This is a genomic window from Streptomyces sp. NPDC093568, from assembly GCF_044764945.1.
In the GTDB taxonomy this organism is placed as follows: domain Bacteria; phylum Actinomycetota; class Actinomycetes; order Streptomycetales; family Streptomycetaceae; genus Streptomyces.
In genome coordinates this window covers 1-224,847 of record NZ_JBIWJD010000005.1, presented here as the reverse complement: position 1 = coordinate 224,847, position 224,847 = coordinate 1, and the positions used below count along the sequence as shown (strand labels likewise).

The following is a 224,847-nucleotide window of genomic DNA, read 5'->3' as shown; positions in this document are numbered from 1 at the left end:
CTCGCCGGGCGCGAAAGCCTTGTTGAACGGGACGCTCTGCCAGACGACCGCGCTCTTGTCGTAGCCGAGCTGCTTGGCCACGGCGTACGCGACCGCCGACTCGAAGCCCTCGCCGTTCGCGGGCTTGTCGTCCTTGAACCAGGGTTCGTACGCCGGCTCGTCGGTGGCGATGGTCAGCTTGCCGGAGGTCTTGGTGCCCAACTCGCCCTTGGCGCAGGTGTTCCCGGCCGGACCCGACGGCGCGTCGGCGGCCTTGTCCTCCGGCTGCGGTGCGCAGCCCAGAGCGGTGGCGAGCAGGGCGGTCGTGGCGACGGCTACGGCGCGGCGCAGCATGCGGGGGGCAGGGTGCATGGCGCGAGATTGACAGTACATCGTCGTCTTTGTCGAGGTCACGACGGTGAATGTCCGCATATTGGGAACGGGTGTTGCAATCCTGTGAACACACCCCGCGGCGGTTCGCCGGGGCCGCCGGTCGAGGGCGGGGATTGAGAGACCGGCGGCCCTTTCCGCGCAGGAGCCGTCTTCCTGAGCGGGGCTGATTCCAGTTGACTGCGCAACAACGCGCGCCGGGAGCGCGCGTATGGCACCAGCGCGTGTGAACGGTTCACACGGGGCGCGTGCGCGGGGGCGCGCAGTTGCCGACCACGCGCCCTGGGTGTCGTCCCGTTCACGAACCTCGCGTGTTCGCGGGGCTGGTGAACGTCCGCGATCACCAGCCCCGCGCGTGCCACTCCGGCAGATGCGGACGCTCGGCGCCCAGCGTCGTGTCGTTGCCGTGGCCCGGGTAGACCCACGTCTCGTCCGGCAGCGCGTCGAAGATCTTGGTCTCGACGTCGTGGATCAGACTGGCGAACGCCTTCGGGTCCTTGCGGGTGTTGCCGACCCCGCCCGGGAACAGGCAGTCCCCGGTGAACACATGAGGATGTCCGTGCGGGTCGTCGTAGACGAGGGCGATCGAACCCGGCGTGTGCCCGACCAGGTGGCGCGCGGTGAGTTCCACGTGACCCACCCGGATGATGTCGCCGTCGTCGACCAGGACGTCGGTCGGCACCGGGATGCCGTCGGCGTCGTCGCGGCCGGCATAGGTGCGCGCGCCGGTGCCCTCGACGACCGCGGCGAGTGCCTGCCAGTGGTCGCCGTGCTGGTGCGTGGTGACGACGGACGCGATGCCGTCGTCACCGATCATGCCGAGCAGGGTGTCCGCGTCGTTGGCGGCGTCGATCAGCAGCTGCTCGTCCGTGGCCCGGCAGCGCAGCAGATAGGCGTTGTTGTCCATCGGGCCGACCGCGATCTTGGTGATCATCAGGTCCTTGAGCTCGTGCACGTCGGCGGGTCCACCGACCGTCACCTGTCCGCTGTACGTCATGGCGGCAGCCTATCGCCGAGGAGTGACACCCGGGCCGTTGAGGCGTTGCGGCGGCGGAAAGTCCGGGCCGCTCAAGCGCCTCGGCCGAGACGGTTCAGAGGCCGGCGCGGGTGAAGGTCAGATGCGTGACTCCGCTGGGTGAGGAGGCGGCTTCGACCGCGTAGTCCTTCTCCAGGCCCTCCAGCGTGTCCCAGAGGCGGACACCTCGGCCGAGCAGGATCGGGACCACTACGACGTGCATGTGGTCGACGAGCCCGGCCGCGAGGAAGTCGCGGATCAGGGTCGCCCCTCCGCCGAGGCGTACGTCCTGGCCGCCCGCGGCCTCACGGGCCGTCTCGAGCGCCTTGGTGGGCGAGGTGTCGAGGAAGTGGAACGTCGTGCCGCCCTCCATCTCGATCGGCGGGCGGGTGTGATGGGTGAGGATGAAGGTCGGTGTGTGGAACGGCGGGTTGGGTCCCCACCATCCCTTCCACTCCGGGTCCTCGTGCCATCCCGGGTAGCCGAACTTCAGGGCGCCCATGATCTCCGCGCCGATTCCGGGGGTGAACTGTCGCACGAAGGCGTCGTCGAGACCGGCCGTACCGCCGGGCTGCCCCATCCTCTCGTGCCACCACCGGGTGCCGAACATCCACTCGTGCAGCCTTTCGCCGGCGTGGCCGAACGGCGCGTCGTGGGTCTGGCCCTCACCGGTGGCGAAGCCGTCGAGCGAGACGGAGAAGTTGTGGACGCGAGTGAGTGACATGGCTGGCGACTCCCTTCCTTCTGCTGGTGCCGACCTTCCTTCTGCTGGTGACAACCTGCCTTCCGCTGGTGACACCTGCCTTCAGTTGCTGATGACCTGCGCAGAGCCTTAGGGCGGCGATTGCGGGCCCGGCGACCGTTCGGGACCCCCGCGGACGCTCCACCGGGGAGCGTCCGAGGGCTCCTCCCGGCTCTAGAGCGGGGGAAGCGACGGTAGCGCGCCGCCCTCCATGGTCAGCCCGGATCCGTCGCGGCGCCCGGCGAGCCACCCGAGCAGGTCGGCCGAGGTGCCCCGGACGGTGACCTCGGGGGCGTCCGCCTCCCGGCCCGTGCTCCACGCGCGCGTGCCGTCGGTGAGACGGGTCGGCGGCACATCGGGGTGCCCGCTGAAACGCTCCGCGAGAAAGACGATCTCCCGCTCCACGAACTCCGTCGGCAGATCCTCCAGCTCGTATCCGATGCCGAGATCCACGTGGTGCAGCTCCACCTCGACCCACCGCCGGAACGGCACCCGGGCCGCCGTGTCGGTGACGCCGTTGCGCAGCTCAACCGTGCGCGACCAGTCGGCGGGCACGGCCCCCAGGTCCTGGAAGCGGGCGCCGCTCTCGCGCACGTCGGCGAGCTGGACGTCGAGGGGGCGCGGGGCGTCCCGCTCGATGTCGGCGTCCCTGGCCTCGGCGGAGGGGTACATCGGGCGCCCTTCGAGGACGTTCACAAGAGCGTCCGCATTGCGGGCGATGTGAGCGAGGACATGGCCGCGGCTCCAGCCGGGAAGCCGTGACGCCTCGGCCACCGCCGCGTTGTCCAGCTTGGCCGCTGCGGTGAGCAGCCGGTCGGTCGCTTCACGTACAGACACCAGGTCACGAGCGTGATCAATCATGGTGCTGACACTAGCCCCGCCACACCTTTGGGTGAAGGTGGTGAACGGGTGCCGTAAATCGAATGCGCGTGCTATAGGGTCGGTCGTGGCGTCGGGCATGCTGGATGGCCGGGGATTGTTATCGCATCCGGGAATCCGACCGGCGTTGTCAGTGGCTCCCCCTAGTCTGAGATTCCACGGGGGCCTAGTCCGAGAACACACGGGGGCCTCGCCCCCCTGTCACTTCTCTCAAGAAAGGTGCGGACCGGCGTGGCCGACCGTCTCATCGTCCGTGGCGCGCGCGAGCACAACCTGAAGAATGTCTCGCTCGACCTGCCGCGCGACTCGCTCATCGTCTTCACGGGCCTGTCGGGGTCGGGCAAGTCCTCGCTGGCCTTCGACACCATCTTCGCCGAGGGACAGCGCCGCTACGTGGAGTCGCTGTCGTCTTACGCCCGGCAGTTCCTCGGTCAGATGGACAAGCCGGACGTCGACTTCATCGAGGGTCTGTCCCCGGCGGTCTCCATCGACCAGAAGTCGACCTCGCGCAACCCGCGCTCGACGGTCGGCACCATCACCGAGGTCTACGACTACCTGCGTCTGCTGTTCGCGCGCATCGGCAAGCCGCACTGCCCGGAGTGCGGCCGCCCGATCTCGCGCCAGTCGCCGCAGGCCATCGTCGACAGGGTCCTGGAGCTGCCGGAGGGGAGCCGCTTCCAGGTGCTGTCGCCGCTGGTGCGCGAGCGCAAGGGCGAGTTCGTCGACCTCTTCGCCGACCTCCAGACCAAGGGCTACTCACGCGCGCGTGTGGACGGCGAGACGATCCAGCTCTCCAGCCCGCCCACGCTGAAGAAGCAGGAGAAGCACACCATCGAGGTGGTCGTCGACCGTCTCACGGTGAAGGACTCCGCCAAGCGCCGCCTCACCGACTCCGTGGAGACCGCCCTCGGCCTCTCCGGCGGCATGGTCGTGCTCGACTTCGTCGACCTCCCCGAGGACGACCCCGAGCGCGAGCGCATGTACTCGGAGCATCTGTACTGCCCGTACGACGACCTCTCCTTCGAGGAGCTGGAGCCGCGCTCCTTCTCCTTCAACTCGCCGTTCGGCGCCTGCCCCGAGTGCACCGGTATCGGTACGCGCATGGAGGTCGACCCCGAGCTGATCGTCCCGGACGAGGACAAGTCCCTCGACGAGGGCGCCATCCACCCCTGGTCGCACGGCCACACCAAGGACTACTTCGGCCGCCTGATCGGCGCCCTCGCGGACGCGCTGGGCTTCCGGACGGACATCCCCTTCGCGGGCCTGCCGCAGCGCGCCAAGAAGGCCCTCCTCTACGGCCACAAGACGCAGATCGAGGTCCGGTACCGCAACCGGTACGGCCGGGAGCGTGTGTACACGACGCCCTTCGAGGGTGCCGTCCCCTTCGTCAAGCGCCGGCACAGCGAGGCCGAGAGCGACGCGAGCCGGGAGCGCTTCGAGGGCTACATGCGCGAGGTGCCCTGCCCCACCTGTGAGGGCACGCGCCTGAAGCCGATCGTCCTCGCGGTCACGATCATGGAGAAGTCGATCGCCGAGGTCTCGGCGATGTCGATCAGCGACTGCGCGGAGTTCCTGGGCGAGCTGAAGCTCAACGCCCGTGACAAGAAGATCGCCGAGCGCGTGCTGAAGGAGGTCAATGAGCGGCTGCGGTTCCTGGTCGACGTCGGCCTGGACTACCTCTCGCTCAACCGCGCGGCAGGCACGCTCTCCGGCGGCGAGGCCCAGCGCATCCGCCTGGCCACCCAGATCGGCTCCGGACTCGTCGGCGTGCTGTACGTCCTCGACGAGCCGTCCATCGGCCTGCACCAGCGCGACAACCACCGGCTGATCGAGACCCTCGTCCGGCTGCGCGACATGGGCAACACGCTCATCGTGGTGGAGCACGACGAGGACACCATCAAGACCGCCGACTGGATCGTCGACATCGGCCCCGGCGCCGGTGAGCACGGCGGCAAGGTCGTGCACAGCGGCTCCCTGAAGGAGCTACTCGCCAACGACGAGTCGCAGACCGGTCAGTACCTCGCCGGCAAGAAGGCGATCCCGCTGCCCGACATCCGGCGCCCGCACGACCCGTCCCGGCTGCTCACGGTGCACGGCGCCCGGGAGAACAACCTCCAGGACATCGACGTCTCGTTCCCGCTGGGCGTCTTCACCGCGGTCACGGGCGTGTCCGGCTCCGGCAAGTCGACCCTGGTCAACGACATCCTTTACACGCACCTGGCCCGCGAGCTCAACGGCGCCCGAAGTGTCCCCGGGCGGCACACGCGCGTGGACGGCGACGACCTCGTCGACAAGGTCGTCCACGTCGACCAGTCGCCCATCGGCCGCACCCCGCGCTCGAACCCGGCGACGTACACGGGCGTCTTCGACCACATCCGCAAGCTGTTCGCCGAGACCACCGAGGCGAAGGTGCGCGGCTACATGCCGGGCCGCTTCTCCTTCAACGTCAAGGGCGGCCGCTGCGAGAACTGCGCGGGCGACGGCACCATCAAGATCGAGATGAACTTCCTCCCGGACGTCTACGTCCCGTGCGAGGTCTGCCACGGCGCCCGGTACAACCGGGAGACCCTGGAGGTCCACTACAAGGGCAAGTCCATCTCCGAGGTCCTGAACATGCCGATCGAAGAGGCCATGGACTTCTTCGAGGCCGTCCCGGCGATCAACCGCCACCTCAAGACCTTGAACGACGTCGGCCTCGGCTACGTCCGGCTCGGTCAGTCCGCGACCACCCTGTCCGGCGGTGAGGCCCAGCGTGTGAAGCTCGCCAGTGAGCTGCAGAAGCGCTCCACCGGCCGCACGGTCTACGTCCTCGACGAGCCGACCACCGGTCTGCACTTCGAGGACATCAGCAAGCTGCTGAAGGTTCTCTCCGGTCTGGTCGACAAGGGCAACACGGTCATCGTCATCGAGCACAACCTCGACGTGATCAAGACCGCCGACTGGGTGGTGGACATGGGCCCCGAGGGCGGTGCCGGCGGTGGTCTCGTGATCGCCGAGGGCACGCCCGAGGCGGTCGCCGCCGTCCCGGCCAGCCACACCGGCAAGTTCCTGCGCGAGATCCTCGACGCCGACCGGATCAGCGACGCGGCCTCGGTGAAGGCCCCGCGCAAGACGGCGGCCAGGAAGACGGTCGCGGCAGGGTCGACGGCGAAGAAGACGGCGACGGCCAGGACCACGAGGGCGGCCAACAACAAGGCCACCGACAAGGCGACCGGAGCCACGAAGAAGGCGGCGGCCGCGAAGAAGGCGACGCCCGCCAAGAAGACGACCCGGGCCCGCAAGGCCTGAGGCCGGCGGGTCACGAGTCCGAACAAAATCTGAAAAAGTGCGGCGCCCCGTGGGAACTCCCCGCGGGGCGCCGTCCGTTGCATGATCAGCCGCATAATCCAGGCGGCCAGGACGGACCTTGACTCCTCAACAGCGAAAAAGCAGCAGAGCAGCACAGCCGTGCAGCGGAAAGGCAACGCCTCCTAGAAGTCCCCCAGTTCGGAGGCGTACGGCGGCTCCGCTCCCGCCCGGGAGCAGGTGATCGCGGCAGCCCGCGCCGCGAACCGCAGCAGCCGTGTCCAGCCGTCGGCGCCGAGTCCCACGAGCGCCTCGGCGGACAGGGCGTCCTGAGCGGCCAGCCCGTGCAGCAGGGCCGCGTTCACGGTGTCGCCCGCACCGATCGTGTCCACGACGTCGACCTCTTCACCCGGCACGGAGTGCACCCCTCCGTCCCGTGTGTAGGCGGTCAGACCGTCACCGCCCTGAGTGATCACCACGGCCGAAGGCCCCGCGGCCAGCCACTCACGCGGTGTGCCGCCCAGCCATACTGCGTCCTCCTCGGACATCTTGAGCAGGGACACCGACGGCAGCCAGCTCTTGAACCGGGCCCGGTAGCCGTCCGGGTCGGGGATCAGACCGGCCCGGATGTTCGGGTCGAGCGCGGTGAACACCCCTTGCGCCGCCGCGCTCCGCATCAGCTCCTCGTAGGCGCTCGCCCCAGGCTCCAGCACGAGGGAACAGGTGCCGAAAGAGACCGCGCGGGCCGTGGCGGGCAGCTTCTCAGGGGCGGTGAAGAGCCGGTCGGCGGTGCCCTCGACGTAGAAGGAGTACGCGGCCGAGCCCTTCTCGTCGATGGTGGCGACCGCGAGTGTGGTCGGCTCCGGGCCGCGCTCCACGGCCGACACGTCCACCCCCGCCTGCCGCAGCCCGTCGAGCAGGGCCTCGCCGAAGGCGTCATGGGAGGTCCGGGAGCAGAAGGCGGTGGGAGAGCCGAGGCGGCCCAGTGCCACGGCGGTGTTGAAGGGGCCCCCGCCGAGCGCCGGCTTCAGGCCCGCCAGGGCGCCAGTGCCCTGCGGTACCAGGTCGATCAGGGCCTCACCGGCGACGACGATCACGAGACGGTTCCTTTCACGGACGTCAGGGACTGTGTAGGGCTGGCAGATGTCGGGGGCTCGGCGGCCTTCTCGGGTTTCCCGGAGCTCACGGCTGTCCGAGGCTTCCTGGACGCCTTGGACGCCTTGGACGCCTTGGACGCCTTGGACGCCTTGGACGCCTTGGACGCCTTGGACGCCTTGGACGCCTCGGACCTCGCGGATCCGGCCGGCCGTCCGGATTGCCCGGCCCGACCCGACCCTCCCGGCCCTCCCGACCGACCCGACTCTCCCGACCGCCCCGGCTGTTCGGCGCACCCGCACGAGGTCCGATGCACGAAGGAGCACGCGAGCCGTACGGTCCGGGCGGGCCGGTCCGGTGAGTCGAGTCGGTCCAGGAGTACCCGGACGGCCTGCGCGCCGATGTCCCTGCTGGGCTGGGCGATCGCGGTGAGCCGGGGCGAGAACAGGTCGGCCCAGGCGAAGTCGTCGAAGCAGCACAGCGCGAGGTCGTCGGGCACGGACAGACCGTGGTCGCGCAGGCTCCGCAGGGCACCCATGGTCATCGCGTTGTTGGCGGTGACGAGCGCCGTCGGCGGCGAGACGAGCGACAGCAGCGCGGCGGTCGCGCGTTCGGCGCCGGCCGACTCGGAGTCGCCGTGCACGACGAGGCGGTCGTCGTACTCGAGCCCGGCGGCCGCCAGGCCCTCCCGGTAGCCGGTGAGTCGCTCGCCGGTGGTGCTGAGCCCGGGCAGACCGGCGACCAGGCCGATCCGCCGGTGGCCGAGCCCGGCGAGGTGGGTGACCAGCCGGGCCATGGGTTCGGCACCGTCGGCGCAGACCTGGTCGAACCGGGGCGAGCCGTCATCCGGGTCGTCGACCACGCGGTCGAGGAGGACGGTCGGCACCTTGTGCCGCCCGAGGTAGGTGAGGAGATCGCGCGGGTCTGCCGAGGGTGCGACGATCATGCCGTCCACGCGGCGCTCGTGCAGGAGCTGAGCGACTTTGCGTTCATGCGCCGGATCGTCGTGCGGGTCGGCGATGAGCAGGCCGTAGCCGTGTTCCAGGGCCGCGGCCTCGACGCCCTGGAGGATCTCCGTGAAGTACGGGTTGCTGATCGCCGACACCGCGAGTCCGATGGACCGGGTGCGGGAGGTCACCAGGGAGCGGGCGAGGGTGTTGGGCGTGTAGCCGAGCTGCTCCATGGCGTCCAGCACGGCTTGACGGGTGTGGGGGAGCACGGGCCGGGTTTCGTTCAGCACATGCGAGACGGTCGCCACAGACACGCCGGCGCTACGCGCGACGTCGGCCATGGTTGCCATCGGCGATCCCCTCCCTGTGCGGCACCTCGGACCACCGGGCGCCTTCTGGCCGGGAAGCTATCCCATTCGGAGCCGGACGTAAACGCTTGCGCAATCGTTTACGTACCGAAGCGGGCTGCCGAAGTGAGCTGCCGAAGGAGATCAAGGCGGACCCAGGTCACCGGAACCGGGATCAAAAGGCGGCGGTCAGCCCCCCAGAGGCCGGCGCAGGCCGGCGCAGGACGGCGGCCCGGTCACTCCCACTCCCAGCCGATGCCCACGATCCCCGTCCGCACGCGAGGCTCGACGAGGTGAACGGAGTGATGCGGCCCGCTGAGGGCCAGCCCCTGACGGCCGCTGCGGGGCGCCGCCGCGGAATGCTGGGCGAAACGGTGGCAGCGGGCCGGGACGGCGTTCTCGGCGAAGCGGACCTGGAGGGCGTATTGGCCACCCGCCAGATGAAAGCGGCGGGCGTACTCGCGGGACACCTCGGCCGTGCCGTCCTCGACGCCGTAGCGGAAGAGGTAGGTGTCGCCGGCCCGCAGGCGCGTGCCGAAGAGCAGCTCGGCGACCAGGACCCCGGTCTCGTGGTGCCAACGGACCCGCCCCGTGCGGCAGTTCTCCAGGGCGCCCACCGCCATGCGCTCCGGCACGCACCCCGGGTCGCCGTGGTGGACGGCCACGAAGCGGTCGACGCCGTCCTTGTGGGCGCGCACTATGTGGTGCGACTCGCGGCCCGCCAGTTTCCGGCGCGCCCCGATCCGCACCTGCTCGTGGTGGGCGAGGGTGTGCAGGCCGCCGTCGACCGGGCAGTCGAGTTCCGCCAGCAGCCGCTCCAGCACACCCGAGGCCTCCATCAGGGAGCGGTAGGAACGGGCGGCCGGCTGCTGAAGGACGGAGTGGTCGTCGGCCTCGGACAGCAGCCGGATCAGTGACTCCTCCGGCAACTGGAGGATCTCCTCCAACGCCCGCACCGCGCGCAGCGACTCGGGACGCTGCGGCCGACGGGCTCCCTGCTGCCAGTAGCTCAGGCTGGTGACGCCGACCTTCACCCCACGACGGGACAGATGGTGCTGCACCCGCTGAAGCGGGAGCCCCCGGGCGGCTATCGCGGCGCGCAGGGCGACGTGGAAGGGACCGCCTCGCAGAGCCGTGTCCAGTTCCGCGGCGGCGACTGGGGCGACGGCGGCGATGTCCGCGTGCTGTGTGGCGTGCGGCATGCAGGGGCCTTTCTGTGGTTGTTCACAACGGCTGGTCAGACCGTTCACGCGAAGGGTCGGGGCCGCCCCGTCGGCGCCGCGCAGGAGTCTTCACATCCGTACGCCGCCGTTCAGGGCCCCGAGTTCCCCGCATTGAAGCGTGTTGACCAAGCCCCGACAACACCTGATGCCCAACAGCCGCGCCTTCCCGGCCGAGTCGCCAGCGGTCCGAGACCGGAGTCTCGTCGCCCGAGAAACCCTGTGAGCATGTCCATGCACCCTCTGCTCATGGATGACAGCACCCGGTGCCGGACCGGCATCGCGCTCCAGCCCCTTACCGGCGGTAGCCCGACGACTTCCCCGAAGAGCCCGCCCAGGCCGCCGGGACCCCCGCTGACCGTGGCCGGTGGTTGTCCACAGGCTCGCCGGACTGTCACCGGGCGCCAGTAGGGTGTGAGACATGGCCGACCCCTCCAGCTACCGCCCCAAGCCGGGACAGATCCCCGACTCTCCCGGGGTGTACAGGTTCCGCGACGAGCACCGCCGGGTGATCTACGTCGGAAAGGCGAAGAGCCTGCGCCAGCGCCTGGCGAACTACTTCCAGGACCTGGCGGGCCTGCACCCGCGCACCCGCACGATGGTGACCACGGCCGCGTCCGTGGAGTGGACCGTGGTGTCCACGGAGGTCGAGGCCCTGCAGCTGGAGTACTCCTGGATCAAGGAGTACGACCCCCGGTTCAACGTCAAGTACCGCGACGACAAGAGCTACCCGTATCTCGCGGTGACGATGAACGAGGAGTTTCCGCGTGTGCAGGTGATGCGCGGTCACAAGAAGAAGGGCGTCCGCTACTTCGGGCCGTACGCGCACGCGTGGGCGATCCGCGACACGGTCGACCTCCTCCTGCGCGTCTTCCCGGTCCGCACCTGCTCGGCCGGCGTGTTCAAGAACGCCTCGCGCACCGGCCGCCCCTGCCTGCTCGGCTACATCGGCAAGTGCTCCGCCCCCTGCGTCGACCGTGTCTCCGCCGAGGAGCACCGGGAACTGGCCGAGGAGTTCTGCGACTTCATGACCGGCCGCACGGGCACATACCTGCGGCGCCTGGAGAAGCAGATGATGGAGGCGGCCGACGAGATGGAGTACGAGCGGGCGGCCCGCCTGCGCGACGACATCGAGGCCCTGAAGAAGGCCATGGAGAAGAACGCGGTCGTGCTCGCCGACGCGACCGACGCCGACCTCATCGCCGTCGCGGAGGACGAGCTGGAGGCGGCCGTGCAGATCTTCCACGTCCGCGGCGGGCGGGTGCGCGGCCAGCGCGGCTGGGTCACCGACAAGGTCGAGGAGATCACCACCGGTGCCCTCGTCGAGCACGCCCTCCAGCAGCTCTACGGCGAGGAGACCGGGGACGCCGTGCCCAAGGAGGTCCTGGTCCCGGCCCTGCCCGACCCGCTGGAGCCCGTCCAGGAGTGGCTGTCGGGGCGCCGCGGCTCCCATGTCTCCCTGCGCATCCCCCAGCGCGGCGACAAGCGCGCCCTCATGGAGACCGTCGAGCGCAACGCCCAGCAGGCGCTCGTCCTGCACAAGACCAAGCGCGCCTCCGACCTGACCACGCGCTCGCGCGCGCTGGAGGAGATCGCGGACGCCCTCGACCTGGACAGCGCCCCGCTCCGGATCGAGTGCTACGACATCTCGCATCTCCAGGGCGACGACGTCGTGGCCTCCATGGTCGTCTTCGAGGACGGCCTGGCCCGCAAGAGCGAGTACCGCCGCTTCCAGATCAAGGGCTTCGAGGGCCAGGACGACGTCCGCTCCATGCACGAGGTGATCACCCGCCGCTTCAAGCGCTATCTCGCCGAGAAGGAGCGCACCGGCGAGTGGACCGACGGCGAGAACCCCCTTGCGGACGCGTCGGACCCCCTCGCCGACACGTCGTCCGAGCCCTTGACCACCACGTCTCCCGAAGCCCTCACCAACAGCCTCAAGGACGACGACGGCCGCCCCAAGCGCTTCGCCTACCCGCCCCAGCTCGTCGTCGTCGACGGCGGGCAGCCGCAGGTCGCGGCGGCCCAGCGTGCCCTGGACGAGCTGGGCATCGACGACATCGCGGTCTGTGGCCTCGCCAAGCGTTTGGAGGAGGTCTGGCTGCCGGGGGAGGACGACCCGGTGGTCCTGCCCCGCACCAGCGAGGGCCTCTACCTGCTCCAGCGCGTCCGGGACGAGGCGCACCGTTTCGCGATCACGTACCAGCGTTCCAAGCGTGCCAAGCGCTTCCGGGCGAGCCCGCTGGACGATGTGCCGGGCCTCGGCGAGACCCGTAAGCAGGCGTTGATCAAGCACTTCGGTTCGGTGAAGAGACTGCGGGCCGCGACCATCGACCAGATCTGCGAGGTTCCGGGCATAGGTCGCAAGACGGCGGAGACCATCGCCGCGGCCTTCGCCCGGGCGGCCCCGGCCGCGCCCGCCGTGAACACGGCGACTGGAGAGATCATGGATGACGAGGAATCCGAGACGACGGCGGAGACCTCGGGGGAGCCCGTGTCCGCGGGCGCCCCGGACGAACGACGGGGGCAGGAGAGATGAGCGAGCACCACACACAGCCCACGGGCGAGCGAGATCAGCAAGCCCAGGAAACGCACAAGAAGACCGGCGAGGATCTCACCCGGCAGGACGCACCCCAGAATGACGGAGCACAGGTGAGTACGGGTAGCGACACAGCCGGGGTGCCCGAGGCGGCCATCCCCGAGCTGGTGATCATCTCCGGCATGTCCGGGGCCGGCCGCTCGACGGCGGCCAAGTGTCTGGAGGACCTCGGCTGGTTCGTCGTCGACAACCTGCCGCCCGCGCTGATCCCCACCATGGTGGAGCTCGGCGCCCGGTCCCAGGGCAACGTGGCGCGGATCGCGGTGGTCGTCGACGTCCGCGGCCGGCGCTTCTTCGACAACCTCCGCGAGTCCCTCTCGGACCTCGACAGCCGGGGTGTCACGCGCCGGATCGTCTTCCTGGAGTCCTCCGACGACGCCCTGGTGCGCCGCTTCGAGTCGGTGCGCCGCCCGCACCCGCTCCAGGGCGACGGCCGGATCGTCGACGGCATCGCCGCCGAACGCGAGCTGCTGCGCGAGCTGCGCGGCGACGCCGACCTGGTGATCGACACCTCCAGCCTCAACGTGCACGAGCTGCGGGCCAAGATGGACGCACAGTTCGCCGGCGAGGAGGAGCCCGAGCTGCGGGCCACGGTCATGTCCTTCGGCTTCAAGTACGGCCTCCCCGTCGACGCCGACCTGGTCGTGGACATGCGCTTCCTGCCCAACCCGCACTGGGTCCCGGAGCTGCGCCCCTTCACCGGCCTCAACGAGGAGGTGTCGGCGTACGTCTTCAACCAGCCCGGCGCGAAGGAGTTCATCGACCGCTACTCCGAGCTGCTCCAGCTGATCGCGGCCGGATACCGCCGTGAGGGCAAGCGGTATGTGACGATCGCGGTCGGCTGCACCGGGGGCAAGCACCGCTCGGTCGCCACATCGGAGAAGCTCGCGGCGCGCCTTGCCTCCCAGGGCGTGGAGACGGTGGTCGTGCACCGGGACATGGGACGGGAATGACGGAACGTACTCCGCGGCTGAGCAGGCTGCGCCGCGCGGTGCCCGAGTCGCGCGCCGGCCGGCCCGCCGAGGCTCGTGGCGCGCGGGCCCGCCGCCGGGGCACCCAGCCCAAGGTCGTCGCCCTCGGCGGCGGCATGGGCCTGTCCGCCTCGCTCGCCGCGCTGCGCCGGATCACCGGCGACCTCACCGCTGTCGTCACCGTGGCCGACGACGGCGGTTCCAGCGGGCGCCTGCGCGACGAGCTGGGCGTGCTGCCGCCCGGGGACCTGCGCAAGGCCCTGGCCGCGCTGTGCGGCGACGACGACTGGGGCCAGACCTGGGCCCGCGTCATCCAGCACCGCTTCCACTCCCAGGGCGACCTGCACGACCACGCGGTCGGCAATCTGCTGATCGTCGCCCTGTGGGAGCAGCTCGGCGACCATGTCCAGGCCCTCGACCTGGTCGGCAAGCTGCTCGGCGCGCACGGGCGGGTGCTGCCCATGTCCGCCGTGCCCCTGGAGCTCCAGGCCCTGGTGAAGGGGCACGACCCCGACCGGCCCGAGGAGGCCGACACCGTCCGCGGCCAGGCCAACGTCGCCCTCACCCCCGGTGAGGTGCAGTCGGTGCACCTCGTGCCTCACGACCCGCCGGCCGTCCCGGAAGCGGTCGCCGCCGTCCTGGACGCCGACTGGGTGGTGCTCGGGCCCGGATCCTGGTTCTCCTCGGTCATCCCGCACCTGCTCGTGCCCGAACTCCTGGAGGCCCTCACCGAGACGAAGGCGCGCCGGGTACTCTCCCTGAACCTCGCCCCGCAGCCGGGAGAAACCGAGGGCTTCTCCCCGCAGCGTCATTTGGAGGTTTTGGGACGACACGCCCCTAAACTCGCCCTGGACGTGGTGTTGGCCGACGAGGCCGCCGTGCCCGACCGCGACGTGCTCACCGAGGCGGCCAAGCGGCTCGGCGCCGCGGTCGAGCTGGCCCCGGTGGCCCGGACGGACGGGACGCCCCGGCACGACCCGGAGCTGCTCGCCGCCGCGTACGACCGTATTTTTCGGATGCATGGAAGGATCGGCCCATGGCGATGACGGCAGCGGTGAAGGATGAGATCTCCCGGCTCCCCGTCACCCGGACCTGCTGCAGGAAGGCGGAGGTCTCCGCCATTCTGCGGTTCGCCGGCGGCCTCCACCTGGTCAGCGGGCGCATCGTGATCGAGGCGGAGCTGGACACCGCGATGGCGGCCCGCAGACTCAAGCGGGACATCCTGGAGATCTTCGGTCACAGCTCCGAACTGATCGTGATGGCGCCGGGCGGGCTGCGCCGCGGTTCGCGTTACGTCGTACGGGTGGTCGCCGGCGGCGACCAGCTGGCCCGCCAGACCGGCCTGGTCGACGGCCGGGGCCGCCCGATCCGTGGTCTGCCGCCGCAGGTGGTCTCCGGCGCGACCTGTGACGCCGAGGCCGCCTGGCGCGGCGCCTTCCTGGCGCACGGCTCGCTCACCGAGCCCGGACGCTCCTCCTCCCTGGAGGTGACCTGCCCGGGCCCCGAGGCCGCCCTCGCCCTGGTCGGAGCGGCCCGCCGCCTGTCGATCGCCGCGAAGGCCCGCGAGGTGCGCGGTGTCGACCGGGTCGTCGTCCGCGACGGCGACGCCATCGGCGCCCTGCTCACCCGCCTCGGCGCGCACGAGTCCGTGCTGGCCTGGGAGGAGCGCCGGATGCGCCGCGAGGTGCGCGCCACGGCGAACCGCCTCGCCAACTTCGACGACGCCAACCTGCGCCGTTCCGCGCGGGCGGCCGTCGCCGCCGGTGCCCGCGTCCAGCGCGCACTGGAGATCCTCGGCGAGGAGGTCCCCGAGCACCTCGCCGCCGCCGGGCGCCTGCGCATGGAGCACAAGCAGGCCTCCCTCGAGGAGCTGGGCGCGCTCGCCGACCCGCCGCTGACCAAGGACGCCGTCGCCGGCCGTATCCGCCGACTGCTGGCCATGGCCGACAAGCGGGCCCAGGACCTCGGCATCCCGGGCACGGAGGCCAACCTCTCCGAGGAACTGGCGGACAACCTCGTGGGGTGACGCAACAGATCGTCAATCCGCCGGTGCCGGCGTCCACTTGGGACGTCGGCACCGGTATTTGTCAGTCTTTGCGGCGCTCTTGACTGGAACATGAAGTGGCATGAGCCTGGCAGTCATTCGTCGCCGTGACGAAACACTGCTAGGGGGGTTCATGAGACCCAGAGCGAGATCGATCCTCGCTGCCGGTGCGCTCCTGATAGGCGGAGCGAGTATTGCACCCATAGCCCAGGCACAACCGGGAAGTCCGCAGGAAACCGACCCGAGCGAAATCAAGGTCTTCCGGGCCGAGGTCACCAAGAAGCAGGTACCCCTGCTGCTGGCGGCCGGTCAGGACGGCCACGAACTCAGTGAGCAGGCGCCCGAGAAGGGCACGGCCACCGTCGAGGTCTACCTGACCGACGACCAGGCCGCGAAGCTGGAGAAACAGGGCGTCGAGCTCACCGAGCACAAGCTCTCCGCCCAGGCCGAGAACCGCACCGAGAAGGCCGCCGAGGGCGTGTACCGCCCGTACAGCGGCAGCGGGGGCCTCAAGGAGGAGATCGTCCGGACCGGGCAGGAGAACCCGGGCCTCACCAAGGTCGTCTCCATCGGCAAGACGGTCAACGACCAGGACATCCTGGCCGTCAAGCTCACCAAGAACGCCAGGACCACCAAGGACGGCTCCAAGCCCTCCGTCCTGTACGCGTCCAACCAGCACGCGCGCGAGTGGATCACGCCGGAGATGACCCGGCGCCTGATGCACTACTACCTGGACAACTACAAGACGGACAAGCGGGTCAAGAAGATCGTCGACTCGACCGAGCTGTGGTTCGTCCTCTCGGCCAACCCCGACGGCTACGACTACACCTTCCAGGACCCCGCCAACCGCCTGTGGCGCAAGAACCTGCGGGACATCAACGGCGACGGTGCCATCAGCACCGGCGACGGCGTCGACCTCAACCGCAACTTCAGCTACAAGTGGGGCTACGACGACGAGGGTTCGTCCCCCAACCCCACCAGCGACACCTACCGCGGCGCGTCCCCGGGCTCCGAGCCCGAGACCAAGGCGCTGGACGGCCTCGAGCGGCGCATCGGATTCGCGTACGGCATCAACTACCACTCCGCCGCCGAACTTATCCTCTATGGTGTCGGCTGGCAGGTGGCCACCGACACGCCCGACGACGTCCTGTACAAGGCGCTCGCCGGCACCCCGGACAACTCCGCGATCCCCGGCTACCACCCGCAGGTGTCCTCGGAGCTGTACACCACCAACGGCGAGGCGGACGGCCACGCTTCGAACGTCAACGGCATCGCGATGTTCACGCCGGAGATGTCGACCTGCCAGACCGCCTCGAACATCGACCCGAACGACCAGTGGGTCGCGGCCGACTGCCAGTCCGTCTTCAACTTCCCGGACGACGAGAAGCTGATCCAGGACGAGTTCGCCAAGAACGTGCCGTTCGCGCTCTCCGTCGCCGAGAGCGCCGCACGTCCGGACCAGCCCGCGTCCTCGATCGGCGCGAAGGCCGCCGACTTCACGCCGGCGCCGTTCACCACGTCGTACTCCCGCGGCGCCGACCAGGAGGTCTCCGTCGTCGTACGCAAGTCCGTGCGCGACAAGGAGCTCAAGTACCGCGTCAACGGCGGCCGTACGGAGGACATGGCGCTCAGGCCCTGGAAGGGCGGCGAGACGTACGGCGGTGAGGACAACCTCTACTTCGACGAGTACCGCGCCAAGGTCGCCGACGGCGATCCGGGCGACAAGGTCGATGTGTGGTTCACCGGCGAGACCAGGAGCGGCAAGAAGGTCTCCAGCGAGCACTTCACGTACACGGTGGCCGAACGGCCGCGCGCGGACGTCCTCGTGGTCGCCGAGGAAGGCGCCACCGCCACGCACGCGCAGAAGTACGTCGACGCGCTCAAGGCCAACGGCCGCCGCGCGATCGTCTGGGACGTCGCCGCGCAGGGCGCGCCCGACGCGCTCGGCGTGCTGAGCCACTTCGACACCGTCGTGCACTACACGGGCGCGAACGTCCCGGGCAACGCCACCCAGCTCCAGCTGCGCGCCTTCCTCAACGAGGGCGGCAAGCTGATGGAGGCGGGCGAGCAGGCGGGCGGCAACGTCGACCTCGGCGGCGGCACCCTGTCCAACGACTTCAGCCAGTACTACCTGGGCGCCTACTCCCGTACGTCGCTGCCCGGCGCCACCGGCTTCACCGGCTCCGGCAAGCTCGGCGGCGTCACCGGAGCGCTCGGCGACGCGACCGGCAACCCGCTCGACAAGGCCGGGAGTTACAGCGTCACCTCGGACCAGCTGGCCGTCGACAAGTACCCCCAGTTCGCCAGCGCGGGCGCGGGTCAGTTCGCCGGCACGGTCAACCCGTACGGCCCCTACGCGGGTTCGTGGATGGCGGCAGCCGTGCACACCGACGACGCCTACAAGCGGCTCACCAGGACCGTCGACCTCACCGGTGTGACCGCGGCTCAGCAGCCCACCCTGCGCACCCAGTTGCTGTGGGACGTCGAGCCCGGCTACGACAACGTCCTGATCGAGGCCCACACCACCGGCGCCGAGGACTGGACGACACTCCCCGAGAAGGGCGGCGCGACCAGCAACGCCGTTCCGGCGGAGTGCGAGGCCGGCTTCTACATGGCCGAGCACCCCTGGCTCGCGCACTACCTGACGCACTCGACGTCCGCCTGCACCGCGTCCGGCACCAGCGGCCAGTGGAACGCCCTCACCGGCGCCTCCGCGGGCTGGAAGCAGGTCGAGTTCGACCTGAGCGCGTACGCCGGCAAGTCGGTCTCCCTCTCCATCAGCTATGTCAGCGACCCGGGCTTCGGCGGACGCGGCGTACTCGCCGACCAGGCCTCGCTCGTCGTCGGCGGCACGGCCACCGAGACCGAGGGCTTCGAGACGTCGCTCGGCGCCTGGAGCGTGACCGGACCGCCCGCGGGCAGCCCGGCCGTGCTCAAGGACTGGACGCGCACCGGAGCGCTGTTCCAGACGTACGGAGCCATCACCACCGACGACACCGTGCTGCTCGGTTTCGGCCTGGAGCACGTGACCGCGGCGGCCGACCGTACGGCGCTCATCGGAAAGGCCCTCGACTCACTTGACGAGTGACACGCCGAGGTCAACTGCGTACAACGCACAGTGACCGAATCGAGTGATCCGGGCTTCCGGGCCGGGCGGTCCGTACCCCTACTGGCGGGTACGGGCCGCCGTGCCGTGTATGAGGCATCTGGATGTCACCACGGCGGCCACAGAGAGGTAGGGTCGTAGGCGGTCGGGGACATCCCAAACAGAGCTCGCCGGCACCGCATGGCCGGCGTACCAACGAGGAGATCGGTTCGTGACGATCCGCGTAGGCATCAACGGCTTCGGTCGTATCGGTCGCAACTACTTCCGCGCACTGCTGGAGCAGGGTGCAGACATCGAGATCGTGGCTGTCAACGACCTGGGTGACACCGCGACCACCGCCCACCTGCTGAAGTACGACACCATCCTGGGTCGTCTCAAGCAGGAGGTCTCGCACACCGCCGACACCATCACGGTCGACGGCAAGACCATCAAGGTGCTTTCCGAGCGCAACCCCGCCGACATCCCGTGGGGCGAGCTGGGCGTCGACATCGTCATCGAGTCGACCGGCATCTTCACGAAGAAGGCCGACGCCGAGAAGCACATCGCCGGCGGCGCCAAGAAGGTCCTCATCTCGGCTCCGGCCAAGGACGAGGACATCACCATCGTCATGGGCGTCAACCAGGACAAGTACGACCCGGCGAACCACCACGTCATCTCCAACGCCTCCTGCACCACCAACTGTGTGGCGCCGATGGCGAAGGTGCTCGACGAGAACTTCGGCATCGTCAAGGGTCTGATGACGACGGTGCACGCGTACACGAACGACCAGCGCATCCTGGACTTCCCCCACAAGGACCTGCGCCGCGCCCGTGCCGCCGCCGAGAACATCATCCCGACCACCACGGGTGCCGCGAAGGCCACCGCGCTGGTCCTGCCGCAGCTCAAGGGCAAGCTGGACGGCATCGCCATGCGCGTCCCGGTCCCGACCGGCTCGGCCACCGACCTCGTCGTGGAGCTGTCGCGCGAGGTCACCAAGGACGAGGTCAACGCCGCCTTCAAGAAGGCCTCCGAGGGCGAGCTGCAGGGCTACCTGTCCTACACCGAGGACGAGATCGTCTCCTCTGACATCGTCAGCGACCCGTCGTCCTGCACCTTCGACTCCTCCCTGACCATGGTCCAGGAGGGCACGTCGGTGAAGATCCTCGGCTGGTACGACAACGAGTGGGGCTACTCCAACCGCCTCGTCGACCTGACGGTCTTCGTCGGCAACCAGCTCTGATCGGCAGAGCGGCACCTTGATATGAGTTCAGGGCCCGGGCGGCGCAGGGACGCGCCGCCCGGGCCCTGACTCACGTGCAGACCAGGCCTTTTAGGATCACTGGCGATCCGAGCATACGAACCCTCCTCGGGAGTCCCCTTTCATGAAGACGATCGACGAACTCCTCGCTGAAGGAGTCGCGGGCCGGCGGGTCTTCGTCCGCGCCGACCTGAACGTGCCGCTGGACGGCACCACCATCACCGACGACGGCCGCATCCGCGCCGTGCTGCCCACCGTCAAGGCCCTGGCCGAGGCGGGGGCGCGCGTGGTCGTCGCCTCGCACCTGGGCCGCCCCAAGGGCGCCCCGGACCCGGTGTTCTCCCTCGCGCCCGCTGCCGCGCGCCTCGGTGAACTCCTCGGCACCGAGGTGCCGTTCGCCACCGACACGGTCGGCGAGTCCGCCCAGGCCGTCGTGGCCGGCCTCGCCGACGGCCAGGTGGCCGTCGTCGAGAACCTCCGCTTCAACGCCGGTGAGACGAGCAAGGACGACACCGAGCGCGCCGCCTTCGCCGAGCAGCTGGCCGCCCTCGCCGACGTCTACGTCGGTGACGGCTTCGGCGCCGTGCACCGCAAGCACGCCTCCGTGTACGACCTCCCGGCCAAGCTGCCGCACTACGCCGGCTACCTCATCGCGAACGAGGTCGCCGTCCTGAAGAAGCTCACCGAGGACGTCAAGCGGCCGTACGTCGTCGCGCTCGGCGGGGCCAAGGTGTCCGACAAGCTCGCCGTCATCGACCAGCTGCTCGGCAAGGCCGACCGGCTGCTCATCGGCGGCGGCATGGCGTACACCTTCCTCAAGGCCAAGGGCCACGAGGTGGGCATCTCCCTCCTCCAGGAGGACCAGGTCCCGGTCGTCACCGAGTACATGGAGCGCGCCGAGAAGAACGGCGTCGAACTCGTCCTGCCGGTCGACGTCCTGGTCTCCACCGAGTTCCCGGACCTGAAGACCAAGGCTCCGGCCAACCCCACGACCGTCGCCGCGGACGCCATCCCGGCCGACCAGGAGGGTCTGGACATCGGTCCGGAGACCCGCCAGCTGTACGCCTCGAAGCTCGCCGATGCCGGCACCGTCTTCTGGAACGGCCCCATGGGCGTCTTCGAGCACCCCGACTACGCCGAGGGCACCAAGGCGGTCGCCCAGGCCCTCGTCGAGTCCAAGGGCTTCACCGTGGTCGGCGGCGGCGACTCCGCCGCGGCCGTCCGCACCCTGGGCTTCGACGAGAACGCATTCGGCCACATCTCGACCGGTGGCGGCGCCTCCCTCGAATACCTCGAGGGCAAGACGCTCCCCGGCCTCGCCGCACTGGAGGACTGACCTCAATGAGCACGCGCACGCCGCTGATGGCGGGCAACTGGAAGATGAACCTCAACCACCTCGAGGCCATCGCGCACGTCCAGAAGCTCGCCTTCGCCCTGGCCGACAAGGACTACGACGCCGTCGAGGTCGCCGTCCTGCCGCCCTTCACCGACCTGCGCTCCGTGCAGACCCTGGTCGACGGCGACAAGCTGAAGATCAAGTACGGCGCCCAGGACGTCTCGGCGCACGACTCCGGTGCCTACACCGGCGAGATCTCCGGTTCGATGCTGGCCAAGCTGAAGTGCACGTATGTGGCGATCGGCCACTCCGAGCGCCGCCAGTACCACCACGAGACGGACGAGATCGTCAACGCCAAGGTCAAGGCCGCCTACAAGCACGGTCTGACCCCGATCCTGTGCGTCGGCGAGGAACTGGAGGTCCGCGAGGCGGGCAACCACGTCTCCCACACCCTCGCCCAGGTCGAGGGTGGTCTGAAGGACCTCCCGGCCGAGCAGGCCGAGACGGTCGTGATCGCCTACGAGCCCGTCTGGGCCATCGGCACCGGCAAGGTCTGCGGTGCCGGGGACGCCCAGGAGGTCTGCGCCGCGATCCGTGGCAAGATCGCCGAGCTGTACTCGCAGGACCTGGCCGACAAGGTCCGCATCCAGTACGGCGGCTCCGTGAAGGCGGGCAACGTCGCCGAGATCATGGCGCAGGCCGACATCGACGGCGCCCTGGTCGGCGGTGCCTCGCTGGACGCCGACGAGTTCGTCAAGATCGTGCGCTTCCGCGACCAGTGAGTATGCGGTAAGCGAGGAACGTCGTACCCTTGCGGGGGCACAGCCCTGCGGCTGTGCCCCTGTCGTCCATCCAGATCCGAGGAAGTTGGTCCAGCCGTGGTTATGGGGTTCTCGATCGCCCTGATCGTCTTCAGCGGGTTGCTGATGCTGCTGGTGCTGATGCACAAGGGGAAGGGCGGCGGCCTCTCCGACATGTTCGGTGGCGGCATGCAGTCGTCCGTCGGCGGCTCCTCGGTCGCCGAGCGCAACCTCGACCGCATCACCGTCGTGGTCGGTCTGCTGTGGTTCGCGTGCATTGTCGTACTCGGCATCCTGATGAAGGTCAACAACTGACCTACGCACAATCCATACGTAAGGCCCCATGTTCGGTACGCGCAGCTGAGCGCCGCCTATCATGGGGCTTGCGTCTTGGTGTAGGGGCTCTGTAACCACAATCACTGGACGCGCGTTGGGCCTTACGTAGACTGAGGCGCTCGCAGCGAAGCGAAACGCCGACTCGCTTTGCGGCACCATCACGCAGGGAGTTACGACCGTGGCAAGTGGCAACGCGATCCGAGGAAGCCGGGTCGGGGCGGGGCCGATGGGCGAGGCCGAGCGGGGCGAGTCCGCGCCCCGGCTGCGCATCTCCTTCTGGTGCTCCAACGGGCACGAGACGCAGCCCAGCTTCGCCAGCGACGCGCAGGTCCCCGACACCTGGGACTGCCCGCGCTGCGGCTTTCCCGCCGGACAGGACCGGGACAACCCGCCGGACCCGCCGCGCACCGAGCCGTACAAGACGCACCTCGCGTATGTACGGGAGCGGCGCAGCGACGCGGACGGCGAGGCGATCCTCGCCGAGGCGCTCGCCAAACTGCGAGGCGAAATCTAGAAGTTGAGGTCCGGCCGGGCACCCGAGGGTGCCTGGCCGGACCTGTATGACGCCTGGCCGGACTCCCGCTCCGGACCGATTGTCAGTGGCGCCCTCTACGGTTTGTGTATCGATCTTTCGTAGCGAAGGACTGATCGACGGACCGTGAGGGGGAGTCGTGGTGACGGCTGGGACGACGGGGGTGGGCGCGCCCGAGTGGCGCGGCGGATTCGGGCGGCTGTGGAGCGCCGCCGTGCTCTCCAGCTTCGGTGACTCCCTGCGTACGGCCGCCCTGCCGCTCCTCGCCGTGACGCTCACGGACCGGCCGCTGCTGATCGCCGCCGTCACCGCCTGCGGCTATCTGCCGTGGATCCTCTTCGGGCTGCTCGGCGGCGCGGTCGCCGACCGGGTGGACCAGCGCCGCGCGATGTGGACGGTCGATGCGGTACGAGGTCTGCTCGTCGCCGCCTTCGCGGTGGCCGTGGCACTCGGTCACGCCTCGATCGGCCTGCTCATCGCGCTGGCCTTCACCCTGACCGCGCTCCAGACCCTGTTCGACAACGCCTCCACGGCACTGCTGCCGGCCCTGGTGGCCCCGGACGCGCTGGGCAGTGCCAACGCCCGGCTGATGACCGGACAGAAGATCGCCGGCGGGCTGATGGGGGCGCCCGCGGTACCGCTGCTGATCGCCGCGGGCGCCGCCGTTCCCTTCGTGGCCGACGCGGCGACGTTCCTGGTGGCCGCGGCCCTGATCGCCTCGCTGCGGACCGAGCCGCCCGAGCGTGCGCCGAAACCGGCCGGCAGCACCCTGCGCCGAGAGATCGCGGACGGCCTGCGCACCCTGGGGCGCGACCGGGCCCTGCGCGGGCTGTGCGCAGCGACCGCCCTGTGCAACATCGGGATGGGCGCCCTGATCGCCACGCTGGTCGTCCTGGTCACCGGCTGGCTGGACGCGGGCACCACCGGCTTCGCGGTGGCGTCCACCGCCTACACCGTCGGCAGCCTGGCCGGCGGCTTCGGGAACGGGTGGCTCACCGCCCGGCTCGGGGCGACGCGGGCCGTGCTGCTCGCCGGAGTCGTGCAGATCGGCGCCCTCGTCGTCATGGGCGGGGTGCGGAGCCTGACCGCGCTCGCGGCCGCTCTCGCCGTCTTCGGCTTCATGGGCATGGTGTGGAACGTCAACACCACGACCCTGATGCAGCGGCGCGCCCCTGCCGACATGCTGGGCCGGGTCAGCTCCGCCTTCCGCACCCTGGCCGTCGCCGGCGCCCCGCTGGGTGCCCTGCTCGGCGGTGCCGTCGCCACGGCCTGGGGCTCGAACACGCCCGCCCTGCTCGCCGCCGCCTTTTTCGTCCTGTCCGTCATCGCGCTGATACCCGGGCGCAAGCCGGACGTACCTGTTGTTGCGCCGGACGACGACGTCACGACCGCTCACGTCCCGCGCTGATCAATTAGGTTGGAACAGCTGGGACAGGCACGAAAGAAGGCTGAAGTCGGACATGAACGCAGACGGCCGTACCAGGCTCAACCAGACGCCCGAGTGGACCGCGCTGGCCAAGCACCGCGAGGAGCTCGGCGAGGTGCAGCTCCGGGAGCTGTTCGGCGCGGACGCGGGCCGCGGCGCGGGGTACACGCTGCAGGTCGGCGACCTGCACATCGACTACTCCAAGCACCTCGTCACCGACGAGACCCTGCGGCTGCTGCGCGAGCTGGCCGCCGCGACGGACGTCTTCGGCCTGCGGGACGCCATGTTCCGCGGCGAGAAGATCAACACCACCGAGAACCGCGCCGTGCTGCACACCGCCCTGCGCGCGCCGCGCGACGCCGTGATCGAGGTCGACGGGGAGAACGTCGTCCCGGGTGTGCACGCCGTCCTCGACAAGATGGCCGACTTCGCCGAGCGGGTCCGCTCCGGCGCCTGGACCGGCCACACCGGCAAGCGCATCAAGAACGTGGTCAACGTCGGCATCGGCGGCTCCGACCTCGGCCCGGCGATGGCGTACGAGGTGCTGCGCAGCTTCACCGACCGCGACCTCACCGTCCGCTTCGTGTCCAACGTCGACGGCGCCGACCTGCACGAGGCCACCCGCGACCTGGACGCGGCGGAGACGCTGTTCGTCATCGCGTCCAAGACGTTCACCACGATCGAGACGATCACCAACGCCAAGTCCGCGCGCAACTGGCTGCTGGGCGAGCTGAAGGCCGGCCCGGAGGCCGTGGCGAAGCACTTCGTGGCGCTGTCGACGAACGCGGAGAAGGTCGCCGACTTCGGTATCGACACGGCCAACATGTTCGAGTTCTGGGACTGGGTCGGCGGGCGGTACTCCTTCGACTCGGCGATCGGCCTGTCGCTGATGATCGCCATCGGGCCGGACCGCTTCCGGGAGATGCTCGACGGGTTCAGGACCGTCGACGAGCACTTCCGCACCGCGCCCGCCGAGGCCAACGTGCCGCTGCTGCTCGGCCTGCTGGGCATCTGGTACGGCAACTTCCACGACGCCCAGTCGCACGCGGTGCTGCCGTACAGCCACTACCTGTCGAAGTTCACGGCCTATCTCCAGCAGCTGGACATGGAGTCCAACGGCAAGTACGTGGGCCGCGACGGGCGTGAGGTCGACTGGCAGACCGGGCCGGTGGTGTGGGGCACGCCGGGCACCAACGGGCAGCACGCGTACTACCAGCTGATCCACCAGGGCACCAAGCTGATCCCGGCGGACTTCATCGGCTTCGCCGAGCCGGTCGCCGAGCTGAGTGACGAACTGAAGGCGCAGCACGACCTGTTGATGGCGAACTTCTTCGCGCAGACGCAGGCACTGGCGTTCGGCAAGACGTCGCAGGAGGTGCGCGCGGAGGGGGTGCCGGAGGAGCTGGTGGCTCACAAGACCTTCAAGGGCAACCGCCCGACGACCACGATCCTCGCGCGCGAGCTGACCCCGTCCGTGCTCGGCCAGCTGATCGCGCTGTACGAGCACAAGGTGTTCGTGCAGGGCGCGGTGTGGAACATCGACTCTTTCGACCAGTGGGGCGTCGAGCTCGGCAAGGTCCTCGCCAAGCGGGTCGAGCCCGCGCTGACCGAGGGCGCCGAGGTGCCGGGGCTGGACGCGTCTACGACGGCGCTCGTCGCCAAGTACCGGGAGCTGCGCGGGCGGCGGTGACCGCGGACGTCCGTGACGGCTGATGCGGAAAGCGGGCGGCGCGCTGTCGTCCGCTTCCCGTAGAATCCCTCGGTGATCATGGCAACGATCACTCGGGGGAGTGCAAGTTGACGTACCCACAGGGGAGTTGGACCGGCGGCACACTGACCGCCCGGTCGTTCCTGAAGCCTCATCAGGTCGCGCGGGCGGTGTTCCACCCGACCTGGATTCCGCGGTCGCTGGATCCGTCCGTGGACGCCCTCAAGCGTGTGCGGGTCATCGCGGGCGCGGTCGCGGGGTTCGGGGTCTACACCTTCGTCGAGGGCGGCTTCGCCTTCGACGAGATGCTGGACAACGCGGCGACCGCCTGTCTGGTCCTGCTGCTCATCACACCGCTCACGGTGGGCGTGATGCTCTACCTCTGGCGGCGCTCCGGCGCCGGTACGGTGGCGCAGCTGAAGGAGCCGCTCGTCCGGTCGCTTAAGCTGCTGCTGCTGTTCATCGGCTCGGCGCTCGGGACGGTGCTGATCTTCCAGCTGGGCGGCTCGCTCGGCACCGTCGGCAGCCTGCTGTTCAGCCTCGTGGGGCTCTGGATGGCCTGGTTCGTGATCGCCGGTGCCTACCGGATCTCGGGGAACTTCTTCGGCACCGCCGTCGTGCACCGCTGTCTGCCGCCGCTGCTCGCCACGGTGACGACCTGGCTCATGGCCATCCCGGATCTCGTCACGGGTGATCTGCACGGTCTCGGCCTCGCCATGGGCGTGTTCTTCATCCTGGGCGCGCCGGTGACGGTCACGGCGATCGCCGCGCTGGAGATGGGCCGCCTCAAGAGCCGGTACGGCATCCGGCTGCAGGACCACCCGGCCACGCTGCCGACGCCCCCCGGTCCGCCGCCGTCGGCCCCGCCGCCACCGCCGTACGCACCGAACGGCTTCGTGCCGCCGCAGGGCAACCCGTACCAGCCCTACGCGCCGGGCCCGCAGAATCCGTACGCCCCGAGGCCGCCGTACAACCCGCAACCGCCGTACAACCCACAGCCGCCCCACGGGCCCGGGCCCTACGGCGGCTGACCGCGCTCAGGGTGTCCGCGAGGCGAGGGCGGGCAGCGCGGATGCCGGTGCGGCGGTGAGCGCGGCCGCGCCTGTGACCGCTGCTGCGCCGGCCGCTGTACGCCCCGCAGCCGCCCCACGGCCCCGGCCCCCCTACGGCGCCTGACCGCGCGCAGCGGTGGCGTGGTCAGGCGCCGCGCTCAGGGTGTCCGCGAGGCGGGCGGGGGGCCGGTGCGGCGGCGACCGTCTTCCCGCCTGCCGGTTCGTACAGCCAGCCGCCCATCGCGTCGGCCCTTACAGCGGTTGACCGCGCGCTCGCGGCGTTGTGGTCAGGCGACCGCGCTCAGGGTGTCCGCGAGGCGGCGGTGGGCCGCGCGGGAGGCCGGTACGGCGGCGAGTGCGGCCGCGCCGGTGACCGCCGCCGCGCCGAACAGGAGCAGCAGCGCGCCGGACGGGCCCTGGGCGATGCCCGCGCCGATGCCGCTCGATCTGCCCTGCGAGTCGATCAGCCAGTGCCCGAGGGGGAGGCCCAGGGCCGTGCCGACGGCGACCGCGGCCAGCGCGGTGCAGGCGGTGGACGTGACCGTGATCGCGGTGATCTGGCGGGGGGACAGGCCGATGGCCTTGAGGGCCAGCAGGTCGCGCTCGCCCTCGCGGACGGTGCCGCCGATCGCGGTCAGCAGCTCGATCAGCCCGATCAGGGCCAGCACCGCGATCAGGCCCACGACGACTCCGCGCAGGGCGGAGAGCCCGTCGGCGGGGTTCGGTACGGCGTGGATGTCCAGGCGGCCCTGACCGGCGTCGGCCAGGCGGTCGGCGACCTGCCCCGGGTCGGCACCCGGACGAAGGCGCAGCTCGTAGAGGGTGGGGGCGAGGCGCGGGTCGTTCTCGCGGAGGGTGTCGAGCGAGGTGGAGATGACCCGGCCGGCGTTCTCCGGCTCGATGCTGCGGCCCACGATGTGCAGGATCTGCGGCTGGTCGCCGACGGTCATGCGCACCCAGTCGCCGACCTTGACGTCCAGCAGCTCCAGCAGTCCCTGCCCGGCCACCGCCTCGTCGCGGCCCACCGCGGCACGGCCCTCCGCCAGGGCGTAGGGGTAGGGGTCGGCATGGGTGCCGAGGCCGCGCAGGGCGATCGTGGCCGTCTGGCCCGGGACCAGGGCGGCCACCTCCACGCCCGGGTAGGCGGCGGCGACCTGCGTGTCGCGTTCCAGCAGCGTGCGGGCCTCGCCGTCGGCGAGATCGGGGGCGTGGACGGTGAGGGCGGTCGGCAGGCCGACCTGCTCGGGTCTGCTGTCGAACCGGTCGATGGTGGTCCACGCGCTCATCGCCACCACGATCAGCAGCAGCGGCAGCGCGAGCCGGGCGACCGTGGCCAGCGAACGGAAGCGGCGGGTGAAGGCCCGGTGCCAGCCCAGCACCAGCGCGGGCGGCAGCCGCAGCCCGAGCGCCTGCCGGGCCGCACCCGACAGCCGCCCTCCGAGCGGAGCCGCGCGGCGCGGCACCGGCACCGGTGGCACCCGCCCCGCCCGCCAGGCGGCGAGCCCCGTCGTCGCGCCGATGAGCAGCACGGCGCCGACCGGCACGGCGAACAGCGCCACGGTGTGTCCGGGCAGCCCGTGCCACACACCCACCGCGTCCCCGAGCCGTCCCGGTATGCGGCTGCCCAGCGCCTGGATGAGGGCGGCGGCAGCCACGGCGCCCAGCAGCGCGTAGGCGAGGTGCTGGAGCAGGAAGACGCGCACCACCTGACCCGGCGTGAAGCCGATCGCCTTCAGCACCGAGATGTCCCGCAGATGACCGCGGATACGGGTGCCGATCGCCCCGTGCACGGCGAGCCCGGCGGCGACCAGCGCGCCCAGCCCGAACAGCCCCAGCACCTGCCCGAGCAGCCGGTTGTCGCCCTGTGCCTCGGCGCGGGCCTGCTTCCAGGTGGAGACCTCGCTGACCGCGCCGGCGCCCAGCACGGTGACGGCGCGCTGGACGGCGTAGTCCGTGTCGTCGGGGTCGGTCAGGCGCAGCCCGATCACCTGTCCGCCCTGGTTCCGTACGGCGGCCGGAGGTGCCCAGACCAGGCCCGCCCGTTCGCCCGCCCGGTAGCGCGGCTCGGCGCTGTCGGCGACGCCGAGGACCGTCAGGGACCGGCCGGTGCCGGGCAGGGTGAGGGTGTCGCCGGGAGCGGCCAGGAGGGCTCGGGCCAGGTGGCTCTCCAGGACCACGCCGTCGGGGTTCGCGGGGTCCAGCCAGTGGCCGGAGGTCAGCAGCGGGCGCCCGACGGCGGGGCGCTCGGGCGTTCCGCGCAGTTCGACGGAGGCCCGGGTGCCCCGGGAGGCGAGGGTGGTGGACGCGGTGGGGTAGGGGCCCGCGACGGACTCGACGCCGTCGAGGCCGGTCAGCTTCGCGGTGTCGGCGGCGGCGCCGGTGTGCAGCCAGACGTGCGCGCCGCGCGCCTGGGTGAAGACACGCTGCCAGGGGTTGGTGGCGTAGCCGAAGAGGGCCGTGGCCAGCAGCAGGGAGACGACGATCCCGGCCGTGGCCAGCACGAGGAACAGCGCCTCGCCGCGGTGCGTGCGCAGATCGGAGTGCGCCCAGCGCAGGGTGGCTCGCACGGGCCTCAGCCCCTCGGCCCGGCATCGGGGAAGTGCACGTACGCCCGCATCTCAGTCCCTGAGCTCCAGCTCCAGCACACCCGACGTCCCGGCCCGGCGCGGCGGCGGGCCGCCGTCCAGTGCGGCGTCGTCGGCTATCCGGCCGTCGAAGAAGCTGATCACCCGGTCCGCGGCGCTCGCCAGCCGGGCGTCATGCGTGACCAGCACGATCGTCTGGCCGCGCTGGTGGAAGCGGGACAGCAGCCGCATCACCTCACGGGTGCCCTTGCTGTCCAGGCTGCCGGCGGGTTCGTCGGCCAGCAGCAGCGGCGGCCGGTTCACCAGCGCCCGCGCCAGCGCGACCCGCTGCTGCTCACCGCCGGACAGCTCGCCCGGCATACCGCGCTCCTTGCCCGTGAGCCCGAGCTCGTCCAGCAGTTCCGCGCGCTCGGCGCGGGCCCGCTTCGGCGGGACGCCGGCCAGCAGGGCGGGCAGCTCGACGTTGTCGGCGACGGAGAGGTTGGAGACCAGGTTGAAGAACTGGAAGACGATCCCGATGCGCTTCCTGCGCTCCACCGACCAGCGGGCCTCGCTCCACCGGTCCGCGCACTCGCCGTCCAGCCAGATGCTCCCGCTGTCCGGCCGCTGCAGGCCGCCCAGCAGGTGCAGCAGGGTCGACTTGCCGGCTCCGGAGGGCCCGGTGACGGCCACGAACTCGCCCTGCCGGACGGAAAGACCGACGCCCCGCACGGCATGGGCCGGAGCGCCCTCGCCGTGATGCGTCTTGACCAGGGACTCGGCACGCAGCACAGGAGTGGAATCGTCGCTCACTCCAGCTCCTCCAGCTCTTCCTGGCACCGCTCCAGCCAGTCGAGGTCGGCCTGGAGGTGCAGCATCGCGCCCTCGATCAGCAGGTGCGCGATGCGGTTGTCGCGGTTCTCGGCGGCGGCCAGTCTCGACAGTTGGCGCATGGTGTTCAGGTACTGGCGCCGCTGTCGGTTGATGAGGGCGATCTGGTCGGCGAGACCGGTCTGCGGAGCGAGGGCGAGCTTCATGAAGAACTCGTCCCGCACGCGCGGCTCGTCCTCGGTCTCCTCGAACCAGGCGCGCAGCGCCTCACGCCCTGCTTCGGTGAGGTGGTAGACCTTCTTGTTGGGTCGGCTCGACTGCTCGACGTCCTCGCCCTCTATCAGTCCCGATTTCTCGAGACGGCCGAGGGTCACATAGATCTGGCCGACGTTCGGCTGAGGGTACGCGGAGCCCAGCAGTACCTCAAGGTCCTGCTTCAGCTCGTATCCGTGCGCCGGGCCGCGCGCCAGCAGGGCCAGGAGGGGCAGCCGCACTCGTGCTCTCCTCCCACATCCCGAGTAATGTGCCGCAGGCCCTAGTATCGCGCATACCTAACAGGTATACATGGCCTCTGTTCCCCGGGCGAAGACGCCCGGTGCCAGGTGTACAGGGAGGAACCTATGCGGTGGATCCACGCCGCCGGTAGGGGCCTTCTCGTCCTCGTCGTGATCCTGACCGGCTACGTGGCCTCCGGCGCCCGTGCCGGCGAGGGAGCCGCGGGCGGCCGCGGGCCGCTGACCCTCGCCACCGCGGGGGACCTCACCGGCTATCTCGGCTCCGTGCTGGACGGCTGGAACCGCACCCACCCCGACGAGAAGGTCACCCTCGTCGAGCTGCCCGACTCCGCCGACGAGACCCACGCGCAGATGACCACCGACCTGCGCGGCGGTGAACGCAGCCGCTTCGACATCCTGAACATCGACGTCAGCTGGACCTCGGAGTTCGCCGCGCACGGCTGGCTCCGCCCGCTGGCGCGCGAGCGCTTCCCGCTGGACACCTTCCTGCCGCCGGTCGTGGACACGGCGACCTACGACGGACAGCTCTACGCGGTCCCGTACGTCACCAACGCCGGCCTGCTCCTGTACCGCGCGGACATCCTCGCCAAGGAGGGCGTCGACCCCCCGCGCACCTGGGACGAGCTGGAGAAACAGGCCAGGACGATCGCCCCGCGGTACGGCCTCGACGGCTATGCCGGGCAGTTCCTGCCGTACGAGGGCCTCACCGTCAACGCCGCCGAGGCCGTCTATTCGGCGGGCGGATCCATCCTCGGCGACGAGGGCGAGCGGGTCACCGTGAACTCGACGGCGGCCCGCGACGGCATCGACTTCCTCGCCCGGGGCGTGCGCGAGGGCTGGATCCCGAAGCGGGCGTTGACGTTCAAGGAGGAGGAGTCCAAACAGGCCTTCCAGGACGGCCGCCTGCTCTTCCTGCGTAACTGGCCGTACGCCTATGTCGGCGCCTCGGCCAAGGGCTCACCGGTCGCCGGGAAGATCGGGGCCGTACCGCTGCCGGGTCCGCACGGGCCCGGGACGAGCGTGCTCGGCGGCTCCAATCTGGCCGTCAGCACCCACACCGAGCACCCCGACTCGGCCGCGCGCCTGCTCGCGTACCTGACCAGTGAGCGCGTCCAGCGCCAGGTCCTCACGCGCGGCGCGCTGCCACCCGTACGGGCCGACCTGTACGAAGATCCGGAACTGATCCGGGAGTTCCCCTATCTGCCGACCCTGCGCGAGAGCGTGCTGACGGCCGCTCCGCGCCCCAAGAGCCCGCGCTACGACCAGGTCAGCCTGGTGGTGCAGGCGGTCGTGCACGACGCGATGACCGGGCGGGAGACGGCCCAGGCGGCCGTGCGGCGGCTGGCGCGCGAGCTGGCGGACATCTCCAGCCGCTAGTTACTTGTTAGGTAACGGCAGCGTCTCATCTGGCCTTCAAATGACCCAGTAAGTCCATATTTGGCGCCCCAACTCGCCAGTATCGTTTGTTTCTTTCATTGACACCCTCGCGATACGCCTACCTAACATGCATGCATGTTGAGTAAGCACCACTGGTGGCGCGACGCAGTGATCTACCAGGTGTACGTCCGCAGCTTTCTGGACAGCACCGGCGACGGCGTCGGTGACCTGGCCGGAGTCCGCGCCGGCCTTCCGTACCTGAAGAAGCTCGGCGTCGACGGGATCTGGCTGAGCCCCTTCTATCCCTCCCCGCAGCACGACCACGGCTACGACGTCGCCGACTACTGCGGCGTCGACCCGCTCTTCGGCGACCTCGCCGAGTTCGATCTGCTGGTCGCCGCGGCCCGGCGGCTCGGGATCAAGGTGCTGTTGGACATCGTCCCGAACCACTGCTCCAGCGAGCACACCTGGTTCCAGGAGGCGCTGACTGCCGAGCCCGGCAGCGCGGCCCGAGCCCGCTTCCACTTCGCCGACGGCCGCGGCGCCGACGGCGAGGAGCCGCCCAACAACTGGCACTCCATGTTCGGCGGCCCGGCCTGGAGCCGGGTGACCGAGGCGGACGGGCAGGCCGGCCAGTGGTACCTGCACATGTTCGCGCCCGAGCAGCCCGACTGGAACTGGCGCAACCCCGAGATCGGCGCCGAGTTCGACCGGATCCTGCGCTTCTGGCTGGACCGGGGCATCGACGGCTTCCGCATCGATGTCGCCGCCGGCCTCTACAAGCACCCCGAGCTGCCCGACTCCGACGACCCGGAGGCCGACGCCCGCACCCGCGACTCGGTCAACCCGCTCGCCTGGAACCAGCCCGAGGTGCACAAGGTGTGGCGCGGCTGGCGCTCCATCTGCGAGGAGTACACCGCCCGCGACGGCCGTGAGCGCCTCCTCGTCGGCGAGGTGTCCGTGCCGACCGCCCGCGAACACGCCCTGTACGTCCGCTCCGACGAACTCCACCAGGCGTTCTTCTTCGACCTGCTCAGCGCCCCCTGGGAGGCCGACGCCTTCCGCAAGGTCATCTCCGAGGCCATGCAGGACATCGCCGGCACCGGCTCGACGGTCACCTGGGTGCTCAACAACCACGACCAGGTCCGCACGGTCACCCGCTACGGCGAGCCCGCGACCGAGGGCAGCGGTCTGGGCGCCGCCCGCGCCCGCGCCGCCGCGCTGCTGATGCTGGCGCTGCCCGGAGCCGCGTACATCTACCAGGGCGAGGAGCTGGGGCTGCCCGAGGTCGTCGACCTGCCCGACGACGTGCTCACCGACCCGATCTTCCGCCGCACCGGAAGCCGGGCGCGCATACGTGACGGCTGCCGGGTGCCGCTGCCGTGGTCGGGACAGGCCTCGCCGTTCGGATTCACCTCCGGCGTGGAGAGCGCCAAGCCGTGGCTGCCGCAGCCGGAGTACTTCGCCGAGTACGCCACCGACCGCGCCCTCGCCGACACCCGCTCCTTCTGGCACCTGTACCGCGACGGCCTGCAACTGCGCGCCGGGCTGCCCCAGTTGGGCGAGGGCAGCCTGCGCTGGCTGGACAGCCCGCCCGGCGTCCTGGCCTTCGAGCGCGGCGACGGCGTCGTCTGCGCCGTCAACTTCGGTACGGCCCCCACCTCGGCGCCGGTCTCCGGCACCCCGCTGCTGTCCAGCGGTCCCTGCCCGGCCGGGGTGCTGCCCGGTTCCACCGCCGCCTGGTGGATCAACGACCGCTGACCCCCCGAACCGACCTCCGTCAACTTCCCATCCCCGAAGGGACATCAACGATGATGCGACGACGTACCACCCTGCTCACCGGCTGCACCGCCCTCGTCCTGGCGCTCGGCGCCACCGCCTGCGGCGGCGGCCCCGTCTCCGCGGGCGGCGGCGACAAGGCGCTCGACGGCCAGACCGTCACCGTGGCCGGTGTCTGGTCCGGCAGTGAGCAGAAGAACTTCCAGAAGGTGCTGGACGCGTTCACCGAGAAGACCGGCGCCAAGACGCAGTTCACGTCCACCGGCGACAACGTCTCCACCGTCGTCGGCAGCAAGATCGAGGGTGGCAACGCCCCCGACGTGGTGATGGTCCCGCAGGTCGGCGTGCTCCAGCAGTTCGCGAAGAACGGCTGGCTCAAGCAGCTCTCCGGCACCGCCCAGAAGTCCGTGGACAGCAACTTCGCGCCCGTCTGGAAGAACTACGGCAGCGTCGACGGCGCGCTCTACGGCCTCTACTTCAAGGCCGCCCACAAGTCGACCGTCTGGTACAGCCCCGACGCCCTCGCGCAGGCCGGCGTCGAGCCGCCGAAGTCGTACGACGACATGCTGAAGGCCGGGCAGACCGTCTCCGACTCCGGACTCGCCGCCTTCTCGGTCGCCGGGCAGGACGGCTGGACGCTGACCGACTGGTTCGAGAACGTCTACCTCTCCCAGGCCGGACCCGAGAAGTACGACGCCCTCGCCGCGCACAAGCTGAAGTGGACCGACGCCTCCGTGGTCGAGGCGCTCACCACGCTCGGCAAGCTGTTCAAGGACAAGCAGCTGATAGCGGGCGGCCAGAAGGGCGCCCTCAACACCGACTTCCCGGGCTCGGTGGAGAAGGTGTTCGGGCCGAAGCCCGAGGCCGGCATGGTCTACGAGGGCGACTTCGTCGCGGGCGTCGCCAAGGACCAGTTCGGCAGGAAGATCGGCGAGGACGCGAACTTCTTCCCGTTCCCGGCGGTCGGCGGTGGCAAGGAGCCGGTGGTCAGCGGCGGTGACGCGGCCGTTGTCCTGAAGGACGGCAAGAACCAGAAGGCCGGCATGGCACTCCTGGAGTACCTGGCGACGCCGGAGGCCGCCGCGGTGTGGGCGGAGGCGGGCGGCTTCCTGTCCCCGAACAAGAACGTCGACCTCGCCTCCTACGGCGACGAGGTCACCCGTGCGACCGCCAAGTCCCTCATCGACGCGGGCGATTCGGTCCGCTTCGACATGTCCGACCAGGCCCCGGCGGCCTTCGGCGGCACCAAGGGCGCCGGCGAGTGGAAGCTCCTGCAGGACTTCCTGCGCGACCCGTCGGACCCGAAGGGCACCGCCGCGAAGCTGGAGGCCGCGGCCGCCAAGGCGTACGAGGGCCAGGGCTGACCCGACATGACCGCCACACTCGTGAACGAGGCGAGTCCCAAGCCCGCCGCGGGCGTCGGCCAGGCACGCGCCCGGCGCTCGCGGCGGCGCGGCCGGATCATCGCCCTGCTCTTCGTCTTCCCCGCGCTTGTCCTGCTGGGGGCGCTGGTCGTCTACCCGGTGCTGTTCTCCGTCGGACGCAGCTTCTTCGACGCCTCCGGCACCCGTTTCGTGGGCGGCGAGAACTACGCCGAGATGTTCCGCGACCCGGCCACACTCAAGGCCATCCGCAACACCACGATCTGGGTCGTGGTCGCCCCCGCCCTGCTCACCGGCCTCGGCCTGATCATGGCCGTGCTGGTGGAGAAGGTCCGCTGGGCGACGGCGTTCAAACTGCTGCTGTTCATGCCGATGGCGGTGTCCTTCCTCGCGGCCGGCATCATCTTCCGGCTCGCGTACGACGAGGATCCGGACAAGGGTGTGCTCAACGCCGCCGTCGTCTCCGTGCACGACGCCTTCCAGGGCGCGTCGACGTATCCGACGGCACGGGCCCGCGACGGCCAGGGGCTGACGAAGGACCAGGACGGTTCGTACCGCACCGCCACGAGTGTGTCGCCGGGCGACGCGCTGACGCTCGGCCTGGTCGGTGTGCTGCCGGGCGACGTGCCCGACGGCGCCGAACCGGCGTACCCGGCGGCGAGTCGCAAGGCGGGACCCGGTGAGCTGCGCGGCGTCGTCTACCTCGACTTCACCCCCGGTGGGGGAGGGGAGCAGGGCAAGGTCGACCGGCGCGAGAGCGGGCTGCCGGAGATGACGGTCGAGGCGCGGCAGGCCGGGAAGACGGTCGCCACGACGACCACGGCGGCCGACGGCTCCTTCCGCTTCGAAGGGCTGGACGACGGCCCGTACTCGGTGAGCCTGCCGGCCTCCAACTTCGCCGCCCCCTACGAGGGCGTGTCCTGGCTCGGACCCACCCTCGTCACCCCGGCGATCATCGGGGCGTACCTGTGGATCTGGACCGGCTTCGCCATGGTCCTGATCGGCGCCGGCCTGTCGGCCCTCCCGCGGGACGCGCTGGAGGCGGCGCGGATGGACGGCGCGAACGAGTGGCAGATCTTCCGGCGGATCACGGTGCCGCTGCTGGCGCCGGTCCTCACGGTCGTCTTCATCACCCTCGTCATCAACGTCATGAAGGTCTTCGACCTCGTCTACATCATCGCGCCCGGCCCGGTGCAGGAGGACGCGACCGTGCTCGCGACCCAGATGTGGCTGGTGTCGTTCGGCGGCGGCAACAACCAGGGCCTGGGCAGCGCGCTGGGCGTCCTGCTCCTGCTGCTGGTCATCCCCGCCATGGTCTTCAACGTCCGCCGTTTCCGAAGGAGTCAGCGATGAACGCGGTCAGGCGGGGCCTGGGCAACGGAGTCGTCCAGGCGTTCCTCGTGGTGATCGGGCTGGTCTGGCTGACCCCGCTGGCCGGACTGTTCCTGTCGTCCCTGCGGTCCGCCGAGGACACGGCGAACGGCGGCTGGTGGACGGTGTTCACCAGCCCCGGTCAGCTGTCCTTCGACAACTACTCGGCGCTGCTGGGGAACGCCGGGATCAGCCAGGCCTTCTGGAACACCGTGCTGATCTCGGTGCCGACGACCCTGCTGGTCGTGGTCATCGCCGCCCTCGCCGGGTACGCCTTCGCCTGGCTGGACTTCCCCGGCCGTGAGGCGGTCTTCCTGGTCGTGGTCGCGCTGCTGGTGGTGCCCGTGCAGATCGGGCTGCTCCCGGTCGCCAAACTCTTCGGCCAGCTCGGGCTGTTCGGCACGATTCCCGGGGTCGTCCTCTTCCACGTGGCGTACGGGCTGCCCTTCGCGGTGTTCCTGCTGCGCAACTACTTCGCCGAGATGCCGAAGGAGATGCTGGAGGCGGCGCGGATGGACGGGGGCAGTGAGTGGCGGATCTTCACGCGGCTGGTGCTTCCGGTCGGACGCCCGGCGATCGCGTCTTTGGCCATCTTCCAGTTCCTGTGGGTGTGGAACGACATGCTGGTGGCGCTGCTGTTCGCGGACAGTGCGTCACAGCCTCTGACCGTTGAACTCCAATCGCAGATACGGCAGTTCGGCAGCAACATCGATGTGCTGGCGCCCGGTGCGTTCGTGTCCCTGGTGGTGCCGGTGGTCGTGTTCTTCGCCTTCCAGCGGCACTTCGTGCAGGGGGTGATGGCGGGGTCGGTGAAGTAGGGGCGTTCTTTCGCCCCCGCCGCCCCTACCCGTCCCATCCCTCTGGGGCTCCGCCCCAGACCCCGCTCCTCAAACGCCGGAGGGGCTGACTTACTCAGCCCGTCCGGCGTTCGAGGACGAGGTACGTCACGGCGAAGCAGGCGGATAAAGCGACCTCGGCAGCTGCGATGCCGCCGCCGAGTCCAACAGCCACAGCGTCCTGGAACGACCACGCGCCCCCGCCGCCGGCGCCTGAATCTCCCCCGCGCCGGACAGCGCGATCGCCACGGCCTGCGCCTTGTCCTCGCCGGCCGCCAGCAGCCACACCTCACGTGCCGCACGGATCGCGGGAAGCGTGAGAGTGACGCGGGTCGGCGGCGGCTTCGGAGCGCCGTGGACCCCGACGACCGTGCGCTGGGTCTCCCGTACCGCCGGCAGCTCCGGGAACAGGGAGGCCACGTGGGTGTCGGGACCCACGCCCAGCATCAGGACGTCGAAGGTGGGAACCGCACCGTGGTTCTCCGGACCCGCCGCCCGCGCCAGTTCCTCCGCGTACGCGGAAGCCGCCGCCTCCACGTCCGCGCCGAACGGCCCGTCCGAGGCGGGCATCGCGTGCACCCGCTTGGGATCCAGCGGCACCGCGTCCAGCAGGGCCTCACGGGCCTGCGTGACATTGCGCTCCGGGTCGCCCTCGGGCAGGAAGCGCTCGTCGCCCCACCACAGGTCGAGCCGGGCCCAGTCGATGGCGTCCCGGGCCGGGGCGGCCGCCAGCGCGGCCAGCAGGCCGTTGCCGTTGCGGCCGCCCGTGAGGACCACGGACGCCGAGCCCCGGGAGGCCTGGGCGTCCACGATCTTCGTGATCAGCCTGGCCGCCGCGGCCTGAGCCATCAGCTCCTTGTCGTGATGCACGACGAGCTGCGGAGTACTCACTTGGTCGCCGCCTTCTTCAACGCTTCCAGCGCCGACGCTTCCTGCGCAGGGGCTTTGCCGGGAGAGTCCGCCCCTTCTCCTTTGGCCGGAGACACCGGGGATTCCGGGGATTCCGGAGCAGCCTCTTCGGCCGACGGCTCCCCGGCCTTGGCCACGGCGGCCTGGGCCAGCGCCACGGCCTGCTCCGCCTTGGCCACCGCGGCCTCGGCACCGCGCACCGCCGAGGCGGGCACGGCGCTGAGCCGCTCCACCCCGAACCGCAGCGCCGAAGCGTAGGTGTCGTCCGGGTCGAGCCGGCGCAGCTCCTCCGCGATCAGCTCGGCCGTCTCCCGCCGCTTCAGCGCCACCGCACGGTCCGGCTGGCCCTGGATGGAGAGGGTCGCCAGGGAGCCGTCCGCCCGGTCGAGGACTATCGGGCCGCGGTCGGTGGCCATGCGGACCGCCGTCAGGCCGGGGCCCGACGAAAGCGACCGCTTGACGGGCACGTCCAGCCGGTCCGCGAGCCACATCGCCAGCAGCTCACAGCTCGGGTTGAACTCCTCGCCCTCCACCTCGACGGCCTGCACCTCGCAGACCACCTGGTCCAGAGCCGCCGCGAGCATCGAACGCCACGGCGTGATCCGGGTCCAGGACAGGTCGGTGTCGCCCGGCGTGTAGGCGTCGGCGCGGGACGACAGCTCCCGCACCGGCTGCTCGGAGGCGTAGGTGTCGGTCACCCGGCGCTGGGCCAGCGCGCCCAGCGGGTCGTTCGCCGGGTCGAGCGGCGCGTTCACCGGCCACCAGACCACCACCGGGGCGTCCGGCAGCAGCAGCGGGAGGACGACGGACTGCGCGTGCTCGGACACCTCGCCGTAAAGGCGCAGGATCACCGTCTCGCCGGTGCCCGCGTCCGCGCCCACCCGCACCTCGGCGTCCAGCCGGGACGTCGTTCGGTCGCGGGGCGAGCGCGAGACGCGCTTGATGACCACCAGCGTGCGCGAGGGGTGCTCGCGCGAGGCGTCGCCGGCGGACTTCAGGGCGTCGTACGCGTTCTCCTCGTCGGTGACGATGACCAGCGTGAGCACCATGCCGACGGCCGGCGTGCCGATGGCCCGGCGGCCCTGCACCAGAGCCTTGTTGATCTTGCTGGCCGTGGTGTCCGTGAGGTCTATCTTCATGGCCGGCGCCAGCTCCGTCCCTCTCGTGCGAGCATTTCGTCCGCCTCGACGGGGCCCCACGTGCCGGCCGGGTACTGCGCCGGCTTGCCGTGCGTGTCCCAGTACTCCTCGATCGGGTCGAGGATCTTCCAGGACAGCTCGACCTCCTCGGTGCGCGGGAAGAGGTTCGAGTCACCCAGGAGGACGTCCAGGATCAGACGCTCGTACGCCTCCGGGCTGGACTCCGTGAAGGACTCGCCGTACGCGAAGTCCATCGACACGTCCCGGATCTCCATCGAGGTGCCGGGGACCTTGGAGCCGAAGCGGACCGTGACCCCCTCGTCGGGCTGGACGCGGATCACGATCGCGTTCTGGCCCAGCTCCTCGGTGGCCGTCGTGTCGAACGGCGAGTGCGGCGCCCGCTGGAAGACGACCGCGATCTCGGTGACCCGGCGGCCCAGCCGCTTGCCGGTGCGCAGGTAGAAGGGGACGCCCGCCCAGCGGCGGTTGTCGATCCCCAGCTTGATCGCGGCGTACGTGTCCGTCTTGGACTTGGGGTCGATGCCCTCCTCCTGGAGGTAGCCGACCGCCTTCTCGCCGCCCTGCCAGCCGGCCGCGTACTGCCCGAACACCGTGTCCCGGCCCAGGTCCTTCGGCAGCCGTACGGCACCGAGCACCTTGGTCTTCTCGGCGGCCAGCGCGTCCGCGTCGAAGGAGGCGGGCTCCTCCATGGCCGTCAGGGCCATCAGCTGGAGCAGGTGGTTCTGGATGACGTCACGGGCGGCGCCGATGCCGTCGTAGTAGCCGGCCCGGCCGCCGATGCCGATGTCCTCGGCCATGGTGATCTGCACGTGGTCCACGAAGGACCGGTTCCAGATCGGCTCGAACATCGTGTTGGCGAAGCGCAGCGCCAGGATGTTCTGGACGGTCTCCTTGCCCAGGTAGTGGTCGATGCGGAAGACCTGGTCCGGGGCGAAGACCTCGTGGACGACCTTGTTGAGCTCCTCGGCCGACTTCAGGTCGTGGCCGAAGGGCTTCTCGATGACCGCGCGGCGCCAGGAGCCGCCCGTCTGGTCGGCGAGGCCGTGCTTCTTCAGCTGCTGGATGACCACCGGGAAGGAGCGCGGCGGCACCGAGAGGTAGAAGGCGAAGTTGCCGCCCGTGCCCTGTGCCTTGTCCAGTTCCTCGATGGTGCCGCGCAGCCGCTCGAAGGCCTCGTCGTCGTCGAAGGTGCCCTGCACGAAGCGCATGCCCTGGATGAGCTGCTGCCAGACCTCCTCGCGGAAGGGCGTGCGGGCGTGCTCCTTGACCGCGTCGTGGACCTCCTTCGCGAAGTCCTCGTGGGCCCACTCGCGGCGCGCGAAGCCGACCAGCGAGAAGCCCGGCGGCAGCAGACCCCGGTTGGCGAGGTCGTACACCGCGGGCATCAGCTTTTTACGTGACAAATCGCCCGTAACGCCGAAGATCACCAGGCCCGACGGCCCCGCGATACGCGGGAGCCGTCGGTCGGCGGCGTCACGAAGCGGGTTCGCTTCAGTGACGTTGAAGGGTGGCAAGGGATCAGCCCTCCGCGGGGGAGAGGCGCTCCAGCTCCGCCTCGGTCGACTTCAGCAGGTCGTTCCAGGACGCCTCGAACTTCTCGACGCCTTCGTCCTCCAGCAGCTGCACCACGTCGTCGTACGAGATGCCCAGACGCTCGACGGCGTCCAGGTCCGCACGGGCCTGCTCGTACGTGCCGGCGATGGTGTTGCCGGTGATCTCGCCCTTCTCCTCCGTGGCCTGGAGGGTGGCCTCGGGCATGGTGTTGACCGTGTTCGGCGCCACCAGTTCGTCGACGTAGAGGGTCGGCTTGTACGCCGGGTCCTTCACGCCGGTCGAGGCCCACAGCGGACGCTGCTTGTTGGCGCCCGCGTTCTCCAGCGCGCTCCAGCGGTCCGAGGAGAAGACCTCCTCGTACGCCTGGTAGGCGAGCCGGGCGTTGGCGACGGCGGCCTTGCCGCGCAGCGCCTTGGCCTCGTCGGTGCCCAGGTTGTCCAGGCGCTTGTCGATCTCGGTGTCCACGCGGGACACGAAGAAGGACGCCACCGAGCGGATGAGCGACAGGTCGAGCCCGCGCTCCTTGGCCTTCTCCAGGCCGGCCAGGTAGGCGTTCATGACCTCGCGGTAGCGCTCCAGCGAGAAGATCAGCGTGACGTTGACGCTGATGCCGAGGCCGATGACCTCGGTGATCGCCGGGAGGCCCGCCTTGGTGGCCGGGATCTTGATCAGGGTGTTGGGGCGGTCGACCAGCCAGGCCAGCTGCTTGGCCTCGGCGACGGTCGCACGCGTGTTGTGCGCGAGCCGCGGGTCGACCTCGATGGAGACCCGGCCGTCCTGGCCGCCGGTGGCGTCGAAGACCGGGCGCAGGATGTCGGCGGCGTCCCGGACGTCCGCCGTGGTGATCATGCGGATCGCCTCTTCGACCGTCACCTTGCGGGCGGCGAGGTCGGCGACCTGCTGGTCGTAACCGTGGCCTTCGCTGATGGCCTTCTGGAAGATCGTCGGGTTGGTGGTGACACCGACGACATGCTGCTGGTCGATCAGCTCGGCGAGGTTGCCGGACGTGATGCGCTGGCGCGACAGGTCGTCCAGCCAGATCGCGACGCCTTCCTCGGAGAGGCGCTTCAGTGCGTCTGTCATGGAAAATCAAACTCCTACGTCTCGTATATGAGCGTCAGCGCTGGGCCGCTGCGAGGGATTCCCGCGCGACGGCCGCCACGTTCTCGGCAGTGAAGCCGTACTCCCGGAAAAGGACCTTGCCGTCGGCCGAAGCACCGAAGTGCTCCAGGGAAACGATGCGACCCGCGTCCCCGACGTACTTGTGCCAGGTCAGACCGATACCGGCCTCGACCGCCACACGCGCCTTGACGGCCGGCGGCAGGACGCTGTCCCGGTACCCCTGGTCCTGCTCCTCGAACCACTCCACCGAGGGCATGGACACGACCCGCGTCGGCACCCCGTCTGCCTGGAGCCGCTCCCGCGCCTCGACGGCCACGTGCACCTCGGAACCGGTCGCGATGAGGACGACCTCGGGCGCTGCGCTCTGCCCGGAGGGCCCTTCGGCCTCGAACAGGACGTAACCACCGCGCGCGGCGTCGTCGTTGGCCTCGTACACCGGCACGCCCTGACGGGTCAGCGCGAGCCCGTGCGGGGCGCCCTTGCCGAACTCCTTCGTCCAGCGCTTGAGGATCTCGCGCCAGGCGATCGCGGTCTCGTTGGCGTCCGCCGGGCGGACCACGTTGAGACCGGGGATGGCGCGCAGGGACGCCAGGTGCTCGACCGGCTGGTGGGTGGGGCCGTCCTCACCCAGACCGATGGAGTCGTGCGTCCAGACGTACGTCACCGGCAGGTGCATCAGCGCCGAGAGGCGCACGGCGTTGCGCATGTAGTCGGAGAAGACGAGGAACGTACCGCCGTAGACACGGGTGTTGCCGTGCAGGGTGATGCCGTTCATCTCCGCGGCCATGGAGTGCTCGCGGATGCCGAAGTGGATCGTGCGGCCGTACGGGTTCGCCTCCGGCAGCGGGTTGTCCGCCGGCAGGAACGACGAGGTCTTGTCGATCGTCGTGTTGTTGGAACCGGCCAGGTCGGCCGAACCGCCCCACAGCTCCGGGATGACCGCGCCGAGCGCCTGGAGCACCTTGCCGGACGCGGCGCGGGTGGCGACGCCCTTGCCGGGCTCGAAGACCGGGAGCTTCTCCTCCCAGCCGGTGGGCAGCTCGCCCTTGCTGATGCGGTCGAACTTGGCGGCGCGCTCGGGGTGGTTGTCCCGCCACAGCTGGAAGGACTTCTCCCACTCGGCCTTCGCCTCGGCGCCCCGCTCCAGCGCACCACGGGTGTGCGCGATGACCTCGTCGGCGACCTCGAAGGACTGCTCCGGGTCGAAGCCGAGGACGCGCTTGGTGGCCGCGACCTCGTCGTCGCCGAGCGCCGAGCCGTGGGCGGCCTCGGTGTTCTGCGCGTTCGGGGCCGGCCAGGCGATGATCGAGCGCATCGCGATGAAGGACGGCTTGTCCGTCACCTGCTTCGCGGCCTCGATCGCGTTGTAGATGGCGTGCGGGTCCAGGTCGCCGTCCGGCTTCGGGGCGATCCGCTGCACGTGCCAGCCGTACGCCTCGTAGCGCTTGACGGTGTCCTCGGAGACGGCCGTCTCGGTGTCGCCCTCGATCGAGATGTGGTTGTCGTCCCACAGCAGGATCAGGTTGCCGAGCTTCTGGTGGCCGGCCATCGAGGAGGCCTCGGCGGAGATGCCCTCCTGGAGGCAGCCGTCACCGGCGATGCAGTAGACGAAGTGGTCGAAGGGGGAGGTGCCCTCGGCGGCCTCCGGGTCGAACAGACCGCGCTCGTAGCGGGCGGCCATCGCCATGCCGACGGCGTTGGCGACACCCTGGCCCAGCGGGCCGGTCGTCGTCTCGACGCCCGTGGTGTGGCCGTACTCCGGGTGACCCGGGGTCTTGGAACCCCACGTCCGGAACGCCTTCAGGTCGTCCAGCTCCAGGCCGAAGCCGGCCAGGTACAGCTGGGTGTAGAGGGTCAGGGACGAGTGGCCCGCGGACAGCACGAAGCGGTCGCGCCCGACCCACTCGGCGTCCGCCGGGTCGTGCCGCATCACCTTCTGGAAGAGGGTGTAGGCGGCGGGGGCCAGGCTCATCGCCGTACCCGGATGGCCGTTTCCGACCTTCTGTACGGCGTCGGCGGCCAGGACGCGGGCGGTGTCTACGGCCCGCTGGTCCAGCTCGGTCCACTCGAGGTCTGTGGTGGTCGGCTTGGTGCTCACCCTGGGTCAGGGCTCCTCTCCACATGTCGGTTGCCGGTGTGACGGGCGCACGGCCCACCGGCTGCCGGCGTACTCGGCGTCGGCCGGCCGTTGTCGAGCCTACCCCCGGAAGTACGTGCGTTTTTTCGACTCGTTCCAGACTGCCGGGAGTCGCCGGGATGTGCCTCCCGACTGGGACGTTCCGCATTCGGCAAGTGAATACGGAGCCGCTCATCCGGGTGCTCAATCGAGCTTCCGCGTGCCCGTCGGACCGCCCCCTCCAACACGACCCCACCCCCGCGAATGTCCGGGTCTGGGCAACGTCTAGAGTGGCGTGGTACGCGCGAGCCTTTACCGGGACTTCACACGGGGAGGCTTGCTGGGATGTCTCTGTCAGGGGTGTGCGTGACGGCCGTTGAATCCCGTCCAGCGGATGGGGGCACCGCCCATGCCATTAAGGCTATGGGGGATATCGGGACGAGCCAGAGCCCGAGCCGGCGGCCGATCGGGGCCCGGGTCATGGGGTTCGTGGCGCTTACCAAGCCGCGGATCATCGAGCTGCTGCTCATCACCACCGTTCCGGTGATGTTCCTGGCCGAGCAGGGCGTGCCCGACCTCGGTCTGGTGCTGCTCACCTGTGTCGGCGGCTACCTCTCCGCCGGCGGCGCCAACGCGCTCAACATGTACATCGACCGCGACATCGACGCGCTCATGGACCGCACCTCGCAGCGCCCGCTGGTCACCGGGATGGTCAGCCCGCGCGAGTGCCTGGCCTTCGGCATCACCCTGGCGGTCGTGTCGACGCTGCTGTTCGGCCTGACGGTCAACTGGCTCAGCGCCTGGCTCTCCCTCGGCGCGCTCCTCTTCTATGTCGTCGTCTACACGATGATCCTCAAGCGCCGCACCTCGCAGAACATCGTGTGGGGCGGCATCGCGGGCTGCATGCCGGTGCTGATCGGCTGGACGGCCGTCACGAACTCCCTCACCTGGGCGCCGCTCATCCTCTTCCTGGTCATCTTCTTCTGGACGCCGCCGCACTACTGGCCGCTGTCCATGAAGGTCAAGGAGGACTACGCGCGCGTGGGCGTGCCGATGCTCCCGGTCATGGCCTCCAACAAGGTCGTCGCCAAGCAGATCGTCATCTACAGCTGGGTGATGGTGGCGGTCTCGCTGCTGCTGACGCCGCTCGGCTACACGGGCTGGTTCTACACCGCGGTCGCGCTGGGCGCCGGCGGCTGGTGGCTGTGGGAGGCGCACGCGCTGCAGAACCGCGCGAAGGCGGAGGTGACGGGCGCGAAGCTCAAGGAGATGCGCCTGTTCCACTGGTCCATCACCTATGTCTCGCTGCTGTTCGTGGCGGTCGCGGTGGACCCCTTCCTGCGCTGACGCAGGTCACAGGGCCCCGCTCTCGCCAGCCGATCTACTCGCGAGTAGCATCCTGGCCATGGCAGACAAGGTGGCCAAGCTGGCCAAGCAGATCAACTCCTTCGCGAAGTCCCACGGCGGCGCCGAGGCGCAGGTCGCCTACATCGGTGAGCGCGGCGCCCGGATCGCGCTCGTGGGCGAGGACGGCGGCTGGGGAGACCTGGTCGCACCCTCGTTCGAGATCGCGGAGAAGGCCGTGGAGAAGGCCGGGGTCACGCGCCACGAGACCTTCGACGGTGAGTTCGCCGCGAAGGTGACGACGGGCGCGTACGAGTGGAAGCGGATGGCCGGGATCCAGCTCGGCGGCTGAACCGCCCGCCTCTTTCGCAACACCAAGTCACCGGTTCACCCGTTAGGACGTGTAAGAAGCGTCCATCCACGGGGAGAGCCGGATGATCGACACACCGTCCCTCGTGGACCAGTACTGCCACGGCGTCCTGCGCACGGAGCTGGGCCTCGGCACCTTCGAGGCCCAGCTGGCCCGCACCGAGGGCCCACCGGCCCCCGGCACCACGCTCTTCGACACCCAGACCGGTTTCGCCGTACGGCGCTGGTGCCCGCCCCTGCTCGGCCTGGAACCGCACTGCCCGCCCGCCCGCTATCTGGCCCGGCGCCGTGAACTGGGCGTGCTGGAGTCGGGCCGGCGTCTGCTGCGCGGCAGCGGCATCACGACCTATCTGATCGACACCGGCCTGCCCGGCGACCTCACCGGCCCCCCGGAGATGGCCTCCGCCGCCTCCGCCGAGGCCCACGAGATCGTGCGTCTGGAGCTCCTCGCCGAACAGGTCGCCGACACCTCCGGCACCGTCGAGTCCTTCCTCGCCAACCTCGCCGAGTCGGTGCACGGCGCGGCCGTGAACGCGGTGGCCTTCACCTCGGTCGCGGGCGTCCGGCACGGTCTCGCGCTGGCGCCGGAGCCGCCGGGGCCGGGAGAGGTGCGGGGCGCGGCCGGGCGCTGGCTCGCGGCACGCGGCGTCGGGGACGAGCTGAGCGACCCAGTGCTGCTGCGGCACCTGCTGTGGATCGCCGTGGCCTCGGGACTGCCGCTCCAACTGCACGCGGGGCTGGGCGAGCCGGGCCTGCGCATCGACCGCACCGACCCGGTGCTGCTCACGGACTTCGTCCGCGCCACGGCCGGGCTCGGCACCGACCTGATCCTGCTGCACGGCTACCCGTACCACCGCCACGCCGCCCACCTGGCCGGTGTCTTCCCGCACGTCTACGCCGACTCAGGCGCCGCCCTCGTCCGCACCGGTGCCCGCGCGGCCACCATCCTCGCCGAGATCCTGGAACTGGCCCCCTTCGGCAAGATCCTCTTCTCCAGCGGGGCCCAGGGCCTCCCCGAGCTCCACGTGGTCGGCGCCCACCTCTTCCGCGAGGCCCTCGCCCGCGTACTCGGCGGCTGGGTCGCCGAGGGCGCGTGGTCGCTGGCGGACGCGCAACGGGTGGCGGGGATGGTGGCGTCGGGGAACGCGCGCAGGGTGTACGGGCTGGAGTGACGGGGTTTACCGCCTCTGCCCCCTGTACGGACTGGGCGTATGCAGACCGAGGTGTTACTCGACCGCTTTCTCGACGGGCTCGAGCCGCTCGCCCCGCTCGCCGACCGGCTGCACTGCACGTATCTGACGCCCGACACGGTGGGCGACATCGACCGGCGCCACCTGACCTGGGCGCACCGGGAACTGTTCGAACGGCCCGTCACCCCGACCTCGGGCTGATCACCTTCGCCGGGCTTGCGTCACCGCGAGCGAGGGCCGGCTGATCTCCAAGCGCGAGGCGCTGGACCTGCTGCCCGGGCCCGGGGCGCCCGTCGAGGTCGTCGAGGACATCCGCAGGCGTGACGCGGGACTACCTGGGGCCGGCGATCGACGCGCTCGTGGTGTCGTACGCCTGAACAGGCAGGTCCGGCAGGGTCACCTCGGGCCGCTCCCGCAGGGAGAGCAGGACGCGGAGCGTGGCGATCCACACCAGGGCCGAGCCCAGCATGTGCAGGCCGACCAGGATCTCCGGCAGGTCCGTGAAGTACTGGACGTAGCCGATGACGCCCTGGGCGAGGAGGATCAGGAAGAGGTCGCGGGTGCGGTTCAGGGGGCCCTTCGGGGCGTCGACCGCCTTCAGGACGAACCAGAGCGCGAAGGTCAGGGTGACCACGATCCAGGCCAGTACGGCGTGCAGCTTGGTGACGTTCTCCCAGTTCACGGGCATCCGCTCGACCTCGCTGGAGTCGCCCGCGTGCGGACCCGCGCCGGTGACCACCGTGCCCACCAGGATCAGCAGCACCGAGGCCGCGACCAGGACCCACACCAGCTGCCGCACCGCCTTGCCGACCAGTGGACGTGCCTCCGTGTCACCCTCCCGGGCGCGCTGCCACATCACCGTGGCGACCGCGATCAGGGCGGACGTCGCCACGAAGTGGGCCGCGACCGTGTACGGGTTGAGGCCGACCAGGACGACGATGCCGCCGAGCACGGCGTTGCTCATCACGATCCAGAACTGGGCCCAGCCGAGGCGGGTGAGGCTCCGGCGGTAGGGCTTCGTGGCACGCGCGGCGATGATCGCCCAGCCGACGGCCGCGCACAGCACGTACGTCAGCATGCGGTTGCCGAACTCGATGGCGCCGTGCAGGCCCATCTCGCTGGTGGCGGTGAGCGAGTCGTCGGTGCACTTCGGCCAGGTCGGGCAGCCGAGCCCGGACCCGGTGAGGCGTACCGCGCCGCCGGTGACCACGATGAGCACCGACATCACGAGCGCGGCGAGCGCCGCCCGTTGGACCGTCCTCGGGGTGGGGGTCCAGCGTGCGGCGATGAAGGCGAGCGGGTTGCGCACGGCCGCTACGGCGTCGGCGCGGGTCACGTTTGGCACGCGCCCTATCGTAGGCGGCCGCTTGTGCACGCTTTCACGAGGGTCCACCCCGGGTGGGTGAGAGCCCTACTCCCAGCGGAAGAACTTCCCGGCCGCCGCCAGCCCGACGACCGCCCACACGGCCAGGATCCCCAGGTCGCCCCACGGCATCCCGGCCCCGTGCTGGAGCACGTCCCGCAGCCCGTCCGACAGTGCCGAGATCGGCAGCAGGCCGAGCACGTCCTGGGCCGCGGGCGGGAACTTGTCGAGCGGCACGATCACCCCGCCGCCGACCAGCAGCAGCAGGAAGACCAGGTTCGCCGCGGCCAGCGTGGCCTCCGCCTTGAGCGTGCCGGCCATCAGCAGGCCGAGCCCGGAGAAGGCCGCCGTGCCGAGGACCAGCAGCAGGAGCACGGCTGCCGGGTTTCCGTGCGGCGACCAGCCCAGCGCGAAGGCGATCACCGTCAGCAGGACGATCTGGAGCACCTCGGTGACCAGCACCGACACCGTCTTCGCCGCCATCAGGCCCCAGCGCGGCAGCGGGGAGGAGGCCAGCCGCTTCAGCACGCCGTACCGGCGCTCGAAGCCCGTGGCGATCGCCTGCCCCGTGAACGCCGTCGACATCACGGCGAGCGCGAGGATGCCGGGCGCGAGGAAGTCGACGGCCTCGCCGGCGCCCGTGTCGACGATGTCCACCGAGCTGAACAGGACCAGCAGCAGGGTGGGGATCACCACCGTCAGCAGCAGCTGCTCGCCGTTGCGCAGCAGCATCTTCGTCTCCAGGGCCGCCTGCGCCGCGATCATGCGGGGGAGCGGGGCGGCGCCCGGCTTCGGTGTGTACGTACCCGTACCGACGGTGGTCACGAGCGCAGCTCCTTGCCGGTCAGCTCCAGGAAGACGTCCTCCAGAGTGTGCCGCTCCACCGAGATCCGGTCCGGCATCACCCCGTGCTGTGCGCACCACGACGTCACCGTCGCGAGCAACTGGGGGTCGACCTTGCCGGCGACCCGGTACGAACCGGGAGTCAGCTCCGCGGCCGTGCAGTCGGCGGGCAGGGCCTTGAGCAGGGACCCGACGTCGAGGCCGGGGCGGCCGGAGAAGCGCAGGGTGTTCTCGGCGCCGCCGCGGCACAGTTCCTCGGGGGAGCCGTGGGCGATGACCCGGCCGGCGTCGATGATCGCGACGTCGTCGGCGAGCTGCTCGGCCTCGTCCATGTAGTGCGTGGTGAGGACGACCGAGACGCCGTCGGCGCGCAGGTCCCGGACCAGGTCCCAGGTGGCCCGGCGGGCCTGCGGGTCGAGCCCGGCGGTCGGCTCGTCCAGGAACACCAGCTCCGGGCGGCCGACCACGGCCATGGCGAGCGCGAGCCGCTGCTGCTGGCCGCCGGACAGACGGCGGTACGTGGTCCGGCCGCAGCTGCCGAGACCGAGCCGCTCGATGAGGTGGTCCACGTCCAGCGGATGCGCGTGCAGCCTGGCGACATGGCGGAGCATCTCGTCGGCCCGCGCCCCCGAGTAGACGCCGCCGGACTGGAGCATCACGCCGATGCGGGGCCGCAGCTCACCGGACTGTCTCACCGGGTCGAGCCCCAGGACGCGTACCGTGCCGGAATCCGGCTTCCGGTATCCCTCGCAGGTCTCGACGGTGGTCGTCTTGCCCGCGCCATTGGGGCCGAGTACGGCGGTGACGCCCGCCTGGGCCACCAGGTCGAGACCGTTGACCGCGGTTTTGTCGCCGTACCGCTTCACCAGGGCCTGGACCTGGAGCACGGGCTCAGTTCGCATGGCTCCAGAGTCTAGGTAGCCGGTGGGCCTGCCCGACGGCCGGGTTCACATCTCCTTGTCCGGTCTCGTCCGCTGTCCTCATATCTCCTCCGCGCGGGGCCGGTGCGTCTCCAGCCAGCGCGCCGCGTACGCCACCGCGTCGGCCACCGGGAACAGCCGTACGTCGGCCGCGCCGGCCTTCCCGCGGACGACCGGACGGTCGCGCTCGAAGTCGTGGCCCAGCTCGTCGAACCGGTCCGAGCTGATCGACACCTCGGTCAGCACCTCCCAGCCCGCTGGCCCCGGCCGCCCCACCTTCACCAGCGGTGACGCGATCCGGTACTCGGCCAGGTGGAAGCTGGTGCACGAGTCGTAGCCGGCGCCGAGCAGCAGCACGCGCGCGTGCAGCGCCTCCAGGCGGGCCAGCGGGCTGCGCTCACCGAGCCGGCAGTCGGGGGCGTGACCCGCGACGATCTCGCCCGCGCGGGGGCCGACGGCGGCGAAGGACGTCTGTGGATGCGCGCTGCGCAGGGCGCGCGGCCAGGTCCGTACGGTCTCCGGGATGACACCGACGCCCCGCGAGGGCGTGATGACGGGGTCGTAGGCGGGCATGGTGGCCCGGATCGTCTCCCACCACTCCTCGGGCACCGGCGGGCTGATCCAGGCGGCCGGGTCCGAGAGGCCGGCGGTCTGGGTGGGGACCACCAGCGTGCCGTCCGGGCCGAGGACGTCGAGCAGTGCCTGGACGACCGCGACGGGGCCTCCGCAGACCCAGCCGAGGGAGCTGAGCGAGGAGTGCGCGAGGAGCGTTTCACCGGAACGGACGCCGAGCGCGCGCAAATCTGCGGCGAGGGTGTCGCGGGTGACAAGAGGGCCGGTCGGAGGGGGTGTGGGCATGTTTCGGGAGTTTCCCGGAAGGGGTCTCGCGGCGCCACCGGTTTGATCGATCAAAGATCGTTTCCGCAGGTCAGATTAGGTATGCCTAAGTGACGCAGGGCACCATCGAGGCGCCCGGACGCGGCTTGCCTGCCTTTGAGGAATTACGCAACAATGGCGTTGTGAAAAACGTCGGCGAGGCTCAGGAGACCCCCACGGGGGCCCCTCAGGAGGAGCTCGCGGCCGGGATGCGCTCGGACCGTTCCACGCGCAACCGGGTCGCGCGATCCATCCTGGACCACGGCCCGTCGACCGTCGCCGAGCTGGCCGGCCGGCTGGGGCTGACCCAGGCCGCCGTACGCAGGCATCTGGACGCGCTGGTCGCGGACGATGTCGTGGAGGCCAGGGAACAGCGGGTGTACGGCACGCGCACGCGCGGCCGTCCCGCCAAGGTCTTCGCGCTCACCGACTGCGGCCGTGACGCCTTCGACCAGTCGTACGACAAGCTCGCGGCGGACGCCCTGAAGTGGATCGCCGAGAGCGGGGGCGGGAGCGAGGCGGTCGCCGCCTTCGCCCGCGCCCGGATCGCCGCCCAGGCGAGCGCGTACCGCAAGGCGATCGAGGCCGTCACCCCGGACGAACGCACCGAAGCCCTGGCCAAGGCCTTGAGCGTGGACGGGTACGCTGCTACGGCGCGCAGCGCACCCCTCCCTCAAAAGGGCGAGCAGCTCTGCCAGCACCACTGCCCGGTCGCCCATGTGGCGGAGCAGTTCCCCCAGCTGTGCGAGGCGGAGACGGAGATCTTCGCCGAGCTGCTCGGAACGCACGTCCAGAGACTGGCGACCATCGCGCACGGCGACGGCGTCTGCACGACGTTCATCCCGAAGATTTCCCAGAACACCGATAACGCATCTGCAAGCACGGCCGGGAGGAACCCCGCATGACTCTCCCCATCGAGGAGACTGCCCACCCTGAGCTCGAGGGTCTGGGCAAGTACGAATACGGCTGGGCCGACTCCGACGAAGCCGGCGCCTCTGCGAAGCGCGGTCTGAGCGAGGACGTCGTCCGTGACATCTCCGCGAAGAAGAACGAGCCGGAGTGGATGACCAAGCTCCGCCTCAAGGGTCTGCGGCTGTTCGACAAGAAGCCCATGCCGAACTGGGGCTCGGACCTCTCGGGCATCGACTTCGACAACATCAAGTACTTCGTGCGCTCCACGGAGAAGCAGGCGGAGTCCTGGGAGGACCTGCCCGAGGACATCAAGAACACGTACGACAAGCTCGGCATCCCCGAGGCGGAGAAGCAGCGCCTCGTCGCCGGTGTCGCGGCCCAGTACGAGTCCGAGGTCGTCTACCACCAGATCCGTGAGGACCTGGAGGAGCAGGGCGTCATCTTCCTGGACACCGACACCGCCCTGAAAGAGCACCCGGAGCTCTTCAAGGAGTACTTCGGGACCGTCATCCCGGTCGGTGACAACAAGTTCGCGTCGCTGAACACCGCGGTGTGGTCGGGCGGCTCCTTCATCTACGTGCCGCCGGGCGTCCACGTGGAGATCCCGCTCCAGGCCTACTTCCGGATCAACACCGAGAACATGGGCCAGTTCGAGCGGACCCTGATCATCGTCGACGAGGGTGCCTACGTGCACTACGTCGAGGGTTGCACCGCCCCGATCTACAAGTCGGACTCGCTGCACTCCGCGGTCGTCGAGATCATCGTCAAGAAGAACGCCCGCTGCCGCTACACGACCATCCAGAACTGGTCGAACAACGTCTACAACCTGGTCACCAAGCGCGCCGTCGCCTACGAGGGCGCGACCATGGAGTGGATCGACGGCAACATCGGCTCCAAGGTGACGATGAAGTACCCGGCCGTCTACCTGATGGGCGAGCACGCCAAGGGCGAGACCCTCTCCATCGCCTTCGCCGGCGAGGGGCAGCACCAGGACGCCGGCTCCAAGATGGTCCACATGGCGCCGAACACCTCCTCCAACATCGTGTCGAAGTCCGTGGCGCGTGGTGGCGGCCGTACCTCGTACCGCGGTCTGGTCGAGATCGGCGAGGGCGCCCACGGCTCGAAGTCCAACGTGCTGTGCGACGCGCTGCTCGTCGACACCATCTCCCGCTCCGACACGTACCCCTACGTGGACGTCCGCGAGGACGACGTGTCCATGGGCCACGAGGCGACCGTCTCCAAGGTCTCCGAGGACCAGCTCTTCTACCTGATGAGCCGCGGTCTGAGCGAGTTCGAGGCGATGGCGATGATCGTGCGCGGCTTCGTCGAGCCGATCGCCAAGGAACTGCCCATGGAGTACGCCCTCGAGCTCAACCGGCTGATCGAGCTGCAGATGGAGGGCGCGGTCGGTTAAGACCGGTCTCCGTACCAGCAGCTAGCGAAATCTGACGTAGGAAAGAGAGCAGACCGACAGCCATGGCTGAGGCTCAGAACATCCCCGTGGGCTCCACCACCGCGGGACAGATCGCGGTGGCCGCAGAGTCGACCGTCGCCACGCGCATGAGCGCGCCCCCGTCCTTCGACGTGGCGGACTTCCCGGTCCCCCACGGCCGCGAGGAGGAGTGGCGGTTCACCCCGCTGGAGCGCCTGCGCGGGCTGCACGACGGCACCGCCGTGGCGACCGGTGACGGCCTCCAGGTCACCGTCGAGGCCCCCGAGGGCGTCACCGTCGAGACCGTCGGCCGCGACGACGCGCGCATCGGCAAGGCCGGCACCCCCGTGGACCGGGTCGCCGCCCAGGCCTACTCGGCGTTCGAGAAGGCCGGTGTCGTCACCGTCCCCAAGGAGACGGTCCTCACCGAGCCGATCCGCATCGCCGTGCACGGCGAGGGCGGGGTCGCCTACGGTCACCAGGTCGTGGAGCTCGGAGCCTTCGCCGAGGCCGTCGTCGTCATCGACCACACCGGTGACGCGGTGCTCGCCGCCAACGTCGACTACATCCTGGGCGACGGCGCCAAGCTCACCGTCGTCTCCGTCCAGGACTGGGACGACAAGGCCGTGCACGTCGGCCAGCACAACGCGCTGATCGGCCGGGACGCCACCTTCAAGTCGTTCGTGGTCACCTTCGGCGGCGACCTCGTACGCCTGCACCCCCGCGTCGCCTACGCCGGCACCGGCGGCGAGGCCGAGCTGTTCGGCCTCTACTTCACGGACGCCGGCCAGCACCAGGAGCACCGCCTCCTGGTCGACCACAACACCCCGCACTGCAAGTCCAACGTCGCCTACAAGGGCGCGCTCCAGGGCGAGGACGCGCACGCGGTGTGGATCGGCGACGTGCTGATCGAGGCCAAGGCCGAGGGCACGGACACCTACGAGATGAACCGCAACCTGGTTCTGACCGACGGCGCCCGTGTCGACTCCGTGCCGAACCTGGAGATCGAGACCGGCGAGATCGTCGGCGCCGGCCACGCCTCGGCGACCGGCCGCTTCGACGACGAGCAGCTCTTCTACCTGATGGCCCGCGGCATCCCGGCCGACGAGGCCCGTCGCCTGGTGGTGCGCGGCTTCTTCGCCGAGCTCGTGCAGCAGATCGGCGTGGACGACATCGAAGAGCGCCTCCTCGTGAAGATCGACGAGGAGCTGGAGGCCACGGTCTGATGGCTTTCGTACGCGCCTGTGGGCTGAGCGAGCTGGAGGAGGACACCCCCAAGAGGGTGGAACTCGACGGCACGCCGGTCTCGGTCGTGCAGACCGATGGCGAGGTGTTCGCGATCTACGACATCTGCTCCCACGCGAACGTCTCGCTCTCCGAGGGCGAGGTGGAGGACTGCCAGATCGAGTGCTGGCTGCACGGCTCCGCGTTCGACCTCCGCACCGGCAAGCCGTCCGGCCTGCCCGCGACGCGCCCCGTCCCCGTATACCCCGTAAAGATCGAAGGGGGCAGCGTCCTTGTCGACGTCCGCGCCTCCCTCACCCAGGAGTCCTGAGGCACCCATGGCAACGCTTGAAATCCGAGACCTGCACGTCACCGTCGAGGCCGACAACGCCACGAAGGAGATCCTCAAGGGCGTCGACCTCACCGTGAAGCAGGGCGAGACGCACGCCATCATGGGCCCCAACGGCTCCGGCAAGTCGACCCTCGCCTACTCCCTCGCGGGTCACCCGAAGTACACGATCACCGGCGGCTCCGTCACCCTCGACGGCGAGGACGTCCTGGAGATGTCCGTCGACGAGCGCGCCCGCGCCGGCCTGTTCCTCGCGATGCAGTACCCGGTCGAGGTCCCCGGCGTCTCGGTCTCCAACTTCCTGCGCACCTCCGCCACCGCCATCCGCGGCGAGGCCCCCAAGCTGCGCACCTGGGTGAAGGAGGTCAAGGAGGCCATGGAGCGCCTCAACATGGACCCGTCCTTCGCCGAGCGCAACGTCAACGAGGGCTTCTCCGGCGGTGAGAAGAAGCGCCACGAGATCCTTCAGCTGGAGCTGCTCAAGCCGAAGGTCGCGATCCTCGACGAGACCGACTCCGGCCTGGACGTCGACGCCCTGCGCGTCGTCTCCGAGGGTGTGAACCGGGTCCGCGAGACCGGCGAGGTCGGCACCCTGCTGATCACGCACTACACGCGCATCCTGCGCTACATCAAGCCCGACCACGTCCACGTGTTCGCGAACGGCCGTATCGCCGAGTCCGGCGGAGCCGAGCTCGCGGACCAGCTCGAGGCCGAGGGCTACGACAAGTACGTGAAGGGTGGCGCATCCGCGTGACACAGCTGCCGGGCCTCCTCGACACCGAGGCGCTCCGCAAGGACTTCCCGATCCTGGACCGTGTCGTCCACGACGGCAAGAAGCTCGTGTACCTGGACAACGCGGCGACCTCGCAGACGCCGCGCCAGGTGCTCGACGTGCTCTCCGAGTACTACGAGCAGCACAACGCCAACGTCCACCGTGGCGTGCACGTCCTCGCCGAGGAGGCCACGGCGCTGTACGAGGGCGCGCGCGACAAGGTCGCGGAGTTCATCAACGCGCCCTCGCGCGACGAGGTGATCTTCACCAAGAACGCCTCCGAGTCGCTCAACCTCGTGGCCAACATGCTCGGCTGGGCCGACGAGCCCTACCGCGTGGACCACGAGACCGAGATCGTCATCACGGAGATGGAGCACCACTCCAACATCGTGCCGTGGCAGCTGCTCGCGCAGCGCACGGGCGCGAAGCTGAAGTGGTTCGGCCTCACCGACGACGGCCGTCTCGACCTGTCCAACATCGACGAGGTCATCACGGAGAAGACGAAGATCGTCTCCTTCGTGCTGGTGTCGAACATCCTGGGCACCTTCAACCCGGTCGAGGCGATAGTGCGCCGCGCGCAGGAGGTCGGCGCGCTGGTGTGCATCGACGCCTCGCAGGCCGCTCCGCACATGCCGCTGGACGTGCAGTCGCTCCAGGCCGACTTCGTGGCCTTCACCGGCCACAAGATGTGCGGTCCGACCGGCATCGGCGTGCTCTGGGGCCGCCAGGAGCTGCTGGAGGACCTGCCTCCGTTCCTGGGCGGCGGCGAGATGATCGAGACGGTGTCGATGCACTCCTCGACGTACGCTCCCGCCCCGCACAAGTTCGAGGCGGGTACGCCTCCGATCTCGCAGGCGATCGGGCTCGGCGCGGCGATCGACTACCTCAACTCGATCGGCATGGACAAGATCCTCGCCCATGAGCACGCGCTCACCGAGTACGCGGTGAAGCGGCTGACGGAGGTCCCCGACCTCCGGATCATCGGCCCGACCACGGCCGAGGACCGGGGCGCCGCGATCTCCTTCACGCTCGGCGACATCCACCCGCACGACGTGGGCCAGGTCCTCGACGAGCAGGGCATCGCGGTCCGGGTCGGTCACCACTGCGCCCGCCCCGTGTGCCTGCGCTACGGAATTCCTGCGACCACGCGAGCGTCGTTCTATCTGTACTCCACGCCGGCCGAGATCGACGCTCTGGTGGACGGCCTGGAGCACGTACGGAACTTCTTCGGCTGACGGGACGGGACGAGCGATCGCATGAAGCTGGACTCGATGTACCAGGAAGTCATCCTGGACCACTACAAGCACCCGCACGGTCGGGGCTTGCGGGATGGCGACGCCGAGGTGCACCACGTGAACCCGACGTGCGGCGACGAGATCACCCTGCGTGTGAAGTACGACGGCACGACGATCGAGGACGTCTCGTACGAGGGCCAGGGCTGTTCCATCAGCCAGGCCTCGGCGTCCGTGCTGAACGACCTGCTGGTCGGCAAGGAACTGGCGGACGCGCGGAAGATCCAGGAGACCTTCCTGGAGCTGATGCAGTCCAAGGGAAAGATCGAGCCCGACGACGCCATGGAGGAGGTCCTGGAGGACGCGGTCGCGTTCGCCGGGGTCTCCAAGTACCCGGCCCGGGTCAAGTGCGCCCTCCTCAGCTGGATGGCGTGGAAGGACGCGACGGCCCAGGTGCTGGGCGGAGCCGACGCCGAAAGGAAGACGGCATGAGCGACACCGTGGAGATGAAGCCGGCCTCGGAGGAGGAGCTCCGTGAGGCCCTGATGGACGTCGTCGACCCCGAGCTGGGCATCGACGTCGTCAACCTCGGCCTGATCTACGGCATCCACGTCGACGACTCGAACGTGGCGACGGTCGACATGACCCTCACGTCGGCGGCCTGCCCGCTGACGGACGTCATCGAGGACCAGGCCAAGTCCGCCACGGACGGCCTCGTCAGCGAGCTGCGCATCAACTGGGTCTGGATGCCGCCGTGGGGCCCCGACAAGATCACCGACGACGGTCGTGAGCAGCTTCGGGCGCTCGGGTTCAACGTCTGAGACTCCCCGTGCACACGGGAAAGCGGCGGCACCTTCCGGGTGCCGCCGCTTTGCTGTGTGCTCAGGCCAGCCCGCCGACCAGCCGGAACGAGGAGTCCGCCTGGTAGAGCCGACTATGGTCATAGCGTTCGAGGCGCACGACGAAGTTCTTGTGGCGCAGGAAGTAGCCCGGGTAGTTGACCGACTCCAGCATCGTCGCCTCGGAGGAGTACGAGGAGGTGCGGGAGCAGAACGTGGCGTCCTGGGCGAAGAGGGACGAGCCGTCGTTGCGTTCGGCGCGCAGGACGAAGCTCCGGTGGCGCAGGTAGGCGCCGTCGTGGGTGGCGAAGGAGTAACAGGAGCCGTTCGCCAGCCCCTTGACCTGCTTGAACGTCGAGTTCTCACGGGCCTTCGAGCCGTGGACCGGGTCGAGCTTCACGTAGCCGTCGCTCACGTGCCAGTAGCGGTCGGGGTAGTTGACCGAGCGCAGGGATCGCCATGTGGTGGTGGCGGGCGGCCTGGGGGCGGGGGCGGCCGGTGAACTGGCTTGGTGCGAGGGCGACTTGGACGACTCCGGCGCCGGCTTGGAGGCACTGGCATCCTGCTTCCCGGGCGCCTTCGTCGTCTCCCGTTCCGTCGACAGACCGCTCTTGCCCTTGGGGGGCTTGGTCTCCGAGGGGGTGGCGAAGGAGATCAGGCCGGGGACGGTCGTGTCCCCCACGGAGGGAGCGGACTTCGCCGAGTTCCTGTCAGCGTCCTTCTCCGACACGGCGATCGCGGTGGCACACGCGATGACCGTCGCCACCGCCATTCCGCCCGCCAGCCACAGCCGGCGTGTCCCCGGTGCCCGCGAGGTGTCCGGGGCCCAGCCGTTCTCCCAAGGCTGGCCCTGGGACGGCTGGGACTTGTTTTCAGGCATGCGGTGTTCCTCCAGCGGCGTCATGGGAGGACAGCCGCGGCTGCGAAGGACCGGTATGTGAACAGTGAAACACTAGTGGAACCAGTGGCGTTGGAGCACCTGTTTGGAACGGGCCGTATCCACATCGAGTTCTGAGTGTGAAGGGCGTGCGGCGGCCGGCCGCCGTCACCCGCGATACGCCCCCGTCGCCATCCCCACCAACGACCGGACGAGCGCGTTCTGGTCGCCCTCCTTCCACGCCACCAGCACCCGGCTCGGCGCCATGTCGGCGACCGGCACCACGGCCAGCCCGGCGGGCATCTCATGGCCGAGCGGGGCCATTCCGACCGTGCCGTTCCACAGCACGGCCTGCACGCACTCCTGCACGCCGCGCACCACGGGGCCCTCGCGTGGCTCGCCGCCGCTCCAGTACGCCTGCCAGAGCGGGTCGGTGCCGGCCGGGAACCGGAACCAGCTCCGGCCGGCCAGGTCGGCCAGCGACACCTCGGCGCGGCGGGCCAGCGGGTCGTCGGCGCGCAGTACGGCACCCACCGGGTCCGCGCGCAACTCACGTACCGCGAGACCGGTCTCGTCGAACGGCCCCCGGGTCAGGGCGACATCGACGAGACCGCCGCGCAGCCCGCAGGTCGGATCGGTCAGGTCGGCCTCGCGGATCCGCACCTCCACACCGGGGTGGCGTCCGCGGTACGCGGCGGCCAGCCGCGTCGCGCCCCGGTCGGTGCTGTCGCCCAGGAAGCCGACGGTGAGCGTCCTCGCGCCGGCCGCCGTCGCCACGCGCACCCGGACCCGGTCGGCCCGGTCGAGCAGGGCCCGAGCCTCGTCCAGCAGCGTCGCGCCGGCCGGGGTGAGCGTGACGCCGGCGGGGGAGCGGTGCAGCAGCGGGGCGCCGATGTCCGACTCCAGCTGTCTGATCGCCCGGCTCAGCGGGGGCTGGCTCATGTGCAGCCGGGAGGCGGCCCGGCCGAAGTGGAGTTCCTCGGCGACGGCGACGAAGTAGCGCAGCGTTCGCAGCTCCATGAACAGCGATGATACCCGTACGGTATCGGCGCGGCGGGATCGGTCTTGGACGACCGGGACACCCCGGAGGTGGACTGGGGGCATGACTGACGGACCCCTACCCGACGCCCCTCTCCCGGACCCAGCCGTCCGCACCGCACACGTCCAGGAGATCGCCCCGGACCTGCTGGTCGTCCCCAACCGACGCGTCCAACTCGTCCCCAACATCGGCATCATCGGCGGAACGCGGGCCGTGCTCGTCGTGGACACGGGCATGGGCACCGCCAACGCCGAACAGGTGCTCGCCCTGGCCCACGAGGTGGCGAAGGGCCGCCGGCTGTACCTGACCACGACCCACTTCCACCCCGAACACGCCTTCGGCGCCCAGGCCTTCGCCGACGAGGCCACCTACCTGGTCAACCGCGCCCAGGCGGACGACCTCAAGGCCAAGGGGCCGGGCTACCTGGAGATGTTCCGGGGCTTCGGCGGGCCGGTCGCCGACCGCCTCGACGGCGTACGGCCGCCCACGCCCGACCTGGTCTACGACGACGCCCACGACCTCGACCTCGGCGGCCGGACGGTACGGCTGCGGCCCACGGGCCGGGGGCACACGCGGGGCGACCAGGTGATCGAAGTGCCGGACGCCGGGGTGCTGTTCACCGGGGACCTGGCCGAGACGGGGCAGTTCGCCATCTTCCCGTGGTTCCCGCCGTACGACACGGACGTCTCCGGCGTGGGCTGGCTGAGCGTGCTGGAGCGGCTGGCCGCGGGCGAACCCCGGGTGGTGGTCCCGGGCCACGGCGACCTCGGCGGTGCGGAGGTGCTCGCCGACGTCCGGGACTACCTGCGCGAGCTGCGCGACGAGACCTGGCGGCGGCGGGACTCCGCGATGAGCGAGGCCGAGATCGTCACCGAGGTCCGGGAGTTGCTGATCGAACGGCATCCGGAGTGGGAGGGCCGGGAGTGGATCGAGCCGGGGGTGGGGTGCCTGTGCGCCGAGCACAGCGGATGAGCCCCGGAGCGTGTGTCGGGCTTCAGGGCCGGCGCAGGTGAACCGGCGGCGCTGAGCAGGGCATCATGGCCGGGCAGCACCCTTGATCACGCGTCGAACAGGAGCCCCCGGATCATGGTCCCCCGCGTCCTCCGTGCCCGTCGCCGAGCGCAAGCGGCCGTGGCCGTGTGCGGAGCGCTCGTCCTGGCCCTGGGCGGGTGCACGGCGTCCGACGACGGGGACGCCGGCGGACCGGGGGGTTCCAGCGCGTCCTCGACGCCCGGCCCCGGCGGCTCCGCGAAGGTGGTGCCGCCCGAGCCGGGTGCCGACTTCGACTACCAGATCGGCGGTGCCTACCCTCCGCCGGACGGGGTGCGCGTGGTCTCCCGGGACCGCACCGCGAAGCCCGCGCCGGGCGTCTACAACATCTGCTACGTCAACACCTTCCAGGCCCAGCCGGGCGCCGAGAGCTGGTGGGAGGCCCACCACCCCGACCTGCTCCTCCGTGCCGACGGCGGCGGGCTCGTCGTCGACCGGGACTGGGACGAGGCCCTGCTGGACACCTCGACGGCCGCCAAACGCGCACGGCTCGCCGAGGTCGTGGGGGAGTGGATCGACGGCTGCGCGGCGGCCGGCTTCCAGGCCGTCGAGGCCGACAACCTCGACTCGAACGAGCGGTCCGAGGGGCTGCTGACCGCCGGGGACAACCTGGCCTTCGGCAAGCTGCTCACGAGCCGGGCCCACGCCGCCGGCCTGGCCATCGGCCAGAAGAACGCCGCCGGCCTGGCCCGGCAGGGACGCGACGCCGGCTTCGACTTCGCGGTCGCCGAGGAGTGCGGACAGTACGACGAGTGCGGTGCCTACGCGGACGCCTACGACGACCGGGTCCTCGTCATCGAGTACCGCCCGGACGGCCTCACCGCCGCGTGCGCCGACTGGGGCGACCGGTTGTCGGTGGTCCTGCGGGACCTGGACGTCGTACGGGAAGGGGACGGCGGGTACCTGCGCCGTACCTGCTGACCCGCCCCCCGGCCGGGCGCGCCGCGCGCCCGGTCAGTCGAGGACCGCGACGGCCTCGATCTCGACCAGGTGCTCGGGCACGTCCAGCGCGGCGACGCCCAGCAGCGTGGCGGGGGGCGCGGCGGTTACCCCGAGCCTGGCGGCGGCCTTGGCGATGCCCTCCATCAGCTGGGGCATCTTGTCGGGCGTCCAGTCGACGACATGGAAGTTCAGCTTCGCCACGTCGTCGAAGGACGCGCCGGCCGCGGCGAGGGCGGTGCCGACGTTGAGGTAGCTCTGCTCGACCTGGGCGGCGAGGTCGCCGGCCCCGACCGTGGTGCCCTCCGCGTCCCAGGACACCTGCCCGGCGACGAAGACCAGCGTCGATCCGCTCGCGATCGACACCTGCCGGTAGGCATCGATCTCCACCAGTCCGGTCGGGTTCATCAGGGTGATGGCCATGCCGTCCGCCTCCTTGTGCTGCGCTCTCGTAGTCACTTGTGGTTACTCGGAAACCGTAGGAGAGTGAACGCTGACGTGGAAGAACGCACTTTTCAGTGACTGGGGAACCTCATGGGAACCAACCAGTTCAGCGGCCTGCTGGACCAGGCGGATGTGACGCGCGCGGACTCCCTGGCGCGTGAGATCTTCTCGGACATCGCCAACAAGTGGGCCCTCCTGATCATCGAGGCCCTCGGTGAGCGCACCCTGCGCTTCAGCGAGCTGCGCGGCGAGGTCGACGGCATCAGCCACAAGATGCTGACCCAGAACCTGCGCATGCTGGAGCGCAACGGCCTGCTGGAGCGCACCGTGCACCCCACCGTGCCGCCGCGCGTGGAGTACACCCTGACCGAGCCGGGCCAGGCCCTGCGCGTGACCATCGACGGCATGTGCGACTGGACGCACCGGTACATCGGCCACATCGAACAGGCCCGCGACACCTTCGAGGCGGGCAGGCCGTAGCGGACGAGGAGCGGTTTGTGTACGCACGTACGCATCGTTGTGTACGCTCGTACGCATCGTTGTGTACGCTTGTACACATGGGATACCTGCTGCTCGCCGGAGCCATAGCGGCCGAGGTGGCTGCCACGACCGCGATGAAGTACAGCGAAGGCTTCAGCAGGCTGCTGCCGTCGCTGGTGACCGCCCTCGGCTATCTGCTCTCCTTCGCGCTGCTCGCCCAGACGCTGAAGACCGTCTCCGTGGGCACCGCCTACGCGATCTGGGCCGGCGTGGGCACCGCGGCCATCGCCACCATCGGGATCGCGTTCATGGGGGAGGGGCTGACGGCCACCAAGGCCGCCGGCATCGCGCTGATCATCGTCGGCGTGGTCGTCCTGAACCTGGGCGGCGCGCACTGATGGCCCGGCGCCACGACCCCGAGCGACGTCAGCGGATCATCGACGCGGCGATCCGGGTGGTCGGGGAGAAGGGCATCGCCGGGCTGAGCCATCGCACCGTCGCCGCCGAGGCGGACGTACCGCTCGGCTCCACGACGTACCACTTCAAGACCCTCGACGACCTGCTGGTAGCCGCACTGCGCCAGGCCAGCGAGGGCTTCGCCAAGGTGATCGCCGCACGCGGCGCCCTGACGGACCCGCACACCGATCTGGCTGCCGAACTCGCGGGCTGGATCGGCGAATGGTTCGCCGGCGACCGCACCGGCGTCGAGCTCGAGTACGAGCTCTACCTCGCCGCCCTGCGCCGCCCCGCCCTGCGCCCGGTCGCCGCCGAGTGGGCCCAGGACGTCGCCGACCTCCTGTCCCGCCGCACCGACCCGGTCACCGCGCGGGCACTGGTTGCGCTGCTGGACGGGATCTGCCTGCAGGTGCTGCTGACGGAGGTGCCGTACGACGAGGAGTACGCGCGCGAGGTGCTGAGCCGCGTGATCCCCTGAAGTGGCCTGCGAGGCAAGGCCCCTGATCTGTCGTGAACTCTTTGCCGTCCCGCGGGGAACAGGGGGTGACTCGCCACATACGACACAACAGGGGGAGGCCTTGTGAGCGGACCACCGCCGCGGGCGGAAGGCGTGGCCAACGACGCCGAGGTGGTCGCCGGATCGCTGGAACAGCCCGAGCTGTTCGCCCGGCTCTACGACTGGTACGCGCCCGACATCCACCGGTACGCGGCACGGCGACTGGGAGAGGCGGCCGCGGACGACATCACGGCCGACACCTTCCTCACCGCCTTCCGCATCCGCACCCGCTACGACCGCACCCGGTCCAGCGCACGGCCCTGGCTCTACGGCATCGCCGCCAACCTCATCGGCAAGCACCGCCGCGCGGAGGTACGGGCGCTCAGGGCGCTGGCCCGCACCGGGCACGACCCGGTGGCCGCCTCCTGGGTGGAGGACACCGACAGCCGCGTCGCCGCGCAGGGCCCGCTCGCCGACGCCCTCGCCTCCCTCTCGGCCGGCGACCGACATGTGCTGCTGCTCGTGGCCTGGGCCGACCTCACCTACCAGGAGGTCGCCGAGGCGCTGGACCTCCCGGTCGGGACGGTCCGCTCCCGGCTCAACAGAGCCCGGCGCAAGGTGCGTACGGCGCTGGGCGCCGATCCGGCATTCGTGAGCGACACGGCGGAGGTGGCGTGACTGTGGACGAGATGACCCAGGTGCGGGAACTGCGCGCCGACGCACCCGTGGCCGACCGGGCGCGGCTGGCGCCGGGGCGGGCCCGGCTGCTCGAGACGGCACTGACGGGGAAGCGGAGCCGGGTGGCACGGGGACGACGGCGTCCGCTGATGATCGCCGCGGTCTTCGTCGCCGTGACGGCGGTCGTCGCCACCGCGACGCTGCTGATCGACGGGCACCGGGCGGGGCGCGAGGGCACGCCCGCCACGGCGCCGGGCCTCGATCTGAAGGGCATGAGCGCGCCCGAGCTGCTGGAGTTCGCGGCGCGGACGGTTCAGGAGCAGCCGCCGCTCACCGAACCGCGCGCCGACCAGTGGATCTACGCCAAGGAGACACAGGAGGGGGACGACGACGCGGACTTCGCGCTGGAGAAGTGGCTCCGCTACGACGGTGCCGAGCTCGCCTTCCACCCCAGGCCGGGGGCCGAGGACCCGGGCGAACTCGAGACGATCGAGGTGAACCTCGAAGGCCGCGGCGACGAGTACGACGACCGCTCGCCCCGCCAGATGTACCGCTTCCTGTCCACCCTGCCGGCCGACGGCGAGGGCACGCTCGAGGCGCTGCGCGAGGAGAACGCCCTCGTCGACGACAAGAGCCTGACGCAGGCGGAGAACGACTACGCCGAGATCTCGGTCCTGCTCGACGCCTATGTCCAGCCCCCCAAGGGCCTCGCGGGCCTGTACCGCGCGCTGGCGACGATGCCGGGCGGCGAGCTGGTCGACCACCTGGTCGAGGACGAGGCCGGCCAGTACGCCGTCGCCGTCAGGTTCCCCGAGCCCGGACGCAAGGGCGGGAAGCACGCCGACGAGTGGCTGCTCGACCCCGTGACCTTCGAGATCGTCGGCGAGCGCATGATCGAGGACGGCGAGGTGGCCGGCGGCAACGCGTACATCGTGAAGGCGGTGGTGGACGAGGCGGGCCGGCGGGCCTGACACCTGACCCCGGCCAGGCTGGGGCCCGGGGTCTCCACGAACGCGAGGGGACCCCGGCGGCCGTATGTCCGCCGGAACCCGGCGGCTCGCACCCTGAGACGCCGCGCGCCCGAGTTAGCCCCGACGCGCCCCTGCCGGTTAGGTTGCCCTCATGACCGACACGACTGCTCCTCGCACCACCGGCGCCGTGGCCGCCGGCCTCGCCACGATCGCCGCCGACGGCACTGTTCTCGACACCTGGTTCCCCGCGCCCGAGCTCGTCGCCGAGCCTGGCCCGTCCGGCACCGAGCGGCTGTCCGCCGGGCGTGCGGCGGAACTGCTCGGCGGAGGGGCCACCGCGGCCATCGGTCCGGACGCCCGCCGGGGCGTCGAGGTCGTCGCGGTCCGTACGGTCATCGCCTCGATCGACGAGAAGCCGGTCGACGCGCACGACGTCTACCTGCGCCTGCACCTGCTCTCCCACCGCCTGGTCAAGCCGCACGGGCTGAGCCTGGAGGGCCAGTTCGGCTTCCTCGCGAACGTCGCCTGGACGTCGCTGGGCCCGGTCGCGGTGGACGACATCGAGAAGGTGCGGCTGAACGCCCGTGCCGAGGGCCTGCACCTGCAGGTGACGTCGATCGACAAGTTCCCGCGGATGACGGACTACGTGGCCCCCAAGGGCGTCCGGATCGCCGACGCCGACCGGGTCCGCCTCGGCGCGCACCTCGCCGAGGGCACCACCGTCATGCACGAGGGCTTCGTCAACTTCAACGCGGGCACGCTCGGCACCTCCATGGTCGAGGGCCGTATCTCCGCGGGTGTCGTCGTCGGCGACGGTTCCGACATCGGCGGCGGCGCGTCCACGATGGGCACGCTGTCCGGCGGCGGCAACGTGATCATCGCCATCGGCGAGCGCTGCCTGATCGGCGCCGAGGCGGGCGTGGGCATCGCGCTGGGCGACGAGTGCGTGGTCGAGGCGGGCCTGTACGTCACCGCCGGCACCCGCGTCACCATGCCCGACGGCCAGATCGTCAAGGCCCGCGAACTCTCCGGCGCCTCCAACATCCTCTTCCGCCGCAACTCGGTCACCGGCACGGTGGAGGCACGGCCGAACAACGCGGTGTGGGGTGGCCTGAACGAGGTGCTGCACAGCCACAACTGATCACGGGCGGCCGTGAGCTGCGGCCGCCCGCACGATCAGCGTACGGAAGACACCAGGACTGAACGTCTGGGTCACCGCCGCGCGAAAGGCGGCCCGGCCGGAGGAACCGACCGGGCTGCCAGGGGCGGAGGGCGTCGGTGCTCAGGCGCCGCGCTTGAACTGCTGGTTGGTGCCCGTGCCGCAGGTCCACTGGATGAGCTTGGCGCCGTCGGCGGTGGACTCGTCCGCCACGTCGAGGCACTTGCCGCTGAGACGGGAGACGAGGCGCACCCAGCCGTCACCGGCGTCCTGGAGCTGCCACTGCTGGTTGGTTGCGGTGCCGCAGTTCCACTGGATGACCGGGTTGCCGTTGGCGGTGGACCTGTCCGCCACGTCCAGGCACTTGCCGCTGTGCCGGGCGACGAGTTGGACGTATCCGCTGCCCATGTCCTTGAACCACCAGGACTGGTTCATGCCGCCGTTGCAGGTGTACTGGGTGATCTGCGTGCCGTCGTCCACGGACCTGCTGGGGACGTCGAGGCACTTGCTGCTGTGGCGCGCGGTGACCGTCTCCCAGGGGCCGCCGACGCCGTCGACCTTCCCGGCCGCGGTGTCGATGCTGACCTGCGCGTACCAGTCCATGGTCATCGTGGTGTCGGTGGGGAACTCCAGCGGCAGCCAGACGTACTTGGAGGCGTTGACGTTCTGGTTGAAGGAGTTGCCCCACCGGTCGCCCATGTAGAGGTACTCGGTGCCGGCCGTGCCCTGTACGGGCAGGACGTACGTGGTCTGGGAGCCGTAGGCGGTGGAGTCTCCGACGTTGTGCAGGTCGCTCCAGGTGCCGGTGATGCTGGAGGCGATCGCGTACATCTGCTGGTTGGGCCGCCAGCCGGTGGCGCCGGAGGTGAGCAGGAAGTACACGCCGTTGCGCTTGAACAGGGCCGGGGCCTCGCGCAGTTGGCCGGGCCAGAGCAGTTGCACGCGGCTCTCGGCGGTGAGGTAGTCGGGGCTCAGGCGGTAGATGTGCAGGTCGCGGTTCTCGCGTGCGGCGGAGATCATGTAGCCGGTGCCGTCGTCGTCGACGTAGGCGGTGATGTCACGGGACATGTGGCCGAGCGGGCGGAAGCTGCCCTGCCAGGTGTAGTCGCCGTCGACGGTGTCGGAGACGGCGACGGCGGCGCGGGCCTGGGTGTAGTCGGTGGCCAGCTCCTTGTGCATCCACATGACGAACCTGCCGGTGGACGCGTTGTAGATGACCTTGGGCCGCTCGATGTTCGCGGACGCCAGCTCGGGGTCGGTCGCCTGGGTCAGGACATGGCGCCGGAACTCCCAGGTCTTCAGATCGGTCGAGCGGTACGCCGACACGTAGCGGAAGGAGTTGTCCTCGTTGCGGTTCTCGCCGAACCAGTAGTAGTAGGAACCGACCTTGATCACACCGCCGCCGTGGGCATGCACCACCGCTCCGGTGGTGTCGGTGAACTGGGTCCCGTTGGAGATCGCGACGGTTGCCGCGTGCGCGCTGCCGGTCACCAGGGCCTGGGGGACCAGGCTGAGGATCACGGCGAGGAGAAGGAGCCAGGAACGGCGCATCGAGGGTCTTTCCTTCCGTCGGCTGCCTTGGTCGTCCTCCGTGGAGAAAACAAGGCAGATCACAACCGATCAAAAGTTGACTGAACCGAACGATGTCGCACATGAGACTGCCTGTTGTCGCAATGCGTCAAGGGTGTGAACATCCCCTGTCGAACTCGACCGGCAGAAGGTTCTGTTGCGTGCGGGGGCGCGCAGCGTTCGGCCGTTCTTGAACGCGGAGTTCGGACCTCTGCGGGTTGCGTGCCCTCTCCGCTGCGAGAGACTGGCATTTGTACGCATTCGCCAGGAAAGAACCCCAGCCATGAGTACGGAACTCCTCGACCTGGCAATCGCGACGGCCCGGTCTGGGGGCTGTGACACCAAGTTCGCCATCGACCAGCCCAGCCTGCTGTTCGACAGCTACGCCCAACCAGCAAGTCGCCGGGGTCGGCCGGGAGTTCGGAGTTCGACGCACTCCTGGGAAAGCTGATCAAGCTTCTGGGCGGCGACATACCTCCCGAGCTGTGAACCGGAGGGACCTATGAGCAGCTACCGCGTCGCGCAGGTCAACGCCCCGGGCGGCGCCTTCGAGATCGTCGAGCGAGAGGTTCCGCAGCCCGGCCCCGGACACGTCAGGATCGCCGTGGAGGCGTGCGGTATCTGCCACAGCGACGCCAATTTCGTCGACGGCCGGCTACCTGGTGTCACCTTCCCGGACGTGCCCGGGCACGAGATCGCCGGGCGCATCGAGGAACTGGGCGAAGGGGTGCGCGAGCGGGGGTGGCAGGTGGGCGACCGAGTGGCGGTCGGCTGGTTCGGCGGCAGTTGCGGCCACTGCAAACGCTGCCGCCAGGGCGACTTCATCGTCTGCGACAACCTGAAAGTCCCAGGCTGGGCCTACGACGGAGGCTTCGGCGAGAAGATGATCGCGCCCGTCGACGCCCTCGCCGCGATCCCTGACGCGCTCGCGGCAGCCGACGCGGGGCCCATGGCCTGTGCCGGCGTGACCGCCTTCAACGGACTGCGACGCAGTCCCGCTGAGCCCGGCGACCTCGTGGCCGTCCTCGGCCTGGGCGGCCTGGGGCACCTCGGAGTCCAGTACGCGGTCGCCATGGGCTTCGAGACCGTGGGGATCGCCCGCGGCGCCGAGAAGGCCGACGCGGCCAAGCGACTGGGCGCCCACCACTACGTCGACAGCACCTCGGGCGTCCCGGTGGCGGAGGCACTGCAGGCGCTCGGCGGTGCGCGGACCGTGCTCGCGACCGCCGGAAACTCCGAGGCCATCAGCGCGACCGCGGAAGGCCTGACACCGCGGGGCGAGCTGGTGATCATCGGAGCGGATCCCTCACCCATGAGCATCACCCCAACCCAGCTGCTGCTGAGCGGCCGTGTCGTGCGCGGGCATCCGTCCGGCACTTCGCAGGACGTGGAGGACACCATGGCGTTCAGCGTCCTGCACGGCATCCGGCCGGTGACCGAGACCGCACCGCTGGACGACGCCGGCGAGGCCTACCAGAAGATGCTCTCCGGCGCCGCCCGCTTCCGGATGGTGCTCACACCTGGCTGACGCGGGTGGCATCTCGTGGCTTCGGGGTCGGGTTCGCGGACGGCTGCGTCTTGGCTGGCACACGCGGCCCCCCGGCGGCTCGAGAGGCCGGGCGCGCGAACTGCTACGTCGGCAGTTCGGTTCCCGTCCGCTCGCTCACCATGTACTGGGCGTACCAGTCCGGCCAGTTGGGGTCCTCCGCGCCGATGCGTGCCTCGTGTTCGCCGTGCGCGGCCGCGGCGCGACGCAGGGCGCTCGCCAGGTCCTCGGACGAGGTGAACGTCGCCGTCGCGGGGTCGAGGCGGCCGGGAAGGCGGTTCGTGATCTCCTGCAGGAGCCAGCCGTTGCCGTCCGGGTCGCTGAAGGACAGGAACGAGCCGTAGCTGGTGCGCTGCGGAGCGGGACCCGGCACCCGGGCCTCGGTCCCGGCGTGGTGGAAGACGCCGCCGGCGTCGTGGAAGACCTCGCTCGGTTCCGCACCGAGCCGCTTCAGTTCGTCGTGCGCGGCGTTGATGTCGTCCACGATCAGGTGCAGACCCTGGGCCGAGCCCGGCGTCTGGGACGTGACCGAAGCGCCGAAGATGACCGACGCCGGCGAACCCGGCGGTGTCACCTGCACCACCCGGAAGTTCTCGTCCCCGGCGACGTCCGCGTCCAGCCGCCAGCCCAACCGGGTGTAGAAGTCCTTGGCCGTGTCGACGTCGGACACCGGTACCACGACGACTTCGAGCTTCATGTCCATGACTGGCACCTCCAGTGCTCGTACAGGAAGCCGACATCACGAGACTCGCACGGCCGTCGCCCGAGGACCATCCAGAGCGGACGCGGCGGCGGTGACGCCTGAATCGGTCACGAAGAGTTGACGCCGGTCCGGCTCGCGCACGGCGTGTTCTCCGCCCCCTCGTGACCGCGGCACGGCGACGCGCGCTCCCGTACGGGTTACTCGACGTGACCTCGGTGGGCTCCAGGCAGATGAACGGGTGGACGCAGTTTCCGATCACACGCCGAACCGACGAGATGAGGGCCGAAGGCTGATGACGGGTCGAGTGAAGACGAACCAGCGGACCAGGACCGTGCTGCGCCTGGTGGTCGGTGCGCTGGCGGCGGGGGCGGCGTGCTCGCTGCCCGCGGGGGCCGCCCACGCCGACGAGACCAACACGGGCTCGCACAACGGTCCCCGCATCGGGCTGGTCAACGTGGGGCAGGTCGACGATCCGATGGAGGACGTGCTGGAGCACTTCCTGCTCGTCGGCGACGGGTACACCTGGGGCTGAGCACGCCCGACCGGGGCTGGGGCCGGGGTCCGAACCGCAGGCGGAGCGATGCGGTGCGGGCCCCGGCTGTTTCCGGTTTCCGCCCGACACGTGTTCTCACACCCTGGACGGCGCCGAGGTCGCCGCGCCCGCGAACGAGAAGCACCTGCGGTCGGACGTCCCGGCCAGGCTCTCCCGGAGGGCGAGTTCACCGCCCTCGGTCTGGCCAGGGAGGTCGACGGCGACCCGGGCAAGGGGTACTCCTCGATCCGCGATCCCTGGAGCGGCAAGGAGGTCAGCAAGGTGCGCGGCAGCCACCTGCTCGCCTGGGCCGACGACCGTCGGCTCATCGCCTGGGAACGGGTGACCGGCCTGGACGAGCCGTACCGGCCCCGGCTCGTGCTCGTCACGATCGGCAGCGACAGAATCGCACCGCTGAGCGGGGTCCGTGAGCCCGACAAGGACGGCGAGCGGCAGGGGGAGCCCGTCTTCGCCCGCCGGTGATCAGCCGGCGCCGACCGACTCGTACGCCGCCAGCAGCCTGTCGACCGTCTCCCGGTCGGCGGGCCGCAGCGGTGCGCGGACCGGGCCCGCGGGCAGACCGAGTTCGTTGAGTACGGCCTTCGCGGTGACCGCGCCCGGCAGGCCCGCCGACATCATCAACTCGATGAGGAGTGTGGCCAGTTGCTGGCGGCGCGCCGCGTCCGCGGTGTTCCCCGCGTCGAACGCGTCAAGGACCGAGCGGAGATGGCGGGGGACGACGTTCGCGACCGTGCTCACGTATCCCGTCCCGCCCACCGCGTACAGGGCGAGGTTGTGCTCGTCGCAGCCGGCGTAGTACGCCAACTCGGTGCGGGCGAGCACCTTCTGGGTGCCGAGGAAGTCGTAGGAGCAGTCCTTCACCGCGACGATCCGGGGGTGCTCGGCGAGCCGGATCACCGTCGCCGGCTCGATGCGGGTGCCGGTGCGGCCCGGGATGTCGTACAGCGCGAGGGGCAGTCCGGCGGCGTCGGCGACCTCGCGGAAGTGCGCCTCCACGGCGTCCTGCGGGGGTCGGCTGTAGTACGGCGTGACCACCAGCAGGCCGTCGGCGCCGGCCTTCTCGGCCGCCAGGGCCAGCTCCACGGTGTGCCGGGTGTCGGCGGTGCCCACGCCCGCGACGATCGACGCGCGCCCGCCCACCGCCTCCTTCACGGCCCTGACCAGATCCGCCTTCTCGGCGTCGGTGGTGGTCGGCGACTCGCCCGTCGTGCCGGAGAGCACCAGTCCGTCGCAGCCCTCGCCCACCAGGCGGTCCGCGAGCCGCTGGGCGCCGTCGAGATCGAGCGATCCCGACGCGGTGAAGGGCGTGATCATGGCGCACAGGGCTCGGCCGAAGGGAGGGGCGGCGGTGTCGGCAGTCGTCATGGGATCAGTGTCGGCAGGGCGATCGCGTAGCTCCACTTAATTCTTCTACGATGTATCGATAAGGTGCGCTGCGAGGTTGGGGTGCCGGGGGGTGCCGTAGGCCCTATGTCCAAAGTCGGGCGTCATGGGTCACCATGGCCGGGACGGTCAACGACCCCTGGTCATGGGAGGCGTCATGAAGCTCGGCAAGGCACTCGCCACCGGAGTCGCTCAGGAGCGGCCGCAGGACCGCGACGCGGATCTCGAACTCCCCGAGGAACTCCAGGACATCGAGGCGTCCGCGTCCGAAGAGGTCCCGGCCGCCCGATGAGGCTGCGGCTTCCGGAGGAACGTCCGACGGAGCCGCCGACCGGATTCAAGATCGCCCACCCGATGCTGTCCCAGGACGGCACCCGGGCCGGGTTCACCGGTGTGTCGCTGGGCGGCGCGCTGCCGTACGGGGTCCTGGCCGACGCGTCCTGCGTCTACGGCCTGCGGCACCGGGCGCCGAGCCGACGCTGCGACTGCGGCTTCCACTGTGTGCACGACCGCGAGACGGCCGAGGCGCTGCTGTGCACGGCCGAGCACCGGGCGGCCGTACTGCTCGAGGTCACCGTGCTGGGCCGGTACATCCGCTTCGAGCGCGGCTTCCGGCACGCCCGTCAGCGCGTACGCGTCGCCACCGTCGGCCCGTGCGCCTGCGGCACCGTCGCCGCCGCCCTCGCCGACGCCGGGTGGGGCCGCCCCGGCTGGCTGGCGCTCGCCCCCTCCTGCGCGGGCTGCCTGCGCGGCCGTACGTCCGTCTCGCTCGCGGGGTTCGCCCGGCTGGCGGGGGAGGGGCTGCGGGTCGTCGCCGGGAAGGGGGTCGCCGCGGCCGCGGCCGGAGAGCCGGGCGTGCCCGAACTCACCGCCGAGGCCGCGCTGTTGCAGGCCCGCCTCGACTGGTTCCAGGCCCAGCTGGCCCGGCTGGGCGAGCGCGGAGCGGGCGGCGAGGGGAAGGGGTAGCGCGGGCCGGTCCGGGTACCCGGGTGTTCCGAACCGAGAGGAGGCGGAACACCGTGACCGGGACCACGGCCCCCGAGTCGATGCGCCAACAGCGTCACTCGACGGGCGACGAGCACCATTCGACGGGCGAGCTCGTAGCGCAGGCCGGCGAACAGCTCTCCCGACTCGTACGACAGGAAGTCGCCCTCGCCAAGGAGGAACTGGCCGAGAAGGGCCGGCGGGCCGGGCGGGGCGGCGGCCTGCTGGGCGCGGCGGGCGCCGTCGCCTACGCCGGACTTCTCTTCCTGGCCGCGACCGCCACCGCCGCCCTCTCGCTGACGCTGTCCCTGTGGGCCTCGGCGCTCATCGTGACAGGGGTGCTGTTCGCGATGGCGGGCCTGCTGGCGGCGACCGGCCGCGCCCAACTGCGCCGGGCCGCACCTCCCACGCCCGAGGCGGCCCTCGACAGCGTCAGGACGGACGTCGACGAGATCAAAGGAAGGGTGCATCGATGACGGACAGGGCAGCGGGGGGCATGCGCGGCGGGGCCAAGGGGCCCTCCGAGCTGCGTGACCAGATCGAGCGGACGCGCGGTGAACTCGGCGACACCGTGGCCGAGTTGGTGAGCAAGGCCGACGTGAAGGGCCGGGCCATGGCCCGCGCCGCCGACCTCAGGGACAAGGCGGGCGCGATGACCGTGCAGCTGCGCAGCAGCGCCGCCCAGGCCGGGCACGTCGTGCAGGACCGGGCCACGCGTGCCGGGCATGTCGTCCAGGACCGGGCGGCGCGTGCGGGGCACGTGGTGCAGGACCGGGCCACCCAGGCCGGTCACACCGTCCAGGACAGGGCGACGCACGCGGGGCACTCGGTGGAGCACAGTGTTCCGCGTCCCGTGCGCACCGTCGTCCAGGCCGGGGTGCGCCACCCGCGGCCGGTGCTGGTGGTCGGCGCGGCGGTGGCCGCGCTGATCGCGGCCGGAATGGTGCGCAGGCGGCGCGACGGTTGAGGCGCCGGCTGCGACGGTGAACGGCGAGCGGCGCGGGACGGATGGCGGATCACCTGTCATCCGTCCCGCGCCGCCGTGCGTCGTCCTGCCGGCCGGTCCCACTTGACCTCAAGTCCGCTTGAGGTCAAAGGGTGATCGGTGCAGGCATCGATCACCGAGCCCCGGAGGCCCTCATGTCCCGTCGCACCGACGCCCACCCCGACCTCACCCGCCCCGAGGTCGGCGCCCCCTTCTTCAGCACCTGGCGGGTGGGCTCCCCGCTCCGGCAGAAGCAGGCCGTCGAGGCGATCGGCGCCACCTGGGAACGCCGCCCCTGGCCCGCCGGCGGTCTGCTCGGCTACTACGTCTACACGGGGCACGACGGTTCCACCCTGCTGCACCACTCGCAGTGGACGGACGAGCAGGCGTACGAGGCCTTCGTGAAGACGCACCGGCAGGAGCGCGTCGACGAGATCGACACCGCCGTACCGGACATCGAGCGGGTGCGGCTCGACCGCTACCGCCACTACCGCAGTCTGCGCCGGCCGGACGACACCCGCGTCCCCGGCGCCATCGTGATCGTCGACATCGAGTTCGAGGGCCCCGACCCCGCCCGTCAGCGCGCCTGGGTGGACGCGGTCCTGGAAGCGCTGGCGGCCGAACCCCACCCGCACCCCGGCGGCATCTCGGCCCACTTCCACCTCAGCACGGACGGCACCCGCGTCCTCAACTACGCCGAGTGGGAGAGCGCCCAGGCCCACATCGACGCCCTGGCCGCCCCGGGCGAGGGCATCGGCTCGGCGACCGAGCGGTGGGAGCGCGTGCAGAACTGGCCGGGCCTCAAGGGCAGCACGGTCAGCCGCTACGACTACGCCCTCGGCCTCGTCCCCGAGTGAGCCGGCGGGCCCGGCGGACCCGCCGGGCCCCTGACCGAAAACTCGATCCGTCTGGACAAAAAAAGTTTTCGGTGAGACGGTGGTTCCATGCTGGACGTCACCGTGATCGAGGACCCCGAGGCCGCAGCCGTCTCCCTGGACCCCATAAGGGCCCGGCTGCTCGCCGAGCTGGCGGCCGGCCCCGCGTCGGCGGCCATGCTGGCCGGCAAGGTCGGGCTGCCCAGGCAGAAGGTGAACTACCACCTCAAGGCCCTGGAGCGGCACGGCCTGGTCGAGCTGGCCGGTGAGCGCCGCAAGGGCAACGTCACCGAGCGGCTGATGCGGGCGACCGCCGCGTCGTACGTGATCTCGCCGCTCGCGCTCGCCTCCGTGCAGCCGGACCCGGACCGCTTCCGTGACCAGCTCTCGGCCCGCTGGCTGCTCGCCCTCGGGGCCCGGCTGGTCCGGGACGTCGGTTCGCTGATCACCGGCGCGACGAAGGCGCGCAAACGGCTCGCGACCTTCGCGCTGGACGGCGAGGTCCGCTTCGCGTCCGCCGCCGACCGGGCGGCGTTCGTCGAGGAGTTGACGGCCGGAGTGAGCGCGCTGATCCGCAAGTACGACGCGCCCGGCGCCGAGGGCGGCCGCGATCACCGGATCGTCGTCGCCGTCCACCCCACGGTCAAACCCCCGTCGGCCGCCCCGGACACGACAACAACCCCGGAACTGAACCCGTAGGACCCAGGAGCCCACCATGTCCAAGGAATTCGAGATCGTCGGCGAGTTCGAGGTCGATGCCACACCGCAGGAGGTGTGGGAGGCCGTGACCGCCGGCACCGGCGGCTGGCTGTGGCCGATGGAAGCCCCCGAGCCGCGCGTCGGCGGCAAGGGCCCCTTCGGCTCCGAGGTCACCGCCTGGGACCCGCCGCACCACTACACCAACCGCGTCGAGGACGTCGAGGGCATCTCCGAGCAGACCCTCAACCAGCTCGACTACACCATCGAGCCGCGCGACGAGGGCCGCCGCGCCTGGGTGCGCTACGTGCACAGTGGCATCTTCGTCGACGACTGGGACAACCAGTACGACGGCGCCAACCGGCACACCGAGTTCTATCTGCACACCCTGCGCCAGTACCTCACGCGCTTCCGGGGCCGCCCGGTCACCGCCTTCGCGACCTTCGACGGACCCGAGGCGTCCAAGGCGTCCGACGCGTTCGTCACCGTGGGCCGCGCCCTCGGCCTCGCCGACGACACCGCACAGGGCGCGAGCGTGCAGGTGCGCGGACCGAAGGGGCAGCTCCTGGACGCCGTCGTCGACTTCCGCAACCCCTACTTCCTCGGGCTGCGCACCGACGACGCGCTCATCCGCTTCTTCGGCCGCAACCACTGGGGCTACATGGTCGGCATGTCGGTGCACGACTTCGCGCCGGGCGCCGACGCCGAGGCGGACGAGGAGATGTGGAAGGGCTGGCTGAACGGGGTGTTCAGCCAGCCCTGAGCGCCACCGGAGGTTACGGGCGGAAGCGCAGCACCTGCGGGTCGTGGTCGCTGATCTGGTCGTTGAACTCCGAGTTGATGTGCACGCTGTCGTACTCGAAGTCGCAGCCGCGCCGGATCGACGGGCTGACCAGGATCTGGTCCAGCGTCTGGGCGTTGCCCTGGTAGACGTAGGAGTAACGCTCGCTCCGCGGCAGCGACTTGATCGCCGACCACAGCTCGCCGTCGCCCTCGAGGATCTTCACGGTGCCGGAGAACTCGAAGTCGTTGATGTCGCCGAGGGCGATGACGTCCGCGTTCTTCTGCGTGTCCAGGATCTCCTTGACGAAGGTGTGGATCGCCGTGGCCTGCGCGTGGCGCTGCACCTCCGAGCTGCGGCTCGGCGGCTGGTACTGCGCGGTCAGACCCTGGTCGCCACCCTTGGAGTTGAGGTGGTTGGCGATCACGAAGACGGTCTTGCCGCGGAAGACGAACTCGCCGGCCAGCGGCTTGCGGCTGTTCGCGAAGGCGGCGTTCGCCGGGTCGATCCGGCCGGGGGAGGCCGTCAGCGCGGCCTTGCCGTGCACCTTCGTCACGCCGACGGCGGTGGTGGCGTCGCCGCCCGCGCGGTCGGTGAAGGAGACCCGCTCCGGGTTGAACAGGAAGACCTGGCGGATGTTGCCGCCCGGCTCGCCGCCGTCGGTGTTGTTCACCGGGTCGATCGAGCGCCAGTCGTACTTGGGGCCGCCCGCCGCGACGATCGCGTCGGTCAGCTTGGCCAGCGTCCGGTCGGCGGCGACCGTGCCGTCGTTCGTCGCGCCGCTGTTGTCCTGGATCTCCTCCAGGGACACGATGTCGGGCGACTGCAGGTTGTTCACGATCGCGGAGGCGTGCTCCTCGAAGGTGGCGTCGGACGGGTCGAGGTTCTCCACGTTGTACGTGGCGACCGCGAGTTCCCCGCGCGACTGCCGCTGCGTGGTCTCCCTCTCCAGACCGGCGCTCTTCAGGGTGCCGAGCTGGTTGGCGACCAGGGTGTAGCCGCCGAACTGGTTGTAGTCCAGGGGGCCCGCGGTGGCGCCTTCCAGGACGTCACCGACGTTCGCGGTGGGGAATTCGGCGCTCTTGCCCAGGGACTGGATCTGGAGCCGGCCGGTGTTCTGCGAGTCGTAGGAGCCGTAGACCGTGCCGCCGCGGCGGTTGCGGTTCTCCCACGGCTTCACCGTGACCCACAGCTCGGTGTACGGGTCGGTGGCGCCGACCACGCGGGTGTCGGCGACCTGGACGTTCTCGCCCTCCAGGGACTCGTAGTAGTCCAGGGCGTACTTCGTCGGCTGCAGGGTCAGGCCGTTGACCGAGCCGTTCGCGGCGGTGTCGCCCTCGGGGCTGTAGGCGCCCGGCACCGACTTCGCGTCGATCACCTTGGCGGCCGGGACGGCGTTGCCGCTGGAGACGACGGTGATCACCGGCTTGGTGATCTCGGTCAGCGCCTGGTTGCCGGACGAGGCGCCACCCGGGACGTACTCCGAGACCGTGCCCGAGACCAGGACCGAGTCGCCGACGGCGACCTTCGGGTTGGAGCTGGTGAAGACGAACACGCCCTCGCTGGTGGCCGGGTCGGCGTCCGGGTTCGGGTCCTGGATCCAGAAGCCTCTGGACGAACCGTAGGTGCGCACGCCGGTGACGATTCCGGCCACGTCCGCGACCTGCTTGCCGGCGTACGGGGATATTCGGGTGCTGCCCTGGATGTCATGGATGCGCACGGAGTCGGCGTGCGCGGGCGCCGTGAGGGCGATGGTGGACGCCGCGGAACAGACGGCGGCGACGGTGAGCGCGGCGAGACGCGCGGACTTCTTGCTCGGCAACGGGATCCCTCCGGGGGCATGCGTGAGTGCCGGGACGAGAGTGGAACGTGGGCTGAACGTGGAACGTGGGGTCGCGGCCGATAGGTCGGCGGCAACGCGCGTAGAAATCCAGTGAACAGATGTCCGCCAAGTTTCTACGCGCGTAATCTCATTCCTGGTCAGGCCACTTGTCAAGGTTTCGGCCATGTACACCCCCTGACGGGGAGATGAACCGGGCGGCATGGGTGGAAATCCGTCTAGGCTGAGCGACTGAGCCGCGATGTGCAGCGGCTGAGCCGTGCTCTGCACGGCCATGCAAGCGCCCTAGGAGAACCAATCCGATGTCAGACAGCTCCCCCCTGCCACCGGTACGGCTGCACCCCGAAGCGGAGCTGGCGCGCGACGCGTTGTCCACGCCGTTGCTCTCCCGTGCCGCGCGGCTGGCCCGCTGGGCCGGACCCGACACCCGGGTCGACGCCGGGGCAGGGCTCGTCGACGAGCAGCTGCCGGCGGCCGCCGAGGTCCTCGGACTGAGCGGGGACGACGCCGCCGCCTGTGCCAGTGAGGCGTGGCGGGTGGCAGTGGACACCGGACTGGTCGAGGTCGTCGACGAGGAGGCGGGCACCGTCGCGGCCGGCGCCGACCTGGCGCTGCTGACCGGCGGCTCACCGCACGACGTACTCGCGGTGTGGCTCGGCGCGCTGGAGACCGTGCTCGCCGACGCGAGCGTGCCCGACCTCGACGGCCTGGTCGAGGCGATGGACGAGGGCGGCGAGGTCGACCTCTCCACGCTGGACTGGGACCCGGAGGCCGAGGCGGAGTTCCTCGACGGGGTGCTCGGCAACCTCTATCTGCTCACGGCGAGTGAGGAGGGCCCCGGCGAGGGCCCCGTGCCGCTGCCGGCCCTCGCCGCGTCGATGATCGTGCCCAGCGACATGGGCGAGCCCACGAACGACGTCCTGGAGCAGGTCTCCGACGCGATGATGCGCCTGGACGACCAGTTCCGGGTGCTGGAGCCGATCGGCCTGGTGGAGTACCAGCCGGTCGACGAGGCCCTGATGGCGGACGCCGAGAGCGCCGAGGAACCGCCCGCCGGGATCGACGACACCGACGTCTCGCGCTACGGCATGGTGCGGCTCACCCCGCTCGGCCTGTACGGGATGCGGGCGCGGCTGCTGGAGGCCGGGTTCGAGGCGCCCGCGGTCGGCGACCTCGTGGACAAGGGCGCCGACGCGCTCCTCGACGGCACGGCGACCTTCCCGCAGACCGCCGCGCGGACCGAGACCGAGCAGTGGCTGACCCGCCGCGAACCCCTCCCAGCGGCCCGCGAGTTGCTCGCGGCGGCACGCGGCGCGGACGAGGGGGCCCCGGTGCGGCGGCTGCGCTGCCAGCAGGCGCTGTCCCTGCTGGGCGCGGAGGCCGAGCCCGCGCTGCGCGAGGTCCTCGACGACCCGGAGCTGGGCGGCCTCGCCCGGGTGTGGCTGACCGAGGCCGGGTTCCCGGACGTCCCCGCGCCGTCCCAGGACCTGGTGTTCTGGCTGACCGTCGACACGGTGGCCGCGCAACTCGCGGCCGAGGGGAACTCCGAGGAGCTCAGGGCACTGGTGGAGGGACTCGCCGCGCAGCACAGCGGGTTCTTCGCCGCGGCCTGGCGGGTGGATCACCCGGCCACGGCGGATGTGCTGGAGGCGATGGGGCGGCTGCATCCGGACAAGAAGGTCGCCAAGGAGGCGCGGAAGGCCGCGTTCAAGGCGCGGTCGCAGCAGGGGGGATAGCGGCCGGGCGGCCGCGGGTGAGCGGGCGCTGGTCGCGCCACGCGGCGCAGCCGCATATGGACACAGTCCCGCGCCCCTTGGGGTGGTGTTCAACTGGTGTTAAGACGTGAGCGGGACCGTGTCGCCGATCGGAGTCCGCCACCCTCCACGGCAACCTCTGTGACAGGAGACCCCATGTCGCTCACCCGCAGGGACTTCGCCAGAACATCCGCGGTCACCGGTGTCGCGCTGGCGGGCAGCGCCGGCGTCCTTGCCACCGCACCCAACGCGCTCGCCTCCACCGAGTCCGAGATCGCGAGCGAGGAGTCCGCGGACGCCCGCCACGGCGGAGGTGTCGGATACGGGCCGCTCATCCCGGACCCCGCCGGCCTGCTCGCGCTGCCCGCCGGATTCAAATACCGCGTCATCACCTACAGCGGGAAGACCAAGCTGGAGTCGGGCGAGTTCACCCCCTCCAACCACGACGGCACGGCCGCCTTCGACGGCCCGCGCGGCACCACCCTCCTCGTCAACAACCACGAACTCGGCGGCCCCCGCGCCCGGTGGCCGCACCCGGTGCCGCTGACCGAGGGCCTCGTCTACGACCCGGCCGCCTCCGGCGGCTGCACGGTCGTCGAGGTGCGCCCCGACGGCCGGGTCGCCGAGTGGGTCGGCATCGCGGGCACCGCCACCAACTGCGCGGGCGGCAGCACCCCTTGGGACACATGGCTCACCTGCGAGGAGACCGAGGACAAGGCCGGCGCCAACGGCATGACCAAGGACCACGGCTACGTCTTCGAGGTCGACCCCGCCGACCACCGCGCCAACCAGAACCCCAAGCCGATCAAGGCGCTCGGCCGCTACGCCCACGAGGCCGTCGTCATCGACCCCAAGCGGGGCCACGCCTACCTCACCGAGGACGCCTCCAACCCCAACGGCCTGCTCTTCCGCTGGACCCCGCCGGAGCACTTCCGGCACGGCCGCGGCAAGCTGCGCACCCTCGCCGACGACGCGGGCAAGCTCCAGGCGTTCAAGTGCTTCGACTCCGGCGGCAAGTTCGTCGACGACCTCTCGCGCGCCACGAAGATCGGCACCGTGTACGGCGTCGACTGGGTCGACGTGCCCGACCGCGACGCGCGCACGACGTCCGTGCGCAAGCAGTTCACCGCAGGCCAGGTCACCCGCGCCCGCAAGCTCGAGGGCATGTGGTGGGGCGACGGCGGCGCGTACATCGTCTCCTCCTACTCCCGCGCGGAGAGCCCCGGCCAGCCGCACGACGGCTCGGTCTGGTTCTACGACCCCAAGCGCCGCACGCTGACCCTGAAGGTCCTGATCGGCGTCAACCCCGACCCGGCTGATCCGTCGGCGGATGGCGCCTTCGACGGCCCCGACAACATCACCGTCTCCCCCTACGGCGGTCTCGTCATCGCCGAGGACGGCGAGGGCGTCCAGCACCTGTTCGGGGCCACCGACAGCGGCCGCACCTACCCGATCGCCCGCAACGAGCTGAACATCGGCACCGAGGAGGAGCCGGAATACAGCGAGTTCACCGGCGTCACCTTCTCGCCCGACGGCAGGACCCTCTACGCCAGCATCCAGACGCCCGGGATCATGCTCGCCATCACCGGACCCTGGAAGCGGCAGCGGCGGTAATACGCACACAGCGGCCGTTAATTCGTTCGCCCGGCCGGAGCTGCACCTCCTACAGTGAGATCACAACGTCACGCACCTCCCGGTGCGAAGGCAGCGGCTACTTCTTTCCCAGAGAATCCCGTGCCGCCGCCGACTTGATCTCGGGAGGCGCAGCTCATGGTGGGTGCCCGGTGCGCAGGCAACGGTTACTTCATTGGATCTGGCGGTTGCGGGTTCGAATCCCGTCATCGACTTCGGGTCGGTGTAGCTCAATTCGGTAGAGCACCAGGCTAAAGTCCGTCGCCGACTCCTGATCTCGGGCACCCATCTTTTGCTGTGCCTCCCTCCGAAACACCAGCGAATTCGGGGGGAATTCATCATGGCGCGATTCAACACGCGCGCCGCCAAGGCGCGTCCGACCTCGCGGGTCACCTCGACGGGGCGGGTGCTGCGTACGTACGAGGGCGGCCGCGGTCGTGAGCGCGACGCGCGCTCCGAGCTCTTCCTGCTCGCCGTCTCCCACTTCGTCTCGCAGAAGACCTTCTACGAGACCGGCACCGACCGCGACGACCGGTTCGCGCGGCTCGTGCGCGAGCTCGCCGTCACCGACCCCGAGTGGACGGCCGGCCTGCTCGGCTGGCTGCGCGGCGCGGGCAACCTCCGCACCGCCTCGGTCGTGGGCGCCGCCGAGTACGTGAAGGCACGCCTGGATACCGGGGCCACCGACGGCCCGTCGAACCGGCAGGTCGTCGCCTCCGTCCTCCAGCGGCCGGACGAGCCCGGCGAACTGCTCGCGTACTGGACGGCGCTGTACGGCCGTAACGTCCCCAAGCCCGTCAAGCGCGGTGTCGCCGACGCCGTACGGCGGCTGTACAACGGCAGGTCGCTGCTGAAGTACGACACCGCGTCCAGGGGCTACCGCTTCGGCGACATCCTCAACCTGGTGCACGCGGCCCCGGACCCGGACAAGGCGTGGCAGGGCGAGCTGTTCCGGTACGCCCTCGATCGCCGGCACAACCCGGACACCGCGGTGCCGCCCGCCTCGAACCAGATGCTGGTCGCGCACCGCGAGCTGATGGCGCTGCCCGTCGAGCAGCGGCGCGCGGTGGTCACGTCGGACGGCGGCGCCGAGCGGCTCGCCGCGGCCGGGATGACCTGGGAGGCGCTGGCGGGCTGGCTCCAGGGGCCGATGGACAAGGCGGCCTGGGAGGCCGTGATTCCCTCGATGGGCGCCATGGCGCTCGTACGAAATCTTCGGAACTTCGACGAGGCCGGCGTCTCCGACGAGGTCGCGGCCCAGGTCGCGGCCCGGATCAGCGACCCGGCGGAGGTCGTACGGTCGCGGCAGTTCCCCTTCCGGTACCTCGCCGCCTACCAGGCCGCGCCCTCGCTGCGCTGGGCGTACCCGCTGGAGCAGGCACTCGGTCACTCGCTGGCCAATGTGCCGGCGCTGCCGGGCCGCACGCTGGTGCTGGTCGACCGCTCGGGCTCGATGTTCTGGTCGCGCCTTTCGGACCGCTCGGAGCTCACCTGGGCCGACGCGGCGGCGATCTTCGGCACGGCGATCGCCCTGCGGGCGGAGCAGGCGGACCTCGTGCAGTTCGGCTCCGACAGCGCCGAGGTCGCCGTCCGCAAGGGCGAGTCGGTGCTGCGGATCCTGGAGCGCTTCCGGGGCCTCGGCGGCACGAACACCACCGAGGCGGTGCGCCGGCACTACCGGAAGCACGACCGGGTGCTGATCGTCACCGACGAGCAGTACACGGCCGGCCGCCACGGCGACCCGACCGAGCAGGTCCCGGCCGACGTACCGGTCTACACCTGGAACCTCGCCGGGTACCGGGCGGGCCACGGCCCGTCGGGCACGGGCCACCGGCACACCTTCGGCGGCCTCTCCGACGCGGCCTTCCGGATGGTTCCGCTGCTGGAAGGCGCCCGGAACGCCGACTGGCCGTGGGTGGCCTGAGGCGGTAGGCCGGGGACGAGAGCGGCCCGCACCACGTGGGGAGTGCGGGCCGCTCTCTTATGCGCAGCCCTTGCTTGCAGCCCTTGCTTGTATGCCTTGTTCGCATGCCTTGTTCGCATGTCTTGTTCGCGCCCGGGACTGACATCTAACATTTCAGTTCATGGAGGCGATACGACCCGTGGGCCGGACCCTGCTCAGGGACCGGGCCTACGAAGCGATCCGGGACGCCATCGTGGCCGGGGAGATCGAGCCCGGCGCGGTGGTGCGGGACGCCGATCTCGCCGAGCGGCTCGGGCTGTCCCGGGCGCCGGTGCGCGAGGCGTTCTCGCGGCTCGTGGACGAGGGGCTGCTGGAGAGCAAGCCGCAGAGCTACACCCGGGTGACACCGGTCGTCACCGCCGACGTACGGGACGCGGCCGCGGTGGTCGGCGCCATGCACGAACTGGTGACACGGATCGCCGTGCCCCGGCTGATGGCCGCCGACCTGGAGATCATGCGCGCCGCCAACGAACGCTTCGCAGCCGCCGTCACGGCCGGCGAGGTGGACCTCGCGCTGCGGGCCGACGACGAACTGCACGACGTGCTGGTCCGGGTGAGCGGCAACCGCGCGGCCGCCGCCACCGTCGCCCGCTACACCCCGCTCATCCGCCGCCTGGAGCGACGGCGCTTCGGCGAGGGCGGCAACTGCCGTTCGGCCGGACTGCACGAGCGGCTGATCGAGGCCTGCGCATCCGGTGACACGGGCGCGGCTCTCGGCATCACCGCGGAGATCTGGCGGAGCCTCGCCGAGCTCGTGGACCGGCCCGACGACGACTGACCCGGGAGGACCCATGTCCCTTTCCTCGTACGACCGTTACCCCCTCCTCTTCGGCCCGTCACCGGTCCACCCCCTGGAGCGCCTCACCGCCCACCTCGGCGGTGCCGCCCTGTGGGCCAAGCGCGAGGACTGCAACTCCGGTGTCGCCTACGGCGGCAACAAGACCCGCAAGCTGGAGTACCTGGTCGCCGACGCGCTCGCGCAGGGCTGCGACACGCTCGTCTCCATCGGCGGTGTGCAGTCCAACCACACCCGCCAGGTCGCGGCGGTGGCCGCCCGCGCCGGACTCAAGTGCGTTCTGATCCAGGAGAGTTGGGTCGACTGGCCCGACTCCGTCTACGACAAGGTCGGCAACATCCTCGTCAGCCGCCTGGCCGGCGCCGACGTGCGCCTCGTACGGGCCGGTTTCGGGATCGGCTTCAAGGAGAGCTGGGAGCAGGCCCTGCGGGAGGTGGAGGAATCGGGCGGAAAGCCGTACGCCATTCCGGCCGGCGCCTCCGACCATCCGCTCGGCGGCCTCGGCTTCGCCGGATGGGCGTACGAAGTCGCCGAGCAGGAGCGGGAGCTGGGCGTCTTCTTCGACACGGTGGTCGTCTGCTCGGTGACCGGTTCCACCCAGGCGGGCATGGTTGCGGGCTTCGCCGCCCTGGAGGAGGCGGGCGCCCGCCCGCGCCGCGTCCTCGGCGTCGACGCCTCGGCCAAGCCCGTCCCCACCCGTGAGCAGATCGCCCGGATCGCCCACAACACCGGCCGGCTCATCGGCGTCCGGCGCGAGTTGACCGAGGCGGACGTCGAGCTCGAAGAGCGCTATCACGCGGGCACGTACGGCATCCCGGACGAGCCGACCCTGGAGGCGATGCGCCTGGCCGCGCGGACCGAGGGGATGGTCACGGATCCGGTGTACGAGGGCAAGTCGATGGCCGGGATGATCGACCTGGTCTCGCGCGGGGAGATCGACCGGGACTCGACCGTGCTGTACGCCCACCTGGGCGGGCAGCCGGCGCTGAACGCCTACAGCGCGCTGTTCTAGGCCGCCTGGCCCTGCCCGGCGCCCACCTGGCCGGATACAGTGCTGGGCGTGTTGGCGGACGAACATCAGCGGGAGCCGGGTGCCGGCCCGACCGGCGGCCCTCGCCGGCGGGCCACGATCCATGACGTCGCCAAACTGGCCGGAGTGTCCCGTCAGACGGTCTCCCGTGCGGTGAACGACAAGGGTGAGATCGACCCGGGGACGAAGCAGCGGGTCCTTGATGCGGCGCGGCTGCTGGACTACCGGCCCAGCCGCTTCGCCCGCGGACTCGTGCGGAAGGGGACCGTGACGGCGGGGCTGGTGATTCCGGACCTGATGAACCCCTTCTTCCCCGAGGTTGCCGCCGGGGTGCTGGAGGCCGCCGAGCAGCGCGGCTGGCAGGTGGTCGTGTGGGACTCGCGTACCGACGAGGCGCGTGAGCGGGAGGCGCTCGACGTGCTCTCCCACCAGGCGGACGCGGTCGTGGGCTACTTCAGGAACCCCGGCGACGTGCTGGCCCGGCACCTCGGCGGCGTACCGCTGGTGCTGCTGGAACTCGGCCCGCAGCAGACCCGGTTCGCGGCCGTGGGCATCGACGCCGAGGCCGGTCTGGAACAGGGCATGGCCCATCTGGTCCGTGCGGGGCACCGCCGGATCGGCATGCTGGACGGTGTGCACGGCCCCGCGCCGAGGCGGCACGCCTTCCTTGCGGAGGCCAAGCGGCACGGTCTGCCCGTCGACGAGGGGTGGATCGCCATGTGCGCCGAGCACAGTGTGGCGGGCGGTGAGCAGGGCATGGAGCGGCTGCTGGACGAACGGCCCGAGATCACCGCGGTGTTCGGCTTCAACGATCTGATCGCGGTCGGTGCGATGCGCGCGGCCGGGCGGCGGGGGCGGACGGTGCCGGACGACCTGGCCGTGCTCGGCTTCGACGGGCTGTCGCTGGGGGAGCTGGTCCAGCCGGCCCTCACCACCCTGCACATCGACAAGCGCAAGCTCGGGCGGCTGGCCGTGGAGCAGGTGGCGCGGCTGCGGGCGGGCGAGGAGCCGATCGGCGGCACCGACGCCTGGGTGGTCCCCGAGCTGGTGGTGCGGGCCTCCGCCTGAGGCAGGGCGATCGGCACCGGCGATGGGCACCGGCGATCGGCACCGCGCACTCGGGTTCCGCTCGCGCGGGGCGCCCCCACCCGCCGGGGGCGCCCTGGACGTCGTACGGCCGCCTACAGGGCCTGGGCCGCCGGCTTCACCATCCCTCGTACCGTGCGCGACTTCACGAAGTCGCCCATGGCCGTCATCTCCCACTCGCCGGAGAACTGGCGGATCAGCTTGGCCATCATCACGCCCGTCTGGGCCTCGGCGCTGGTGAGGTCGAAGCGGACGAGCTCCTCGCCGGTCGTGGCGTCGAGGAGGCGGCAGTAGGCCTTGGCGACCTCGGTGAACTTCTGGCCGGAGAAGGAGTTGACCGTGAAGACCAGGCCGGTGACCTCCTGGGGCAGGCGTCCGAGGTCGACGGTGATGACCTCGTCGTCGCCGCCGCCCTCACCGGTGAGGTTGTCGCCGGAGTGGCGGATGGCGCCGTTCACGATCTGGAGCTTGCCGAAGTAGCAGCTGTCGATGTGGTTGCGCTGCGGGCCGTAGGCGATGACCGAGGCGTCCAGGTCGATGTCCTTGCCGCGGTAAGCCGGCTCCCAGCCGAGGCCCATCTTGACCTGGGAGAGCAGCGGGCGGCCGCCCTTCATCAGGGAGACGGTCTGGTTCTTCTGGAGGCTGACGCGGCCCTTGTCGAGGTTGATCTTGCCGGCGCCGGGCGCGGGCGCGGGCGGGGCGGGGGGCGCGGCGGGGGCCGGGGGAGCGGCCGGGGTGGTCATGGGCGGGGCCGGCGGGGTGACCGGGGGCTGCATGGTGGGCTGGGGCGGGGTGACCGGGGCGGCCGGGGCCGGTTCCTCGACGGTGACGCCGAAGTCGGTGGCGATGCCGGCCAGGCCGTTGGCGTAGCCCTGGCCGACCGCGCGGGCCTTCCAGGCGCCGTTGCGCAGGTAGATCTCGACGACCACCAGTGCCGTCTCGGTGCCGAGCTGCGGGGGAGTGAACGTGGCCAGGACGCTGTTGTCGTCCGCGCTGCGGATGGTGGCCGTCGGTTCGATGCCCTGGAAGGTCTGGCCGGCGGCGTCCGGGCTGGCGGTGACGACGATCTTCTCGATGCCGGGGGGTACCGCCGCGGTGTCGACCGTGATCGCGTCGGGGGAGGTGCCGCCGCCCGAGCGGTAGGTCACGCCCGGGCCGTTGGGTTGGTTGTAGAAGATGAAGTCGTCGTCCGAGCGCACCTTGCCGTCGGCGGTGAGCAGCAGGCCCGATACGTCGAGCCGCACCGGGGCGGCGACGTCCACCGTCACGCGTGCGGTGGAGAGAGGGATGTTCGAGCCGGGGGTCATAGCTGTCATGACCCGTGAACGAGCGAGGGCGTTTTACCGTTCCCTTACCCGGGGCCATTCGGCGACGGGATGGGTTTCGCCCCCGCCGCCCCTACCCGTCCCATCCTTCTGGGGCTCCGCCCCAGACCCCGCTCCTCAAACGCCGGAGGGGCTGGATTTCCAGCCCGTCCGGCGTTTTGAGGACGAGGCCCTTTCGGGGCCGACAGCGGGGGTCTGGGGGCGGCAGCCCCCAGGGGACGGGACGGGTGGGGGCGGCGGGGGCGAGAAACCTCTACGGCACCACCACGATCTTCCGCCCCACCCCCGACGCGAACTGCTCCAGCGCCTCCGGGTACCGCTCCAGCGGAATGCGGTCGCTGATGAAGATCTCCGGGTCCAGGACACCGTTCGCGAACAACTCCGCCGCACGTTCGAAGCTGTGCAGGACGGCCATGGAGCCCGTGATGGTGATCTCCTGGTTGTAGATGCGGTACGGATCGATCGTCACCCGGGTCGCGTAGTCCGCCACCCCGAACTGCAGGAACGTTCCCGCCTTCGCCACCCGGTCCAGGCCGTCCTGGATGGCCGCCGCGTTGCCCGTGGCGTCGATGACCAGGTCCCAGCCCTGCGGCCGGTCCAGCTCGTCCGGGTTCGCGGCGGAGGCCGAGACGCCCAGGCCGCGGGCGGTCTCCAGGCGGGCCGGGTTCACATCCACCACGTCCACGCTGGCCGCGCCGGTACGCTTCGCCAGCTCCAGCATCATCAGCCCCATCGTGCCGGAGCCGTAGATCAGGACATGGGCGCCGAGGCGGGACTGCAGGACGTCGTAGCCGCGGACCGCGCACGACAGGGGTTCGATCAGGGCGGCGTCCTGGGTGCGGACGTGCTCGGGGAGCTTCACGCAGTTCGCCACCGGCGCGACCGCGTACCGCGCCGCGCCGCCGGCCGTCGTCACACCGATCGCCGCCCAGCGTTCGCAGAGGTTGTTGTGCCCGGTACGGCAGTGGCGGCACTCGTAGCAGTACAGCGACGGGTCGACCGCGACCCGGTCGCCCGCCGACACCTCGGTGACCTGGGTGCCCACGCCGACCACCTCGCCGGCGAACTCGTGACCGGGCACGATCGGCAGCTTCGGCGCGAACTCGCCCTGGAGGATGTGCAGATCGGTGCCGCACAGCCCGCAGGCCGCCACTTCGACGACGACCTCGCGCGGCCCTGGCGTCGGGTCCGGGACCTCGGCGACGACGGCCCTGCCCACGGACTCGATGACGGCGGCCTTCATTTCACGGCTCCCAACGACAGGCCCTGGACCAGCTTGTCCTGGGCGGCGAACCCCGCGGCGAGCACCGGCAGGGAGATGACGAGCGACGCGGCGCACACCTTCGCCAGGAACAGGCCCTGGCTGGTGATGAAGCCGGTCAGGAAGACGGGGGCGGTCTCCGCCACCACGCCGGTCAGCACGCGGGCGAACAGCAGCTCGTTCCAGCTGAAGATGAAGCAGATCAGAGCGGTCGCCGCGATACCGGGGAGGGCGATCGGCGCCACCACCCGCGCGAGGATCGTCGGCAGCTTCGCGCCGTCCACCCGCGCCGCCTCGATGATCGCGACCGGGATCTCGGCGAGGAAGGAGTGCATCATCCACACCGCGATCGGCAGGTTCATGGAGGTGTAGAGGATGACCAGCAGCCATATGTTGTCGAGCATGTCCGTGTTCTTCGCGAACAGGTACAGCGGCAGCAGGCCCGCCACGGCCGGCAGCATCTTCGTCGACAGGAAGAAGAACAGGACGTCCGTCCACTTCTTCACCGGGCGGATCGACAGGGCGTAGGCCGCCGGGAGGGCGAGGACCAGGACGAACAGGGTCGAGGCCACCGACGCCACCGTCGAGTTGATCAGGGCGGGCCAGGGGCTCGCGCCGCCGCTAGCGCCGAAGAACTCGCGGTAGCCGTCCAGCGTCAGCGACGCGGCGAACGATGGCGGGTTGGTCGCCGCGTCCTGCTCGGAGTGGAAGGACGTCAGGGCCATCCACGCGATCGGCAGGAAGAACAGGATCCCGAGCAGCCAGGCCACCAGGCCCAGGCCGGCTCCCTTGCGGCGGCTGCGAAGTCGTACGGCCACTGCACTCATGCGCGCGACACCTCCTCGCGGAACAGGGACGACACCACGCGCAGCGCGAAGGTCGCGATGATGATCGAGCCGATGACCACCAGGACGCCCGCGGCCGAGGCGAGGCCGTTCTCATGGGCCTGGTAGAAGCTCTGGTAGACGGTGTAGGGGAGGTTGGCGGTGCCGAGGCCCCCGGACGTGATCGTGAAGACCGCGTCGAAGTTCTGGACGATGTAGATCGAGCCGAGCAGGGCGCCGAGTTCGAGGTAGCGGCGCAGATGCGGCAGCGTGAGGTGGCGGAAGATCTGCCAGTCGCTCGCGCCGTCGACGCGGGCCGCCTCGATCTGCTCGTGGTCGCGGCTCTGCAGGCCGGCCAGCAGGATCAGCATCATGAACGGCGTCCACTGCCAGACGAGGGATGCCTCCACCGCGAGCAGCGGAGTGTTGGAGATCCAGTCGGGCTGTGGGCCGCCCACATAGTGCAACAACCCATTGAACAGGCCGTATTCGGGGTTGTAGAGCACATGTTTCCAGAGCAGGGCGGCCGCCACCGGGACCACCAGGAACGGGGCGATCAGCAGGGTGCGGACCACACCGCGGCCCTTGAACCTCCGGTCCAGGAGCAGGGCCAGCACCAGGCCGAGCACCAGGCTGGCCAGCACCACCGCGACCGTCAGGAGCACGGTCGTCCACACCGACTGGCGCAGATCGGCGTCGGTGAGGACCTCCTGGTAGTTGTCCAGGCCGGCGAAGTGCCGGGCGTCCGGGTAGAGGGAGTTCCAGTCGAAGAACGAGATCACCAGCGTTGCCACGAACGGCAGCTGGGTCACCACGATCATGAAGACCAGGGCGGGCAGCAGGGGAGCCCGGGTCGCCCAGGCGCGCAGCCGGGCGGACGGTTGGCGGGTCGTACGCACAGGTGTCGTGGCCACGGGGGCCGTTGTCGTCGCTGTCATCGCCCCTCGTACTCCTCGGAGATCTTCTCGGCGAGCTGCTGGGACTTCTTCAGGGCCGAGTCGACGGACTGGCGTCCGGCGATGGCCGCGCTGATCTCCTGGGAGACCTTGGTGCCGAGGTCGGTGAACTCGGGGATACCGACGAACTGGATGCCGGGCGCGGGGCGCGGCTGCACGCCGGGGTCGTTCGGGCGGGCGCCCTCGATGGCTTCCTTCGTCATCTCCTGGAAGGCCGCCGCCTCCTCGCGGTACGCCGGGTTGGCGTAGGTGGAGGCGCGTTTGCCGGCGGGGACGTTGGACCAGCCGATCTCGTCGCCCACCAGCTGCTCGTACTGCTTGCCCGACGCCCAGGAGACGAACTTCCAGGCCTTGTCGGGGTTGCGGGACGCCTGCTGGATGCCCCAGGCCCAGGTGTAGAGCCAGCCGGAGGACTCCGTCTTCTCCACGGGCGCGGGCGCGTAGCCGACCTTGCCCTTGACCGGGCTCTTCGCCGCCTCCAGGGAACCGGCCGCGGAGGTGGCGTCGTACCACATGGCGACCTTGCCCTGGGTCATGTTGTTCAGACACTCGGCGAAGCCGGACTGGGCCGCGCCCGACTCCCCGTGCTCGCGCACCAGGCCGACGTAGAACTTCACCGCCTTCTCCCACTCGGGGGAGTCCAGCCGCGCCTTCCAGCCCTTGTCGAACCAGGTCCCGCCGAAGGTGTTCACGACGGTGGTGAGCGGGGCCATGACCTCACCCCAGCCGGGCAGGCCGCGCAGGCAGATGCCCTTCATGCCCGGCTCGGCGCCGTCCACCTTCGCGGCGAGGTCCGCCACCTGCTGCCAGGTGGGGTGCGCGGGCATCGTCAGGCCCTCCTTCTCGAACACGTCCTTGCGGTACATCAGGAAGGACGACTCGCCGTAGAAGGGCTGGCCGTAGAGCTTGCCGTCGTCGCCGGTCAGGGACTGGCGCATCGGCTTCAGGACGTCCTGCTCGTCGTATCCCGGGTCCTTGGCGACGTAGGAGGTCATCTCCTGGAGCCAGCCGTTGCGGGCGTAGATCGGTATCTCGTAGTTGGAGAGGGTGGCCACGTCGTACTGGCCCGCCTGGTTGGCGAAGTCCTGGCTGATCTTGTCGCGGACGTCGTTCTCGGGCAGGACGGTGAAGTTGACCTTGATGCCGGTCTCTTCGGTGAAGCGGGGCGCGAGCTTTTGCAGCTCGGTCATCTGGGGGTTGTTGACCATGAGGACGTTGATCGAGTTGCCGCCCGACCCCGCCCCGCCGGCGCCGACCCAGCAGCCGGAGAGCAGCGGGGCGAGCAGCGTCCCTGCGGCGGCCATGGCGAGCGTGGCTCGCGGTGGCCGTCGTCGGCTCTGGGTTCGCATGGATCGCTCCTGGACGTTTCTGGGGAGACCTGGACGTTTGGGGAGATAAGGGGCATGCGGAGGCCGGCAGGTGCCCCAGGGGAGTGGATTGCGGTTCTCAGACGCGGATGACCTGGGGTCCCAGCAGTGAGTACCGGTGGGCCTCGGCGGCCGGCAGCAGCGTGCTCGTGACGATCGTCTCCAGCCTGCTGATGTCCGCGAACCGGCAGAAGCTGACCGCGCCGAACTTGGTGTGCACGCCCGCGAACACCGTGCGGCGCGCGGCCCGGATGGCCTGCGCCTTGACCTCGCTGACGGCCGGGTCGGGGGTGGTCAGACCGTGTTCGCGGGAGATGCCGTTGGCGCCGATGAAGGCCAGGTCGATGACGAAGCCGGCCAGCATCTTCGTGGTCCAGTGGTCGACGGTGGCCAGGGTGCCGGGCCGCACCCGCCCGCCGAGCAGCAGCACGGAGACGTGCTCGGTCTCGGCGAGCGCGCCCGCGACCGGCAGGGACGCCGTGACCACGGTCAGCGGCCGGTCGGTGGGCAGGGCCTCGGCGATGAGCTGGGGGGTGAAGCCCTCGTCGACGAAGACCGTCTCGGCGTCCCCGAGCAGTTCGGCCGCGGCGGACGCGATCCGGCGCTTCTCGGGGACATGGCTGGTGGCGCGGAAGGCGAGCGTCGTCTCGAAGCCGGCGCTCTCCACGGGGTAGGCGCCGCCATGGGTGCGGCGGAGCAGACCGTGGTCCTCCAGGACGCGCAGGTCCCGGCGTACGGTCTCCTTGGCCACGCCCAGCTCGCCGGCGAGGGCCGTGACGTCGACGGAGCCGTCGCGGCGTGCGGCCAGCACGATCTCGCGTTGGCGTTCTTCCGCCGTTCTCGTGCTCATGCCGACACCTGCCTTCCGCTTGGCTGCCCGTTCGGGCCCGGTGGGACCCATGGGGGAAGTTCTACAGCGGGTGTCCGGCACTGACCAGGTCTGTTGCAGGTTCGATGCTGCCCGTGTGTGCCCGTTCACCGTGTGGTGTGCCCGTCTCGGACCTGCGTGGTTGTGGTGGGACAGGTGAGATCGGGCGCACCCGGTGCCCGAATGCGGGGGCGGGCGGGCCCGTTCGGTGCCCGCCCGCCCTTTCGCCGCGCCGCGTTTCGGTCAGTACGGCCAGATCGGCGGGTCGCTCACGAAGTGGCCGCCGAGGTAGGCGTGTGCGATGTTCTCCGGGTCGAGCTCGCCCTGCTCGGCGATCAGCTTCTCGGCGTACGGCTCGGAGTCGTCCTGCGGCTCGTAGCCGAGGGCGCGGGCCGAGGTGAGGTCCCACCACAGGCGCGTGTTGGCGGAGGAGCCGTGGACGACGGTGTGCTCGACGTTCTCGGCGGTCAGGGCCGCGTGGAAGAGGCGGGCGCCGTCGGCGGGGCTCATCCACACGGAGAGCATGCGGACGCTGGTCGGCTCGGGGAAGCAGGAGCCGATGCGCACCGACACGGTCTCCAGGCCGTGCTTGTCCCAGTAGAACTGCGCGAGGTCCTCGCCGAAGGACTTGGACACGCCGTAGAAGGTGTCCGGGCGGCGCGGGGTGTCGATGGGGATGAGCGGGTCGTCGCCCCGGGGGCGGGGCGTGAAGCCCACCGCGTGGTTCGAGGAGGCGAAGACGATCCGGGGGACGCCCTCCTCGCGGGCCGCCTCGTACAGGTGGTAGGTGCCCTCGATGTTCGCCTTCAGGATCTTCTCGAACGGGGCTTCCAGGGAGATTCCCGCGAGATGGATGATCGCGTCGACGCCCCGCACGGCCTCGCGCAGCGCCGCCCGGTCGGCGAGGTCGGCGACGATCGCGTCCGGCTCGCCCTCGATCGGACGCAGGTCGAGCAGCCGCAGGTCGTAGCCGTAGGCGGGGAGCAGATCCCGCATCAGGGTGCCGAGTCCGCCGGCGGCGCCGGTGAGCAGAACGGTGCGGGGGGCTGGCATCCTCGGTTCTCCTTGGGTCCAGGGCCGTATGCATGCACGGTATTCACATTCATGGACAAGCTAAGGATCATCGACCTTTCACGTCAAGGGTGGTGCGCCATGCGTTCATAAACGTAAACTTTGATCAGAATGCCGCATGCACTCGGCGGTCGGCACTGTTCTAGGGAGAGCCCGTGACGCCAGCCCCTCTCGCCACACGCCTGAGCATCCCCGGCGGGCCGCTGTTCTTCCCCGTCACCGCCTACGGCCCCGACGGCTCGGTCGACCTGGACACCTACCGCACCCATGTGCGCCGAGGCGTGGCGGGCGGCGCCGCCGCGGTGTTCGCGTGCTGCGGCACCGGCGAGTTCCACGCGCTCACGCCCGAGGAGTACGAGGCGTGCGTGCGGGCGGCCGTGGAGGCGGCGGACGGACGCGTGCCGGTCGTGGCGGGCGCCGGGTACGGCACCGCTCTCGCCATGCGGTTCGCGCGGCTCGCCGAGGCGGCCGGCGCGGACGGGCTGCTCGCCATGCCCCCGTATCTCGTCGTCGCCGGTCAGGAGGGGCTGCTGCGGCACTACAAGGAGATCGCGGCGGCGACCACGCTGCCCGTCATCGTCTACCAGCGCGACAACGCCGTGTTCACCCCGGCCACCGTCGTCGAACTGGCCCGCACGGACGGGATCATCGGCCTCAAGGACGGCCACGGCGACCTGGACCTGATGCAGCGGATCGTCAGCGCCGTACGCACCGAGGTCCCCGGCGAGTTCCTCTACTTCAACGGACTGCCGACCGCCGAGCAGACCCAGCTCGCCTACCGGGCCATCGGTGTCGCGCTCTACTCCTCCGCCGTGTTCTGCTTCGCCCCGGAGATCGCCCTCGCCTTCTACCGGGCGCTGGAGACCGGCGACGACGTGACCGCCACCCGCCTCCTGGACGGCTTCTACCGCCCCTTCGTCGAACTGCGCGCCCAGGGCCGCGGCTACGCCGTCGCCCTCGTCAAGGCAGGTGTACGGCTGCGCGGGCTGGACGTGGGCGAGGTGCGGCCCCCGCTGCACGAGCCGAGCGAGGACCATGTCAAGCAGCTCGCCCAGGTGATCGAGCGCGGCCACGCCCTGCTGGAGAAGGACCCGGAGGAGGCCAAGTGAAGGCGTCGGCATTCGTCTACCCCTGGGACGTCAACGGAGACCCGCAGGCACCCGCGAGGATCGCCGGCCTCGGCGTGCCCCAGGTGACGCTCGCCGCCGCCTACCACTCCACCCGCGCCCTCACCCCCCGCCACCCGCGCCACCGCATCGTCACCGCCGAACACGCCGCCGTGCTGTACCCGGCGGACGACCGGTGGGAGGGGCGTGCTCTGCGCCCGTACCCCGCCGGGGACTGGGCGCCCGGCGACGCCTACGGCGAGGCCGCCGGCGCGCTCGCCGAAGCAGGCCTCGAGGTGCACACCTGGGTGGTCCTCGCGCACAACTCCCGTATGGGCGCCGAGCACCCGGACACCTGCGTCGTCAACGCCTACGGCGACCGCTACCCCTGGGCCCCGTGCATCGCACAGCCCGCCACGCGCGCTTACCTCGCCGACCTGGCCGCCGAGGCCGCCGTACGCCCCGGCGCGGCCGGCACCGAACTGGAGTCCCTCGGCTGGTACGGCCTCCAGCATCTGCACGCCCACGACAAGACGGCCGGGGTGCCGCTCGGGGACGCCGGCCAGTACCTGATGGCGCTCTGCTTCTGCCCGGACTGCGCGGCGGGCTACGGCGCCGAGGGCCTGGACGCCGATGAGCTGGCGGCCGCCGTGCGCGCCGCCCTCGAACCGCTGTGGCGGGGCACGGCCGCCGACGAGGGCTGGGCGGGCGTCGAGAAGCTGCTCGGCTCGCGGACGGCGGCCGCCACGCGCTCGTGGCGCGACGAAACCGCCCGCACGCTCCAGGAGACGGCGATCCGCGCGATCCGCCGGGCCGCCCCCGAGGGCTTCCAGGTGCTGCTGCACGCCGACCCGGTGACGTACCACGTCGGCGCGAACCCGGGCGTCGACCCCGCGCACATCCTGTCCGTCGCGGACGGCGTCGTCGTACCGTGCGCGGGCGGCCCGGGCCTGCTCACGCCCTTCGCCGAACAGGGCCGCGAGGGCGCGGTGATCGCCGCCAACTTCACCGTGGTCTCCGGGATGGGCGGCAGCCCGGGAACCCTCGCGTCGGACGCGGCACGCGCGCGTGAGCTCGGGGCCACGGAAATCCGCCTCTATCACGCGGGGTTGGCGTCGGACGGGGACCTCGCGGAGGTGCGGGACCAGCTCGCCGCGCTCTGAAGCAGCGGCAGCGCGGACAACAGCCACGCCACGCCCAGTACGGCCAACAGCAGCCGTACGTCGACCAGTTCGACCAGAGCGGCGCCCACCGCCAGCCCGACGACGTTCGGCGTGAAGACGAGCGTGTTGGCCGTGGCGGCCGTACGGCCGAGCAGCGCGTCCGGCGTCTCGCGCTGCACGGCCGTCAGCGCGGCGATCAGGACGCAGGGCAGCCCCACGCCGATCGCCGCGCTGCACGCCAGGGCGACGGCGTCGTAAGGGATCGACCGCAGGCCGGCGGCGAGCGCCGTCAGGGCGATGCCGTACGCCGCGAACCGCCGCTCGCCCAGGCGGCGCAGCGCCGGGCCGGACAGCAGCCCGATCGCCACCGAACCGGCGCCCTGGACGGCGTAGAGCACACCGGCGTACGCGGGGGCGTGGCCGAGGCCGTCGACGACGGCGTAGACCAGCGCCCCGCCGAGCCCTGCGAACAGCATGGTGGTGCCGCCGGCCAGGACGAGGGGGCGCAGGCCGGGGTGCGCCCACAGGAACCGGGCGCCTTCGGCGGTCTGCGCCCGCCAGTCCCCGGCCGGCGGTTCGGGCCGGCTCTCGCGCACGCGCAGGCAGGCGTACAGGCCGGCCGCGACCACGAAGGTGACGGCGTCGAGCAGGGCGACGCTCGCGCCGCCGTACGCCGCGTAGACGCCGGCGCCGGTCAGCGGGGCGAGCAGCTTCATGCCCTCGCCGGCCATCATGCGCAGGCCGTTGAAGTCGCCGAGCAGGGAGGTGGGGACGGCGCTCACGACGAGGGCGGACTCGGCGGCGTCATGGACGACGCCCGCGGCGCCGTAGCAGAACATAACCGCGAGGACGAGCCAGACCCGGTCCGCCGAGTCGACCAGGAACAGGGTGGGCAGCAACGCGGCCAGCAGCAGGTTCACGCCGATCAGCAGGGGTTTGCGGCGGGTGCGGTCGGCGAGCGTGCCGAGGACGGGGCCGGCGAGGGTGGGCGCCCACATGGCGAGCATGCACAGCGCGGCCAGGCCGTCGGATCCGGTGAGGTCCTTGACCCAGACGCCGGACACCAGCCACAACGCGGAGGTACCGAAGCCGGAGACCACGACTCCGGCGAGATAGAGGCCGGCGTTGCGATCGCGCAGGACGCGGGGGAGTGGCCAGGTGGTGGAGGTCGTCATGTCGGGCCACTGTGCGGCTAAGGCGGGGGCGGGGGGATCGGGCAAGTGCCCTACGGCGTTCGATCCAATCGGTGCTTCGACTCAGAGGGCCTTGTCGTGAGTGCGAGTTGAGCAAGTTGTCAATGGGCTGCTCGGCCCCCACCGGGAGCCCCCTACTCCGTGCATGTATGGTGCCGATGAGGCTTGGGCGATCAGTTGAAGTCGGCCGGGCCTGACGCATCCAGAGCCGAAGGGGAAGTACCGGCCGTGGGCGACCACTTCAAGACGGACATCGGGCAGCTTGAGCAGTTCCTGTCGAATCTGGAGAGATGCGTCGACGAGCTGAACGAAGCCAGAACGGCCCTCGACCACGTGCGTGCCGATCAGATAGGCACAGCCCGGCTCGACGAAGCTTGTGACAAGTTCCAGCAGGAGTGGAAGTACGGGTCCGACAAGACCAAGGAAATGATCGACGCGATCAAAGAGGGCGTCCAGGCCAACAAGAAGGGCTACCAAGAGGTCGAGGAAGCTCTGGAGAAGGCCCTCAAGCAGATCGCGGAGACGAGCACCTCGGGTGGCGGTAAATAGTGGCCACCAACCCGTACCCCAACATCGGCTGGAACCCTGTACCGGGCATTCCCGCCGAGGTCAGGAAGCTCCAGCAGAAGGTGGCAGCCGCTGCGACCGCACTGGAGAACACTCATCGACAGTTGACGAAGCTGACTGGTGAAAGCAGCTATTGGGAAGGCGACGCGGCGGAGAAGTTCCGCGAAGCCCTCGACGGTGACCTCCCAAAATACATCAAAACCGCTGCGTCCTCTTTGCGTGCTGCCGCGACCCATTTGCATCAGTGGGACGGGCACCTGGCATCCAATCGGGATCTGGCCAAGAAGTATGACGCTGCCATGGCCGAGAAGAAGGCGGCGGCCGACAAGGCCAGGACCGCGTACGATCAGGCCGCCCGGCACCCCGACCTCAAGCTCGCGAACCAGACCTTCCCTTCGCAGGAGGAGGCCGACGCCGCAACTGCGCGGCTGCGCTCCGCCGAGCAGGAGCTGAACGAAGCGAGCGCGGCTCTCTCCAAGGCCAACGGTGAATACGAGTCCCTCGACGGCAAGGTCAAGGCGCTCGAGGCCGAGCACACCAGCGAGGCCGAGACCATTGCCAAGGCCCTGGACGGCTCGACGAAGTCCGCTCCGGACGAGCCGGGCTTCTGGGACAAGGTCGGCGACGTCATCTCAGGTGTCTGGGAGTTCCTCAAGACGCATGCGGGAACGATCGGCGCCATAGCCGGCCTCCTCGCTCTGCTGCCGACCCCGTTGGCCCCCCTGTTCGCAGGAATCGCCATCGGCGCGAGCGCGCTGTCCATGTACAAGAACCTCTCCGACACGGACTTCCTCGGGGATCTGATCGGCCAGGACGGCGGAATGGACATGTTCTCGGCATGGGCGTCGGTGGGGGGCGACATTCTGGGGATGGTGCCGGGTGCGCGCCTGGTCGGCATGGCGGGCAAAGAGCTGCGAGACGGCCTGCAAATGGCGAGTGAGATGGGCGTACAGGTCAGTCGCTGGGAGAAGACTGTCGAGTTCGGCAGGGAGTTCGGCGGGCTCTACAGGAACGCGGCGCGCGAAGGCTCGTACGGCATGTGGGAGGCTGCCGGCGAGAGCTTCAAGGGGTCGGCCCAACTCATGGGTGACCTGACGGCCAACGGGCTCAACGTCGCTGCGAACCTGGTGACTTCGATGGAAGAAGAAGGTCACCTGCCGGACGAAGGCGCGTCACACAATGCCGCGGAAGACACCAAGGCCGGAGTGGGCGCCTACGGCATCGCACGTCTGCGAGGGTTGCTGTGACGGCCGACCACGGGGACTCACCGGTGAGCAGCGTCGTCCCGAGCGAGCCCAAGCCCGACTACTGGTACTTGATCCCACACGGTTACATCCCACTCGACCTGGACCCTCCTGTCGAGCAGATCGAAGCCCTGATCGCGCGCGTTCGTTCGCTGCCGGGTGATCGGCGCGATCAGGCCGAACGGGTGCTGAGGTTCTACGCCGGCATCGTCACCTCCATGAACGCCGAGGGCGTGTCGGCCTGTCTGTTCGGCATGCATCCGGACGAAGAAGGGGCCCCGGTCTTCTCCACCCTCACGTTCTCCACCGTCACGACGCCCGGCAACGCAAAGCTGGCTGTGGCCGGTCTGGCCGCAGCCACACACGGTACGGCCGATTCAGGAGTGATCCCGCTGGAGCTGCCTTGCGGACTCGGCTACCTGTCCGAGGAAAAGCGCGAGATGGCGGCACCGGGCCAACAATCAGCCGCTGGCAGGGCCGATCTGCCCATGGCGGAGGTCTGGCAGGGCACGGTCGGCATCGCCGGGCGTGGATCGGAAGTCGTCGTGATCCAGATGGCGACGCCGGCCGTGGAGTCCGGGGACACCTATCGGGACATTCTGCTGGGCATCGCCCACACCTTCTCGTTCACGGATCCAAACGAGCCGGACGAAGACAGCAGCCAGGGCGGGAATTCCGAACCTGGTTCTGTCGCAGCGGCGATAAGGAGTGATTTCGGATGACTCAAGCGCCCCTGCCGCCGGATGTGGACCAGGTTCTCCGGCGTAACAGAAGGGTCATGGTCAGACACGTCTCGATTCGATTCGGCCTTGGCGCCGCCCTGGTCGCTGTCCCGTTCGTGTTGCAGTCCGCCGGCGTTTCCGTCTCCACCCTCACCGTGCTGCCGATTCTCCCCGGCCTGTTCCTCCTGCTGTTTCTCTATCTCCGGGTAGGTCTCGGGCGACGGCTCAGGGTGTGCGAGAAGGTGCTGCGTGCCTATCCCTTGGAGTACCGCTCTCGGGTGGCCAAGAAGCAGTCGCAGCGATTGCTGCTCGGCGATGTCCACACCGTCAAGCTCTCGGTACGGGGCCAGCACGGCGCACTCTCCATGAGGGCGGTGAGCGCATCGACGGTCCGCCGGTGGCCCGAGAGCGCAGAGGGCGGAGGCGCCTGGTTCGCCGGGGATTCCGCATTCGGCGGAGTCATGATCCTGCCCGGCACGGGCGACCTGTACTTCCTGCAGCCCGCGGACTGGGAGAAGTTCGCCTCGGAACGTGCCCAGGCCGACCCGGAACGACGAGCCAGGGCCGAACAAGCCGGAATCTCCGGCTTGCTGGAGAAGGAGCCCAACCCGATGGCGGGATTGGGTAACTGAGGCCCCCGCCCGCCGGGCGTCCCGACCTCCGGCGGGGCTTCTGTCCCGGAAGAGGTGGCCGGAGAACTGGGCGTGCCGGTTTCCCGGCGGGAACCCGTTGGAAGCTGTCGATTCAGCCGCTGGGACGGGTGGTGTCCCGGTCATAGCGTGGTGAGCGGTTCAAGTCACCCGTTGGAAAAGGCACTTCGCATGCAATACGTCGCGCCCATCGGCGTCGGTCTTCTCTACGCTCATTTGATGTCCCTCGTCCGGGAACCGCACCGGCGGCGTCTCAACGCGGTCATGGTCGCCGGGGCGGGCGCCGCCTATCTGAGCGGCGGCGGTCTCGGTGGCTGGGAATTCGCGTTCACCGCGGTGCTCACCTACGTCGCCTATCGTGGTCTGGATTCCTGGGCCTTCATCGGCGTCGCCTGGCTGCTGCACACAGCGTGGGACATCGTCCACCACGTCAAGGGGAACCCGATCATCCCCTTCGCCCACAGCTCCTCCCTGGGGTGCGCGATCTGTGACCCCGTGATCGCACTGTGGTGCTTCGCGGGCGGGAAGACGCCGAAGGAGCTGCTGGCGTGGGTTCGAAGGGCCGGGCGAGAGGGCGAGAGGCGGGTGGCGGAGCCGGCGGCCGCACTGTCCGACGCCTAGGGCGGGCGGCGAGGGAAAAGCCCGACGATCCTCGCCGTCGGCGATGACTTTCGCCGCCCGGGCCGGTCCACCCTTCAGGAACAGATCTGTGAGGAGCCCGCCCATGACCGACCCGACCATCGACCTCGCCCCGCAGACCCGCGTCGTCGCGCGTCTCGCCGAGGCCGTCACGGACGCACAGCTCTCGGCGCCGACGCCCTGCCCCGAGATGGCCGTGCGCAATCTGCTGGGCCACCTGCTCGGCCTGTCGGTCGCCTTCCGCGACGCCGCACGCAAGGACCTGGGTCCCACGACCGACACCGACCCGGGCTCGGTCGTCCCGGACATCGGCCCCGGCTGGCGCGAGGAACTGCCCAAGGTGCTTGGGGAACTCGGCGAGGTGTGGCGCGCCCCGGACGCGTGGGCCGGCATGACCCGCGCGGGCGGCGTCGACCTGCCCGGTGCCGTCGCCGGCGCGGTGGCCGTGGACGAGCTGGTGATCCACGCCTGGGACCTGGCCGTCGCCACGGGCCAGCCGTACGACCCGGACCCGGCGGCCCTCCGGATGTCCCACGGTTTCCTCCGCGCGGCAGCCGACGCCGGCGACCGGGGAGGCGGCATCTTCGGCCCGGTCGTCCCGGTCCCGGACGAGGCTCCCCTGCTGGCCCGCGCGGTGGGTCTGAGCGGGCGGAATCCCGGCTGGAAGCCTGGTTCGTAAGGCGAAGACCCGCACGCGACGCGTTCACGGGCCCCGTCGGCATCGGCCGCGCGAGGGCCCGATCGAACGTCAGCCCCGGCGCTCGCCAATGAACAGGTGCCCGGCCTGCACGGATCGCCGCTGTCGGTCTACCTGGTCTTCACCCTGATCCCCTTCTACTGGATCCTGCTGTTCTCCCTGCGCCCGGCCGGCTCGACCTCGCTCGTCCCCTGGCCGATGACCTTCGACCACTTCGAGAAGGTCTGGACGGAGCGCAGCTTCGGGACGTACTTCCAGAACAGCCTGTTCGTCGGTGTCGTCACCCTGTTGATGACCACCCTCGTCGCCCTGGCCGGCGGCTACGCCCTCGCGCGGTTCGACTTCAGGATCCCGCGGGCTTTCATGCTCGCCCTGCTGTGCTCGCGGTTCGTGCCGGGCGCGCTGCTCCTGGTGCCGCTGTTCGAGATCTTCGCCGAACTCCGGATGATCAACTCACTGGGCAGCGTCATCATCGCCGAGACGGTGTTCCAACTGCCGCTGTCGATGATCCTGATCAGCAACTTCATCAAGAACGTGCCGTACTCCCTGGAGGAGGCGGCCTGGGTGGACGGCTGCAACCGGATGACGGCGTTCAGGATCGTCGTCCTGCCGCTGCTGCGGCCAGGTCTGATCGCCGTCGGCTCCTTCGCCTTCGTGCACTCCTGGAACCACTTCCTGTTCGCCCTGATGTTCCTCCACAACCAGGAGAAGCAGACCATCCCGGTCGGCCTCAACACCCTGATGGGCGCGGACAGCGTGGACCTCGGCGCGCTCATGGCGGGCGGCATCATCGCGGCCGTACTCGTAGTGATCGTGTTCGCCTTCATCCAGAGTGGCTGTTCACGGGCTTCAGCGCGGAGGCGGTGAAGGGATGAGGCTCCGTCACACAGCCGCGCCGGCCGTCCCGCCGGCACTCCTGTGCGTGCCCGTCCGCGGCACCGCCCTCCACGACGCCCGCAACTCCGGCGGCGAGCGCGACCTCACGGCCGGCGTCGGCCGGACACCTACCCTGCACACAAAGATCGACAGCGCAGAGGCGGCCGACCGAGCGGTGGCACGCGGCGCGGGCGCAGGGAGGATCCCATGAGCACTGCCCTACCCGTCGTGCTGGCCGGCGCGCGCGGCCACGGTCGCTGGCACCTGGACAACATCCGCCGGCTCCAGGACAAGGGGACCGTGCGACTGGCGGGGATCTGCGAGCTGACCCCGCTCACCGCGCAGGAGATCCCCGAAGGGCTGGGCGCACCGGAGCAGTCCGCCGACTTCGGCGCACTCCTCGACTCCACCGGCGCCGGGATCGCCGTGATCTGCACGCCGATCCCGACCCACACCGACCTCGCGCTCACGGCCGCCGGCAAGGGCGTGCACATCCTGCTGGAGAAGCCGCCCGCCCCCTCGTACGCCGAGTTCCGGCGCATGGCCGACGGGATCGCCGAGGCCGGGGTGGCCTGTCAGATCGGCTTCCAGTCGCTGGGCTCGGCCGCCGTGCCCGCGATCCGGGCGCTGATGGCCGAGGGCGCGATCGGCGAGATCGCCGGCATCGGCGGCGCCGGCGCCTGGGCGCGCCCCGAGGCCTACTACCGGCGGGCGCCCTGGGCGGGCAAGCGCAGGCTGAACGGCGTCGACGTGGTCGACGGGGTGCTCACCAACCCGCTCGCACACGCCGTCGCCACCGCGCTCGCGCTCGGCGGCACCGTGCGCGCCGACGACGTCACCGGCATCGAGACCGAGCTGCTGCGCGCCAACGACATCGAGTCCGACGACACCTCCTGCGTCCGCGTCGGCACGAGCGGCCCCGAGATCGTCGTCGGCGCCACCCTCTGCGCCGAGGACCCCGGCGAGCCGTATGTCGTGGTGCACGGCGACCGGGGCCGGATCACCTTCTGGTACAAGCAGGACCGCGTCCTGCTCCAGCGCTCGGGACACGGCCCCGAGGAGTTCGAGTACGGCCGGACCGACCTGCTCGAGAACCTCGTCGAGCATCTCACCGACGGCACCGAGCTGCTGGTCGCGCCCGAGGCGACCGGCGCCTTCATGAGGGTCGTCGAGGCGATTCGGCGGGCCCCCGACCCGGCCCCGCTGCCCGCCGGGGCCTGGCACCTGCTCCCCGACGAGCGGCGTCGGGTCGTGCCCGGCATCGACGGCCTGGTCGCGGCCGCCGCCGACAGCCTCGCCCTCTACTCCGAGCTGGGCGCCCCCTGGGCCCGCCCGGCGAGATCGAAAGAGGTGAGCACCTGATGACCCCCCACGACACCCCGGTGCTGCGCGTCGCGGGCCGACCGGTCGGCGGGTACGTCACCCGGCCGGAACTCCAGGAGCCGCCGGAGGTCTTCACCGCCGGCCGCGAGGGCGAGGCCGCGGTCCACGGCACCCGCGCCGACTGGGTCGCCCTCGCGGGCGGCACCTGGACCCTGGTCTTCGCCGGCGCCACCGAGCGGACCCGGCGGGATCCGTGGTTCGTGCGCGCCGGGGAGTACCGGGGCGTCGGATCCTCGCCGGCGTCCGAGGAGCGGCTGGCCGTCGCGCCGGGCGAGACCGTCGTCCGGCGGATCGTCACCGTCGTCGCCGACGGCCGCCTTCCGCGCATCGGAGCGGCAGCCCTGATCCGCAAGGCGGTGAGCCAGTGACGTACACCAATCCCGTCCTCGACGCCGACTGGTCCGACCCGGACGTCGTCCGCGTCGGCGACGACTTCTACCTCACCGCCTCCGGCTTCGGCCGTGTCCCGGGCCTGCCCCTGCTGCACTCCCGGGACCTGCTCGACTGGACGCTGGTCGGCCACGCCCCGGAACGCCCGGAGCCGGAGGCGGAGTTCCGCTCGTCCCGGCACGACTGCGGTGTCTGGGCCCCGGCGCTGCGGCACCACGACGACCGCTTCTGGATCGAGCTCGGTTGCTTCCGCGCGCGGCCGGCCACGGGTGTTTCGTGGCTGGTCGCGCGGTTCCCCGCGCCCACGGGTGGGGCAACTCGACCCTGCTGAAAGGCACCCCTGTGTCCCGCACCGGCCCCGGCGCGGTGATCACCGTCCCCGCGAACCGTCCCCAACTGACGCCCACGGAAGCCGTGTCGCACACCAGGGCGGTACACACCGGTGACTGGCGGCCGTCTGAGCGGCCCTGAGGTGATTGCGGGCCCCCGCCGGTCGTCACCGGCGGGGGCCTCTCACTGCTGACCGAGGGGGGCTCTGGCCAGCAGGTCCGTTACCAGCGTGCTCACTGGTACGTGATGTGAGATGACGAGAACTCGCGCGAGGTTGCGTCCCGGCCCTACGAGTCCCCGGCCGCCGGGGAGTTGTCGTCGCCCGCCGCGAAGCCGCCCGCCACGGACAGCTGGTCGCCGCCCGCCGTGGCCGTCACCGTGTAGCCGTCTTCCTTCGCGTCCCGGCCGCCGCGCTCATGGTCGTACTGCCCGGCGAACACCCACTCGCCCGCGGGGACCGTACGGCCCTCCTTCAGCACCCAGGTGTAGACGAGGAAGCCGTCCTTCTCCTCGACCGTCAGCGTGAAGTCGTCCTCCGGCAGCGCGCGCCAGGCGCCGGTCGAGGTGACCCCGCCGGTCTGCGCGACCTTCACCCGCACGGTGAGCGCGGTGAGCTGCTCACTCGTGCGCAGGGTCAGATTGCTCTGCGCCCAGAAGTCGTTGCTGTGCGGGTCCACCGAGCCGGCCGACCACAGCGGGCCGTCCTGCGCGCCCTCGGCGGGCGTCGCGGGAGGCGCGGGCGTCTCGGTCGGCTGCCGGGTCGGTGCCTCGCCCGTCTCGCGGGACTCGGGCGTCCCCTCCGGAGTCCGGTCCCCCGACGGGGCGGGCGGGTGCGGAGCGCGGCTCGTGGCGTCCGGGGACGGGGTGGGCGTGGGTGACGTGGCCACCGTCTGCCCCGGGCGGTCCTCGTCCTTCACGGCGGACGCCACCGCGTAACCGCCCAAGGCGAGCACGCCGGCGACCGCCGCCGTGGCCGTCGCCACCCGGACCCAGCCGTACACCGGCGGGCGGGTCGCCCGGTGGGCGGAGCGGGTCTGTCCGGCGGGGTCCGCCATGCCGCGCTCGACGCGGGCCAGGATCCGCTCGCGGTCGGGTCGGTGCGCCTCGGCCGCCTCGTGCAGCCGGGCGCGCAGTTCGTCGTGCACGTCCCGCCGCATCATCGGTTCCTTCCTGCGGTGCCCCCGGTGCGGGCCATCGCCGCGGTGTGCACCTTGAGGGGGGCCTGCTCCGTCCCCAGCAGGCGCTGCAGCTCGGCCATGCCCTTCGAGGTCTGGCTCTTCACCGTACCGACCGATATGCCGAGGGCGAGGGCGGTGTCCTTCTCGGACAGGTCGAACGCGTGCCGCAGCACCACACAGGCACGTTTGCGGAACGGCAGTCTACGCAGAGCCCCCTGGACGTCGACCACGCCCGCGATGTCCGGATTCTCCGTCTTCTCCTCGCGCTGCGACCAGAACAGGGCGACCCGGCGCCGCTCCCGGACGGCGCTGCGGATCCTGGTGCGGGCCAGGTTGGCCACGACACCGCGCGCGTAGGCCACCGGGTGGTCGGCCGCGCGCACCCGGTCCCAGCGGTGCCACAGCGCCAGCAGCGCGTCCGCCGCCAGGTCGTCGGCGGCGTCCGCCTCGCCGGTCAACAGGTGGGCCAGGCGCGCGAGTTCGGCGTAGTGGCGCTCGAAGAAGGCATGGAACTCCACGGAGGCGGCGTCGTCGACGACCGTGCCCACGGGCGACCCCTCCTGCCTGCGCGGTGGCTTGTGAATGACGTGTGGTCGTCCGGCGATCGTTTAGCGATCAACCGGTCGCGGTCCGGAGCGTAGCAGTGATCGAACGCCCGTCTGGTACAGGGTCTCGAACAGCGTGTGGGACCCCGCACGTGAGCAGGTCTGATTCCGTAACACGGAGAAAACCTGAAACACGTTCAACGCGGGAACAATCCAGCCAGCATCCGCACACCGATCCATCAGGCAACAAGGAGTTACCGCCATGTCCGAACCCCAGAAGGTGGCCGACCGGTCAAGTGCTCCGCCACCGGGCGTGAGCAGCGTCGACCGGTTCTTCAAGATCTCCGAACGGGGCTCCAGCCTCGCCCGCGAGATACGGGGCGGATTCGCCACGTTCTTCACGATGGCCTACATCCTTGTCCTGAATCCCATCATCCTCGGCAGCGCGAAGGACAAGTTCGGCGATCAGCTGGACCCGGTCCAACTCACCACCGCCACCGCCCTGGTGGCCGCGGTCATGACGATCATCATGGGCGTCGGCGGCAACCTGCCGCTCGCGCTCGCCGCCGGCCTCGGACTGAACGCCGTCGTCGCCTTCCAGATCGCCCCGCTCATGGCGTGGGACGACGCGATGGGCCTGGTCGTCCTCGAAGGCCTGCTGATCTGCGTGCTGGTGGTCACCGGGCTGCGCGAGGCCGTCATGCACGCCATCCCGCAGCCGCTCAAGCAGGCGATCAGCGTCGGCATCGGCCTGTTCATCGCCTTCATCGGCTTCGTGGACGCCGGGTTCGTCACCCGGATCCCGGACGCCGCGAACACCACCGTGCCGGTTCAGCTGGGCGGCGCCGGGCAGCTCACCGGGTGGCCGATCCTGGTGTTCTGCCTCGGAGTCCTGCTGACGATCGCCCTGCTCGCCCGCAAGACCAAGGGCGCGATACTGATCAGCATCGTGACCATGACGGTCGTCGCGATGATCGTCAACTCGATCGCCGACATCAAGGTCTGGGGGCTGACCACCCCGGCCTGGCCCGACAAGGTGGTCGACACCCCCGACTTCGGACTCGTCGGCGACTTCAGCCTGTTCGGCGCGTTCGGCGAGACCACCGCCATCACCGTCGTGCTGCTGATCTTCACGCTGGTGCTGTCCGACTTCTTCGACACCATGGGCACCGTCGTCGGCATCAGCGCCGAGGCCGGTCTCCTCGACGAGCAGGGCAAGGTGCCCAACCTCGGCCGGGTGCTGCTGATCGACGGCGCGGCGGCGGCCGCGGGCGGCGCGGCGTCGGCGTCCTCCGCCACCTCCTACATCGAGTCGGCGGCCGGCGTCGGCGAGGGCGCCCGCACCGGCTTCTCCAACCTGGTCACCGGCGGCCTGTTCGCCCTGGCCCTGTTCCTGACCCCCCTGCTCACCATCGTCCCGCTCCAGGCCGCCGCGCCCGCCCTGGTCGCCGTCGGCTTCCTGATGATGACCCAGGTCAAGCACATCGACTGGGACAAGTACGAGATCGCGATCCCGGCGTTCCTGACCATCGCGGTCATGCCGTTCACGTACTCGATAACCAATGGCATCGGCGCGGGCTTCGTCGCCTACGTCGTGATCAAGACGGTCCTCGGGAAGGCCAAGGACATCCACTGGCTGATGTGGGGGACCTCGGCGCTGTTCCTGGTGTACTTCGCGATCAACCCGATCGAGCAGATCCTGGGCGTCAAGTGACCCGCTAGGCCGGACACGGACTAGTTCTCGAGTGCCGCCTCCATCACCTTCTTGGCCACGGGGGCGGCCAGCCCGTTGCCGCTGACCTCCGAGCGGGACGCGTTCGACTGTTCGACGATCACCGCCACGGCGACCTCCTTGCCGTCAGCCTTCCCGTAGGACGTGAACCAGGCGTACGGCGTCTTGCTGTTCTTCTCGCCGTGCTGCGCCGTGCCCGTCTTGCCGCCCACCGTCGCGCCCGGAATCCGGGCGTTCGTGCCCGTGCCCTTCTCGACGACCGTCTGCATCGCCGACTGGAGCTGCTCGGCGGTGTCGGAGCTCACGATCTCTGTCGTGTCGGCCTGGTCGTCGTAGTCCTCCAGCACATCGCCGCCGCTGTCGGTGATCTGCGACACCATGTGCGGCGAGACCAGCTTGCCGCCGTTCGCAATGGCCGCCGACACCATGGCTATCTGGAGCGGGGTCGCGGTCACGTCGAACTGGCCGATGCCGGACAGGGCGGTCTGCGGCCGGTCCATGTCCTTCGGGTACACGCTCTCGTAGGCGCGCACCGGCACGTCCTGCTCGGTGTCGTCGAAGCCGAACTTCTCGGCCATCTCCCGGACCTTGTCCTGGCCCAGGTCGACGGCCATCTTCCCGAAGACGTTGTTGCAGGAGTACTGGAGCGCGACCCGGATCGAGGCGTCCTCGCAGGGGGCGTTGGGGTTCTCGTTGCCCAGCTCCCGATTGGTGTCCGGCAGCGGGTAGGGGTCCGGGCTCTCCGTCTTCTCGTCCACCGACGAGTACAGCCCGTCCTCCAGCGCGGCCGCCGCCACGACCAGCTTGAACGTCGAACCCGGCGGCAGCGGCTGGCGCAGCGCGCGGTTCGTCATCGGCTTGTCGGGGTTCTTGGTCAGCTGGTTCCAGACGTCCGAGTCACCCGTGGTGATCCGCGACGGGTCGTACGACGGCGTGGACACCACCGCCAGGATCTTCCCGGTGGTGGGGTCGATCGCGACCGCCGCGCCCTTCTTGTCACCGAGCGCGTCGTACGCCGCCTTCTGCACGTCCGGGTCGATCGTCGTGATCACGTTGCCCGGGTCGGACCGCTTGTTGGTGACCGTGTCCAGCACGCTCTTGAGACGGTTGTCCGTCCCGTCGAGCAGGTCCCGGTAGATGCCCTCCAGCTGGGTCGCCCCGAAGGCCTGCGAGCTGTACCCGGTCACCGCCGCGTACAGCGCGCCGTCCTTGTACGTGCGCTTGTACTTGAGGTCACCCTTCTTCGTGGGCGCGGAGCCGGTGATCGCGTCGCCGCCCACGACGATGTTGCCGAGCGGCTCGCTGTACAGCGCGATCGTGTTCCGCCGGTTGTTCTTGTCGTCCGCGAGGGCCTTGCCGTCGTAGAACTGCACCCAGGTCGCCCTGACCAGCAGAGCGAGCACGAGCAGCAGTGTGAAGACGGACGCCCGCCTGATCGTCTTGTTCATCCCACTCGAGAGGACGACCGGGACGGGGGCGGACGTTCCCGCGGGCCCCGATTTCTCATCGGGCGTTCATGAAGCCCGCCTCGTAGGCGGCGATCACCGCCTGGGTGCGGTCCCGGGTGCCGGTCTTCGCCAGAACGGCCGCCACATGCGATTTCACCGTGGCCGGACCCACGTCCATCCGGCACGCGATCTCCGCGTTGGTCAGGCCCCGCGCCATCAGCCGCAGCACCTCGCTCTCCCGGCCTGTGAGCCGCGCCACCCAGGGCGGCGGCGCCGGGTTCGCGCGCGCGTGCTCGGCCGCGAGGCTGCGCAGGGCCGACGGGAAGAGCAGCGTGTCGGTGCGCGCGACCAGCCGTACGGCCTGGACGAGCGCCTCGGCCTCCGCCCGCTTCAGCAGGAACCCGGCTGCCCCGGCGCGCAGCGCCTCGTACACGTAGGAGTCGTTCTCGAAGGTCGTGACGACCACGATCCGGGGCGGCGCGTCGAGCGTGGCCAGGATCTGCTCGGTGGCCCGGATGCCGTCGATCTCGGGCATCCGTACGTCCATCAGGACCACGTCGGGCCGCCGCTCCCGTACGACGGCCACCGCCTCGGCCCCGGTCGCCGCCTCGCCGACCACCTCCAGGTCGGGCTCGGCGGAGAGGATGGCGCGCAGGGCGGTGCGCACCATGCGTTCGTCGTCGGCGAGGACGATCCGGACGGGCGGGCTGGTCGTCATGCGGGTCCCTTCATGGGCAGTCGTACGTGCAGCCGCCACGCGCCCCGCGCGGCGCCGGCCCGCGCCGTCCCGCCCAGCAGGCGCGCCCGTTCGGCGACGCCCCGCAGACCGTGGCCGCCGCCGGGGCGGCAGGCGGGGGCACCGTCCACCGGGTTCTCGACGGTGATCTCCAGGTGCCCGTCGGCGATCTCGATCCGCAACGTCACCGCGGTCCGGTCACCGGCGTGCTTGAGCGCGTTGCTCAGCCCCTCCTGCACGATGCGGTAGGCCTCACGGGAGAGGACGGGCGGCAGGGCGTCGGGCTCCACCCCCACCGTGGCGGTCACCCGCAGCCCGCTCGCGCGGGTGCGGCGCAGCAGGTCGGCGAGGTCGGCCGCTAGGGTGGGCGCCGGGGCCGTACCGGGAGCGTCGCCGTCCCTCAGCACGCCCAGCACGGCGTCCAGTTCACCGACGGTGCGCCGGGTGGTGTCCTCGATCGCGGCGAGCGCCTCACGGACGAACTCCGGGTCGCTGTCGAGGACTCGGCGCGCCGCGCTCGCCTGGAGGGTGACGGCGCTGAGCGCATGACCCACCGAGTCGTGCAGCTCGCGCGCGAGCCGGTTGCGCACCGCGAGGTCGGCGGCGCGCGCCTCGGCCACCGCCAGCCGGTCCTCCGGCGTCGGCCCGAGCAGCACGGGCGCCCAGCGGGCGAGAAGCGCACCGCAGCCGGCCGCGCAGCCGGCCAGCGCGAGCATCGTCGCCACGCCCGCGACCGGCGCGAGCGCCGGCACCCAGGGACGGTCGAGGGCACCGGGCAGCTCGACGAACTCGCTGCCGCCCGCCCACACCAGCAGCGGCAGCGCGGTGAGGAACCCGGCGAACGGCGGTACCGCCAGCGACATCCCGGAGATGATCCCGCCGAAGCCGAGATGCAGGGTGAACCACGCCGCCGCCCGCCCCCTCGCGGCACGCGACCGGGCCGGCCCGCGCGCCAGCAGGCCCGCCTCCACCCCGCACAGCGACCGCACGGCCCCCGCCTCCAGGGGCCGGGTCAGCGGGAACACGGCCGCGGTGAGGGTGGCGAGCGGCAACCCGACGGCGAAGGACAGGAGTTGCAGGGCGAGGTCGTTGAAGACGTACCGCGAGTCGGTGGCGGGGCCGACGACGAGCTGGCCGACGAAGACGTACGGCATGGCGAGCGCGCCGCCGAGGATCAGATGGATCCAGCGCCGGCGCGCCCGCCGCCCGAACAGAAAGCGGACGAACTCGCTCACCCGGTACGCCACTTCCGGCTCGCGGCGCGCTCCGCGAGGAAGTGGACGCCGAGGCAGGCGACGAGGATACCGACGATCATCTGGCCAGCGTAGGTGAGGCCCAGCAGCGGTGTGGGGCCGTCGGCCACGTCGGTGAGCGGCGCCAGCGACAGCCAGGCCGCCCAGCACGCCGTGGCCGCCGAGCCGACCCAGACCAGGGCCAGCGGCAGCCCGACGGGCAGCGCCCGGCCGCGCCGGAACGCGAGGAGCAGGCCGCCGGTGACGGCCATGGCGAGGAACACGACGGACAGGGCCTCCATGACGTAGAAGCCGCCGGCCCGGTCGGTGACGCGGCTCTCGTCGAGCCCCGCGGTGCCACCGCACGCCCACAGCAGATGGGCCGCCAGCGGCAGCAGCGCGCATCCGGCCGCCGCGACGGCGACCGTGCGCTGGGCCGCCCCGATGAGGCCGACCGGAAGCTCCCACACCCGCCCCTGCCACAGCTGCCCCCAGCGGTCGCGGGCGTACAGCGCGAACAGCGCGCCGAGACCGAGCCCCTGCACGATGAACCCGGTGTAGACGACCCCGAAGACCCAGGCGTCGAGGAACGGCCGGGCGTCCCCGGCGGTGCCGCTCGCCGGGGACCCGCCGAGCACGTCGACGAGAAGCTGGAGCGGAAACCCGGCCATGATGGGCGCGAGCAGCCCGGTGGCAACCCATGCGGGGAGGCCGAGCAGCCACGCGGGCGCCCGCAGCCCCCACGGCCGGGTCAGCACCAGCGCGAGCACGATCACCGCGCCGTCCATGAGGACGGTGACGCCGTTGGCGACGACCATGCTCCCGCGGTGCTCCAGCAGCGGGCTGCCCTGCGGGATCCCGAGGTGACTCCCGGCGATCCAGGCGCCCTTGAGCGCGAGGTACGGCACACAGGAGGCGATCGCGACGGCGCGCAGCAGTCGACGGGGCCGGTCGGCGCCGAGGGCGGGGGCCGGCCGCGGGGAAGCGAGTGTCCGCGTCATGCGTCCACGCTCCCGCGCGAGGGCGTGCGGGCACCTCCTGCGCGGCGACGATCCGTCTCCGCCGCACGGGGGAGAGCCGCTCAGACCCCCAGCGCCAGGACCAGCTCGTCGATCTCCTCGCCCCGCGCGTTGGCGAACCCACGGGTCCGCTCGGTGACCTGGAAACCGCACTTCGTCAGCACCCGCAGCGAGCCCGCGTTGTCCGCCGCCGTCCGCGCGTACAACGGGCGTTCGGGCACCTCGGCGAGCAGCCCGCGCAGCGCGGCCGTGGCCACCCCGCGGCCCCAGTAAGCGCGGTCGACCCAGTAGGTCACCTCCCGCTCGCCGGGATCCCCGTACACGGCCGCGCTCCCCACCACGTCACCGTCGGCCAGGATCGTGCGCAGCACGTGCGAGGAGACCCGGATCCTGCTCCAGTGCGCGTCGAAGGCGGCCCGGTCGGCCGGGTCCTTGGGCGTGAAGGCCGCCATGCTCAGCGCCTCCGGGTCGTTCATCTGCCGGAAGAAGACCGGCAGATCACTGTCGTGCACCGCGCGCAGTTCCACGTTCACGAGGTCGGAATTGATGGCGTCGGAATTCGTGGCGTCGGAATTCATGGGGTCAGAGCCTACGGGTGGCCAGTGTCAGCCGGTCCCGGGCGTCGAACAGGGCGTCCTTCACCATCTGTTCGTGCGCGGGGGTCAGCCGGGCCACCGGGACCGAGCAGCTGATGGCGTCGCGGGCCGGGGTGCGGTACGGGATCGCGACGCCGAAGCAGCGCAGGCCGAGGGTGTTCTCCTCGCGGTCGACGGCGAAGCCCTGCTCACGGACCTGGTGGAGCTCCTCGATGAGCTTCTCCCGGTCGGTGATGGTGTTCTCGGTCAGGGCCGGGAGCGTCTCCGGGAGCATCTTGCGGACCTGCTCGTCCGCGTAAGTGCTGAGCAGCGCCTTGCCCAGGGAGGTGGAGTGGGCGGGCAGCCGGCGGCCGACCCTGGTGAAGGGGCGCAGGTAGTGCTGGGACTGGCGGGTGGCCAGGTAGACGACGTTCGTGCCATCGAGGCGGGCCAGGTGGATCGTCTCGGTGGTGTCGTCCGACAGGCGGTCCAGCGTCGGACGGGCCGCCGCGACCACCTCGTCGCCGTCGATGTACGACGTGCCGACCAGCAGCGCCCGCACGCCGATGCCGTACCGCGTGCCTGTCGCGTCCGTCTCCACCCAGCCCAGCTCCACGAGCGTGCGCAGCAGCATGTAGAGGCTGGACTTGGGATAACCGACGGCCTCCTGGACCGCCGCGAGGGAGTGCATGCCGGGGCGCCCGGCGAAGTATTCGAGCAGCTCAACCGTCCGTACCGCGGACTTGACCTGCGCCCCGCCGCCCGTCTCGCCTGCCGACATCGCCCTTGACCCCTTCGTTGGACGAGAACCAGAGTTATAGTCTCCGACAGCGTATTCATCATCAGAGACAGTGTTCAGTATATCGAACACCCCTGGTGGATGACCCCGTACTGCGGCATTACATGTGGAGGGACCCGCGGTGGCAGCAGCACCAGTCTGGAGTGTCGACCCCCGAACCGGGAAGCAGCGTGAACAGGTTGCGGTGGAGGCCACAGCCCAGGAGGTGGACGCCACCGTACGCGCCGCGCACGAGGCCCGCGGCTCCCTCGCCGACCGCACGGTCCGCTCGGCGTTCCTGCGCACCGCCGCCGACCGGCTCGAGGCCGCCAAGGACCAGCTCGTCGAGGCCGCCGACGCCGAGACCGCGCTCGGCCCGGTCCGCCTCACCGGCGAACTCGCCCGCACCTGCTACCAGTTGAGGGCGTTCGCGGACATAGTCGACGAGGGCGCCTTCCTGGACGTCGTCATCAACCACCCCGACGCCACCGCCACCCCGCCGATCCCGGACCTGCGCCGCTACAAGGTGCCGCTGGGCGTCGTCGCCGTCTACTCGGCCTCCAACTTCCCCTTCGCCTTCTCCGTCGCCGGCGGCGACACCGCGAGCGCGCTCGCCGCGGGCTGCCCGGTCGTCGTCAAGGCCCACCCCGACCACCCGGGGCTGTCGGAGCTGGTCGCGGCCGTCCTGCGGCGGGCCGCCGCCGAGCACGGCATCCCCGCGGGCGTCGTCGGCCTCGTCCACGGCTTCGAGTCCGGCCTGGAGCTGATCAGGCACCCGCTGATCGCGGCGGCCGGCTTCACCGGATCCGTACGAGGGGGCCGCGCCCTCTTCGACGCGGCCGCCGCCCGCCCGGTCCCGATCCCCTTCCACGGCGAGCTGGGTTCCCTGAACCCGGTCGTCGTCACGGAGGCCGCCGCGGGCGAGCGCGGCGAGGCGATCGGCACCGGTCTGGCCGGGTCCATGACGCTGGGCGTCGGGCAGTTCTGTGTGAAGCCGGGCCTCGTCCTGGTGCCGTCCGGCGCGGCCGGCGACGGACTGGTCAAGTCCCTCACGGACGCCGTCAGCGACACCGAGGCCGGTGTCCTGCTGGACCACCGGATGCGCGACAACTTCATCGCCGGTGTCGCCGAGCGCGCCGGACTCGCCGACGTGGAGTCCCCGGTGACCCCGGGCGCGGGCGGCGAGCACACGGTCAGCGCCGGTTTCCTGTCGGTCGCGGCCGAGAAGCTGACCGCCGAGGGGGCGTACGACCTGCTCCTGGAGGAGTGCTTCGGCCCGGTGACCGTGGTGGTCCGCTACGACGACGACACACAGGCGCAGGCCGTGCTGTCCCGGCTGCCCGGCAACCTCACCGCGACCGTCCACCTGTCGGCCGAGGAGGCGGCAGGCGAGGGACGCGGCGCGCAGATCCTCGCGGACCTGACGCCGCTGGCCGGGCGCGTGCTGGTCAACGGCTGGCCGACGGGCGTCGCGGTGGCGCCGGCCCAGCACCACGGCGGTCCCTACCCGGCTACGACCTCGACGTCCACGTCGGTGGGCGGTACGGCCATCGAGCGGTGGCTGCGGCCGGTGGCCTACCAGGGGGCGCCGGCGGCGCTGCTTCCCGCGGAGCTTCGGGACGAGAATCCGCTGGGGCTGCCCCGGCGGTTCAACGGCGCGCTGGAGCGGTAGCGCTCCGCTGTAATGCCGGGTCCTGTCGTCGTACGGCTGCGGCGCCGTCGTGGCTGGTCGCGCGGTTCCCCGCGCCCCTTGCGGGCGTTGCGGAACCGTCAGCCCGCATTCGACTCCAGACCCGCGTCCCTGGCCAGGAGGGCCGCCTGGACCCTGTTGTCGCAGTCGAGCTTGGTCAGGATGCGGCTGACGTACGTCTTCACCGTGGCCTCGCTCATGTGCAACCGGGCGCCCGCGTCCGCGTTGGACAGGCCTTCGCCCAGCAGTGCCAGCACCGCGCGCTCCCGCTCGGTCAGGCCGGCCAGGCGGCGGCGGGCCTCCTCGCCGCGCGCGGTCGCGGCGGGGGAGGCCAGGGTGTCGACGACGTGGCGGGTGGCGGCCGGGGAGAGATAGGCGTTGCCGGCCGCCGCGGCGCGCACCGCGTGGATCAGCTCCTGCGGCGCGGAGTCCTTCAGCAGGAAGCCCGCGCCGCCGTGGCCGAGCGCCCGCAGGACGTTCTCGCGCTCGCCGAACGTGGTCAGGATCAGCACGCGCACCCCCGGCGCGGCCCGGCCGAGTTCGGCCAGCGCGGTCAGCCCGTCCATCACCGGCATCTGGATGTCCAGCAGGGCCACGTCGACCGCGGTGCTCCGGGCGGTCTCCACCGCCTCCCGGCCGTCCGCCGCCTCGGCGACGACGTCGATGTCCTCGGCCGAGGTGAGGATCATCCTGATGCCGGCCCTGATGAGCGGCTCGTCGTCGGCGACGAGGACCCGGATCACGCGGCCTCCTGCACGGTGTCGGTGTGATGAACGGATGGCAGAGCCCCGTCATCATGCCCGATCCGGTCCCGGGGGCGGTCACATGCCGCCGGTCACAGCTTGTCCTTGAAGGTCTCCTTCGCGACCAGCTTCCCGTCGCGGAAGCAGAACCGGTAGACGATGTCGTCGTCGACGTCCAGGTAGTGACGGCACTTGGCGCCCTCGGGCAGCGGCGGGCCCTGCTTCTCCTGGCCGTCGGTGAGCAGCGAACTGCCCTCGGGCAGCTCGGCCTTCACGTCCGCCTCGGCGTCGCCGATCTTCGCGGACTCGTAGACGTCGGCCGATATCGTGCCGCTCTCCATCTCGTCCCACAGCGCCTTCAGCCCCCAGGCCCCGAGGGCGACGACGCCCACGACGAGGACGACGGCGGTGACGGCGCAACCGAGGGCGACCTTCTTCTTGCTGCTCATGATGGCGGCGAACTCCCCTTGCGGATCGGTACGGTCGATGACCGCTCCACCGTCGCCCGCCGCACCCTCGAGGGGCTGCCCCCGAAAGTCTTCGCCCGCCGATACGGAGGTCGCGCCTTCCGGACCGGGCAGGGTCTCGCCACCGCCGTAGGGCAGCACCCCGGCGAGCCGGAAACCGCCGTCGGGCGTGGGACCGGTGTGCACCATGCCGCCGACCAGCCGGGCCCGCTCCCGCAGACCCGCCAGGCCCTGGCCGCCGCTCACCGCGGGCGGGGACGCGGGAGCCCCGGCCGGCACCGGCCCGTTGGCCACCTCGACGACCAGGCTGTCGGGTTCATAGCGCAGCGCCACCGTGATCGGGGCACCGGGCGCGTGCTTGTGCGCGTTGGTCAGCGCCTCCTGGGCGATGCGGTACGCCGCGTGGTCGGCGGCCGGCGCGAGGGGCCGTACGGTCCCGGAACGGTGCAGCTCCACGGCCGCGCCCGCCGCCCGCGACGACTCGACGAGGCCGTCGACGGCGGCCGCCACCCGGGCCGGCGGATGCTCGGCGTCCGCCGGGTCCGGCCCCTGCCCGGCCGCCTCGCCGAGGCCGTCCCGCAGGATGCCCACCGCCTCGCGCAGCTCCCGCATCGCCGTCCGGGACGCCTCGCGCAGGATGCCCACCCCTTCCCGGTGGCGGTCGCCCAGCTCCGGGTCCACCTCCAGCGCCCCGGCGTGCACGGCGATCAGGGCGAGCTGGTGGCCGAGGCTGTCGTGCATGTCCTGGGCGATGCGCTGGCGCTCCAGGAGCCGGGCCTGCCGTGCCACCATCGCCTGCTCGCGCACCAGTTGGGCGTTGTGCCGCCGCAGGGCGTCGAGCAGCGCGTGGCGCTGGGCGCGATAGCGGGAGGCCAGGCCCGGTACGATCACCAGCGCCAGGAACGAGCCCGCCGCCAGCGAGCCGGTGACGACCGGCGAGAAGTGGACCTCCTCGTCGGGCGCCTGGGCGATGCCGACGACCGCGTACAGCACGAACCCGGCGGCGTACGCGGCCAGCGCGCGCGAGGGCCGCATGATCCGGCTGCCCGCCGACCAGCTCGCGCACATCAGCAGCGCCACCGCGCCCGCCACCACCCCGGACATGGCCGAGGCGATGAGCAGCACCGTCGCCGGCAACGAGCGGCGCACCAGCGACAGTACGGCGGCCGACAGGGCCACGACGACGGTCCACGCGCCGAAACCGGGCCGGTCGTCGAACAGGCCCGCCATCCCGGCGAGCACGAGGGCGAGCACGCTCTCCCCGACGATCCGCTTGCGGGGCCAGGGAGAGGCGGCGAGGAGCCGGGAGCGGAGCGGCCGGTCCGTACGGGGTATCTGGCTTACGTCCACGCGCAGACGATAGTCAGCCGTCCGGTGCCGCCCGCATCCCCCCTTCGGCGCGGTCCCGAACGACGAAAGTCGACACCCTCCCCCCGCCGCACCCGTCATCTTTGGTCGCTGCGGACGTCGACTTACGGAGACTGACCCGGGGCGGGGCGCACGGTGACGATGGAGCGATCCAGGGATCACCGGCTCGGGGAGCGGAACAGTGGACACAGCGGACAGCGCGCGAGCGCAGGCGAACGAGCGTTTCACCATCCGGCAGAAGACCACCTTCATGATCAACCGGTACGTCGTGACCGAGGCACTGCCGGACGGCTCCGACGGCAAGGTCGTCGCCTTCGCCGAGCAGAAGCGGATGACGCTCAAGGAGCAGATGACCTTCTACACCGACGAGTCCAGGAACCGCGTCCTGTTCACCGCCAAGGCCCGCCAGGTCCTGGACGTCGGCGCCCTCTACGACGTGCGGGACGCGGCGGGCAACCCCGTCGGCACCTTCCGCAAGAAGTTCGCCGCCTCCCTGCTGCGCTCGACGTGGGAGCTGGACCAGCCGGGCTCGGTCGCCGCCGTCGGCCGGGAGCGCAATCCGGTCGTGGCCGTGCTGCGCCGGGTCTGGGAACTGCTGCCGCTCGACTTCATACCGTTCGTCTGGCCCTACCACTTCGACTTCACCTCGGGCGACCGGCAGGTGATGCGGCTCGACAAGAAGATCGGGCTGCGCGACCGCTATGTGCTCGACGTGGCCTCGCCCGATCTGGACCTGCGCCTCGCCATCGCCCAGGCCGTCGCCCTGGACGCGCTCCAGTCCCGCTGACCGGCACCCCCCTCGGGCACCCGCCGGCGGGGACGGCCTGGAAGAATCCCCGCATGGACCTGAAAATCCCCGAACTCCCCTTCTCCCTGCGCACCTACGGCCCCGACGGCCACTGGTCCTACGAGGACGACGGCATCCTCTCCGGATGGGCCGGCCCCCGGCAGGACCGCTTCGTGCCGCCCACCGGCGAGGGCCTGGACGCCGCCTCCGACGCGCCCCGGCTGCTGGGCGCGCCCGAGGGGGACTTCCAGCTGATCGCCCGGGTCACCGTCGGCTTCGCCGGTGCCTTCGACGCCGGGGTCCTCTACGTCCACGTCGGCGAGCGGGCCTGGGCCAAGCTGTGCCTGGAGTACTCGCCGGACGTGCCCACCGTCTGCACGGTCGTCACCCGGGGCCACTCCGACGACGCCAACTCCTTCACGGTGGAGGGCAGTTCGGTGTGGCTGCGGGTCAGCCGCACCGGCCGCGCCTTCGCCTTCCACGCCTCCCGCGACGGCGAGCGCTGGACCTTCGTCCGGCTGTTCACCCTCGGCGACGAGAAGGAGACCGGCGCGGCCCTCGTCGGCTTCATGACGCAGTCGCCGCTGGGGGAGGGGTGCGTGGTGACGTACGACCACCTCGAGTTCAGGCCCCACTGGCCGAAGGACCTGCGCGACGGAAGCTGAGCGCGAACGTCACCGTGAGCAGGGCCGCGCTGATCACCAGGCTCAGCCGCATCCCGGCCACGAAATCGCCGGAGATCAGGGCCCCGAAGACGGCGATGCCCAGCGCCCCGGCCATCTGCCGCGCCGCGTTGAGGACGCCGGCCGCGAGGCCCGCCCGTTCCGCGGGAACGGCGTCCATCATCGCCGCGGTGAGCGGCGGCACCGTCAGCGCGCAGCCCAGCGCCATGGGGACGAGGAGCAGGGCCACCAGCGTCGCGGGCGTGTCGGCGTCGACGTACAGCATCGCGAGCAGGCCCGCGACGGCCAGGCCCTGCCCCACCAGCATGGGCAGCCGGGCGCCGTGGCGTCCCGCGAGCTTGCCGGCCACCACGTTCGTCACGGCGATCAGACCCGTCATCGGCAGGAACATCAGCCCGGCCTGGAGCGCCGAACGGTCCTGTACCTGCTGGAAGAAGAGCGAGAAGACGAACACCATGCTGTAGAAGGCCACGCTGACCGCCGCTCCGGCGGCGACGGTCACCGCCACGGTCCGGTTGCGGAACAGGCTCAGCGGGACGACCGGGTGCGGGTGACGTGCCTCGACCCGGAGGAACGCCACCACCGCCACCACGGCCACCGCCAGCGCCGCCCGGCCCGCCGTCCCGCCCTCGATCACCGCGAACGTCAGCGCCGTGAGCGCCACCACCGCCGTCACCTGGCCGGGCAGGTCCAGGGGCGCCGGACGGCGTTCCGAACGCGGGGCCCGCACCAGCAGCACGAGAATCAGGGCGCCGACCGGCAGATTGACGAAGAAGATGCCACGCCAGTCCCAGGCCGTCGCGAGCACCCCGCCCAGCACCGGACCCAGTGCCACCGCGGCCGAACCGCCGGCCGCCCACACGGCCACCGCACGGGCGCGGCGCGCCGGATCGGCGTACGCCTGCCGCACCAGCGCCAGCGAGGCCGGCAGCACGACGGCCGCCGCCACGCCCTGCACCACCCGCGCCCCGATCAGCGCCGGTAGGTTCGGCGCCAGGCCGCAGGCCGCCGAGGCGAGCGTGAACACGGCGGCGCCGATCGCGTACGCCCGGCTCGCCCCCACCCGGTCCGAGAACGCACCGGTGGACAGCATCAGCGCCGCGAAGGCCAGGGTGTAGGAGTCCACCACCCACTGGAGGCCGGACAGGCCGCCCCCGAGGGAGGAGCCCATCGCGGGCAGGGCCACGTTCACGATGGACGCGTCGAGGCAGACCAGCGCGAAGCCGAGGAGACCGGCGGTGAGGGTGAGGACGGAGGACGGCTTCCTGGGCCCCAACCCGGCGGCGGAGAGGGCGAGTTCGTCGCCCTTGAGGGTCTGGTTCGTGGACATGCACTCCATGCTGCGGATCCGCGCCGTCGTACAGTAGTGGCCAAAATGCCATGCTCCCGGAGGTTCTGGCCATGCCCCAGCCCCGCGCCCCGCACCGCATCGCCGTCGTCGCGCCGTCGCCCTTGTCGATGTTCAACCTCGCCATCCCGGAGATGCTGTTCGGCAAGGTCGAGGTCGACGGGCGGCCCGGCTACGAGGTGGTCGTCTGCGCGGCCGAGCCGGGACCGGTGCCCACCAGCGGCGGGCTCGACCTGTACGTACGGCACGGACTGGAGGCCGTACGGGAGGCGGACACGGTGCTGGTCGCGGGGACCGGCGAGCCCTTCGAGCCGGAGCCCCGGATCGTGGCCGCGGTACGCGAGGCGGCCGACGCCGGCAAGCGGATCGCGTCCCTGTGCACCGGTGCCTTCCAACTCGCCGAGGCGGGGCTGCTGCACGGACGCCGGGCCACGACGTACTGGGCGCACGCCGAGGAGCTGCGTCGCCGGTACCCGCACGTCGACCTGCGGGGCGACGTGCTCTACGTGCAGGACGGGCCGTACGTCACCTCCTCCGGCTACGCCGCCGGGATCGACCTGTGCCTGCACATCATCCGCACCGACTACGGCGCCGCCGTCGCCAACGAGGTCGCCCGCCGAGCGCTCGTCGCGCCCGTACGGCCGGGCGGCCAGACCCAGTTCACCCAGACCCCGTTGCCGCCCGAGCGCGGCAACGCCTGCGCCGACACCCGGGGCTGGGCCATGCGCAACCTCGACAAGCCGCTCACCCTCACCGACCTGGCCCGCCACGCCGGGGTCAGCGTGCGCACCCTCACCCGCCGGTTCCACGCCGAAAGCGGGGTGAGCCCGCTGCAGTGGCTGCTCCACCAGCGCATCGAGCGCGCCAAGGAGCTGCTGGAGACCACCGCCCTGCCCATGGACCAGGTGGCCCGCGCCTGCGGCCTGGGCACGGCCGACTCCCTGCGGGGGCATCTGGTCCGCCGTGCCGGACTGACGCCGAGCGGCTACCGGGCGCAGTTCAGCCGGCTCGGAACCGGGGCGGCCGAGGGCACGTCCTCCGTTGCATGATCAACGACAGAGCCGCCGGAACCCGCGTGATCCGTACCGTCCTGCCCGCCGAGGCGGAGACGGTGACGGCCCTGCACGCGCGCGCCCGGGCGACCTACTACCCCGAGGGGCTGCCGCAGGACGGCACCGACTGGCTCGCCGCCTGGCGGAGCGCCATCGCGCGGCCGGACGGGCATGTGCTGTGCGTCGTGGAGGACGGCCGCCTCATCGGGCTCGCCTCCTTCCGGACCCCGCAGGGCGCCCCCGCCGACACGGTCAAGCTCTTCCAGTTCCATGTCGATCCCGAGCACTGGGGCCGCGGCGTCGGTACGGCCCTGCACACGGCCTGCGCGGAGGAGTGGCAGGCCGACGGCAAGCTCACGGCCGTGCTCGACGTGCATGTCGACAACCGGCGCGCCCAGGCCTTCTACGCCCGTCAGGGCTGGGTTCCGGATCCGGAGAACCCGGCCGCCGAGGGGGACCACCATCTGAATCTGCGCTTCTCCGTCGCCGGGGAATGAAACGCCGCTGATTGAACGTTCACGCACTTGGCGGAGGGTGTCTCCGCATCCCGTGCGACCCGGAAAGAGCCGAAGACATGCGCGTCGAGATCTGGAGCGACATCGCCTGCCCCTGGTGCTACGTGGGCAAGGCCCGCTTCGAGAAGGCGCTGGAGGCCTTCCCGCACCGCGACCAGGTCGAGGTGGTGCACCGCTCCTTCGAGCTGGACCCCGGACGCGCCAAGGGCGACATCCAGCCCGTGATCACCATGCTCACCAAGAAGTACGGCATGAGCGCGGCGCAGGCCCAGGCCGGTGAGGAGAACCTCGGCGCGCAGGCCGCCGCGGAGGGCCTGGACTACCGCACCGAGGGCCGCGACCATGGCAACACCTTCGACATGCACCGGCTGCTGCACCTCGCCAAGGCGCGGGGCCGGCAGGACGAGCTGATCCAGCTCTTCTACCGGGCGAACTTCGCCGAGGAGCGGTCCGTCTTCTCCGAGGGCGACGAGCGGCTCGTGGAACTGGCCGTGGCCGCCGGGCTCGACGCCGACGAGGTCCGCAAGGTCCTCGCCGACCCCGAGGCCTACGCCGACGACGTCCGCGCCGACGAGCGCGAGGCCGCCCAACTCGGTGCCAACGGCGTGCCCTTCTTCGTCCTCGACCGCACCTACGGCGTCTCCGGCGCGCAGCCCGCCGAGGTCTTCGAGCAGGCACTGACCCAGGCGTGGGGCGACCGGTCCCCGCTGACGCTCATCGACCAGGGTGACGCGCACGCGTGCGGTCCGGACGGGTGCGCGGTGCCGCAGCACTGAGCCGCCGCGCAAACGCGCAGGTCGGAGCCGATCTATAAGCGTTCCTTTGCGAAACCACGTAAGGATTCGCAATGGACCGATAGGTCTCCATGGCTCAGAGTGGGGTCATGGAGACCTTCGAGAGCCTCGTCCGTGCCGAGTTCACATCGAAGAACACCTACCTGAACACGGCCAGCACCGGGCTGCTCCCGGCCCGGACCGTCACCGCCATGCGCACCGCCGTGGAGGCCGCGGCCGCCGGGCGGCCGACCGACATGTTCGCGGACGTGGAGGCGAGCCGCGCCGCCTTCGCGCGGCTCGTCGGGGTGCCCGAGCGCCGCGTGGCGGCCGGCGCCTCCGTCGCGGTCTACAGCGGACTGATCGCCGCCTCCCTCCCGGAGGGCGCCGAAGTCCTCACCGCCGAGGGCGATTTCAGCTCCGTCGTGAACCCCTTCCACGTCCGCCCCGGCCTCAAGGTCCGCAGCGTGCCGCTGGAGCGGATCGCCGAGTCGGTGCGGCCCGGCACCGCCCTGGTCGCGGTCAGCGCCGCCCAGTCCGCGGACGGCCGGGTGGCCGACCTGCCCGCGCTCAGGGCGGCGGCGCACGAGCACGGCGCGCGTACGTACATCGACGCGTCCCAGGCCGCCGGATGGCTGGACCTCGACGCGGACGCATACGACTACTGCGCCTCCGTCGCCTTCAAGTGGCTCTTCTGCCCGCGGGGCGTGGCCTTCCTGGTCGTTCCGGAGGACTTCGGCGGGCTCACCCCGCTCTTCGCCGGCTGGGTGGCCGGCGAGCGGCCCTGGGACGCCTGCTACGGCCCCATCGACGACCTCGCCCACTCCGCACGCCGGTTCGACGAGAGCCCCGCCCTCTTCTCCTACGCCGGCGCCCGCCGTTCCCTCGAACTGCTCGAGGAGCTCGGCGTGGACGCCGTACGCGCCCATGACCTCGCCCTCGCCGACCGCTTCCGCGCCGGCCTGGCCACCCTCGGCCACGAGCCCGTCCCCTCGCCGGGCTCGCCGATCGTCTCCGTGCCCGGGCTCGGCCGCCGCCAGGCCGAGTTGAGCGGCGCCGGAGTGGAGGTCTCCGACCGGGCGGGCAACCTGCGCGCCGCGTTCCACCTCTACAACACGCCCGCCGACGTCGACCGTCTGCTCGACGTCCTCTCTTCTGCCTGAAACCACTGGCGCGGGCCCTGCCAGGACGCTAGGAAGGGCACGTGGAGTCCACGGGCGCTACCTCCGCACCGCCGCCTGCCGACGCGGAGGTGCACCGGCGGCTGGTCTACGGCGACGAGTCCGCGCTGGCCGAGGTGTACGCGGCGTACGGCGGGCTGGTGCGGCGCGTCGCCGTACGGGTCACCCGCTCTCCGGCCGCCGCCGAGGACGTGGCGCAGGAGGTCTTCGCCCACCTGTGGAGCCGGCCGTACACCTACGACGCGCGGCGCGGCTCGCTGCGCACCTGGCTGTCCGTGCTCGCCCACCGGCGGGCCGTGGACTGGGTCCGCAGCGAGGCCCGCCACCGCAAGGACGCCGGCGCCGACGACGGGGCGCTCCAGGCCATCCCCGACGCCGGTCCCGGCCCCGACGAGACGGTCGTCGACCGCGAGCGCTCCCTGCTGCTGCACACCGCCCTCGCCGAACTCCCGCAGCCGCAGCGGGAGGTCGTGCACCTCGCCTACTTCGCCGGCCGCACCTACCGGCAGGCCGCCGTCGAGCTGGGGATACCGGAGGGCACGGCCAAGACCCGGCTGCGCAGCGCCCTGCGCTCCTTGGCGGAAACTTTGGCCGACCCCCCGGACCCGGCGCTCGAAAGGGGCGCATGATGGCGAGAGGGGTACTCGTGGGAGAACGGCACGGGGAAGAGGTGCGCGATGACCGACGATCACGCGGTGGTACGTGACCTGCTGGCCGCCTGGGCCTTCGGCGCCCTGGACGCGGCCGAGGAGGAGACGGTCCGGCCGCACCTCGCCGAGTGCGAGCGCTGCGCGGCGTGGGCGGCACGGCTGAAGGAGACGGTACGGCTGCTGGACGGGCCGGCGCACCCGGCCCCCGCCTCGGCCGACGGCGTGCTCTCCCTCGCCCTGCGGACCCGGCCCGCCGCCGTGCCCGTCGCCGGGCACGCCGCCCCCTATGCCGCCGCGGTCGCCGGGCTCAAGGCGCTGCTGCCCGAGCTCGCGGGCCGCTGGGCCACGCCGGTCGTGCACGACTGGGACGCGCACGCCACCGTCGCCCACCTCCTCGCCGCCGACGAGCACCTGGCGGCACGGCTCGGCATCGACGCGCGCGTGCCGCCCTCGCGGATCACACGGGGCACGCCCTGGGAGGACGCCTGGAACCGCCGTACCGCCGATGTCATCGCCCACGAGCACGGCCGTACGCCAGAGGAGACCGTGGCCGACTGGGCCGCCCAGGCCGGCCGGCTGCTCGCCGCGCCCGAGGCCCGCGACCGTGAACTCGCCGCACGCGCCGTGACGTTGATGGGGATGAGGCTCCCCGTCGCCGACCACTTCCTCGTGCGCGCGTTCGAGACGTGGATCCACACCGACGACCTCGGCCGCGCCCTGGGCCTGCCCGTCCCGCCGCCGCCCCAGGAACACCTGTGGCAGCTGGTCCGCCTCGCCGTGCGTGTCCTCGGTCTGGCCCTGGGCAGCAGCGCGCCCCCGGTGCTGTTCTCGGTCACCGGGGGCGAGGAGTGGGTGCTGGGCTCGGGGGACGAGCCGGTACGGGCCGAACTCACCCTGGAGCCGGTCGACTTCTGCCTGCTGGTCGGCGGACGGTACGCGCCGGAGGCAGTGCCGAGAGGAGCCACGGGCGACGCGGCCGCCGTACGGAACGTACTGGAGCGGGCCGCGTCGCTCGCGTGGCTGTGAGGCTCACTTCACCGGGGTGAAGTCCCGTGCGCCGATGAACTCCGGCCGCCGTACCGGAGCCGAGAAGGGCTCGACGGCCGCGTTCTCCACGCTGTTGAACACGATGAACACGTTGCTGCGCGGGAACGGCGTGATGTTGTCGCCGGAGCCGTGCATGCAGTTGCAGTCGAACCAGGTTGCCGAACCGGCCCTGCCCGTGAAGAGCTTGATGCCGTACTCGGAGGCCATCTTGGTCAGCGCCTCGTCGGACGGGGTGCCCGCGTCCTGCATCTGGAGGGACTTCTTGTAGTTGTCCTTCGGCGTGGCCCCCGCACACCCGAGGAACGTGCGGTGCGAGCCGGGCATGATCATCAGCCCGCCGTTGGTGTCGTAGTTCTCGGTCAGCGCGATCGAGACGGACACCGTCCGCATGTTCGGCAGACCGTCCTCGGCGTGCCAGGTCTCGAAGTCGGAGTGCCAGTAGAAGCCACTGGCCCCGAAGCCCGGCTTGACGTTGATCCGCGACTGGTGGACGTAGACGTCCGAGCCGAGGATCTGCCGCGCCCGGCCGACGACCCGCTCGTCGCGCACGAGAGCGGCGAACACCTCGCTGATCTTGTGCACTTCGAAGACGGACCGGATCTCCTTGGACTTCGGCTCGATGATCGAGCGCTCGTCCGCACGGATCCCGGGGTCGGTGATCAGCCGCTCCAGCTCCTGCGCGTAGACCGCCACCTCGTCCTCGGTGATGAGCTGGTCGATGGCGAGGAAGCCGTCGCGCTCGTAGGAGTGCAGATCACCGGCCGCGATCGGGCCCGGCGTGTCGGGGGAGCCCCACACCACGGGGTCCTGGCGCGGGGTCGACACCTCGGTGGCGCCTCGGCTGGGGTACAGGTCGGTCATCGTGGTCACGATGTCTCACACCTCCTCGGGCTCGGTGAGCAGCGGGTACACGCCGTTCTCGTCGTGGTCCTCCCGGCCGGTCACGGGCGGGTTGAAGACACAGATGCAGCGGAAGTCCTCCTTGACCCGCAACGTGTGCCTCTCGTGCCCGTCCAGGAGGTACATGGTCCCGGGCGTGATCGCGTACGTCCGCCCGGTCTCTTGGTCGGTCAGCTCGGCCTCGCCCTCGACGCAGACGACGGCCTCGACGTGGTTCGCGTACCACATCGACGTCTCCGTACCCGCGTACAGGATCGTCTCGTGCAGGGAGAAGCCGACCTTCTCCTTGGCGAGGACGATGCGCTTGCTCTCCCAGGTGCCGGACGCCGATTTCACATGGCGCTCGGTGCCTTCGATGTCCTTGAACGAACGGACGATCACGGTGCTGCGATGCCTCCTAGGTGGTGGTGTGCACGGTGGATGAGGGGTTTGGTCAGGCACTCTCGCGGACGGCGCGGGCGAGGACGCGCAGGCCCTCGTCGAGCTCCTCGGGAGTGATGGTCAGGGCGGGCAGCAGCTTGACGACCTCGCTCTCCGGGCCGGACGTCTCCACGAGCAGCCCGAGCTCGAAGGCGCGCCGCGCGATCCGGCCGGCCCGCTCCTTGTCGTGGAACTCCATGCCCCACACCAGGCCGCGGCCCCGGTACTCCTTCACGTCGGCCGGGTTCTCCTCGCAGATGGCGATCAGGCCCTGCTCGACCTGCTCGCCGCGCGCCCGGGTCTGCTTCTCCATCGCGCTGCCGTCGGCCCAGTACGACTCCAGGGCGGCGGTGGCCGTGACGAAGGCGGGGTTGTTGCCGCGGAAGGTGCCGTTGTGCTCGCCCGGCTCCCAGATGTCCAGCTCGGGCTTGAACAGGCACAGCGACATGGGCAGTCCGTAGCCGCTGATGGACTTGGACACGGTGACGATGTCGGGGGTGATGCCGGCCTCCTCGAACGAGAAGAAGGCACCCGTACGCCCGCAGCCCATCTGGATGTCGTCGACGATGAGCAGCATGTCCTGGCGCTCGCACAGCTCGGAGAGCGCGCGCAGCCACTCGGGACGGGCGACGTTGATGCCGCCCTCGCCCTGCACGGTCTCGACGATCACGGCGGCGGGCTTGTTGAGCCCGGAGCCCTGGTCCTCCAGCAGCCGCTCGAACCACAGGAAGTCCTCGACCGTGCCGTCGAAGTAGTTGTCGAACGGCATGGGCGTGCCGTGCACCAGCGGGATGCCGGCGCCGGCCCGCTTGAAGGCGTTACCGGTGACGGCGAGCGAGCCGAGGGACATCCCGTGGAAGGCGTTGGTGAACGACACGATGGCCTCGCGGCCCTTCACCTTCCGCGCCAGCTTCAGCGCGGACTCCACGGCGTTGGTGCCGGTCGGGCCCGGGAACATGACCTTGTACGGCAGGTCGCGCGGACGCAGCACCAGGTCCTGGAAGGTCTGCAGGAAGGCGCGCTTGGCGCTGGTGGACATGTCGAGCCCGTGCGTGACGCCGTCCCGCTCCAGGTAGTCGATCAACGCCCGTTTCAGGACCGGGTTGTTGTGCCCGTAGTTCAGCGAGCCCGCCCCGGCGAAGAAGTCGAGGTACTCGTGGCCGTCCTCGTCGTACATACGGCTGCCGCGCGCACGGTCGAAGACGGTGGGCCAGCCGCGGCAGTAGCTGCGCACCTCGGACTCCAGGGTCTCGAAGACGCTGAGGTCGGGCTGGGTGATGGTCACGACGAATCGCTCCTCGTTGCGTGGGGGGAGTTCAGAGGGAGAGGGGACCGATGCGGTACAGCACTTCGGGGTCGTGCGGCCCGTCGGGGAACAGGCTGGTGGGGAACAGCACCTCGCGCTCCAGGGCGGCGCCGTGCCGCTCCGCGAAGGAGCCGAACAGCCGCTCGGAGGCGGTGTTGCCGGGCGTGATGGTGGTCTCGAGGCCGGTGACGCCGTACTCGGCGCGGACCCGTGCGACGAGGCCGTCGAGCAGCGAGGCGGCGAGTCCGCGACCGCGGTACGCGTCGTCCACGGCGACCTGCCAGACGAGCAGGGTGTGCGGACGGTCCGGCCGGACGTACCCGGTGACGAAGCCGACCGGCTCCCCGCGCTCGTCGCGCGCGACGGCCGATGTGCCGGCGAAGTCACGGCACCACAGCAGATAGCTGTACGAGGAGTTGAGGTCGAGGGCTTCGGAGTCTTTGGCAATACGCCACAGCGCGGCCCCGTCGGCCACCGCCGGACGGTCGATTCGCAGGTCTGCTTGAGCGGCAGTCATGCAAATTGAATTTACCGAGGGAAATTCGAAATTGCACGGCCGTGCGGGGTTACGTGCGGCGGCTGGATGTGTTATCACGCGGGCGTGAAGGGTGGTGCTGCGACCCCGTGAATCGCCCCATTTTGCCCCCTTAATACCGCACAAACCGGGCACAGTGTGGAACGCGTCACAGGCGTGTAACTCTCACGAGACCTGACCGAATTAGTCCGGTTGGCGTTCGCGAAATCTTTGCGTTTAGGTTCGGAGAAAGCGGGCAGAAGATGATGGGAAGCTACCCGTGAGGGAATTATTAAATTGCGCTGAATTCAGGCGCCGGTAACACCGTCGATGCGTTCTCGCAGAATATCGGCGTGGCCATTGTGTCGTGCGTCCTTCTCGGTCATGTGAGGTAACACCCGGCGCACGCGGCGGGCAACTGTGGGTCACATCCCCGGAGCCGGTGGTCGGCGAAGTCGGCGGAGTTTCCCCTGTCCTCCTTGTTGACGCGTCGTCTCACACAGTGGTTCAGTGGCTCAGTCACTGATCCACTGGCTGGCCGGAGGCCGGGATGGGCGTACTGCCGCGCGAGACCACCGTCGACGTTCTGGAGAGGCGGCTCCGTGAGGACATCCTCGCCGGGCGTCATCCCGCCGGGAGCTATCTGCCTCCCGAACGGGAACTCGCCGACGAGTTCGGAGTCAACCGCACCACGCTCAAGCATGCCTTCGGCCGGCTGGTGCACGCCGGGCTGCTGGAGACCCGGCACGGCGTGGGCACCCGCGTGCGGGACTTCCTGCGGCTCGGCGGGGCCGACCTGCTGCCGATGCTGGTGCGGCACAGCCCCGACTGGATCGGTGAGATCTTCGAAGTGCGCCGCAGCATCGGCGCGTTGATCGCGGAACGCGCCGCCGCCCGCGCCACACCGGCCCAGGTCACCGAACTGCGTGCCCTGGTGGCGGCCGTCAGGGACGCGGACGACGGCGAGGACGTACAGCTCGCGGACGCCGAGGTGCACCGCGCGCTCGCCCGCGCCACCGGCAACCGGGTGTACGTCCTGCTCACCAACACCCTGTTCAACGCCTACCTGCCGGTGCGCGCCGCGCTGGTCGACCCCTTCCTGGACGCCCGGGCCGCCCACGACCGGCTGGCCCCCGTCGTCGACGCCGTGGCCGCCGGCGACCAGGAGGCGGCGCGCGCCGCCGCCGGCACCTATCTGTCGGCCACGGAACGCATCATGCTCGAAGGGCTGGCCCGCACGGCCGGACACCGGGACGGCACCCGGTGACCGCGCGCGGGACGCGGTTCCGGGAGACGATGCTCGGCCGGGTGCGCCTGGGCGACGAGGACCGCGAGCGCCCCGTACGACTGGACCTCGCGGTCCGGGCCGACGCCGTGCTGCTGCCCCACCGCACCACACGGGCACAGGTGACGGGACGAGTGCGGATAGCCGGGCGGGCGGACGACGCCGAGGCGCGCGGCGAGTTGGAGATCTCTCCCCTCGCGCGCCGCAGGATCAGATACCGGATCACCTTCACCCTGGAAGGCCGGCGCCTGCTGCTCGACGGCTGGAAGTCCATGTCACCCGCTCGCCCCGTGACGTCGATGACGGTCCTGCCGTACACCCTGTACGAGGACGGCGAACGCGTCGGCGAGGGCACCCTGCGCTTCCCCCTCGCCACCGGCCTGCTGCCCTTCCTCGCGAGCTTCCGCTTCCCGCGCGCCGAGCCCCCAACCTCCGGCGCCGACCGGCACCTTGCCTCCCGCTGGGACGGCAAGCCGGGGCGCACGGAGGTCTGGTACACCACCCTGACCGACCCGGCGACCGGCACCGGAGTCTGGCTGCACCACGAGGTCGTGGCGCCCACCGACGGCTCCGGCGCCTACGCCCACGGCTGGGTCGCCGTCTTCCCCAAGGAGGGCCCCGCCGAGCACGCCCGCTTCGGCCCCGTCCCGTGGACGGACGGCCAACAGGGCTTCGCCGCCGCCGGCGTCAGCGCCGGGCCCGGCCATCTCCGGGGCACCGCCGGCCCGTTCACCTGGTCGCTCACCGAGACGCCCGGCGGCGAGCCGGTCCACACCTTCCCCCGCTGGTCCTGGCGCCGCCCCTTGCTGCCGGCGAGCCACATGCTGCCGGCAGCCCGCTGCCGCTACACCGGCACCGTCCGCCACGGCGACCACGAGCTGCGCCTCGACGAGGCGGCCGGCGCGAGCGCCCGCATCTACGGCCACGGCAACGCCCGGCGCTGGGCCTGGCTCCACGCGGACCTGGGCGGCGGCGACATCCTGGAGGTCGTCGCGGCGGTGTCCATGCGACCCGGACTCGACCGGCTGCCCCCGCTGGTGTTCCTGCGGCTGCTGCACAACGGACGCACCTGGCCCCGGCGCGCCGAACGCACCGCCGTCGGCTGGGCGGGACTCGGCCGGTTCCGGGCGGACATCGGCCTGCCCGAGTGGCGGGTGAGCGGCCGTGTGGGCCGACGCCGCATCCGGGTGAGGGTGACCCAGCCACCGCAGCGCACCCTGGCACTGGACTACACCGACCCCGACGGCTCGCCCGCGATCTGCCGCAACAGCGAGAGCGCGGACGCGGTGGTCGGCCTGGAGCGCTGGTGGGGCACCTGGCGGCAGGAGGCCGAATGGCGCCTGGCGGGCACCGCCCACGCCGAGGTAGGTGACCGATGAGCCTCTCGACCACCCCCCGTCTGACGGCACTTGTGGCCGCCCTCCTCGCCGACGACGGCACCGCCGAGTGGACCCGGGCCGTCCCGCGACGCGTCGAGACCCTGCTGGACGCCATGCCCGCCCCCGCCCGCGCGGCGGTCCGCAGCGCGGCCACGGCGGTCGACGTCTACGCCCTGGCCCGCACCGGCCGACGGCTGCCCGCGCTCGGCCCCGTGGAACGCGAGGACGTCCTCGCGTCGCTTGCCTCCCACCGGGCGCTGCTGCCGCTCCTGGACGCGGTCAAGGTGCCGGTGCTGCTGGCGGCCGGCACCGAACGCACCCTGCACCACAGCCCCACCGCCGCGCCGCCCGCCCCCGACGACCCCCCGCTCGACTGCACCCCCTCCCGCGACTGGCCCACGCGCTCCACCGCCGACGCCGTGGTCGTCGGCTCGGGCGCGGGCGGCGCGATGGCCGCCCGGACGCTGGCCCGCGCCGGACTGCGCGTCGTCGTGGTCGAGGAGGGCGACCACCACACCACCGCGTCGTTCGGCCGCAGAACACCCCTCGACCGCTTCACCGACCTCTACCGGGACGGCGGCGCCACCCTCGCCCTCGGCAACCCACCGCTGGTCCTGCCCGTCGGCCGCGCGGTCGGCGGCACCACCGTCGTCAACTCCGGCACCTGCTACCGCACCCCGGACGACGTCCGCACCCGCTGGCGCAGCCGCTACGGATTCGCCGTCGCCGAGCACCTCGACGCCCACCTCGACGAGGTGGAACGCACCCTGCGGGTCGCCCGGCAGCCGCTCGACGTCCTCGGCAACAACGGCCGCCTCGCCCTGGCCGGCGCGCAGCGACTCGGCTGGGCCGCCGCACCCCTGCGCCGCAACGCCCCCGGCTGCAAGGGCTCCTGCCAGTGCGTCGTCGGCTGTCCCACCGGCGCCAAACAGAGCGTCCAGCTCTCCGTGCTCCCCGAAGCCTGCGCCGCCGGCGCGCGCATCGTGACGGGCGCCCGCGTCCTGCGGATCCTCACCGACCGCGACCGGCCCGGCGGTCCACGGGCCGCCGGAGTGGCGGTGAGCCGCCCCGACGGCAGCAGGCTGGAGATCCTCAGCCCCCTGGTCGTGGTCGCCGCCGGCGCCCTGCAGACCCCGCAACTGCTGCGCCGCTCCGGCCTCGGCGGACACCCAGGGACCGGCCGCAACCTCAGCGTTCACCCGGCGATCAGCGTCGCGGGCCGCTTCAGGAGCCCGGTCACCGGCTGGCAGGGCGTCCTGCAGAGCGTCGGAGTGGAGGAACTGCACGCCGACGGCATCCTGATCGAAGCCACGGCGGCGCCCCCGGGCATGAGTTCGTTCGTGCTGCCCGGCGTCGGACGCGAACTGCGCCGCGAGGTGGACGGCACGCGGCACCTGGCCACGCTCGGCGCCATGATCGCCGACCGCCCCTCCGGCCGCGTCCTCGGCCGGGACCGCACGCTGCTCCGCTACGACCTCGCACCGCGCGACGCCCGCCGCCTGCTGCGCGCCCAACGGGCCATGGGCCGCCTGCTGTTCGCCGCGGGCGCCGAGGAGGTCCTGACCGGCGTCCCGCACGCCCCGCGGGCCCGCACTCCGCGGCAACTGGACGCGGTACTCGACCAGGTGACGGTACGTCACCTGCATGTCTCCGCGTTCCATCCCACGGGTACGGCCGCCGCCGGGTCGGACCCCGACCGCGCACCGGCCGACCCCGAGGGCCGCCTGCGGGGCGTGCACGGCGTGCTGATCGCCGACGGGTCGGTGCTGCCCAGCTGTCCGGAGGTGAACCCGCAGCTGAGCATCATGGCGGCGGCGCTGGGTGTCGCTCGCGGCGCGGTGCCGGAGGGGTGACGGCGGATACCGGGGCTACGGCGGGGGTGCGTCGGCCAGTTCGGCGATGACCTGCGCGTGGCACGCCTCGGGCACACACCAGCAGCCGAGCCGGCGGCCCCGCAGACCGGGTAGCAGCGCGAGCAGGTCCGGACGGCCCAGCAGATGGGCGCGGTACTTGTCGAGCACCTCCTCCCGGGTGCCGTCGCGGCCCGGCCGGAAGGGACTCGCGAGCGGGGAGCCCGCCAGGTCCCAGCCGCCGCGGTGCAGGGCGCGGCCGACGTAGACGACGTCCGCGTAGTCCGGGTCGTCGCGGTGACCCTTCAGGTTGACGACCGTGGTCCGGCGCATGGCGGTCATCGGCCGTCACTCCGTGCCCGGCATCCGGAAGACGGCGCAGGTGGCCGTCCCGTGCGCGTACAGCTTGCCGTCGTCCGCTCCCACGATCCGCGCCTCCGCGGTCGCCGTCGTCCGGCCGACATGGACCGCGACGCCGGTGCAGCGCAGGGTCGCCGTCGTGGACAGGACGGGCCTGACCAGGTTCACGCCGAGCTGGGCCGTTGTGTAGGCGCGGCCTGCCGGCAGGCCGGTCAGTACGGCGGTGCCGAGGGCGGAGTCGAGGAGGGTGGCCATGAAGCCGCCGTGGACCGTGCCCATGGGGTTGAGGAGGTGCTCGCCGGGCTCGCCCTCGAAGACGGCCCTTCCTTCCTCGACCTCCACGAGCCGGAAGCCGAGCGTCCCGCAGATCGGGGCCTCCGGCAGACGCCCGTCCAGGCTCATACGGGCCAGCTCGATCCCCGGCAGGCCGGTGCTGTGCTGATGGATGGCGGGCTGCGCCATGGTGCTCTTTCCGTAGCAGGGATGGGGTTGGGGGTGCCGGGCGGCGGCGCGGTCCGCGCACCGCCGCCCGGCGCTGTCCTCGTTCTCCCCGTCAGGGGAGCTTGACCGCCAGGAGGTCGACGGGCCGGATGTCCGGTGCCTCGCTGAGCACGGTCTCGGCGGCGTCCATCAGCGCGGCGGCGATCCTGCCCTGGAGGTGGCCCTTGCGGCCGTCCTCGTCGGCGAACGTGTCGAAGACGCCGAAGGTGGTGGCGCCCTGCCGGAACGCGAACCAGGTCACGGTGTGATCCTCCTGCTCCGCGAGCCGCAGGGCGTCGCGCAGCAGGGCTTCGACCTTGTCGGCGTACTCGGGCTTGGCCTCGATCCGGGCCAGCAGTCCGAGGTTGTTCATGGTGATCTCCCGTGAGGTGGGCTTCGTCTGGGTGGGGTGCCGGTACCGGGCACCCGGTCTCGTCCGGACACCACCGAATCTAGGCCGCCCCAGCCGACCGTCCCAGTGTCGGAAACGACGCCTTCGATATCGTTTCCGTCATGGACATAGCTGTGCTCGCGTACGACGGCGTCTTCGACTCCGGGCTCGCCGCCCTTCTCGACGTCATCGAGGGGGCGAACAGCATGCGCGGCGAGCTGCCGGAGCCCCCGCCCGCCTGGAACGTCACCACGGTGGGCTTCAGCCGGCGGATTCGCACGGGCGCGGGGCACCTGGTCGAGGCCGCCCCGGTCGGCGCCGCCGAGGAGGCGGATCTGCTGGTGGTGCCCGCGCTGGCCGAACGGCGGCCGGACGCCCTGGTCGCGCACATCGCGGGCCCGGCCTTCGCCCCGATGCGGCGCCTGGTGGCCGCGACCCGCCGGCGGGGCACACCCCTCGCCTCCGCGTGCACGGGCACGTGGCTGCTGGCCGAGTCGGGAGTCCTCGACGGGCTGGACGCCACGACGAGCTGGTGGCTGGCACCGTACTTCCGGGGGCGATACCCGGCGGTGACGGTCGACCAGTCCCGCATGGTCACCACGTCGGACGGCGTGACGACGGCGGGGGCCGCCTTCGGGCACGTCGACCTGGCCCTCGCGATCGTCCGGATGACCAGCCCGGCGCTCGCCGACCTGGTCGCCCGCTATCTCGTGGTCGACGAGCGCCCCTCACAGGCGGCGTACGCGATCTCCTCGGCACTCGCGCAGACCGACCCGACCCTGGCGGCCTTCGAGCGCTGGGTGCGCGGCCACCTCGACCGGCCGATCTCCATCGCCGACGCGGCCCGCGCCCTCGGCGTCAGCGAACGCACCCTCCAGCGCGCCGTGCGCCGCACCCTGGGCACCTCGCCGGTCGGCTTCGTCCAGGACCTGCGAGTGGAGCGCGCCTCCCACCTCCTGCGCACCACGGACCTCCCCCTGGAGGCCATCGCCCGCAAGGTCGGCTACGAGCACGCCAACACCCTGCGCATCCTCCTGCGCGAACGCACGGGGACGACGGCGGGTGCGCTGCGCGCGCGATAGCTGTTCAGCCGCTCCAGGGGGGCGGCAGCCCCCCGAACCGTTACCGGCCCGCGCCGTCCGCGGCCCGCAGTGCCCCCTCCACGTCCACCTCGAGCCCCCGCTCCGCCAGCGCCGCGCCGACCGCCGCCAGGCTGCCGCGCACCGCCCCCGTCGTCGCGTCCGCCCCGTAGTGGTTGACCCGGATCATCTCCTTGGCCAGCGCGCCCCCGCCCGCGGCCAGCGGCAGCCCCGGATCCGACTCCAGCGCCCGCGCCACCACCTCCGACGCCACCACTCCCGCCGGCACCCGCCACGTCGTCGCGACCGGGGCGGCCTCCCGCACGTCGTAGACGTACGGCTCGAGCCCTCCGCCCAACGCCACGGCCCCCGCACGGGCGGCCAGCGCGGCAGCCCGGTGCCGGCCGATCACCGACTTCAGCCCGTCCCCCTCGATCCGCTCCACGCACGCGTCCAGCGCCAGCATCTCCAGCTGCGCCGGCGCATGCGGCAGCGCTTTGCGGCCGCCGTCGATCCACCGCTCCTTCCAGTCGAGGAGCGACAGATACGACCGCCGCGGCGCCCCGGGGTTCGCGGCCATCCGCGCCCACGCGCGCTCGCTCACCGACACCGCCGAGACCCCGGCCGGCCCGCCCATCGCCTTCTGCGCCCCGATCACGCACAGGTCCACACCCCACGCGTCCGGCAGCACCGGCTCGGCCGCGACCGACGCCACCGCGTCCAGGTAGAACAGCGCCCCGTGCGCCCGCACGACCTCGCCGATCTCGGCGACCGGATTGGTGTTGCCGGTGGCCGCCTCCGCGTGCACCAGCGACACGAAGTCGATCTCGGGGTGCTCGGCGAAGGCCTCCCGGACCTGGTCCGCCGTGACCGCCGTGTGGAAGGGCACCGCCAGATCGATCACGGTCGCGCCGCAGTCCCGCAGCCAGTCCCCGAAGGTCTGCCCGTACGGACCGGTGATCACGTTCAGCGCGGTCGTGCCGGGCCCGGCCGTCCCCCGGATCGCCCCCTCCAGCGGCAGCAGCGCCTCGCCCTGCATGATCACGACGTCCTGCCCGGTCCCGAGCAACCGCGCCACCCGGTCCTCGATCGCGGCGAATCGCGCGGCGCTCAGCGGGGCAAGGTCCAGGAGGGGATGGGTCACGACGGGACTCTCTTCACTCAGGGGTCGACGCCACGATCCTAGGTCGAACGACCGTGGAACCATCGGTTTGGTTTGAGCACCCCAAACCTCTCCTTATAATCGGAACCCAAAGTTCCCTCACAGGAGGCTCCCCGTGAAGACCACCCTCGGGCGTCGGACCCGCGTTCTGGCCGCCACCACCGCGACGGCCGGGCTGGTGCTCGTGGCCGGCTGCTCCTCCAGCGACGACGGCGGCAGCGGCTCGAAGACCGCGGCCGGCGGCGTCGAGCTCGTCAAGGCGGGCCAGCTCACCACCTGCACCCACCTGCCGTACCCGCCGTTCCAGTCGGAGATCGACGGCAAGGTGCAGGGCTTCGACGTCTCGCTCATCGACCTGGTCGCCAAGGACCTGGGCGTGAAGCAGGAGATCCTCGACACCCCCTTCGAGAACTTCAAGACGGGCGCCTTCCTCAACTCCGGCGAGTGCGACCTCGCCGCCGCCGGCATGACCATCACCGACGAGCGCAAGAAGAACGTCGACTTCTCCGACCCGTACTTCGAGGCCACCCAGGCCGTGCTGGTCGACAAGAAGAGCGGCATCTCCTCCTTCGCCGACCTCAAGGGCAAGAAGGTCGGCGCCCAGGCGCAGACCACCGGCGAGGACTACGCCAAGAGCAAGGGCCTGGACCCGGTCTCCTTCGAGTCCTCCGACGCCGTGCTCAACGGCCTGCGCACCGGCCAGGTCCAGGCGGTCGTCATCGACTACCCGGTCGTCCAGGGCTGGCTGAAGGACAAGGCCAACGCGGCCGCGTTCGAGGTCGCCGAGCAGCTCAACACCGGCGAGCAGTACGGCGTCACGGTGAAGAAGGGCAACGACAAGCTCCGCGAGGCCATCAACAAGGCGATCAAGGACGCGAAGGCCGACGGCACGTACAAGAAGCTGTACGAGCAGTGGATCGGCCCGTACGACGAGTCGGCCGCCTCGCCCGCTCCCGCCTCCTCCTGACCGATGACCGACACAGACGCACGACTCCAGCCGAAGAAAAAGGGCCTCACCCGGCGCCAGAAGCGCAGCCTGTCGCGCGGCGTCCAGTACGTCGTCTTCGTCGCGGCCGTGATCGCGTTCGCGTTCGCGGCCGACTGGGGCCGGCTGGCGAACCAGTTCGCCCAGGAGGACGTCGCACGGCAGATGTTCCCGGACGTCATCACGCTGGCGTTGAAGAACACGGTGTTCTACACCGTGTCCGGGTTCGTCTTCGCCCTGGTGCTCGGACTGGTGCTCGCGCTGATGCGCCTGTCGTCAGTCGGACCGTACCGCTGGGTCGCCGGCGTCTACATCGAGATCTTCCGGGGGCTGCCCGCCCTGCTGATCTTCATCTTCATCGGCGTGGCGATCCCTCTGGCCTTCCCGGGCACGGAGATCGTCGGCGGTACCTACGGCAAGGCCGCCCTCGCGCTCGGTCTGGTCGGTGCCGCCTACCTGGCGGAGACCTTCCGGGCCGGCATCCAGGCGGTGCCCAAGGGGCAGATGGAGGCGGCCCGTTCGCTGGGCTTCTCGCCGGCACGGGCCATGATCTCGATCATCATCCCGCAGGCGTTCCGGATCATCCTCCCGCCGATGACGAACGAGTTCATCATCCTCTTCAAGGACTCCTCACTCGTGCTGCTCCTCGGTGTCACGCTCGAGGAGCGCGAACTGTCCAAGTTCGGCCGTGACCTGGCCAGTACCACCGCCAACTCCACGCCGATCCTGGTCGCCGGCCTGTGCTACCTCCTGGTGACCATCCCGCTCGGCTTCGTCGTACGCCGTATGGAGGCCAAGGCCCAGGAGGCCGTGAAATGAGCGAGAGGCCCATCGAGTCCGGCCCGGAGATCGAGGTCCGCGGCCTGCACAAGTCCTTCGGCGACAACGAGGTGCTGCGCGGCATCGACCTGGAGATCGGCCAGGGCGAGGTCGTGTGCGTCATCGGCCCGTCCGGCTCGGGCAAGTCGACGCTGCTGCGCTGCGTGAACCTGCTGGAGGAGCCCACCAAGGGCCAGGTCTTCGTCGGCGGCGCCGAACTCACCGACCCGGACGTCGACATCGACGCCGTACGCCGCCGTATCGGCATGGTCTTCCAGCAGTTCAACCTGTTCCCGCACCTCACGGTGACCGAGAACCTCACGCTGCCCCAGCGCCGGGTCCTGCGGCGGGACAAGGCCGCCGCCGCGAAGGTCGCCGCCGAGAACCTGGAGCGGGTCGGCCTTTCGGAGAAGGCGTCGGCCTACCCGGCCTCCCTCTCCGGCGGTCAGCAGCAGCGCGTCGCCATCGCCCGCGCCCTCGCCATGGGCCCCCAGGTGATGCTCTTCGACGAGCCGACCTCCGCGCTCGACCCCGAGCTGGTCGGGGACGTCCTGGCGGTGATGCGCATGCTCGCGAACGAGGGCATGACGATGATGGTCGTCACCCACGAGATGACCTTCGCGCGCGAGGTCGCCGACCGGGTCGTCTTCATGGACGGCGGGGTGATCGTCGAGGACGGCGCCCCCGACCAGGTCATCGGCAGCCCCCGGCACGAACGCACCCGCCACTTCCTGTCGCGGCTGCTGGATCCCGCGATGGCCGAGGTCGAGGAGGAGACCTCCGACCAGGTGGGCAAGGGCGACTGACGGCTCAGCTGGCAACCGGAGAATGCTCCGGCAGTCAGGCCGGGGAGGAATCCGGCTTCCCGCGTAGCGGGGCAGGGCGGGCCTGATCGCCGCCAGGGCGATCAGGCGTACCGGAAGACGCGGCGGCGAGACCGACCTCAAGCAGGTGCAGGATCTCGGAGTTGATGGACCGCCGGTCCGCAGCCGCCTGAGCGGTGAGCTGGGCGTGGAGGTCTTCGGGAAGACGCAACGCGAAAGACGGACAACTGCACCTGGCGGGCGGGGTCATCCTGACGGTGGTGTGGTCCCGTGACCTTCCTGCCGACCCCTCCAGCGTCCGTGTCTATCAGGACAGCCTCGGCTGCTGGTATGCGTCCTTCGTGGTTCCCGCACCCGTCGAACCACTGCCGCAAACCGGTGCGGTGATCGGCATCGACTGGGGCGTGACGGAGACCGCGACCACACCTCCGACGCCCACGACCTGCCCCATGCCCAGCACGGGAAGAAGGCCAAGGAGAAGCTGACCCGGTACGACCGAATGATGGCCCGCCGCAAACCGAAGAAGGGCCACGCCGAATCGAAGGGCTATCGCGAGGCGAGAACGTGGCGGGCGAAGAGCTACGCGAAGATCGCACGGCAGCGGCAGGACACCGGACGCAAATGGGCCAAGCGCGTTGTGACCGACCACGACACCCTGGCCGTCGAGGACTTCAAGCCGAAGTTCCTTGCCAGAACCACCATGGCCAAGAAGGCCGCTGACGCCGCCATCGGCGCCACAAAAACGGCCCTGATCGAGATGGGCCGCAAGCACGGACGGGCCGTGCACCTGGTACATGCCGCGCACACCACGATGGACTGCGCACAGTGCGGAGCGAGAGCCAAGCACGCACTGCCGCTGGGTGAACGCACCTACACCTGCACCGCATGCGGAACAGTGAGCAAACGAGACAAGAACTCCGCACGTGTGATGCTCATCCGGGCTGGTCTCAACCCGGCTGGTGTCGAGGGCGTAAGTCCTCCGGGAGCGCTGCTCCCGGAGGCTGCCTGAGCCAGGAATCCTCTCCCTTCAGGGAGAGGAGGATTCAATAGGGTGCAGTCATGAGCGAACGCGCGGTGCTGCACGTGAAGGGCCGGGTCCTCGCCGGCCCGGACGACGTCCGGGACGAGCTGTGGGTGGTCGGCGGACGGATCTCGTACGACCGTCCCGTCGGCGCCCGCGACATCCGTACCGTCGAGGGCTGGGCCCTGCCCGGCCTCGTCGACGCGCACTGCCATGTCGGGCTCGGCGCGCACGGCCCCGTCGACGACGACATCGCCGAGAAGCAGGCACTGACCGACCGCGAGGCCGGCACCCTGCTGATCCGTGACGCCGGCTCGCCCTCCGACACCCGCTGGGTCGACGACCGCGAGGACCTGCCGAAGATCATCAGGGCGGGCCGGCACATCGCCCGCACCCGCCGCTACATCCGTGGCTACGCCCACGAGATCGAGCCGGAGGACCTGGTCGCCTACGTCGCCCAGGAGGCCCGGCGCGGCGACGGCTGGGTCAAGCTGGTCGGCGACTGGATCGACCGCGACCTCGGGGACCTGGCGCCCACCTGGCCGCGCGAGGCGGTGGAAGCGGGCATCGCGGAGGCGCACCGGCTGGGTGCCCGGGTCACCGCGCACTGCTTCGCGGAGAGCTCGCTGAGGGACCTGGTCGAGGCGGGCATCGACTGCGTCGAGCACGCGACCGGCCTGACGGACGACCTGATCCCGCTGTTCGCCGAGCGCGGGGTGGCCATCGTCCCCACCCTCGTCAACATCGCGACCTTCCCCAAGCTCGCCGACGGCGGTCAGTCCAAGTTCCCGCGCTGGTCGGACCACATGCGCCGGCTGTACGACCGCCGCTACGACACCGTCCGCTCCGCCTTCGACGCCGGCATCCCCGTCTTCGTCGGCACCGACGCGGGCGGCACCCTGCCGCACGGCCTCGTGGCGGCCGAGGTCGCCGAACTGGTCACCGCCGGCATCCCCGCCACCGACGCCCTCGCGGCGACGACCTGGACGGCCCGCACCTGGCTCGGCCGGCCCGGCCTGGACGAGGGCGCCCCGGCCGACCTCGTCGTCTACGAGTCCGACCCACGCGAGGACGTGCGCGTGCTGGCGGCGCCCCGGCGGATCGTCCTGAACGGGCGGGTGGTCGGCTAGCTGACGGACTGTGACCGTCCGTCAGCGCCGACATGCCGTGCACGCCCGCGTCCGCGCCGCGGTGCCGACGCGGGCGCTCGCACGAATGGGGGTACAGCGGTGGCTTTGAGGAACACCCGTGCCGCCTGAATCGAAAAGATTCACGGGAAAGTCACGTTGGAGTGAAACCCCGACGGACTGCTGACTCTTCACTCTCAGTGCGCGATTCTTGCCGGGTCCCGAGCAAGTCCTCTCTGGGGGTCCCCACCTTGAACGGCAAGAACTTCCGCATGCCCGCACGCCGTCTCGCCACCGTCGCGACGGCCACCGCCCTGACCGCCGCTCCCGCGGTCCTGGGCGTCGCGAGCCCCGCGCACGCGACCGGTGACGAAGGGCGTGCGAGCGCCGTCGTGCTGCGCACCGGGCTCGACGTCTCCCTGCTCAACAAGACCGTGAACGTCCCGCTCGCGGTCTCCCTGAACGAGGTGCAGGCGCCGCAGAGCGCCGAGAAGACCACGCTGGCCGCCCAGTTGAACGGGGTCGACGGCGGCGAGCCGTTCAGCGTGCTGAGCGCCCAGGTCGCCCAGTCCAAGGCGACCGTCGAGGACGGCAAGGCCGAGGGGTACACCAACCTCGCCCACGCCAAGGTCCACGTCCCCGGTCTGCCGCTGCTCTCCCTCATCGAGGTCGGCGAGGTCACCTCCAAGGCGACCTGTGAGGCGGGGAAGGAGCCCACCGCCTCCTCCAACCTGCTCGGTGACATCACCGTGCTGGGCAAGAAGGTCACGCTCACCGCCGGCGGCACCACGAACGTCGACGTGCCCGGCGTGGGCGAGGTGCGGATCGACTACTCCAGGACGGAGCAGACCTCACGCACGGCCGCCGCCACCGCCCTCGAACTCAAGGTCTCCGTCAACCCGTTGAAGCTGAACGTCGCCGAGGTCGAGGGCACCCTGACCCTGGCGGAGGCGACCTGCGAGACCCCGGCCGAGCCAGCGCAGCAGGCCGAGCCGGGCACCGAGCCGGCCGGCGACGTCGAGCCACAGGGCGAGCCCGCCGACGAGGGCCTCGCCGAGACCGGCGGCAACTCCATGACGCCGTACCTCGCGGGCGGCGCCCTCGTCCTGCTCCTCGCGGGCGGCGGGGCGGTGGCCGTCGCGCGGCGCGGCCGGAGCTGACCGAGGGCGCGAGCGCGGACCGGCGCCCGGCTCAGGCCGCCCGGTCCACCGCCTGCCCGAGCGCCCGCAGGAACCGGCCGGTCGTCTCCCGGTCCCGCACCGCCAGCCGCAGCCACTCCTCGCCCAGCCCGGGGAAGGTGTCCCCGCGGCGGACGGCGAAACCGAGCTCGCGCAGATGCCGCCGCACGGCGGTGGCCCCCGGCAGCCGTACGAGGACGAAGGGACCCTCGGCCGGCGCGACGACCCGGAGACCGGCCGGGGCGAACTCGGCCAGCCCGGCGACGAGATGCGCCCGGTCGGCGGCGACGCGGTGGGCCGCGTGAGCGGCCTCCGCGAGCGCCCGCGGGGAGACGCAGGCCTCGGCGGCGGCGAGCGCGGGCGTGGAGACCGGCCACAGGGGCTGGGCGGTCTCCAGGGCGGCGACGGTCTGCGGGTCGGCGAGGACGTAGCCGATCCGCAGACCGGCCAGCCCCCAGGTCTTGGTCAGGCTGCGCAGCACCACCAGGCCGGGCACGTCCGTGCGCCCCGCCAGCGCCTCCCGCTCACCCGGGACCGCGTCCATGAACGCCTCGTCCACCACCAGCGTCCGCCCGGGGCGGGCGAGTTCGACGAGGGACGCGGCCGGGTGCAGCACCGAGGTCGGGTTCGTCGGATTGCCGACCACCACCAGGTCGGCCTCCTCGGGGACCGCCGACGGATCGAGCCGGAAGCCGTCCTCCGCCCGCAGCAGTACCCGGTCGACCGTGTGCCCCGCGTCCCGCAGCGCCGCCTCCGGCTCCGTGAACTGCGGGTGCACGACCACCGGCTGACGCACCTTCAGGGCGCGGGCCAGCAGCACAAAGGCCTCCGCCGCGCCCGCCGTCAGCAACACCCGGTCCACCGGCAGCCCGTGCCGCGCCGCCACCGCCGCCCGCGCGGCCCGCCCGTCCGGGTAGGCCGCGAGGGAGCCCAGCGACGCGGCGACGTGCTCGCGCAGCCACGCGGGCGGTGTGTCCGCGCGGACGTTCACGGCGAGGTCGACCAGCCGCGAGCCGTCGTCGCGGACCTCGGCGTCGCCGTGGTGGCGAAGGTCGGGCGCCTCAGTGGGCATGGGAGTGGGCGCCGTGGTGGTGACCGTGGCCGTGTCCGTGGTGGTGGTCGTCGTCGTCCGGGTGGAAGTGCGGCTGCTGCGGCACGCCGACCTTGTCCTCGAAGCCGGGCAGCGCGATGCGGTACACGCACGAGTCGCAGTTCATCCGCAGATCGCCCTTCACGGCCTCCTCGTACCGCTCCATCACGAGGTCGAGCAGCTCGGGCTCCGGTCCGATGACGTCCGCGGAGAGGACCTCGACCTCCGGGTGGGCCGCCGCCCAGCCCTCCGTCTGGTGCCGCACCCGGTCCGGCAGGATGCCGGTGAACAGGAAGTACGGCAGGACGACGATCTTCCGCGCGCCCAGCCGCACGCACCGGTCGAGCCCGCTCGGCACGTCCGGCGCGGCCAGCGACACGAACGCCGTCTCCACGCCCGCGTATCCGCGGCCCTCCCACAGCAGCCGCGCCGCCTTGTGCACCTCGGCGTTGGCGTCCGGGTCGGTCGAGCCGCGCCCGACCAGGAGCACGGTGACGTCGGCCCGGTCACCGGGCCTGCGCCCCTCGGCGCCCAGCGCCTCGTCCAGCCGCCGCTCCAGGACCGACAGCAGCGACGGATGCGGGCCGAGGGGGCGGCCGTAGGTGTAGGAGATCCCGGGGTGGCGCTCCTTCTCGCGGGCCAGCGCCGCCGGGATGTCGCCCTTGGCGTGCCCGGCGGACACCAGCATCAGCGGCACCGCCGCGAACCGCCGCACCCCGCGCTCGACCAGCTCCGTGACGGCCTCGCCCAGCGGCGGCGGGGACAGCTCGATGAAGCCGCCCGCGACGGGCAGTTCGGGGTGGCGGCGCCCCAGCTCCCGTACGAAGTCGCGGAACGCCTCGGCTCCGGCCTCGTCCCGGGTGCCGTGACCGGCGATGAGCAGGGCGGGCGGCGGGGTGGTCACGATTTCTCCTCGGTGTGGGAAGCGGGGTGGTACGGGTGGTACGGGTGGTACAGCAGAGCGTTGAGCGCGGCGGAGGCGACCGCCGAACCGCCCTTCTCGGACACGTTGCTCACGGCGGGCAGCCCGCTCTCGCGCAGCGCGGCCTTGGACTCGACCGCGCCGACGAAGCCGACGGGCAGGCCGATGACGAGCACCGGGGAGGCGTCCAGGGTGAGCAACTCCTCCAGGGCGGTCGGGGCGTTGCCGATCACCCACAGCGCACCGGGGCCGACCTGCTCGTAGGCGAGCCGGATCGCGTGTGCCGAACGGGTCAGACCCGGGCCGGCCACGGCGTCCCGGAGTCGGCACACGGTCTCCCGCCGGGTGATCCCGGCCGCCACCATCTCGACGTCGACGACCACGGGCGCCCCGGAGTGCAGCGCCGCGTGCGCCTTCTCGAGGGCCTCCTCGTCCATGATGAGGTCGGTGGCGTAGTCGAGGTCGGCGGCGGAGTGGATGACCCGCTCCACCACGGCCCGGGTCAGCGGCGGGAAGTGCGAGGTGTCCAGCCGGGCGCGCAGCCGCCGGTAGGACTCCTCCTCGATCGGATGGACGACGCGGTTCACTTCGCCTCCTCCCGCGATGCCTGCCAGCGGTAGCCGCGCGGCGTCACCATGCGGCCCGCGATGTCCCGGGTCGCCGTGTTGCCGACGGTCACGACCGTCATCATGTCGACCGTCGCCGGGTCCAGGGCGGCCAGTGTCGTGAGCCGACCGGACTCGTCCGGCCGCGACGCGTTGCGTACGACACCGACCGGCGTCGTCGGCGCGCGGTGCTCGGCGAGGATCGCCAGCGCCTTCGGCAACTGCCAGTCGCGGCCCCGGGAACGGGGGTTGTAGAAGGTGACCACGAGGTCCGCCTCCGCCGCCGCGCGCACCCGCCGCTCGATGACCTCCCACGGCGTGTGCAGGTCGGAGAGGCTGATCGACACATGGTCGTGCCCGAGCGGGGCGCCCAGGATCGCGGCGGCCGCGAGGGCCGCCGTCACCCCGGGCACACCGATCACGTCGATGTCGTCGGACGCCTCGGCGAGCGCGGGGGAGGCCATCGCGTACACCCCCGCGTCGCCGCTGCCGATCAGCGCGACCGCCTGGCCCTTGCGGGCCTCCGCCACGGCCGTCCGCGCCCGCTCCTCCTCGGCGCCGAGCCCCGACTCGAGGACCCGCGTCCCGGGCCGCAGCAGATCACGGATCTGGTCGACGTACTGGTCGAGCCCGACGAGCACCGAGGCCCGCCGCAACTCCGCCTTCGCGCGCGGCGTCAGCAGGTCACGGGCACCGGGCCCGAGCCCGACCACCGCGAGCCGCCCGCGCCCAGGCCGCCGTACCACGGCACAGGTCGCCATGGCGGGGTTCGCCGCGGACTTGCGCTTGGGGACGAGGAGTTCACCGCCGCCCACCAGCGCGGCGGCCTCGGCGACCGAGGGGGTGCCCACGGCGGCCAGCGGCGCGGCGGACGGGTTGGGGACCTCGACGGCGGCCAGCGCGGCGGCCGCGTGGGTGACGAGGGGGACGCCCAGGCGTGCCGCGGCCTCGACGATGCCGGGCTCGTCGGCCTTGGCGTCGACGGTGGCGAGTTCCGCGACGGAGCCCGCCGCGAGGCCGGCGTCGGCCAGCGCGCCCTCGATCAGGCCGAGCACCTCGTCGACGGGCGCGCCCTTGGACGCCCCGACGCCGACGACGAGCGACGGCGGACGCAGGACGACCTCGTGCTCGGCGGGCTCGACCAGCCGGTCCGTGAGCCGGACCGTGTACGCGCCGTCGGCGCCGACGCGCAGCGGCGGCAGCGGCCACACCACCTCGGCCCGCAGCGCCACCGGCTCCCCGTCGAGCAGCGCCCGCGAGACCCCGGCGACATCGCCCTCCACCGGCAGCCCGAGCGTGTCCAGACCGGGCACCCCCACGGCGTCGGTGGCCGTCGTCACCACGGGCTGCGCGCCCAGCGACTCGCCGACCTCGCGGGCGAGTTCGTTGGCGCCGCCGCCGTGCCCGCCGACCAGCGACACGGCGAACCGCCCGCCCTCGTCGACGCACACCACACCCGGGTCACTCGCCTTGTCACCCAGCAGCGGGGCGATCAGCCGGACGACCGCCCCCGTCGCCAGGAAGCACACGAGCTGCTCGCACTCCGCGAACGCCCGCCGTACGGCGTCCCCGACGGGCCCGTCGTACACGCGCACGCGGTCCGGCCACGCCGCGGCCAGCCGGTCCCGCGCCGCCGCCCCCGCCGCGGTGGCGGAAATGAGGCCGATCACTGGGCAACTCCCTCTGGGTCCAGGGGCTTTCTGACACCCCACAACAGGAAAACCGGATTGGTCGACGCGAGCCGGGTCACATCCCCGGGCAGGGGAGCGAGCCGGGACGAGTGCAGCAGCACTCCGTCGCAGTCGAACCCGGCGCCGGTCAGCGCCTCCCGCGCCGCCGGCACCCGGTCCAGCGCCGCCATGGCGACGACGACCGAGCGCCGGGCGCGCCGCGCGCACGCCGTGACGATGGCGGGCAGCTCGCGCCCCCCGCCCCCGACGAACACGGCGTCCGGATCGTCGAGGTCGGACAGGACGGTGGGCGCCGCCCCGTGCACGACATGGACGTCGACACCGTGCGCGGCGGCGTTGGCGCGGATCCGCTCGATTCCGTCCCGGGTCTTCTCGACCGCGGTGACGGCGGCACCGAGCCGCGCGCACTCCACGGCCACGGACCCGGAGCCCGCGCCGACGTCCCAGACGAGATCGCCGAGGCGCGGTCCGAGCCGGGCCAGCGCGAGCGCCCGTACCTCGAACTTGGTGATCATCGAGTCCCGGTGGGCGAACTCGCCCTCGTCCAGCGCCCAGCCGGTGGGTCCGACCCCCGCTCCGGCGACCGTACGCACGCCACCGGACGTCCGCGCCGGGTCCAGGCACAGCACGACGCTCACGGCGGCGCCCCAGTCCCGGGCGGCCGCCTCCGCGGGCGTCACCCGCTCGACGCGCTCGTCCGCGGAGCCCAGCGCGGAGGCGACGACGAGGACCCGCGTCCCGTCCTTGCGGGCGAGCGCGGCGCCCAGCTCGGCGGGCCCGGCACCCGGACCGGTCAGCACGGCCACCTTCGGCCGCGCCCGGCACACGTTCACGGCCGTCCGCAGCTCCCGCCCGTGCGCGCTGACGACGACCGCGTCGTCCCAGGTCAGCCCGGCCCGCGCGAACGCCGAGGCGACCGAGGACACCCCCGGCCGCACCTGAAGCAGCTCCGCCCCGAACCGCTCCGCCAGCGCCCGAACGATCCCGAAGAACCCCGGGTCGCCGGAGGCCAGCACGACCACGCGCCGGTCTTTTCCGACGTACTCGGCGATGGCGTCGAGCGCGGGCGCCAGCGCCCCGAGCACGACCGTATCCACACCGTCGGGCAGCCGTACGGCGTCCAGATGCCGCCGTCCGCCGACGACCAGCTCGGCCCCGGCGAGGACCTCCTCGGGAAGCGGCGCTCCCGTCCCCGTGCCGACGACGGTGATCACGTACTGGCTCCCCGCTCGCGCAGCGCCCTGCGCGCCTGCGGGTCCGCCTTGCGGTACCCGTGGAAGTGACCGGGGTGGTACAGGTGCGAGCGCGTGCCTTGGGCGTCGAGCGCCGGCCCGACCAGGAAGAGGGTGTGCTTCCAGAGCTTGTGCTCCTTGACGGTCTCCTCCAGCGTCCCGATGGTGCACCTCACCACCAGCTCCTCCGGCCAGGTCGCCTGGTAGGCGACGACGACCGGCGTGGACGTCGGATACCCGCCCTCCAGCAGCTCGCGCACCAACTGCCCACTGCGGGCGGCCGACAGGAAGATCGCCATGGTCGTGCCGTGCTTGGCGAACTCCCGCACCTCCTCGCCGGGCGGCATCGGCGTCTTGCCGCCACCGAGCCGGGTGAGCACGACGGACTGCGCGACCTCCGGGATGGTCAGCTCCCGCTGCGCCAGCGCGGCGACCGCGGAGAACGCGGAGACACCCGGGACGACCTCCGTGGCGATGCCGAGCGCGGCACACCGGTCGAGCTGCTCCTGGGTGCCGCCCCACAGGGCGGGGTCACCGGAGTGGATACGGGCGACGCGCAGGCCTTCGGCACGGGCCCGCTCGTACACGGCGACCACGTCCTCCAGGGACATCGCCGCCGAGTCGAGGATCTCGGCGTCCTCGCGGGCGTGTTCGAGGACCTCCGCCTGGACCAGGCTGGCCGCCCAGATCACGATGTCTGCCTCGGCGATGGCACGCGCGGCACGGAACGTCAGCAGATCGGCGGCGCCGGGGCCGGCACCGACGAAGGTCACCTTGCCGGTGGGGGCATCGGCCATGGGGATCGGTCCTCTCCTACAGGGGTCGCGGGGGATGGGTGGGTGTGGGGGCGGTGCGTCAGAGCTTGCCGCCGCGCCCGCCGTCGCGCCGGGCGGGTGCGATGAGCGTCGACAGGTAGGGCAGGGGCGCGTCGTCGAGTTCGGCGGCCGGCCGGATGGACTCCTCCGCCAGCCCCAGCGCCGACCCCCACACCGCGCCGTCGATCCGCCCGGTCTCCCGCAGCGCCTCGGCGACCTCGGCCGCCTGCCGCCCGAACTTGTAGGCGACGACGGTGCCGGGCCCGGCGAGCGCGTCCTTGAGCACGGCCGATCCGGCGGTGACGGGCACGAGCGTGAGCGGCTCGGTCCCCTCGGTGAGCACGGCGCCGGAGCGCGCGGCGAGGTCCTGCATCGCGGTGATGCCGGGCACGGTCTCCACGACGGTGCCGGGCGCCAGCTCGCCGATGGTCTGGGCGAGATAGGTGAAGGTCGAATAGACGTTGGGGTCACCGATGGTCGCGAAGGCGACCACGCCATGCTGCGCCAGCAGCTGGGCGACCCGCTCACCCGCCGCGTCCCAGGCGGCCTCGCGCCGACCCCGGTCGGTCCGCTCGTTCAGGGCGAACACCACCCGGACGACCTTCTCCTCGGGCACGTAGTGCAGCACGGTCGCCTCCGCCCGCCCCCGTTCCCCCGTATCCATGACGGGTACGACGACGACATCGGCGGCGCGCAGCGCGTTGACGCCCTTGACGGTCACCAGCTCCGGGTCGCCGGGACCGACACCCACTCCGATCAACCTGCTGCTGCTCATGACGTCCGGCACCTCTCCACGAACCGACGGGCGACACCGGGCTGCGACGCCCAGTGCGTGTGCAGATAACTCGCGTGCACGCCCTGCTGTACGAAACCTTCGACCCGGCGCCGGGGAGTCCTGACCCCCCAGGCGGGAGACGCCCCCGAGCCGGGCTCGACGACCGTCCGATGAAACTCGTGCCCCCGCATGCGCGTCCCGGCGACGGCGAGGGAACTGTCGCCGACGGCGACCGCGTCCCGGTACCCGAGGGTGAGCCGCTCGCTCATCCGGGCGCTCGCGTCGAGCACCCCGCACATGGGCCGCCCGTCCAGCTCACGGCACAGATAGAGCAGCCCGGCACACTCGGCGGCGACGGGAGCGCCGGCCTCCGCGAGGGCGGCGACGGCCTTGCGCAGCGGCTCATTGGCGGACAGCTCGGCGCCGTACACCTCGGGGAAACCGCCGCCGATGACCAACCCGCGTGTGCCGTCGGGGAGTTGTTCGTCGCGCACCGGATCGAAGGGCACGACTTCGGCCCCGGCGGCGGTGAGCAACTCGGCGTGCTCGGCGTAGGAGAAGGTGAAGGCGGGGCCACCGGAAATGGCAACCCGCACTCTTGAGCGCCGGCCGGCGTCATTCGGCCTGTCCGGCGATTGAGGACGAGGCCCGCTCAGGGCCGATGCCTCAGCCGCATCCCAAGCCGCACACGACAACGCACCCGCACTCCGAGCCAGCGCCATCAGCGCATCCAGATCGCACCCGTCGGCAACCTGGGCAGCCATCGCCGCCACGGCCTCCACGGCGGCAGCGCGCCGCTCGGCGACCGGCACCAGCCCGAGATGCCGCGAGGGCGTGTCCACCTGCGCCACCCGCCGCAGCACCCCCAGCACCGGCACCCCGGCCGAGTCCAACGCCTCCCGCAGCAACTCCTCGTGCCGGTCCGAGGCGACCTTGTTCAGGATCACGCCCCCGACCCGCACCTGCGGATCCCAGGAGGCGAACCCGTGCACCAGCGCCGCCACGGACCGCGACTGCGACGAGGCGTCCACGACGAGCACGACCGGCGCCCGCAGCAGCTTGGCGACCTGCGCGGTGGAGGCCAGCTCACCCTCGCCCGCGGCACCGTCGTACAGGCCCATGACCCCCTCGACGACCGCGACATCACATCCACGCGCCCCGTGCAGGAACAACGGCCCGACCAGCCCGGGCCCGCACAGGTACGCGTCGAGATTCCGTCCCACCCGCCCGCTCGCGAGCGCGTGATACCCGGGGTCGATGTAGTCCGGCCCGACCTTGTGCGGGGACACGGCGAGCCCCCGCGCGGCGAACGCGGCCATCAACCCCGTGGCGACGGTGGTCTTGCCGCTGCCGGAGGCCGGCGCGGCGATGACCAGCCGAGGGACGGAAGGCATCACCACTCGATGCCTCTCTGGCCCTTCTGGCCCGCGTCCATCGGATGCTTGACCTTGGACATGTCGGTCACGAGATCGGCGAAGCCGACCAGCTTCTCGGGCGCGTTGCGCCCGGTGATCACCACATGCTGGGTGCCGGGCCGGTCGCGCAGCACGTCGATCACCTCGTCGGTGTCGATCCACCCCCAGTGCATGGGGTACGCGAACTCGTCCAGGACGTACAGACGGTACGTCTCGGCAGCCAGGTCCCGCTTGACCTGCTCCCAGCCCTCCCGGGCCTTCTCCTCGTTGGTCGAGTTGTCACCCTGGATGTCCCGCTGCACCCAGGACCAGCCCTCGCCCATCTTGTGCCAGTCGACGGACCCGCCCTCACCGCTGGCACCGAGCACGCGCAGCGCGTTCTCCTCGCCGACCTTCCACTTGGCCGACTTCACGAACTGGAACACCCCGATGGGCCATCCCTGGTTCCAGGCCCGCAGCGCGAGCCCGAACGCGGCGGTCGACTTGCCCTTCCCGATGCCCGTGTGCACGACCACCAGCGGCCGGTTACGCCGCTGACGAGTCGTCAGCCCGTCGTCCGGTACGACACTCGGCTGTCCCTGAGGCATTACGCGGCCCTCCTCTGTACGTCCTTCACCAGTCCGGCGATCGAGTCCGCCCGCAGCTCGTCCAGCGTCACCGCCGTACCGCCCAGCTCACCCGCGAGCTGCCCCGCGAGCCCCAGCCGCACGGGCCCCGACTCGCAGTCCACCACCACGGAGGCGACCTCCTCGGCCGCCAGCAGCCGGGCCGCCCGCCCCGCGAGCGCCACCGGCTCCGGGCCACCCGTGGCCCGTCCGTCGGTCACCACGACGACGAGCGCCCGCCGGGCCGGGTCCCGCAGCCGCTCGACCCGCAGCACCTCGTGCGCCTTCAACAGCCCCGCCGCGAGCGGCGTGCGCCCACCCGTCGGCAGCGACTCCAGCCGGGCCGCCGCCGCGTCCACGGACGAGGTCGGCGGCAGCGCCACATCGGCGGCCGACCCCCGGAACGTCACCAGGCCCACCTTGTCCCGCCGCTGATAGGCGTCCAGCAGCAGCGACAGCACGGCGCCCTTCACCGCGCTCATCCGCTGCCGGGCCGCCATCGACCCGGACGCGTCCACGACGAACAGCACGAGGTTCCCCTCGCGCCCCTCCCGCACGGCCTGCCGCAGATCGTCCCGGCGCACCACCAGCCCGCGCCCCGACCGGCCCCGGGCCCGCTGATGCGGGGCCGCCGCCTGCACGGTGGCCGCCAGGTGCAGCTTGGTGAGCGCCCCCCGGGGCCGCCGGGCCCCGGTGGTCCGCCCGTGTTCGGTCCGCGCCCGCGAACGCCGCCCGGCGGCACCCTCACCGATGCCCGGCACGCTCAGCACCTTCGTACGAAAGGGTTCGGAGGCCCGCACGGGCGTCTGCTCGCCGGCTCCGGAGGCCTGCGGTTCCCCGTCCTCACCGGCCTCCGGACGCGCACCCGAACCCCCGTCGCCCCGCGGCCCCTCGGACGGCGGCTGTCCGCCACCCCCACCGGGCCCGTCGGGGTCGGGATCCTCGTCGCCCTCACCGTCACCGGAGAACTCCTCCAGCGTCTCGTCGAGCTTGTCCTCGTCGAGGCCCGGCGCGTCGAAGGGGTTGCGGCGCCTGCGGTGCGGCAGCGCGAGCAGCGCCGCCTGCCGGACGTCCTCGGCTAGCACATCGGTCCGCCCGGCCCACGCGGCCAGCGCGGTGGCCGTACGCGCCATCACGATGTCGGCCCGCATGCCGTCCACCTCGAACGCGGCGCAGGTCGCCGCGATCTGCCTGAGCGCCCCGTCACCCAGCCGCACCGACGGCAGCAACTCCCGTGCCGCGACGATGCGTTGACGTACGGCCGTCTCCTCGTCCGCCCACCGGGCCGCGAACCCGGCCGGATCGTCGTCGTAGGCGAGCCTGCGCCGTACGACCTCCACCCGCTGGTCGGGCTCCCGCGAGGCCGCGACCTCGACCGTCAGCCCGAACCGGTCGAGCAACTGCGGCCGCAGCTCACCCTCCTCGGGGTTCATGGTGCCGACGAGCAGGAAGCGGGCGGCGTGCCGGACGGAGACACCCTCGCGTTCGACGTACGACGCGCCCATCGCCGCCGCGTCCAGCAGCAGGTCGACCAGGTGGTCGTGGAGGAGGTTGACCTCGTCGACGTACAGGATGCCGCGGTGGGCGTCGGCGAGGAGACCCGGCTCGAAGGCCTTGACGCCCTCGGCGAGCGCGCGCTCGATGTCCAGGGCGCCGACCAGCCGGTCCTCGGAGGCGCCGACGGGGAGTTCGACCATGCGGGCGGGGCGACGCGAGCCGGCACCCGCCTCGTGCGGCCCGTCGGGGCACGCGGGGTCGGGGGCGCCCGGGTCGCAGGAGAAGCGGCAGCCCGGGACCACCGGGACCTCGGGCATCAGCGCCGAGAGCGCCCGTACGGCCGTCGACTTGGCCGTGCCCTTCTCGCCGCGCACCAGCACACCGCCGACCGCCGGCGACACGGCGTTCAGCAGCAGCGCGAGCCGCAGGTCGTCCTGGCCGACAACGGCCGTAAAGGGGAAGGGGGTGCTCACTTCTCGTCGCCCTCCAAGTCGCCTTCCAGCTCCAGGTAGGTGGCGCGCAGCCGCTCCAGCGTGTCGGCGTCCGGCTCGGCCCACAGCCCGCGGTCGGCGGCCTCCAGGAGCCGCTCGGTGATGCCGCGCAGCGCCCACGGGTTGGACTTCTTCATGAAGTCCCGGTTCTCGGCGTCGAAGACGTACTCCGCGCTGAGCTTCTCGTACATCCAGTCGTCGACCACGCCCGCCGTGGCGTCGTAGCCGAACAGGTAGTCCACGGTCGCCGCCATCTCGAAGGCGCCCTTGTAGCCGTGCCGGCGCATGGCCGCCATCCAGCGCGGGTTGACCACCCGGGCGCGGAAGACGCGGTGGGTCTCCTCGCCGAGCGTGCGCGTCCTCACCTGGTCGGGGGTGGCGCTGTCGCCCACGTACGCCTCGGGGTTGGCGCCCGTCAGGTGCCGCACCATGGCGACCATGCCGCCGTGGTACTGGAAGTAGTCGTCGGCGTCGACGAGGTCGTGCTCGCGGGTGTCGACGTTCTTCGCGGCGACATTGATCCGCTTGAACGCCGTCTCCATGTCACCGCGCGCCGCCCGCCCGTCGAGCCCGCGCCCGTAGGCGTAGCCGCCCCAGACGGCGTACACCTCGGCCAGGTCGGCGTCGCTGCGCCAGTTGCGGGCGTCGATCAGCGGCAGCAGTCCGGCGCCGTAGGCACCCGGCTTCGAGCCGAAGATCCGGGCCGTGGCCCTGCGCCGGTCGCCGTGCCCGGCGGTGTCCTCGTCGGCGTGCGCCTTCACGTAGTTCCGGTCGGCGGGCTCGTCCAGCTCGGCGACCTTGCGCACGGCGTCGTCGATCAGGCCGACCACGTGCGGGAACGCGTCCCGGAAGAAGCCGGAGATGCGGACTGTGACGTCGATGCGGGGACGGCCGAGTTCGGTGAGCGGAACGATCTCGAAACCGGTCACCCGCCGCGACGCCTCGTCCCACACCGGACGGCACCCCAGCAGTGCCAGGATCTCCGCGATGTCGTCGCCCTGCGTACGCATCGCCGACGTACCCCAGACCGTGAGGCCGACGGACTTCGGATACTCACCGGTGTCCTGCAGATACCGCTGCACCAGCGACTCCGCGAGCGACTGCCCGACCTCCCAGCTCAACCGGGACGGAATGGCCTTGGGGTCGACCGAGTAGAAGTTCCGCCCGGTCGGCAGCACGTTGACCAGACCGCGCGTCGGCGAACCCGACGGACCGGCGGGGACGTAACCACCGTTCAGCGCCCGGAGAATGTGGTCGATCTCGTCGGTGGTCCTCGCGAGACGCGGCACCACCTCGGCGCAGGCGAACTCCAGCACGGCGACACCGTCGGGGAGTTCGACACCGAGCACGCCACGCAGCACGGCCGGGACGAGCGAGACATCCCAGTCCCGCGCCTCCATCCCCTCCGCGACCCGCCGGCACAGCTGCTCCAGCAGATCGATCGCGTCGGCGGCGGTACGCGACGGCCCCTCGACGAGGTCGGTCAGCTCCACCGGCACCTTCACCGGCGCCCCCGGCTCGGCGAGCAACTCCTTCTCGACCAGGCCGAAATGGGCCGCGAAGGACGCCCGCAGCCCCGGCAGCGCGTTCGCCTGCCCACCCCACACCTGCGAGGCGCGCAGCACGGCCAGCACGAGATTGACCCGCGCCTCACCGGCCGGCCCGCCGCCCAGGATGTGCAGTCCGTCCCGGATCTGCACGTCCTTGATCTCGCACAGATAGCCGTCGATGTGCATGACGAACTCGTCGAAGTCGTCGTCGTCCGGCTGGTCCTCGACATGCAGGTCGTGATGGAGCTCGGCCGCCTTGACCAGCGTCCAGATCTGCGCGCGCACGGCGGGCGCCTTCGTCGGGTCCAGGTCGGACACGAGCGCGTACTCGTCGAGGAGCTGCTCCAGCTTGGCGAGGTCGCCGTAGGTGTCCGCACGGGCCATCGGCGGCACGAGGTGGTCGACGACCGTGGCGTGCCCGCGCCGCTTGGCCTGGGTGCCCTCGCCGGGGTCGTTGACGATGAACGGGTAGATCAGCGGCAGGTCGCCGAGCACCGCGTCCGGGGCGCAACCGCCGCTCAGACCGAGGCCCTTGCCCGGCAGCCACTCCATCGTGCCGTGCTTGCCCATGTGCACGACGGCGTCCGCGCCGAACGAGTTCTCCAGCCAGCGGTAGGCCGCCATGTAGTGGTGCGACGGCGGCATGTCCGGGTCGTGGTAGATCGCGATCGGGTTCTCGCCGAAGCCGCGCGGCGGCTGGATCATCACGACGACGTTCCCGAACTGCAGGGAGGCCAGCACGATGTCGTCCCCGTCGACGTAGAGCGAGCCCGGCGGCTCGCCCCACGCCTCGGTCATCGCCTCCCGCAGTGCCGGGTCGAGCTTGTCGAACCACGCCTGGTAGTCGGCGAGCGGCACGCGCGCGGGCGCAGACGCCAGCTGGTCCTCGGTCAGCCACTCGACGTCGTGCCCGCCGGCCTCGATGAGCCGGTGGATCAGCTCGTCGCCGTTGTCGGGGTACTCGGTCAGCCCGTACCCGGCCGCCTTCAGCGCGTCCAGCACCCGCACCGCCGACGCCGGCGTGTCCAGGCCGACCGCGTTGCCGACGCGCGAGTGCTTGGTCGGGTAGGCGGTGAACACGAGCGCGAGCTTCTTGTCGGCGTTCGGCTTGTGCCGCAGCCGGGCGTGCCGTACGGCGATCCCGGCGACGCGCCCGGCCCGCTCCGGGTCGGCCACGTACACCGGCACGTCGTCCGGGCCCTGCTCCTTGAAGGAGAACGGCACGGTGATCAGACGGCCGTCGAACTCCGGGATCGCGACCTGCATCGCCGCGTCCATGGGGGAGAGGGCGGCGTCGGACTCGTCCCAGGCGGCCCGGGACGACGTCAGGCAGAGTCCTTGCAGCACCGGCACGTCGAGGTCGGCGAGCGCCCCGATGTCCCACGCCTCCTCGTCGCCGCCCGCCGAGGCCTGTGAGGCGTGCGTGCCGCCGGCGGCGAGCACGGTGGCGACCAGGGCGTCCGCCCGGCCGAGGATCTCGTACAGCTCGGAGTCCGCGCCGCGCAGCGAACCGCAGTACACGGGAAGCGCGTTGGCGCCGTGCGCCTCGATCGCGTCGCACAGGGTGTCCACGAACGCGGTGTTGCCGCTGAGCTCATGGGCCCGGTAGAAGAGCACGCCCACGGTCGGGCGGCCCTCCTGGAGCGTACGGTCGCCGTGGACGCCGTACTCCGGCATCTTCTGCGGCTCGACGAACCCCTCGCCGGTCAGCAGCACGGTGTCGGAGAGGAACCGGGCCAGCTCGGTGAGGTTGGCCGGTCCGCCCTCGACGAGGTACTTCAGCGCCTCGGCGACCACACCGGCCGGGACGGACGACTCGGCCATCAACTCGGCGTCGGGAACGGCCTCGCCGCCCAGCAGGACGGTCGGGACACCGGACGCCTTCAGCGCCGCGAGCCCGTCCTCCCAGGCCCGCTTGCCGCCCAGCAGCCGGACGACGGCGAGGTCGGCTCCGTCGAGCAGCGCGGGCAGCTCGGTCTCGACGTCCACGCGGGTCGGGTTGCCGATGCGGTAGTCGGCCCCGGAGGCGGCCCGGGCCGCCAGCAGGTCCGTGTCGGCGGTCGACAACAACAACACTGTGCTCATGCGGGCGCTCCCGGTGGAATGAAAGGCAGTCCTTGCGGCGCGCCGGACTCGATGAGCCGCCACAGCGCGTCCGTGTCCGCGTGCTGTTCGATCAGATCGCCGAGCCGGTCGAGCTGCTCCTCGCGCAGCGCGGCGAACGACGTGTCCGGCGCCGGCACGAACCGGCGGCCCGCGGCGGCCGCCACCTCGCGCAGGAACGCCCGTCGGAAACCGTCCGACTCCAGTGAGCCGTGCCAGTGCGTGCCCCAGGTCCGGCCGACCCGGCAGCCGTCCAAGAAGGGCTCGCCCCCGGTCACTTCGGCGACGCCGTGGTGGATCTCGTACCCCTCCACCGGCTCCCCGAGCGCCTCGCCGGCCGGCCGGGTGAGGGTCTTCTCCCGGGCGAACCGCACCCGGACGGGCAGCACCCCGAGCCCCTCGACCTGTCCGCGCCGGCTCTCGACGTCGTCCTCGATGTGCTCGCCGAGGACCTGGAAGCCGCCGCAGATGCCGAGGACGGGCCGTCCTTCGGCGGCCCGGCGGACCAGGGCGTCCGCGAGCCCCCGCTCCCGCAGCCACTCCAGCGCCCGAACCGTCCCCCGGGTCCCGGGGACGATGACGAGATCCGCGTCGGCCAGCTCCTCCGGCCGGTCCACGAACCGTACGACGACGCCCGGTTCGGCGGCGAGCGCGTCCACGTCGGTGAAGTTGGACATGAGGGGGACGGCACAGACGGCGACCCGCAGCACGTCCTCGCCGACGGGCGGGGCGACGTTCGACTCCCGTACCGTGCCCCGCAGGGAGACCCGCAGCCCGTCCTCCTCGTCGATGCCGAGCCCGTGCCGGAAGGGCAGGACGCCGTACGTCCGCCGCCCGGTGAGGTCGTGCAGCATGTCGAGGCCGGGTTCGAGGAGCGAGACGTCGCCGCGGAACTTGTTGACGAGGAACCCGGCGATCAGCTCCTGGTCCTGACGGGACAGCAGCGCGACGGTCCCGAAGAACGAGGCGAAGACGCCGCCGCGGTCGATGTCGCCGACGACGAGGACGGGGAGTCCGGCATTGCGGGCGATGCCCATGTTGACGATGTCGGTCCGGCGCAGATTGATCTCGGCCGGAGAGCCGGCCCCCTCACAGATCACCGCGTCATACGTGCCCCGCAACTCGGCGAGACAGTCCAGCACGGTTCCGAGCAGCCGCTGCTGCCGCCCGCCGTGGTACCCGCGTGCGCTCAGCTCACCCACCGGCTTGCCCAGCAGCACGACCTGACTGCTCTGCTCGCCACCGGGCTTGAGCAGCACCGGATTCATGAGCGCGGTCGGCTCGACCCGGCAGGCCTGCGCCTGCATGGCCTGCGCCCGCCCGATCTCCGCGCCCTCGCGCGTGACGAACGAGTTCAGCGACATGTTCTGCGCCTTGAACGGCGCGACCTTCACCCCCTGCCGGACCAGCCAGCGGCAGATCCCGGCCGTGACGACGCTCTTGCCGGCGTCGGAGGTGGTGCCGGCGACGAGAAGCCCCCCGCCCGTCATGACGTACGCCCCTTCGCGATACGGCGCGCGGCGGCACAGACGCCGAGCGCGAGCCAGCCGACGCGCTGCGACAGCCGTACGGCCCGCTCGATGTCGGCGGTTTCGACGGCCCGCCCGGACTTGTTGAGCACGGGCCGGTGCTCGACCCGCCCGCCGTACGACAGGGTCCCCCCGAGCCGCACCCCGAGCGCCCCCGCGAACGAGGCCTCCACGGGACCGGCGTTGGGGCTCGGGTGCTGCGCGGCGTCGGCGCGCCAGGCTCGTACGGCACCCCGGGGATCGCCCCCGGCGACTGCGGCGAGCACGGCGGTCAGCCGGGCCCCCGGCCAGCCGGCCAGGTCGTCGAGCCGGGCGGAAGCCCAGCCGTAGCGGCGGTACTTGGGAGACTTGTGGCCGACCATCGCGTCCAGCGTGTTCACGGCCCGGAACCCGAGGAGTCCCGGCACCCCGCCGACGGCACCCCACACCAGGGCCCCCACGACCGCGTCGGAGGTGTTCTCGGCGACGGACTCCACGACCGCCCGCGCGATCCCGTCCGCGTCCAGCGCCTGCGGATCCCGTCCGCACAGATGCGGCAGCCGGGCCCGTGCCCCCTCGATGTCCCCCGCGTCGAGGGCCCCTCCGATGCTCCGGGCCTCGCGGGCGAGCGAGGTTCCGCCGACGACGGCCCAGCAGGCGGCGCCGGTCAGCGCGACGGAGGCGGCGGGAGAGGTACGTACGGCACGCGCGGCGAGTGCCCCGAGGGCGACGGCGCCACCGGCGCACACGGCGGTGTGCAGCGCACCCCACGCGCGGTCGTCGCGCCACAACACCTTCTCGACGGCGCCGGCGGCCCGCCCGAACGCGGCGACCGGATGCCCCCGGCGGGGATCGCCGAGCAGCAGGTCACCGAGAAGTCCGGCGGCGGCGCCGTACGCGAAAACGCGATCGGCTCGCATCGGGGTCAGCCGACCGTGGGGTCACACGTGGGTCTGTTACTGCGTGTCGATCGGCAGGCGAGCATCGCGTCATGTCCTCACTCAGGGTGTCCACGCCCTGGTTCGACGAGACCGGCGGTGAGAGTTCCTGGCTCCCGGGGCTTTCTACCCCGGTGACAGTGGCGGGACCGCGCCGGATTCACACCGGCTTCCTCTCCTACCGCCGTACTTGGCCCCGGCAGTCCACCATGGGGTTGGAAGGGGCGTCAACTTGCCGTTGACCTGCGACGGGAGAGTGTGCGAAGGCCCACACAACGGTGAGGCGCGGGACGGTCGTCCGTCCCGCGCCTCGGGTGTTTCAGGTGATGCGCGCCGTGTGTCAGGCGACGATCAGATAGATCCCGTACGCCACCGCGGCCGTGCACGCGGCGAAGCAGGCGTACGCGCCCGTGACCGCGAGTGCGGCCGAGTCGCCCTGGGCGACCGCGCGTTCGCGGCGGGACAGGCCGGCGATGCCGAGGGTGAACAGGCCCACCAGGGCCACGGTGACCACGAGGCTGACGCCGAAGACGGAGCCGAGGGCCGCCCAGTCGATCTTCATGGTTCTTCTTTCTGGTTGGTAACCGGGCGGGTCAGACGGTGGCCTGGGAGGAGGCCGGCTCGTTGGACGGGGCCGGGATCGTGGCCGTGAGGTCCTCGGCGGGCGTGCCCGCGGGGGGCGGGGTCACGGCGGCCATGGCGGTGGTGACCACGCCGGGCGCCTCGTCCGTCTCGACGACGTTCGTGTGGTCGATGACCTCGCGGCGGGAGATCTTCCAGATCACGGCGCTGGAGGCGACCAGGAAGACGGCGACCACGGCCGTGCCCCAGGCGCCGAAGCCCGTCACGTACTCCGCGAGCGCGCCGACCAGGGCGGCGGCCGGCAGGGTCAGGCCCCAGGCGACGAACATCCGGGTGGCCGTCGACCAGCGGACGACGCCGCCCTTGCGGCCGAGGCCGGCGCCCATCACCGAACCGGAGACGGAGTGCGTGGTGGAGAGGGAGAAGCCGAGGTGCGAGGAGGCCAGGATGACCGTGGCCGCGCTGGTCTGGGCGGCGAAGCCCTGCTGCGGCTGAAGGTCGGTCAGGCCCTTGCCCATGGTGCGGATGATGCGCCAGCCGCCGAGGTAGGTACCGAGCGCGATGGCCAGGCCCGCGGTGAGGATGACCCACAGGGGCGGGTCGGAGTCGGGGGCGAGGGTGCCGCCGGCGACCAGGGCGAGGGTGATGATGCCCATCGTCTTCTGCGCGTCGTTGGTGCCGTGAGCCAGGGAGACCAGGCCGGCGGAGGCGATCTGCCCGGCGCGGTAGCCCTTCTTGGAGGCGTTGCCGTCGGCCTTCTTGCCGAGGGAGTACGTCAGGCGCGTGGCCAGCAGCGCGGCGATGCCCGCGACCAGCGGGGCGGCGATCGCCGGGATCAGCACCTTGGTGACGAGCACGTCGCCGTGGACGGCGCCGACGCCGGCCGAGGCGATGGTGGCGCCGATCAGGCCGCCCATCAGGGCGTGCGAGGAGCTGGAGGGCAGGCCCACGAGCCAGGTCAGCAGGTTCCAGAGGATCGCGCCGACCAACGCGGCGAATATGACCTCGGGGCGGATGCCGGTCTCGTCGACGAGACCTTTGGAGATCGTGTTGGCGACCTCCACGGAGAGGAAGGCGCCTACAAGGTTCAGTACGGCGGACATGGCCACCGCGACCTTGGGCTTGAGCGCACCGGTCGAGATGGTCGTGGCCATCGCGTTGGCGGTGTCGTGGAAACCGTTCGTGAAATCGAACGCGAGTGCGGTTACCACCACAATCGCGAGGATCAGCGAGAAGTTTTCCATTTACCCAGGCAATCGTTCGAGGTCATTGGCCGGACGAACGTAGGTAACCTGGATGAACGAAAGGTGAACTGGGGTGGGCCGCACGGTGTCTGCGAGCGCCGGAAGCGGAAACCTTCGATCCGCAGGTCGCCGCACGGCCCAGGCGTCGCCGGGCTAGTAGCCCCGGGCGAACCTCCTCAGCTGGTTCATGGAGCCGTTGAAGAGATTTTGGTCACCCGGCAGGCTGCCGCTGTTGTCGTACTGCCAGAAGGTCCAGAACTGCCACCCGGCCGGCATCGAGCCCGCGGTCGACGAGTTGTAGCGGGCTATCCACAGAGCGTGGTTCGAGGCGAAGGCGCGGCTGGCGCCGGTGCAGGTGTTCCACCAGTGCGTGGTCGTGTAGATCACCGGGCGGCGGCCGGTCAGCCGCTTCACCTCGTTGCTGAAGGACTGGATCCAGTCGACCATCTTCGCCTTGCTCAGGCCGTAGCACTTCTGCCTGCCGTACGGGTTGTACTCGATGTCGAGGGCGGGTGGCAGGGTCCAGCCGTCCGACCGCCAGGCGCCGCCGTTGCCGACGAAGAACGCGGCCTGGGTCCTGCCGGACGACTTGTTCGGCACCGCGAAATGGTACGCGCCGCGGACCAGGCCGGCATTGCGGGAGCCGTTGTACTGCTGGCCGAAGTAGGGGTTGCGGTAGGTGTGGGACTCGGTCGCCTTGACGTAGACGAACTTGGCGCCCTTGGTCTTCGAGCTCTGCCAGTTGACGTTCTTCTGGTGGGAAGAGACGTCGTGGCCCTTGGGCTTGCCCGCTGCGGCGGCCGGGATCTCGGCGAGGGCGGTTCCGCTGAGAGTGAGGGCCGCCACGGATATCGCTATGAGGCGGGAGCGGTGACGGGACGGTTTGTGATCACGGGCCATATTTCCCCCCGGAATGGCGACGTGCACGACAAATCAGGCAGACAGTACTGGAAGATCGTTGAATCCTGATCGATCCCCGGCCAAGGGTGGGGCGGGGGTGATTTGCCCCGTGATGCGCCCTTCCCGACGTCCGTCTTCCGCCCTAAAGTGCGCGGCCCCGGCTGCGAGTTGACGCCGGGTGCGGGGCCCGGCTGGCAGGATCGCGGACATGGCTGAGGAGCGGCGGGATCTGCGGGGCGCGCGGGAAGAGCGGGATGGGCGGGAGGGCTCACAGGAAGTGGGGGAGTCGTGGGGCAGGAGTGCCCGGCCCGAGGAGGCGGAGGCCTGGGAGGCCCTCGTGGCGACCGCGCGGCGCACGGTGACCGAGGGGCTGGTCGTCGGCACGTCCGGGAACGTCTCGGTGCGGGTCGGGGAGACCGTGCTGGTCACGCCGTCGGGAGTGCCGTACGACCGGCTCACTCCCGACGATGTGACGGGGGTCGGCCTGGACGGTGCGCAGGTGCTGGGGGCGCTCGTGCCGACGAGTGAGCTGCCCATGCATCTGGCGATCTACCGGGCCACCGACGCCGAGGCGGTCGTCCACACGCACGCGGTCCACGCGACGGCGGTCTCGACCCTCGTTCCCGAACTCCCGCTGATCCACTACATGGCCGCGGCCCTCGGCGGGCCGGTCCGGGTTGCCCCATATGCGACGTACGGCACCCAGGAGTTGGCCGAGAACATGCTCCGAGCCCTGACCGACCGCACCGCCTGCCTCCTCCGGAACCACGGAACGATCGCCCACGGCGCCACCCTGGACCAGGCCTACGACCGCACGGCCCAGCTCGAATGGATGTGCCGCGTGTGGCTGACGGCGTCGTCGGTGCCCGGGCTCGCGCCCTCGTTGCTGTCGGAGGAGCAGGTGGCGGAGGTGGGGGAGCGGCTGCGGGGGTACGGGCAGCGAGGGTGACGGCAGCCGCCGGCCGTCGGAGGGGGGGCTGTCCCGGCGATCCTCACTCGAAGTCGTCCTCCCACTGGCCGCTGCCCCCGTCCGCCCGGACACTGGAGTGGTGCGCACTGTCAAAGCGACGGCCGCTGCCGTCACCGTGGCTCTGGCCGCCGGCGCCGCGAGCGTCGCCGCCGGGCGGTTCGCCAGTGGGGCCGCGCTGACGGCGCCCCCGGGCCGCCCCCTGCCCACCGAACCCCGGCTCACCGTGCACGCCACGGCCGCGGGCCAGATCGCCCTCACCCGCGCCCTCGCCTCGCTGCGCCCCGGCACCTACGGCCTCTCCGGCGACGGCTCGCACGCGGTGGTCGGCCCCGTCCTCGCCGCGGCGAAGCACTCCGCCGACACCGTCGTACGCCGCCTCGAACGCGTCACCCACGGCTCCTTCCAGCCAGGCGACAGCGTCTGGCTCACCCCGAACGTGTACGTCGGCAACCCGAGCGCCGCCCTCGGCCTCGACCACGCCGACATCGACATCCCGGGCGAACTCGGCTCCCTGCCCGCCTGGTTCGTCCCCGGCGCGCGGGACACCTGGGTCATCGCCGTGCACGGCCTCGGCACCACCCGCGAACACGCCATGAACGTCATGGAGTTCCTCAGCGGCCGCCACTTCCCCGTCCTCGCCCTGTCCTACCGCGGCGATCTGGGCGCACCCCGCCCGCCGGACGGCCTGAACCACCTCGGCGAGACCGAGTGGCGCGACCTGGACGCGGCCATGCGCTACGCCGTCCGGTACGGCGCCAAGCAACTCGTGCTGCTCGGCTGGTCCACCGGCGCGACCATGGCGCTGCGCGCCGCCGCGCACTCCGGGCTGCGCGACCGGGTCTCCGGGCTCGTCCTCGACTCCCCGGTCCTCAGCTGGGAGAGCACCCTGCGCGCCCTCGCCACGGCCCGCCACACCCCGAGCGCGCTCCTGCCGCTCGCGGTCCGCGCGGCACAGGGCCGCACCGGGCTGAACACCGACCGCGCCCCCGACCCCGACGCCTTCGAGCACCTCGCCGTGCCGACGCTGGTCTTCCACGGCCCCGACGACCGGGTGGCCCCCTGGGCGCTCTCGCGCCGCCTGGCCGACACCTACCCCAACCTGGTGACCCTCCAGACGGTCGACCGGGCGCCCCACGCGGCCATGTGGAACGCCGACCCCGAGTCGTACGAGGAATCCCTGCGCCGCTTCATGACCCCCCTGATGTGACCCAAGGGCCGGCCGGGCCGGCCCCCCTTCCGGCACCGGTCGCGCGGATTCCGTTTAAGCCCGTACCAGTGGCCTGTTATCGGCCCTGAGCCGCTCGCAGAACCCCGTGCGTTGGCCATCCCCGTCGCCCCTGGTGACATTCCGTTTGGGTTTTCGGACCGTCAACCGGAAGACTGCACCCGTGACGTCCCGTATCCCGCGCGACTCCAGGCTTCGACTCGTCCGCCCGCGACCCCTGGCCGCCGCCCCCAGAGCTGTGAACCAGCGGCGCCCACGCCGCCCCGCGCCCCGCCCCCCGGAGGGCACACCGGCCCGGTCCGAGCTGGCCAGAATGGCTCGCTCCGGTCTGGCCGCCGCGGCCCGCGTCGCGCACTGGGCCGACGCCGCGCTCGGCCCCGGCCGGGACGGCGGACACTCCGACGGCAAAGGCACCCTCTCCGACGCGACCGCCGAACGGGCGGCCGCCGACCTGGGTCTGACCGTGGCTCAGGTGCGCGCCGACTGGGACACCGCGCGGCTCGCCGGTCTTGTCGAGGTGCACGGCGACAGCGCTCGCCCCAGCTGGCGGCTGCGCGCCTGGGACCGCGACGACAGCGCCGTACTGCGCGGCTGGGTCGCCCTGTTCGACGCCTGGTCGCTCGCCCACCCGGAGCCGGAGCAGCACGGACACGGCGCCGTCGCCGACGTCGTCTCGGCCCTGCCCCAGGTCCTCTCCTTCCTTCAGCTCTCCGCCGGGCCCGTCCCCGTCGAGCAGCTCCTGGACCTCCTGGAACAGCGGGTCACCGAACTGCGCACCGAGAGATGCGAGATCCCCTACGGACCGCAGTCCGAGCCGGTCACCGCCCCGGCCGCCGTCGAGGACACCCCCCTCGCCCCGCTCCTCGACTGGGCCCTGCACGCCCTCGCCTCCGTCGGCGCCCTCACCTACGGCGACGGCCAGGCCACGCTCACCCCGCTCGGCAGCTGGGCGGTGTGGGTCAAGCTGGAGCAGATCTGCGTCGCCGCCCAGAGCCCCGCCGGGAACATCGAGCAGGCGGCCGAGGACATGCTGCGCGGCTGCGCCCAGCTCCGTCCCAACGCCGCCCGCGACGAATACCGCGCCTGGCTCGCCGCCCGCCCCGTCGGCAGCGCCGTCACCGAACTCCTCAACGCCGCCCGCGGCGACGACGCCCTTCTGCGCGGCCTCGCCTTCGAGGCGCTGCGCGTCGTCGGCGCCCCCGCCGAGCCCGACGTACGCGCCGTGGTCGACGAGCCGACCCTGCGGCCCTACGCCCTGCTGTGGCTCGCCGAGCACGACGGAGTCGACCCCGAGGACGCCCACGAGGCGCTCACCCGCGAAGAGGCCACCTGGCTGTGGGTCGACACGGCCGCCGCCGTCACCGACCACGGCGAGGCGCCGATGCTCGTCCGGCACCTGGAGTCCGCGCTCCAGCCCACCGTCCCCGCGCTCCTCGACGAGGTGCGCGCCGTCGGTCACCCCCGCACCGTGCAGGTCCTCGTCGCGCTCGCCGCCGCGCACCCCGACCCCGCGCTCGCCAAGGCCGTGCGCCGCGCCGCCTTCCAGGTGCACACCGGAGGGAGCTGAGCCCGGTCGGCGCTCAGCCTTCCATCGAGGGGGCGTAGGTGCCGAAGCTCCACACGTTGCCCTCGCGGTCCCGGGCCATGTAGTCCCGCGAGCCGTAGTCCTGGTCCGTCGGGGCCATCAGGATCTCCGCGCCGTGCTCCACGGCCCGGCGGTGGTGTGCGTCGACGTCGTCCACGACGACGTACACCCCGGTCGGGCCCGCGTCCTTCATGAGCTTGTCGTAGGTGCTGCCGGTGCCCGTCGAGCCGAGCATCACCGCGCCGTTGCCCAGCGCCAGCTCGGCGTGCGCCACCTTGCCGTCCTCGGTCTCGTACACCGCCAGCTCCCGGAATCCGAACGCCTCCGTGAGCTGCTTGATCGCCGCTTTCGCGTCCGCGTACTGCAGTGTCGGGTAGATGCTCGGACGCCCGTCGCTCGTGCCTGCCATGCCGATCACCCCTTCGTGATCCATCGCCGCGGTCCACTGCTCAGTCTCGCAGCGAGCACTGACAACGGCCCGCGGCGAGCGGGCGGGAAACGTGCCGAAAGTCACGGCGAGGTGCTGCCGTTCGGCCCGGGCCGAACACCCGATCCCAGAAAAAGTGCTTGCACCGCCCCGTTAGACTGGCCTCATGGCCATTCTCCTCGCGCATTAGACGGCGGGAACGTCCTCAGCCGCCCATCCCGCCAACAACTTCGCCCTGGAGTCTGTCCGTGATCTCCGCCTCCGGTATCGAGCTGCGCGCCGGTGCACGCGTCCTCATCGAGTCCGCGACCTTCCGCGTCGCCAAGGGCGACCGCATCGGCCTCGTCGGTCGCAACGGCGCCGGCAAGACCACCCTCACCAAGTGCCTCGCCGGCGAGGGCATCCCCGCCGCCGGCAACATCACCCGCTCCGGCGAGGTCGGCTACCTCCCGCAGGACCCCCGCACCGGCGACCTCGACGTCCTCGCCCGCGACCGCATCCTCTCCGCGCGCGGCCTGGACGTGCTGATCCGCAAGATGCGCGACAACGAACAGCGCATCGCGGGCGGCCAGGGCGCCACCCGCGAGAAGGCGCTCAGGCAGTACGAGCGCCAGGAGACGGAGTTCCTCACCAAGGGGGGGTACGCCGCCGAGGCCGAGGCCGCCACCATCGCCGCCGCGCTCAACCTGCCCGACCGGGTGCTCGGCCAGCCGCTGCACACCCTCTCCGGCGGTCAGCGCCGCCGTATCGAGCTCGCCCGCATCCTGTTCTCGGACGCGGACACCCTGCTGCTCGACGAGCCGACCAACCACCTCGACGCCGACTCGATCGTCTGGCTGCGCGACTACCTCAAGACCTACCGCGGCGGCTTCATCGTGATCTCGCACGACGTCGACCTGGTCGAGACGGTCGTGAACAAGGTGTTCTACCTGGATGCCAACCGCGCCCAGATCGACGTCTACAACATGGGCTGGAAGCTCTACCAGCAGCAGCGCGAGGCCGACGAGAAGCGCCGCAAGCGCGAGCGGCAGAACGCCGAGAAGAAGGCCGCCGCGCTGCATTCGCAGGCCGACAAGATGCGCGCCAAGGCGACCAAGACGGTCGCCGCGCAGAACATGGCCAAGCGTGCCGACAAGCTCCTCGCCGGCCTCGAGGCGGTGCGCATGCAGGACAGGGTCGCCAAGCTCCGTTTCCCCGAGCCCGCGCCCTGCGGCAAGACCCCGCTGACGGCGGAGGGACTGTCCAAGTCGTACGGCTCACTGGAGATCTTCACCGACGTCGACCTGGCGATCGACAAGGGGTCGAGGGTCGTCATCCTCGGGCTGAACGGTGCCGGAAAGACGACCCTGCTCCGGCTTCTGGCCGGCGTCGAGCAGCCGGACACCGGCGCCGTCATCCCCGGTCACGGGCTCAAGGTCGGCTACTACGCCCAGGAGCACGAGACCCTGGACGCCGACCGCACCGTCCTGGAGAACATGCGCTCGGCCGCCCCGGACATGGACCTCGTCGAGGTCCGCAAGGTGCTCGGCTCGTTCCTGTTCTCCGGAGACGACGTCGACAAGCCCGCCGGTGTCCTCTCCGGTGGTGAGAAGACCCGTCTCGCCCTAGCCACCCTGGTCGTGTCGTCGGCGAACGTCCTGCTGCTCGACGAGCCGACGAACAACCTCGACCCCGCCAGCCGCGAGGAGATCCTCGGCGCGCTGCGCACCTACAAGGGCGCCGTCGTCCTCGTCACCCACGACGAGGGCGCCGTCGAGGCGCTCCAGCCGGAGCGGATCATTCTGCTGCCGGACGGTGTCGAGGACCTCTGGGGCTCCGACTACGCGGATCTCGTCGCCCTCGCTTGATCGAATGCGTGATCAACAGGCTATGGATCATTCGGCCCATCGGTGATCCATCATCTGTGTGAGATCTCCTCGTACCGAGGTGTGTGCTACATCGATTTCGCGGCCGAATCCTTTATCGACAAGGGTTCGGCCGCGTTGTCACTCTGACCTGGGGCTTCGCAAAAGAACCCGTTCGGCCGCACGGACACAGCAGTGCGGAATTCGAGATTCCGCATGTGGGGATGTGCTCCTGTCGTCAAAACCATGTCTCACGGACCTTGCCGAATGGGTGGCCATGAAGGCCCGGAGGGGTGATCATGAGGAGACCAGAGCGCACTTCCCATGAGGAGGCACGGGTGGCCGAGACTCTGAAGAAGGGCAGCCGGGTAACCGGCGCCGCGCGCGACAAGCTCGCGGCAGACCTGAAGAAGAAGTACGACTCCGGTGCGAGCATTCGGGCGCTGGCCGAGGAAACCGGTCGCTCGTATGGCTTCGTTCACCGGATGCTCAGCGAATCGGGCGTCACGCTTCGTGGGCGTGGCGGGGCGACGCGGGGCAAGAAGGCCGCATCGTCCTGATCCCGGGCGGCCCATCGGCTTCGATGGTGGCCACCCGGTCGGTTCTCTGATCGGCCGGGTGGTTACTGTGCAGTCACTTAATGGATGCCCACCGGGCATCCCATGATGACCGCACTCATCGGAGGCGCCCCATGGCTTCGACCGACCAGGACCTCGCTCCCCTGCTCGACAAGAACGGCGTACGGCTCACCGTGGACGGCGCTGTCGCCACGGTGACGCTGAACAACCCGGCCAAGCGCAATGCGCAGAGCCCCGCCATGTGGCGGACGCTCGCCGAGGCCGGGCAGCTCCTGCCGGGCAGCGTGCGGGTTGTCGTGCTGCGCGGAGAGGGCAAGTCCTTCTCCGCCGGCCTCGACCGCCAGATGTTCACGCCCGAGGGGATCGAGGGCGAGCCCTCGTTCATCGATCTCGCGCGCAGCAGCGACGGCGAACTCGACGCTGCCATCGGCGAGTTCCAGGAGGGCTTCACCTGGTGGCGGCGCAACGACATCGTGTCGATCGCCGCCGTGCAGGGGCATGCCATCGGGGCGGGCTTCCAGCTCGCGCTCGCCTGTGACGTGCGCGTCGTCGCCGACGACGTGCAGTTCGCCATGCGCGAGACCAGCCTCGGGCTGGTACCCGACCTCACGGGCACGCACCCGCTGGTCGGACTCGTCGGCTACGGCCGTGCGCTGGAGATCTGTGTCACGGGCCGCTCCGTGCTGGCCGAGGAGGCCGTGAGCAGCGGCCTCGCCAACCTCGCGGTGCCCGCCGACCAGCTCGACGACGCCGTACGGGACCTGGCGGGCGCGATCGTGGCAGCGCCGCGTGACGCGGTCATCGAGACCAAGGCGCTGATTCGTGGTGCCGTGGACCGCACGTTCGACGAGCAGCGCGGAGCCGAGCGGGCCGCACAGGCCCGACGGCTGCGGGACCTGGCCGGCCTCGGGGAGTAGCCCCGGCCGGTCAGCTGACGGCCGTCACCACTACCGCCACGGTCGGGTGATCCGTCAGCGCCGCACTCACGCTCTCGCGGACCTCCCGGGCCACGTCCAGGGCCCGGCGGTCCGCGCTCACCTCGATCTCCACGCGCACATGCCGGTGCGGCAGAGCCGCCGTGCCCTGCCGCTGCTCGATGTGCACCGCATGGCCCAAGCCGCCCAGGGTGCCGGTGAGCCGGTTCATCCCCGGCACCGCGCGGGCCGCCGCGGCGACGCGCTCCTCGTCGGCGTTCCCCGCTCTCGCCGCCTGCGCCGGCTCGGGCTGCCGTGGCGCGGCGGGTTCGGCGTACTCGTCGAGCAGGGCCGTCACCCGCAGGTCCACCTCGGTCACCCGCAGGCCGAGACGTTCGTCCGCCGCACCCGTCAGCAGAGCGCGCAGCAGGTCCGCCGTGGCCGGCAGGGGTTCGGTCGCCGTCGCCGCGAAATCCGCCGTCACACGCAGCGGGCCCGGGGGCAGAGCGCTCGGCGGGGACGGCACGGCGGCCTCCCGCGCCTCCTCCGGGTCGGCGAGCGCGATCCGCAGCGTGTCCAGCCGGACCCCGCGCATCCGCGCCGCCGCGCGCTTCAGCACGACCTGGGCCGCGCTCTCGTAGATCCACGCGCCGTCGCGCGCGTCGCCCAGCGGGAGCAGCCTGCCGAGCCTCACCTGATCCCTGACCGCTCGTGTCCACCGATCCGCCGTCGTCATTCCTCCAGCCTGCCGCATCCCTGGAGCGCGGTGGGGTCACCGCGCTTACGGTGGTGGAAGGAACGAGAAACCGAAAGGGACGTGCGGCGATGACGGAAACGGAGCAGAACCGGACGCAGAACCCTGAGGAGTCCGTGACCTCGACGCGCAAGACCGTCAGGCGCGGTGGCGGGGACCCGGCGGGTCGCGGGCGGACCACCATCGCCGACGGAGTCGTGGAGAAGATCGCCGGAATGGCGGCCCGCGACGTCGTCGGTGTGCACGCGATGGGCAGCGGGATCAGCCGCACCTTCGGCGCCGTACGGGAACGGGTACCGGGCACGTCGAAGTCCGTGACCCGAGGCGTCAGCGCCGAGGTGGGCGAGGTGCAGACCGCGCTCGATCTGGAGATCGTCGTCGACTACGGCGTGTCGATCGCCGATGTGGCACGTGCCGTCCGGGAGAACGTCGTGGGCGCCGTCGAGCGGATGACGGGCCTGGAGGTCGTCGAGGTCAACATCGCGGTGAGTGATGTGAAGCTCCCCGAGGAAGAGGAAGAAGAGCCGGCGCAGCCCCGGATCCAGTGACGCGGAACGGGGTGGGGGAGCGGCGGCACCGACAACCGAACGGAGGGCACCATGGGCATGGCCGTGGTCGGCATGATCGCCGGCATGGCACTGGGCTTCGCCGGCTACTTCGGCGGGTTCGGCGCCTTCCTGCTGGTGGCGGCGCTGGGCGCCGTCGGGTTGGCTGTGGGCAGGTTCGTGGAGGGGGACTACGAGCTGGGCGACTTCTTCCGCCAGCGTGACGGCCGACGCGACCGGCGGTGACGTCCGTGAGCGCGGAGGCCACGGAAGCAGGCAGAACGCCGGTCGTCGTCCCGCCCGGTGAGCGAGGGGCGACGCGGATCACCGACCGCGTCGTCACGAAGATCGCCGCCCAGGCGGCGCGCGAGGCGGTGGGCCGGCTGCCCAAGGGCGCCGCCCGGCCCTACGCCCATGTCGTCGTGCGCCCCCAGGCCGCGCAGGGCACCACCGTCGAAGCGGCCCGGGTCCGCGTCCATGTCGAGCTCGAGTACCCCACCGACATCGGCTCCCGGTGCGCGGCGGTGCGTCGGCATGTCGTGGAGCGGGTAGGCGCGTTGGTGGGCATGGAGGTGCCGGAGGTCGCCGTCCACGTGGAACGGCTGCACCCGGCGCCCGGTCAGGGCGCTGCGCAGGGGAGGACGCGATGAGCGAGTCCCAGGGTTCCGAGGGCACCACACAACGACTGCCGGTCCTGGAGAAGGACACCGGCCCAGGCCCGCTCGACCAGTCGGCGTCGGCGGCGGACTACGAGCCCCCGCCCCCGCTCGACGGCGAAGGCGACGGCGGCCGCGACGGCCGCTTCTGGTCCGCACGCCGCGTCCCGGCCGCGATCACGGCGGTCGTCCTGCTGTTCGTCGCGGGCGTCTTCCTGTACGACATCGCCGCCGTGCGCGCCGACCGGGCCGGGATGCGCTGGCGCCGGGAACTGGCCCACCAGCTCGCCGAACGCCCCCTCGACGACATCTGGGTGCTCGTCGGCGCCGGGGTCGCCGCGGTCCTGGGCCTCTGGCTGCTCGTCCTGGCCACCACGCCCGGCCTGCGGCGGGTACTGCCGATGCGGCGCACCCACCCAGACGTACGCGCCGGGCTGCACCGCGACCTGGCGGCGCTGGTGCTGCGCGACCGGGCCATGGAGATCTCCGGGGTCCAGTCGGTACGGGTACGGATGCGCCGCAGGCGCGCCGACGTCCGCGCGGTCTCCCACTTCCGCGACCTGGACGACGTACGCGCCGACCTGGACGCCACACTCGCCGACGCGATCCGCGGACTGGGGCTGGCCCGGCCGCCCTCGTTGTCGGTGCATGTACGAAGGCTCGGACGGAAGGGGTGAGGGCCGTGCTCCGGGTGGTCAACCGGGTGCTGATCGGGATCGCCGGACTGGTCCTGTTCGTCATCGGCGGTTCGGTGCTCGCCGTGGGCCTGGGGGCCCCGGCGCCGTCCTGGTGGATCCACGACGACCGCCATGACGTCCTGCTCAGCGACGCCGAGCGGACGCGCTGGCGGGACGACGGCTGGTGGTGGCCGACGGTCATCGCGGTCCTGGCCGTCCTCGTCCTGCTCGCCCTGTGGTGGCTGACCGCGAACCTGCGCCGGCGCCGGCTGGCCGAGGTCCTGGTGGACACCGGCGACGGCGAGGGCGCGCTGCTTCGGGGCCGGGCCCTGGAAGGCGTACTGGCGAACGAGGCGGCCGGACAGGACGGCGTCCAACGCGCCCACGCCCACCTGACGGGCCGGCGCAGCAGCCCGCGGACGCGGGTACGGCTGCTGCTGCAACCGCACGTGGACCCGGGGACGGCCCTGACCGACCTGACCACCCAGGCCCTGGCCCACGCCCGCAATTCGGCGGGCCTCGCCTCGCTGCCGGCGGAGGTCCGCCTCAAGGGCGTCAAACATGGTGCCGAGAGGGTCAGTTGACCTCAGAACCCGTGCCGCATCCCGCCGTCCACCGGAAGCATGACCCCGGTCAGATAGGACGCGGCGGGTGACAGCAGGAACGCGGCCGCCCGCCCGAACTCCTCCGGCGCCCCGTACCGCCGCAGCGGAATCCGCGCCTCGTTCGCCGCCCGGGTGGCCTCCGGGTCCGCCGACATCCCGTCCAGTTCCCGCACCCGGTCCGTGTCGATCCGGGCCGGCAGCAGCCCGACCACCCGGATCCCGCGCGGCCCCAGTTCGTCCGAGAGGGACTTGGCGAACCCGGCGAGCCCCGGCCGCAGCCCGTTCGAGATGGTCAGCCCCGGAATCGGCTCGTGCACCGACCCGGACAGCACGAACCCGATGACCCCGCCCTCGTCCAGCTCCGCCGCGGCCGTCCGCGCCAGCCGGACCGCGCCGAGGAACACCGACTCGAACGCCGCCTGCCACTGCTCGTCCGTGTTGTCCGCGACGAACCCGGCCGGCGGGCCGCCGACGCTCACCAGGATGCCGTCGAACCCGCCGAAGGCGTCCCGCGCGGCCGCGACGAGCCGCGCCGGAGCCTGCGGATCGGCGTTGTCCACGGCCACCCCGACGGCGTTCGGGCCCAGTTCGGCCGCGGCCGCGCCGACCACGGCCTCGTCCCTGCCGGTCAGGACGACCTTCGCCCCGTCGCCCACCAGCTCACGCGCCGCCGCGTTGCCCAGCCCGCGGGTGGCTCCCGTGACGACGTACACCCGGTCCTTCAGTCCAAGATCCATGGCTCCTATCCTGCCCCGTCCGCCCCGTACAGGGCGAGGGCGGTGTTCACCAGGCCGATGTGGGAGAAGGCCTGCGGGAAGTTGCCCAGCTGGCGGCCGGAGGCCGGGTCGTACTCCTCGGCCAGCAGGCCCACGTCGTTGGTGAGCCCCACCAGCCGGTCGAACAGCTCCCGGGCCTCCTGCGTACGGCCCGTCATGTGCAGCGCCTCCGCCAGCCAGAACGAGCACGCGAGGAACGTGCCCTCGTCACCGGGCAGTCCGTCGACAGCAGTCCCGTCGGTGCTGTAGCGGCGCAGGAAGCCCTCGTGGCTGAGGTCCTTGCGGATCGCGTCGATGGTGCCGATGACCCGCGGGTCGTCCGGCGGCAGGAAGCCGACGCGCGGAATGAGCAGCAGCGCCGCGTCCAGTTCACGGGAGCCGTAGGACTGGGTGAAGGTGTTCCGCTCGGCGTCGTAGCCCTTCTCCAGGACGTCGCGGTGCACGTCGTCGCGGAACCGCCGCCAGCCGTCGAGGTCGCCCTCCAGCTTCGGGTTCTTCTCCAGGGTGCGCACCGCCCGGTCCGCGGCCACCCACACCATCACCTTCGAGTGCACGAAGTGCCGCCGGCCGCCGCGCACCTCCCACAGTCCCTCGTCGGGCTGGCGCCACGCCGTGCGCAGCCACTCGACGAGCGCCGCCTGGATCGCCCACATGTGCGGCTTGGTGGACAGCCCCGCGTCCCGGGCCAGCGCGAGGGTGTCCATGACCTCGCCGTACACGTCCAACTGGAGCTGTTCCACGGCCTGGTTGCCGATGCGCACGGGGGCGGAGCCGCCGAACCCGCTCAGCCACGGCACCTCGAACTCCGGCAGCCGGCGCTCGCCCGCCAGGCCGTACATGATCTGCAGGTCGGCCGGGTCGCCGGCGACCGCGCGCAGCAGCCAGTCGCGCCAGGCCTCGGCCTCCGTGCGGTAGCCCGCCGACAGGCCCACGTTCAGGGTGAGGGTGGAGTCGCGCAGCCAGCAGTAGCGGTAGTCCCAGTTGCGGACGCCGCCCATCTGCTCGGGGAGCGAGGTGGTGGGGGCGGCGACGATGCCGCCGGTCGGCCGGTAGGTGAGGGCCTTGAGAGTGATCAGGGAGCGGATGACGGCGTCGCGGTACGGGCCGTCGTAGTTGCAGTGTCCCACCCACTTGCGCCAGTCCCGGACGCTGTGGCTCAGCGCCTTGAACGGGTTGATGAGCGGGGGGCGCGGTTCGTGCGAGGGATGGTAGGTGAGGACGAACGCGACCTGCTCGCCCGCCTCGACCGTGAACTCCGAGTGGGTGCCGAAGTCCTGGCCCCAGGTGCGCACTTCGGGCTCGCTGCGCAGCCAGACCGAGTCCGGCCCGGCGACGGCCACCCGGTGCCCGTCGGACTCGCGCACCCACGGGACGATCGAGCCGTAGTCGAAGCGCAGCCGCAGGGCGCTGTGCACGGTGACACGGCCGCGCAGGCCCTGCACGATGCGCACCAGGTCGGGGGCGCGGTCGCGTTGGGGCATCAGGTCGGTGACGCGGATCGCGCCCTCGTCGGTCTCCCACTCGGTGTCCAGCACCAGGGTGTCCGGGCGGTAGGCGCGGCGGGTGCACGAGCCTGTCGCGTGTTTGGGGGCGATGCGCCAGTGCCCGTTGTCCTTGTCGCCGAGAAGTCTCGCGAAGCAGGCTCCTGAGTCGAAGCGGGGCAGGCACAGCCAGTCGACGGAGCCGTCCCTGCCGATGAGGGCGGCCGTCTGCTCATCGCCGATTAGGGCGTAGTCCTCGATGCGCTGATGCACGCAAGTGCGGGTTCCCCGGGGTGCGCTGGGCCAATCAGGGGTGCGGCCGTGGGAGTGACGCGCCGGCCGGCGAGCCGGTGCCGGAGAAGATGACGCCGGGGTCGGACGGGGCCTGGTTGAGGACCCACAGTCCGATCAGGGTGGCCAGGGCGAAGACGACCGCGACCAGGACGGCGAGGACGAGCCGGCGCCGGCGCTCCCGGCGCAGCCAGGCGCCGCGCGCCGTGCGATAGGCGTCGGGTGCGGCCTGTACCCCGCCGGCGAGTGCGGCGAGCGCCTCGCGCAGCTCCTGCTCGGTGCGGTCCGGGCCGGTGTCACGCGACGAAGTGGTGTCTCGGGGTGTCATCGGCGGGCCTCCATCGCCTGGGTCAGGGCGGCGAGGCCGCGTGCCGTATGGGTCTTGACGGATCCGGCGGAGATACCCATCGCCGAGGCGATCTCGCTCTCCTTCAGTCCGAGCCAGTGCCGCAGCACCAGCGCCTCGCGCTGCCGTGCGGGCAACTGCTGGAGCGCGTCGATGAGAACGCGCTGGTCGTCGCGGAGCAGCGCGGTGCTCTCGGCGGAGGCGACGAGGTCCTCGGCCGGCTTCTCCACGTGCTTGCGGGCCACTTGGAGATGCCGTATCCGCATCCGCGTCAGATTGCACACCGTGGAGCGCAGATACGCCTCCGCCGCCTCGGCCTCCCTCAGCCGCCGCCACTTCCGGTAGATCTGGTAGTAGGCCTCGGCGACCACGTTCTCCGGGTCGTCGGCCCCGAGCAGCACGGCGAGGCGCAGCATCGAGGAGTAGTGCAGCTCGAACAGGCGGGCCAGGCCGGCCTCGCGCTCCACGTCCGCGGGGTCGCTCACCGCGGGGGCGAACGGAACGGCGGGCAGGGGAGTGCCGCTCTCGGGTCTCAGATGCTGCCTCACGGGTTGTTCGCTCCCGTCTCGGGGCGCCGCCTGACGCTCAGGCGCGGCGGCAGGTCGGTCAGATCGGCGCCCCGCGGGACGCCCAGGCGGCTGAGCACCGCGGTCCCGGCGACGGCGACGGCCAGATTGAGGACAAGGGCGGCGAGCCCGGCGTAGATCTCCGGCCCGGAGCCGAGCGGCACGATCGACGAGAAGCCCTCCCGTACGACCATGCAGGTCCCCGCGACCATGCCCACGGCCCAGCCGGCGAGCAGCGCCCGCGGATGCAGCCGGCCGGTGAACAGGCCGATCGCCACGGCCGGGAAGATCTGCAGGATCCACACCCCGCCGAGGAGCTGGAGGTTGATGGCGTCCTGGTCGCGCAGCCCGAACACGAACGCCACCGCGCCCACCTTCGCGGTCAGCGACACCGCCTTGGCGATCCGCACCTGCCGCTTGGGCGTGGCCGTCGGATGCACGTACTCGACATAGACGTTGCGTACGAAGCTGGTGGCGGCCGCGATCGACATCACCGCCGCCGGGACCAGCGCCCCCACGGTGATCGCCCCGAACACCAGCCCGGCCAGCGGCGCCGGCATCAGCCGGTCGACCAGCATCGGTACGGCTGCCTCGGCGCCGCCCTCCGGGGCGCGCACGCCCGTCGCGAGCGCCGCGATGCCGAGGAAGCCGAACAGCGCGAGCAGCCCGGTCCAGGCGGGCAGCGCCACGGACACCTTGCGCAGGGTCCGCGGGCCGTCGGCGGCGAAACCGGCGGTGAGCACATGCGGGTACATCAGCAGGGCGAGCGCGGAGCCGAGGGCGAGCGTGGCGTACGCCGGCTGCTGCTCGGGGGTGAGGAGCAGCGCCGGTCCGCCGAGGCGCTCGGCCGCGCCGTCGAAGACGGCACCCGGGCCCCCGAGCCGGTCGAGGACCAGCCACGTCACCGCGGTCAGCGACACGAAGACGGCCACGGCCTTCAGCGCCGAGATGACCGTGGGGGCGCGCAGCCCGTGCCGGTAGGTGGCGACGGCCAGCCCCGCGAAGAGCGCCACCATCACCAGATCACCGGCCGCGCCCCGCGGATAGAGGCCGCCGGCCGCGAGCACCGCCCGTATGCCGAGCAGTTGCAGCGCGAGATACGGCATCGTCGCGAGGATCCCGGTCAGCGCGACCACCAGGGCCAGCGGCGGGGAGCCGTAGCGGCCGCGCACGAAGTCGGCCACCGTGACATAGCCGTGCCGGCGGGCCACGGTCCACAACCGGGTCAGCAGCACGAAGGCCAGCGGGCAGACGATCACCGTGTACGGCACCGCGAAGAAGGCGGGCGCGCCGCTGCCGTACGCGAGGCCGGGTATCGCGGCGAAGGTGTACGCGGTGAAGATCGTGCCGCCGAGCAGCAGCCAGGTCCACACCGGGCCGAGACTGCGGTCGGCCAGCGCCCAGCCCTCCAGGGAGGGCAGCCGGTCGTTCGGACGGAGGCGCCGCGCGGTGACGGCGAGCAGCGACGCTCCGCCGATCACGACGAGGAACGTCGCGGTCATGGCGCCGTCGGCCATGGGTCACCGTCCTTGGTGTGCCTGTGCCCTCGCGCGAGAGTTGCGCGGGCCGCCGGAAAGGAGGACAGGAACCGGCGGGAAATTTTCCCGGGGATTCCCTGTCAACCGGTCCCGGGAGGTGGGCAACTCTTGCACAGACCGACAGCGGGCGGGAGAGGAGCGCAGGTCATGGCACGGACCGGTCATCACCGGCTACGGCGCGTCGCGATCGCCGTACTGCTTCTCGCGCCCGCCGCGGGCCTGCTGTGGGTCCCCTGGTACGCCGGTGCCGAGCCGCGGCTGGCCGGGACGCCGTTCTTCTACTGGTACCAGCTCGCCTGGGTGCCTGGATGCGGCCTCTGCCTGCTCGCGGCGTACGCGCTGACGGACCGACATCGCTGATCCGCACTGCCCTTTCCGCCGCACGTCTGCTTTGCCCACCTGTTCAGGAGCCGCCATGCCTACGTCAGTCATGCCCGAGTCCGGTCGCTCGGCGCCGGAAAAGTCACGGATGTCGCCGAAGTCCGTCGCGATCTGGACCGCCGTCGCCCTGGCCGGCGCCCTCGGCTGGGCCGTGCTCGCCCTGTCCCGGGGGGAGGAGATCTCGGCCGTCTGGCTGGTCGTGGCGGCCCTCGGCTCGTACGCGATCGCCTACCGCTTCTACTCCCGCTTCATCGCCCGGCGGGTCCTCCAGGTCGACGACACCCGCGCCACTCCGGCCGAGCGTCTGGAGGACGGCGTCGACTACCACCCGACCGACAAGCGGGTGCTGTTCGGCCACCACTTCGCCGCGATCGCAGGCGCCGGTCCGCTGGTCGGCCCCGTCCTGGCGGCGCAGATGGGCTATCTGCCGGGCACCGTCTGGATCATCGCCGGCGTGATCTTCGCGGGGGCGGTGCAGGACATGATCGTCCTGTTCCTGTCCATGCGCCGGGACGGCAGGAGCCTCGGGCAGATGGCCCGGGACGAGATCGGCAAGGTGGGCGGTGCCGCCGCGCTGATCGGCGTCTTCGCCATCATGATCATCCTGCTCGCGGTCCTGGCGATGGTCGTCGTCAACGCGCTCGCCGAGTCCCCGTGGGGCACCTTCTCGGTCTCCATGACCATCCCGATCGCCCTGTTCATGGGCTTCTACCTGCGCTATCTGCGGCCCGGCCGGGTCGTGGAGACCAGCTTCATCGGTGTCGCCCTGCTGCTGCTCGCCATCCTCGGCGGCGGCTGGATCCAGGACTCCTCGCTCGCCGAGTACTTCGTCTGGAGCCCCGAGACCCTGGTCTTCTGCCTGATCGGCTACGGCTTCGTCGCCTCCGTGCTGCCGGTCTGGATGCTGCTGGCGCCCCGTGACTACCTGTCGACCTTCATGAAGGTCGGCACCATCGCCCTGCTCGCCGTCGGTGTGGTGATCGCCGCCCCGAACCTCAGGACCGAGCCGGTGACGTCCTTCGCCTCGACCGGCGCCGGACCGGTCTTCGCCGGTTCCCTCTTCCCCTTCCTGTTCATCACCATCGCCTGCGGCGCGCTGTCCGGCTTCCACGCCCTGGTCTCCTCCGGCACCACGCCGAAGCTGATCCAGAAGGAGTCCCAGGTCCGGCTCATCGGCTACGGCTCCATGCTCACGGAGTCCTTCGTGGCCGTCATGGCGCTGATCGCCGCCTGTGTGCTCGAACCGGGCCTGTTCTACGCCATGAACTCCCCGGCCGCGCTGCTCGGCCCGACCGTGGACAGCGCCGCCGAGGCGGTGAAGAACCTCGGCTTCACCATCACCCCGGACCAGCTCACCGCGGCGGCCGAGGCGGTCGAGGAGGAGACCCTGGTGGGGCGGTCCGGCGGTGCGCCCACCCTCGCCGTGGGCATGTCGGAGATCTTCGCCGGGGTGGTCGGCGGGGCCGGGATGAAGGCCTTCTGGTACCACTTCGCGATCATGTTCGAGGCCCTGTTCATCCTCACCACGGTGGACGCCGGTACCCGGGTCGGCCGCTTCATGCTCCAGGACATGCTCGGCAACGTCTGGAAGCCGATCGGCCGGGTCACCTGGAAGCCCGGCATCTGGATCACCAGCGCCCTGGTCGTCGGCGCGTGGGGCTACTTCCTCTACGCCGGGGTCACCGACCCGCTGGGCGGAATCAAGCAGCTCTTCCCGCTCTTCGGCATCGCCAACCAGCTGCTGGCCGCCGTCGCCCTGGCCGTCACCACCACGGTGCTGATCAAGTCGGGCCGCCTGCGGTGGGCCTGGGTCACCGGTATCCCGCTGGCCTGGGACGTGGCCGTCACCTTCACCGCCGGCTGGCAGAAGATCTTCTCCGACAACCCGGCGATCGGCTTCTTCGCCCTGCGGGACAAGTACGCGCAGGCCATCGAGGACGGCCGGCTGCTGCCGGGCGCCACGAACATGGACGACATGCACACCATCGTGGTCAACAACACCGTCGACGGCGTGCTGATGGCGGTCTTCCTGATCCTGGTCCTCACGGTCCTGGTCAACTGCGCGGTGGTGTGCGTCCGAGTGGTCCGGGCCCCGGGCTCTTCGCCGACGACCGAGGCACCGTACGTCGAGTCCCGCCTCGACGTGCCGGAACGGGAGGGTGAGCCTCTGGTGGGCGCACTGAGCCTGGGGCACCGGGAGGAAAGGCCGCAGGGCCGCTGCTGCTGATGCCGGTGGGCGGCTGCGGGTGGTTCGTGGTCGCTCGCGCAGATTCCCCGCGCCCCTTGAGTGGGTGCAGCGGACGTACCTCTCAGGGGCGCGGGGAACTGCGCGACCAGCCACAGACGACTCGCAGCCGCCCGGAGTCGGAACCTCCAACGGCGAGAGCGCTACACAGCGGCCGGCGTCGACTCCTCCGGCGCGGCGACGGCAGCGCCGCGTTCCCGCGCCTCCCGGCGCGCCAGGATCACCCAGCCGAGAGGAACGGCGGCGGCGAACAACCACCACTGCAGCGCATACGCGTAATTCAGCGGAGCGTTCTCGTTGCCGGGCTTCCCGATCAGCTCCGGCGTCTCCCCCTTGGGCTCGGGAGCCGTCAGCACGACGTACCCGCCGAGCACCCCCGCATCCAGCCGTCCGGCCTCCTGCTCGCTGTTGATCAGCATGACCTGCCGGTCAGGCAGGCCCTTGAGGTTCTTGATGCCGCTCGCCTCGGTCGTCTCGTCCGGCATCAGCCGGCCGCTGACCGTGACCCGGCCGCTCGGCGGGGCGGGAATCTTCGGGAAGGCCGTCTGGCTCGGACCGTCGGCGGGGATCCAGCCGCGGTTGACCAGCAGCACCTTGCCGTCCGTCAGCACGAACGGGGTGAGGACGTGGAAGCCGACCTCCTCGTCGGCGTTGACGCGCCGCCGGACCACGACCTCGTGCTCGGTGTCGAACCGGCCCTGCGCGGTCACCGTGCGATACCGCTCCTTGCTGGTGACCGTGTGCCCGGGGGACGTCAGCGTCTCCACCGGCACCGGCTTCGCCTCCAGCGCGTCGGCGACCAGCTGGTTGCGGGCGCTGCGCTCGTCGTAGCGGTGCATCTGCCAGAAGCCCAGCCTGATCATCGTGGGGATGAGGATCAGGGCGACCAGCGTGAGGATCACCCACTGCCGGGACAACAGGAAGCGGTACACCCCACGACCGTACAACTCGGTCGTGGGGCGCTTTGAGGCGGGTACCTGGTCACACCTTGTCGACGATCCCCACCTTTCCCTCCTGGCGGGCGCAGTGGGCGCCGCAGTACCACTGGCCCTCGACCTCGACGCCCTGCCCGATGATCTGGACGCGGCAGTGCTCGCAGATCGGTGCCATGCGGTGGATCGCACAGGAGAAGCAGTCGAAGACGTGCACCGCGCCCTGCGCGTGCACCTCGAAGGTCATGCCGTAGTCGTTTCCGCACACTTCACATGTCGCCATGCGCCACAGGGTGAGCCGTCACCGCGGGCTGGGCGAGCGGGCTCCGGGCGAGTCGCGCGGCAATCACCCGTCCGTACGGTCACTTCTCCGACGCCGGTTCCACGTCCCGCAGGAGCTGGCCGAAGGCGGCCTCGTCGACCACCGGAGTGCCGTACTGCCGGGCCTTGACCACCTTCGAGGTGGCCGCGTCGGGGTCGTTGGTGACGAGCAGGCTGGTCAGCCGGGACAGGCTCGTCGACACATGCAGCCCGGCCTCGATCGCGCGGTCCTCCAGCAGGTCGCGCTCGATCGACGTGTCCCCGGAGAAGGCGACCCGCATGCCCTGCTTGAGCCTTTCGCCCTCTTCGTACCGGCCTGGGTTGGGATAGGGGCAGGCGGGCCTTTTGCGGGACGGGCGCCAACTGGTCGGCCGGTAGCCGCTGTAGCCGCCGTAGCCCCCCGCCTGCTGTCCGATCCGGGACGCGGCCGTCTCCCGCCACTCCGTCAGCGGCCGGCACTCCTGCAGCGGCAGCCGCACGCTGCCGGCCGCCGCGGCCCGCAGGCTCGGCCGGAACGCCTCCGCCAGCACCCGGGCGTCGTCCAGCGCGTGGTGCGCGCGCTGCTGCACGACGCCGAAGTGCGCGGCGAGCGACTCCAGCTTGTGGTTGGGCAGCGGCAGGGCCAGCTCCTTGGACAGCGCGATGGTGCACAGCCGCTGACGGACCGGCGCCTCGCGCTCCGCGCGCGCGTACTCCCGCGCGATCATCTGCCAGTCGAAGACGGCGTTGTGCGCGACGAGCACCCGGCCGTCGAGCCGGCTGGAGAACTCCTCGGCGATGTCGGAGAAGAGGGGTGCCGATTCGAGGACGTCACTCGTCAGACCGTGGATCCAGACCGGGCCCGGGTCGCGCTCCGGATTGACCAGCGTGTACCAGTGGTCCTCGACCTCGCCGCGCGCGTCCAGCCGGTAGACCGCCGCGGAGATTATCCGGTCGTCCCTCGCCAGGCCGGTGGTCTCCACGTCAACGACCGCGTATCCCTGGGGATACGCGGCCGGCCACGCGCTGGGGGCGGGCGCTGCGGTCGTACGGTCTTCGAGCATGGTCACTGAGGATACGGGCCGCCACTGACAGTCCTGACCGTCAGGTGCCTTGCCCCGCCCGCCCGTTCGAGGACCGTGCACGCGGGCGCGTCAACTGCCCGCCCGGGAGCGTCGGTACGTCCCCGATGTCCCGCGCGGTGCGATCCTCCGCATATGACCGAACCAACGCACGACGAGCCCCACGGCGGCGCGCTGGGGGAGCGGCTCAACTGGCTGCGGGCCGCCGTGCTCGGGGCGAACGACGGCGTCGTGTCGACCGCGGGGCTCGTCGTCGGCGTGGCCGGTGCCACGGACGACCGCTCGGCCCTGCTCACCGCCGGGCTGGCCGGGCTGCTCGCCGGGTCGATGTCGATGGCGGCGGGGGAGTACGTCTCGGTCTCCACGCAGCGCGACTCGGAGAAGGCCGCGTTGGCCGTGGAGAAGCGGGAGTTGCGGGAGCGGCCGGAGGCGGAGCTGGAGGAGCTGACGCACCTGCTGGAGCGCCGGGGCCTGTCCCGCGACGTGGCCGAGGAGGCGGCCGTCCAGCTGACGGAACGTGACGCGCTCAGGGCGCACGCGCGCGTGGAGCTCGGCATCGACCCCGACCGGCTGACCAACCCGTGGCACGCGGCGTGGGCGAGCTTTCTGGCGTTCACCGCCGGGGCGCTGCTGCCGCTGCTGGCGATGGTGCTGCCGCCGGCGGACTGGCGGCTGGGGATCACCGTCGTCTCCGTGCTGGCCGCGCTCACCCTGACCGGCTGGAGCAGCGCCCGCCTCGGCGCGGCGGCCCCGGGCCGGGCGATGCTGCGCAACGTGGCCGGCGGGGCGCTCGCCATGGGGGTCACCTACGCGGCCGGGTCGCTGCTGGACGCGGCGGGGGCCTAGGGCAGGCCTGCGCCCTACGGTTTCCGCAGCTCAAGGGCGACCCCGGGCCCTCGGGGCGCGCCGGGCCCCGACCTGGACGTACGGTGAGATGCGCGCCCGACCACCCCTGGGCGCACGTACGACGAAAGACGAGAAGGACCCTCGCGATGCGCGCCACCACCATCCACGCCCCCTTCGACATGCGCGTGCAGGACGTGCCCGACCCCGAGGTGCGCCGGCCCACCGACGCCGTCGTAAGCGTGCTGCGCGCCTGCATCTGCGGCAGCGACCTGTGGGCGTACCGGGGCGAGGCGGCCCGGCAGCCGGGGCAGCGCATCGGCCACGAGTTCCTCGGCCTCGTCGAGGAGACGGGCTCCGAAGTGACCGGCATCAAGCGGGGCGATCTCGTCGTGGCGCCCTTTATGTGGTCCGACGGCTCCTGCGACTACTGCCGCGAGGGCCTGACCACCTCCTGCGAGCACGGCGGCTTCTGGGGCTCCGTCGGCTCCGACGGCGGCCAGGGCGAGGCGGTGCGGGTGCCCTTCGCCGACGCGACCCTCGTCCGGCTCCCGAAGGAGGCGGCCTGCGACGACCGCCTGCTGTCCGCGCTGCTGACCCTCTCCGACGTCATGGGCACCGGCCACCACGCCGCTCTCGGTGCCGGGGCGCGTCCGGGCGCCACGGTCGCCGTCGTCGGTGACGGCGCGGTCGGGCTGTGCGCGGTGCTCGCCGCGAGGCGGCTCGGCGCCGAACGGATCATCGCGCTCGGCCGGCACCAGGTCCGCACGGACATCGCGCGCCGGTTCGGCGCCACCGACGTCGTCGCCGAGCGCGGGGAAGCGGCCGTGGCGGCCGTACGCGAACTGACGCGGGGACAGGGCGCCCACGCCGTCGTCGAGGCCGTCGGCACCGAGCAGTCCATGCGTACGGCGGTCCACGTCACCCGCGACGGGGGCGCCATCGGCTTCGTCGGAGTGCCGCACGGCAGCGGCACCGGGCTCGACCTGAGTGTCATGTTCGACGGCAACATCGCGCTGCGCGGCGGCGTCGCGCCGGTCCGCACCTACATCCCCGAGCTGCTGCCCGACATCCTCGACGGCACGATCGACCCCTCGCCCGTCTTCGACCTGACGGTCGGTCTGGAGGAGGTCCCGGCCGGCTACAAGGCGATGGACGAGCGGACCGCGCTCAAGGTCCTGGTCACCGGCTGAGGCCGCTGGCCGTGCTGCTGACGGCGTAACGGTTCACCAGCGGATCGGCACCGGCAACGCCGTCAGCAGCCCCGACAGCGCGACCACCACGCCCAGGGCGACGACCTCGGCCCGCGCGGGGGAGCAGGCGGTCAGCGGATCGGCCGCCCGGCGCAGCCGGAACCGGGCCCACAGGGCGAGCACGGCCACGGCCGCCACCACGAGCACCTTGGCCAGCAGGGCACGCCCGTACGCCGTGCCGGTCAGCTGGTCCAGGATCGTCGCCGACGGCATCCGGCGCAGCGAACTCCACACCCCCGTCGCCGTGATGGCGGCGAGCAGTACGGCCGCCACGCGCGCGTAGAGACCGAGCAGCGCGGCGCCCACCTCACCGGCCCCCCAGCCGCGCAGGGTCCGCAGGGCGTGCAGCAGCCCGCCGACCCACAGCGACGCGCAGGTCAGATGCACCAGCGTCAGCCCGGAGCCCAACAGAGGGCTGTACTCGGTGGTGGGGTGCGCGCGCAGTGCCTCGGCGACCACCACCGCGGCCAGCGGCCAGATCTGCGTGCCCGGCCGGCCCGAGAGGGCGCACAGCCCGGCCGCGGCGAAGGCGTTGACCTCCAGCAGCGCCAGCTTGCCGTCGCGCGAGGCGTACAGGCCGCCGATGTCGAGGTCGGCGAGGCCGCTCGGCACGAGGTTGCCCGTGGAGACGACCGACGCGAGCGCGAGGGCGGCGACGAAACCGACGGCGGCCGCGTACGGCGCCCAGCTGCGGGGCGGGGCCTCGGGGGCGCCGGGCACGGACCGGGCCAGCCGGTTCACGAACATCTCGCCCAACGGGACGCACAGGGCCGCGAAGAGCACCGCGCGCAGCAGCGCGATGCCTCCCGTGCCGGGCGCGGCGGCCTCCCCGGTGTCGTGCAGCGCGGCCGACGGGCCGAGCAGCGGGATCAGCGCCGCCAGCGCGACCAGGGCGAGGACGGCGACGGCCCGGCCGACACCGGGGCGGGGTCTGGGGCCGGTCCCGTCGGCCAGGCCGGGGGCGGATCTCGTCAACGTCACCTCAAGATCTTCACAAATCATCACACAGTCGGGCAAGCACCGGACGAGAAGTGGCGATACGGCCTTCCGCCCCTGGGTACGTCGTCGATCTCCCCGCCGCTCAGCGCCACCGCGCCGGATCCGCGCCCCAAACCCCCGGCGGCCGCTCCCAGTCGACGGGACCGCCCGTGAACGTCACCGGCGGCAGGGCGTACCGCAGCCGTCCGAGCGCGCTGTCCCGCTCGGCGAGCCATCCGTCCGGCGCGTCGTACGCCAGGTCTCCGCCCGGCTCCGGCTCGATCCCGTCCACCAGCCACCGCGCGGTGCGCGCCAGCGCCAGCCGGACGCAACGCCCGTGCCCCTCCTCCCGCCGCTCGGTCAGCGCCCGCAGCACGGCCGCCGCCAGCAGATATCCCGTCCCGTGGTCGAGGGCCTGTGCGGGCAGGGCGCCGGGGTGCTCGGGCGAGCCCTCGGTCGCCGCGATGCCGGTGGCGACCTGTACGAGGCTGTCGAACCCGCGCCGCTCGCCCCACGGCCCGTACGCACCCCACGCCGAGAGCTGCGCCACGATCAGCCCGGGGCGCCGTTCGGCGAGCGCCTGGGCGGAGAGTCCGAACCGGTCCAGGGCGCCCGGCCGGTACCCGGTGACGACGACGTCCGCCGCCGCGAGCAGTTCCTCGAAGGCACGCCGGTCCGCCGTGAGGTCCAGCGTCGCCGAACGCTTCCCGAAGCCGGTGTCGGTGTGCTGGTCGGGCAGTTCGGGCAGCCGCGGCGTGTCCACCCGCAGGACGTCCGCGCCGAGCAGGGCGAGCGTGCGGGTGGCGACCGGTCCCGCGATGACCCGCGTGAGGTCCAGCACGCGTACCCCGGCGGCCGGCAGCAGGGGCGAGCCGCTCAGGGCCGGCAGCGCACGCGCGCCCGCCGTGTCCAGTCGCTCGTGCTCGACGAGCGGTCGCCGGGCCACCTCGGCCGCCTGCTCGTGCGCCGCCCACTCCTTGGGTGTGCGCAGTGCCACGGCCAGCCCGCCGGCCGCGTACACGGCGTCCTCCACCTCGTGCGAGGACCGCTCGGCCATGGCCGCGCCGACGGCGTCCGGATCCTCCTGGGCCACCCCCAGCGCGGCCAGCAACCGGGCCCGGTGATGCGGATAGTTCGCGTGCGTGCGCACCCAGCCGTCCGACGTCCGCCAGAACCGCGACAGCGGCGCGAAGGAGACCGGCTTGCGCCCGTCGACCAGCAGATGCCGCTCGCTGACGAACGCGGTGGCGATCGCCCCGTCGTCCAGCGGCACCTCGGGCACCTCGGGCAGGGCGGCCCGTCGCGCCCCCAGTTCGGCGGCGGCCAGCGCGCACGCGCCCACGCACGCGCGCGCCAACTCCCGTACGGGAAGACGCGCCTGAAGCGCGCCCTCCCGCACCGCGGCCGACACCCGCGGGAGCAGGGCCGGGTCGCCGCCCACCGCGGACCAGGCAGTTCGTAGTGCGGTCATGACCGCACTATGCAGCATGCGGTCAGTCGACGGCGTCCAGGGCGTTCACGATCCCGAACCCGTAGAACCCGTTGAACCGCTTCCCGCCCACGCACACGGCGTCCTGGGTGCCGTCGCCGTTCTGGTCGTAGGACTCGGGGCAGCCCGGGTTGTCCGCCTGGGCCTTCAGCAGCACGTGGAGCTGGTCCCCGGTCGCGTGCGGATACCGGGACTTGAGCAGTGCGGCGACCCCGGCGGCGTGCGGGGAGGCCATCGACGTGCCCTGGAGGAAGCCGTACTGGCCGCCGGGGATCGTGGCCAGGATGCGGCCGTTCTTCGACGGGGTGTCCGGGATCTGGTAGAGCCGGTCGCCGCCCGGGGCCGCGACGTCGACGACACCGTAACCGTACGAGGAGTAGTACGACTTGAGGTTCTTCACGCCCGTCGCGCTGACCGTGACGATGCCCGGCAGCTGGGTCGGCACGTCGAAGCACTTGTGCGGATCGACGGTGCGCGAGACCGGGGTCGAGTCGTCGGGGCTGCTGGTGTCGACGACCGCGTCGGAGTCGAGGTCGTGGTTGGAGTTGCCGGCCGACGCGAGGTTGAGCAGGCCCTTCTTCTGCGCGTACAGCTGGGCCCGGTTCACGGCGTCGACGATCGCCCGCTGGTCCGGGTCGTCCATGCAGTTGTAGAGCCACGGGTCGACGTAGTAGCTGTTGTTCGTGATCTCCACGCCGTGGTCGGCGGCGAACACGAACGCGCACACGACACTTTCGGGGTAGTAGAGGCCGTTGACGGGGTCGCTCACCTTGATGGCGGAGACCTTCACGCCGGGGGCGACGCCCGCGATACCGATGCCGTTGCGGGGCGCGGCGATCTCGCCGGCCACATGCGTGCCGTGGGCGTCCGCCGGGGTGTACGGCCGCCAGGCGCCCGCGCTGGTGTCCGCCTTGCCGCCGGCGCAGTTGGCGGACTGGGCGGCCGAGAAGTTCGGCGCGAGGTCGGGATGGGTGTCGTCGACGCCGTTGTCGATCACGGCGACGGTCACCTTCCCGCTGCCGGGGTTGATCTTGGCGGCCTGGTCCGCGCCGATCGCGCGCAGGCTCCACTGGTCGGCTTCCAGGGGCTCGCCGGCGCCCGTCGCGTCCGAGGCGCTCACGGTCCTCTCGGCCTGCTGCCTCGTCAGCCGCTGCACGGGCCCCTCGTCCGTGGTCCCGGCGGCGGTCAGGGGCGCCGTGCGCGACGCGCCCGCCGACTGGACCCCGTGCGCCCGGCGTATGACCTGGGCGAAGTCCGGGGCCGCCGAATGGGCGACGATCACGCCGATCCTGTCGTACGTGATCACGACCGATCCGCCGGCCGCCTCGATCGCGCGGGTGACCGACTCGATCGTGCGGCGGTCCGGCCTGGTGTTCACGACATAGGCCAGGGTCGACGCCTCTGTGGCCTGCGCGACGGGCTCCGCGACCGGTGCCGCCGAGGCCGCCGTCGGCAGGAAGCCGAGCGAGGCGGTCAGTGACAGTGCCAGCGGGACGGCGAGGCCGAGTCGGCGTCTGGACCGCAGATGAGCCATGGGATCTCCACATCATCCGGAACCTGAACCGCCCGAACCACGGTTTGGGCTCGGGCAGGTACATGACGAGAAGTGCTGGGCCGAAGCTATCTCCGAACCACCTGGCCAGCAATCCGGCCGGACGACTTCGGAAAGAAGCCCCGGGAGTTGAACCGGTCCTCGCGTGGCGCCGTGACCTTGGACAGGAGGCGCGAGCACGATCGAGCCCCCTGTCGGATCACGCGCCGGGGCCCTAACATCGCCAGCCGGCTCAAGTGATCCATGTCACTGCTAAGAACAGAGCCGCCATGCCCGTACCCGACCCGTCCCCGACTCCTGATCCGCCCCCCACCCCCCAACCGTCCCCGTCCACCGTCGCAACAGCGCCCGCAACGCGAGGAGACTCCGTGGCTACCGACGCACCGCCCCCCTCGAAAGAGCAACACAAACTCCCCACCCCCGAGGAGTTCGCCGAGGTGCAGCAGAGTGCGGAGTTCGGTGAACTGCGCCGCTCCTACCGCTCCTTCGCCTTTCCGCTGACCGTCGCCTTCATCACCTGGTACCTGCTGTACGTCCTGCTCTCCAACTACGCGGGCGACTTCATGGGCACCAAGCTGTTCGGCAACATCAACATCGCGTTCGTCTTCGGTATCGCCCAGTTCGTCACCACGTTCCTCATCGCCTGGTGGTACTCGCGCCACGCCGGCGCCAAGCTCGACCCCAAGGCCGAGGCCATCAAGACCCGTATGGAGGGCGGCGCATGAGCCCCGCGATGACCCTCGCGGCCAACGAGGCCAGCGAGCACCGTCCGCTGATCATCACCCTGTTCGCGTGCTTCGTGGTCGCGACCCTGTTCATCACCGTCTGGGCGGGCCGCCAGACCAAGGACGCCGCCGACTTCTACGCGGGCGGCCGCTCCTTCAGCGCCTTCCAGAACGGCCTCGCCGTCTCCGGCGACTACATGTCCGCCGCGTCGTTCCTCGGCATCGCGGGCGCCATCGCCCTCTTCGGCTACGACGGCTTCCTGTACTCCATCGGGTTCCTGGTCGCCTGGCTGGTCGCCCTGCTCCTGGTGGCCGAGCCGCTCAGGAACTCCGGTCGCTACACGATGGGCGACGTCCTCGCCTACCGCATGCGCCAGCGCCCGGTGCGCACCGCCGCCGGCACCTCCACGATCGTCGTGTCGATCTTCTACCTCCTGGCCCAGATGGCCGGCGCGGGCGTCCTGGTCTCGCTGCTGCTCGGCATCACCTCCGACGCGGGCAAGATCCTGATCGTCGCCCTCGTCGGCGTCCTGATGATCGTGTACGTCTCCATCGGTGGCATGAAGGGCACCACCTGGGTCCAGATGGTGAAGGCCGTCCTGCTCATCGGCGGCACGATCCTCATTACGTTCCTGGTGCTGCTGAAGTTCAACTTCAACATCTCGGACCTGCTCGGCAAGGCCGCCGAGAACAGCGGCAAGGGCGCCGCCTTCCTGGAGCCCGGCCTCCAGTACGGCGCCACCGGCACCTCCAAGCTGGACTTCATCTCCCTCGGCATCGCCCTGGTCCTCGGCACCGCAGGTCTGCCGCACATCCTGATCCGCTTCTACACGGTGCCCAACGCCAAGGCCGCCCGTAAGTCCGTGAACTGGGCGATCGGCATCATCGGCGGCTTCTACCTGATGACCATCGCCCTCGGCTTCGGCGCCGCGGCGCTCATCTCGCAGGACGAGATCATCGCCTCCAACCCGTCCGGCAACACGGCGGCACCATTGCTCGCGCTGCATCTGGGCGGCGTGGACTCGGCGTGGGGCGCGATCCTGCTCGCCACCATCTCGGCGGTGGCCTTCGCGACGATCCTCGCGGTCGTCGCCGGTCTGACGCTGGCCTCGTCCTCGTCGTTCGCCCACGACATCTACGCGAACGTCATCAGGAAGGGCCAGGCCACCGAGAAGGAGGAGGTCCGGGCCGCACGCCTGGCCACCATCGGCATCGGCGCCGTATCCATCCTCCTCGGCGCCCTCGCCCGTGACCTCAACGTCGCCGGCCTGGTCGCCCTGGCCTTCGCGGTCGCGGCCTCCGCCAACCTGCCGACGATCCTTTACAGCCTGTTCTGGAAGCGGTTCACCACCCAGGGCGCGCTGTGGTCGATCTACGGCGGTCTGATCGTCGCCGTCGGCCTGGTGCTGTTCTCGCCGGTCGTCTCCGGCGACCCGAAGGCGATGTTCCCGGACGTCGACTTCGCCTGGTTCCCGCTGAAGAACCCGGGCATCATCTCCATCCCGTTCGGCTTCCTCATGGGCTGGCTCGGCACGGTCCTGTCCAAGGAGGAGCCCGACGCCGGCAAGTACGCGGAGCTGGAGGTCCGGTCCCTGACCGGCACCGGCGCCCACTGAGCAGGCCCCCGGAGCGGCCGCGTCGTAGGTCCCTACGACGCGGCCGCGTCTTACGTCGTGGGATCGGGCCTGTGTCACTGTCAGTGCGGTCACGTAGGCTCACAGGAGACGGAAGTTGAATGTGGTCGTGACGAGGGAGGGGGCCCACGTGCTCATCGACACCTACGGCCGGGTGGCCACCGACCTGCGAGTCTCGCTGACCGACCGCTGCAATCTGCGGTGCACGTACTGCATGCCCGAGGAGGGCCTGCAGTGGCTGGCCAAGCCCGACCTGCTCACCGACGACGAGATCGTCCGGCTGATCGACATCGCGGTCACCTCACTCGGTATCGAGGAGGTCCGCTTCACCGGCGGCGAGCCCCTGCTGCGGCCAGGCCTGGTCGGCATAGTCGAGCGGGTCGCCGCGCTGGAAGCCCGCCCGCAGATGTCCCTGACGACGAACGGCATAGGCCTCAAGCGCACGGCCGCCGCGCTGAAGGCGGCGGGCCTGGACCGGGTCAATGTCTCGCTGGACACCCTGCGCCCGGACGTCTTCAAGACCCTCACCCGCCGTGACCGCCACAAGGACGTCATCGAGGGCCTGTACGCCGCCCGCGACGCAGGCCTGACCCCGGTCAAGGTCAACTCGGTCCTGATGCCGGGCCTGAACGACGACGAGGCCCCGGACCTGCTGGCCTGGGCGGTGGAGCACGACTACGAGCTGCGGTTCATCGAGCAGATGCCCCTGGACGCCCAGCACGGCTGGAAGCGCGACGGCATGATCACCGCCGGTGACATCCTGACCTCCCTGCGCACCCGCTTCGAGCTGACCGCCGAGGGCGCGGACAAGCGCGGCTCGGCCCCGGCGGAGCGCTGGCTGGTGGACGGCGGCCCGCATGTCGTGGGTGTCATCGCCTCGGTCACCCGCCCGTTCTGCTCGGCCTGCGACCGCACCCGTCTGACGGCCGACGGCCAGGTCCGCACCTGTCTGTTCGCCACGGAGGAGACGGACCTGCGGGCGGCACTGCGCTCGGGCGCCCCGGACGAGGAGATCGCCCGCATCTGGCGCCTGGCGATGTGGGGCAAGAAGGCGGGCGCGGGCCTGGACGACCCGTCGTTCGTGCAGCCGGAAAGGCCGATGTCAGCCATCGGTGGCTGAAGAAGAAGCCTCTTCCCAGTCCTTCAGCAGGACAACGTCCTTCAAAAACCCCCGCACCCCGAGAAACTGCGACAGATGCTCGCGATGTTCCTCGCATGCGAGCCATGTCTTGCGCCGCTCCGGCGTATGAATCTTGGGATTGTTCCACGCCAGCACCCACACGGCATCGGCGCGGCATCCCTTGGCGGAACAGATCGGCGTGTCACTCACAGATTCTTCTCACAAGTCGCACACAAAAAGGCGACGCCGAGCAGCCACGGGGGGAGCTGCCCGGCGTCGGTCCGTCGCTCCGACGGGGGATGCGGAGCGCCTACGAAGTATGTCACGGGTAACCCGTTGCCCGGCACCGGAACAACACTATTGATCTGAGCTTTTCCTGAGCTTGGAGCGGAGCCGTTTGCGGAACCCCGCAGTCCGGAGAATCACGCCCTGTCACGCGGTTTGCTCTGGGTATCCGGCTCGGAATCGCCCGCCTTATCTTCCGGGACCGATTCCGCGAAACCGTCGTCCGTTCGCGGCGGCGCGATCATCGGCCGCACATGCGCGGTCACGAATGTCGACGGCAGAGACGGCGCGTTCTCACGGCCCGCATTGGCGATCACGACAGCGATGTACGGCAGGACCGCTCCGAGCACCAACGCCACGATCGCGACGTGCCGTTCGACGTTCCACAGTGAGGCCGCGAGGATCACCGACAGGGTGCGGATCGACATCGAGATGACATACCGGCGCTGCCGGCCGCGCACATCCTCCTCGAGGCCCGTCCGGGCCCCGGTGATCCGGAACACCTCGGTGTTGCCGCTCGCATGCAGCTTCCGCATCACATTCCACCATCCGCCCGCATCGGACCTCCCCCAGCCCGTATCCTTCCGCCCCCGGTCGGGGACCCGGGCCGAGACACCTCTTACGTTACGCCTCGCCTCCGCCGCCTACGAGACCGGGGCTCCCGCCACCTGGGGGAACGCCGTCAGCCGTAGCGCGTACGGCGGTACCCGGCATGCGGCGTACCGGGGGCGGCCCAAGACTGGGGCGTACTGCTCACCCCGAGCCGTACGAGGAGGCAGCCATGGGCTGGTTGTGGGCGATCATCGTGGGATTCGTGCTGGGCCTGCTCGCGAAGCTGCTCATCCCCGGCAAGCAGCACAGCCCCCTCTGGCTGATCACCATCTTCGGCATGCTCGGGGGCATCGTCGGCAACTCCATCGCCCGCGCCTTCGGCGTCGACGCGACCCGCGGCATCGACTGGAGCCGCCACATCTTCCAGATCGTCGCCGCGGTGATCATCGTGTACCTGGGCGACATGCTGTACATGGCGACGATCGGCAAGAAGAAGATGCAACAGACGTAACGGATCAACGCCTCCAGTGGGAAGCGCCCCGAGGGGCAAGGCCCCAAAGGGGCGCGGGGAACTGCGCGACCAGCCACGACAGAGCCGCAGTCCGCAGACCACCGCACCCCTACGGCGCACCCCGATAACCGGCGCCCCCGCGGAGCGCTACGCGCCGGTGAACTCCACCGCCGCCAGGTTCTTCTTCCCGCGCCGCAGCACCAGCCACCGCCCGTGCAGCAGGTCCTCCTTCGCGGGCACCGCGTCCTCGCCGGCGACCTTCACGTTGTTCACGTAGGCGCCGCCCTCCTTCACGGTGCGCCGCGCGGCCGACTTGCTGGCCACCAGGCCGACCTCGGCGAACAGGTCGACCACCGGGCCGAGCTCGGCGACCTGGATGTGCGGCACCTCGGACAGCGCCGCCGTCAGCGTCGCGTCGTCGAGATCCGTCAGCTCGCCCTGCCCGAAGAGCGCACGGGACGCGGCGATCACGGCGGCCGTCTGGTCGGCGCCGTGCACCAGCGTCGTCAGCTCCTCGGCCAGCGCACGCTGCGCGGCACGGGCCTGCGGACGCTCCTCGGTCTGCTTCTCCAGCTCCTCCAGCTCCGCACGGGACTTGAAGGACAGGATCCGCATGTACGTCGAGATGTCCCGGTCGTCCGCGTTCAGCCAGAACTGGTAGAACGCGTACGGCGTCGTCATCTCCGGGTCGAGCCAGATGGCGCCGCCCTCGGTCTTGCCGAACTTGGTGCCGTCCGCCTTGGTCATCAGCGGCGTCGCCAGCGCGTGCACGGCCGCGTGCGGTTCCAGCCGGTGGATCAGGTCCAGACCCGCCGTGAGGTTGCCCCACTGGTCGCTGCCGCCCTGCTGGAGGGTGCAGCCATACCGCCGGTACAGCTCCAGGAAGTCCATGCCCTGGAGCAGCTGGTAGCTGAACTCCGTGTAGCTGATGCCCTCTTCGGACTGGAGCCGGCGGGCGACCGAGTCCTTGGTGAGCATCTTGTTGACGCGGAAGTGCTTGCCGATGTCCCGCAGGAACTCGATGGCCGACATGCCGGCCGTCCAGTCCAGGTTGTTCACCATCGTCGCGGCGTTGTCGCCCTCGAAGGAGAGGAAGGGCTCGATCTGCGCGCGCAGACGGTTCACCCAGTTCGCGACCGTCTCCGGGTCGTTCAGCGTGCGCTCGGCCGTCGGGCGCGGGTCGCCGATCTGGCCCGTCGCGCCGCCGACCAGCGCCAGCGGGCGCAGGCCCGCCTGCTGGAGGCGGCGCATGGTGAGCACCTGGACCAGGTGGCCGACGTGCAGACTGGCCGCGGTCGGGTCGAAACCGCAATAGAACGTGACGGGACCGTCCGCGAGCGCCTTGCGCAATGCGTCCTCGTCAGTGGACAGGGCGATCACGCCACGCCACTTCAGCTCGTCGACGATGTCCGTCACGGTTCTCGTGTCTCCTTGGTGATCTTCGGCCGGTCGGCCGACGGCCGACCGGGAACGCCTACGAGGTTATACGCCCTGACTGACAGAGCTCATGTTGAAATCGGGGACGCGCAGCGCCGGCATCGCGGCCCTGGTGAACCAGTCGCCCCACTCCCTGGGCAGGGTCTTCTCCGTACGGCCCGCCTCCGTCGCCCGCCCCAGCAGATCCACCGGCGACTCGTTGAACCGGAAGTTGTTGACCTCGCCGCTCACCTCGCCGTTCTCGACGAGGTACACCCCGTCCCGGGTCAGGCCGGTGAGCAGCAGCGTCGCCGGGTCGACCTCGCGGATGTACCACAGGCAGGTCAGCAGCAGCCCGCGCTCGGTGTTCGCGACCATCTCCTCCAGCGAGCGGTCCTCGCCGCCGTCCAGGATCAGGTTGTCGATCGCCGGCGCCACGGGCAGACCGGTCAGGCCCGCGCTGTGCCGGCTGGTGGTGAGGTGCCTCAGCTCGCCCGCGCTCAGCCACTCCGTGGCCGTCAGCGGCAGCCCGTTGTCGAACACCGACTGGTCGCCCCCCGAGGAGTGGGCGATCACGAACGGCGCGGACTCCAGGCCCGGCTCGTTCGGGTCGCTGCGCAGCGTCAGCGGCAGCTCGCTCAGCTTTTCGCCGAGGCGCGTCGCCCCGCCCGGCTTGGAGAACACGGTCCGGCCCTCGGCCGCGTCCCGGCCCGACGCCGACCAGAGCTGGTAGATCAGCAGGTCGGCCACGGCGGTCGGCGGCAGCAGCGTCTCGTACCGGCCGGCCGGCAGCTCCAGGCGCCGCTCGGCCCAGCCGAGGCGTACGGCCAGCTCGGCGTCCAGCGCGGTCGGGTCCACGTCCTTGAAGTCCCGCGTGGAGCGGCCCGCCCACGCCGAGCGGGTGCGGTCCGGCGACTTGGCGTTCAGCTCCAGCGTCCCGTTGGGCTGGTCGTGCCGCAGCCGCAGCCCCGTGGACGTCCCCAGGTACGTCGACACCATCTCGTGGTTGGCGAAGCCGTACAGCTCGCGGCCGCCCGCACGCGCGCGTGCGAACGCCTCGCCGAGCGCCGGAGCGAAGTCCGCGAACACCGTGGACGACGTCTCGGCCGGGGCGTCCGTGAAGTCGGGTGCCGCCGGTACGTCCGTCACCAGCGGCTGTGCGTCCTCGGCGGGCCCCGCGGCGCGCGCGGCGGCCTCGGCGGCCCGCACCAGCGGCTCCAGCTCGTCCAAGGTCACGGCCGACCGCGACACGACACCGGAGGCGGTGCCCTCCTTGCCGTCGACGGTCGCGACGACGGTGAGCGTCCGCCCGCGCGTGACGCCGTTCGTGGTGAGCGCGTTGCCCGCCCAGCGCAGATTGGCGGTCGACTGCTCGTCCGCGATGACGACGCACCCGTCCGCCCGCGACAGCTCCAGGGCGCGCTCGACGATCTCGTGCGGCTTGTTGGTACGGGCGCTCATCGACCGGCCTCCTGCGTGGTGTTGAGAATGTTGACGCCCTTGAAGAGGGCCGACGGGCAGCCGTGCGAGACCGCCGCGACCTGGCCCGGCTGGGCCTTGCCGCAGTTGAAGGCGCCGCCCAGGACGTAGGTCTGCGGGCCGCCCACGGCCGCCATCGAGCCCCAGAAGTCGGTGGTCGTCGCCTGGTACGCCACGTCCCGCAGCTGACCGGTGATCCGCCCGTTCTCGATCTTGAAGAACCGCTGCCCGGTGAACTGGAAGTTGTAGCGCTGCATGTCGATCGACCAGGACCGGTCGCCGACGACGTAGATCCCGCGGTCGACGCTGCCGATCAGGTCCTCGGTCGACATCCCGGCCGGATCCGGCTGGAGCGAGACGTTGGCCATGCGCTGCACCGGCACATGGCCGGGGGAGTCGGCGAACGCGCACCCGTTGGAGCGCTCGAACCCGGTCAGCTTCGCGATCCGCCGGTCCAGCTGGTACCCGACGAGGGTGCCGTCCTTGACCAGGTCCCAGGACTGGCCCGCGACGCCCTCGTCGTCGTAGCCGATCGTCGCGAGGCCGTGCTCGGCGGTGCGGTCACCGGTGACGTTCATCAGGTCCGAGCCGTAGCGGAGCTTGCCGAGCTGGTCGAAGGTGGCGAAGGAGGTGCCGGCGTAGGCGGCCTCGTAGCCGAGGGCGCGGTCCAGCTCGGTGGCGTGGCCGATGGACTCGTGGATGGTCAGCCACAGGTTGGACGGGTCGACGACGAGGTCGTACGGCCCCGCCTCCACGCTCGGCGCCCGCATCTTCTCGGCGAGCAGCCCGGGGATCTGCTCCAGCTCGCCCTCCCAGTCCCAGCCGGTGCCCGTCAGGTACTCCCAACCACGCCCGACCGGCGGCGCGATGGTGCGCATGGAGTCGAACTCGCCGCTGGACTCGTCGACCGACACGGCGGTCAGCTGCGGGTGCAGCCGGACCCGCTGCTGGGTCGTCACGGTCCCGGCGGTGTCGGCGTAGAACTTGTTCTCATGGACGGTCAGCAGCGAGGCGTCCACGTGGTTCACCCCGTCCGCCGCCAGCAGCCGCGCGCTCCAGTCCGCCAGCAGCCCCGACTTCTCCTCGTCGGGCACGGTGAACGGATCGATCTCGTACGACGAGATCCACGTCTTCTCGGCGTGCACGGGCTCGTCGGCGAGCTCGACGCGCTCGTCCGACCCCGCGGACTTGATCACCTGGGCGGACAGCTTCGCCATCGCCACCGCCTGCGAGGCGACCTTGGCGGCGGCGTCCAGCGTCAAGTCGACGCCGGAGGCGAACCCCCAGGTCCCGCCGTGCACCACCCGCACCGCGTACCCGAGGTCGGTCGTGTCCGACGACCCGGCGAGCCGGGCGTCCCGCAGCCGCCAGGACGCGCTGCGCACCCGCTCGAACCGGAAGTCCGCGTGCTCGGCACCCAGCGCACGCGCGCGTGCCAGCGCCGCGTCGGCCAGGGCGCGTAGCGGAAGCGCCGTGAAGGCTTCATCGATCGTATGAGGCACCGAGGTCTCCCTGCTGTCGTGGCCTGTCGGCCCGATCATTTCGCGCGGGTGGGGCGGGAGACCACACGTTTCCGGCTGGAGTCGGCATCTTTCTGTAGGGACCCGACAGTGACTCCCGCACGCCACTGTGGGTGCCCGAATGTCCCGGGCCGGGACGCGACCGATAGGTTTTCGGTGAAGCCGCCTGCCAACCAGGTGCCGGGGCGGTGTGTCAGACCCCCTATCGAAAGGGTGATCCGTTGAGCCGCTCGGTTCTCGTCACCGGAGGCAACCGGGGCATCGGCCTCGCCATCGCCCGCGCTTTCGCCGATGCCGGCGACAAGGTCGCGATCACATACCGCTCGGGTGAGCCGCCGGCCGGCTTCCTCGCGGTGAAGTGCGACATCACCGACACCGAGCAGGTGGAGCAGGCCTACAAGGAGATCGAGGCCCAGCACGGCCCGGTCGAGGTGCTGATCGCCAACGCCGGCGTCACCAAGGACCAGCTCCTGATGCGCATGTCCGAGGAGGACTTCACCTCGGTCATCGACACCAACCTCACCGGCACCTTCCGCGTGGTCAAGCGTGCCAACCGCGCCATGCTGCGGGCCAAGAAGGGCCGCGTGGTGCTGATCTCGTCGGTCGTCGGCCTGTACGGCGGTCCCGGCCAGGCCAACTACGCCGCCTCCAAGGCCGCCCTGGTCGGCTTCGCGCGCTCCCTCGCCCGTGAGCTGGGCTCGCGCAACATCACCTTCAACGTCGTCGCGCCCGGCTTCGTCGACACCGACATGACCAAGGTGCTCACCGACGAGCAGCGTGAGGGCATCGTGAAGCAGGTGCCGCTCGGTCGTTACGCGCAGCCTGAGGAGATCGCCGCGACGGTGCGGTTCCTCGCCTCGGACGACGCCTCGTACATCACTGGAGCCGTCATCCCCGTTGACGGCGGACTGGGAATGGGTCACTGATCACCATGAGCGGAATTCTCGAGGGCAAGCGCGTCCTGATCACCGGTGTGCTGATGGAGTCCTCCATCGCCTTCCACGCCGCCAAGCTGGCCCAGGAGCAGGGCGCCGAGATCATCCTGACCGCCTTCCCGCGGCCCACGCTGACCGAGCGCATCGCCAAGAAGCTCCCCAAGCCCACCAAGGTCATCGAGCTCGACGTCACCAACGACGAGCACCTCGGCCGCCTCGCCGACATCGTCGGCGAGGAGCTCGGCGGCCTCGACGGCGTCGTGCACTCCATCGGCTTCGCCCCGCAGGACGCACTCGGCGGCAACTTCCTGAACACGCCGTTCGAGTCGGTCGCCACGGCCATGCACGTCTCGGCGTACTCCCTGAAGTCGCTGACCATGGCCTGCCTGCCGCTGATGCAGAACGGCGGCTCGGTCGTCGGCCTCACCTTCGACGCGCAGTACGCCTGGCCGCAGTACGACTGGATGGGCCCGGCCAAGGCCGCCCTGGAGGCCACCAGCCGCTACATGGCGCGTGACCTGGGCAAGCAGAACATCCGCTGCAACCTGATCTCGGCGGGGCCGATCGGCTCGATGGCCGCCAAGTCCATCCCGGGCTTCGCCGACCTGGCGTCCGTCTGGGACAGCCGCTCCCCGCTGGAGTGGGACCTGAAGGACCCGGAGCCGGCCGGCCGCGGCATCGTCGCCCTGCTGAGCGACTGGTTCCCGAAGACCACCGGCGAGATCATCCACGTGGACGGCGGTCTGCACGCCATCGGCGCCTGATCTCCGGTACGCCGTCGACGCCCCGTTCCCCCGCCCGCGCGGGGGGCGGGGCGTCACCCGTTCGGCCCATCCGGCGAGGCGGGCGGGGCCCACGACCGCGCACTCTGGAGTACGCGTTCCTTGCGTGAGCCCCTCACCCGTACGGCCGAGGAGGTCCCGTTGTGCGCTTGTCCCGACGCCTGGCCTCGACGACCGTCGCCGTCGCACTCGTCCTGCCCGTGCCCTGCGCGGCGATCGCCCACGCGCGTGTGCACCCCGCGGCAGCGGTGACCGAAGCGGAACCGGAGGAACCGTTCGGTGCCGCGTGCCGGATCGATGTCGCCGGGTCCCATGTGACCGCGTACTGCCACAACCCCTATCCGGAGACCGACAGCGTGAGCCTGCACGTGGAGTGCGCCCGCTGGTGGGACCTGGACAGCGACGGCTCCTCGGTGGCCGCCGAGCCCGCGCAGACCGTGCGGCTGAGCGCGCGCTGCTGGAAGGAGATCGACTCGGCGTGGGTCAGCCACCGGCGGGTGGGCTGACCCGGCCCGGACGGCAGTGGAACGGATAGCCCGCCGCCTCGTCCGCGGCCGCCGACGCGTCGCCCGCGCGGATCGCGTCGACCAGCCGGGCGTGGTCCAGGTACGTCTCCGGCGTCAGCTCCGCGCCGACGTCGTCCCGCAGCCAGTCCAGCAGCACCTCGCCCAGATCCGCGTACATCGCGGTCATCACGTCGTTGTGGGACGCCGCGACCACCGCCAGGTGGAACGTCGCGTCGGCCGCCACGAACGCCTCCGTGTCACCCGACTCCCAGGCCTCCTCGCGCCGCGCCAGCAGCGTGTCGAGCTGCTTGAGGTCCTTCTCCGTGCGCCGCTCGGCGGCCAGCTTCGCCGCGCCCGACTCCAGTGTGGAGCGCAGCTCGGCGATGTGCCGGGGGTCGGCCTCGGCGAAGCGGCGGTGCATGACGCCGGCCAGCTCGCTGGTCGCCACCACATAGGTGCCGGAGCCCTGGCGGATGTCCAGCAGGCCGTTGTGCGCGAGCGCGCGGACCGCCTCACGGACCGTGTTGCGCGCCACGCCGAGCTGCTCGACCAGCTCGGGCTCGGTCGGGATGCGGGAGCCGACGGGCCATTCGCCCGTGGCGATCTGGTTCCGCAATGCCGCGATGACCTGCTCGGACAGTGCCGAGCGGCGGGGGTGGCTCAGGGGCATGGCACACCTTCGCATGTCGGGTCCGGAACCGGACGGCCCGGGGGTGGACAACCAATCATCCTATGATTCTATGATGGGTCTCATGGCAAGCGAGGAAACCCGGACGGTGACGTCCATGCGAATACGCACCTCTGAGGCGCTCCCCACCCCAGAGCCCGCCACGCGCGCGTGGACGACACGACTGCTCATCGCCGGCATCGTGCTCACCGCGCTCAACCTCCGCCCCGCCATCACCAGCCTGGGCGCCCTCCTCGAGGAGGTCCGCGACGCCCTCGGCATGAGCGGCAGCGACGCCGGGCTGCTCACCTCCGTGCCTCCGCTCTGCTTCGCCGTCTTCGGCGTCGCCGCCCCGCGCCTGGCCCGGCGCCTCGGCCCCGGCACCGTGGTCTGCGCGGGCATGGTCGCCATCACCGCGGGCCTGATCGTCCGGCCGTACGCGGGCAGCACGGCCGGATTCCTGGCCGCCACCGCCCTCGCCCTGATGGGCATCGCGGTCAGCAACGTCCTGATGCCGGTCATCGTCAAGCGCTGGTTCCCCGACCGGGTCGGCTCCATGACCGGGCTGTACTCCATGGCCCTCGCGCTCGGCACCGCGACCGCCGCGGCCGTGACCGTGCCCATGACCGAGACGGTGGGCGGGAGTTGGCAGACCGGACTCGCCGTGTGGGCGGCGCTCGCGGCGGTGGCCGTACTGCCGTGGATCCCCTTCGTGCGGGACCGGGGAGCGTCCGTACGGGACCGGGGGGCGTCGCCCGCCGCGGAGAGCCACGCGCGCGTGGACGCGCCCGCGCTGCGGATCACCCGCAGCCGCACCGCCTGGGCCCTCGCCGTCTACTTCGGCCTCCAGGCCACCGGCGCCTACATCACGATGGGCTGGATGGCGCAGATCTTCCGGGACTCGGGAGTGCACGCCGGCGCGGCCGGGCTGCTGCTCGCCGTCACCATGGTGATGGGCGTGCCCCTGGCCTTCGTCATTCCGCGCCTGGCCACCCGGCTGCCCCATCAGGGGCCGATCGTGCTCGCCCTGGGTGCCTGCGGCCTCGTCGGCTACGCGGGCCTGTACCTCGCCCCCGCCTCGGGCTCCTGGGTGTGGGCCGTGCTCCTGGGCGTCTCGAACTGCTCCTTCCCGCTGGCCCTCACCATGGTCGGCATGCGGGCCCGGACCAGCGCCGGCGTGGCCCAGCTGTCGGGGTTCGCGCAGAGCACCGGCTATCTGATCTCCATCCCCGGCCCCCTCCTGGTCGGCGTGCTCTACCAGCACAGCGGCGGCTGGGGGCTGCCGATCGGGCTCATGGCCGCGCTGATGATCCCGCAGATGGCGGTAGGTGTCCTGGCCGGACGCAACCGCACGGTGGAGGACGAGGCGGCCCGCTGACCTCACCCCGGCGGGCCGGTCAGGGGCGGCGGGTGCGAGACTGGCCGCATGCCTGTGCTCGACCCGAACCCCCAGAACGGCCAGAAGAAGCTGCTGCTCGTCTTCGGCGCGTTCTTCGCCATCTTCGTGATCATCGCCGTCATCGCGACGATCGCCTCACCCTGACGCAGGCCTTCCGGTGGACGTCCCCCGACACATGCCGACCGTCGAGGGTGGGGCTAGCCCCCCTGTCCCCTAGGGGGTGAGTGTCAGGGTCAACTGGGTGGATCACCGGATGGGTTGAGGGCCGCCGAGTCCGTAACTTCGAAGTGTCGCCGCGAGAGGCGGACGCAGACCACTCGAAGACCCACGGAGGCATCATGTCGGCCCGTACGCACACCCCGCCCCACCCGGCGTCCACGGGCCGTGCCGACATCCGGCTGCCCTGGTGGGCTCTCGCCCTGCCCACGCTCGCCTTCATCACCCTGCTGACACTGATCCTGAACCCGTCGGACGCGCAGGCCGCCACCGCGGAGCCCGCGATCACCCAGCTCTTCGAGCGCATACAGCAGCTGATCACGCGCTGACCACGCGTTGAGCACCGCCGGAACCGCCCGTCAACTCCCTGCGCCTCATGGCCTGTTTCATGCGAAGCTGGATCTCATGAGCGTCCCAGAATCCCGCAGGATTGTCCTCTTCCGGCATGCGAAAGCCGACTGGCCACAGGTGACCGATCACGAGCGGCCGCTCGCGGACCGGGGCCGATTGGACGCGGCAGAGGCCGGACGCAGGCTGGCCGACACCGCCATCCCCTTCGACCTGGCCCTCTGCTCCACCGCGACCCGTACCCGGGAGACCTGGAAGCTCGCCGTCCACGAGTTCCCGCACCGGCCGAAAACCGTCTATGAAGAGCGCGTCTACGAGGCCTCGCCCGGCGAGCTGATCGCCGTGCTGAACGAAACGCCCGACGACGTGCAGAACGTCCTGCTGATCGGCCACAACCCGGGCGTGCAGGGCCTCGCCGAGATCCTCTCCGGCTCCGGCGAGCAGGAAGCGCGCGAGCGGATGAGCCGGCGCGGCTTCCCGGCCGCCGCCTTCGCCGTCCTCTCCTTCAGCGGCAGCTGGAAGACCCTGGAGCCCGGCGTGGCCACCCTGATCGACTACTGGGCGCCGTCCGAGTGACGGACCCGCGCGAAGGGGCCCGGCGCCGTCGTGGCGCCGGGCCCCTGTGCTCGTAGCGCATCTGTTCGCAGCGCGTCGGCTGTGCCGTCGCGCATCAGACGCGGAGCATCAGTCCTCGTCATGCATGTCCGCGGCCTCGACCTCTTCGCGGGTCACGCCGAGCAGATACAGGACCGTGTCCAGGAACGGCACGTTCACGGCCGTGTGCGCGGCCTCCCGCACCACCGGCTTCGCGTTGAACGCGACCCCGAGACCCGCCGCGTTCAGCATGTCCAGGTCGTTGGCACCGTCACCGATCGCCACCGTCTGGGACAGCGGCACCCCCGCCTCGGCGGCGAACCGGCGCAGCAGCCGCGCCTTGCCCGCACGGTCCACGATCTCGCCGGTGACCCTGCCCGTCAGCTTCCCGTCGACGATCTCCAGCGTGTTCGCCTGGGCGAAGTCCAGCCCCAGACGCTCCTTCAGATCGTCGGTGACCTGAGTGAACCCGCCCGAGACGACTCCCACTTGATAGCCGAGCCGCTTCAGCGTACGGATCAGGGTGCGCGCGCCCGGCGTCAGCCGCACCTCGCTGCGCACCTTCTCCACGACGGAGGCGTCCAGCCCCGCCAGCAGCGCCACGCGCGCGTGCAGCGACTGCTCGAAGTCCAGCTCCCCGCGCATCGCGGCCGCCGTCACCTCGGCCACCTTGTCCTCGCAGCCGGCGTGCGCGGCGAAGAGTTCGATCACCTCGTCCTGGATGAGCGTGGAGTCCACGTCCATCACGACCAGACGCTGGGCCCGGCGGTGCAGACCGGCCGCGACGACCGCGATGTCGACACCCAGTGCCGCCGCGTCCGTCACCAGCGCGGTGCGCAGCGGTTCGGTCTCCACTCCGGAGACCGCGAACTCCACTGCCGTCACGGGGTACTTGGCGAGCCGGAAGATACGGTCGATGTTGCCGCCGGACTTCGTGATCCGGGCAGCGATGGCCGCCGCCGCCTCCGCGGTGAGCGGGTGCCCGAGGACGGTCACCAGGGAGCGTCCGAGTCCGCGCGGGCGGTTGTCGCCACGGCCGGAGATGATCTCCGCCTGCATCTTCATCGACTCCGCCCAGCTGTGGACGGTCGCCCGCAGATCCCCTTCCTGACCGGCCGGCGGCTGCGTCACGAGCGCGCACAGCGTGATCCGGCCCCGGGTGACGACCTGCTCGATGTCGACCACGTCGACCGAGTAGGCGGCCAGCGTGTCGAAGAGGCCCGCGGTGATGCCGGGCCTGTCCTTCCCGAAGATCTTGACGAGAAGTGTGGGGAGGTCAGAGGTCTGCGAAGCGCTCATGATGCTTCCACCGTATCCGGCACCCAGTGCCTGCCGCCCCCGAGGTCCGTCTAGCGGACACGGAACACTGGGTGTCGACCGGATGGCGCGAGCCTTACGCTCCGGCCACCGCCGCGTCGGTGGCCGTGAGCCGGCACGGGATCGACGGCTGTGAGCCGGCACGTGATCACCTGTGGCCCGAGGATCACCGGCGCCCTCACTGGCGCCCCTTCGGCTTCCGCGGCGGCGGGGGAGGAGGCGGTGGCGGGGGAGGAGGCGGCGGCCCTTCGCCCGTCCCGGACGACGACGACCGGTCACCGCGCCGCCGGGGCGGCCGGGGCGACCTCGGGGGCGGCTCGATCGGCCGGATGACGGTGGGGGCGCCGTACATGTCGTCACCACCGTCGGACGGCGGCTGATCCGGCGGAGGGTCCCCGGCGGGGGGCTCCCCGAGCGACGGGCCACCGGGCCGCCGCGCATCCCCGGGCCGCTGCGCCTGGTCACCCGACGGTGCGCCTCCGAAGGGCGCCGGGCGCCGGTACGGCTGCGGGCCGCCGGGCGACTGTGCGCCTCCGGGTGGTGGTGTGCTGGTGGGTGGCTGCGGGCCGCCGGGCGGTTGGGTTCCTCCGGGTGGTGGTGTGCTGGTGGGTGGCTGAGTGCTCCTGAGCGGTTGGGTTCCTCCGGGTGGTGGTGTGCTGCTGGGTGGCTGGGCGCCCCTGAGCGGTTGGGTTCCTCCGGGTGGTGGTGTGCTGCCGGGTGGCTGGGCGCCCCTGAGCGGTTGCGTCCCACCGGGTGGCTGCGCGCTACCGGGCGGCCGAGCACCCCCGAGCGGCTGAGTACGCCCAGGTGGCTGTGCGTCTCGGGGCGTATGGGGCCCACCGGGCGATCGCGCGCCGTGCGGCGACCGCGCTTCCCCGGGCGCCCGTGCATCCCCAGGCGCCCACGCACCCCCGGACGACCGCTCACCCCCGGACGACCGCTCACCCCCGAACGACCGCTCACCCCCGAACGACCCCTCACCCCCGAACGACCGCTCACCCCCAGACGACCGCTCACCCCCGAACGACCGCTCACCCCCGAACGACCACCCGCCCTCCGACGACTGCTGCGGCGGTGCGCCGCCGGGCGGCCGGGCGTCTTCCGGTCCGGTCAGCCCCTCCGGCATGCGCAGATAGGGGTTCGTCCCAGGGTTGGGCGGCCGATAGGGCGAGCCGGGCACGTACGGCCCGGACGGGCTTTCGTACGGCGAAGCCCCGGCGCCCGCCGTCGCCCCACCCGCGGTGCTCGCTGCCCCGCTCCCCGCGCCCAGAGCCAGCGGCGCCGCCCGCTGCCCCGCCGCCCCGCTCGCCCGCGCCAGCAGCGCCCCCACGGCACCAGCCCCCGCACCCCACACCGCCCCGAGGACCAGCGCCAGGCCGAGGTTCCCGCGCAGCTCCACCCCGGCGCCGAACGCGTCGAACCCCAGCACCGACAGCGAGGCGTCCACGGACACCCCCGCCAGCCACGCGAGCAACGGCAAGGCCAGCGCCGTGGCGACCCCGAGCCGCAGCGCACACCGCCCGGCGAAACGAAGGGCCCCCGGATCCCGTACGCCCTCGGAACCACCCGCGCCACCCGAGGACCCGGCACCCGGACCCGCCCCGCCGCGCACCCCGGGAAGGCCGGCACCCCCGACCGGGACCGCCACCGGTGTCCGCACCGCCGTGAGCGCCCCGGCCAGCAGCATCATCACTCCCGCCGCGACCCCCAGCAGCCACACCCGACCGTCCAGTTCCGCCAGCCTGCCGAGCGTCACGGACTGGTCGGCGTCGCTGTTCAGGAGGTCGTCCAGAGGATCCGGCAGCAAGCCCACCAGCACCCCCGTCGCGCGGCCGTCGAACGGGACGAACAGGCCGATCGGGATGCCGAGCCAGACGCCGTTCGGGGCGCCGAGGAGGGCCGCGCCCGCGATGCGCTTGGGGTGGGCGTCGCCGATCGCCGCGTACGCCGCCGCCGCGAGCCCGGCCGCGACCGCCACCAGCAGCACCGTGACAAGGGCGGAGGCGGCGGGCCGTACGACGCGGTGCACGGCGTACCAGCCGGACGGCAGCGGCGTACGGCGCGAGGCCAGCAGCGCGATCAGCAGGACACCGGCGGACCAGCCCAGGCCGCCGAGCAGCGTCGGTGCCGTGTCCACGGTGAAGCCGACGGCGGCCTTGGCGTCGATGAGGTCACCGATCTGGTCGGGCAGCAGCCCGCCGATGTCCCCGATGTCACCGACCCCGGGGATCTCGATGCCGCCTCCGCCGCCCCCACCGGTTCCCGGCAGGTCGTCGAGCCCCAGCGCGCTCCCGTCGATCGTGATGACGTCGTGCCCCGCCCACGCGAGACCGCCCAGCGTGGCCACGAACAACGTGACCACCGCGCCCGCACGCGCGAGGAGTTCGGCCGGCGCGATCACAACTCCCGCGCCGCGCAAGGACCGTAGGAAGAACCACGACAGCAGCACCGCGCCGACCAGGCTCACCCCCAGTGGCGTGATCTCGATGGCGGTGGCCGCCTCCGCGCCCGTCAAGCCGAAGGCGGACACATCCCCGGACGGGGTGACGGAACCACCCGCCCCAAGCGCCACCACCGCCGCGGTCATCGGGCCGAGCGAGCCCGCGGAGTCGGCCTCCAGCAGATGAAGGCCGAGCGCCGCCGTGCCCGCCATCCCGATCAACGCCCAGCTCACGGCGGCTATCGCGGACAGAAGGATGTCGCCCCAGGGCAGCCTGGAGCCGGTCGAGGCCTCGACGTTCGTGGACGCGCTCATGGCAGACCCCCCGATCCGCGGCGCGGCCGATCGCCGCGCATGTCCCCCTCGCGTGGATTACCACTCTCCGGGCTGGTTTCAACCCCGTCAACGGAACCATTCGAAGCGCGCGGGCGTGCTCCACACAAGGCCCGGCTTTCGGTCAGGGGGCGGAGCCTGAAATAGTTCCCGACGATGTTCGACATCCCTAGACTCCCTGTGTTGGGGGTAACTCGGGGGACTACTCAGTGGGGCATGGAGTGCCGGAACTCGTACTGGAATTGAATGGACGGACCTGGACGCTCGACCCGTCCAGGCCCTACACCCTCGGACGCGATCCGCAGGGTGACATCGTGCTCGACGACGCCAGGGTGTCCTGGCGGCACGCCACGATCAGCTGGAGCGGCCGTAGTTGGGTCATCGAGGACCAGGGCAGCACCAACGGCACGTTCGTGCAGGGGCAGCGGATCCACCACCTGGAGATCGGCCCCGGCTCGGCCGTCTACCTGGGCAACGCGACCGACGGACCGCGCCTCGACGTCTCCGGCGGCGCGGCCTCCGTCGCCACGCCGCAGGCCCAGCCGCAGCAACAGCCGTACGCGGCGCAGGGCGCCAACCCCGGCTGGGCCCAGCAGGCTCCCGCCCCGCAGGCGCCGCAGCAACAGCCCCAGCAGGCCGGCTGGCAGCACCAGCCGCAGCAGGGCGCGCACATCCCGCAGCAGCAGGGGCCCGGTGGTGGCGCGGGGGCGCCGCCGGTCTACGGCGACCGCAGCCCCACGACGTTCCACCAGTTCTCCATCGGCCGCGTGATGCGCATCGGCCGTGCCCTGGAGAACGAGCTGGTCGTCTCCGACCTGCAGGTCTCCCGGCACCACGCCGAGTTCCACTCGATGCCCGACGGCCGTATGGAGATCCGCGACCTCGGCTCCCACAACGGCACGTACGTCAACGGCCAGCCCATCGCCAAGGGCGGCTCCCAGATGCTCGGCCCCACCGACATCGTCGGCGTCGGCCACTCCACGTTCCGGATCGTCGGCGACCGACTCGAGGAGTTCGTCGACACCGGTGAGGTCTCCTTCTCCGCACGTCATCTGACCGTCACGGTCGACGGTGGCAAGCAGATCCTCAAGGACGTCTCCTTCGGTGTCCCGGAGAAGTCCCTCATCGCGGTCATCGGCCCGTCCGGCTCGGGCAAGTCGACGCTGCTCAAGGCGCTCACCGGCTACCGGCCCGCCAACCAGGGCGACGTCCTCTACGACAACCGGAACCTCTACAAGCAGTTCGCCGAGCTGCGTCAGCGCATCGGTCTGGTCCCGCAGGACGACATCCTGCACAAGGAACTGACCGTCAAGAAGGCCCTCAAGTACGCGGCCAAGCTCCGCTTCCCCGCCGACACCACGGCGGCCGAGCGCGAGGCGCGCATCGACGAGGTGCTGCGCGAGCTGAAGCTGGACATCCACAAGGAGAAGAAGGTCACCTCCCTCTCCGGCGGCCAGCGCAAGCGCGTCTCGGTGGCCCTGGAACTGCTGACCAAGCCGTCGCTGATCTTCCTGGACGAGCCCACCTCGGGCCTCGACCCGGGCATGGACCGCGACGTCATGCAGCTGCTGCGCGGCCTCGCCGACGACGGCCGTACGGTGCTCGTCGTCACCCACTCCGTGGCCGAGCTCGCGATCTGCGACAAGCTCCTGGTCATGGCGCCGGGCGGCGCGGTCGCCTACTTCGGCCCGCCGGAGGAGGCACTGAACTTCTTCGGCTACGACACCTGGGCCGACGTCTTCTCCGCCTTCGAGAACTACCGCGACTACGACTGGGCGGGACGCTGGAAGGGCTCGCAGCACTACCAGATGTACGCCGCGGACATCGACGCGGTCGCGCCGCAGTCCGTACAGATGCCGCCGATGCAGGCGATGAAGCCGCCGAAGCCGCAGGGCTGGATGTCCCAGTTCGTCACGCTGGTGCGCCGCTACGTCTCGGTCATCGCCTCGGACAAGGGCTTCCTGGCCCTGTCGATCATCCTGCCGCTCGTCCTCGGCTCGGTGAGCCTGCTCATCGACTCCGGCAAGGACCTCCTGGTCAACACGGAGATCAACCCGAACACCGGCAAGCCCGTCGCCAACGGCACGGCCCTCACCGTCCTGCTGATCCTCGCGGTGGGCGCCTGCTTCGCCGGTGCCGCCAACTCCGTCCGTGAGCTGATCAAGGAACGGGTCATCTACGAGCGGGAGCGCGCGACCGGCCTGTCCCGGTCCGCGTATCTGATGTCCAAGGTGTTCGTGCTCGGCCTGATCACCGTGCTGCAGGGCCTGATGGTCGGTGTCATCGGCTTCTCCAGCCGCACCATCCCGGACGAGGGCCTGATCCTCGGCAGCCAGATTCTGCTGGAACTGTGCATCCCGATCATGGCGCTGGGCTTCACCGCGATGATGTTCGGCCTGATCATCTCGGCGTTGGTGAAGACCGCCGAGAAGACGATGCCGCTGCTGGTCATGTTCGCGATCGTCCAGGTCGTCTTCACGGGCTGCCTGTTCCCGCTGGCCAACTCCATCGGCGTCAACGAGCTCTCGTATCTGATGCCGTCGCGCTGGGCGGTCGCCGCCGCGGGTGCCACGCTCGACTTCAACCGGATCAGTCCGCCGGCCAAGGGCGACAGCAACGACCCGCTGTGGGAGCACACGGTCGGCGCCTGGTCCATGGACATGGTCGCCCTGATCGTGCTCGGCGTGATCTGCGGCATCTTCGTGGCCCGCTTCCTGCGCCGCCACGAGCCCGAGGTCATGCGGAAGTAGAACCCGTCGTACGACGCCCGAAGGGCGGCACCTCGTCAGGAGGATGCCGCCCTTCGGCGTACGGAGGAGAGGCCCGCGCCTACCTCGCTCAGTACGCGCTGTTGACGTTGTCGATCGAGCCGTACCGGTCGGCCGCGTAGTTGGCGGCGGCGGTCAGGTTCGCGACCGGGTCGTACTGGCTCCAGGCCGTGCCCGGGACGTGGTACGCGTCGAAGGTCGGCTTGATGACCTGGAGCAGACCGATCGACGGGACGCCGTTCTGGGCGTTGATGTCCCAGTTGTTGATCGCGTTCGGGTTGCCCGAGGACTCACGCATGATGTTCTTGTGCAGGCCGTGGTAGGTGCCCGGGATGTCGTGCTTCTTCATGATGTCCAGGGCCTCACGGATCCAGCCGTCGAGGTTGTTCGCGTAGGACTTCTTGGCGGCGACCGGCTTGACCGCGACGCGCTTGGCGGACCGGCTCGCGGCCTCCTTCGCCTTGCGCTCGGCGGCGGCCTTCTTCGCGGCCGCGGCCTTCTTCGCGGCGGCGGCCTTGGCGGCCCGCTGCTTGGCGGCGGCCTGGGCGGCGACGTGCTTGTCGTGGGCCACGGCGGCGCGGTGCTTGGCGGCGGCGACGGCGGCCTTGTGCTTGGCCGAGATCTCCTCGGCCTTCACGCCGGCGGAAGCGAGCTGGTCGGTGACGCTGCCCTTGACGTCCTTGATCGGCTCCTTGCTGTAGGCCACCTTGCCCGCGGGGGCCTCGGCCGTGGTCGTCGTCTGGGCGTTGCCCGGGACGGCGGACAGGGCCAGAGCGGCGGCACCGAGGGTGCCGACACCGGCTATCGCGATCTTCTGACGCTTGGTGATGGCACGACTGAGAGCACGGTTCTTGGCGTTCTTGAGCATGGCAGTGGGACCTCTTCGAATTGCGCGGAGGTCGCTCGCTGTCCGTCGGGGGACACGGGTGCTTCCGGCACAAACGCCGCGGGCTGAACCCACGGCGCTGAGCGACGAGAGCAATTCTTAGCGGCCGCAAAATCGGCTGGCAAAGGTGTGACGTACGATCCGCGATAGTGGAGCCAGGAAGGGCAAAATAGGACAGACAGGACTGTCTGCGCCGCTCAAAAGGGACTCCCCTACCTACTACGGACTTTCGTACGTGACGTGGACCCTATGCGCGGGCTCACATCGGCCGTGCAACAGTCTCACCGGCAGTTGCTGGAGCAATGCTCTGTGTGAGGATCCTCCGCCGGGAGGAGGAGATGGACGTCGCCGAACTCGTGCCACAGGTAGAGCCCGTCCAGTGCCGCCTCGTAACCGCGGTCGAGCGCGGCCCGCCCGGCGACCGCCTCCAGCATCAGCAGATGCGAGGCCTCGGGCTCGTGCAGCCCGGTCAGCAGCCCGTCCACCACCCGCACCCCGCGCTCCGGCGTGACGACGAGGTCCGTCCACCCCTCACGCGCGCGTACGACCCCGTCGGCGTCCGCCGCCGACTCCACGGCCCGTACGGCGGTCGTCCCGACGGCGATGACCCGCCCGTCCCCGGCCCTGGCCGCGTTGATCAGCCGGGCCGACGCCTCCGGCACCGCGAACCGCTCCGGATACGGCGGCTCGTGCGCCTCCGCCGACGCCACCCCGGTGTGCAGCGTGATCGGCGCGAACTGCACCCCCCGGCTCACCAGCTCCGTGACCAGCCCGACCGTGAAGGGCCGCGCCGCGCTCGGCATCTCCGCACTGCCCGCACCGTCGGCCGAGGGCAGCGCGAACACCGTCTGGTACACGGACATCGGCTGGTCCCGCTCCGTATAGGAGTAGCGAATGGGCCGCCCGTGCTCACGCATCAGCCCGGTCACTCCTGCTCCCCGCAGCCCCGTGACCCGCGCCCACCACAGCCGCCGGCTCCCCGCGCTCAGCGGTTCCTCCAGCACCAGCCCCGCCCCACCCGGCAGCCGCACCTCACTGCCCGCGAGCACGCCCGCACGCGCGCGCGTAGTGCCGCGCCCATCGGGATCCCGCAGCTCGACCGCCCACCGCCCGTCGTCCCCGCGCGTGGAGAAGTGCACCACCACGCGCGCGTGCCCGATCCGCCCGTCCACGGCCGCGGCCAGCGTCTCCGACGTGTTCACGACCAGCAGATCCCCGGCCCGCAGCAGCCGCGGCAGCTCCACGAACGTGTGGTGCGACACCTCGGTGCCCCGCGACACCAGCAGCCGCACCGAGTCCCGGCCCAGCCCCGGCCCCCGCTGCTCGGCCGGAATCCGCGCCGACAACTCCTCCGGCACCCTCACCGCCAGCGTCATCGCCTCCCCTCCAGCAGAGCGGGAGCACCGTAGCGGCCGCTCGCCGGACGCTCGTCCAGCAGCCGCAGGAACGCCGGCGCCACACTGGCCGGCGCCGGCCGCGGATCGTCGTCGTCCGGTACGGCCGCCGCGTACAGGTCCGTGGCCATGTCACCCGGGTCGACCGCCCAGACCCGCAGGCCCGCCTCCTCCTCGCCGAGCACCGCCGCGAGATGGTCCAGCGCGGCCTTCGACGCCCCGTAACCGCCCCACGTCTCGTACGCCTCGGCCGCCGCGTCCGAGCTCACCGTGATCACCGTTCCCGCGCTGGAGGCCCGCAGCAGCGGCAGCGCCTCCTGGACGAGGGCCAGCGCGGCGACCACGTTCACTTCCAGCGCCCGCCGCAGCCCCTCCAGCGGCAGCTCGTCCAGGCGTACCAGCGGCTCGACGCCCAGCGCGCTGGCATTGCTCACCAGCAGATCGAGGCCGCCCAGCCGCCAAGCGGTGGCCACCAGCTCGGACCGGTGCGCGGCGTCGGTGACGTCCCCCGGCACGGCCCTCACGCGCGTGCCGTACGCCTGGACCTCGGACGCCGTCTCCTTGAGGACCCTCGCCGTCCTGGCGTCCAGCACCAGATCCCAGCCGCGCGCGGCCAGGGCTTCGGCGAGCGCCCGCCCCAGTCCCTTCGAAGCTCCCGTGATGATCGCTACCGGCATGACTTCCGTCCCCTCGTCCCCGACCGCCCCCGATGGGCGGCGGCGCTGCCCTCAACCTAGGAACCGGGCATCACGCCCCGCCTCGGACGCGGGCCGCAATGCCGCGGGGCCCTTCGTCCTAAGCCGCGCACCCGGGGCCGTTCGACCTACGCCCCTGAACGCAGGACCACAGACGTAGGACCACGGCCCCAGTCGGCCGCCTCCACAGGTCCGATCCGGCTGTCACACCCCGCCGGTACCGTGAGGGCATGAGTCAAGGCCCCAGGTCCGGCCTCGCCGCGGTGAGCTCCGCGCTGCTGGCCATGAGCAGGCATCTCGAGGTGCGCGACGTCCTCAAGACGATCGTCGCCTCCGCCCGCGAGCTGCTCGGCGCGCAGTACGCCGCGCTCGGCGTCCCGGACGACCACGGAGGCTTCGCGCAGTTCGTCGTCGACGGGGTCAGCGACCGGCAGTGGAAGGCCATCGGCCCGCTCCCGCGCCAGCACGGCATCCTCGCGGCCATGCTCCAGGAGGCCAAGGTCGAGCGCCTCGCCGACGTCCGCAAGGACCCCCGCTTCGAAGGCTGGCCGTCGGCGCACCCCGACATGTCCGACTTCCTGGGCCTGCCCATCCGCGACGGCGACGAGGTCATCGGCGCACTGTTCCTGGCGAACAAGAACTGCCAGAAGCCCGAAGGCAGTTGCGGCTTCACGGAGGAGGACCAGGAACTCCTCTCCATCCTCGCCCAGCACGCCGCCATCGCCCTCACCAATGCCCGCCTCTACGAGCGCAGCCGAGAGCTGACCATCGCCGAGGAACGCTCCCGGCTGGCCCACGAACTGCACGACGCGGTCGCCCAGAAGCTGTTCTCCCTGCGCCTGACGGCCCAGGCGGCAACGGCCCTGATCGACCGCGACCCGGCCCGCGCCAAGGGCGAGCTGCACCAGGTGGCCGTGCTCGCCGCCGAGGCCGCCGACGAACTGCGCGCGGCGGTCGTCGAGTTGCGCCCCGCCGCCCTCGACGAGGACGGCCTCGTCGCCACCCTGCGCACCCAGATCCAGGTCCTCGACCGCGCCCACACCGCCCGCGTCACCTTCACCGGCCGCGGTGTGAAGGCCCTGCCCGCCGCCCAGGAGGAAGCGGTGCTGCGCGTCGCCCAGGAAGCCCTGCACAACGCGCTGCGGCACTCCGGCGGCGAACACGTAGACGTGACGCTGGACCGGCGCGGCAGCGGAGCGGTCCTGCGGATCACGGACGACGGCGGCGGCTTCGACCCGAAGGCGATACGCCGTGCCGGACGCCACCTCGGCCTGGTCTCCATGCGGGACCGGGCGAGCGGGGTCGGCGGCACGCTGACCGTGGAGTCGGCGCCCGGCAAGGGCACCACGATCGAGATGGAGGTCCCCGGTGGCTGACGCAATCAAGGTGCTGCTCGTCGACGACCACCAGGTCGTCCGCCGGGGACTGCGCACCTTCCTGGAGGTGCAGGACGACATCGAGGTCGTGGGGGAGGCCGCCGACGGCGCCGAGGGAGTGGCCCGCGCCGAGGAGCTGAAGCCCGACGTCGTCCTCATGGACGTCAAGATGCCGGGCATGGACGGCGTCGACGCCCTGCGCAAGCTCCGCGAGCTCGACAACCCCGCGCGCGTGCTGATCGTCACCAGCTTCACCGAACAGCGCACGGTGATCCCGGCCCTGCGCGCGGGCGCCGCCGGATACGTCTACAAGGACGTCGACCCCGACGCGCTCGCCGGCGCCATCCGCTCGGTCCACGCCGGCCACATCCTGCTCCAGCCCGAGGTCGCGGGCGCCCTGCTGTCCCAGGAGGAGGCCAACTCGGGACAGGGGAGAGCGGGTTCGCTGACGGAGCGGGAGCGCGAGGTGCTCGGGCTGATCGCCGACGGCCGCTCCAACCGCGAGATAGCCAGAGCCCTGGTCCTCTCGGAGAAGACCGTCAAGACCCACGTCTCGAACATCCTGATGAAGCTCGACCTCGCCGACCGCACCCAGGCCGCGCTGTGGGCCGTACGCCATGGCGTGACCGGCTGAAACGCTCTCCGGAAGGCATGACGGACGGCAATACGGAGCGTCCCGCTCCGGACTGAGATTCATACCGTCGTGGGAATGTCCCCCGGATGGCGCATCCTTCGTGGATCTCCGCCGTTCTCCAGTGCGTGCTGCGGCGACTGCCGCGGCAATCGCAAGGAGGGCTTAGAAGTGAAGAACCTGAAGAAGGCAGCGGCCGTGACGATGGTGGCGGGTGGCCTGCTGGCCGCCGGTGCCGGAATGGCCTCCGCCACCGACGGCGCGCACGCCGACGGTCAGGCCGTGGGCTCCCCGGGCGTCGTCTCGGGCAACCTGGTCCAGGCCCCGGTCCACGTCCCGGTCAACGTCTCGGGCAACAGCGTGAACGTCGTCGGCATCCTGAACCCGGCCTTCGGCAACCTGGCCGTCAACAAGTGACGCCGACCCGAAGCGAGCAGTGACCTCCGGCCTCCCGGTTACCCGGGAGGCCGGTCTGCGTATGCCGGCAACGCTTAGCCCGTCCGGCGTTTGAGGACAAGGCCCCTTCACGGCCGACACGGGGGCCTGGGGGCAGAGCCCCCAGACACGACCACACCAACGCCCCCACCGCACGACCGACGCTCACCGCACGCCCCGCTCCCGCTCCTCCACAACGGAGTTGTACGCGGCGACCTGCGCCCGCCGAGCCACCCGCTCCACCGGCCGCAACGCCTCCGCCCGCGCCCCCATCTCCGCGGAGCTCACCGCACCCCCGTGCCCGTTCTCATGGGCCAGCGACAGCAGCAATCCCACCCGCTGCGCCAGCTCCAGCACCCGCACCGCCCGCGGCGGATACCCCGGCGCCAGCACCTCCCGCCCCCGCTCGGCCCGCGCCCGATACGCGTCGATCGCCGCCTCCGCCACCGGCCCCGACCCGGCGACGTCCAGTCGCGCCAGCACCGCGGTCGCATCCCGCAGAGCCTCCGCCAGCTCCCGCTCGGCCTCGCCCAGCGACGGCACATCCGCGGGCGGCGCCTCCCGTACGGCCAGGCAGTGCCAGACGACCTCGACGTGCACATCACCGTCGGGCCCGGCCTCGTACACCTCCGGCACCAGCCCGAGTGCGGAGCCGTGACAGATCACGGCCTCCTCGGCGTCCATCGCCCGCGCGTTGAAATCCGGCGGCCCGCTCAGCCCCAGCGGATGCCCCGGCGCCGGCAGGGCGACCCGTAGCCCGCTCACCCCGAGCGTCCGCAGCCGCCCGAGCGCCAGCGTGAGCCCCACGGGCGCCGACTCACCGGGCAGCCCCTCCACCCGGTGCACGGCATCGGCGCCGACGATCTCCAGTACAGCGTCATCCGGCGAGACAAGTCCGGCCAAAAGGGCGTTTCCCCAAGCGGCCAGGCGTCCTGAGCGTGGTTCCGAGAGCATGCCCCCACCCTAAGGACCGGACCGATGGAATGAAGCGGCGGACCGGTGGCGTAGATTTCCTTGAGGGCTGCGCCCACAGGCGCACGCGACCACCGAGACGCCGAGACGCCGACACCGGTCACACTGCAAGGGGAGACAACGCGCTCATGAGCGATGTTCTGGAGCTTCAGGACGTATCCGTGGTCCGTGAGGGCCGGGCTCTGGTGGACCAGGTCTCCTGGTCGGTCAAGGAGGGCGAGCGCTGGGTCATCCTCGGCCCGAACGGGGCGGGCAAGACCACCCTCCTCAACGTTGCCTCGAGCTACCTCTACCCCAGCAAGGGCACAGCCACCATCCTCGGCGAGACCCTCGGCAAGCCCGGCACCGACGTCTTCGAGCTGCGCCCGCGCATCGGCGTGGCGGGCATCGCCCTCGCCGAGAAGCTCCCGAAGCGCCAGACAGTCCTCCAGACGGTGCTGACCGCGGCGTACGGCATGACCGCCACCTGGAACGAGGACTACGAGGAGGTCGACGAGCAGCGCGCCCGCGCCTTCCTCGACCGCCTCGGCATGAGCGACTACCTCGACCGGAAGTTCGGCACCCTCTCCGAGGGCGAGCGCAAGCGCACCCTTATCTCCCGCGCCCTGATGGCCGACCCCGAGCTGCTCCTCCTCGACGAGCCCGCCGCCGGCCTCGACCTCGGCGGTCGCGAGGACCTCGTCCGCCGCCTCGGCCGTCTCGCCCGCGACCCGATCGCCCCCTCGATGCTCATGGTCACCCACCACGTCGAGGAGATCCCCCCGGGCTTCACCCACGTCCTGATGATCCGCCAGGGCAAGGTCCTCGCCGCCGGCCCCATGGAGCTCGAACTCACCTCCCGCAACCTCTCCCTCTGCTTCGGCCTGCCCCTCGTCGTCGAGCAGATCGGCGACCGCTGGACGGCCCAGGGTCTCCCGCTCTCCTGACCCGGCCCCGGTAAGAAGGCCCTTTCAAACGATCGGCGCCCTGTCGGCGACAGGGCCCGCGGTCCTACCATGACCATGTGGAAATCGACGCGTGGGTTTGGTGGTTGATCGGCGCGGCAGCGCTCGGCATCGGGCTCGTGATCACCGCGATGCCCGAACTCGGCATGCTGGCGGTGGGCGCCGTCGCGGCCGCGATCGTCGCCGGCCTCTTCGGCGGTGACGCCGTCGTCCAGGTCGTGGCCTTCGTCGTCGTATCGACCGCACTCATCGCCGTCGTACGGCCCATCGCGAACCGGCACCGCGCACAGCGGCCCCAACTCGCCACCGGCATCGAGGCATTGAAGGGCAAACAGGCCGTCGTGCTGGAGCGCGTCGACGCAACCGGCGGCCGGATCAAGCTCGCCGGAGAGATCTGGTCGGCACGCGCCCTCGACACCGACCGCGCCTACGAAGTAGGCCAGGAAGTGGACGTCGTGGACATCGAGGGCGCCACGGCGATCGTCATGTGACCTCGCACGACGTAACTGGCGCGAAGCCCTCACGAGTCACGCGACGGTCTGTCAGACTCGACCAGCAAGATCTTCAACAAGCATAAGATCTGCCGAAGTTGCCGCAGCGGAGAAGGGGTACGGGGAAACGACGATGGAACCGGTCATCATCGTCCTGATCATTCTGGTGGTGTTGGTCTTCATCGCCCTGATCAAGACGATCCAGGTCATCCCACAGGCGAGCGCGGCCATCGTCGAACGCTTCGGCCGCTACACGCGGACACTCAACGCGGGCCTCAACATCGTGGTCCCGTTCATCGACACCATCCGCAACCGCATCGACCTGCGCGAACAGGTCGTGCCGTTCCCGCCCCAGCCGGTGATCACCCAGGACAACCTGGTCGTGAACATCGACACCGTCATCTACTACCAGGTGACCGACGCCCGCGCCGCCACCTACGAGGTCGCCAGCTACATCCAGGCGATCGAGCAGCTCACCGTCACCACACTCCGCAACATCATCGGTGGCATGGACCTGGAGCGCACCCTGACCTCCCGCGAGGAGATCAACGCGGCCCTGCGCGGCGTCCTCGACGAGGCAACGGGCAAGTGGGGCATCCGCGTCAACCGCGTCGAGCTGAAGGCGATCGAACCGCCCACCTCCATCCAGGACTCGATGGAGAAGCAGATGCGCGCCGACCGTGACAAGCGCGCCGCGATCCTCACCGCCGAAGGTACGCGCCAGGCCGCCATCCTCACCGCCGAAGGTGAGAAGCAGTCCCAGATCCTGCGCGCCGAGGGTGAGGCCAAGGCCGCCGCCCTGCGCGCGGAAGGCGAGGCCCAGGCGGTCCGCACGGTCTTCGAGGCGATCCACGCGGGCGACCCGGACCAGAAGCTCCTCTCCTACCAGTACCTCCAGATGCTCCCGAAGATCGCCGAGGGCGACGCCAACAAGCTCTGGATCGTCCCCAGCGAGATCGGCGACGCCCTCAAGGGCCTCTCCGGCGCGATGGGCAACCTGGGCGGCCTGGGCGGCGGTTCGGGCGGCAACGGCTCCTCCGGCTCCGGCACGGAACGCCGGGAGAAGCCGTCGATCGACTGACGCGGTTTCCGCCGATACGACAATGGGGCCCGCCTTCCAACGAAGGCGGGCCCCGACTCCTTCAGGGGCACGGGGAACTGCGCGACCAGCCACAACGAACCCGCAGCCCACGAACCACCCATGGCCCTACGGCGAATGGTCAGGCCGCGTCCACAGCCAACCAATCCGGCAGCGCAGCGAACTCCTCGGCCCCCAGCGTCAGCAACATCGCATCGGCGGGTGTCGGCTCGAACGGCTCCCTGAGCAGCGGCATACCCGCCTGCTCGGGCGTCCGGTCGGCCTTGCGGTGATTGTCCTCCGCACACGAGGCGACCGTGTTCAGCCACGTGTCCTGCCCACCGTGCGACCGCGGCACCACGTGGTCCACGGTCGTGGCCCGGCGCCCGCAGTACGCGCACCGGTGCCGGTCCCGCACCAGAACACCCCGCCTCGACCACGGTGCTTGTCTTCGGAACGGCACCCTCACGTACCTGCACAGCCTGATCACCCGGGGCGCGGGTATGTCGACCTCGGCTCCGCGCATACGCAGTTCGGGGTGGGCCTGCTCGACGACGGCCTTGTCCTGAAGCACCAGCACGACGGCCCGGTTCAACGTCACCGTCGACAGCGGCTCGAAGCTCGCGTTCAGTACCAGCGTGTCCCGCATTGCAGCCCACCTCCCGTGCGCACCTGCCCACCCCCTGGCGGGCTGGGATCAACTCTGGCCGGGCACGCCGAGATGGACAACGAAATAAAAAGTGCCCGCCCCCGATCACTTCCATGACCAGGGGCGGGCAAACGTTCCATGAACGTCAGGCTTCGGCGGGCGCCTCGTACTCACCGATCAGATGGGCACGCGCGAGCGCGTGGAACCGCAGGTTGAAGCCGACCACGGCCGGGCTCGCGTCCGAGTCCGGACCGAGCTTCTCCTGGTCCACGGCGTACACCGTGAACACATAGCGGTGCGGCCCGTCCCCGGGCGGCGGCGCGGCGCCGCCGAAGTCCTTCGACCCGTAGTCGTTCCGCGCCTGTACGGCACCTTCCGGCAGCCCCTCGAACTTGCCGCTGCCCGCACCGGCCGGCAGCTCGGTCACCGACGCCGGGATGTCGAAGACCACCCAGTGCCAGAACCCGCTCCCGGTGGGAGCGTCCGGGTCGTAGCAGGTCACGGCGAAGCTCTTGGTCTCGGCCGGGAAGCCCTCCCAGCGCAGCTGCGGGGAGAGGTTGCCGGCCGCATGGACCTGAGCGTCCTTGAGGTTCCCGCCGTGCTCGACGTCCTCGCTCGTGACCGTGAACGAGGGCACGGGCGGATGGAAGTCGTGGGGCAGCGGCCGCCTCTTGAGCTCGGTCACTTCGATACCTCCTGACGAAACAGTGGAATCAGCAGTTCCGAGCCTAGAACCAGTTGCGCTTGCTGCCGACCTCGGACAGCCACTGGTTGAGATATGCCGCCCAGTCGGTCCCCTGGAAGTCGTTCAGGCCCACCTGGAACGACCGGAAGGTGTCACTGCCCTCGCTGAACAGCCCCGGCTTCTTGTCCATCTCCAGGACGACGTCCATGGTGTGCTCGTCCGCGACGAAGCTCAACTCGACCTGGTTGATACCGCGGTACTGCTGCGGCGGGAAGAACTCGATCTCCTGGTAGAACGGCAGCTTCTGCCGCGTACCGCGGATGTGACCGCGCTCCATGTCCGCGCTCTTGAAGCGGAAGCCCAGCTGGATGAAGGCGTCGAGGATCGCCTTCTGCGCGGGCAGCGGGTGCACGTTGATCGGGTCCAGGTCGGTGGAGTCCACGGCCCGCGCGATCGCCAGCTCCGTCGTGACGCCGATGTTCATGCCCCGCAGCGGCTGACCGTCGATCGTCGTGACCGGCGTCTCCCAGGGGATCTCCAGCCCGAACGGCACGGCGTGCACGGCCCCGGCCTGCAGCTCGAAGGCGCCACCGAGCGACATCTTCGTGAACTCGATGTCCTGCTTGTACTCCGAGTCCTGGCCCTCGACCTCGACGCGGGCCTGCAGACCCACGGACAGGCCCTCGATGTTCTGGCTAACGGACCCGCCCTGAATCCGCACCTCACCCTGGACGACACCGCCCGGGACGACGTTGACCTCGGTCAGCACCGTCTCGATCGAAGCACCGCCGGCCCCCAGGCTCGCGAGCAGCTTCTTGAACGCCATGACTCTCCTCTTCTCAGAGTGGATCCCTGATCCCTACAAACGCGATCCGGCCGTGGCCGGTTCCGCGTCACCACCCTGGCAAGCAGCGCGCTCCCTGACCACCCCGCCGAGACCACCCGTCTGCACTACCCTCGGACGGCATGATCGCGACTCCCGACCGTACGCCTCTTCCCCGGGACTTCTTCGACCGCCCCGTCCTGGAGGTCGCCCCCGACCTCCTGGGCCGGATCCTGGTACGCACCACCCCGGACGGTCCGATCGCCATCCGCCTCACAGAGGTAGAGGCCTACGACGGCCCGAACGACCCCGGCTCCCATGCCTATCGCGGTCGCACACCCCGCAACGACGTGATGTTCGGTCCCCCCGGACATGTGTACGTCTACTTCACCTACGGCATGTGGCACTGCATGAACCTGGTGTGCGGCCCCGAAGGCCAGGCCTGCGCGGTGCTGCTGCGCGCCGGCGAGATCATCGAGGGCGCCGAGCTTGCCCGCGGACGTCGACTCTCGGCCCGCGACGACAAGGAACTGGCCAAAGGCCCCGCCCGCCTGGCCACCGCCCTGGACGTGGACCGGGCCCTGGACGGCACCGACGCGTGCGCCCCGGGCGACACCCCGCTGAGAATGCTCACGGGCACGTCCGTCCCCGCCCACCAGGTACTTAACGGCCCCCGTACCGGGGTGGCAGGTGACGGCGGTAACGGTGACATCCACCCCTGGCGCTTCTGGATCGCCGACGACCCTACGGTCAGCCCCTATCGGGCCCACGTCCCCAAGCGCCGCCGAAGTTGACGTGCCCTGGCAGGGCGCGTAACGTAGCCCGAGCCGCTGAACCGGGTACTGCGAAGTCAGCAGCCGGAGCGGCCAAACCACTACCTACGAGAACCCCTCAGCGGGGTCGTTTCTCGCGTGCTCGCATGCCTGAATTCGAATCCGCAGAGCCCGATTATGAATCGGCCGGGGGAATCGGCTAACGTAGTGAATGTCGAAAGGCCGACGGGCGAAAGCCCAAGGCACTACGGCAATCCCGCCGACAGGGAATCGGATCGGAAAAGGATCTGATAGAGTCGGAAACGCAAGACCGAAGGGAAAAAGCCCGGAGGAAAGCCCGAGAGGGTGAGTACAAAGGAAGCGTCCGTTCCTTGAGAACTCAACAGCGTGCCAAAAGTCAACGCCAGATATGTTGATA

214 protein-coding genes, 7 pseudogenes and 1 riboswitch (1 of these 222 only partly in view) are annotated in these 224,847 nt (G+C 71.2%); of the genes and pseudogenes, 122 read left to right on the top strand and 99 right to left on the bottom strand.

Annotated elements, in window-relative coordinates; translation table 11 throughout:
• The 4 genes from ACIRD7_RS21685 to ACIRD7_RS21670 all read right to left on the bottom strand — a co-directional run.
• A protein-coding gene (locus tag ACIRD7_RS21685) for an ABC transporter substrate-binding protein (protein ID WP_403455578.1) crosses the window boundary here: on the bottom strand, positions 1-351 show its 5' end (the start). It extends 534 nt beyond the left edge of the window; the window shows 351 of its 885 coding nt (coding positions 1-351); it begins with the start codon at positions 349-351; the stop codon falls past the left edge of the window.
• Between the two features lie 358 nt (positions 352-709).
• Positions 710-1,366, bottom strand: a complete 657-nt coding sequence (locus tag ACIRD7_RS21680; RefSeq protein WP_403455576.1) for an MBL fold metallo-hydrolase — start codon at positions 1,364-1,366, stop codon at positions 710-712.
• A gap of 94 nt (positions 1,367-1,460) precedes the next feature.
• The gene (locus tag ACIRD7_RS21675; RefSeq protein WP_403455574.1) at positions 1,461-2,108 is read right to left on the bottom strand and encodes a dihydrofolate reductase family protein; all 648 of its coding nucleotides are present in this window, start codon (positions 2,106-2,108) and stop codon (positions 1,461-1,463) included.
• A 192-nt stretch (positions 2,109-2,300) separates the two neighbouring features.
• A complete protein-coding gene (locus ACIRD7_RS21670; RefSeq protein ID WP_403455572.1) occupies positions 2,301-2,987 on the bottom strand; it encodes a maleylpyruvate isomerase family mycothiol-dependent enzyme in 687 nt (228 codons plus the stop codon).
• A 249-nt stretch (positions 2,988-3,236) separates the two neighbouring features.
• Between ACIRD7_RS21670 and uvrA the strand changes: the two genes are divergently transcribed.
• Positions 3,237-6,293 (top strand): excinuclease ABC subunit UvrA, encoded by a 3,057-nt coding sequence (gene uvrA / locus ACIRD7_RS21665; RefSeq protein WP_403455570.1) that lies wholly within the window; start codon positions 3,237-3,239, stop codon positions 6,291-6,293.
• A gap of 182 nt (positions 6,294-6,475) precedes the next feature.
• Here uvrA and ACIRD7_RS21660 read toward each other — a convergent pair whose 3' ends face one another.
• The 3 genes and pseudogenes from ACIRD7_RS21660 to ACIRD7_RS21650 all read right to left on the bottom strand — a co-directional run bounded on the left by ACIRD7_RS21660 (position 6,476) and on the right by ACIRD7_RS21650 (position 9,884).
• Positions 6,476-7,387 (bottom strand): carbohydrate kinase, encoded by a 912-nt coding sequence (locus tag ACIRD7_RS21660; RefSeq protein ID WP_403455567.1) that lies wholly within the window; start codon positions 7,385-7,387, stop codon positions 6,476-6,478.
• A 257-nt stretch (positions 7,388-7,644) separates the two neighbouring features.
• Positions 7,645-8,685 (bottom strand): annotated as a pseudogene (locus ACIRD7_RS21655) (LacI family DNA-binding transcriptional regulator); the annotation flags it as partial.
• Positions 8,686-8,918: 233 nt separating this feature from the next.
• A complete protein-coding gene (locus ACIRD7_RS21650; protein WP_403455565.1) occupies positions 8,919-9,884 on the bottom strand; it encodes a hypothetical protein in 966 nt (321 codons plus the stop codon).
• 439 nt (positions 9,885-10,323) lie between these two features.
• On the opposite strand from ACIRD7_RS21650, the gene uvrC reads away from it, so the two are divergent.
• From uvrC to ACIRD7_RS21585, 13 genes are all read left to right on the top strand, one after another.
• Positions 10,324-12,441: an excinuclease ABC subunit UvrC gene (uvrC, locus tag ACIRD7_RS21645; protein WP_403455563.1), complete on the top strand. Its 2,118-nt coding sequence runs from the start codon at positions 10,324-10,326 to the stop codon at positions 12,439-12,441.
• Positions 12,438-13,454 carry an RNase adapter RapZ gene (rapZ, locus tag ACIRD7_RS21640; protein WP_403455560.1) on the top strand — a complete coding sequence of 339 codons (1,017 nt, stop codon included), beginning with the start codon at positions 12,438-12,440 and terminating at the stop codon, positions 13,452-13,454. Before uvrC ends, rapZ begins: the two co-directional genes overlap by 4 nt.
• Positions 13,451-14,518 carry a uridine diphosphate-N-acetylglucosamine-binding protein YvcK gene (yvcK, locus tag ACIRD7_RS21635; RefSeq protein WP_403455558.1) on the top strand — a complete coding sequence of 356 codons (1,068 nt, stop codon included), beginning with the start codon at positions 13,451-13,453 and terminating at the stop codon, positions 14,516-14,518. The genes rapZ and yvcK overlap by 4 nt, the downstream gene beginning before the upstream one ends.
• Positions 14,509-15,498, top strand: coding sequence for a DNA-binding protein WhiA (gene whiA, locus ACIRD7_RS21630; protein WP_062719176.1), 990 nt, complete (start codon positions 14,509-14,511; stop codon positions 15,496-15,498). Before yvcK ends, whiA begins: the two co-directional genes overlap by 10 nt.
• Before the next feature lie 151 nt (positions 15,499-15,649).
• A complete protein-coding gene (locus ACIRD7_RS21625) occupies positions 15,650-18,604 on the top strand; it encodes a M14 family zinc carboxypeptidase (protein ID WP_403455555.1) in 2,955 nt (984 codons plus the stop codon).
• Positions 18,605-18,833: 229 nt separating this feature from the next.
• On the top strand, positions 18,834-19,841 hold the full coding sequence (gap, locus tag ACIRD7_RS21620) for a type I glyceraldehyde-3-phosphate dehydrogenase (RefSeq protein ID WP_403455552.1): 1,008 nt from the start codon (positions 18,834-18,836) through the stop codon (positions 19,839-19,841).
• A 142-nt stretch (positions 19,842-19,983) separates the two neighbouring features.
• On the top strand, positions 19,984-21,195 hold the full coding sequence (locus ACIRD7_RS21615) for a phosphoglycerate kinase (protein ID WP_403455551.1): 1,212 nt from the start codon (positions 19,984-19,986) through the stop codon (positions 21,193-21,195).
• A gap of 5 nt (positions 21,196-21,200) precedes the next feature.
• Positions 21,201-21,977, top strand: a complete 777-nt coding sequence (gene tpiA / locus ACIRD7_RS21610; RefSeq protein WP_403455548.1) for a triose-phosphate isomerase — start codon at positions 21,201-21,203, stop codon at positions 21,975-21,977.
• A gap of 102 nt (positions 21,978-22,079) precedes the next feature.
• Positions 22,080-22,310, top strand: a complete 231-nt coding sequence (gene secG, locus ACIRD7_RS21605; protein ID WP_055514354.1) for a preprotein translocase subunit SecG — start codon at positions 22,080-22,082, stop codon at positions 22,308-22,310.
• Positions 22,311-22,509: 199 nt separating this feature from the next.
• The gene (locus ACIRD7_RS21600; protein WP_003957010.1) at positions 22,510-22,845 is read left to right on the top strand and encodes an RNA polymerase-binding protein RbpA; all 336 of its coding nucleotides are present in this window, start codon (positions 22,510-22,512) and stop codon (positions 22,843-22,845) included.
• A 157-nt stretch (positions 22,846-23,002) separates the two neighbouring features.
• Complete coding sequence (locus ACIRD7_RS21595) at positions 23,003-24,271, top strand: MFS transporter (RefSeq protein ID WP_403455546.1); 1,269 nt, start codon at positions 23,003-23,005, stop codon at positions 24,269-24,271.
• Between the two features lie 52 nt (positions 24,272-24,323).
• Positions 24,324-25,979, top strand: a complete 1,656-nt coding sequence (gene pgi / locus ACIRD7_RS21590; protein WP_403455543.1) for a glucose-6-phosphate isomerase — start codon at positions 24,324-24,326, stop codon at positions 25,977-25,979.
• A 107-nt stretch (positions 25,980-26,086) separates the two neighbouring features.
• A complete protein-coding gene (locus ACIRD7_RS21585) occupies positions 26,087-27,028 on the top strand; it encodes a hypothetical protein (RefSeq protein ID WP_403455541.1) in 942 nt (313 codons plus the stop codon).
• 308 nt (positions 27,029-27,336) lie between these two features.
• Here the strand turns inward: ACIRD7_RS21585 and ACIRD7_RS21580 are convergent, their stop codons facing one another.
• From ACIRD7_RS21580 to ACIRD7_RS21570, 3 genes are read right to left on the bottom strand one after another with little or no spacing between them, the layout of a single operon-like run.
• On the bottom strand, positions 27,337-29,616 hold the full coding sequence (locus tag ACIRD7_RS21580) for an ABC transporter permease (protein ID WP_403455539.1): 2,280 nt from the start codon (positions 29,614-29,616) through the stop codon (positions 27,337-27,339).
• Positions 29,617-29,667: 51 nt separating this feature from the next.
• A complete protein-coding gene (locus tag ACIRD7_RS21575) occupies positions 29,668-30,426 on the bottom strand; it encodes an ABC transporter ATP-binding protein (RefSeq protein ID WP_403455536.1) in 759 nt (252 codons plus the stop codon).
• On the bottom strand, positions 30,423-30,938 hold the full coding sequence (locus ACIRD7_RS21570; protein WP_403455533.1) for a PadR family transcriptional regulator: 516 nt from the start codon (positions 30,936-30,938) through the stop codon (positions 30,423-30,425). The genes ACIRD7_RS21575 and ACIRD7_RS21570 overlap by 4 nt, the downstream gene beginning before the upstream one ends.
• 126 nt (positions 30,939-31,064) lie before the next feature.
• Here ACIRD7_RS21570 and ACIRD7_RS21565 point away from each other — a divergent pair, with 126 nt between their 5' ends.
• The 5 genes from ACIRD7_RS21565 to ACIRD7_RS21545 all read left to right on the top strand — a co-directional run bounded on the left by ACIRD7_RS21565 (position 31,065) and on the right by ACIRD7_RS21545 (position 37,686).
• Positions 31,065-32,336 (top strand): ABC transporter substrate-binding protein, encoded by a 1,272-nt coding sequence (locus ACIRD7_RS21565; protein ID WP_403455531.1) that lies wholly within the window; start codon positions 31,065-31,067, stop codon positions 32,334-32,336.
• A gap of 135 nt (positions 32,337-32,471) precedes the next feature.
• The gene (locus ACIRD7_RS21560) at positions 32,472-34,097 is read left to right on the top strand and encodes a glycoside hydrolase family 13 protein (protein ID WP_403455528.1); all 1,626 of its coding nucleotides are present in this window, start codon (positions 32,472-32,474) and stop codon (positions 34,095-34,097) included.
• Between the two features lie 50 nt (positions 34,098-34,147).
• The gene (locus tag ACIRD7_RS21555; protein WP_403455525.1) at positions 34,148-35,479 is read left to right on the top strand and encodes an ABC transporter substrate-binding protein; all 1,332 of its coding nucleotides are present in this window, start codon (positions 34,148-34,150) and stop codon (positions 35,477-35,479) included.
• Between the two features lie 6 nt (positions 35,480-35,485).
• Complete coding sequence (locus ACIRD7_RS21550) at positions 35,486-36,850, top strand: carbohydrate ABC transporter permease (protein ID WP_403455522.1); 1,365 nt, start codon at positions 35,486-35,488, stop codon at positions 36,848-36,850.
• The gene (locus tag ACIRD7_RS21545; protein WP_403455519.1) at positions 36,847-37,686 is read left to right on the top strand and encodes a carbohydrate ABC transporter permease; all 840 of its coding nucleotides are present in this window, start codon (positions 36,847-36,849) and stop codon (positions 37,684-37,686) included. Before ACIRD7_RS21550 ends, ACIRD7_RS21545 begins: the two co-directional genes overlap by 4 nt.
• A 126-nt stretch (positions 37,687-37,812) precedes the next feature.
• On the opposite strand, the gene pgl is transcribed toward ACIRD7_RS21545, so the two are convergent.
• Genes pgl through tkt form a run of 5 tightly spaced genes read right to left on the bottom strand, consistent with a single transcriptional unit; the run spans position 37,813 to position 44,547 of the window.
• Positions 37,813-38,595, bottom strand: coding sequence for a 6-phosphogluconolactonase (pgl, locus tag ACIRD7_RS21540; RefSeq protein ID WP_403455517.1), 783 nt, complete (start codon positions 38,593-38,595; stop codon positions 37,813-37,815).
• Positions 38,592-39,752 carry a glucose-6-phosphate dehydrogenase assembly protein OpcA gene (gene opcA, locus ACIRD7_RS21535; protein WP_403455516.1) on the bottom strand — a complete coding sequence of 387 codons (1,161 nt, stop codon included), beginning with the start codon at positions 39,750-39,752 and terminating at the stop codon, positions 38,592-38,594. Before opcA ends, pgl begins: the two co-directional genes overlap by 4 nt.
• A complete protein-coding gene (gene zwf / locus ACIRD7_RS21530; RefSeq protein WP_403455515.1) occupies positions 39,749-41,287 on the bottom strand; it encodes a glucose-6-phosphate dehydrogenase in 1,539 nt (512 codons plus the stop codon). Before zwf ends, opcA begins: the two co-directional genes overlap by 4 nt.
• A gap of 4 nt (positions 41,288-41,291) precedes the next feature.
• On the bottom strand, positions 41,292-42,410 hold the full coding sequence (gene tal / locus ACIRD7_RS21525; RefSeq protein ID WP_403455513.1) for a transaldolase: 1,119 nt from the start codon (positions 42,408-42,410) through the stop codon (positions 41,292-41,294).
• Positions 42,411-42,444: 34 nt separating this feature from the next.
• Entirely contained in the window at positions 42,445-44,547 is a 2,103-nt protein-coding gene (gene tkt / locus ACIRD7_RS21520) for a transketolase (RefSeq protein ID WP_403455511.1), read from the bottom strand.
• 378 nt (positions 44,548-44,925) lie between these two features.
• On the opposite strand from tkt, the gene ACIRD7_RS21515 reads away from it, so the two are divergent.
• From ACIRD7_RS21515 to ACIRD7_RS21500, 4 genes are all read left to right on the top strand, one after another.
• Positions 44,926-45,912 (top strand): heme o synthase, encoded by a 987-nt coding sequence (locus ACIRD7_RS21515; protein ID WP_403456381.1) that lies wholly within the window; start codon positions 44,926-44,928, stop codon positions 45,910-45,912.
• A gap of 58 nt (positions 45,913-45,970) precedes the next feature.
• Complete coding sequence (locus ACIRD7_RS21510; RefSeq protein WP_403455508.1) at positions 45,971-46,261, top strand: hypothetical protein; 291 nt, start codon at positions 45,971-45,973, stop codon at positions 46,259-46,261.
• A gap of 82 nt (positions 46,262-46,343) precedes the next feature.
• Positions 46,344-47,450: an amidohydrolase family protein gene (locus ACIRD7_RS21505; protein ID WP_403455505.1), complete on the top strand. Its 1,107-nt coding sequence runs from the start codon at positions 46,344-46,346 to the stop codon at positions 47,448-47,450.
• A 39-nt stretch (positions 47,451-47,489) separates the two neighbouring features.
• Positions 47,490-47,669: a hypothetical protein gene (locus ACIRD7_RS21500; RefSeq protein WP_403455503.1), complete on the top strand. Its 180-nt coding sequence runs from the start codon at positions 47,490-47,492 to the stop codon at positions 47,667-47,669.
• 130 nt (positions 47,670-47,799) lie between these two features.
• On the opposite strand, the gene ACIRD7_RS21495 is transcribed toward ACIRD7_RS21500, so the two are convergent.
• From ACIRD7_RS21495 to ACIRD7_RS21480, 4 genes are all read right to left on the bottom strand, one after another.
• Positions 47,800-48,813: a heme A synthase gene (locus tag ACIRD7_RS21495; RefSeq protein ID WP_403455501.1), complete on the bottom strand. Its 1,014-nt coding sequence runs from the start codon at positions 48,811-48,813 to the stop codon at positions 47,800-47,802.
• Positions 48,814-48,879: 66 nt separating this feature from the next.
• On the bottom strand, positions 48,880-49,596 hold the full coding sequence (locus tag ACIRD7_RS21490) for an ABC transporter permease (RefSeq protein ID WP_403456378.1): 717 nt from the start codon (positions 49,594-49,596) through the stop codon (positions 48,880-48,882).
• A 56-nt stretch (positions 49,597-49,652) separates the two neighbouring features.
• Positions 49,653-50,576: an ABC transporter ATP-binding protein gene (locus tag ACIRD7_RS21485; protein WP_403455499.1), complete on the bottom strand. Its 924-nt coding sequence runs from the start codon at positions 50,574-50,576 to the stop codon at positions 49,653-49,655.
• 78 nt (positions 50,577-50,654) lie between these two features.
• Complete coding sequence (locus ACIRD7_RS21480) at positions 50,655-51,452, bottom strand: aminoglycoside N(3)-acetyltransferase (RefSeq protein ID WP_403455497.1); 798 nt, start codon at positions 51,450-51,452, stop codon at positions 50,655-50,657.
• A gap of 161 nt (positions 51,453-51,613) precedes the next feature.
• Between ACIRD7_RS21480 and ACIRD7_RS21475 the strand changes: the two genes are divergently transcribed.
• From ACIRD7_RS21475 to ACIRD7_RS21440, 8 genes are all read left to right on the top strand, one after another.
• Positions 51,614-52,375, top strand: coding sequence for a helix-turn-helix transcriptional regulator (locus ACIRD7_RS21475; protein WP_403455494.1), 762 nt, complete (start codon positions 51,614-51,616; stop codon positions 52,373-52,375).
• Positions 52,372-53,796, top strand: a complete 1,425-nt coding sequence (gene sufB / locus ACIRD7_RS21470) for a Fe-S cluster assembly protein SufB (RefSeq protein WP_403455491.1) — start codon at positions 52,372-52,374, stop codon at positions 53,794-53,796. The genes ACIRD7_RS21475 and sufB overlap by 4 nt, the downstream gene beginning before the upstream one ends.
• Before the next feature lie 62 nt (positions 53,797-53,858).
• Complete coding sequence (gene sufD / locus ACIRD7_RS21465) at positions 53,859-55,040, top strand: Fe-S cluster assembly protein SufD (protein WP_403455489.1); 1,182 nt, start codon at positions 53,859-53,861, stop codon at positions 55,038-55,040.
• Positions 55,040-55,369: a non-heme iron oxygenase ferredoxin subunit gene (locus ACIRD7_RS21460; protein ID WP_403455487.1), complete on the top strand. Its 330-nt coding sequence runs from the start codon at positions 55,040-55,042 to the stop codon at positions 55,367-55,369. Before sufD ends, ACIRD7_RS21460 begins: the two co-directional genes overlap by 1 nt.
• Positions 55,370-55,376: 7 nt before the next feature.
• The gene (gene sufC, locus ACIRD7_RS21455; protein WP_403455485.1) at positions 55,377-56,141 is read left to right on the top strand and encodes a Fe-S cluster assembly ATPase SufC; all 765 of its coding nucleotides are present in this window, start codon (positions 55,377-55,379) and stop codon (positions 56,139-56,141) included.
• A complete protein-coding gene (locus ACIRD7_RS21450) occupies positions 56,138-57,394 on the top strand; it encodes a cysteine desulfurase (RefSeq protein WP_403455482.1) in 1,257 nt (418 codons plus the stop codon). The genes sufC and ACIRD7_RS21450 overlap by 4 nt, the downstream gene beginning before the upstream one ends.
• A 21-nt stretch (positions 57,395-57,415) precedes the next feature.
• Complete coding sequence (gene sufU, locus ACIRD7_RS21445; RefSeq protein ID WP_403455480.1) at positions 57,416-57,883, top strand: Fe-S cluster assembly sulfur transfer protein SufU; 468 nt, start codon at positions 57,416-57,418, stop codon at positions 57,881-57,883.
• Positions 57,880-58,212: a metal-sulfur cluster assembly factor gene (locus tag ACIRD7_RS21440; protein ID WP_004002168.1), complete on the top strand. Its 333-nt coding sequence runs from the start codon at positions 57,880-57,882 to the stop codon at positions 58,210-58,212. Before sufU ends, ACIRD7_RS21440 begins: the two co-directional genes overlap by 4 nt.
• Positions 58,213-58,273: 61 nt before the next feature.
• Here the strand turns inward: ACIRD7_RS21440 and ACIRD7_RS21435 are convergent, their stop codons facing one another.
• On the bottom strand, positions 58,274-59,110 hold the full coding sequence (locus ACIRD7_RS21435; protein WP_403455477.1) for an AbfB domain-containing protein: 837 nt from the start codon (positions 59,108-59,110) through the stop codon (positions 58,274-58,276).
• Positions 59,111-59,275: 165 nt separating this feature from the next.
• A complete protein-coding gene (locus ACIRD7_RS21430; protein ID WP_403455474.1) occupies positions 59,276-60,127 on the bottom strand; it encodes a LysR substrate-binding domain-containing protein in 852 nt (283 codons plus the stop codon).
• Positions 60,128-60,209: 82 nt separating this feature from the next.
• On the opposite strand from ACIRD7_RS21430, the gene ACIRD7_RS21425 reads away from it, so the two are divergent.
• Complete coding sequence (locus ACIRD7_RS21425) at positions 60,210-61,118, top strand: MBL fold metallo-hydrolase (RefSeq protein WP_403455471.1); 909 nt, start codon at positions 60,210-60,212, stop codon at positions 61,116-61,118.
• A 114-nt stretch (positions 61,119-61,232) separates the two neighbouring features.
• Positions 61,233-62,117, top strand: a complete 885-nt coding sequence (locus ACIRD7_RS21420; protein ID WP_403455468.1) for an endo alpha-1,4 polygalactosaminidase — start codon at positions 61,233-61,235, stop codon at positions 62,115-62,117.
• 33 nt (positions 62,118-62,150) lie between these two features.
• On the opposite strand, the gene ACIRD7_RS21415 is transcribed toward ACIRD7_RS21420, so the two are convergent.
• Positions 62,151-62,558 (bottom strand): RidA family protein, encoded by a 408-nt coding sequence (locus tag ACIRD7_RS21415; protein ID WP_403455465.1) that lies wholly within the window; start codon positions 62,556-62,558, stop codon positions 62,151-62,153.
• A gap of 111 nt (positions 62,559-62,669) precedes the next feature.
• Here ACIRD7_RS21415 and ACIRD7_RS21410 point away from each other — a divergent pair, with 111 nt between their 5' ends.
• The 6 genes from ACIRD7_RS21410 to dapD all read left to right on the top strand — a co-directional run bounded on the left by ACIRD7_RS21410 (position 62,670) and on the right by dapD (position 66,801).
• On the top strand, positions 62,670-63,059 hold the full coding sequence (locus ACIRD7_RS21410; RefSeq protein ID WP_403455463.1) for a winged helix-turn-helix transcriptional regulator: 390 nt from the start codon (positions 62,670-62,672) through the stop codon (positions 63,057-63,059).
• A 77-nt stretch (positions 63,060-63,136) separates the two neighbouring features.
• Positions 63,137-63,457, top strand: a complete 321-nt coding sequence (locus ACIRD7_RS21405) for a DMT family transporter (protein WP_403455460.1) — start codon at positions 63,137-63,139, stop codon at positions 63,455-63,457.
• The gene (locus ACIRD7_RS21400) at positions 63,457-63,993 is read left to right on the top strand and encodes a TetR/AcrR family transcriptional regulator (RefSeq protein WP_403455457.1); all 537 of its coding nucleotides are present in this window, start codon (positions 63,457-63,459) and stop codon (positions 63,991-63,993) included. The genes ACIRD7_RS21405 and ACIRD7_RS21400 overlap by 1 nt, the downstream gene beginning before the upstream one ends.
• 102 nt (positions 63,994-64,095) lie before the next feature.
• Positions 64,096-64,689 (top strand): RNA polymerase sigma factor, encoded by a 594-nt coding sequence (locus ACIRD7_RS21395; RefSeq protein WP_403455454.1) that lies wholly within the window; start codon positions 64,096-64,098, stop codon positions 64,687-64,689.
• Positions 64,686-65,660, top strand: a complete 975-nt coding sequence (locus ACIRD7_RS21390; RefSeq protein WP_403455451.1) for a CU044_5270 family protein — start codon at positions 64,686-64,688, stop codon at positions 65,658-65,660. The genes ACIRD7_RS21395 and ACIRD7_RS21390 overlap by 4 nt, the downstream gene beginning before the upstream one ends.
• A 151-nt stretch (positions 65,661-65,811) precedes the next feature.
• On the top strand, positions 65,812-66,801 hold the full coding sequence (gene dapD, locus ACIRD7_RS21385; protein WP_403455449.1) for a 2,3,4,5-tetrahydropyridine-2,6-dicarboxylate N-succinyltransferase: 990 nt from the start codon (positions 65,812-65,814) through the stop codon (positions 66,799-66,801).
• 141 nt (positions 66,802-66,942) lie between these two features.
• Here the strand turns inward: dapD and ACIRD7_RS21380 are convergent, their stop codons facing one another.
• Entirely contained in the window at positions 66,943-68,370 is a 1,428-nt protein-coding gene (locus tag ACIRD7_RS21380) for an RICIN domain-containing protein (protein ID WP_403455446.1), read from the bottom strand.
• A gap of 520 nt (positions 68,371-68,890) precedes the next feature.
• Here ACIRD7_RS21380 and ACIRD7_RS21375 point away from each other — a divergent pair.
• Positions 68,891-69,916, top strand: a complete 1,026-nt coding sequence (locus tag ACIRD7_RS21375; protein WP_403455444.1) for an alcohol dehydrogenase catalytic domain-containing protein — start codon at positions 68,891-68,893, stop codon at positions 69,914-69,916.
• A gap of 103 nt (positions 69,917-70,019) precedes the next feature.
• On the opposite strand, the gene ACIRD7_RS21370 is transcribed toward ACIRD7_RS21375, so the two are convergent.
• Positions 70,020-70,637, bottom strand: a complete 618-nt coding sequence (locus ACIRD7_RS21370; RefSeq protein ID WP_403455442.1) for a VOC family protein — start codon at positions 70,635-70,637, stop codon at positions 70,020-70,022.
• A 292-nt stretch (positions 70,638-70,929) separates the two neighbouring features.
• On the opposite strand from ACIRD7_RS21370, the gene ACIRD7_RS21365 reads away from it, so the two are divergent.
• Together ACIRD7_RS21365 and ACIRD7_RS21360 are read left to right on the top strand one after the other, a co-directional pair.
• Positions 70,930-71,169 carry a hypothetical protein gene (locus ACIRD7_RS21365; protein ID WP_403455440.1) on the top strand — a complete coding sequence of 80 codons (240 nt, stop codon included), beginning with the start codon at positions 70,930-70,932 and terminating at the stop codon, positions 71,167-71,169.
• Between the two features lie 90 nt (positions 71,170-71,259).
• A complete protein-coding gene (locus ACIRD7_RS21360; protein WP_403455437.1) occupies positions 71,260-71,652 on the top strand; it encodes a hypothetical protein in 393 nt (130 codons plus the stop codon).
• Here the strand turns inward: ACIRD7_RS21360 and dapA are convergent, their stop codons facing one another.
• Positions 71,653-72,555 carry a 4-hydroxy-tetrahydrodipicolinate synthase gene (gene dapA, locus ACIRD7_RS21355; RefSeq protein WP_403455434.1) on the bottom strand — a complete coding sequence of 301 codons (903 nt, stop codon included), beginning with the start codon at positions 72,553-72,555 and terminating at the stop codon, positions 71,653-71,655. It abuts the gene before it with no gap.
• Between the two features lie 175 nt (positions 72,556-72,730).
• Here dapA and ACIRD7_RS21350 point away from each other — a divergent pair, with 175 nt between their 5' ends.
• The 7 genes from ACIRD7_RS21350 to ACIRD7_RS21320 all read left to right on the top strand — a co-directional run bounded on the left by ACIRD7_RS21350 (position 72,731) and on the right by ACIRD7_RS21320 (position 76,876).
• Complete coding sequence (locus ACIRD7_RS21350; RefSeq protein ID WP_403455432.1) at positions 72,731-72,865, top strand: hypothetical protein; 135 nt, start codon at positions 72,731-72,733, stop codon at positions 72,863-72,865.
• Positions 72,862-73,539 carry a hypothetical protein gene (locus ACIRD7_RS21345; RefSeq protein WP_403455429.1) on the top strand — a complete coding sequence of 226 codons (678 nt, stop codon included), beginning with the start codon at positions 72,862-72,864 and terminating at the stop codon, positions 73,537-73,539. The genes ACIRD7_RS21350 and ACIRD7_RS21345 overlap by 4 nt, the downstream gene beginning before the upstream one ends.
• Before the next feature lie 53 nt (positions 73,540-73,592).
• Positions 73,593-74,033 (top strand): phage holin family protein, encoded by a 441-nt coding sequence (locus ACIRD7_RS21340; protein ID WP_403455426.1) that lies wholly within the window; start codon positions 73,593-73,595, stop codon positions 74,031-74,033.
• Complete coding sequence (locus ACIRD7_RS21335) at positions 74,030-74,524, top strand: DUF3618 domain-containing protein (protein ID WP_403455423.1); 495 nt, start codon at positions 74,030-74,032, stop codon at positions 74,522-74,524. Before ACIRD7_RS21340 ends, ACIRD7_RS21335 begins: the two co-directional genes overlap by 4 nt.
• A 173-nt stretch (positions 74,525-74,697) precedes the next feature.
• Positions 74,698-75,399 (top strand): antibiotic biosynthesis monooxygenase, encoded by a 702-nt coding sequence (locus tag ACIRD7_RS21330; protein WP_403455420.1) that lies wholly within the window; start codon positions 74,698-74,700, stop codon positions 75,397-75,399.
• Positions 75,400-75,486: 87 nt separating this feature from the next.
• Positions 75,487-76,116, top strand: coding sequence for an ArsR/SmtB family transcription factor (locus ACIRD7_RS21325; protein WP_403455418.1), 630 nt, complete (start codon positions 75,487-75,489; stop codon positions 76,114-76,116).
• 16 nt (positions 76,117-76,132) lie between these two features.
• Positions 76,133-76,876, top strand: a complete 744-nt coding sequence (locus ACIRD7_RS21320; RefSeq protein ID WP_403455416.1) for an SRPBCC domain-containing protein — start codon at positions 76,133-76,135, stop codon at positions 76,874-76,876.
• A 13-nt stretch (positions 76,877-76,889) separates the two neighbouring features.
• Here ACIRD7_RS21320 and ACIRD7_RS21315 read toward each other — a convergent pair whose 3' ends face one another.
• Positions 76,890-78,716 (bottom strand): endonuclease/exonuclease/phosphatase family protein, encoded by a 1,827-nt coding sequence (locus ACIRD7_RS21315; protein ID WP_403455413.1) that lies wholly within the window; start codon positions 78,714-78,716, stop codon positions 76,890-76,892.
• 320 nt (positions 78,717-79,036) lie between these two features.
• Here ACIRD7_RS21315 and ACIRD7_RS21310 point away from each other — a divergent pair, with 320 nt between their 5' ends.
• From ACIRD7_RS21310 to ACIRD7_RS21285, 6 genes are all read left to right on the top strand, one after another.
• Complete coding sequence (locus ACIRD7_RS21310) at positions 79,037-80,470, top strand: hypothetical protein (RefSeq protein WP_403455411.1); 1,434 nt, start codon at positions 79,037-79,039, stop codon at positions 80,468-80,470.
• A gap of 174 nt (positions 80,471-80,644) precedes the next feature.
• Positions 80,645-82,102 (top strand): alkaline phosphatase PhoX, encoded by a 1,458-nt coding sequence (locus tag ACIRD7_RS21305; protein ID WP_403455409.1) that lies wholly within the window; start codon positions 80,645-80,647, stop codon positions 82,100-82,102.
• A gap of 358 nt (positions 82,103-82,460) precedes the next feature.
• A complete protein-coding gene (locus ACIRD7_RS21300) occupies positions 82,461-84,044 on the top strand; it encodes a TROVE domain-containing protein (protein ID WP_403455406.1) in 1,584 nt (527 codons plus the stop codon).
• Positions 84,045-84,204: 160 nt separating this feature from the next.
• Positions 84,205-84,861: a GntR family transcriptional regulator gene (locus tag ACIRD7_RS21295; RefSeq protein ID WP_403455403.1), complete on the top strand. Its 657-nt coding sequence runs from the start codon at positions 84,205-84,207 to the stop codon at positions 84,859-84,861.
• A 13-nt stretch (positions 84,862-84,874) separates the two neighbouring features.
• Positions 84,875-85,891, top strand: coding sequence for a 1-aminocyclopropane-1-carboxylate deaminase (locus ACIRD7_RS21290; protein ID WP_403455400.1), 1,017 nt, complete (start codon positions 84,875-84,877; stop codon positions 85,889-85,891).
• Positions 85,892-85,930: 39 nt separating this feature from the next.
• A complete protein-coding gene (locus ACIRD7_RS21285) occupies positions 85,931-86,977 on the top strand; it encodes a LacI family DNA-binding transcriptional regulator (protein ID WP_403455397.1) in 1,047 nt (348 codons plus the stop codon).
• Between the two features lie 113 nt (positions 86,978-87,090).
• Here ACIRD7_RS21285 and ACIRD7_RS21280 read toward each other — a convergent pair whose 3' ends face one another.
• The 7 genes from ACIRD7_RS21280 to ACIRD7_RS21250 form a co-directional block, all read right to left on the bottom strand.
• A complete protein-coding gene (locus ACIRD7_RS21280) occupies positions 87,091-88,302 on the bottom strand; it encodes a TerD family protein (protein ID WP_403456376.1) in 1,212 nt (403 codons plus the stop codon).
• A gap of 271 nt (positions 88,303-88,573) precedes the next feature.
• Positions 88,574-89,563, bottom strand: a complete 990-nt coding sequence (locus ACIRD7_RS21275; RefSeq protein ID WP_403455394.1) for a zinc-dependent alcohol dehydrogenase family protein — start codon at positions 89,561-89,563, stop codon at positions 88,574-88,576.
• Entirely contained in the window at positions 89,560-90,408 is an 849-nt protein-coding gene (locus ACIRD7_RS21270) for a carbohydrate ABC transporter permease (protein WP_403455391.1), read from the bottom strand. The genes ACIRD7_RS21275 and ACIRD7_RS21270 overlap by 4 nt, the downstream gene beginning before the upstream one ends.
• The gene (locus tag ACIRD7_RS21265) at positions 90,405-91,343 is read right to left on the bottom strand and encodes a carbohydrate ABC transporter permease (RefSeq protein WP_403455389.1); all 939 of its coding nucleotides are present in this window, start codon (positions 91,341-91,343) and stop codon (positions 90,405-90,407) included. Before ACIRD7_RS21265 ends, ACIRD7_RS21270 begins: the two co-directional genes overlap by 4 nt.
• Positions 91,340-92,710: an ABC transporter substrate-binding protein gene (locus ACIRD7_RS21260; RefSeq protein WP_403455386.1), complete on the bottom strand. Its 1,371-nt coding sequence runs from the start codon at positions 92,708-92,710 to the stop codon at positions 91,340-91,342. Before ACIRD7_RS21260 ends, ACIRD7_RS21265 begins: the two co-directional genes overlap by 4 nt.
• 97 nt (positions 92,711-92,807) lie before the next feature.
• A complete protein-coding gene (locus ACIRD7_RS21255) occupies positions 92,808-93,578 on the bottom strand; it encodes a DeoR/GlpR family DNA-binding transcription regulator (protein ID WP_403455383.1) in 771 nt (256 codons plus the stop codon).
• Positions 93,579-93,839: 261 nt separating this feature from the next.
• Complete coding sequence (locus ACIRD7_RS21250) at positions 93,840-94,649, bottom strand: NAD-dependent epimerase/dehydratase family protein (RefSeq protein WP_403455380.1); 810 nt, start codon at positions 94,647-94,649, stop codon at positions 93,840-93,842.
• A 173-nt stretch (positions 94,650-94,822) separates the two neighbouring features.
• On the opposite strand from ACIRD7_RS21250, the gene ACIRD7_RS21245 reads away from it, so the two are divergent.
• Entirely contained in the window at positions 94,823-95,776 is a 954-nt protein-coding gene (locus ACIRD7_RS21245; protein WP_403455377.1) for a 5-dehydro-4-deoxyglucarate dehydratase, read from the top strand.
• Positions 95,773-96,936 carry a hypothetical protein gene (locus tag ACIRD7_RS21240; protein WP_403455375.1) on the top strand — a complete coding sequence of 388 codons (1,164 nt, stop codon included), beginning with the start codon at positions 95,773-95,775 and terminating at the stop codon, positions 96,934-96,936. The genes ACIRD7_RS21245 and ACIRD7_RS21240 overlap by 4 nt, the downstream gene beginning before the upstream one ends.
• Here the strand turns inward: ACIRD7_RS21240 and ACIRD7_RS21235 are convergent.
• On the bottom strand, positions 96,873-98,111 hold the full coding sequence (locus ACIRD7_RS21235; RefSeq protein WP_403455372.1) for an MFS transporter: 1,239 nt from the start codon (positions 98,109-98,111) through the stop codon (positions 96,873-96,875). The genes ACIRD7_RS21240 and ACIRD7_RS21235 overlap by 64 nt on opposite strands.
• Before the next feature lie 246 nt (positions 98,112-98,357).
• Here ACIRD7_RS21235 and ACIRD7_RS21230 point away from each other — a divergent pair, with 246 nt between their 5' ends.
• The 11 genes and pseudogenes from ACIRD7_RS21230 to ACIRD7_RS21180 all read left to right on the top strand — a co-directional run.
• Positions 98,358-98,678: a hypothetical protein gene (locus tag ACIRD7_RS21230; protein WP_403455369.1), complete on the top strand. Its 321-nt coding sequence runs from the start codon at positions 98,358-98,360 to the stop codon at positions 98,676-98,678.
• Positions 98,678-99,943, top strand: coding sequence for a WXG100 family type VII secretion target (locus ACIRD7_RS21225; RefSeq protein ID WP_403455366.1), 1,266 nt, complete (start codon positions 98,678-98,680; stop codon positions 99,941-99,943). The genes ACIRD7_RS21230 and ACIRD7_RS21225 overlap by 1 nt, the downstream gene beginning before the upstream one ends.
• 23 nt (positions 99,944-99,966) lie before the next feature.
• Positions 99,967-100,662, top strand: a complete 696-nt coding sequence (locus ACIRD7_RS21220; RefSeq protein ID WP_403455363.1) for a hypothetical protein — start codon at positions 99,967-99,969, stop codon at positions 100,660-100,662.
• Between the two features lie 56 nt (positions 100,663-100,718).
• Complete coding sequence (locus tag ACIRD7_RS21215; protein WP_403455360.1) at positions 100,719-101,294, top strand: hypothetical protein; 576 nt, start codon at positions 100,719-100,721, stop codon at positions 101,292-101,294.
• Between the two features lie 189 nt (positions 101,295-101,483).
• A complete protein-coding gene (locus ACIRD7_RS21210; protein WP_403455357.1) occupies positions 101,484-101,933 on the top strand; it encodes a DUF6010 family protein in 450 nt (149 codons plus the stop codon).
• Positions 101,934-102,036: 103 nt separating this feature from the next.
• Positions 102,037-102,630, top strand: coding sequence for a TIGR03086 family metal-binding protein (locus tag ACIRD7_RS21205; RefSeq protein WP_403455355.1), 594 nt, complete (start codon positions 102,037-102,039; stop codon positions 102,628-102,630).
• A 117-nt stretch (positions 102,631-102,747) separates the two neighbouring features.
• Positions 102,748-103,523: pseudogene (locus ACIRD7_RS21200) on the top strand (carbohydrate ABC transporter permease); the annotation flags it as partial.
• Between the two features lie 208 nt (positions 103,524-103,731).
• Entirely contained in the window at positions 103,732-104,886 is a 1,155-nt protein-coding gene (locus ACIRD7_RS21195) for a Gfo/Idh/MocA family protein (RefSeq protein WP_403455353.1), read from the top strand.
• Positions 104,886-105,275 carry a DUF6807 family protein gene (locus tag ACIRD7_RS21190; protein ID WP_403455351.1) on the top strand — a complete coding sequence of 130 codons (390 nt, stop codon included), beginning with the start codon at positions 104,886-104,888 and terminating at the stop codon, positions 105,273-105,275. The genes ACIRD7_RS21195 and ACIRD7_RS21190 overlap by 1 nt, the downstream gene beginning before the upstream one ends.
• Positions 105,272-105,622: pseudogene (locus ACIRD7_RS21185) on the top strand (family 43 glycosylhydrolase); the annotation flags it as partial. The gene ACIRD7_RS21190 and the pseudogene ACIRD7_RS21185, both read left to right, overlap by 4 nt.
• 26 nt (positions 105,623-105,648) lie before the next feature.
• Positions 105,649-105,768 (top strand): annotated as a pseudogene (locus tag ACIRD7_RS21180) (pectin esterase); the annotation flags it as partial.
• Positions 105,769-105,914: 146 nt separating this feature from the next.
• On the opposite strand, the gene ACIRD7_RS21175 reads toward ACIRD7_RS21180, so the two are convergent.
• Positions 105,915-106,787 carry a hypothetical protein gene (locus ACIRD7_RS21175; RefSeq protein WP_403455349.1) on the bottom strand — a complete coding sequence of 291 codons (873 nt, stop codon included), beginning with the start codon at positions 106,785-106,787 and terminating at the stop codon, positions 105,915-105,917.
• Complete coding sequence (locus ACIRD7_RS21170; protein ID WP_403455346.1) at positions 106,784-107,353, bottom strand: SigE family RNA polymerase sigma factor; 570 nt, start codon at positions 107,351-107,353, stop codon at positions 106,784-106,786. Before ACIRD7_RS21170 ends, ACIRD7_RS21175 begins: the two co-directional genes overlap by 4 nt.
• A 259-nt stretch (positions 107,354-107,612) precedes the next feature.
• Between ACIRD7_RS21170 and ACIRD7_RS21165 the strand changes: the two genes are divergently transcribed.
• A complete protein-coding gene (locus ACIRD7_RS21165; protein ID WP_403455344.1) occupies positions 107,613-109,064 on the top strand; it encodes an NCS2 family permease in 1,452 nt (483 codons plus the stop codon).
• Between the two features lie 20 nt (positions 109,065-109,084).
• Here ACIRD7_RS21165 and ACIRD7_RS21160 read toward each other — a convergent pair whose 3' ends face one another.
• From ACIRD7_RS21160 to ACIRD7_RS21135, 6 genes are all read right to left on the bottom strand, one after another.
• Positions 109,085-110,530, bottom strand: a complete 1,446-nt coding sequence (locus tag ACIRD7_RS21160) for a peptidoglycan D,D-transpeptidase FtsI family protein (protein ID WP_403455341.1) — start codon at positions 110,528-110,530, stop codon at positions 109,085-109,087.
• Positions 110,531-110,585: 55 nt separating this feature from the next.
• Positions 110,586-111,248, bottom strand: coding sequence for a response regulator (locus ACIRD7_RS21155; protein WP_403455338.1), 663 nt, complete (start codon positions 111,246-111,248; stop codon positions 110,586-110,588).
• Complete coding sequence (locus ACIRD7_RS21150; RefSeq protein WP_403455335.1) at positions 111,245-112,501, bottom strand: sensor histidine kinase; 1,257 nt, start codon at positions 112,499-112,501, stop codon at positions 111,245-111,247. The genes ACIRD7_RS21155 and ACIRD7_RS21150 overlap by 4 nt, the downstream gene beginning before the upstream one ends.
• The gene (locus ACIRD7_RS21145) at positions 112,498-113,499 is read right to left on the bottom strand and encodes a hypothetical protein (protein ID WP_403455332.1); all 1,002 of its coding nucleotides are present in this window, start codon (positions 113,497-113,499) and stop codon (positions 112,498-112,500) included. Before ACIRD7_RS21145 ends, ACIRD7_RS21150 begins: the two co-directional genes overlap by 4 nt.
• An 80-nt stretch (positions 113,500-113,579) precedes the next feature.
• On the bottom strand, positions 113,580-114,095 hold the full coding sequence (locus ACIRD7_RS21140; protein ID WP_403455330.1) for a GNAT family N-acetyltransferase: 516 nt from the start codon (positions 114,093-114,095) through the stop codon (positions 113,580-113,582).
• Between the two features lie 4 nt (positions 114,096-114,099).
• Positions 114,100-114,873 (bottom strand): IclR family transcriptional regulator, encoded by a 774-nt coding sequence (locus ACIRD7_RS21135; protein ID WP_194080361.1) that lies wholly within the window; start codon positions 114,871-114,873, stop codon positions 114,100-114,102.
• Between the two features lie 139 nt (positions 114,874-115,012).
• Between ACIRD7_RS21135 and ACIRD7_RS21130 the strand changes: the two genes are divergently transcribed.
• Entirely contained in the window at positions 115,013-116,542 is a 1,530-nt protein-coding gene (locus ACIRD7_RS21130; protein ID WP_403455327.1) for an aldehyde dehydrogenase (NADP(+)), read from the top strand.
• Between the two features lie 98 nt (positions 116,543-116,640).
• Here ACIRD7_RS21130 and ACIRD7_RS21125 read toward each other — a convergent pair whose 3' ends face one another.
• Positions 116,641-117,303 carry a response regulator gene (locus tag ACIRD7_RS21125; RefSeq protein ID WP_403455324.1) on the bottom strand — a complete coding sequence of 221 codons (663 nt, stop codon included), beginning with the start codon at positions 117,301-117,303 and terminating at the stop codon, positions 116,641-116,643.
• Positions 117,304-117,395: 92 nt separating this feature from the next.
• The gene (locus ACIRD7_RS21120; protein WP_403455321.1) at positions 117,396-119,120 is read right to left on the bottom strand and encodes a sensor histidine kinase; all 1,725 of its coding nucleotides are present in this window, start codon (positions 119,118-119,120) and stop codon (positions 117,396-117,398) included.
• A 268-nt stretch (positions 119,121-119,388) separates the two neighbouring features.
• Between ACIRD7_RS21120 and ACIRD7_RS21115 the strand changes: the two genes are divergently transcribed.
• Positions 119,389-119,925 carry a hypothetical protein gene (locus ACIRD7_RS21115; RefSeq protein ID WP_403456373.1) on the top strand — a complete coding sequence of 179 codons (537 nt, stop codon included), beginning with the start codon at positions 119,389-119,391 and terminating at the stop codon, positions 119,923-119,925.
• A 53-nt stretch (positions 119,926-119,978) separates the two neighbouring features.
• Positions 119,979-120,590: a DUF1349 domain-containing protein gene (locus ACIRD7_RS21110; protein WP_403455318.1), complete on the top strand. Its 612-nt coding sequence runs from the start codon at positions 119,979-119,981 to the stop codon at positions 120,588-120,590.
• On the opposite strand, the gene ACIRD7_RS21105 is transcribed toward ACIRD7_RS21110, so the two are convergent.
• On the bottom strand, positions 120,550-121,938 hold the full coding sequence (locus tag ACIRD7_RS21105; RefSeq protein WP_403455315.1) for an MFS transporter: 1,389 nt from the start codon (positions 121,936-121,938) through the stop codon (positions 120,550-120,552). The genes ACIRD7_RS21110 and ACIRD7_RS21105 overlap by 41 nt on opposite strands.
• Before the next feature lie 71 nt (positions 121,939-122,009).
• Here ACIRD7_RS21105 and ACIRD7_RS21100 point away from each other — a divergent pair, with 71 nt between their 5' ends.
• From ACIRD7_RS21100 to ACIRD7_RS21075, 6 genes are all read left to right on the top strand, one after another.
• Positions 122,010-123,005, top strand: a complete 996-nt coding sequence (locus tag ACIRD7_RS21100) for a GlxA family transcriptional regulator (RefSeq protein ID WP_403455313.1) — start codon at positions 122,010-122,012, stop codon at positions 123,003-123,005.
• On the top strand, positions 123,002-123,505 hold the full coding sequence (locus ACIRD7_RS21095; protein WP_403455311.1) for a GNAT family N-acetyltransferase: 504 nt from the start codon (positions 123,002-123,004) through the stop codon (positions 123,503-123,505). The genes ACIRD7_RS21100 and ACIRD7_RS21095 overlap by 4 nt, the downstream gene beginning before the upstream one ends.
• Positions 123,506-123,582: 77 nt before the next feature.
• Positions 123,583-124,299 carry a DsbA family oxidoreductase gene (locus ACIRD7_RS21090; RefSeq protein WP_403455309.1) on the top strand — a complete coding sequence of 239 codons (717 nt, stop codon included), beginning with the start codon at positions 123,583-123,585 and terminating at the stop codon, positions 124,297-124,299.
• Between the two features lie 107 nt (positions 124,300-124,406).
• A complete protein-coding gene (locus tag ACIRD7_RS21085; RefSeq protein ID WP_403455307.1) occupies positions 124,407-125,459 on the top strand; it encodes an aminotransferase class V-fold PLP-dependent enzyme in 1,053 nt (350 codons plus the stop codon).
• A 41-nt stretch (positions 125,460-125,500) separates the two neighbouring features.
• Positions 125,501-126,106, top strand: coding sequence for an RNA polymerase sigma factor (locus tag ACIRD7_RS21080; protein WP_403455304.1), 606 nt, complete (start codon positions 125,501-125,503; stop codon positions 126,104-126,106).
• Between the two features lie 48 nt (positions 126,107-126,154).
• The gene (locus tag ACIRD7_RS21075) at positions 126,155-127,153 is read left to right on the top strand and encodes a maleylpyruvate isomerase family mycothiol-dependent enzyme (protein WP_403455301.1); all 999 of its coding nucleotides are present in this window, start codon (positions 126,155-126,157) and stop codon (positions 127,151-127,153) included.
• Positions 127,154-127,156: 3 nt separating this feature from the next.
• On the opposite strand, the gene thpD is transcribed toward ACIRD7_RS21075, so the two are convergent.
• The 5 genes and pseudogenes from thpD to ACIRD7_RS21050 all read right to left on the bottom strand — a co-directional run.
• Entirely contained in the window at positions 127,157-128,035 is an 879-nt protein-coding gene (thpD, locus tag ACIRD7_RS21070; RefSeq protein WP_403456371.1) for an ectoine hydroxylase, read from the bottom strand.
• Positions 128,036-128,050: 15 nt separating this feature from the next.
• Positions 128,051-128,455 (bottom strand): ectoine synthase, encoded by a 405-nt coding sequence (locus ACIRD7_RS21065; protein ID WP_403455298.1) that lies wholly within the window; start codon positions 128,453-128,455, stop codon positions 128,051-128,053.
• Positions 128,456-128,507: 52 nt separating this feature from the next.
• Positions 128,508-129,779 (bottom strand): diaminobutyrate--2-oxoglutarate transaminase, encoded by a 1,272-nt coding sequence (gene ectB / locus ACIRD7_RS21060; RefSeq protein ID WP_403455295.1) that lies wholly within the window; start codon positions 129,777-129,779, stop codon positions 128,508-128,510.
• A 31-nt stretch (positions 129,780-129,810) separates the two neighbouring features.
• Positions 129,811-130,317, bottom strand: a complete 507-nt coding sequence (gene ectA, locus ACIRD7_RS21055; protein ID WP_403455292.1) for a diaminobutyrate acetyltransferase — start codon at positions 130,315-130,317, stop codon at positions 129,811-129,813.
• 305 nt (positions 130,318-130,622) lie between these two features.
• Positions 130,623-130,721, bottom strand: a pseudogene (locus tag ACIRD7_RS21050) (DUF664 domain-containing protein); the annotation flags it as partial.
• Between the two features lie 143 nt (positions 130,722-130,864).
• Between ACIRD7_RS21050 and ACIRD7_RS21045 the strand changes: the two are divergent.
• Genes ACIRD7_RS21045 through ACIRD7_RS21035 form a run of 3 tightly spaced genes read left to right on the top strand, consistent with a single transcriptional unit; the run spans position 130,865 to position 134,831 of the window.
• Positions 130,865-131,581, top strand: a complete 717-nt coding sequence (locus tag ACIRD7_RS21045; protein ID WP_403455291.1) for a FadR/GntR family transcriptional regulator — start codon at positions 130,865-130,867, stop codon at positions 131,579-131,581.
• Positions 131,578-132,978 (top strand): hypothetical protein, encoded by a 1,401-nt coding sequence (locus ACIRD7_RS21040; RefSeq protein ID WP_403455288.1) that lies wholly within the window; start codon positions 131,578-131,580, stop codon positions 132,976-132,978. The genes ACIRD7_RS21045 and ACIRD7_RS21040 overlap by 4 nt, the downstream gene beginning before the upstream one ends.
• The gene (locus tag ACIRD7_RS21035) at positions 132,975-134,831 is read left to right on the top strand and encodes a GMC family oxidoreductase N-terminal domain-containing protein (RefSeq protein ID WP_403455285.1); all 1,857 of its coding nucleotides are present in this window, start codon (positions 132,975-132,977) and stop codon (positions 134,829-134,831) included. The genes ACIRD7_RS21040 and ACIRD7_RS21035 overlap by 4 nt, the downstream gene beginning before the upstream one ends.
• Before the next feature lie 15 nt (positions 134,832-134,846).
• Here ACIRD7_RS21035 and ACIRD7_RS21030 read toward each other — a convergent pair whose 3' ends face one another.
• The 3 genes from ACIRD7_RS21030 to ACIRD7_RS21020 form a co-directional block, all read right to left on the bottom strand.
• Positions 134,847-135,161 carry a DUF4326 domain-containing protein gene (locus ACIRD7_RS21030; protein ID WP_403456368.1) on the bottom strand — a complete coding sequence of 105 codons (315 nt, stop codon included), beginning with the start codon at positions 135,159-135,161 and terminating at the stop codon, positions 134,847-134,849.
• Positions 135,162-135,176: 15 nt separating this feature from the next.
• On the bottom strand, positions 135,177-135,650 hold the full coding sequence (locus ACIRD7_RS21025; protein WP_403455283.1) for a PaaI family thioesterase: 474 nt from the start codon (positions 135,648-135,650) through the stop codon (positions 135,177-135,179).
• Positions 135,651-135,741: 91 nt separating this feature from the next.
• Positions 135,742-136,041 carry a putative quinol monooxygenase gene (locus ACIRD7_RS21020; protein ID WP_403455280.1) on the bottom strand — a complete coding sequence of 100 codons (300 nt, stop codon included), beginning with the start codon at positions 136,039-136,041 and terminating at the stop codon, positions 135,742-135,744.
• 140 nt (positions 136,042-136,181) lie between these two features.
• On the opposite strand from ACIRD7_RS21020, the gene ACIRD7_RS21015 reads away from it, so the two are divergent.
• Positions 136,182-137,141, top strand: coding sequence for a GlxA family transcriptional regulator (locus ACIRD7_RS21015; protein ID WP_403455277.1), 960 nt, complete (start codon positions 136,182-136,184; stop codon positions 137,139-137,141).
• A 40-nt stretch (positions 137,142-137,181) separates the two neighbouring features.
• Here the strand turns inward: ACIRD7_RS21015 and ACIRD7_RS21010 are convergent, their stop codons facing one another.
• A complete protein-coding gene (locus tag ACIRD7_RS21010; protein ID WP_403455275.1) occupies positions 137,182-138,282 on the bottom strand; it encodes a pyridoxal-phosphate-dependent aminotransferase family protein in 1,101 nt (366 codons plus the stop codon).
• A gap of 133 nt (positions 138,283-138,415) precedes the next feature.
• Between ACIRD7_RS21010 and ACIRD7_RS21005 the strand changes: the two genes are divergently transcribed.
• Genes ACIRD7_RS21005 through ACIRD7_RS20995 form a run of 3 tightly spaced genes read left to right on the top strand, consistent with a single transcriptional unit; the run spans position 138,416 to position 140,910 of the window.
• A complete protein-coding gene (locus tag ACIRD7_RS21005; protein ID WP_403455274.1) occupies positions 138,416-139,267 on the top strand; it encodes a transporter substrate-binding domain-containing protein in 852 nt (283 codons plus the stop codon).
• A gap of 3 nt (positions 139,268-139,270) precedes the next feature.
• Positions 139,271-140,104: an amino acid ABC transporter permease gene (locus ACIRD7_RS21000; protein ID WP_403455272.1), complete on the top strand. Its 834-nt coding sequence runs from the start codon at positions 139,271-139,273 to the stop codon at positions 140,102-140,104.
• Positions 140,101-140,910, top strand: a complete 810-nt coding sequence (locus tag ACIRD7_RS20995; protein WP_403455271.1) for an amino acid ABC transporter ATP-binding protein — start codon at positions 140,101-140,103, stop codon at positions 140,908-140,910. Before ACIRD7_RS21000 ends, ACIRD7_RS20995 begins: the two co-directional genes overlap by 4 nt.
• A gap of 34 nt (positions 140,911-140,944) precedes the next feature.
• Here the strand turns inward: ACIRD7_RS20995 and ACIRD7_RS20990 are convergent, their stop codons facing one another.
• Positions 140,945-141,178 carry an Arc family DNA-binding protein gene (locus ACIRD7_RS20990; RefSeq protein ID WP_403455270.1) on the bottom strand — a complete coding sequence of 78 codons (234 nt, stop codon included), beginning with the start codon at positions 141,176-141,178 and terminating at the stop codon, positions 140,945-140,947.
• On the opposite strand from ACIRD7_RS20990, the pseudogene ACIRD7_RS20985 reads away from it, so the two are divergent.
• The 3 genes and pseudogenes from ACIRD7_RS20985 to ACIRD7_RS20975 all read left to right on the top strand — a co-directional run.
• Positions 141,144-141,937 (top strand): annotated as a pseudogene (locus tag ACIRD7_RS20985) (RNA-guided endonuclease InsQ/TnpB family protein); the annotation flags it as partial. The gene ACIRD7_RS20990 and the pseudogene ACIRD7_RS20985 sit on opposite strands and share 35 nt — an antisense overlap.
• Positions 141,938-141,987: 50 nt before the next feature.
• Complete coding sequence (locus ACIRD7_RS20980; RefSeq protein WP_403455268.1) at positions 141,988-143,079, top strand: amidohydrolase family protein; 1,092 nt, start codon at positions 141,988-141,990, stop codon at positions 143,077-143,079.
• Between the two features lie 248 nt (positions 143,080-143,327).
• Positions 143,328-144,236, top strand: coding sequence for an SCO1860 family LAETG-anchored protein (locus tag ACIRD7_RS20975; protein WP_403455265.1), 909 nt, complete (start codon positions 143,328-143,330; stop codon positions 144,234-144,236).
• 31 nt (positions 144,237-144,267) lie between these two features.
• On the opposite strand, the gene cobC is transcribed toward ACIRD7_RS20975, so the two are convergent.
• From cobC to ACIRD7_RS20895, 16 genes are all read right to left on the bottom strand, one after another.
• Positions 144,268-145,326 (bottom strand): Rv2231c family pyridoxal phosphate-dependent protein CobC, encoded by a 1,059-nt coding sequence (gene cobC, locus ACIRD7_RS20970; RefSeq protein WP_403455263.1) that lies wholly within the window; start codon positions 145,324-145,326, stop codon positions 144,268-144,270.
• Entirely contained in the window at positions 145,316-146,248 is a 933-nt protein-coding gene (locus ACIRD7_RS20965) for a sirohydrochlorin chelatase (RefSeq protein ID WP_403455260.1), read from the bottom strand. Before ACIRD7_RS20965 ends, cobC begins: the two co-directional genes overlap by 11 nt.
• Entirely contained in the window at positions 146,245-146,853 is a 609-nt protein-coding gene (locus tag ACIRD7_RS20960) for a precorrin-8X methylmutase (RefSeq protein WP_403455257.1), read from the bottom strand. Before ACIRD7_RS20960 ends, ACIRD7_RS20965 begins: the two co-directional genes overlap by 4 nt.
• Positions 146,850-148,541 carry a precorrin-3B C(17)-methyltransferase gene (gene cobJ, locus ACIRD7_RS20955; RefSeq protein WP_403455255.1) on the bottom strand — a complete coding sequence of 564 codons (1,692 nt, stop codon included), beginning with the start codon at positions 148,539-148,541 and terminating at the stop codon, positions 146,850-146,852. The genes ACIRD7_RS20960 and cobJ overlap by 4 nt, the downstream gene beginning before the upstream one ends.
• A complete protein-coding gene (gene cbiE / locus ACIRD7_RS20950) occupies positions 148,538-149,776 on the bottom strand; it encodes a precorrin-6y C5,15-methyltransferase (decarboxylating) subunit CbiE (RefSeq protein WP_403455253.1) in 1,239 nt (412 codons plus the stop codon). The genes cobJ and cbiE overlap by 4 nt, the downstream gene beginning before the upstream one ends.
• Positions 149,773-150,591 (bottom strand): precorrin-4 C(11)-methyltransferase, encoded by an 819-nt coding sequence (cobM, locus tag ACIRD7_RS20945; RefSeq protein ID WP_403455251.1) that lies wholly within the window; start codon positions 150,589-150,591, stop codon positions 149,773-149,775. The genes cbiE and cobM overlap by 4 nt, the downstream gene beginning before the upstream one ends.
• A 58-nt stretch (positions 150,592-150,649) precedes the next feature.
• A complete protein-coding gene (gene cobI / locus ACIRD7_RS20940; RefSeq protein WP_403455249.1) occupies positions 150,650-151,396 on the bottom strand; it encodes a precorrin-2 C(20)-methyltransferase in 747 nt (248 codons plus the stop codon).
• Positions 151,381-152,778, bottom strand: coding sequence for a cobyrinate a,c-diamide synthase (locus ACIRD7_RS20935; protein WP_403455247.1), 1,398 nt, complete (start codon positions 152,776-152,778; stop codon positions 151,381-151,383). Before ACIRD7_RS20935 ends, cobI begins: the two co-directional genes overlap by 16 nt.
• Entirely contained in the window at positions 152,778-153,386 is a 609-nt protein-coding gene (gene cobO / locus ACIRD7_RS20930; RefSeq protein ID WP_403455245.1) for a cob(I)yrinic acid a,c-diamide adenosyltransferase, read from the bottom strand. The genes ACIRD7_RS20935 and cobO overlap by 1 nt, the downstream gene beginning before the upstream one ends.
• On the bottom strand, positions 153,386-155,374 hold the full coding sequence (locus ACIRD7_RS20925) for a putative cobaltochelatase (protein ID WP_403455243.1): 1,989 nt from the start codon (positions 155,372-155,374) through the stop codon (positions 153,386-153,388). Before ACIRD7_RS20925 ends, cobO begins: the two co-directional genes overlap by 1 nt.
• Positions 155,371-159,027: a cobaltochelatase subunit CobN gene (cobN, locus tag ACIRD7_RS20920; protein WP_403455242.1), complete on the bottom strand. Its 3,657-nt coding sequence runs from the start codon at positions 159,025-159,027 to the stop codon at positions 155,371-155,373. The genes ACIRD7_RS20925 and cobN overlap by 4 nt, the downstream gene beginning before the upstream one ends.
• The gene (locus ACIRD7_RS20915) at positions 159,024-160,535 is read right to left on the bottom strand and encodes a cobyric acid synthase (RefSeq protein WP_403455240.1); all 1,512 of its coding nucleotides are present in this window, start codon (positions 160,533-160,535) and stop codon (positions 159,024-159,026) included. Before ACIRD7_RS20915 ends, cobN begins: the two co-directional genes overlap by 4 nt.
• The gene (locus tag ACIRD7_RS20910; protein ID WP_403455238.1) at positions 160,532-161,473 is read right to left on the bottom strand and encodes a cobalamin biosynthesis protein; all 942 of its coding nucleotides are present in this window, start codon (positions 161,471-161,473) and stop codon (positions 160,532-160,534) included. Before ACIRD7_RS20910 ends, ACIRD7_RS20915 begins: the two co-directional genes overlap by 4 nt.
• Positions 161,474-161,573: 100 nt before the next feature.
• Positions 161,574-161,716: riboswitch (cobalamin riboswitch) on the bottom strand.
• Between the two features lie 115 nt (positions 161,717-161,831).
• Positions 161,832-162,053 carry a hypothetical protein gene (locus tag ACIRD7_RS20905; protein ID WP_055621371.1) on the bottom strand — a complete coding sequence of 74 codons (222 nt, stop codon included), beginning with the start codon at positions 162,051-162,053 and terminating at the stop codon, positions 161,832-161,834.
• A gap of 31 nt (positions 162,054-162,084) precedes the next feature.
• On the bottom strand, positions 162,085-163,317 hold the full coding sequence (locus ACIRD7_RS20900; protein ID WP_403455235.1) for an anion permease: 1,233 nt from the start codon (positions 163,315-163,317) through the stop codon (positions 162,085-162,087).
• A 153-nt stretch (positions 163,318-163,470) separates the two neighbouring features.
• Positions 163,471-164,217, bottom strand: coding sequence for a lysozyme (locus ACIRD7_RS20895; protein ID WP_403455233.1), 747 nt, complete (start codon positions 164,215-164,217; stop codon positions 163,471-163,473).
• Between the two features lie 208 nt (positions 164,218-164,425).
• On the opposite strand from ACIRD7_RS20895, the gene ACIRD7_RS20890 reads away from it, so the two are divergent.
• The 3 genes from ACIRD7_RS20890 (at position 164,426) to ACIRD7_RS20880 (ending at position 167,979) form a co-directional block, all read left to right on the top strand.
• Complete coding sequence (locus ACIRD7_RS20890) at positions 164,426-165,166, top strand: class II aldolase/adducin family protein (RefSeq protein ID WP_403455230.1); 741 nt, start codon at positions 164,426-164,428, stop codon at positions 165,164-165,166.
• A 100-nt stretch (positions 165,167-165,266) separates the two neighbouring features.
• Positions 165,267-166,394: an alpha/beta hydrolase gene (locus ACIRD7_RS20885; RefSeq protein WP_403455228.1), complete on the top strand. Its 1,128-nt coding sequence runs from the start codon at positions 165,267-165,269 to the stop codon at positions 166,392-166,394.
• A 331-nt stretch (positions 166,395-166,725) separates the two neighbouring features.
• Positions 166,726-167,979, top strand: a complete 1,254-nt coding sequence (locus tag ACIRD7_RS20880; RefSeq protein ID WP_403455225.1) for a hypothetical protein — start codon at positions 166,726-166,728, stop codon at positions 167,977-167,979.
• Positions 167,980-167,992: 13 nt separating this feature from the next.
• Here ACIRD7_RS20880 and ACIRD7_RS20875 read toward each other — a convergent pair whose 3' ends face one another.
• Positions 167,993-168,406, bottom strand: a complete 414-nt coding sequence (locus ACIRD7_RS20875) for a VOC family protein (protein WP_403455222.1) — start codon at positions 168,404-168,406, stop codon at positions 167,993-167,995.
• A 266-nt stretch (positions 168,407-168,672) separates the two neighbouring features.
• Here ACIRD7_RS20875 and ACIRD7_RS20870 point away from each other — a divergent pair, with 266 nt between their 5' ends.
• The 3 genes from ACIRD7_RS20870 (at position 168,673) to ACIRD7_RS20860 (ending at position 171,763) form a co-directional block, all read left to right on the top strand.
• Positions 168,673-170,271: an ABC-F family ATP-binding cassette domain-containing protein gene (locus tag ACIRD7_RS20870; protein ID WP_403455220.1), complete on the top strand. Its 1,599-nt coding sequence runs from the start codon at positions 168,673-168,675 to the stop codon at positions 170,269-170,271.
• Positions 170,272-170,606: 335 nt separating this feature from the next.
• Complete coding sequence (locus tag ACIRD7_RS20865; protein ID WP_004002281.1) at positions 170,607-170,828, top strand: helix-turn-helix domain-containing protein; 222 nt, start codon at positions 170,607-170,609, stop codon at positions 170,826-170,828.
• Between the two features lie 131 nt (positions 170,829-170,959).
• Positions 170,960-171,763: an enoyl-CoA hydratase/isomerase family protein gene (locus ACIRD7_RS20860; protein WP_403455218.1), complete on the top strand. Its 804-nt coding sequence runs from the start codon at positions 170,960-170,962 to the stop codon at positions 171,761-171,763.
• 10 nt (positions 171,764-171,773) lie between these two features.
• Here ACIRD7_RS20860 and ACIRD7_RS20855 read toward each other — a convergent pair whose 3' ends face one another.
• Positions 171,774-172,496 (bottom strand): nucleopolyhedrovirus P10 family protein, encoded by a 723-nt coding sequence (locus tag ACIRD7_RS20855; protein ID WP_403455215.1) that lies wholly within the window; start codon positions 172,494-172,496, stop codon positions 171,774-171,776.
• Positions 172,497-172,585: 89 nt separating this feature from the next.
• Between ACIRD7_RS20855 and ACIRD7_RS20850 the strand changes: the two genes are divergently transcribed.
• The 5 genes from ACIRD7_RS20850 to amaP are packed head-to-tail and all read left to right on the top strand — an operon-like array spanning position 172,586 to position 174,976.
• Positions 172,586-173,062, top strand: coding sequence for an Asp23/Gls24 family envelope stress response protein (locus tag ACIRD7_RS20850; protein ID WP_403455214.1), 477 nt, complete (start codon positions 172,586-172,588; stop codon positions 173,060-173,062).
• Positions 173,063-173,113: 51 nt separating this feature from the next.
• On the top strand, positions 173,114-173,305 hold the full coding sequence (locus ACIRD7_RS20845; protein WP_403455213.1) for a hypothetical protein: 192 nt from the start codon (positions 173,114-173,116) through the stop codon (positions 173,303-173,305).
• Positions 173,302-173,709 (top strand): Asp23/Gls24 family envelope stress response protein, encoded by a 408-nt coding sequence (locus ACIRD7_RS20840; protein ID WP_403455210.1) that lies wholly within the window; start codon positions 173,302-173,304, stop codon positions 173,707-173,709. The genes ACIRD7_RS20845 and ACIRD7_RS20840 overlap by 4 nt, the downstream gene beginning before the upstream one ends.
• A complete protein-coding gene (locus ACIRD7_RS20835; protein ID WP_403455209.1) occupies positions 173,706-174,392 on the top strand; it encodes a DUF6286 domain-containing protein in 687 nt (228 codons plus the stop codon). Before ACIRD7_RS20840 ends, ACIRD7_RS20835 begins: the two co-directional genes overlap by 4 nt.
• Positions 174,389-174,976: an alkaline shock response membrane anchor protein AmaP gene (amaP, locus tag ACIRD7_RS20830; RefSeq protein ID WP_403455207.1), complete on the top strand. Its 588-nt coding sequence runs from the start codon at positions 174,389-174,391 to the stop codon at positions 174,974-174,976. The genes ACIRD7_RS20835 and amaP overlap by 4 nt, the downstream gene beginning before the upstream one ends.
• Before the next feature lie 2 nt (positions 174,977-174,978).
• Here amaP and ACIRD7_RS20825 read toward each other — a convergent pair whose 3' ends face one another.
• The 5 genes from ACIRD7_RS20825 to ACIRD7_RS20805 are packed head-to-tail and all read right to left on the bottom strand — an operon-like array spanning position 174,979 to position 179,974.
• Complete coding sequence (locus ACIRD7_RS20825; protein WP_403455205.1) at positions 174,979-175,734, bottom strand: SDR family oxidoreductase; 756 nt, start codon at positions 175,732-175,734, stop codon at positions 174,979-174,981.
• Positions 175,735-175,739: 5 nt separating this feature from the next.
• Positions 175,740-177,527, bottom strand: a complete 1,788-nt coding sequence (locus ACIRD7_RS20820; RefSeq protein WP_403455199.1) for a glycoside hydrolase family 15 protein — start codon at positions 177,525-177,527, stop codon at positions 175,740-175,742.
• Positions 177,528-177,561: 34 nt separating this feature from the next.
• Positions 177,562-177,873: a hypothetical protein gene (locus ACIRD7_RS20815; RefSeq protein ID WP_403455197.1), complete on the bottom strand. Its 312-nt coding sequence runs from the start codon at positions 177,871-177,873 to the stop codon at positions 177,562-177,564.
• Entirely contained in the window at positions 177,870-178,439 is a 570-nt protein-coding gene (locus ACIRD7_RS20810) for a sigma-70 family RNA polymerase sigma factor (RefSeq protein ID WP_403455195.1), read from the bottom strand. The genes ACIRD7_RS20815 and ACIRD7_RS20810 overlap by 4 nt, the downstream gene beginning before the upstream one ends.
• The gene (locus ACIRD7_RS20805) at positions 178,436-179,974 is read right to left on the bottom strand and encodes a sodium:solute symporter (RefSeq protein WP_403455194.1); all 1,539 of its coding nucleotides are present in this window, start codon (positions 179,972-179,974) and stop codon (positions 178,436-178,438) included. Before ACIRD7_RS20805 ends, ACIRD7_RS20810 begins: the two co-directional genes overlap by 4 nt.
• A 168-nt stretch (positions 179,975-180,142) precedes the next feature.
• On the opposite strand from ACIRD7_RS20805, the gene ACIRD7_RS20800 reads away from it, so the two are divergent.
• Together ACIRD7_RS20800 and ACIRD7_RS20795 are read left to right on the top strand one after the other, a co-directional pair.
• Positions 180,143-180,355: a DUF3311 domain-containing protein gene (locus tag ACIRD7_RS20800; protein ID WP_403455193.1), complete on the top strand. Its 213-nt coding sequence runs from the start codon at positions 180,143-180,145 to the stop codon at positions 180,353-180,355.
• Between the two features lie 55 nt (positions 180,356-180,410).
• Positions 180,411-182,603, top strand: a complete 2,193-nt coding sequence (locus ACIRD7_RS20795) for a carbon starvation CstA family protein (protein WP_403455191.1) — start codon at positions 180,411-180,413, stop codon at positions 182,601-182,603.
• Between the two features lie 161 nt (positions 182,604-182,764).
• On the opposite strand, the gene ACIRD7_RS20790 is transcribed toward ACIRD7_RS20795, so the two are convergent.
• The 3 genes from ACIRD7_RS20790 to ACIRD7_RS20780 all read right to left on the bottom strand — a co-directional run bounded on the left by ACIRD7_RS20790 (position 182,765) and on the right by ACIRD7_RS20780 (position 184,917).
• A complete protein-coding gene (locus tag ACIRD7_RS20790; protein WP_403455189.1) occupies positions 182,765-183,553 on the bottom strand; it encodes an SURF1 family protein in 789 nt (262 codons plus the stop codon).
• A gap of 49 nt (positions 183,554-183,602) precedes the next feature.
• Positions 183,603-183,836, bottom strand: a complete 234-nt coding sequence (locus ACIRD7_RS20785; protein WP_403455186.1) for a hypothetical protein — start codon at positions 183,834-183,836, stop codon at positions 183,603-183,605.
• Between the two features lie 79 nt (positions 183,837-183,915).
• Positions 183,916-184,917 (bottom strand): DEDDh family exonuclease, encoded by a 1,002-nt coding sequence (locus ACIRD7_RS20780; RefSeq protein WP_403455184.1) that lies wholly within the window; start codon positions 184,915-184,917, stop codon positions 183,916-183,918.
• A gap of 153 nt (positions 184,918-185,070) precedes the next feature.
• Between ACIRD7_RS20780 and ACIRD7_RS20775 the strand changes: the two genes are divergently transcribed.
• Positions 185,071-185,781, top strand: coding sequence for a VIT family protein (locus ACIRD7_RS20775; protein WP_403455181.1), 711 nt, complete (start codon positions 185,071-185,073; stop codon positions 185,779-185,781).
• Between the two features lie 146 nt (positions 185,782-185,927).
• Positions 185,928-186,971 carry a zinc-dependent alcohol dehydrogenase family protein gene (locus tag ACIRD7_RS20770; RefSeq protein ID WP_403455180.1) on the top strand — a complete coding sequence of 348 codons (1,044 nt, stop codon included), beginning with the start codon at positions 185,928-185,930 and terminating at the stop codon, positions 186,969-186,971.
• Between the two features lie 33 nt (positions 186,972-187,004).
• On the opposite strand, the gene ACIRD7_RS20765 is transcribed toward ACIRD7_RS20770, so the two are convergent.
• From ACIRD7_RS20765 to ACIRD7_RS20755, 3 genes are all read right to left on the bottom strand, one after another.
• Positions 187,005-188,033: a CopD family protein gene (locus ACIRD7_RS20765; protein ID WP_403456365.1), complete on the bottom strand. Its 1,029-nt coding sequence runs from the start codon at positions 188,031-188,033 to the stop codon at positions 187,005-187,007.
• Between the two features lie 79 nt (positions 188,034-188,112).
• Entirely contained in the window at positions 188,113-189,480 is a 1,368-nt protein-coding gene (locus ACIRD7_RS20760) for a CoA transferase (RefSeq protein WP_403455179.1), read from the bottom strand.
• Positions 189,481-189,502: 22 nt separating this feature from the next.
• On the bottom strand, positions 189,503-191,032 hold the full coding sequence (locus ACIRD7_RS20755; protein ID WP_403455178.1) for a S8 family serine peptidase: 1,530 nt from the start codon (positions 191,030-191,032) through the stop codon (positions 189,503-189,505).
• Positions 191,033-191,418: 386 nt separating this feature from the next.
• Between ACIRD7_RS20755 and ACIRD7_RS20750 the strand changes: the two genes are divergently transcribed.
• From ACIRD7_RS20750 to moaA, 3 genes are all read left to right on the top strand, one after another.
• Positions 191,419-191,775 (top strand): DUF485 domain-containing protein, encoded by a 357-nt coding sequence (locus ACIRD7_RS20750; RefSeq protein ID WP_403455176.1) that lies wholly within the window; start codon positions 191,419-191,421, stop codon positions 191,773-191,775.
• Positions 191,772-193,391 (top strand): cation acetate symporter, encoded by a 1,620-nt coding sequence (locus tag ACIRD7_RS20745; RefSeq protein ID WP_403455174.1) that lies wholly within the window; start codon positions 191,772-191,774, stop codon positions 193,389-193,391. Before ACIRD7_RS20750 ends, ACIRD7_RS20745 begins: the two co-directional genes overlap by 4 nt.
• A 148-nt stretch (positions 193,392-193,539) precedes the next feature.
• Positions 193,540-194,529 carry a GTP 3',8-cyclase MoaA gene (gene moaA / locus ACIRD7_RS20740; protein WP_403456363.1) on the top strand — a complete coding sequence of 330 codons (990 nt, stop codon included), beginning with the start codon at positions 193,540-193,542 and terminating at the stop codon, positions 194,527-194,529.
• Here moaA and ACIRD7_RS20735 read toward each other — a convergent pair.
• Both ACIRD7_RS20735 and ACIRD7_RS20730 read right to left on the bottom strand, forming a co-directional pair.
• Positions 194,512-194,739 carry a hypothetical protein gene (locus ACIRD7_RS20735; protein ID WP_403455171.1) on the bottom strand — a complete coding sequence of 76 codons (228 nt, stop codon included), beginning with the start codon at positions 194,737-194,739 and terminating at the stop codon, positions 194,512-194,514. The two genes, moaA and ACIRD7_RS20735, sit on opposite strands and share 18 nt — an antisense overlap.
• Before the next feature lie 212 nt (positions 194,740-194,951).
• Entirely contained in the window at positions 194,952-195,350 is a 399-nt protein-coding gene (locus ACIRD7_RS20730; RefSeq protein WP_403455169.1) for a DUF3099 domain-containing protein, read from the bottom strand.
• A 245-nt stretch (positions 195,351-195,595) separates the two neighbouring features.
• Between ACIRD7_RS20730 and ACIRD7_RS20725 the strand changes: the two genes are divergently transcribed.
• On the top strand, positions 195,596-195,877 hold the full coding sequence (locus ACIRD7_RS20725; RefSeq protein ID WP_403455167.1) for a GlsB/YeaQ/YmgE family stress response membrane protein: 282 nt from the start codon (positions 195,596-195,598) through the stop codon (positions 195,875-195,877).
• A 147-nt stretch (positions 195,878-196,024) separates the two neighbouring features.
• On the opposite strand, the gene tyrS is transcribed toward ACIRD7_RS20725, so the two are convergent.
• The 3 genes from tyrS to ACIRD7_RS20710 form a co-directional block, all read right to left on the bottom strand.
• Positions 196,025-197,293, bottom strand: coding sequence for a tyrosine--tRNA ligase (tyrS, locus tag ACIRD7_RS20720; protein WP_403455165.1), 1,269 nt, complete (start codon positions 197,291-197,293; stop codon positions 196,025-196,027).
• A 66-nt stretch (positions 197,294-197,359) separates the two neighbouring features.
• Positions 197,360-198,754, bottom strand: coding sequence for a metallopeptidase TldD-related protein (locus tag ACIRD7_RS20715; RefSeq protein WP_403455163.1), 1,395 nt, complete (start codon positions 198,752-198,754; stop codon positions 197,360-197,362).
• Positions 198,751-200,313: a TldD/PmbA family protein gene (locus ACIRD7_RS20710; protein ID WP_403455160.1), complete on the bottom strand. Its 1,563-nt coding sequence runs from the start codon at positions 200,311-200,313 to the stop codon at positions 198,751-198,753. Before ACIRD7_RS20710 ends, ACIRD7_RS20715 begins: the two co-directional genes overlap by 4 nt.
• A gap of 200 nt (positions 200,314-200,513) precedes the next feature.
• Between ACIRD7_RS20710 and fabG the strand changes: the two genes are divergently transcribed.
• The 3 genes from fabG (at position 200,514) to ACIRD7_RS20695 (ending at position 202,515) form a co-directional block, all read left to right on the top strand.
• A complete protein-coding gene (gene fabG, locus ACIRD7_RS20705) occupies positions 200,514-201,218 on the top strand; it encodes a 3-oxoacyl-[acyl-carrier-protein] reductase (protein ID WP_403455157.1) in 705 nt (234 codons plus the stop codon).
• 5 nt (positions 201,219-201,223) lie between these two features.
• Positions 201,224-201,991 carry an enoyl-ACP reductase FabI gene (gene fabI, locus ACIRD7_RS20700; protein ID WP_062142324.1) on the top strand — a complete coding sequence of 256 codons (768 nt, stop codon included), beginning with the start codon at positions 201,224-201,226 and terminating at the stop codon, positions 201,989-201,991.
• Between the two features lie 161 nt (positions 201,992-202,152).
• Positions 202,153-202,515: a hypothetical protein gene (locus ACIRD7_RS20695; RefSeq protein ID WP_403455155.1), complete on the top strand. Its 363-nt coding sequence runs from the start codon at positions 202,153-202,155 to the stop codon at positions 202,513-202,515.
• On the opposite strand, the gene ACIRD7_RS20690 is transcribed toward ACIRD7_RS20695, so the two are convergent.
• Entirely contained in the window at positions 202,493-203,185 is a 693-nt protein-coding gene (locus ACIRD7_RS20690) for a FadR/GntR family transcriptional regulator (RefSeq protein ID WP_403455154.1), read from the bottom strand. The genes ACIRD7_RS20695 and ACIRD7_RS20690 overlap by 23 nt on opposite strands.
• 70 nt (positions 203,186-203,255) lie before the next feature.
• Between ACIRD7_RS20690 and ACIRD7_RS20685 the strand changes: the two genes are divergently transcribed.
• The 4 genes from ACIRD7_RS20685 (at position 203,256) to ACIRD7_RS20670 (ending at position 205,721) form a co-directional block, all read left to right on the top strand.
• Positions 203,256-204,560 (top strand): CynX/NimT family MFS transporter, encoded by a 1,305-nt coding sequence (locus ACIRD7_RS20685; RefSeq protein WP_403455151.1) that lies wholly within the window; start codon positions 203,256-203,258, stop codon positions 204,558-204,560.
• Between the two features lie 48 nt (positions 204,561-204,608).
• On the top strand, positions 204,609-204,725 hold the full coding sequence (locus ACIRD7_RS20680; protein WP_403455149.1) for an SGM_5486 family transporter-associated protein: 117 nt from the start codon (positions 204,609-204,611) through the stop codon (positions 204,723-204,725).
• 194 nt (positions 204,726-204,919) lie between these two features.
• Positions 204,920-205,126, top strand: coding sequence for a hypothetical protein (locus tag ACIRD7_RS20675; protein WP_403455147.1), 207 nt, complete (start codon positions 204,920-204,922; stop codon positions 205,124-205,126).
• A 76-nt stretch (positions 205,127-205,202) separates the two neighbouring features.
• Positions 205,203-205,721, top strand: a complete 519-nt coding sequence (locus tag ACIRD7_RS20670) for a SixA phosphatase family protein (RefSeq protein ID WP_403455145.1) — start codon at positions 205,203-205,205, stop codon at positions 205,719-205,721.
• Between the two features lie 108 nt (positions 205,722-205,829).
• On the opposite strand, the gene serB is transcribed toward ACIRD7_RS20670, so the two are convergent.
• Together serB and ACIRD7_RS20660 are read right to left on the bottom strand one after the other, a co-directional pair.
• Positions 205,830-207,038: a phosphoserine phosphatase SerB gene (serB, locus tag ACIRD7_RS20665; RefSeq protein ID WP_403455143.1), complete on the bottom strand. Its 1,209-nt coding sequence runs from the start codon at positions 207,036-207,038 to the stop codon at positions 205,830-205,832.
• Between the two features lie 688 nt (positions 207,039-207,726).
• Positions 207,727-209,811 (bottom strand): annotated as a pseudogene (locus ACIRD7_RS20660) (streptophobe family protein); the annotation flags it as partial.
• Between the two features lie 239 nt (positions 209,812-210,050).
• Between ACIRD7_RS20660 and ACIRD7_RS20655 the strand changes: the two are divergent.
• Entirely contained in the window at positions 210,051-212,579 is a 2,529-nt protein-coding gene (locus tag ACIRD7_RS20655) for an FHA domain-containing protein (RefSeq protein ID WP_403455140.1), read from the top strand.
• 88 nt (positions 212,580-212,667) lie between these two features.
• On the opposite strand, the gene ACIRD7_RS20650 is transcribed toward ACIRD7_RS20655, so the two are convergent.
• The 3 genes from ACIRD7_RS20650 to ACIRD7_RS20640 form a co-directional block, all read right to left on the bottom strand.
• The gene (locus tag ACIRD7_RS20650) at positions 212,668-213,465 is read right to left on the bottom strand and encodes a transglycosylase SLT domain-containing protein (RefSeq protein ID WP_403455137.1); all 798 of its coding nucleotides are present in this window, start codon (positions 213,463-213,465) and stop codon (positions 212,668-212,670) included.
• Between the two features lie 299 nt (positions 213,466-213,764).
• The gene (locus ACIRD7_RS20645; RefSeq protein WP_403455135.1) at positions 213,765-214,859 is read right to left on the bottom strand and encodes an S-adenosylmethionine:tRNA ribosyltransferase-isomerase; all 1,095 of its coding nucleotides are present in this window, start codon (positions 214,857-214,859) and stop codon (positions 213,765-213,767) included.
• On the bottom strand, positions 214,856-215,554 hold the full coding sequence (locus ACIRD7_RS20640) for an SDR family NAD(P)-dependent oxidoreductase (protein ID WP_403455134.1): 699 nt from the start codon (positions 215,552-215,554) through the stop codon (positions 214,856-214,858). The genes ACIRD7_RS20645 and ACIRD7_RS20640 overlap by 4 nt, the downstream gene beginning before the upstream one ends.
• Before the next feature lie 248 nt (positions 215,555-215,802).
• Here ACIRD7_RS20640 and ACIRD7_RS20635 point away from each other — a divergent pair, with 248 nt between their 5' ends.
• The 3 genes from ACIRD7_RS20635 to chpE all read left to right on the top strand — a co-directional run bounded on the left by ACIRD7_RS20635 (position 215,803) and on the right by chpE (position 217,996).
• Positions 215,803-216,948 carry a GAF domain-containing sensor histidine kinase gene (locus ACIRD7_RS20635; RefSeq protein WP_403455132.1) on the top strand — a complete coding sequence of 382 codons (1,146 nt, stop codon included), beginning with the start codon at positions 215,803-215,805 and terminating at the stop codon, positions 216,946-216,948.
• Positions 216,941-217,582 (top strand): response regulator transcription factor, encoded by a 642-nt coding sequence (locus ACIRD7_RS20630; RefSeq protein WP_126390802.1) that lies wholly within the window; start codon positions 216,941-216,943, stop codon positions 217,580-217,582. Before ACIRD7_RS20635 ends, ACIRD7_RS20630 begins: the two co-directional genes overlap by 8 nt.
• A 168-nt stretch (positions 217,583-217,750) precedes the next feature.
• On the top strand, positions 217,751-217,996 hold the full coding sequence (chpE, locus tag ACIRD7_RS20625) for a chaplin ChpE (RefSeq protein ID WP_403455130.1): 246 nt from the start codon (positions 217,751-217,753) through the stop codon (positions 217,994-217,996).
• A 183-nt stretch (positions 217,997-218,179) separates the two neighbouring features.
• Here the strand turns inward: chpE and ACIRD7_RS20620 are convergent, their stop codons facing one another.
• Entirely contained in the window at positions 218,180-218,968 is a 789-nt protein-coding gene (locus tag ACIRD7_RS20620) for a hypothetical protein (protein ID WP_403455129.1), read from the bottom strand.
• Positions 218,969-219,114: 146 nt separating this feature from the next.
• Between ACIRD7_RS20620 and ACIRD7_RS20615 the strand changes: the two genes are divergently transcribed.
• The 3 genes from ACIRD7_RS20615 to ACIRD7_RS20605 all read left to right on the top strand — a co-directional run bounded on the left by ACIRD7_RS20615 (position 219,115) and on the right by ACIRD7_RS20605 (position 221,502).
• A complete protein-coding gene (locus ACIRD7_RS20615) occupies positions 219,115-219,912 on the top strand; it encodes an ABC transporter ATP-binding protein (RefSeq protein ID WP_403455127.1) in 798 nt (265 codons plus the stop codon).
• Positions 219,913-219,989: 77 nt separating this feature from the next.
• Complete coding sequence (locus ACIRD7_RS20610) at positions 219,990-220,421, top strand: NfeD family protein (protein WP_403455125.1); 432 nt, start codon at positions 219,990-219,992, stop codon at positions 220,419-220,421.
• A gap of 133 nt (positions 220,422-220,554) precedes the next feature.
• Complete coding sequence (locus ACIRD7_RS20605; protein WP_403455122.1) at positions 220,555-221,502, top strand: SPFH domain-containing protein; 948 nt, start codon at positions 220,555-220,557, stop codon at positions 221,500-221,502.
• Positions 221,503-221,641: 139 nt separating this feature from the next.
• Here ACIRD7_RS20605 and ACIRD7_RS20600 read toward each other — a convergent pair whose 3' ends face one another.
• The 3 genes from ACIRD7_RS20600 to ACIRD7_RS20590 all read right to left on the bottom strand — a co-directional run bounded on the left by ACIRD7_RS20600 (position 221,642) and on the right by ACIRD7_RS20590 (position 223,659).
• Entirely contained in the window at positions 221,642-222,148 is a 507-nt protein-coding gene (locus ACIRD7_RS20600; RefSeq protein WP_403455120.1) for an HNH endonuclease, read from the bottom strand.
• A gap of 145 nt (positions 222,149-222,293) precedes the next feature.
• On the bottom strand, positions 222,294-222,833 hold the full coding sequence (locus ACIRD7_RS20595; protein WP_403455118.1) for a YbhB/YbcL family Raf kinase inhibitor-like protein: 540 nt from the start codon (positions 222,831-222,833) through the stop codon (positions 222,294-222,296).
• A 43-nt stretch (positions 222,834-222,876) separates the two neighbouring features.
• Positions 222,877-223,659: a sporulation protein gene (locus ACIRD7_RS20590; protein WP_403455116.1), complete on the bottom strand. Its 783-nt coding sequence runs from the start codon at positions 223,657-223,659 to the stop codon at positions 222,877-222,879.
• Positions 223,660-223,799: 140 nt separating this feature from the next.
• Here ACIRD7_RS20590 and ACIRD7_RS20585 point away from each other — a divergent pair, with 140 nt between their 5' ends.
• Positions 223,800-224,450, top strand: coding sequence for a DNA-3-methyladenine glycosylase (locus ACIRD7_RS20585; protein WP_403455114.1), 651 nt, complete (start codon positions 223,800-223,802; stop codon positions 224,448-224,450).
• Positions 224,451-224,847: the final 397 nt, after the last annotated feature.

Bases quoted from the DNA above. Each gene is read 5' to 3' on its own strand.
- ACIRD7_RS21075 (WP_403455301.1), top strand. From the start codon at position 126,155: ATGACCGACGATCACGCGGTGGTACGTGACCTGCTGGCCGCCTGGGCC.
- ACIRD7_RS21510 (WP_403455508.1), top strand. From the start codon at position 45,971: ATGGCAGACAAGGTGGCCAAGCTGGCCAAGCAGATCAACTCCTTCGCG.
- ACIRD7_RS21505 (WP_403455505.1), top strand. From the start codon at position 46,344: ATGATCGACACACCGTCCCTCGTGGACCAGTACTGCCACGGCGTCCTG.
- ACIRD7_RS20900 (WP_403455235.1), bottom strand. From the start codon at position 163,317: ATGGAAAACTTCTCGCTGATCCTCGCGATTGTGGTGGTAACCGCACTC.
- ACIRD7_RS20770 (WP_403455180.1), top strand. From the start codon at position 185,928: ATGCGCGCCACCACCATCCACGCCCCCTTCGACATGCGCGTGCAGGAC.
- ACIRD7_RS21345 (WP_403455429.1), top strand. From the start codon at position 72,862: ATGAGGCTGCGGCTTCCGGAGGAACGTCCGACGGAGCCGCCGACCGGA.
- ACIRD7_RS20980 (WP_403455268.1), top strand. From the start codon at position 141,988: ATGAGCGAACGCGCGGTGCTGCACGTGAAGGGCCGGGTCCTCGCCGGC.
- ACIRD7_RS21135 (WP_194080361.1), bottom strand. From the start codon at position 114,873: ATGTCGGCAGGCGAGACGGGCGGCGGGGCGCAGGTCAAGTCCGCGGTA.
- ACIRD7_RS20620 (WP_403455129.1), bottom strand. From the start codon at position 218,968: ATGCTCTCGGAACCACGCTCAGGACGCCTGGCCGCTTGGGGAAACGCC.
- whiA (WP_062719176.1), top strand. From the start codon at position 14,509: ATGGCGATGACGGCAGCGGTGAAGGATGAGATCTCCCGGCTCCCCGTC.
- rapZ (WP_403455560.1), top strand. From the start codon at position 12,438: ATGAGCGAGCACCACACACAGCCCACGGGCGAGCGAGATCAGCAAGCC.
- ACIRD7_RS21110 (WP_403455318.1), top strand. From the start codon at position 119,979: ATGGACCTGAAAATCCCCGAACTCCCCTTCTCCCTGCGCACCTACGGC.
- ACIRD7_RS21380 (WP_403455446.1), bottom strand. From the start codon at position 68,370: ATGCGCCGTTCCTGGCTCCTTCTCCTCGCCGTGATCCTCAGCCTGGTC.
- cobC (WP_403455263.1), bottom strand. From the start codon at position 145,326: ATGCCCACTGAGGCGCCCGACCTTCGCCACCACGGCGACGCCGAGGTC.
- cobM (WP_403455251.1), bottom strand. From the start codon at position 150,591: ATGGCCGATGCCCCCACCGGCAAGGTGACCTTCGTCGGTGCCGGCCCC.
- ACIRD7_RS20730 (WP_403455169.1), bottom strand. From the start codon at position 195,350: ATGCGGAAGCTGCATGCGAGCGGCAACACCGAGGTGTTCCGGATCACC.
- sufD (WP_403455489.1), top strand. From the start codon at position 53,859: ATGGCTGAGGCTCAGAACATCCCCGTGGGCTCCACCACCGCGGGACAG.
- ACIRD7_RS21675 (WP_403455574.1), bottom strand. From the start codon at position 2,108: ATGTCACTCACTCGCGTCCACAACTTCTCCGTCTCGCTCGACGGCTTC.
- ACIRD7_RS20640 (WP_403455134.1), bottom strand. From the start codon at position 215,554: ATGCCGGTAGCGATCATCACGGGAGCTTCGAAGGGACTGGGGCGGGCG.
- ACIRD7_RS21295 (WP_403455403.1), top strand. From the start codon at position 84,205: ATGGAGGCGATACGACCCGTGGGCCGGACCCTGCTCAGGGACCGGGCC.
- ACIRD7_RS20590 (WP_403455116.1), bottom strand. From the start codon at position 223,659: ATGGCGTTCAAGAAGCTGCTCGCGAGCCTGGGGGCCGGCGGTGCTTCG.
- ACIRD7_RS21155 (WP_403455338.1), bottom strand. From the start codon at position 111,248: ATGACGACCAGCCCGCCCGTCCGGATCGTCCTCGCCGACGACGAACGC.
- opcA (WP_403455516.1), bottom strand. From the start codon at position 39,752: ATGAAGATAGACCTCACGGACACCACGGCCAGCAAGATCAACAAGGCT.
- ACIRD7_RS21335 (WP_403455423.1), top strand. From the start codon at position 74,030: ATGACGGACAGGGCAGCGGGGGGCATGCGCGGCGGGGCCAAGGGGCCC.
- ACIRD7_RS20850 (WP_403455214.1), top strand. From the start codon at position 172,586: ATGACGGAAACGGAGCAGAACCGGACGCAGAACCCTGAGGAGTCCGTG.
- ACIRD7_RS21210 (WP_403455357.1), top strand. From the start codon at position 101,484: ATGCAATACGTCGCGCCCATCGGCGTCGGTCTTCTCTACGCTCATTTG.
- ACIRD7_RS20645 (WP_403455135.1), bottom strand. From the start codon at position 214,859: ATGACGCTGGCGGTGAGGGTGCCGGAGGAGTTGTCGGCGCGGATTCCG.
- ACIRD7_RS21650 (WP_403455565.1), bottom strand. From the start codon at position 9,884: ATGCCGCACGCCACACAGCACGCGGACATCGCCGCCGTCGCCCCAGTC.
- ACIRD7_RS20605 (WP_403455122.1), top strand. From the start codon at position 220,555: ATGGAACCGGTCATCATCGTCCTGATCATTCTGGTGGTGTTGGTCTTC.
- ACIRD7_RS21175 (WP_403455349.1), bottom strand. From the start codon at position 106,787: ATGATGCGGCGGGACGTGCACGACGAACTGCGCGCCCGGCTGCACGAG.
- ACIRD7_RS20745 (WP_403455174.1), top strand. From the start codon at position 191,772: ATGAGCCCCGCGATGACCCTCGCGGCCAACGAGGCCAGCGAGCACCGT.
- fabI (WP_062142324.1), top strand. From the start codon at position 201,224: ATGAGCGGAATTCTCGAGGGCAAGCGCGTCCTGATCACCGGTGTGCTG.
- ACIRD7_RS21375 (WP_403455444.1), top strand. From the start codon at position 68,891: ATGAGCAGCTACCGCGTCGCGCAGGTCAACGCCCCGGGCGGCGCCTTC.
- ACIRD7_RS20585 (WP_403455114.1), top strand. From the start codon at position 223,800: ATGATCGCGACTCCCGACCGTACGCCTCTTCCCCGGGACTTCTTCGAC.
- ACIRD7_RS21545 (WP_403455519.1), top strand. From the start codon at position 36,847: ATGAACGCGGTCAGGCGGGGCCTGGGCAACGGAGTCGTCCAGGCGTTC.
- serB (WP_403455143.1), bottom strand. From the start codon at position 207,038: ATGAGCGCTTCGCAGACCTCTGACCTCCCCACACTTCTCGTCAAGATC.
- tal (WP_403455513.1), bottom strand. From the start codon at position 42,410: ATGACAGACGCACTGAAGCGCCTCTCCGAGGAAGGCGTCGCGATCTGG.
- ACIRD7_RS20995 (WP_403455271.1), top strand. From the start codon at position 140,101: ATGAGCGAGAGGCCCATCGAGTCCGGCCCGGAGATCGAGGTCCGCGGC.
- ACIRD7_RS21100 (WP_403455313.1), top strand. From the start codon at position 122,010: ATGCCCCAGCCCCGCGCCCCGCACCGCATCGCCGTCGTCGCGCCGTCG.
- ACIRD7_RS20805 (WP_403455194.1), bottom strand. From the start codon at position 179,974: ATGGCCGACGGCGCCATGACCGCGACGTTCCTCGTCGTGATCGGCGGA.
- sufB (WP_403455491.1), top strand. From the start codon at position 52,372: ATGACTCTCCCCATCGAGGAGACTGCCCACCCTGAGCTCGAGGGTCTG.
- ACIRD7_RS21615 (WP_403455551.1), top strand. From the start codon at position 19,984: ATGAAGACGATCGACGAACTCCTCGCTGAAGGAGTCGCGGGCCGGCGG.
- ACIRD7_RS21460 (WP_403455487.1), top strand. From the start codon at position 55,040: ATGGCTTTCGTACGCGCCTGTGGGCTGAGCGAGCTGGAGGAGGACACC.
- ACIRD7_RS21140 (WP_403455330.1), bottom strand. From the start codon at position 114,095: ATGAATTCCGACGCCACGAATTCCGACGCCATCAATTCCGACCTCGTG.
- uvrC (WP_403455563.1), top strand. From the start codon at position 10,324: ATGGCCGACCCCTCCAGCTACCGCCCCAAGCCGGGACAGATCCCCGAC.
- ACIRD7_RS21420 (WP_403455468.1), top strand. From the start codon at position 61,233: ATGGTCCCCCGCGTCCTCCGTGCCCGTCGCCGAGCGCAAGCGGCCGTG.
- ACIRD7_RS21625 (WP_403455555.1), top strand. From the start codon at position 15,650: ATGAGACCCAGAGCGAGATCGATCCTCGCTGCCGGTGCGCTCCTGATA.
- ACIRD7_RS21365 (WP_403455440.1), top strand. From the start codon at position 70,930: ATGACGGGTCGAGTGAAGACGAACCAGCGGACCAGGACCGTGCTGCGC.
- ACIRD7_RS20615 (WP_403455127.1), top strand. From the start codon at position 219,115: ATGAGCGATGTTCTGGAGCTTCAGGACGTATCCGTGGTCCGTGAGGGC.
- ACIRD7_RS21425 (WP_403455471.1), top strand. From the start codon at position 60,210: ATGACTGACGGACCCCTACCCGACGCCCCTCTCCCGGACCCAGCCGTC.
- ACIRD7_RS21020 (WP_403455280.1), bottom strand. From the start codon at position 136,041: ATGAACAACCTCGGACTGCTGGCCCGGATCGAGGCCAAGCCCGAGTAC.
- ACIRD7_RS21310 (WP_403455411.1), top strand. From the start codon at position 79,037: ATGTCAGACAGCTCCCCCCTGCCACCGGTACGGCTGCACCCCGAAGCG.
- ACIRD7_RS20670 (WP_403455145.1), top strand. From the start codon at position 205,203: ATGAGCGTCCCAGAATCCCGCAGGATTGTCCTCTTCCGGCATGCGAAA.
- ACIRD7_RS20785 (WP_403455186.1), bottom strand. From the start codon at position 183,836: ATGGCGACATGTGAAGTGTGCGGAAACGACTACGGCATGACCTTCGAG.
- ACIRD7_RS21260 (WP_403455386.1), bottom strand. From the start codon at position 92,710: ATGCGAACCCAGAGCCGACGACGGCCACCGCGAGCCACGCTCGCCATG.
- ACIRD7_RS21680 (WP_403455576.1), bottom strand. From the start codon at position 1,366: ATGACGTACAGCGGACAGGTGACGGTCGGTGGACCCGCCGACGTGCAC.
- ACIRD7_RS21430 (WP_403455474.1), bottom strand. From the start codon at position 60,127: ATGGAGCTGCGAACGCTGCGCTACTTCGTCGCCGTCGCCGAGGAACTC.
- ACIRD7_RS21235 (WP_403455372.1), bottom strand. From the start codon at position 98,111: ATGACGACCTCCACCACCTGGCCACTCCCCCGCGTCCTGCGCGATCGC.
- ACIRD7_RS21145 (WP_403455332.1), bottom strand. From the start codon at position 113,499: ATGACGCGGACACTCGCTTCCCCGCGGCCGGCCCCCGCCCTCGGCGCC.
- ACIRD7_RS21195 (WP_403455353.1), top strand. From the start codon at position 103,732: ATGAGCACTGCCCTACCCGTCGTGCTGGCCGGCGCGCGCGGCCACGGT.
- ACIRD7_RS21405 (WP_403455460.1), top strand. From the start codon at position 63,137: ATGGGATACCTGCTGCTCGCCGGAGCCATAGCGGCCGAGGTGGCTGCC.
- ACIRD7_RS21095 (WP_403455311.1), top strand. From the start codon at position 123,002: ATGATCAACGACAGAGCCGCCGGAACCCGCGTGATCCGTACCGTCCTG.
- ACIRD7_RS21190 (WP_403455351.1), top strand. From the start codon at position 104,886: ATGACCCCCCACGACACCCCGGTGCTGCGCGTCGCGGGCCGACCGGTC.
- ACIRD7_RS20765 (WP_403456365.1), bottom strand. From the start codon at position 188,033: ATGATTTGTGAAGATCTTGAGGTGACGTTGACGAGATCCGCCCCCGGC.
- ACIRD7_RS21330 (WP_403455420.1), top strand. From the start codon at position 74,698: ATGTCCCGTCGCACCGACGCCCACCCCGACCTCACCCGCCCCGAGGTC.
- ACIRD7_RS20675 (WP_403455147.1), top strand. From the start codon at position 204,920: ATGTCGGCCCGTACGCACACCCCGCCCCACCCGGCGTCCACGGGCCGT.
- ACIRD7_RS21115 (WP_403456373.1), top strand. From the start codon at position 119,389: ATGATCAACCGGTACGTCGTGACCGAGGCACTGCCGGACGGCTCCGAC.
- ACIRD7_RS20855 (WP_403455215.1), bottom strand. From the start codon at position 172,496: ATGACGACGGCGGATCGGTGGACACGAGCGGTCAGGGATCAGGTGAGG.
- ACIRD7_RS20990 (WP_403455270.1), bottom strand. From the start codon at position 141,178: ATGACCCCGCCCGCCAGGTGCAGTTGTCCGTCTTTCGCGTTGCGTCTT.
- ACIRD7_RS20760 (WP_403455179.1), bottom strand. From the start codon at position 189,480: ATGACCGCACTACGAACTGCCTGGTCCGCGGTGGGCGGCGACCCGGCC.
- ACIRD7_RS21565 (WP_403455531.1), top strand. From the start codon at position 31,065: ATGCGGTGGATCCACGCCGCCGGTAGGGGCCTTCTCGTCCTCGTCGTG.
- cobN (WP_403455242.1), bottom strand. From the start codon at position 159,027: ATGAGCACAGTGTTGTTGTTGTCGACCGCCGACACGGACCTGCTGGCG.
- ACIRD7_RS21280 (WP_403456376.1), bottom strand. From the start codon at position 88,302: ATGACCCCCGGCTCGAACATCCCTCTCTCCACCGCACGCGTGACGGTG.
- ACIRD7_RS20680 (WP_403455149.1), top strand. From the start codon at position 204,609: ATGCCTGTGCTCGACCCGAACCCCCAGAACGGCCAGAAGAAGCTGCTG.
- cobO (WP_403455245.1), bottom strand. From the start codon at position 153,386: ATGCCTCAGGGACAGCCGAGTGTCGTACCGGACGACGGGCTGACGACT.
- ACIRD7_RS21440 (WP_004002168.1), top strand. From the start codon at position 57,880: ATGAGCGACACCGTGGAGATGAAGCCGGCCTCGGAGGAGGAGCTCCGT.
- ACIRD7_RS21030 (WP_403456368.1), bottom strand. From the start codon at position 135,161: ATGCGCCGGACCACGGTCGTCAACCTGAAGGGTCACCGCGACGACCCG.
- ACIRD7_RS20795 (WP_403455191.1), top strand. From the start codon at position 180,411: ATGCCTACGTCAGTCATGCCCGAGTCCGGTCGCTCGGCGCCGGAAAAG.
- ACIRD7_RS21415 (WP_403455465.1), bottom strand. From the start codon at position 62,558: ATGGCCATCACCCTGATGAACCCGACCGGACTGGTGGAGATCGATGCC.
- ACIRD7_RS21205 (WP_403455355.1), top strand. From the start codon at position 102,037: ATGACCGACCCGACCATCGACCTCGCCCCGCAGACCCGCGTCGTCGCG.
- ACIRD7_RS21035 (WP_403455285.1), top strand. From the start codon at position 132,975: ATGAGCCTCTCGACCACCCCCCGTCTGACGGCACTTGTGGCCGCCCTC.
- ACIRD7_RS20690 (WP_403455154.1), bottom strand. From the start codon at position 203,185: ATGCCCCTGAGCCACCCCCGCCGCTCGGCACTGTCCGAGCAGGTCATC.
- ACIRD7_RS21480 (WP_403455497.1), bottom strand. From the start codon at position 51,452: ATGCCCACACCCCCTCCGACCGGCCCTCTTGTCACCCGCGACACCCTC.
- ACIRD7_RS20875 (WP_403455222.1), bottom strand. From the start codon at position 168,406: ATGGCAGGCACGAGCGACGGGCGTCCGAGCATCTACCCGACACTGCAG.
- ACIRD7_RS20800 (WP_403455193.1), top strand. From the start codon at position 180,143: ATGGCACGGACCGGTCATCACCGGCTACGGCGCGTCGCGATCGCCGTA.
- ACIRD7_RS20775 (WP_403455181.1), top strand. From the start codon at position 185,071: ATGACCGAACCAACGCACGACGAGCCCCACGGCGGCGCGCTGGGGGAG.
- ACIRD7_RS20755 (WP_403455178.1), bottom strand. From the start codon at position 191,032: ATGGCTCATCTGCGGTCCAGACGCCGACTCGGCCTCGCCGTCCCGCTG.
- ACIRD7_RS20710 (WP_403455160.1), bottom strand. From the start codon at position 200,313: ATGATCGGGCCGACAGGCCACGACAGCAGGGAGACCTCGGTGCCTCAT.
- ACIRD7_RS21560 (WP_403455528.1), top strand. From the start codon at position 32,472: ATGTTGAGTAAGCACCACTGGTGGCGCGACGCAGTGATCTACCAGGTG.
- ACIRD7_RS20890 (WP_403455230.1), top strand. From the start codon at position 164,426: ATGGCTGAGGAGCGGCGGGATCTGCGGGGCGCGCGGGAAGAGCGGGAT.
- ACIRD7_RS21320 (WP_403455416.1), top strand. From the start codon at position 76,133: ATGTCCAAGGAATTCGAGATCGTCGGCGAGTTCGAGGTCGATGCCACA.
- ACIRD7_RS21045 (WP_403455291.1), top strand. From the start codon at position 130,865: ATGGGCGTACTGCCGCGCGAGACCACCGTCGACGTTCTGGAGAGGCGG.
- ACIRD7_RS20715 (WP_403455163.1), bottom strand. From the start codon at position 198,754: ATGAGCGCCCGTACCAACAAGCCGCACGAGATCGTCGAGCGCGCCCTG.
- secG (WP_055514354.1), top strand. From the start codon at position 22,080: ATGGGGTTCTCGATCGCCCTGATCGTCTTCAGCGGGTTGCTGATGCTG.
- dapA (WP_403455434.1), bottom strand. From the start codon at position 72,555: ATGACGACTGCCGACACCGCCGCCCCTCCCTTCGGCCGAGCCCTGTGC.
- ACIRD7_RS21555 (WP_403455525.1), top strand. From the start codon at position 34,148: ATGATGCGACGACGTACCACCCTGCTCACCGGCTGCACCGCCCTCGTC.
- ACIRD7_RS20860 (WP_403455218.1), top strand. From the start codon at position 170,960: ATGGCTTCGACCGACCAGGACCTCGCTCCCCTGCTCGACAAGAACGGC.
- ACIRD7_RS21160 (WP_403455341.1), bottom strand. From the start codon at position 110,530: ATGAACAAGACGATCAGGCGGGCGTCCGTCTTCACACTGCTGCTCGTG.
- ACIRD7_RS21085 (WP_403455307.1), top strand. From the start codon at position 124,407: ATGGAGACCTTCGAGAGCCTCGTCCGTGCCGAGTTCACATCGAAGAAC.
- ACIRD7_RS21370 (WP_403455442.1), bottom strand. From the start codon at position 70,637: ATGGACATGAAGCTCGAAGTCGTCGTGGTACCGGTGTCCGACGTCGAC.
- yvcK (WP_403455558.1), top strand. From the start codon at position 13,451: ATGACGGAACGTACTCCGCGGCTGAGCAGGCTGCGCCGCGCGGTGCCC.
- ACIRD7_RS21435 (WP_403455477.1), bottom strand. From the start codon at position 59,110: ATGCCTGAAAACAAGTCCCAGCCGTCCCAGGGCCAGCCTTGGGAGAAC.
- ACIRD7_RS21275 (WP_403455394.1), bottom strand. From the start codon at position 89,563: ATGAAGGCCGCCGTCATCGAGTCCGTGGGCAGGGCCGTCGTCGCCGAG.
- ACIRD7_RS20635 (WP_403455132.1), top strand. From the start codon at position 215,803: ATGAGTCAAGGCCCCAGGTCCGGCCTCGCCGCGGTGAGCTCCGCGCTG.
- ACIRD7_RS21670 (WP_403455572.1), bottom strand. From the start codon at position 2,987: ATGATTGATCACGCTCGTGACCTGGTGTCTGTACGTGAAGCGACCGAC.
- ACIRD7_RS20880 (WP_403455225.1), top strand. From the start codon at position 166,726: ATGGCTCGCTCCGGTCTGGCCGCCGCGGCCCGCGTCGCGCACTGGGCC.
- ACIRD7_RS21255 (WP_403455383.1), bottom strand. From the start codon at position 93,578: ATGAGCACGAGAACGGCGGAAGAACGCCAACGCGAGATCGTGCTGGCC.
- thpD (WP_403456371.1), bottom strand. From the start codon at position 128,035: ATGACCGACCTGTACCCCAGCCGAGGCGCCACCGAGGTGTCGACCCCG.
- ACIRD7_RS20825 (WP_403455205.1), bottom strand. From the start codon at position 175,734: ATGGATCTTGGACTGAAGGACCGGGTGTACGTCGTCACGGGAGCCACC.
- ACIRD7_RS21400 (WP_403455457.1), top strand. From the start codon at position 63,457: ATGGCCCGGCGCCACGACCCCGAGCGACGTCAGCGGATCATCGACGCG.
- ACIRD7_RS20600 (WP_403455120.1), bottom strand. From the start codon at position 222,148: ATGCGGGACACGCTGGTACTGAACGCGAGCTTCGAGCCGCTGTCGACG.
- ACIRD7_RS21165 (WP_403455344.1), top strand. From the start codon at position 107,613: ATGTCCGAACCCCAGAAGGTGGCCGACCGGTCAAGTGCTCCGCCACCG.
- dapD (WP_403455449.1), top strand. From the start codon at position 65,812: ATGACCGACACGACTGCTCCTCGCACCACCGGCGCCGTGGCCGCCGGC.
- ACIRD7_RS21485 (WP_403455499.1), bottom strand. From the start codon at position 50,576: ATGCGAACTGAGCCCGTGCTCCAGGTCCAGGCCCTGGTGAAGCGGTAC.
- ACIRD7_RS20845 (WP_403455213.1), top strand. From the start codon at position 173,114: ATGGGCATGGCCGTGGTCGGCATGATCGCCGGCATGGCACTGGGCTTC.
- ACIRD7_RS20905 (WP_055621371.1), bottom strand. From the start codon at position 162,053: ATGAAGATCGACTGGGCGGCCCTCGGCTCCGTCTTCGGCGTCAGCCTC.
- ACIRD7_RS20725 (WP_403455167.1), top strand. From the start codon at position 195,596: ATGGGCTGGTTGTGGGCGATCATCGTGGGATTCGTGCTGGGCCTGCTC.
- ACIRD7_RS21090 (WP_403455309.1), top strand. From the start codon at position 123,583: ATGCGCGTCGAGATCTGGAGCGACATCGCCTGCCCCTGGTGCTACGTG.
- ACIRD7_RS20780 (WP_403455184.1), bottom strand. From the start codon at position 184,917: ATGCTCGAAGACCGTACGACCGCAGCGCCCGCCCCCAGCGCGTGGCCG.
- pgi (WP_403455543.1), top strand. From the start codon at position 24,324: ATGAACGCAGACGGCCGTACCAGGCTCAACCAGACGCCCGAGTGGACC.
- ACIRD7_RS21215 (WP_403455360.1), top strand. From the start codon at position 100,719: ATGGTCAGACACGTCTCGATTCGATTCGGCCTTGGCGCCGCCCTGGTC.
- ACIRD7_RS21250 (WP_403455380.1), bottom strand. From the start codon at position 94,649: ATGCCAGCCCCCCGCACCGTTCTGCTCACCGGCGCCGCCGGCGGACTC.
- ACIRD7_RS21000 (WP_403455272.1), top strand. From the start codon at position 139,271: ATGACCGACACAGACGCACGACTCCAGCCGAAGAAAAAGGGCCTCACC.
- ACIRD7_RS21500 (WP_403455503.1), top strand. From the start codon at position 47,490: ATGCAGACCGAGGTGTTACTCGACCGCTTTCTCGACGGGCTCGAGCCG.
- ACIRD7_RS21025 (WP_403455283.1), bottom strand. From the start codon at position 135,650: ATGGCGCAGCCCGCCATCCATCAGCACAGCACCGGCCTGCCGGGGATC.
- ACIRD7_RS20935 (WP_403455247.1), bottom strand. From the start codon at position 152,778: ATGCCTTCCGTCCCTCGGCTGGTCATCGCCGCGCCGGCCTCCGGCAGC.
- ACIRD7_RS21290 (WP_403455400.1), top strand. From the start codon at position 84,875: ATGTCCCTTTCCTCGTACGACCGTTACCCCCTCCTCTTCGGCCCGTCA.
- sufC (WP_403455485.1), top strand. From the start codon at position 55,377: ATGGCAACGCTTGAAATCCGAGACCTGCACGTCACCGTCGAGGCCGAC.
- ACIRD7_RS21325 (WP_403455418.1), top strand. From the start codon at position 75,487: ATGCTGGACGTCACCGTGATCGAGGACCCCGAGGCCGCAGCCGTCTCC.
- ACIRD7_RS20685 (WP_403455151.1), top strand. From the start codon at position 203,256: ATGATGGGTCTCATGGCAAGCGAGGAAACCCGGACGGTGACGTCCATG.
- ACIRD7_RS21410 (WP_403455463.1), top strand. From the start codon at position 62,670: ATGGGAACCAACCAGTTCAGCGGCCTGCTGGACCAGGCGGATGTGACG.
- ACIRD7_RS21265 (WP_403455389.1), bottom strand. From the start codon at position 91,343: ATGACAGCGACGACAACGGCCCCCGTGGCCACGACACCTGTGCGTACG.
- ACIRD7_RS20910 (WP_403455238.1), bottom strand. From the start codon at position 161,473: ATGCGAGCCGATCGCGTTTTCGCGTACGGCGCCGCCGCCGGACTTCTC.
- ACIRD7_RS21550 (WP_403455522.1), top strand. From the start codon at position 35,486: ATGACCGCCACACTCGTGAACGAGGCGAGTCCCAAGCCCGCCGCGGGC.
- ACIRD7_RS20895 (WP_403455233.1), bottom strand. From the start codon at position 164,217: ATGGCCCGTGATCACAAACCGTCCCGTCACCGCTCCCGCCTCATAGCG.
- ACIRD7_RS20650 (WP_403455137.1), bottom strand. From the start codon at position 213,465: ATGCTCAAGAACGCCAAGAACCGTGCTCTCAGTCGTGCCATCACCAAG.
- ACIRD7_RS21490 (WP_403456378.1), bottom strand. From the start codon at position 49,596: ATGATCGCGGCGCAGGCGGCCCTGGAGACGAAGATGCTGCTGCGCAAC.
- ACIRD7_RS21300 (WP_403455406.1), top strand. From the start codon at position 82,461: ATGGCGCGATTCAACACGCGCGCCGCCAAGGCGCGTCCGACCTCGCGG.
- ACIRD7_RS20915 (WP_403455240.1), bottom strand. From the start codon at position 160,535: ATGACGGGCGGGGGGCTTCTCGTCGCCGGCACCACCTCCGACGCCGGC.
- tpiA (WP_403455548.1), top strand. From the start codon at position 21,201: ATGAGCACGCGCACGCCGCTGATGGCGGGCAACTGGAAGATGAACCTC.
- ACIRD7_RS21305 (WP_403455409.1), top strand. From the start codon at position 80,645: ATGTCGCTCACCCGCAGGGACTTCGCCAGAACATCCGCGGTCACCGGT.
- ACIRD7_RS21015 (WP_403455277.1), top strand. From the start codon at position 136,182: ATGGACATAGCTGTGCTCGCGTACGACGGCGTCTTCGACTCCGGGCTC.
- ACIRD7_RS20835 (WP_403455209.1), top strand. From the start codon at position 173,706: ATGAGCGAGTCCCAGGGTTCCGAGGGCACCACACAACGACTGCCGGTC.
- ACIRD7_RS21105 (WP_403455315.1), bottom strand. From the start codon at position 121,938: ATGTCCACGAACCAGACCCTCAAGGGCGACGAACTCGCCCTCTCCGCC.
- ACIRD7_RS21270 (WP_403455391.1), bottom strand. From the start codon at position 90,408: ATGAGTGCAGTGGCCGTACGACTTCGCAGCCGCCGCAAGGGAGCCGGC.
- ACIRD7_RS21350 (WP_403455432.1), top strand. From the start codon at position 72,731: ATGAAGCTCGGCAAGGCACTCGCCACCGGAGTCGCTCAGGAGCGGCCG.
- ACIRD7_RS20815 (WP_403455197.1), bottom strand. From the start codon at position 177,873: ATGACACCCCGAGACACCACTTCGTCGCGTGACACCGGCCCGGACCGC.
- ectA (WP_403455292.1), bottom strand. From the start codon at position 130,317: ATGACTGCCGCTCAAGCAGACCTGCGAATCGACCGTCCGGCGGTGGCC.
- sufU (WP_403455480.1), top strand. From the start codon at position 57,416: ATGAAGCTGGACTCGATGTACCAGGAAGTCATCCTGGACCACTACAAG.